The following is a 230686-nucleotide window of genomic DNA, read 5'->3' on the forward strand; positions in this document are numbered from 1 at the left end:
AAGTTTAATCTAGCCGAAACGAGACGGCTATTTTAATCATAAAGAGCTGGCAGTATCGACTGATTTTGTCTGGCATTGTTGTTAAAACAATATGACAGCCCTTAATTTTTCTGCGTATTAAAACATATTTTGATACAATTGATAAGAGATATTCATAAAATAAATTATGGTATTTCTATATTTTATAATTAAATAGGGGATTGGTAGGTCATACATTTAACCAATAAATTGTAAGAAAATTTAAAAACTTGGCTTGTTTCCAACCAACATATGACAAAGCCTAAATTTCGTTAATTTAGGCTTGCTAGAGTCATTCGCTTGGATAAGGGCGCAGCTTGTCAGTATTTACCCAAGACTGCACCCATTTGTCAGGCGGCATGTTAATGTCGGATAGATTTAATGCGCTTAATACGGTTTTGGTGTCTATGGTCTTGCCCGTTTTAATGTTGGTGACAGCGGTGCGAAGCAGGGCATGACAAGTACACTTTCCCTTAACCCACATGGTCTGCTCCACATAAAACCAGCGTTCATCAATGGCACAAATGCGAGTTTTCATCGTAACCTTATCAAAAGCACGAATTCGCTTGCGGTACTGAATGGTGCTGCCTGCCACCACCAAACCCCAGCGATTTTTGATGAGCTTAACCCCAAGACCTGAACGAATGGCAAAATCTGTTCGACCTAAATCAAATAGGGTAAATATTCGCCCGTTATTCATCTCAAGAAAGTTATCGATGTCGTTCAGGCGTGCCTTGAAGTGATATTCACTGGTGTCGGTCAGATTCAGTGTGCCGCCTTGTTTGAAGTCGATTGAGCTTTTGACGATGGTTTTGGCAAGACGTAAAAAAGGATACATAAACAATTCCAAGTTCAAAAAGACAAACTAAAAGGCGATGATCTCGACTTTTTTGGATTATGCTTTATAAAAAGTTGCGTTTTTTAAATTTGGGGTGCGCTGACGGCTGTCGCTGCTTGGGCGTTTTTTGTTGCCGGTGCGCTGTCTGCGCTCTTCTTTGCGCTCATGGCGTTCGTGTTTTTGGCGACGAATTTCGCGAGATTTTAGTGGTTTTTTGTGAATGCGTGCTTGTTTTTCTTTGGCGGCGGTATTTAGACCTGTACCTATGCGTGGGCGCAATCCGACTGTCTCGATTAGTTTGCCGATCTCTTTGGCATCAAGTTCAATGAATCGTCCTGTGCGCAGCTCTTTTGGTAAAATTACCGTGCCGTAACGAGTACGAATTAGGCGCGATACTTTAAGTTCTTGAGACTCAAACATACGGCGAACTTCACGCTTACGACCTTCTTTGATCTTAACGTGATACCATTTATTAACGCCTGTGCCGCCACCTTCTTTGATGTCATCGAACTTTGCCATACCGTCTTCTAGCTCGACGCCACGGGTCAAATTCTGAGCAATCTCGGGGGTAACTTCACCAAGCACACGCACGGCATACTCACGAGTTACTTCACTTGATGGGTGCATGAGGCGGTGCGCCAGCTCACCATCGTTGGTGAATAGTAATAGGCCTGATGAGTTGATGTCTAGACGTCCTACCATTACCCATCTGTCACCGGTTAGCTTAGGCAGACGGTCAAAAACAGTAGGGCGACCCTCTGGATCTGAAGCTGATGAAATCTCGCCTTCAGGCTTGTAATAAGCGATGACGCGGCGGCGTTTTTCGCGTTCTGCCTTGATGTGTACTAGGCGACCATCGACACGGATCTCATCCATCGCACTAGCACGATCGCCAAGCGTGGCTATGCTACCGTTGATAGAAACACGTCCTGATTTGATGATCTCTTCGAGTCCGCGGCGAGAGCCTAGACCCATGCGGGCGAGTAGTTTTTGAAGTTTTTCGCCTTCTGGGCGTGCGTTATCGGTGGGGGTTTCGATGATGTCTGGCGTGTCGGTCATGATGGTGTCCTGTGGTTGGAAAATAACATTTCACAATGTTAAAAGATCAATGATAAGACTTTTGGGTTAAATTAGCAAGTAAAATCTGTATTGATGTGTAAGTACATCAATTAACAGGTGATTTAGCCATTTACTTTTAGACTCTGTAAGTCAGGCAATGGCGGCAATTCATCTAGGCTTGCCAATCCAAATGCATCCAAGAATGCTGGTGTGGTATGTAGCAGTGCTGGGCGACCGAGTGTGTCTTTATATCCTTTCTCCATGATCCAGCCCTTATCGAACAGCTGTCTTAGGATGTTACTTGATATGGTAACGCCACGCACCTGCTCGATGTCAGAGCGTGTGACGGGCTGCTTGTAGGCGATGACGCTCAAGGTCTCAAGTAAGGCTTGGCTTAGGCTTTCAAGACGCTCTGGAAAGATCTGCTGAATGAGCCGAGAATAACTGTCCTTGATCTGCAGGCGGTATCCGCTCGCGGTCTTGCCTAGGGTGAGTACGCTACCTGACAGTCGCTCTTTTAGAATGATTAGCGCCATTTGGAGCTCATCACTACTCATAGATAGGTGTTTTTTTAGATCTTGATCGGTTAGGGGTGTTTCGCTTGCGTGTAGTAGCACCTCGATATAGCGACTTAGTGCTTCGGCGGTGGCGTGCGACTCGAGCAGCTCTTTATGGCTGTCTTGATTTGTTGATTCGACATCTAAAGTAAGTGGTGTTAGGGTGTTTTGCATGGGTTAATGTAGCCAGTATAGGGTTTGTTCGCCGATGGCATGACCGGTGTTGTCGATGCTTGGCAGGGTGTTTTTGGCGCGTTTTTCGGTGGTTTGAAGTGCGTAGTTGTCCACACCTTCGTCATCGAAGTCATCGCTGTACTCACTAAGACCGACTAAGCCGCGCTTAATCAGTTCAAGCACCGCCACGAAGCTTACCACCACGCCAAGCTTGCCTTGGGTGGGTTCTAGTAGCTCTTTGAAAGTGGATGAGCCTTTTTCGCTGAGCATTCGGGTGATGTTGGCGATGCGCTCGGGCAGTGGCACGGGATCCACATTGACTGTGTGCATCTGATAATCAGGCTTAATCTGCATGGTGATGAGGCTGTTAACGAGAATCTGCGGAGAGTATTTTGGCAGTTCGGCGCGCATCGCCTCAATGCTGGGCAAGCTGGTAAATGCCAAAAATACATCTCTTTCTAGTCGTATCAACTTATCAAGCCTTTGAGCAGCTTCTTTGATCTGAGCGTATTCTTCAAGTTTTCTGATGAGTCTTGCTTTGGGGTTCATGCCTTCATCATCAATCTCTGGCTGTGGTAATAACAGCTCACTCTTGATGGCGATGAGCGTGCCGGCCATCAACAGATAATCGCCCGCCAATTCAAAATATTCTTCATCCAAGTCTTTGATGTAGCTTAAGTATTGTTCCGTAATGGGTAAAATGGCGGTCTCAGTCAGATCGAAGTTGTTTTTCTTGACCAAATACAACAAAAAATCAAGCGGGCCGGCAAATTGCTCAAGCCAAATCGCAAAAGCCTGCGGGGGAATGTATAAGTCATCGGGCAGGCTCTCAACAGGCGTATCAAAGATGCGAATGGTCTCAACATCTTGTACTTGGGCGGTATCCATCATGTTATTTAAGCTTGGCAAGGGGCTTGATGCCGATGGCGCGGCGTGTCTTATCCAGTTGCTTTTGGGCGACTCGACGAGCTTTGATGGCGCCCATTTGTAGGATTTCTTCAAGCTCTTTTGGGTTATTCATGAGTTCAAAATAACGCTGGCGCATTGGCGCGATTTCGTCATTAATTTTATTGAACAAGATTTCTTTAGCTTCACCCCAGCCGATGCCACGACGGTAGTGGGCGGCCAACTCTTCGATTTCTTCTTTGGTGGCGAAGGCGCGATAAATCTCAAAGATGGTACATTCGTCAGAATTCTTAGGTTCTTCGGGTGCTTGTGAATTGGTGACGATTTGAGAGATCGCTTTTTTTAGGGCTTTTTGTGGATCAACTTGCGGATTGCCATCGCCGAATAATGGAATGGTATTGCCATAAGATTTGCTCATTTTGCGCCCGTCTAGGCCGGTCAGTAGTGGTGTGTCTTCATCGATAACAGCATTGGGCTGGGTAAATAGCGGCTTGTATTTAAAATTAAAAGTGCCTGCGATGTCGCGCGCCATCTCGATGTGCTGAACTTGGTCTTTGCCAACAGGCACGTGGGTGGCATTGAACATCAAGATGTCAGCCGCCATCAGCACAGGGTAACTAAATAGCCCCATCGTGATGCCAAAATCAGGATCGGTGTCTTCCTTGGTGGTGTTAATATCGACAGCCGCCTTATAAGCGTGCGCACGATTCATCAGACCCTTGGCGCATGAGCAATTTAAAATCCAGGCAAGTTCTGGAATCTCGCTAATGTCCGATTGACGGTAAAATGTAACCGCCTGTGGATCAAGACCACAAGCTAACCATGTCGCCGCAATGGCACGTGTGGAGCGATGAATCTCATCAGGGTCGAAGCATTTGATCAAGGCATGAAAATCGGCTAAGAAAAAGAACGCATCACCATCGCCACGTGCGATTGCCTCGTTGGCAGCGATAATCGCAGGGCGAATTGAGCCGACATAGTTGCCCAGATGTGGAATGCCTGTGGTGGTAATGCCTGTTAATACGCGCTTTGGGGTGGTTGGCTGAGTGCTGTCAGTCATGAGATTCCTTGTTATTTCTAATGAATAAAGCGGATAATTATAACAAAATTATGATTTATTTTGTCATCTTAAATGCGTCATCTTGTGCCATTAACTTTGGGTTTTTAGGACGTCTAGGTCATCTTTACAGATTAGTTCGATGGCTTGACTGCAAAACTCAGGGTCTAGCTTGCAGACGGCGTTTTGTAGTTCATCGATGCGTTTGTCTTGATTCTGAATGTGCGCTAGGAGTGCCGCGATGCTTGTGGCCACGGGGTCTTGGGTGTCGGGCTTAAGCCCATAGGCGTTGAACAGTTCATCCGCTGCTTGTGTCTGTTCTTGGCTGACCTTTGGTGCGTCTTTTTTGCTGTTCTTGTCGATCATGCGAGCAGCGGAGCCGACCATGGTGGCATTTTCTGGTACGGGCTTTACGACGACGGCGTTTGAGCCGATTTTGGCGTGATTACCCACGGTGAAGCCGCCTAGGATTTTGGCACCTGCGCCCACGACCACATGGTCGCCAAGCGTGGGGTGGCGTTTGGCGCCTTTTTCCCATGAGACACCGCCCAAGGTGACGCCATGATAGAGCGTCACATTATCGCCAATTTCGGCAGTCTCGCCGATGACCACGCCCATGCCGTGATCGATGAATAGGCGTTTGCCGATTTTGGCGGCAGGGTGGATCTCGATGCCTGTCGTGACGCGGCTGATGTGCGACAAGCTTCGTGCTAGGAATTTGTGGTCGTTCTCCCACAAGGCATGAGCGGCGCGGTGTAGGGTGCGTGCGTGTATGCCGGGGTACGTGATAAATACTTCTGCCTTGGTGCGAGCGGCAGGGTCGCGATCTAATACGGCCTCTAAGTCATCATTGATGGCGTTTTTGAGATTTTTGATTTTTTGAATGAATGACACGAATAATCCTTAAAATAGTTCTAAAGCAATCAAGCTATTATCAAGACAACTTGGCTAATCTGGCTAGTTTTGGCTAATTTTAACATGAATTTTGGCAATTAATGCGCGCAGTAGGGCAAATTCTTTTTGGTCAAGCTGCACCCGACTTGTGAGCCGTGATAGGCGCGTGGGCAGGTGTTTTAAGTCCTGATCGTCTGCCAAGTCAAGCTTAATAAGCAAATCGATGAGACTGCTGTTAAGGTTTTGCTGCTGAGCGTATGTGATGGCAGGCTCATCCCAGTCTTGTCGGATATTTAGGTAGATTTGATGAGTTTGGGAGATGTTGTCTTCTGATTTTGATGTATGACCTGACAGTACATCATAGATGAACGCGCCTATCACCTGTATGGCGGCGGCGACATTAAGAACGGGATATTCAGGATTGGCGGGGATCTGGATGTGATAATCCGCCAGCGAAAGTTCATCGTTCGTTAGACCGCGATCTTCACGCCCGAATAAGATGGCGATCTTTGGGATGGTTTGTTCATCAAGGCTGCTATGCGCCTGATGAATATTCATCATTAGCTCTGCTGCCATCTTTGGGGTGATGACAGGGCGTGGCATGTGGCGAACGCGCGCGGATGCTGCAAATACCAGATGGCAGTCTGACAAGGCTTCATTTAGATCATCGACAATGCGCGCAGAATCAAGCACAGAGGTCGCACCTGCAGCATTGGCAACACTGGTGTCATCAATGGGTAGACGTGGATTCACGACAACCAGATCGGACAGTCCCATCGTGTGCATGGCACGAGCAGCCGAGCCGATGTTGGCGGGTAGGGTGGTGCCAATCATGATGATGCGAATGCTCGCCAGTTGATAGATTAAATTCATAACTTATCTTAATAATACATTCTGTGATGGCAGTATCGCTCTTAGCTCATCAAGCACGTCATCACTGGGATATAGGCGGAATCGATCATTCACCGAGACGCGTGAGATGCTGCATTCATCATACAAAAACAGCGATACCGGCAGACAGCCATCTCTTAATACTGTAGGTGCTGTGGTCGTAAGGATATTACCTTCTTCGTCATAAGCCACTGCATCTTCGATCTCCTCATCGTCATCAGCAGGCGGTGGGATGAGATTGGCAGCAGGCGGGGTGTTTTCTTTTAGAAGCGGTATTAGTCTGCTTAGTGCTTCCATGTCGTGAGCGTATAGTTTGATGTTTACCGCCGATAGGTGCTTTAATCGCGCTTGGGTTAGCGTCATGGCGTTCTGCATTCTGGCAAAAATACGACCATCATTCTCACGCACGCTTAGCGTGGCGATGATGATTGCGCCATTTAGGTTGGAGATGTATTCCCAGTCGGTTTTATCTTCAATTTTGCGCAGGGTTTGGGCGTTGAGATCTTTTGGTTTAAAGTTCTTATCGCTACTAAGATGAGCATATTTATCCAGCAGTCGATCGCTAAGTGCGATGTTGGTCTCTAGGATGGGTTGTAGACGTGAGAATTTGTCGGTAAAGCAGCTAACTTCCACGCGTGCACTGCCATCATCAAGCGTGATGGCGACACGGTTGCCGAAGTTGGCGACATCGATAACCAGACCTGCCACACGGGCAAATTTATTATAACCAGTGTCCGACAGCTCGCTTAGGTGGCTAACATTGGTGTATTTTTTTAGTTCATCACGGTATTTATCCAGCGGATGACCTGTTAGGTATAAGCCTAGCGTGTCTTTTTCGCCCTTTAAGCGGGTCTGATCACCCCAGACGATGTCGGGCAGTTCGGGCGCGACAGACAGACCATCGTCCACTTCGCCAAATAAATCGAAAGTGCCAGCCAGCGCGTTTTGGCGGTTTTGCTCAGCGACTTGCATGGCGGCGGGCAGCTGTGCCCACAGTCCACCGCGGATATGATGACGCAGTTCTTGTTCGGCAAATTCTGGCTTAATCTGTATAGCCAAATCATCAAAACAGCCCGCGCAAATCAGCGCTTCTAGGGCGCGTTTGCCGACTTTTTTGATGTCAACACGATTACAAAAATCATAAAGGTCTTTGAATTTACTTTCTTTTCGCGCTTTGACGATGCTTGCCACCGCGTCCTCACCTACGCCTTTGATGGCGCCAAGTCCATAGATGATGGTTTTTTCGTCTTGTACGATAAAGTGCCAATCACTGTGATTCACGCTCGGTGGGATGACAGACAGATCAAAGTTCTCTTTGCAATCAGAAATCAAGAACACGATGGTGTCAGTGTCATCCATCTCTGATGACAGTACCGCCGCCATGAATTCGGCAGGGTAGTAGTACTTAAGATATGCGGTCTGATAAGCCAGCACGCCATAGGCAGCAGAGTGTGATTTGTTAAAACCATAACCTGCAAATTTCTCTACCAGATCAAAAATCTGACCTGCCAAGTCGCCGGATATGCCTTGTCCGATCGCACCTTCTACGAAGATGCTACGCTGCTTTGCCATCTCTTCGGGTTTCTTTTTACCCATGGCACGTCGTAGCATGTCAGCACCACCTAAGGTGTAGCCTGAGAGTACCTGAGCGATCTGCATGACTTGTTCTTGATAGACGATGACGCCATAGGTTGCTTTTAAGGGTGGCTCTAGCCATTCATGCTGAAAATCAGGATGGGGATAGGCGGGTTCTTGTATGCCGTGTTTACGGTCGATAAAGTCTGTCACCATGCCTGATTCTAGCGGGCCTGGGCGATACAGGGCGCACATCGCGATGACGTCTTCGATGTTGGTGGGCTTGAGCTGCTTTAGGTATTTTTTCATGCCTGAGCTTTCAAGCTGGAACACGGCGGTGGTATTACCTGATTGTAGCACAGACTGATAGACGTCGCTGTCATCCAAGGGGAGCTTTTCAAGGTCAATGGGTTCTTGACCGAGCTTGGCGCGAGTGATGTTGATGTTATCAACCGCGGCTTGGATGACGGTGAGGTTTCGAAGTCCTAGAAAGTCAAATTTCACCAAGCCTACCGCCTCGACGTCGTCCTTATCGAACTGGCTGACAGGGTGTCCTTTGTCATCGCAGTACACCGCGCTAAAATCGCTGATTCGATTGGGTGCGATGAGTACGCCACCTGCGTGTTTACCGACGTTGCGCGTGATACCTTCTAGTTTTTTTGCCATTTCCCAGATTTCTGTGGCGGCTTGATGGTCGGAGTGTGTTGAACCTTCTTTTAGGAGTTCTTCGAGTAGCGGCTCTTCTGAACGTGCCTCATCAAGTGAGATGCCAGGTGTCTTTGGGATGAGTTTTGAGATTTTATCGGCAAGACCATATGATTTGCCCTGAACTCGTGCCACATCTCGCACCACCGCACGCGCCGCCATGGTACCAAAGGTAATGATCTGTGAGACGGCCTGTCGCCCGTAGGTTCGTGCCACATAGTCGATCACACGGTCGCGCCCTTCGATACAAAAGTCGATATCAAAGTCAGGCATCGACACACGCTCAGGATTCAAGAAACGTTCAAATAGTAAATCGTATTTGAGTGGATCAAGGTCGGTAATGTTTAGGCTATAAGCTACCAAAGAGCCAGCGCCCGAGCCACGTCCCGGACCGACAGGCACGCCATTGGCTTTTGCCCAGCGGATAAAGTCCATCACGATCAAGAAATACCCTGGAAAACCCATCTTAAGGATGATGCCAAGCTCATAATCCAATCGGTCTTTATATGATTGATAAATCGTATCCCAGTCGTCTCCGCGCTTATCTTCAGGATACAGCTTGGCAAGTCGTTGGTGCAGACCATCTAGGCTGACCTTTTTAAAGAAGCTCTCAATGGTGTCGCCTTCTGGAATGGGAAAGTCAGGCAGGACGTTAATACCTAGGGTAAGCGTGACGTTACAGCGACTGGCAAGTAGGTTGGTGTTTTCGATGACTTGCGAGATGTCTGAGAATAACTCTTCCATCTCTGCTTGGCTGCGAAAATACTGCGCTTCGGTGTAATTTCTAGGTCGGTTTGTATCTTCTAGAGTGTAGCCTGTTGCGATACACACGCGAGCTTCGTGCGCATCAAAGTCACTACTGGCGTTGTTTTCTTTGGCTTGTCCGACATCTTGTGGTACTGGATTGATAAATCGCACGTCATTATGAGCGATGATTGGAATGCCTGCCTTTGAGCCTTGAATGATCGCTTCGCGGTTATAGGCGTTGTCCGATTCGTGTGTGCGCTTAATGCTAAGGTATAGGCGATCACCAAAAGCATCTTGCCAAGGCTTAACAGGCGTAGCGAACATCTCAGGGTGGTTGCCTTTTAATATGGCGGCAGTCTCTGAGCGATCGGTCAAAATGGCGATGATACCGTCGTTATTGGCAAATAAAGCTTCCTTGGTGATGATGGGCGTGTGCACCGTCACTGAGCCGTCCTGCATGGGTCGGTTGGTATAGGCATCGGACAATAGGCGCAGTAGGTTTTTGTAGCCGTCATTATTCATGGCGTACAGTATCACCGAATGATTATTCTCTTCGGCGAGGCGATCAATGTCTTCACCAATCGTGGCTTCTACGCCGATGATAGGCTTAATGCCAGCTGCCGTGCAAGCCTTATAGAACTTAACCGCAGCGAACATGTTGTTCACATCTGCCAGACCCAGTGCGGTCTGACCATCTTGGCTGGCTTTTTTGACCAGTTCTTTGATGCGTACAATGGAATCAACGATGGCGAACTCACTGTGCACGCCCAAATGTACAAATGCCATTAATGTCTCTTTTTATTGGATGTCTTTATGAATAACTTGCTTAAAATGCTGTAAAAATGAGAGGGAATTATGGGGTGAATTATAGCATTGATTGGGTGGATTTTTAAGTGTTAATTTTAGATTAGGATGAGTGGATGGGCGGCGGATTTTTATTAAAAATAACCAGGTGGATAATTAAAGCGATTCAAGGTACAATTTAATTTTTAGCTCAGCTTGGATTTGCCATGTTTCAGATTATCCAATCTAATGACACTGATGTCTTGGTTGATGAATTGATTGATTTTTACAAGAATCCGCATCAAAATCAGGCGGATTTTAGTGCGATGATCTTTACGCCGTTTGTGGTGATTGTGCCATCGATGGTGCTTGGGCATTGGCTTGAAAAACAAGTCGCTCTAAAGGCGGGTATCAGCACCATGATGACAGCTCAATTTTGGGGTCAGTATCAATGGCAGATGATTAAGCAGACGCTAGAGCTTGATGGTGCGATGCATCCTAATGATGCCTTGGCGGTGCCTGAGGTGGCGATGCTGTCTGCCTCGGTCATGCGCTGGCGACTGTTTGGGTTTTTAAGTGCTAAAGCAAAACCTCAAGAATTATTAGAAATTCTAAATAATGATCAGCATGAATTGCATTTTCTTTTTAGGCCATTGGCGGAGCAGAGCCAAGACCAATATGAGATACCAGACCATCGCCTGTGGCAGGCGTGTGATGAGTTATCTCGGCTGTATGTGCGTTATCTGACACATCGCCCAGAGTGGCTGGATGCATGGGGGGATAATGAAAGCCTTGAGAATGTGGTCGAAGAAATGATCGCCAGCAAAGATCGATTTGGCGATGAATATGGTCAAAAAGAAGCCACACCTGATTGGCTGGTGGCGCATTATAAAAATCTAGAAAAGCTACTGCGCCATCTATGGTATGGGTTATTTAGACATGTCTATCAGATGCGCCAAAAGCTTGAGCATAGATTCTGGGATGTATTAGAAGGCAGGCGCAGCGGCGAATTGCGCCAAGCGGTGCTAAATAAGTTACCTAAAGATTTGTATTTATTTACCGTGCAGCAGCTGCCACAGGTGGAGCTGTTATTCCTAAAAAGACTGTCGCTGGCAATGAACATTCGCCTGCTGCATTTTAACCCATCCAAGATGTTCTGGGCGGACATTGTTGATAAAAATTGGCTATTAACTCAGAACATCATCAATCCAAATGCCGTGTATAAAAAAGACTACGGGCATGGGTTATTATCTCGACTTGGTAAGGAATCGCGTGAGACTTTTGCCATGCTTGCTGATATGTCTGGCGGTGAATTTTATTATGAAGACAATGGCAATCAGCAGTTAAATCATGTAGATCATCTAAATAATCAAAGTGTACTACATCAGATTTATTGGCAGGATAAGTTTCAATCAAAAACCAGTCGCGAGAATGACAGTATCCTAAATCAATTAAAGCAAGACATCCTCATGCTTGGGGAGGATGAAGATGTCAAAGGCATGGCGATGGGGGAGGTGCTACAGATACTAAGCGACAAAAAACGCCCAAAATCAGTAGCGACTTTATCAGAGCTTAGCAAGACTGACAAAGAACTACTGCCAAGCTTAAGCGTTCATGCTTGCCATGGACTAAAAAGACAGCTTGAGATTGCTCGTACGATGATCGCCAAATATCTAAACGATCACCAAAAAAAACCATCTGATGTGGTGATATTACTGCCTGATGTAGAAGAAGCCCAGAACACCATTCGGGCGGTGTTCCCTGATGGTGTGGGTGTTGATGGGCTGTATTTGCCCATCAAAATCACAGGCACGACCGCGCGTGAGATCGATGAGCTGCTGCAGGCTATGCTTGGTTTTTATCGCTTGTGCGGTGTAAAACATGCGCGGTTTTATGCCGATGAATTTTATGAATGGCTCATGAATCCTGCAGTGTATGAGAACTTTGGGTTAAGCTTTGATGAAGCGTATCGTGCAAGGTCGCTGCTTGAGGAAGCTGGCTTTCGCCGTGGTTTTGATGCATCTCACATCGGTCAGACATTGCATGACAGTGACACTGATTATCGATACACGTTTAGCTATGCCTTGGATCGCATTGTCATGGGATTTGTTGCACCAAATGAGCAGTTGCCAAGTGAGCTACTATATCCATTTGACTGGACGGATGGCGCGAGTGAAGCGACGTTGGCTCTGGGCGGGATTGTGCTTAATGATAAAAACATCGTCCAAGCGCTGTGCCGAATGCATGAGGCTTTGGCGTATTTTGGCGGGCAATATCAGCAGCGTGACAAAGTGCAGCATTGGCTAAATAGGATTGAGCATGAGCTGATTGATGATTATTTTTATGCCATTAAGCAAACCATGAAGATGCGTGCGATCTTTGAGGCGAAGAATGCCATGCTGGCAAGCCTAAGAGCGAACGCTCAGCACGGCAGTGATGATGATATTCATCTGACCTTAGAATTTGTATTAGAGAGTCTGTCAGAGGCAGTGGGGCTACAAGCTGTCGCTGCTGAGCCTGCAGATGTAATCACAGTGGCACGTTTTGGTTCGCTAAGAAGTGTACCGTTTGGGCTGACTGTCATGCTGGGCATGAATCTATCAGCATTCCCACGTCAAGACAGAAGCATGAGGCTGGATCTGATGCGCGCAGGGCTAAAGCGGCGCGGCGATCGCTCGAACGAAGACGATGATAATGGCGCGTTCTTGGATGCACTGCTATGTACCAAAGACACGTGTTTGATTTTTTACGATGGTATGAGTGCTGATGGTAGCACGGCACTGCTGCCGGCATCGCCTGTGACAGAGTTGCTTGAATTTTTAAAGTCGGGCATGGATTGGCAGCTGCCTGATTCAGCTGATGATTTGACCAGACGAGTTGGTGAGAGACTACCTGGCTTAATTGAGCATTATCTGCTGACTGGGCATGAGGCGATGAGCTTTGAGCGGTCGTTGTTTTATTGTGATGATGGCGTGATTAACGATGATGATCCTGTGTCTGCCTTAACGAGGGTCATTGATGACAAAAAGCGTGAACTGCAGTCATTCCTGCCGCCTGCACCACTTTGGCAAAATGTGCGTCAGGTGCTTGACGATAGATTACGCGATACAGAAGATAAGTCGTTTGTAACACTGCCGACTGATGATGAGCTGGCAAGGATTCAAGCGGTGTTTACCAAGGTGATGACTGGGTCGTCAGATGCTGATCAGTTGGTGGATGATCTGCTGTCAGCTTACCACATTGAGCTACCAAGCTACCTTACTGTACAGACGATCAACAGCGCCATCAAATCACCTGCCAAATCTTATCTGCAAGGTAGACTTATGGTATTAACTGCCTTGGAGGAGATGGATCGAGATGAGCCATTATCGATGGGTGGTCTGGAGGGTTGGCGACTGAGTGATGCCATCGTTCAGACCTTGGCGACAGGGGTGTTCGATGGCAAGAACATCAATGAGATGGATGTAAAAGCGCTGTTTGATGTGGCGATGCCATCTGACTTGACACTTCAAAGACAGCAAAAGCTTACCCAGTTCAAGGCGCTTCGTCACGAGCCGCTACTGCCTGCAGGCGCAACCAAATACGCACGCCTAAAACAAGACATTGAGCTGGTAAGTGGTGTGGTTGATGAATTTTGGACTCAGCTGAATAATGCGAATGGTAGTCTAGTGGGGCAGTTGGAGGTGGATGGCGGTAGTAGTCTGAACTTTTCGGCGCTCATCACATCCACCCAAGAGCAGGCGATCCCGCTACATATCGGCACGAAGCCGCTGAAGATCTTGGCTCAATTACCAGATTTTTCAAGCGATCATTGGCTTAATGTCTTGGTAAGTAGTACTTCATCAGATAAGCTGCTTGGGTTCTGGGTGCAGCATTTGTTATGGCAGATTCATCGCCAAACAACCGCTCAAGACGAACGTACCGATCGCGGTATGAGTATTTGGCATTATAAAAAAGGACGAAAGCTGATTAAGCCATTTTCTGAGGTTGCTACCATCGTGATGCGCCCGATTTGTGCCGATAAGGCGATGCGGTATTTAAAAAATCTGATACTATTCGCCGTATTGACTCGCGTGACGCCATTGGTGCTAACGGCAGATAACGCCTTAAAGATTCTATCTTTGGATGATACGCCGGTGGAGGATTTAAGTCTTGATGATTGCATTGGCAAGGATACAGATTATTCTAGTAAAGATCTGCATTGGGAGGCGCTGCTTCAAGGGCAGAACGTAGATCAAGCAATGAGACAGGCAGCGATATTGGCTAAGCCTTTATATGGTGATGTTTTGGCATACATGACAACTTTAGAGAATCTAAATCGCCCACCAGTACAAGGAGATGCTCATGAGTGATATTCGTAGCACGCCTGCCACGGCCTGCACGCTATCAGGCGCTTATCTGATTGAGGCATCTGCAGGTACGGGCAAGACTTGGACGCTTTCGGGCATTATTTTACGCTTACTGGTTGAGAAAAAGTATGCACCAGAGCGGATCATTGCCACCACATTTACCCGCGCTGCTGCCGCTGAGATGCAGGAGCGAATTCAGGCGCGCTTGACGACTTTTTATCGCTATTTGACTTGGATGAAGTCCAGGCAGGCTACTCATGAGTCATGGTTTGACCGTAAGATACCCACTTCAGATCGTCTTAATGAGATCGTCACAACTGCCAAGCAGGCAGGCATTGATGAGGCGGATGATATTGTCAATCAGCATTTGATTGAGTTTTTGATTAACCATGAGGATGATTTTGCTTTTGATGAGGCGTTTCGTCGGGTGGGGCTATTGTTATCAATGCTCGATAAGCTCTTTGTGGGTACGCTTGATAGTCTGGCACAAAAATGGCTCAAAGAGTTCGCCGCTGAAATTGGTCATCAGACAAAAGCAGAAATCCAATACGACAGCGATGGCATCACGACCGCCATCATTCATGACAGCCTGCGTAAGAAGCACGCACAAATCATCACTCAAAACCCCAAGCTATACGCATTCATTGCGCCCAGTAATGTATTTAGTGACATTCATGGCGCCAAAGCCACCATCAATCTTGCCACACAGTTTTTTGATGCGCCGATTGACTCGATGCCCGATATTGATGATGCTTATGTGGAGAGTCTTGAGGCTGAACTGGATGAAATTTTAAGTTATGATTTGGACGAGATTCATCAATTCTTGAATGATGACTATCGAAAAAAAGTAGGGATTAATGGTCGTGCCAACCTGCCCAAATCTTTGGATAAGTTGACCGAAATCCAAGTACTGATTCGTGAGCATGGCATTGGATTTGTCAATCATTTGGAACCATTGAAAAATTGGATTAAAAATATCGAGAAAATCAAAGACATAACAAATCTGACGAACAAAAATTACGATCACGATGCGGTGATGATGCTGTATGATTTTATCCAGCAAAAACTGATCAACATTCCGACAATCATTGAGAAAATTCGTGATATTACTGTTCAATATCGAGCTTATCTATATCGTCAAATCGCTGAGGATGTCCGACGGCTGAGCCCGTCATGGCTTGAGGGCATGGGTAAGACGACATTCACCTTGCAGATGAAGCGTTTGAATGATGCGCTGGCAAGCAGTAAGGACTTGGTGCGTCGCATTCGTCATCACTATCCTGTGGCACTCATCGACGAGTCACAGGACGTGAATGGCGCTCAGGTAGCCCTGATTAAGCGGGTATATATCGACCCCTTGCAAGACGAATTACAAAATAACAAAACACCCAAGGGATTTTTGTTACTGGTGGGCGACCCTAAGCAGGCGATTTACCGTTTCCGTGGCGGTGATGTGAGTAACTATAACTACATAAAATACTTGGGAAATGCTCAACATCAACAAGAGAAGCAGCGCCAGATTATTAATAAAGACTTAACACTCACCGTAAATAGGCGCTCTAACAAAGCCCTGATTGATGCGTTAAATCAATGGTTCGTGAATGAGTCGTTTGATGGCTTGAACCCTGCCGAACTTGGTGAAGGCATCTATTATCAGCACATCGAAGCGCACAATCAAACCCAAAGACTGTCTTGGCAAAATAAATCAATGCAGGCAAGCTACCTAGATGAACAGCCATTAACAGTATTGCACACGTCTTATTTAAATGTCGATGATGCTTGGCAAAAACATCAGGCGATTGCCCATCATATTAACAGCCTTCTACAAAATCCGCATTGCACGATGGATGATAATGGCAGGTCAAGACCCATCGTCCCCAGTGATATTGCTGTCTTGACTAAGACCAAGGCTGAATTCTCAGCGGTTAAAGGATATTTAGATAAACTAAACATTCCTGCCATTGCTATCAAAGATGAGAATGTCTTTGCCATGCCTGCCGCTAATGATTTATATGCCTTGTTGGCTGTGTGTCTGGATGCGGGTAATCTTGAGAAAGTAGGTCGGCTGCTAAGCGGGTATTTGTTTGGATTGTCTCTTGATGACATTACGACTTTATTTGCTGATGAGTCGGATCAAATGAGCCAAGATGGTGCAGAGCAGAAGATTCGATTGTTCGGTTATCTTGCCAAAATGCACGAACAATGGCAAAAGTACGGCATCGCCAGCGCGATTTGGTATGCACTATCGATGAACCCGCTAAATGACAAACGCAATCTATCCGATGGCTTATGGCTAAATGCTGCCAAAGCCGGTGAGCGATATTTGGCAGACTTGTGGCAAGTGGTTGAATTGGTAGGTGAGCAGTCGCATCTGCACGAGACCGCGCTGTTAGAATGGTTCGAGATTCAAATGCAAGAGGGTGCAAGCGAGTACAACAAAAGAAGGGTGCTGCCCAGCGAAGCAGGCGTGAATCTGATGACCATCCATGCATCAAAAGGGCTTGAATTTCCCATCGTATATGTGCTCGGACTTGAAAAGTCGGTGAAGGGCAATAATGCGTTATTTTACCCTTATAGCGATGATAAATATCAAAGACGCATCTCGCCCGTTCGGAATAGAGGTTATGTGGATTATGGGGTGCTTGATCTTACGGAGGGTGTCGATGAGGCTAAGCGCCTAGGCTATGTCGCCCTAACACGTGCATCTGAGCAGGTGTATGTGGTGGCTTCGGACAGCTACTATGCAGATAATAGCACATCCCCCATGTTCATATGGTGTCAAGTCAGTGAGCAAAAAGCGCTGACGTTACCGGAGCGAATGCAAGGCAAGATGGGCTGGATTGAGCTTTTGGATTGCGAAGACTTAATAAAATCGCGCTATGATATCAATGATAAACCTCAATCTCGCATCAATTACGTGGATTGGCACGTCGCCATTCCCAAGCAGTCTTTTCAAGGCATACATCAGGCGAGCTTTACCAGGCTGATTAATCAGCTGGAATCATCGCAGGAGATGATGGATGATGATAAGCAAGATGTTCATGACGAAATGATGATTGATGGCTCATCTGATGAGGTGGTTGAGCGTATTCAAAACACCTTTGTCCGCGGTGCAACAGCGGGTGAATTCTTGCATTTGGTATTACAAGAAGTGGATACATCCATGCCCATCACTGACAGGTCAGGTCAGCTACTCGCCATCAGTCAGGAGATTGATCGTCAGGCGCGCAAGTTGGGCTTAACTGAATATCTAAGCCATAAGCACCAATCTATGCCTTTAGAATCGGATAAAAACACGCCACATAGTCAGCTGGTGCTTTGGCTGTATGAGGTGATTCATGCCAAATTTGGCGCATCGGGCACCAATCTAAAATCACTGCATGATGGCAATAGTGTGCGCGAGATGAAGTTTGTGCTTGGGTTAAAGCATGGCTTTGGCGTGGCTGACATCAATGCAGTCTTTGAAGAATACAGCGACCACGCATTGGAATTAACCCCTGACCATAACGATCGCGTGTATCATTATCTTAAGGGTGAGATTGATTTATTGTATGAGCATGAGGGCAGGTTCTTTGTGCTGGATTATAAGTCGAATTTTTTGGGTGATGATTGGTGTGATTATGATAGACAGTCGCTCATATCAGCGATGGATAAGGCGGGTTATTGGCTGCAAGCAGCGTTCTATCAGGTGGCACTTCATCGCCTATTAAAGATGAGAATTGCTGACTATGTGGGCAATGAATCGAGCTATCTAGGAGCGACAGAATATCTGTTTTTACGCGGTATCTCATCTGACGATGAGCGCGGGGAGTGCGGGCGCATGATATGGCAGATACCGCTAAATCTAGTCTTGGCATTAGATGAATTATTTGAATAGGATACACCATGAACGATACCGCGATCAGTCATTATATCACCAGTCGTATCAGAGCGAATGCTGATTGGTATGAAGGCAAAGGAATGGTTTTGCCATATCAGTACGATTCATTGGCATCTGATGTATTCCTTGTGATGAATTTTAGCAGCATGCTTGCCTTGGATGAGGGGCATACTGTAATGATGGTTGCAAATGATGGTACGCCATCAGACATCAAAGGGCTGCCTCATTGGCAGGCGACACTGTTGTCTCCTGCGATGATGTTCTTGGCAGGGCAATTTAAAGATGGGCAAAGCCCACTTGAGTTTGAGCGTTATTTTGATGAGATGGGTGAACTGCGCAGACAGTCACCTCATGAACTGCCTAATTATCTTAATCGACAATATCACGAGTTCAAGCAGGCACTGCTAAAGTCGCCACGCCTTAGTGCTTCACCAGCTGAGCTAAGCTTATTATTCATGGCGGTTCTTAGGGTATTTGATGGTGTGCGTCATGAGCTGGATGATGATTTTGAGCGGTTTGTGACGTTATTGGCTGATAGTATATATTTTGCTGATTTTGAACATAAGGCGACCATTGGCACGCCATTGATGATAAAATGTGGTAATTCTGGCGAGTTATATATCTGGTCAAATAGAGCATGGCGAGCTGAGCGCATGACGATGCATCACATTGAGCGTATCTTGGGGGCGAAAGTCGAGCTATTCGATGTGAGTGATTTGCCAAAAGGTATGAAAGCTGCACAAGAGCAGGCCGTTAAGCTGGTGAGTTGCTCGCCATTTGCCATCATCACAGGCGGACCAGGCACGGGTAAGACATATACGGTGGCTCAGATTGTACTGGCACTGCTTCGCCAAAACCCACAAATTAACCTAGCGTTGGCAGCCCCTACAGGTAAGGCAGCTCAGCGTATGGGCGAGTCTTTACAAAAATCACTAGATGGCGCTCAAATCGATCTGCCAGAGCCAAAAACCATCCATCGACTGCTTGGTATCGGTCGTCATGGCAGTCCGCGCTACCATGAATATAATCCACTGTCCCAAGACATCATTATTATTGATGAGGCATCCATGTTGGGTGCGGAGCTGTCCTGTTCGCTGCTGGCAGCAGTCAAGACGGGCGCTAGATTGATACTGCTTGGGGATGCGCATCAGTTGTCAGCGGTGGAAGCAGGGGCGGTGCTTGCTGATCTTTGCCGTGTGGATAAGCTACAACAATGTCGTGTGCATTTATCGGAGTCAACTCGCTTTACGTCCACATCGAGTGTGGGTAAATTGGCTACGTTCATCAATGACTATAATGCAGAGGGCAGCGCCTTGCCACAGATTGAGGCGTTAATAGATAGCGAGGCGAATTTATCATGGGTGAATTTACAGCATAATAAGGACTTTCTAGAAAAGTTAATCGAACCTTATTCCGCATATTTTGAGCAAAGTAAAAATCTACTAAGACAAATCAATCAATACAGCGATGACCAAAAAAACAATCAAATCAAAGCGCTAATCGATGAGCTGAATCGCTATCGCATTCTCACGGCATCGCATGTCGGGGTGGCGGGCGATGTGATGATTAATGAATATATCGCCAAGAAACATCGTGATGAACTGCGCGCCTCCACATGGACGCTGCCATGGTATCATGGGCGAGTGGTGATGGTGCAGACCAACCGATATGATTTGGGGTTGTTCAATGGCGACATTGGTGTATGCATCCAAGAAGGTGGCGAGTTGTTCGTGTATTTTGATGGTGCGACACTCAAAAAAGTCTCCGTAAGTGTTCTAGGTGGCGAGACGGTGACAACAGCCTACGCCATGACTGTGCATAAATCGCAAGGTTCGGAGTTTAATACAGTGGCGGTGGTTTTTGATGATTCTAACAGCCGACCGTTGTCAAAAGAGCTGATCTATACTGCTGTCACGCGAGCCAAAGACAGTGTGCAGATTTATGCCACACCTACTGCGCTAGACATCGCCATCAAAACGCCAACCGTCCGTACTACAGGACTTGGGTTGTTGCATGAATTGTGATTGGCGCTAACCGCACTATAATTTTGATGGTGTAATTGTTTTATCTGATTTCAAACGAATGTCTGGTTTAAATTTGCATTGATCTGATTAGGATGCATTCAATTTACTAAGCCATGTCGTGATTGCGCAAAAATTCATCCACAACAGCAAACTGCCCAGCAATGGTGTCTTTGCTGTACATCGCTTCACGAAAGGCGTTGGAGTTGGGCAAACCACCTGTGTACCAAGCGATGTGCTTACGAGCAATGCGGCAGCCTGAATATTCACCATAGAATTGATATAGCTCTTCTAAGTGAGTAAGTACAATCTCGCGAAGCTCTGATATGCTAGGCGACGCAAGAAGTTCACCTGTTTGTAGGTAATGATGAATGTCACGAAAAATCCACGGCTTGCCTTGAGCGGCACGTCCGATCATGATGGCATCCGCGCCTGTTAGTTCATAGACGGCTTTGGCTTTTTGTGGGCTGTCGATGTCGCCATTAACGATGACAGGGATTTTGACTTGTTGTTTGACTTGCTTGATAAGGTCATAGCGTGCCTCGCCCGTATAAAAATCCTCTCTGGTGCGTCCATGGATGGCAATGGCAGCAATGCCTGCTTTCTCGGCGATGTCGGCGATTTTTAGGATATTTTCTTGACCGTTGGCGAAGCCCAGCCGAGTTTTTAGGGTGACAGGCACATCCACAGCATCTACGGCGGTCTCTAATAGCTGTCTTACCAGGATTTCATCTTGTAGTAATGCCGAACCTGCCAGTTTTTTGCAGACTTTTTTGGCAGGGCACCCCATGTTAATATCAACAATCTGCGCACCATTAGCCACCTGAAAACGAGTCGCTTCGGCAAGCTTGTCAGGTTCTGCGCCTGCGATTTGAGCAGAGATGGGTGCGATTTCACCATCAAAATTAGCACGATAAAGTGATTTTTTGCGTGCGTATAGAGCGGTATCAGCGATGATCATTTCACTGACTGCGTGACCTGCGCCAAATGACTTGGATAGTCTTCGAAACGGATTATCAGTAACGCCTGCCATTGGGGCAACGATCAGCCGATTGGTGATGGTTTGATTGCCGATATTAAGCGGCGTTAGTAAAGGGTGTGTTGTCATTGCCAAACCTAAAGATCTAAGAAAAAGACCACCAAAATGGCGGTCTTTTTATCATTAAAGCAAAATTACTTGATTTTTGCTTCTTTGAATAGAACGTGTTGGCGAATTTTTGGATCAAATTTTTTGATTTCCATTTTGCCAGGCATGGTACGCTTGTTCTTAGTAGTGGTGTAGAAATAACCAGTACCAGCGGTAGAAACTAGTTTAATTTTATCTCTCATGATCGTGTCCTTAAAACTTAATCTAAATGGAAAAATCTAAAATTAGATTTTTTGACCTTGTGCGCGTAGGTCAGCAAGCACTTTTTCGATGCCGTGCTTGTCAATGATGCGCATACCTTTAGATGATACACGAAGACGTACGAAGCGGTTTTCAGACTCTACCCAAAAACGATGGTTGTGTAGGTTTGGTAGGAAGCGACGACGGGTTTTGTTGTTCGCGTGTGATACGTTGTTACCCACTAGCGGGCGCTTTCCAGTCACTTGACATACTCGAGACATGGTGAACTCCTAATAATACATGGCGCGGATATTGAGCGGTATCGGGTGCGCCGTTTGGACAAGGTGCCTTATAAATGGTATGGACATAGCACAAATTTGACCAAACTATAAAGTTACACCATTCTTTTTTGTTGTTAAAGGCGACAACAATCAAGAAATGGCAGAAAAATTAAAGCCCAAATTATATAGTAAATTTACCCGAATTTCAAGTAAATTCTATCTAATTTGGGATTTTTAGCATTTGTTTAATAGTTAAAATCAAATGTTAAGCATTAACGAGCGGTTAGGGCGTTCTTTTGAAGTCCGATGCCTTGCCAGCCATAATGCATAAAATTACGAATATTGGTATGATCAGTGCCGTCAGGGTTGTCCAATACAGATTGATAATGCTCAGTGAACAGTTTTAGCGTGTCCACTTGATTCAATCCGTGTAGCTTGGCTAGGCTAAATACTTTAGCAGAACCTTCATTGGTGCCAGCTGCATTCACAACTTCGCCATTGCTAAATTCAACAGGCGTGTAGTCATAATTGCCATCGATGAATGCAATCACGTCAGCGAATTTTAGTGCGCCTGTTTCGATGCCATTTAGTATAGCAGAGATACTCATGGTCATGATGTCATCCTGTAATTATCGGTTGAAGTAATCATCATCATCGAATGATGGCGGTGCGAAGTTGCCTTGTTCTAGGTGGCTCATGTGTGCCTGCATAGAACGCTCATGTTGAATGCGCTGATAGATCTCTTCGCGGTGAACAGCGATGTCTTTTGGGGCCTTTACACCTAGGCGAACTTGGTTGCCTTTGACACCAAGAACGGTTACGCTGACTTCATCACCAATCATTAAAGTTTCGCCAACACGGCGAGTTAGGATTAACATAAATAGCTCCTTGCACTATAAAAATAAAGTAAACTCGATTACGATATACGTTGAAATTCACTCACACAAAAACAAAAAATACCAAATACCCAAGTTGCTATTATAAGGCGCATTGGGTGTTTTGTCAGCAGTTTTTAGAATGAGTTATGTAAATTTTTCTTATTAATAATTTACAACCATGCTAAAATCGTTACTATTGTTGATGGAATTTTAAGCAATTATTTGATTAAAATTCCATCAGTTGTCAGGCAATTATAGGCCAGCAACTTTACTTTCACCATCTTCGCGATCTAGACCAAAAGCGGTGTGTAGTGATTTCACAGCTTTTTCTAGGTGCTGTTCTTGGATAAGTACAGAAACTTTAATCTCAGAAGTTGAGATCATTTGTAGGTTGATGTTCTCAGATGCCAGTGTGTCGAACATCTTGCTGGCAACGCCTGCGTGAGAGCGCATGCCCACACCAACTATCGATACTTTGACAACTTTATCATCGCCAACAATCTTGGTTGCGCCGATGTCGTCTTTTACTTTCTCGTTTAGGATTTTTAGGGCTTTATCATAGTCGCCACGAGGTACAGTAAAGCTAAAATCAGTCACACCGTTCTCAGAGATGTTTTGGATAATCATGTCCACTTCGATGTTAGCGGCACTGATTGGGCTTAGGATGGCAGATGCAATGCCTGGGCGGTCTGGCACGCCAAGCAATACAATTTTGGCTTCATCGCGGTTAAAGGCAATGCCTGAGATCACGGCACGTTCCATATCATCTCCTTCGTCAACGGTAATCAAAGTACCGACATTTTGTTTAAATTCATCATCAAATGCACCATCTGTACCTTCATCAAAGCTAGAAAGGACGCGCAGTGGAACATGGTATTTACCGGCAAATTCTACCGAGCGGATTTGTAGTACTTTTGAGCCAAGTGATGCCATTTCTAACATTTCTTCAAAAGTGATTTTTGAGAGCTTCTTGGCTTTCGAGGTGACACGTGGGTCGGTGGTATATACACCATCCACGTCGGTATAGATTTGGCATTCATCAGCACCGATGGCAGCGGCAATCGCAACGCCTGTCGTGTCTGAGCCGCCTCGACCCAGTGTCGTTAAGTCGTTATACTCGTTCACACCTTGGAAACCTGCCACGATCAGAACTTTACCATCGGCAAGTTCGCGTTTTATATTGTCAGCGTCAATGTGCTCAATGCGCGCCTTGGTATGTGTGGTGTCGGTCTTAATGGCAACTTGGCGACCTGTCATGGATTTGGCATCTACGCCTAGGTCTTTTAGTGCCATCGCAAGTAGGGCGATAGAGACTTGTTCGCCGGTAGCAACCATCTGATCGTATTCGCGTGGATCTGGGTCGTTGCTGATTTCTCTGGCAAGACCGATCAGTCGGTTTGTTTCACCGCTCATCGCCGATACCACAACCACAACTTGATGTCCGTGGTCATGCCAGCGCTTAACTCGGGCTGCGACATTTTTGATGCGGCTGGTGTTACCCATTGAGGTGCCGCCGTATTTTTGTACGATTAACGCCATTGTGTTTGCCTTTTAATTGCTAATAGAAAACCCAAAGGTTCTCGATAAATTGTAAAAATTATAACCCAAATCATTCTTAAAATAAACTGATAAATTCATCAAAAAAATTAATGAATCACTGTCTATTTAGTATGGTTTAATCATTCGGATGACTTTAATGTTAATGTTCTGACAATTTCAAATGATTAAAATATCGCTACAAGCTTCTGCTAGATCTGTCAGATTTTATCCAGTTCTGTCAAAATCTCAACCGCTGCACGATAAGCTTCTTGGGTGGCTGGTGCGCCACAATAAGGCAAGCTGTGCAGTAGTACTTCTTGGATTTCTTCAACACTGGCGCCATTATTGATCGCGCCGTGAATATGACCCTTGAGCTCGGTTGGTGACTTCTGAGCGATCAAAAAAGCCATCGTAACCAAGGAGCGTGTCTTTTTGTCAAGTACACCGCGCTGCCAAGTAGAACCCCAAGCGTGCTCATTGATCCAGTCTTGCAGGGGTGCGGTAAAGGGCGTAACATTGCTCATCGAACGCTCGACATGAGCGTCGCCCATCACAGCCTTACGCATGGCAATGCCATCATTGTAGGCGTTGTTACCGTTTGACATAGAACACTCCATTGATATATCAATTTAACTTAAATTTGCAATCAGTATTGATATGCCGACATCAATACTGATTAAGCTTTTGCCATTGCTCTCATCAACCAATCCAGAATGGATTATGCTAATGTATCGCTCAAATTGGCTTTCAATGCACTTAGTACAGCACCTAGCTTATCCGACTTCTCAGCACCGCCCTGAGCATAGTCTGGCTTGCCGCCGCCTTTGCCGCTGAGCTCTGCAGCCAGATGACGAATGATATCACCTGCTTTAACTTTATCTGTCAGACCCTTGGCGACACTTGCCGCTAGTGCTAGGTCGTTCGTCTCCCCCACTAGAACGATGACGGCATTATCAAGGCGTGATTTGGCAGTGTCCATCAGACCGCGAATGGCTTTACCGTCGATGCCATCAGCTTTCGTTACTAGTAGATTTACACCATTATCAAGCTTGATTGCGCTGCTAAGTAGACTGGCGGCTTGATAGCTGGCAAGTTTTTGCTCGGATTTCTCTAGCTGTTTCTCGAGTTCGCGACTGCGCTCACTTAGGCTGGTCACACGCGTTTCGATCTCGCCACGTTTTGCTTTGAAATTGGTGGCAAGATTGCCCAAAATAGATTCGCCTTGTTGAACGTAGCGAATCGCTCCCATGCCAGTTAGGGCTTCAATGCGGCGCACACCCGCAGCGATACCGCTTTCAGCAACGATCTTAAACAGACCGATATCACCAGTATGAACCACGTGCAAACCACCGCATAGCTCGATAGAAAACGGCATCTTATCAGCATTCTCGCCCATGGTGAGCACGCGCACAGTCTCGCCATATTTCTCGCCGAATAGTGCCATCGCGCCTTTTTTCATGGCTTCATCGATTGGTAGATGTTCGATTTGCACAGGACTGTTTTTTTGGATTTGTTCATTAACCATGCGCTCGATGGTCAGTAGATCTTCTTGGCTGATCGGCTTATCATGCGAGAAGTCAAAGCGCAATACCTCTGATGATACCAATGAACCTTTTTGGGCAACACCTGTGCCTAGTACAGAGCGTAATGCCGCGTGTAGTAGGTGGGTTGCTGAGTGGTTCTTGGCAGATGCACAGCGGATGTCTTCGATCACTTGAGCGTGCGCGCTTTGGTTTGGTTTGATGCTGCCCATCTTTACGGTGCCGTAGTGGATGATGGCAGTGCCTGATTTTTTGGTGTTTTGCACTTCGAACACGCCTGATTCGGTGCTGATCTCGCCAAGCTCACCCACTTGACCACCGCCTTCAGCATAAAATGGCGTGGCTGACAATACGATAACGCCTTCATCACCTTCGCCAAGTTCGCTAGCTTCTTTACCATCTTGATATAAACCGATGATTTGGCTGTCGTGCTGAGCTAGTCCATAGCCGACGAACTCGGTCCGGCTATCCACCTTGATGGCGGCGGTATAATCCACGTCGAATTTGCCTGCGTCACGCGCGCGTTCACGCTGCTCTTGCATCAATGCTTCAAAGCCGTCTTCATCAATTTTCATGTCACGCTCACGAGCAATGTCGGCGGTTAGGTCGGTTGGGAAGCCATAAGTATCGTATAATTTAAATACGGTTTCACCTGGTAATGTATCACCTGAATTAAGCTTATCAAGCTCGCCTGATAGCAGACGTAGACCTTGTGCCAGAGTTTTGGCGAATTGCTCTTCTTCTTTTAGGATGATGGCTTGAATGTGTTCTTGCTTTTCAGCCAGTTCTGGATAAGCGTCGCCCATCTCCTTGACCAGTGCAGGCACGAGCTGATAGAAGAAGTTGTCTTCTGCGCCAAGCTTATTGCCATAACGTACGGCGCGGCGAATGATGCGGCGCAGCACATAGCCACGACCTTCATTACTTGGGCGAACGCCATCAGCGATTAAGAACGACACAGCACGGATGTGATCGGCAACAACCTTAAATGACGGCTCGTAAGTATTGGGTACGCCAATCACTTTGGCAGCAGAATCCATCAGATTAACAAAAAGATCAACTTCATAGTTGCCTTGTTTGCCTTGCATGACTGAGCTGATGCGCTCAAGACCCATGCCTGTATCGACTGAAGGCTTTGGTAGTGGCTCTAGCGTACCATCTTTTTGGCGGTTGAACTGCATGAATACGCAGTTCCATACTTCGACATAGCGGTCGCCATCTTCTTCGGGCGTGCCAGGTAGTCCGCCTTCAATGTGCTCGCCATAGTCATAAAAGATTTCACTGCAAGGGCCGCAAGGGCCGGTATCGCCCATTGTCCAGAAGTTATCAGACTCGTACTGTTTGCCTTTGTCACCGATGCGAATGATGTGCGATGGATTAAGACCGATTTCTTTATGCCAGATGTCATAAGCTTCGTCATCGGTATGATAAACGGTGGCGTAAAGTCGGTCTTTTGGTAGGGCAAGCCAATCTTCGCTGGTCAAAAATTCCCACGCGAATTTTAGGGCGTCTTGCTTGAAATAATCACCAAAAGAAAAGTTGCCGAGCATCTCAAAAAATGTATGATGGCGAGCGGTGTAGCCAACGTTGTCAAGGTCGTTATGTTTACCACCTGCGCGAACGCATTTTTGGGAAGTGACGGCGCGGCTGTAGTCACGTTTTTCAAGACCTAAGAAAGTATCTTTGAATTGGTTCATGCCTGCGTTAGTGAACAGCAGGGTGGGATCGTTATGAGGGATGAGTGATGAGGAGTCAACGTGCGTGTGATTTTTGGTCTTAAAAAAATCAACAAAAGCTTGGCGTACTTCGTTGAGTTGTAGGGTTTTTTTGAGGTGAGTCATAACAAATCCTTGGCAAAAACTGGCAAATAAATCGTGTTTTTTAAAAGTTTTCGGCTCTTTTGATTAATAAATCTGTAATTAGATTGTTACTAAGCTTAAAATCACTAAGCGTCATAACAAACGTCTAATTTTAGCATAAACCACGCCAAATTAAAGCGAATTTTCTCCAAAATCACGCACCATTTAACGAAAATTTATGAATTTTTTAAATTAACAAAAATTTTAGGGATTTTTTGTGAAAAACACTTAACATTTGTGCAAAAAAGGTGTATAAATAACATATCAATTTTATTCCGTAACTTTTTTGGGGAATTGCCATGAATATTCCATTATTCACAGCCATGTTATCGATTGCATCTACCGTTGCGATTGGTGTATTGATGATTGTTGCTTTCGTGACAGGCTATGACAGCAGTAAGTTTATCATTGGTTCGGTGATTGTGGGTATATTGATTAGCTTGCCGATCGCCTTGGCTGTCACCAAAAAAATCAGTGCGCTAACAGGTGCGCCAGATAGAGCACCAAAAGCGTAATTTAGTTAAGATTTTAATCCAAGAATAAAAACACGGTTCTGTATGACCGTGTTTTTTGTTGCCAAAAATAGGTGAAAAGTAAGCAAAAAAAATGACGATCATGTGACCGTCATTTTTATGGGATTATTTCAAATAATCCTTCAATGCCTTCGCCTGCTCATCAGCGTTGCCGATATAGGTTGCTGGGGTAAGTTCAGCCAAGCGCGCACGCTCATCAGCAGGAACGGCTACCAGCTCATCACCATTGACGAAACCGACCATCATCTCACGAGTCATTGCTTGTCCGCGAGTCAGTGCTTTTAGTTTCTCGTATGGCTTTTCAACGTTGTAGCGTCTCATTACGGTTTGGATAGGTTCGGCCAGCACTTCTTGGGCTTGGTTCAGATCTTCGGCCAGTCGGGCTTCGTTGATTTCAAGTTTGCCGATGCCTTTTAAGCATGCTTCAAAAGCAATCAGACTCTGAGCAAAACCCACACCCATGTTACGAAGGACAGTCGAGTCAGTCAAGTCACGCTGCCAACGTGAGATAGGCAGCTTCTCGCCTAGATGGGACAGCACTGCGTTGGCGATGCCAAGGTTGCCTTCTGAGTTTTCAAAATCAATCGGGTTTACTTTGTGTGGCATGGTAGATGAACCAACTTCACCGTCTTTTAGCTTTTGTTTGAAATAGCCCAGCGAGATATAGCCCCACACGTCACGGTTAAAGTCGATCAAAATCGTGTTAAAACGACGCAGTGCATCAAATAGCTCCGCCATGTAGTCGTGCGGCTCAATCTGTGTGGTATAAGGGTTAAAGGTCAAATCTAGGCTCTCAACAAAACCTTGAGAGTGCTTCGCCCAGTTGATGCTTGGATAGGCGGACAGGTGAGCGTTATAGTTACCAACGGCGCCGTTGATTTTGCCAAGCAGTTCTACATTCTTGAACTGCTTTAATTGACGGTGCAGGCGATATGCCACGTTTGCCATTTCTTTACCTAGCGTGGTAGGACTTGCTGTCTGACCATGTGTGCGTGAAAGCATCGGCGTGGCAGCGTAGGTGTCTGCCAGCTTGGCGATTTCATCGATGATGGTTTGCATGGATTCAGCTAAGACATCACGACCTGATTTTAGCATAAGGGCGTGCGATAGGTTATTGATGTCTTCAGACGTACAAGCGAAATGGATAAATTCGCCAGCATCTTTAAGTTCATCAATGTCAGCAATCTGCTCTTTTAGGAAATATTCCACCGCCTTAACGTCATGGTTGGTGGTGCGCTCGATTTCCTTGATGCGCAGGGCGTTATCTTCGTTAAAATTCGCCACAATCGCATCTAGCTTGTCATTGGTAGCCTTACTAAATGGTGCGATCTCGCTGATCTCTGGGTGATTGGCAAGGGCTTGTAGCCAGCGGATCTCAACAGTAACACGAGCGTGAATCAGTCCAAATTCAGACAAAAAAGGGCGAAGAGCATCGCATTTAGATGCATAACGACCATCAAGGGGGGATAGGGCGGTTAGGGCGGATAACGACATGGAATTTCCTTAATGTTGGGTAAGGGTAAGAGTTGGGTGATTATATCAAATTGTCAGATTTATTTAAACCATCAAAGCGCACGATTATAACGGGTTAATAAAAAAGAGCCATCAAGGCTCTTTGTAATGTTTAATTGATTTGGGCGTTGGTTGTTTGTATCACGCCCCCACCAAGACACACATCATCAACATAGAACACGACAGACTGCCCTGCGGTAACGGCTCGCTGTGGCTCATCAAAGACCACACGCACGCCTGTATCGGTGGCAAAAACGGTGCAAGTTTGGTCGGGTTGGCGATAGCGGGTCTTGGCGGTGCATTTTAGTCCGTTGTCATGGATTTGGGGTGGTTCGCCTGTTACCCAGTCCAATTTATAAGCGGTCAATTCGGTGGATTGTAGCCAAGGGTGGTCATGCCCTTGTCCGACGGTTAAGCGGTTATTTGCCAAATCTTTGTGCAAGACAAACCACGGCTCTTCGGGGCGGTTTGCCACGCCACCAATGCCAATGCCCCCGCGTTGCCCAAGCGTGTAGTACATGAGTCCGTCATGCATGCCAATTTTTACGCCGTCATCGGTGTAGATGTCGCCTTGTTTGGCGGGTAGGTAGGTTTGTAAGAAGTGTTTGAATTTACGCTCACCAATAAAGCAAATGCCTGTTGAGTCCTTTTTCTTGGCGGTGGCAAGCTCGTATTTTTCAGCGATTGCCCTAACTTCACTTTTTTCAAGCTCACCCACGGGGAATAGGGTTTTGACGATTTTGTTGCCGCCCACCGCGTGCAAAAAATAACTTTGGTCTTTGTTGGTGTCTAGTCCACGCAGTAAGCACGCCTTGCCGTCCACTTCAAAACTTCGGCGAGTATAATGCCCTGTGGCGATGTAGTCCGCCCCAAGCGTCAAGGCATAATCCAAAAAGGCTTTGAATTTGACTTCTTTGTTGCACAAAATATCAGGATTGGGCGTGCGACCTGCTTTGTATTCTTCCAAAAAATGCTCAAAGACATTGTCCCAATACTCCGCCGAAAAGTTGGCGGTGTGGAGCGGTATGCCCACTTTGTCGGCAACGGCTTGGGCGTCCGCTAGGTCAGTCATGGCGGTGCAGTATTCGGTGCCGTCATCTTCTTCCCAGTTTTTCATGAACAAGCCTTCAACGTCAAAGCCTGCTTCTTTTAGCAGGACTGCCGACACCGAGCTGTCCACACCGCCAGACATACCAACGATGACTTTGATTTGATTGGGGTTTTTGTCGTGAAAAGGAGCGACATCGGATAGGCGGTAGGGGGTGGTATTCATGTTGTTATCTTACTAAATTAAATTTGTCATTATATGGGGTTTTGGGGTGGATTTTCAAGGTGTTGAGCGTGTTGATGAAGGCATTTTTTGGTGATATACTATAAAGTAAATATGCAAGGAGCTAAGCATGTGTATTGCCCATATTCGTAACTCCGACAAAGCCATTCAATCGCTTCAAACGCATTTAATTGAAACTTCCCAAATCGCTTGTGTGTTATCAGGTAAATTGAATTTATCGCAAGCGGGTGAATTATTGGGTCTTATGCATGATTTTGGTAAATATTCACAAGATTTTCAAGAATATATTCGGGCAATGACAGGAATAGATGCTGATATAGATAATGATTATGTTCTGCCCAATGGCAAAAAGATTGACCATTCCACCGCAGGGGCACAATGGGTTTATCAAAATTTACGTCAATTTGATACCAAAAATGGCATTGGTGAATTAATTGGGCAAATACTTGGCTTGTGCATTGCATCTCATCATGGATTGGGTCTGATAGATTGTTTAACACCTGATGGTGAATTAAATTGGAAACGCCGTTTTGATAAATCAGATGAATTAACTCATTTATCCGAATGCCAGTCAAAAGCTGATACAGAAATTTTGCAAAAATCCCATGCTTTGGCTAATGGCGATCTCATCAAAGAATGCCTAAAATTTATTTTACCAATTTTTAAAAATTGTGATATTAAAAATAACCCAAAAATCCAAGAATTTTATTTGGGCTGTTTTGCTCGGTTTTTATTTAGTTGCTTGATCGATGCTGACCGTATCAATAGTGCAGATTTTGAGCGTGAATACCAAAAACCTTTACGCCGTTTTGAACAAAAACCCAATTGGCAACAAGCCATTGAGTTATTAGAAACGCATTTGGCAAATTTTACCGTTCAATATCCCATTGATAAAATTCGCCAAGACATCTCGGAGACTTGCCTATCCCGCGCCAATGACTCACAAGGCATTTACACCCTAACCGTACCCACAGGCGGAGGCAAGACCTTAGCCAGTCTGCGTTATGCACTTCATCACGCCAAAAAACACAATCTTGACCGCATTATCTATATCATTCCTTATACCTCTATCATCGACCAAAACGCCAAAACTGTGCGTGATATTTTGGGGGAGGATTGGGTATTAGAACACCACTGCAACATCGAACCTGACAAACAAAACTGGCAAGACAAACTACTATCCGAAAATTGGGATAAGCCTATTGTTTTTACCACCATGGTGCAATTTTTGGATGCATGGTTTGGTGCTGGTACTCGGGGCGTGCGCCATGTTCATGCCATGACAAATAGCGTGTTGATTTTTGATGAAATCCAAACTTTGCCGATTAAATGTGTGCATTTATTTTGCAATGTATTAAATTGGCTCAATCAATTTGGCAAAAGCAGTGCCATTTTATGCACGGCAACCCAGCCTTTATTACATCAATTAAAAAATCCACAGTTAGGGCAAATCAAATTATCAGACAATCATGAACTTATGGGCTTGGATAATTTAAATCAGTTATTTGATGATTTATCACGAGTACAGATAACTTGTCATCCAAAAGTTGGCGGTTATGACATAGATGATGCAGGTAATTTTTTATTAAAGCAATTTAATCTAACTCCAAGCTGTCTATTTATTGTCAATACCAAGCAATGGGCAAAAGACTTATATCAATATTGTCAAAAAAATAATGTCCCAAAAGAAGCCCTATTTCATCTAAGCACCAATCAATGCTCGGCTCATCGCAGGGCTATTTTTGATAATATCAAACACCGCCTAAAAAATAACGAACCTGTTATTTGTATCAGTACTCAGCTTATTGAAGCGGGTGTGGATATTTCTTTTGCGTGTGTCATTCGGGCATTAGGCGGATTAGATAGCATTGCCCAAGCTGGCGGTCGCTGTAATCGTCATGGCGAAAAACAAAATAAAGGGCAAGTTTTTGTTTTAAATTTAAAAGAGCCGAATTTTGAAAAAGTATTGCCCGATATTTATGAAGGTCAATTATCTGGCGAAAGGGTATTGCGTGAATTTGACGATCAAGATATTTTACAACCCAATGCTATGAATCAATATTTTAATTATTATTTTTATAATCGAAGTGATGAGATGCGTTATGACATCAAAGATAAAAATCAAACATTGGGCAATTTATTAGATTGGTTGTCAGACAATAGCCAAAATATTTATACACCAAAAAATAACAAACGCACCAAACCATTTCCGCTACTCATGCAATCTTTTAAAAGTGCAGGACAGTTTTTTAATGTCATTGATGCACCCACTCGTGCCGTGATTGTGCCTTATGATAAAGGAAAAGATATTATAGCTCAATTATGCGGTGCGTGGGATTCCAAACAAATGTATCAGGCATTGTCAGATGCTCAGCAATATAGCGTGAATGTGTTTCCCAATGTATTTAAAAAACTTATGGATAATCACGCCATTTATGAAGTTCAAGCAGGTTTGGGTATTTATTATTTGGACGATAAATATCATGATGACAATTATGGGTTGTCGCTTGATGAAACAGGCGAGATGACTTTTTACAATCTTTAAAACGCAATAAAAAAGGTATGATATGACTAATGTCAATACATTTAAAAGTGAGCTGTTTAGCTTACGAGTATGGGGTAGGCAAGCGTTATTCACCGACCCCATTACCAAGATTGGCGGTGAGAAATTTACCTATCAAGTACCCACTTATGAAGCCATAAAAGGCATTTTAAAAAGCGTGTACTGGAAGCCCACAATCATTTGGCATATAGATAAAATTCGTGTCATCAAGCCCATTCGCACCCAAAGCAAATCCACCAAACCCCAAGACTGGAATGGCGGTAATACGCTTGCCATTTATACATTTTTGCAAGATGTGGAATATCAGGTGCAGGCGTATTTTACTTGGAATGAGAATTGGGACGAGTTAAAAGATGACCGCAATGCAGGCAAACACACTGCCATTACCAAACGAATGCTAGAACGTGGCGGACGACAAGACATCTTTTTGGGAACTCGAGACTGTCAAGGATATGTTGAGCCGTGTGAATTTGGGGTGGGGCAAGGGTTTTATGATGAGATTGATAATTTGGACTTTGGGCTGATGTTTCATAGCTTTGGCTATCCTGAGGAGACAGGCAAGCATGAGCTTGTCAGCCGTTTTTGGCAAGCGAATATGGCGTATGGCGTGATTGATTTCCCAAGTGTTAATGACGATGTGCTAAAAACTCGCTTTATCCGTGAGATGAAACCTGAAAAGCCCTTTAAGCGTGGCGAGAATGTCAAGCCTGTGGAGAGTGAGGCTGGGGAGCTTGATGTATGAGCTGGATGCAAAAACTTTATCGGACGTATGAGGCGGTCTCATCAAAATCATCTGATGATACGCCCTTGACACCCATTGGGCATACTCAGCAAACCGCCCATATTGTCATTACCATCAATGGCAATGGTGATTTTTTGACAGCAAGTGTCATGCCTGCCAAAACCGCCATTATGCTACCTGCTACCGAATCATCAGAGAACCGCACCAGTGGCGAAGCCCCACACCCCTTGGCGGATAAATTGCAATACGTCGCCCAAGATTATCCAGCGTTTGGCGGTAACAAAAAAGCCTATTTTGGCGGCTATGTGGCACAGCTAAAAGCGTGGTGCGACAGTCCTTTTGCTCACCCAAAAGTCCAAGCGGTACTAAATTATGTCAAAAAAGGCAAGGTTGTTTCTGATTTGGTGCAAGCAGGCGTGTTGCCTGTGGATGTACAAGGCAAAGTCCTTAGCAAATGGGACGAACCAAGCGAAGCCCCCGCCATTTTTTCGGTATTGACAAAAACCAAAGGTGAGATTGAATTTGGGTCGGCTTTGGTGTGTTGGCGTGTTGAAGTGGCAGGCGATGCCCAAGCGGATACTTGGACGGACAGCGATATTTGGCAATCTTGGTCAGAGTATTTATCGTCTGCAGACAGTGAGCAGGGTTTTTGTTTGGTAAAAGGCGAGATGCTTACCATTGCGACCATGCACCCTGCCAAGTTGCGACATACAGGCGACAAAGCCAAACTCATCTCGTCCAACGACACGGCAGGTTATACCTATCGTGGGCGGTTTGTCTTAGCAGAAGAATCGGCAAGTATCTCGGCTGATGTGTCGGCGAAGGTACACAGTGCGTTACGTTGGCTTATCGCCAGACAAGGCATTCGTAACGGTGAACAGGTAACGATTGCTTGGGCGGTTGGCGGACAAGAAGTGCCGTCGCCTTTGTTGGATTATTTTAGCCAGATTGATGTTGATGATATTGACGCTCTTGACATTACTGCCGATGAGACACCACAAGATACTCAGCAAGATGTTCAGCAAGATTTATTAGGCAATAAAGACTGGTCGGCAGACTTTGGGCGTAAAGCGTCTTATTTTATCAAGAAAAAATTGCACGGCTATCAAGCTAAATTGGACGAACATGAACAAATTTCTCTACTCATGCTTGATTCTGCGACCCCTGGTCGTATGGCATTGACTTATTACCAAGAATTTTTGCCCAGTGATTATTTTGCCAACTTGGACGCTTGGATAGATGATTTTTGTTGGTATCAACGCCACAGTATCGAAAACCCCAATGCCAAAAAATCTGATAAAAAACAAACGCTTTGGGCGGTCGTTCCGCCTTCGCCTTTTGTGATTGGGCAGGCGGTCTATGGCGTGTCGTTAAGCGACAATCTAAAAAAACAGCTCTATGCTCGCCTGTTGCCCGTGATTGCAAGCGGTCAAAACGTGCCAATCCCTTATGACTTGGTACAAAAAAGTTTTCAAGTTGCCTGCAATCCCAATGGCTGTGAAAATTGGGAATGGCAACGCAATATCGGAGTTGCTTGTGCTTTATATAAAGGCTGGCGAGCCCGTCATCATGATTTATCACAACGGAGAATTTATGATATGAATTTAGACAAAGGAAATCGTTCACGAGATTATTTATTCGGTCGGCTGTTGGCAGTGGCAGAAGCCCTAGAAAGTAAAGCCTTGCAAATTGCTGATGAGAACCGCTCAACCAATGCCGAACGCTATATGCAACGCTTTGCCACAAGACCGCTTAGTACATGGCTTCAAATTGAGCTGGGGCTTGACTCCTACAAAAATCGCTTGCGTAATAATCGCTACATGGGCTTTTTGAAAAATCGTGAAAAAGAGATTGACGAAATCGTCTTTGCTCTAAACAACCTAGACGGCGACAAAACATGGCTAGATAAGCCATTGGACGGCGAATTTTTGCTTGGTTATCACAGCCAAAAAATGGCATATCGTACCAAATCTGACCAAACTGACCAAACCAATCAAGACAACGAAACCGAACAATCCCAATAGGAGTATCTTATGAGCTTAACCAAAAAAATTGATTTTGCCCTTATCATTCAAGTACAAAATGCCAACCCCAATGGCGACCCACTAAACGGCAACCGTCCGCGTACGGATTTTCAAGGTTTTGGCGAAATCACCGATGTGTGTTTAAAACGCAAAATCCGCGACCGCTTGCAAGATGCAGGCGAAAGCATTTTCGTGCAATCCGATGAGAAAAAGACAGACGGCATGACAAGCCTTGCCAATCGTGCCAAAGACAAAGAAGTTGGCTTGGGGGCGGACGCATTTAACGCCAAAAAATCAAGCCGTGATGAGACTGCCAAAAAAGCCTGTGAAAAATGGCTTGACGTGAGAAGTTTTGGGCAAGTGTTTGCCTTTGGCAAAAGCGATGAAGGTTCGGGCGTATCCATTGCTGTGCGTGGACCTGTGAGCATCAAGTCGGCATTTAGCGTTGAGCCTGTTAGCGTAACCAGCACCCAAATCACCAAAAGTGTGAGTGGTGAGGGCGACGGCACCAAAAAAGCGTCCGACACCATGGGCATGAAACACCGTGTGGATAAGGGCGTGTATGTGGCGTTTGGGGCGATGTCGACACAGCTTGCCGAGCGGACGGGATTTAGTGATGACGATGCCCAAAAAATCAAAGACGTGCTTGTCAAGCTCTTTGAAGGCGATGCGTCATCGGCTCGCCCTGAGGGGTCTATGCAAGTTATCAAACTCATCTGGTGGGAGCATAACTGCAAATCAGGACAATACTCATCGGCAAAAGTACACGCCAGCCTAAGCGTAAAAGCGGACGGCAGTTATGAGCTAAACAACCTAGCAGGGCTAACGCCAGAAGAAATTGATGGATTCTGATAAACGCCTTATCTTGCTCTCCGCCCTGCAACATTACGCCTTTTGCCCGCGTCAATGTGCCTTGATTCACAATGAACAAGCATGGGCGGAGAATTATCTGACCGCACAAGGCAAACTGCTCCATGAGCGGGTAGATGGCGGTGAGCCTGAAACTCGTCAAGGTACTCGTTTTGAGCGAAGTGTACACGTCTTATCGGATACGCTTGGGCTGTCGGGCGTGCTTGACATGGTGGAAGTATCCAAAAATGGCGACATGCACCCTGTGGAATATAAGCACGGCAAGCCTAAGCCTACCGACATTGATAAGATTCAGCTTTGCTCGCAAGCGATGTGTCTAGAAGAGATGACGGGGCGGACAGTGGCAAGTGGCTCGCTGTGGTATGGCAAAACCCGTCATCGCTTGGCGGTGGTCTTTGATGAGGAACTGCGCGCCAAAACGCTGGCAACCATTGACAGTGTTCGCACCATGCTACAAAGCGGACAAACGCCATTGCCGATTTATGACAAACGCTGTAAGGCGTGTTCACTTGTGGATATTTGTGAACCTAAGTTATTGCAAAAAGACAAATCCATTCAATATGCCAAGCAACTTTTTGAGTGATATGACATGAAAAAACTCAAAAACACACTCTATATCACAACCCAAGGCACTTATTTACATAAGGAGCGAGAAACGCTCGTGGTGGAGCAAAACCGCCAAAAGGTCGCTCAATTGCCCATTCATGCCATAGAGCATATTTTTTGTTTTGGTAATGTGTTGGTGTCGCCATTTTTATTGGAATTTTGTGGGGAATATGGCGTGAATTTGGCGTTTTTTACCGAACATGGGCGGTTTTTGGGTCGTTTTGTTGGTCGCCAAAGTGGTAATGTGTTACTAAGGCGTACCCAATATCGGGTGTCGGATTCAAACCCTGTGCCGATTGCCAAAAACATCATCGCCGTCAAAATTGGTGCCAGCAAGCGTGTTTTGCAACGCCATATCCGCAATCATGGCGACAATGACGAGATTCAAAATGCCATTATCGCCCTAAATCAAGGACTTCACGCCCTAAAACAGGCACAGAGTTTGGAGGTGATTCGTGGGATTGAGGGCAATTGTGCGTCTTGTTATTTTGCCGTTTTTGGGCAGATGATTGGGCATGCGACTGGGTTTAGCTTTGAGGGCAGAAACCGTCGTCCGCCCCGTGATGGTGTGAATGCCTTGATGTCGCTCCTTTATAGCGTGCTTGGCAAGGAGATAAGTGGAGCGTTGCAGGGCGTGGGGCTTGACCCGCAAGTGGGATTTTTTCATGCCGATAGGTCGGGGCGAAACAGTTTGTCGCAGGATATGCTCGAAGAGTTTCGGGCGTGGTGGGTGGATAGAATGGTGCTGTCGCTCATCAATCGTGGGCAGATTAAGCCTGATGATTTTCGCCAAGAGATAAGCGGTGCGGTGATTCTAAAAGATGATGCAAGACGGGCGGTGTTTCAAGCCTTGCAAGCCAAAAAGCAAGAGAAAATCACGCACCCATTTTTGGGCGAGGAGATTGCAATCGGGCTACTTCCCCATGTGCAAGCCATGCTACTGGCTCGGCATTTGCGTGGGGATTTGGCAGAATATCCACCGTTTTTGATGAGATGATGAGATATGTTAATGTTAATCAGTTATGATGTGGCGATGGATGACGGCGGGCAAAAGCGCCTAAGGCACATCGCCAAACATTGCCAAGATTATGGCGTGCGAGTGCAGTATTCGGTGTTTGAGTGCGACATCATGCCCGACCAATGGGTGGTATTAAAAGACAAGCTATTAAAGGCGTACGACCCTGACAAGGACAGTTTGCGGTTTTATCATTTGGGCAGTAAATGGCGTGGCAAAGTGGAACATCATGGGGCAAAAAAGAGTGTGGATTTGTTTCAAGATACGCTGATATTGTGATAAAAAAGAGGTAAATCGTGGCTCGCTAACGGGCAGTTCTCATCAAAATACAGGCAGGTTAGCGATGAGCTAAGTTTTTGAATTATTTAACAATTGAAAATAAAAACAAGTTCATTTATAATCAATGGCCTTTTTAAGGCTTAGGTTAGCGATTTTACCCATTCTAAGCCTTAAAGATATAGCCTTTAAACAAAGGCTATCGCACCCCATACGGGTGCGTGTGTTGAAACGTATTTTTCTCTTAACTTCTGTTCTGCGTTGCGGATCGCACCCCATACGGGTGCGTGTGTTGAAACATAATATCCCTAATGGTTATCCAGTTTGTAAAAATCGCACCCCATACGGGTGCGTGTGTTGAAACATCTTCGTCAAAACCATCTAAATAATCACGCAAAATCGCACCCCATACGGGTGCGTGTGTTGAAACGCGTCATGTAATATTTATTTATATTATATATATAATCGCACCCCATACGGGTGCGTGTGTTGAAACTATCGCTTTGCTAAATTATTTTAAGCCGCTTAGATCGCACCCCATACGGGTGCGTGTGTTGAAACGCGTCATGTAATATTTATTTTTATTTATATTATAATCGCACCCCATACGGGTGCGTGTGTTGAAACGTCTATTTGCGCTTATTATAACGCTCGTCTTACATCGCACCCCATACGGGTGCGTGTGTTGAAACTTACCGTCCTGTCAATGACCGCCGATGCCAGTTAATCGCACCCCATACGGGTGCGTGTGTTGAAACAACAGCCTACAGACTATTTTATAATTTTTTGGCATCGCACCCCATACGGGTGCGTGTGTTGAAACAAGCCTGCTTATTTTATCCCCCCCATCGCACCCCATACGGGTGCGTGTGTTGAAACGTGTCCAGTCATTATAGCCTCCTTATGGCTTGAATCGCACCCCATACGGGTGCGTGTGTTGAAACTATTATTTTTTTATTTATTTTTTTATTTATTTTATCGCACCCCATACGGGTGCGTGTGTTGAAACCTTGTAAAAACCCCTGTCAATCTCTCTCAATAGCATCGCACCCCATACGGGTGCGTGTGTTGAAACAGCGGCGGCGATGAGCTGGGCTTTGGGGATTTTGATCGCACCCCATACGGGTGCGTGTGTTGAAACGCCGACAATGACCCAAGTTGCCTGTCTGCGAACTATCGCACCCCATACGGGTGCGTGTGTTGAAACATAATATCCCTAATGGTTATCCAGTTTGTAAAAATCGCACCCCATACGGGTGCGTGTGTTGAAACATCTTCGTCAAAACCATCTAAATAATCACGCAAAATCGCACCCCATACGGGTGCGTGTGTTGAAACGCGTCATGTAATATTTATTTATATTATATATATAATCGCACCCCATACGGGTGCGTGTGTTGAAACTATCGCTTTGCTAAATTATTTTAAGCCGCTTAGATCGCACCCCATACGGGTGCGTGTGTTGAAACGCGTCATGTAATATTTATTTTTATTTATATTATAATCGCACCCCATACGGGTGCGTGTGTTGAAACGTCTATTTGCGCTTATTATAACGCTCGTCTTACATCGCACCCCATACGGGTGCGTGTGTTGAAACTTACCGTCCTGTCAATGACCGCCGATGCCAGTTAATCGCACCCCATACGGGTGCGTGTGTTGAAACAACAGCCTACAGACTATTTTATAATTTTTTGGCATCGCACCCCATACGGGTGCGTGTGTTGAAACAAGCCTGCTTATTTTATCCCCCCCCCATCGCACCCCATACGGGTGCGTGTGTTGAAACGTGTCCAGTCATTATAGCCTCCTTATGGCTTGAATCGCACCCCATACGGGTGCGTGTGTTGAAACTATTATTTTTTTATTTATTTTTTTATTTATTTTATCGCACCCCATACGGGTGCGTGTGTTGAAACAAAAACCAACGCATCGCATACCGCGATGTAAAAAATCGCACCCCATACGGGTGCGTGTGTTGAAACTATATAGTAGGCGCGTCGTGTCGTGTCGTGTCGTATCGCACCCCATACGGGTGCGTGTGTTGAAACCAGTGACTGGATAGCCGTAGGGGTACATGGGATAATCGCACCCCATACGGGTGCGTGTGTTGAAACGACAATCAAAGCTTGATGGGAGTGAGTGATATTATCGCACCCCATACGGGTGCGTGTATTGAAACTCAATATCTTAATTTGATTCAAAAGTCCTATCGGGATTGGAATAGGCAAGGCAATAATTCACTTGATTTTTCTTCATCTTTTGTTTGATTTATTTTTCTATTTTACTGGATTATTTTCTAAGTTAATGCCTGTGCAATAAGAGGGGTTAAATCGTTGTATCTAAGTTTTTAATAATCACCATTATAAGAGCGGCAAACAAGTGATTTTATTTAGCTTAATTTAAGAAATGCTTTGTTGTTTTTTAAGTGTTTGCTTTAAGTTGATGGTCATATTGAAGTCGTATGCAAGGCATACTATAATGTGACCTCTTAAAACATATATTGATTGCAAGGTTAGATCATGATAAAAATCGGTCAAGGCATAGATGTTCACGCTTTTACGACAGGCGATTTTGTAACGCTTGGCGGTGTGCGTATTCCTCACACGCACGGCATTAAGGCTCACTCAGATGGCGATGTGTTGTTGCACGCTTTGGCGGATGCACTGCTCGGAGCGTTGGCACTTGGCGACATTGGACGGCATTTTCCCGATACCGACCCTGCGTTCAAGGGGGTGGATAGCAAGATTTTGTTAAAGCACGTCTATGAACTTGTCAAATCACATGGCTATACGCTTGGCAATGCCGACATGACGGTTATTTGCGAGAGCCCAAAAATCGCCCCGCACAACACCGCCATGCGTGAGACCATCGCAGGTGTGCTTGGCACAGGTGTGGACTGCGTGAGTATCAAGGCGACCACCAATGAAAAAATGGGCTGGATAGGGCGTGGCGAGGGCATTTGGGCGAGTGCGGTGGTGTTATTGGTTAAAAAATCTTAGCTTGACATAATTGTAAATTTAGTTGCCAATAAATACAGGAAAATCAAATGATTACCAAAAATACCGCCTTATTACTCATTGACTTACAACAAGGCTTTTATGATGAAGCCTATTGGGGTGGCAATCGCAATAACCCAAACTGTGAGCAGGTTTGTTTTAAGTTATTGAGCCATTGGCGAGAGCGGGACTTGCCGATTTTTCACATTCGCCATTTATCAACCACACCCCAATCACGCCTACACCCGACACACCAAGGCTTTGAATGGATTGAGCTGACCAAACCCCAAGCCCATGAAACTGCCATTACAAAGCATGTCAATAGCAGTTTTATTGGCACGGATTTACATGAGCAATTGACCAAAGCGGACATCACCACCCTTGTCCTTGCAGGGCTTACGACCAATCACTGTGTATCCACGACCGCACGCATGGCAAGCAATCTAGGCTTTACCACTTTTGTGGTATCGGACGGCACGGCGACTTTTGATAGAATGGGAGCGACAGGCGAGCGGTTTGATAGCCAACTTGTGCATGAAATCAGCCTTGCCAATTTGCATGGCGAATTTGCGACCGTGCTGACAAGCGATGAGCTTTTAGGGCGTGCTGAACTTTTGTGTTTGCAATGAAAAACAAGAGTTAGCCATTTTTCATGAAAAAACAGTATTTTATCTCTAAAATATTTCTATATTACAAATAGTATTATAAAGGTTCAGCACGCCCTATACAAAAAATCCTTGTAAAAATCCCCAGCTGCCCCCATAATAACCCAAATTTCCCAAATCGGAGTAAACCATGACCGACATCAATCCCCAAATCAAAACCTTGATTGAAAACCAAATCAAAGACCACGCCGTACTGCTTTATATGAAAGGCACACCACAATTTCCCCAATGCGGATTTTCAGCCCGTGCCGTGGAAGTCTTGACTCAAATCGGCAGACCATTTGCCTTTGTTAATATCCTAGAAAACCCTGAAATTCGTAGCACCTTGCCACTGATTGCCAACTGGCCAACCTTCCCACAGTTATGGGTAAATGGCGAGCTGATTGGTGGTAGCGACATCATTCTACAAATGTACCAATCGGGTGAATTAAAGCCACTGATTGAAGAGCATAGCCCAGAAGTATAAGGCTAGCCAAAAAAAGGGGGCGTGATAACTATTACGCCTTTTTCTTTTTGTTTTTAAGGAGTCATCATGCCAAGCATTTCTGAGCAAGTCATCAGTCTGTGCCAAAAGCCAAATACCGCCCTAGGGGCTATTCATCTTTTGATTGCCAATAATGGGGCGAGCGAATCGGCTTTTCGTGCCGTTTATGATAGGGTTATGGCGGATAATGACGTGGACGGAGCGTATTATTTGGCAAATTTTGCCCAAAAGGTAGATGATTTACCGTTTGACGGCACACCGCTTATTGATATGGTAATGAATGGCGATGATAAAAACATGAAATTGGCATTGATTGAAAAACTGCCAAAAGAAATTCAGTCGGAGTATTTGGATAACATTTAAGGGCGTTGATACGCTCTTTTTTAATGCCCAATGATTAAAATTATGCTAAAATAATCGGTTTCTTTTTAAGAATATATAATCTTATGAGCTTTTTAACCAAGACATTTGATGTCATCGTCATCGGTGGCGGACACGCAGGCACAGAGGCCGCTCTTGCGTCCGCTCGCATGGGGGCAGATACCCTACTTATCACGCACAACATTGAGACGCTAGGGCAGATGAGCTGTAACCCTGCCATTGGTGGTATCGGTAAGTCGCATCTGGTGCGTGAAGTGGATGCACTGGGCGGGGCAATGGCACTCGCAACTGATAAGGCAGGCATTCAGTTTCGGGTGCTAAACAGCCGAAAGGGGGCGGCCGTGCGAGCGACCCGAGCCCAAGCCGACCGTATTTTATACAAGGCAAGTATCCGTCATACGCTTGAAAATCAGCCAAATTTGACGATTTTTCAGCAACCTGTGGACGATATTATCGTGGAGAACGGGCGTGCGGTGGCGGTGGTTACAGCCACGGGCATTCGTCTAAATACCCGTGCAGTGGTGCTGACATCGGGGACGTTTTTGGGTGGGGTGATTCATGTCGGGCTAGACCACCAAAGCGGTGGACGGGCAGGCGATATGCCGTCTATTCGTCTTGCCGACCGTTTGCGTGAGCTTAAACTGCCAGTCGGACGACTAAAAACAGGTACGCCTGCTCGTATTGACGCTCGTACGGTGGATTTTAGTGTGATGACCCCACAACCAGGGGATACGCCCTTGCCTGTGATGAGTTATATGGGCGATGTTGCCATGCACCCAAGCCAAATCATGTGTTATATTACGCACACCAACGAACGCACGCATGACATTATCCGTGCCAACCTTGACCGCTCGCCCATGTTTAGCGGTAAGATTGAAGGGGTGGGACCCCGTTATTGCCCAAGCATTGAGGATAAGATTCATCGCTTTGCCGACAAAGACAGTCATCAGATTTTTATTGAGCCTGAGGGCCTCTCCACGCATGAGCTATACCCCAATGGCATTTCAACGAGCCTGCCCTTTGATGTGCAAATTGAGTTTATTCATTCTATGCGTGGGCTTGAAAATGCTCATATCACACGCCCTGGCTACGCCATTGAATACGATTATTTTGACCCGCAAAATCTCAAACCCACGCTAGAAACCAAATCCATTGACGGTTTGTATTTTGCAGGGCAAATCAACGGCACGACAGGCTATGAAGAGGCGGCGGCACAGGGGCTACTGGCAGGGCTAAATGCAGGACGCATGGCACTTGGCAAGGCATCGTGGACACCACAACGGCACGAGGCGTATCTTGGCGTGTTGGTGGACGACTTGATAACTCACGGCACCAAAGAGCCGTACCGTATGTTTACAAGTCGTGCCGAACATCGCCTGCTACTGCGTGAAGACAATGCGGACGAACGCTTGACCGCCATTGGGCGAGAGCTTGGGCTGGTAGACGATGAACGCTGGGCGAAATTTAATCAAAAAATGGAGTCCATCGCCAGCGAAACCGCCCGCCTAAAAGACATCTGGGCAACGCCAAATAACGCCATTGGTAAAGCCTTTATGGAAAATACAGGCGAGATTTTGACCAAAGAAAACAGCCTGCTTGACCTTTTAAAACGCCCAAATATCAGCTTTGCCGACATTGCCAAAGTGTCAGACAGTACGGTGGGCGATGACGTGGGCGAGCAGATTGAGATTAGTGTTAAATATCAAGGCTATATTGACCGCCAAAATGATGAGATTGAGCAGATGAAACGCCTTGAAAACACGGCTCTACCGCTTGATTTTGATTATGCAAGCGTGTCAGGCTTATCCAACGAAATCGTGCAAAAACTCACTCAAGTCCGCCCTGCAACATTGGGGCAAGCAAGCCGTATCAGCGGTGTTACCCCTGCGGCGGTGAGTTTACTTGCGATGACGGTTAAGAAGATGGTAAAAGCCAAAAAAGAATTGAGTGATTGAGTGTGATATGAAACAAATATCTTTTGAGTTTGGAGAATGTAATTCCCAAACCAAATTAAAAGCCATTGATTTATTTGCAGGAATTGGCGGTATTCGTTTAGGCTTTGAACAAGCCTTTGGCGATGACATTGAATTTGTTTTTTCATCAGAATTGGATAAGTTCGCCAAGCAAACTTATCACGCCAATTTTAATGAAATGCCCTATGGCGATATTACACAAATTGAAGCCAAAGACATTCCGCCTCACGATATTATTTTGGCAGGATTTCCTTGTCAGGCATTTAGCATTGCTGGGTTAAGAAAAGGTTTTGATGATACTCGTGGTACTTTATTTTTTGATGTGGCTCGCATTGCTAAATACCACAAGCCCAAACTGTTATTTTTAGAAAATGTCAAAGGCTTTAAAAATCACGATAAGGGTAATACTTTTTTGGTGGTAAAACAAACTTTGGAAGAATTGGGCTATCGTGTTTATGCTGATATTTTAAATGCCAAAAACTTTGGTGTTCCCCAAAATCGTGAACGCATTTATATTATTGCTATTTTGAATGATTTTAATCAAACAGCCAATATTGATTTTAATTATTTAAAAAATATCGTTAAGCCGTCCAAAGTTGGTAGTATTTTACAAGAAAGCGTTGATGACAAATATACCATTTCCGATAAATTATGGGCAGGTCATCAACGCAGAAAATTGGAACATAAACAAAAAGGCAATGGTTTTGGGTATTGCCTGTTTAATAAAAATTCGGATTATACCAGCACTATTAGTGCCAGATATTATAAAGATGGCTCTGAGATTTTGATTGAGCAACAAGGTAAAAATCCACGCAAATTAACCCCAAGAGAAGCGGGTAGATTGCAAGGATTTCCTGATGATTATGTGATACCTGTTAGTGATAATCAAGCCTATAAGCAATTTGGTAATAGTGTGGCTGTACCTGTAATTTATGCCTTAGCAGAGCATATTCGCAAAGTGCTATTTGATGGAGAAAAATTAAATGAAGTTGCCTAAAATTGAAATTAAACAAGAAAAATCAGACATTAATTTAAAATTTTATCTGTTTTTAAAATATATCATCAAAGCAAAGTTAAGAGATTTGCAAGTGAACGCTATTTTGCAAGAATACCAATTGTTTTTGACTGCTAAGGATTTGGAGTTATTTAAGAAATCCGTATTGGATAATTTTAATCAACCAACAAAAACTGCCAAAAATCAATTTAATAATTTATCAGAAATTTTCACCCAAACCAATACTTCTACTGATGCAGAAGTATTGGTATTTTCTTTAAAATTATATTTGATTAAAGATTTGTTATTGCAAGAAGCCAAACTAAAATCTATTTATGATTTGGATAAATTAAAAGAACTTAATCCCTTATCTTTGGAATATGATAAAATCACAGTTTTTAACCCTTATACCACTCGGGTAAATGGGGCTTTATTGTGATTGGCTTTCTTTGAAAGTTTGGACAATGGATTTATTTCAAAAACAACCGATGAATTTATTTTAAGCTTATCCAAGCAAAGTCAAGAATTGCAAAAGTTTGGTTTAGAACCCAATCAAATTTTTATGATTGTTTTTGCTGAAAGCATCAACCAATCCATTACCAGCCATAGTGGCACGGATTATGAAAATCGTATTTTGTCGGTTTTGATTGGATTGGGAGTTGATAAGAACGCAATCAAAAAAGTTCACGATAATGCCGATAAATCCACAGAATTTGATTTGTTTTTTGAATTAAATGGCAAAAGTTATGGCATTGGTGCAAAACGTACTTTGCGAGAACGCTATAAGCAATTTATTAAAACTGCTCAAATGACCCCAATTGATGTGATGATTGAGATTACTTTGGGAACGGATTTGACACAAGAAAAAGCAAAATCCATTACCAATCACGATGTTTATTTGTTTGTGGCTGATGAAGTTTATCAAGCCAATGTTTACTTGCAAGAAATGGATATGGTATATTCTTGTCAAGAATTAAGTTTGGATTTGTTGAGAAAGTTACCATGAATCCCCAAGAAATCCTCCAAGCCATTAATTTCGCCTTCATGATTGTCTTTCCAAACCTAGCCTTGATGGGGCTAGGTTTTTATATGAAAAGGGCGGGCAAGATTGATGAGGATTTTATTGATACCGCATCCAAAATCGTCTTTAATTTTGGTTTGCCGTGCCTGCTGTTTTTTAGTGTGATAAAAAGCGAAGTGAACTATGCCGAGCAGTTCCCGCTCATCATGGCAGGGTTTTTGACGACTTTTGTACTATTTTTTGGGGCGGAACTGTACGCCAAAATGCTCATCAAGGACGTGCGTGATAAGGGCGTATTCGTACAAGGGGTATTCCGCTCGAACATGGCGATTATCTCACTGTCGGTGGCAACCAACGCTTATGGCGCGGTGGGGACGAGCGTGGGGGCGGTGTATATGGGGATTTTGACGATTTTGTATAACATTTTGTCGGTCATTACCTTATCACGCACGAGCCAGAGTAAGGGGTTATTGGCTCAAAGTCGGGACATTGTGATTAAGATTTTTCAAAATCCGCTCATCATCGCCTTGGTGTCTGCCTTTATTTATAAGGGGGTAGGCTTACCTTTACCGCCCACACCGATTGCCAAAACAGGTCAGCTACTGTCAAACATTGCCTTGCCACTTGCCTTGATATGTGCAGGCGCGACGCTGGACATTAAGTCTATGTTAGGGCTGTCGGGCGTCTCCATGCAGGCAAGCATTGGGCGGATTATTGTCGCTCCACTGCTTGCGGTGCTGATTGGTGTGGCGTTTGCCCTACCGCCTGTACAGTTTGGCGTGCTGTTTGTCATGGTGGCAAGCCCTGCCGCCGCTGCAAGCTATGTCATGGCAAAGGCAATGGGCGGTAATGACGTGTTGGCGGCGAACATTTTGGCATTTACCACGGTGGTGAGCATGATAGGCATGGCGGTGGGCATGGCGTGGCTTAGGGTGCTTGGCTGGGTATAAAATACACAATAAAAATGAGCCTGATTTAGGCTCATTTTTATTGGAGGGGATTAATCGCGTGTTTCAAGCAGCGCGCGGTAAATTACACCACCTAGCACACCACCGATGATTGGTGCTACCTAGAACAACCAAAGCTGTTCAATCGCCCAGCCACCTTGGAATATTGCCACTGCCGTACTACGTGTAGGGTTTACCGAGGTGTTCATACTGGAATGCTGATTAAGTGGATTAGCGTTAGAGTCAGACCGATCGCGATAGGCGCAAAGCCTGCTGGTGCGCGCTTGTCAGTTGCGCCATGGATGATGATTAGGAAGAACGCGGTTAATACAACTTCTGCCACCAATATCGCCATCATTGAATAGCCATTTGATGAATGTTCGCCAAAACCATTCGAAGCAAAGCCGCTTGCCACAGCGTCAAAACCTGTCGCTCCTGAAGCGATACATACAGCACAGCCGCCGCTGCGATACCGCCGATTACTTGCGCTCCGATACAGCCAAATGCGTCTTTTGCGCCGAAACGACCGCCTGCAACCAAGCCTAGCGTTACTGCAGGGTTAAAGTGACCGCCTGAAATATGACTCACAGCATAAGCCATGGTCAAAACTGTCAGACCGAATGCCAAAGAAACACCAGCAAAACCAATACCTAGCTCTGGAATATCAGCTGCCAAAACAGCACTACCACAACCACCAAAAACCAACCAAGACGTGCCGAAAAATTCTGCATCTGGCTTCTTAGGCAATGAAACATGACTCATTGCATGCCTCAATATTAGGATAAAAAGAAAATAGAACGTTTGCAAAATAAATCTATCATTCTAATGTTGCCATAAAAAGACAAGGCGGAATTTAGGACTTAGCTTGCAAAAGAACTGAACAAAAATTAATCAATTTAAAAACATTCATTAATGCTAATCAATAAACACGCGTATTCTAAAGTTATTTATCTAGTAACAGTAGGGGGTTTGTGTACAGTTGTGTGTTTTTAGTGATAATTTTTATAACGATATGAGGGTTTTTTGTGAAGTTTTGTATTTATAATTAGTTTATTGGCTAAATAAAAGCCCAATGCAAGATTGGGTTTAATTAATGATAGACGATATCAGAGCAAAATCAGCCAATTATCATTGAGCCAATTTGTACTACTTGTCAATAACTCATTGTCTAAGTCGTTAAACGTAATCACGTCATGATTGGTAAAGCGGTCAATGAGTGCCAGCTCTTTGTCATTAAAACACACGCATTCGCCATTGATGTACCACTCATCGTTTTGTCGGACAAATCGGCAGGCGGGATTTATCATCAAGCATTCGCCATTTTGCAAGCGTTCGGCAAGCTTATCGGGGGCAAGTTCGTCATCAAAGGCGACTAGGTCATACTGGCGTTTGCTGACCAGTTCGCTCAATGCTTGGGTTAAAATGGCGTTACCTTTGTCAGAATTTAGCAGATTGATAAGCTCGCTTTTTATGGCGGTAATGCTCTCGTCTGTTAGCTCATAAGCGTTGTTTTGTAAGGCTTGGGGCAGGATAAGCGGAGAGAATAGGGTGTGTTCGCCTGTAGCAACGTCCGCTATTTCGTCTAGGATTTGCACCATGTTGGGACGGCGAAACCCAAAGCTAAACGTCAAGCAGTCGTCTTGGGCGACCCCATAATGGCTAAGGCGTGGCGGTACATACAGCACATCCCCTGCTTCTAGGATTTCATCAAAAATAATCTGCCCCATGTCGTCAAGCAGGCGAATGGGCTGACCTTCGATAAATGGCGTGTCGCTATCGCACATTTTGCCAAGCGTCCAACGGCGAGAGCCATAGCCTTGTGCTAAAAACACGTCATATTCGTCATAATGCTCGCCTACCGAACCGCCCGCCCCAGCGACCGATACCATGATGTCGTCTTGTTGCCATTTTGGAATAAAATCAAAGGCTTGCCACAGCTCGCCAAGCTCGGGCGACCACTGTTCTAGGTTTTGTACCAGCACTGTCCACAGGCGTGGGGTGTTTTGCAGGTCTTGCTCAGTCAAAGGCGAATTTTTAAGCGTCCACTCCTTTGAGTTGTCTTCTTTTTGGGTAATAAGCCGTGCTGATACGCCGTCTTCTATCGCCAAATCAAGCACGTCTGTCGGCTCAAACATACCCACAAGGGCAGGCAAGCCGTTTTTGATAAGTAGGGGCTTTTTTTGCCAGTATTCTGCCAAAAAAACCTCGGGCGTGATGTCAGTAGGCAAACAAAAGGACAATTTGTCAGTCATGGGTGTCTCTTATGGATGTTGAATATGGTTAATTTGATTATTTTAACAACTTTTAGTCAAAAAAACTATTTTTATGCATTAAACCTTCCTAAAATCGGTTTTAAAATCAGCCATTTTTCTTTATAATGATGATTTTATTTATCAAGAGAATACCATGTCAGGCACACACCAATTTAGCGATGAATTTGCGGGCGATTTTGACCAAGACTTTGATCAAAGCCTTGAACACGAGTTTCAAGACGATAACTTGACCGAAGGTAAAATGAGTCAGGCTCAACTTGATGAGCTGTATGCTGAGCTGGACGAGGCGGGTAGAAATCTGCGGACGATTCGTGATTTTATCCGTTTTTGCGTGAGCAAGCTGCGTGAATATGACGTGGTGGTGGCACAGGGGACGACCGATGAATTTGCTGAAGCAGCGGCGATAGTCTTGCACACATTATCACTAGATTGGTCTGCGGACCCTGAGATTCTTGATTGTCGATTGACAGACAGCGAAAAACAAGCGGTACTTGAGCTGCTATCTGCTCGTATCACGCAGCGTAAGCCGTTATCATATTTGATTAATTTGGCGTATTTTTGTAATTTGCCGTTCTATGTTGATGAGCGTGTCCTTATCCCGCGCTCGCCAATTGCTGAGCTAATCAATCAAAGATTCTATCCGTATTTTGATGTGGATGATGCCAATAAAGCTGATTACTATAATCATGGTTTGCAGGAATTACAGCTGACACCACCTGAGCGTATTTTAGACCTTTGCACAGGATCAGGTTGTATCGCCATTGCTTTGGCGACAGCTTTCCCCGATGCCAACGTCGACGGGGCGGACATTGATAAAGATGCCCTAGAAGTGGCATGGACGAACGTCGAGCATCATGAATTATCTCATCAGGTCAATCTCATTGAGAGTGATCTATTTGCCAAAATCCCTGCCGAGAATCAGTACGAACTGATTGTAACCAATCCGCCTTATGTGGATGCGGCGGTCATGGCGGAGCTACCGCCGGAGTTCTTGCATGAGCCAGAACATGCCTTAGCGGCAGGGCAGGATGGGTTGGATTTGGTACATCAAATCTTGTACCACGCCCCTGACTATCTGACAAAAGACGGGCTGTTGGTGTGCGAAGTGGGCGACAGCGAATGGGCGTTACGCCAATCTTATCCTGAGATTCAGTTTGACTGGCTCACTTTCCAAAAAGGCGGAAGTGGGATTTTTGCCATTACCTGCGAGGAGCTTTTGGAATATCGTGATGAGTTCAAAAGACAGGTTGAGCGAGTAAAGGGGGTGTAACATGTCAGGCAACACAATAGGGCAACTTTTTACCGTAACCACCTGTGGCGAGTCGCATGGCGTGGGGCTTATGGCGATTGTGGACGGTGTACCGCCCAATTTGGAGCTGTGCGAGGCGGATTTGCAAGCCGAGCTTGACCGCCGTAAACCCGGCACGTCCAAATTCGCCACTCAGCGTAAAGAAGATGACGTGGTGGAGATTATCTCTGGGGTGTTTGAGGGGCGTACCACAGGCACACCGATTGGGCTACTCATTCGCAACACCGACCAAAAATCAAAGGACTATGGCAACATCGCCACGACCTTTCGCCCCAATCATGCCGATTATACCTACACGATGAAATACGGCTTTCGGGACTATCGTGGCGGTGGACGTTCGTCTGCTCGTGAAACTGCCATGCGTGTGGCGGCAGGGGCGATTGCCAAAAAATATCTCAAAGAACGCTTGGGCGTGGTCATTCGTGGTCATGTTACCCAAATCGGCACCGAAAAGACAGACAAACTAGATTGGGATATTGTGAACCAAAACCCGTTTTTTTGTGGGGATATTGATGCTATACCACGCTTTGAAAAATTGGTTACGTCCTTGCGTGAACAAGGCACAAGCTGTGGGGCGAAGTTGGAGATTTTTGCCGAAAATGTCCCTGTGGGTTTGGGTGAACCGATTTTTGACCGACTGGATGCCGATATTGCCCATGCGATGATGTCTATCAATGCCGTTAAGGGCGTGGAGATTGGCGATGGCTTTGCGGTTACCGAGCAGTTTGGGCATGAAAGCCGAGACGAGCTGACCCCTGACGGCTTTTGTGCCAATCACGCAGGCGGGATTTTGGGTGGGATTAGTAGCGGGCAGACCATTCGTGTCGCCATTGCCCTAAAACCGACCGCCAGTATCACCACTGCAGGCAAGTCGATTAACCTAGACGGTGAAGCCACAGACGTGATTACCAAAGGTCGCCATGACCCTTGTGTGGGCGTGCGAGCCACACCGATTGCCGAGGCGATGCTTGCCATTGTCCTACTTGACCATTATTTGCGTCATCGTGGGCAAAATGCCGATGTGGTACAACCTTTAAAGCCGATTGAGTAATGTCATGACCCCTGCCATTCGTCTATTAAAAAACCAAAAAATCGCCCACAGTATTCATGAATACGACCATGATCCAAATAACACCAATTTTGGGTTGGAAGCGTCCGAAAAGTTAGGTTTATCGCCTGACACGGTGTTTAAAACCTTGCTCGTTACGGATGGCAAGGCGTATTTTGTGGCGATACTGCCCGTGTGTCATTTGCTGAATTTAAAGAAAATGGCAACGGCTGTCGGCGTAAAAAAGCTTGTTATGGCAAACCCTGCCGATGCCGAACGCTTAACGGGCTATATCGTGGGTGGGATTAGTCCCATTGGGCAGAAAAAACGCCTAACAACCGTGATACATTCGTCCGCCCAAGCCCTTGATAACATATATGTGAGCGGTGGCAAGCGTGGGCTAGATATAGGTGCTGCCCCTGATGATTTGGCGAATCTTTTGACAGCTAAATTTTTTGACATTATTGATGATTAATCTTGTATTTTAAGGATATGTTATGAAAAAATTAGCTGTATTTGGCGTGGTTACATTGTTATTATCTGGCTGTGCAACTGGCGGCAATGGCGGCATGCTGGGTGATATTGGCAACAGTCTATTCAAGGAGGCTGTCGATTATCAATGCCGAAATGAATTAAATGCCAACCGAGTTTACAAAACCGCCAGCATTCTCATGAGCGACGCACAAAAGACCAAAATTGAAAATCGAGTGTGTGGCTGTGTGAGTGAAAAAGCACCTCAAAGTGTAACCTTGAACGAGGTCGGTCGAGCGGTAATCGATCCGACCGCTCGCACCCAGATTGCCACCAAAGCAGTAACTAAGACGTTAAACGCTTGTGTGAATGAATTTTTGTCAGGTTAATAAAGATTTGTTCAGCGGCTTATTTGTTTTAGTTTTGTAAATTTTATGTTATAATTTGTATTCTTTAGATTTATTTGTACTCTTAAATTTGTACTCTTAACAACCAAAAGTATGCATGGCTGATAAATGATTGCTTTTCACCCAAAAGACAAATCTATGGCTGATCTCTCAAAAGGGCGATGGGCTTTGGGATTTTTTTTGCTGCTTACTGGCTGTGGTAGTGAGAGCGCAGAGGTGGTTAAGGCAGAGCAATCGGCTGTCATCTCAGAGGATTATACGCCCGCCAGAAACGATAAGTTGCAGCAGAGACGGGCAAATGTGGGCGATGAATGCCCTAAATTGGTGCAAAAACGTGTTGATCACACTGCCATCTCTCGTCAAGATAGTATTATGGGTAATACTTGTGATTATTTTATTTATCCAGCTGTGGGTGATACGCTGACAGTCTATGTATCCGATGGGCGCATGAAGCCTTTTTTGAATACGCCATACTATCACGATTTTGCCAACGGCAGTTATAAAGTAATCGCGAACGGTAGGCATGTCATTCGCTTGGAATACAATGCGTTGGAACATAAGCCTGCCGTGATGGATTATGTGCTTGTGGTGAATATTACACCGCCAAAGTAAGTCGTTAAAGTATTGTCAAATATATCAAAAAACCTAGGTATTCCCTAGGTTTTTTAATTTGTTGGCTTTAATGGCGGTAAATCCACTAATCTTATTTAAAAAATCTCGTATTTGGGGTGAAGGAGTGGAGCGGCTAGGGTGATTGTTGTATGGTTGTATGATTATTATTCTGCAAAATAGCCAGTTGTATTAATATATATTTGAATAAGCAATAAAAAACCCTTGAATATTCAAGGGTTTGTGTTGGTACCAGTGGTCGGACTCGAACCGACACGCTTTTAAGGGCAACGGATTTTGAATCCGTCGTGTCTACCAATTTCACCACACTGGCATAAGTGGTTGTCGTTAAACATGCAGCATATTATATAGGATTTTTTAAAAAGGTCAAGTGTTTTTAATGATATTTTAAAAAATCCGACTTCTATTTAACCACCACTAATGACACCGGCGCCACTCAATCGACTTGTGCCATTAGCGCCTTTATGAACGAGAATCTGAGTGCTGATGCGCTCCTTTAGTGTGGCGACATGTGAGATGATACCAATCATTTTCCCTTCTTCTTGAAGTGCGGACAAGGTGGATAGGGCGATATCCAGTATCTCTTCATCGAGCGTGCCAAAGCCTTCATCTAGGAATAATGAGTCAATCGTAACCTTGTCACTGCTCATCATGGAGAGACCCAAGGCGAGCGCAAGACTGATGATGAAACTTTCACCACCTGATAGGTTCTTTGTGCTGCGCTCTTCATTACCTTGATGGGTGTCGATGATGCTGATTTCTAGTGAGTTTCTGTCATCGGCATTGCCATGTTTTAAAATATAGCGTTCGTTCATTCGGCTAAGTACTTGATTGGCGTGATATAGCATCAGATCCAGTGTTAGCCCTTGGGCGAAGTTGCGGTATTTTTTGCCATCTGCTGAGCCGATCAGCTCGTTTAACTTTGTCCAGATTTGAATGTCCTGCTTCTTGCGCTTGATGTTATTGGTTAGTGTGTTTTGTTTTTCGCGGGCAATAGCAGCACTTTGTAGGATTTGTTGGTTTTTACCCAGGCTTTGTAGGGACTCGCGTTCTTGTTGTTGCAGCTCATCTCGCCTGTGATAGAGCTCATCAAGTGTTTCTTTGTTGGTGATGGATTGGGCGAGCGTGTTTAAATTGTCATGCTCTTCTTCTAGGCTTTCTTTGCTGCGCTTAATAGCGTATAAGATGGCATCCGCTTCTTGGCTTAACTTTGCTCTGTCGTTGTGATTTAAGCAAGCCTGTAAGAACGCTGCCTCATCATCAAATCCCTTTTTGTGTAAGGTGGACGTGAATTCATCGGTCGCTTGTTTAGCTTCTTGAGATAGATTGTTTAGTTTGCTATTAAGTGATTGTAGCTGCTCGGTCAATAATAACGCATTGTTTTGATGATGGTTGTGCGCATTGACAGCTTTATTTAGCATCTCATTGCCGCGCTGAAGTTTTTGCCTTAGTAGTAGGGCTTCATCATCAATAATTTTATCGCCAAATATCGCCTGCCTTTGTGCTTGCAGGCTGCTGATGTTATCTTGGATATTGGTGTACTTTTCTTGATATGAATGGCTATCTAAGCTTAATTTATCAAGTTGCTGCTGCTGATTATCAAGGCTGATTTTAATGCCATCAAGCATGCGAGTAGATTCTTGATATTTGATTTTAGCGTCTTGATGGGTTTGATATTTTTGATTGAGTTTATTAATTTTATCTAAAATATCATCTGATATGCTTGATAAGATTTCAATAGTGAATTCTGTATTGAAGTCACCTTTGCGTATTGTTAAGTCATACTTATCTAAAGTATGCGCGATGTTGAAATGGCTTTGCTTAAAGTTATTCAAGGCGTGATTAAGATGTTTGGTCTGTTGATTGATGATGTCTTGGGTGTTGGCAATGTTGCCCTTTAAAGTCTCGCCTTCGACTTTGATCTTGCTAAAGTACTGTGTGTATTTATCTACATTATTAATCGCTTGGGTCAATTCGGGTTCTTGTGCTTGGTACTTGGCATGCGTGCTATTTAGCTGTGCTAGTGTTTGCTGATTCTGTAGGATTAGGTTGTTTAATAGATTGTCATCCAATTGATTAATATCAAAACTAAAATCATTCTTAATGCTTGACAGCTCATCAAGCGCTTCTCGCATCTTTTGTCTTAAAGTGGGTTGCTGCTTGATGATGTCGTCAAGGTTTTTATTTAGATTATCTAAATTATTATTACTGACGGCAAGTTGTTGGTTGTTACTTTGCATTGAGCTATTTAGGGTGCTGATTTTGTCCTTGGTGTGTTTAATCGTCTCTGCATCCGAGCTCTCTTCTTCGTGCAGGTGCGGGTGCTTATCAGCATAAGGGTGATCAATGGCGCCGCACAGTGGACAGGGTTTGCCATCTTGTAGATTGCTAAGGTGCTTTTTGAGAATGCTGACTTGTAGGCGTAGGGCGTGCGCATTCTCAAGTGTGATAAGGGTTTTGTTTTCTTTATCCAGTTCATCGCCAAGCTGCTGGGCTGTGTTTTGTATTTCGCCAATCTGCTTGGTGAGGTTGCCGATTTGAGTTTGTAGCTTAGCGACCTGCTCTTGGTTGAGCTGATATTGATCATAAGGGTCTTTTAGGGTGGTTAGTGTGGATTTGATCTGTGATTGCTGCTGAATTTTCTGGTTGATGGACATACCGTACCGCATGATGGCTTCAGCAGTGATGGGGCTTTGTATTCCCGTCAAGGTGATAAAATCAGCCTGTATTAGCTCAAAGTTTTTCTGACTGTTGGTTAATCGAGTCTTGGCATCTTGATAATCAATACGCTTTTGGGCGATGGTGTTTTGTAAGCCATCAAGGGCAGCTTGATGATGGTTAAGGTCTTGATTAAGTATTTGAATTTCTTGGATTTGACTATTAAGCTGTGTGTGTTCTGCGTTCAGACGACCCAGATCCTGCCCAAGATCGGCGACATCATAACGAAGCGTATCTTGTAGCTCTTTTAAGATTTCGTTCGTTTTGGTTTGATCATTGAGTAATGATTGGATGTTGTTGTTTAATGCTTGAATGTTTTGATTGTTTTGGCTGATAGTTTGATTAAGCCGATCCTTTTGTTCATTTAGATGCGATAATTGACCATCAAGCTCGCGAACTTGCTTAAAAATAGGCTGTGCGGCAGCCTCTTCGCTCTCGACGTCTTTTAAATTTTTGGCTGCATTGTCTTGTTCTATCGAGCTTTCGGTGATGCTTTGCTGAGCGTGATTAAGATCACTTTCAAGCTTTAGAATATCATCTCTGACTTGGTTTTCTTGCTCACGCAGATGGGAGAGTTTGGCATATTCGTCGTGGATGGCAAAGGCGTTATTGGCAAGCTCCAATGCTGCAAATTTTGGCTTAAAATGTTCTCGAGCCTGTTCGTGTTCGGCAAGCGATTGGGTGAGTTTTTGAATTTTTTGTTCGATTGTTTGTTTTTGTTCTAGTTTTTTTATGTGAGTTTCGGTGTCTTTTAGGGTGTCTTGCTTTTTTTGAAGTGCAGCTTTATCCGCCTCAATGCTTGCTTTTAAGGTGTTAAACTCATCGTCAGCCATGATCTCACTGTCGTCAAGCTTGTCTTGTAGTGCGGTGAGTTCTTGGCGTTTTTGTTTTTGAATTTCAAAGGCTTTAGTACCGATTCTGCCGTAGATTTGGGTACCTGTGATTTGTTCTAGAATTTCGCCTTTTTCACCAGCATCCGCCTTCAAAAATGCTGCAAAATTCCCCTGAGCAAGCATGACAGAGCGGGTAAATTGCTCAAAGTTCATGTGCATGATTTCGATGGCTTTTTTTTCGCATAGTTTGATTTTACTCTCTAAGATCTTGCCATCATCACCTACGTGATTAATTTGACTGATTTCTCGTTTGATGGCTTGTAATTTGCCATCCGCCTTACCGCCAGCGCGGCGTTGCTGCCACGTGAATCGATACATCTTACCGCTGATTAGTAGTTCAACTTGTGCGCCACATTCACCTGCGCCTAGGCTCATGAGTTCGTTTTGAGTGGTACTAATTTGATTGATGCGTGGCGTCTCGCCGTAGATGGCAAGGCAGATGGCATCCAAAATCGTTGTCTTGCCCGCACCCGTCTGACCGATGATGGCAAAAATACCATCGCGTACGAACGCATCATCGGTAAAATCAATGTGCCAATTGTCTTTAAGGGAGTTAAGGTTGTTAAATTTTAGGCTTAAAATTTTCATGTCATTCGGCGCGGTGATCGGTATCGTGTAGGTCGGTGAGTAGAGTTTGGTAGGCTTGTTTTAAGGACTGCTGTTCAGCATCCTCCATGTCGTTTTGATTGAGCAAGGTTTCAAAAACTTGCATCTCGGTCAGCTGTTTTAGATCGATTGTTTGATGATGTAAGCTAAGGCTTTGCTGATACAGAGTTTTGTTTTGGATGTTTAATGCGATGACGAGGCTGTATTCAAGCAGACTACGAATGTCCTGTACGAGTGTCGGACGAATCTCGTTGCCTGTATAAATAATCTCAACCCAGATGCTCTGACCATATTCGATAAGTTTGCTCAATTCTTTGGTGATTTGATCCCAGTCGCCATTGATGCGTGCAAGCTTTTGAAACACTGGAACGGGTAATGCCGTGATACTAGGCTTAGTATTGGCATCATCAAAATCAACCAACAGCACTTGCTTGGCTTTACCTGCCTCGCCAAAACCCATCGCAATCGGCGAGCCACAGTAGCGTATGTGATCGTAGCCGGCAACTTTTTGTGGCGCGTGAATGTGCCCCAGTGCCACATAGTCGATACACTTATCAAAGGTGTTGGCGGATATTTGACCCAATGTACCAACATACAGATCGCGCATCCCGTCGTCCTTGGATGAGACGCTGGCGCCTGCGGCGAAGAGATGCCCTGTGGCGATGATGGGGATTTTTTTGTTGAATTTATTGAGAATGTCGGCTTGCGTTTGTTCGGCTTGTTCGCTTAGTGTCTGATAATGATTAGTGATGCCTTGGATGGTGTCATGCTCTTTGGTAGTGATGTCATCAAAGCTTTTGCTAGCGCGAACGTCTTTGTCGCGCAAATAAGGCACAGCAAGGATAATGGCTTCAGGGGTGTCGCCTTTGTGCAATATCAGAAGCTCATCGCTAATATCATCGCTTGCGATGCCGATGACTTGAACATTCAGCGCGCGCAAGATTGTCTTGGGTGCATCTAAGAAAGTTGGGCTGTCGTGATTACCAGCAGTGATGATCACATGACGGCAAGCGCTTTTGGCAGTGCTGCCTAGGAATTTATAATAAAGCTCTTGGGCTTTATTACTTGGTGTCATCGTGTCAAAAATGTCACCCGCCACAATCAAAACATCCACCTCGTGCTCATTAAGTACATCAATGAGCCAATCCAAAAATTGCGCAAATTCGTCATAGCGCTGCTCTTGGTAAAGTCGTTTGCCAAGATGCCAATCAGAGGTGTGCAGAATGCGCAGGGTGGATTTTTTTGGGATGGTGTTTGATGTCGTCATGTAAAAAAGCATTAAATACGGTAAGCTATAAAAAAGACCGCCTAATTGCGGTCTTGGCTTGATTTATTATAACATCAATCAAGGAGATTTATACCACTGTTTTGACCGTTTTGGCCTTGTCTAATGCGGTATATAGGCGATTCACTTCATCCGCAGAAGTGAGATAGAGTCTCGCGCGCAGGGCGTGGAATTTACCTGTTTTGGATGGCTTGACCATGATGCTTGCGGCATCAAAATCAGGGAAAATCTCTGCTAGAATCAGCGTCACTTCGTTGCGCAATGTGTCATGCTCGCCTTCATGTCCGATGATACTGATAGGGTAATCCATTGGGAAGTTCCACAGTTCTGGATTTTGGATCTCGGTGCGCTTAGCATTAGGTGCGGTGGGTACACGATTTAGATTGGTAAATTTGGTCATGATGACTGCCTTTTAGATAATGATTGAAGATAAAATGGGGCAAGCTGCCCAAATTTCAAGGTGTGCCGATGCTTGGCTGATATCAATAAAAATAACCACACGAAGGTGGTTATTTTTGTGATGAAATGAAATCAATCATCCTCAAGGAATGAGCGTAGGTGTTCAGAGCGTGAAGGGTGGCGCAGTTTACGCAGTGCCTTAGCCTCGATCTGACGGATACGCTCACGGGTGACATCGAACTGCTTGCCGACTTCTTCTAGGGTGTGATCAGACGCCATGTCAATGCCGAAACGCATTTTTAATACTTTGGCTTCACGTTCGGTTAGGTTGTCCAGCACTTCTCGGGTGGCTTCACGCAAACCTTCGGCAGTGGCGCTATCCACAGGGCTTGAGATGGTGCTGTCTTCGATGAAATCGCCCAAGTGGCTATCTTCATCATCGCCGATTGGCGTCTCCATGGAGATGGGCTCTTTGGCGATTTTTAGGACTTTGCGCACTTTGGCTTCGTCCATGTCTAGACGTTCGCCAAGCTCTTCAGGGGTGGGCTCACGCCCCATCTCTTGGAGCAGCTGACGGCTGACACGGTTGATTTTATTAATCGTCTCGATCATGTGCACAGGAATACGAATGGTGCGTGCTTGGTCGGCGATAGAGCGTGTTATCGCCTGACGAATCCACCAAGTGGCATAGGTTGAGAACTTATAACCACGACGATATTCAAACTTATCAACCGCTTTCATCAGGCCGATGTTGCCCTCTTGGATAAGGTCAAGGAATTGTAGGCCACGGTTGGTGTATTTTTTGGCGATGGAGATAACCAGACGTAAGTTGGCTTCAACCATGTCTTTTTTGGCGCGACGAGCTTTGGCCTCCCCGATTGCCATTTGGCGCGCCACAGCTTTCATGTTTTTTACGTCCATTTGCAGGTCGTTCTCATGAGCTAAGATTCTCTCTTGGAGGGCGACGACCTCGGGTAGGACTTTTTTTAGCGTCTCAGCAAAAGCGGGCTTACCGCTGATGCGTAATGGTAGCCACTCTAGGTTGGTTTCGTTACTTGGGAAGGTTTTTTTGAATTCCCCAAGAGGCATCTTACCGCGGCGCACGACCAATCGCATAATCTTGCGTTCGCTGTTGCGCACGTCTTCATAAACCTCGCGCATGAGTGCGATGACTTGCTCAGATAGGCGGTTATTTAGCTTAATAAGCATAAAGCGAGACGCCAATTCATCGTAGGCGGCTTTTGCTTCTGGGCTGCCGCGTCCGTATTTTTCTAGAGCTTTTTGGGATTGGTTGAATAGCTGTTCAATCTCTTCAAAACGTGCGCGTACTTCTTCTGGATCTAGATGGCTGTCATCATCACCGCTACTTGCACCATCTAGATCTTCTTCGTCTTCTTCCAAATCATCAATGTCGTCGTCCTCCTTAATGTCTTCTGGCTCGATGTCGTTGTCTTCTTTGAGTTCAAACTCATCATCTTCTAGATTTAAGAAGCCTGAGACGATGTCGGAGATTTTTTTCTCGCCGGTTTCGATTTGTGCGTATTCATCCAGCACGAACTTTACGGTGCCAGGCCAGTAGGCCATGATGTACTGAACTTCGCGCGTGCCTTCCTCGATGCGCTTAGCGATGCTGATTTCACCTTCGCGAGTTAATAGATCAACGGTGCCCATCTCGCGCATGTACATACGCACAGGGTCGGTGGTGCGACCAGGTTCGGTTTCTACGCTGGCGAGAACCGCTGCCGCTTCATCAGCTGCCATCTCATCGTCGCTACTGGTATCGGTAAGTAAGATGTCATCATCATCAGGAGCAACTTCATAGATGGGAATGCCGACGTCGGTCAGCATCTGTACGATGTCCTCAATTTGATCGCTTTCGGTGACCGATTCTGGAAGTTGGTCGTTGACCTCGGCATACGTCAGATAGCCTTGTTCCTTGCCTAACTGAATCAACGTTGCTAATTGAGAATTTGAGTGTTGTTCGCTCATGAGTGCTCGCTTTTTTATGCTGTAAACTGATGAATCTAATGAAAATGGCGCTTATTATAACATAGTTGAATGTTATGTGGGGATGCTTGCGGTATTTTAAAAGGTGACTTCATACAATTTTGTTTTTTAATAAGTTTTATTAAAAAACTTGTGTCAATATCTATGAATAAAAACATCGCATGATCTATTTATTACTGGCAAAATCACATAAACATAAGGTAAAATAACCATTTTAAATTTAGAACCCAATTCATCGGTTTGTGGTGTTGATGATTAGCATGAAAGCTTCTTTTTTGTCGTTAAAATATTCTTGTGCTGCGGGGCTGCTTATTGCCTTGACGGCATGCGAGCCTAAAGTTAATCATGATGCCTCATCAGATGCCGAACCTGTCGCCACATCATCAGGCGATCTTATCGGCTGCTATACGGTAAGCCACGAAGAGCCTGCGCAGATTAAGATTAATCAGGTCGAAGGCGGCTTTAACATGCAAATGAGAGAGCTTGAAGGCTTGCCTAACGTTTGGGATAAGCCTGCACCTTTGGCAGTTATTGACGTGGATAAGGGCTGGGATTATTTTAAAGTAAATGCACTGGATCTGAATAAGAATGATGTGGATGCGATGATTGGTAGGTCGGACGGTATGATGGTTCTTGCCAAAGTCAAAGACACCGCCATAAACATCAATCCGCGACTTGACAGTAGCTATGTCATGTATATCGTACAGGGCTCTAACACTGTCTATAAAGTGGCGTGCGACTAAGGGGCTGTTATGGGATTATTTGGTTATTTGATATTGGGTGCGATCATGTATCTGGTTGGCTTTATGATGAACCAAAAGCTACTAAAAAAACATCGCACCAATGAAGCGCAGCCGCCCATCAAGCACCCAATGATCATAAAATGTGTTACGGCCTGCTTTGTGATTATGCTGGCAGTGAGTGCGCTGATTGGTCGATATGTGCTGCATCATGATGGATTTGACTGGGCGTTTATTATTGTGAATAGCCTAGTGGCGACGGTGGTATTTTATTTTGGATTGAACCCTGATACTACGAAGATGAACATGCCTAATTAGTGCGTTTGACCGATTTATTAATACAAGTTATTAATAAATCGGTTTTTTTGATAAGTTTTTATAAAATCCGTCATATTGTCGAAAGTGATTGACAGATGACAAGAAGGGTTTTAATATCGTAATGTTTGGTTTGGCTTATATTTTTGATTTTTGGAGTGAGTTATGTCTAATAAGCTATTTGATTTGATTGAATCATCAGGCGCAAAATGGGTGGATTTCCGTTATACCGACACACACGGCAAGGGGATGCACCTAACTTTTCCTGCGCACAGCGTTGATGAAGACACGCTAGAAGATGGTAAAATGTTCGACGCGTCGAGCGTGGCAGGCTGGAAGGGCGTGGAAGCATCCGACATGATCTTGCTGCCAGACCCTGATACTGCGTATGTTGATCCATTCTTTGAGGCACCGACCGTGGTGGTGACGTGTGATGTCATCGAGCCAGACACACTACAAGGCTACGCCAAGGACCCTCGTTCTATCGCTCGCCGCGCTGAGACTTATCTAAAATCAACAGGTATTGGTGATACTGCCCTGATCGGTCCTGAGCCTGAGTTTTTCGTATTTGACGAGGTCAAGTGGGACATCGACATGTCTGGCGCGCGCAATACCGTGATTTCAGAGGCGGCGGCATGGAGCACCAACAAGGACTATGCGTGGGGTAATAATGGTCAGCGCCCTGCCGTGAAGGGTGCTTATGCGGCGCTTGCGCCCGTGGATCATTATCATGACATGCGTTCTGTCATGTGTGATCGCATCGAAGAGGTAATGGGTACAGGTCGTATCGAAGTGCATCACCATGAAGTGGCGAGCAGTCAGCTTGAAATTGGTATCTCCTTCAATACGTTGGTAAAAAAAGCAGACGAAGTTCAGCAATTTAAATACATCGTTCAAAACGTAGCTAACCAGTTTGGCAAAACTGCCACCTTTATGCCAAAGCCGCTCGTTGGTGATAATGGTTCAGGCATGCACGTAAACATGTCTATCTCTAAGGATGGCGTGAATACATTCTCAGGTGATGAGTATGCTGGTCTATCAAAGACGGCACTGTATTTCATTGGTGGCATCATCAAGCACGCACGAGCGCTAAACGCCATCACCAATCCAAGCACCAACAGCTACAAGCGTCTAGTGCCGCACTTCGAAGCGCCAATTAAGCTGGCTTATTCTGCATCTAACCGCTCGGCATCGATTCGTATTCCGCACGTGACCAGTCCTAAGGCAGTTCGTATTGAAGCGCGATTCCCTGATCCATCAGCAAACCCTTATTTGTGCTTTGCGGCGCTACTAATGGCAGGTCTTGATGGTATTGAGAATAAGATCGATCCAGGCGAGGCAGCGGATAAGAACTTATACGATCTACCGCCAGAAGAAGAGGCTCTAATCCCTACAGTGGCTGAGAACCTTGAAGTGGCGCTTAATGCTCTGCGTGATGATCATGACTTCCTACTAAAAGGCGATGTATTTAGCAAAGATATGATCGAAAGCTATATCGCGCTTAAGATGAAAGAAGTTCAAAAAATTAACGAAGCAGTACACCCACTTGAGTTTGACATGTACTATCGTGTGTAATGACTTAATCATCCAAAAAGCACAAAGTTGTCTTTGTGCTTTTTTGTTATCCATGAATGGATAATTGATTTATTGTCAAATAAGGGTAATTTTGGGTACAATGATAGATATTTTTTATAAGCGAGCACACGCATGAGCGCATTAAATCCATCTAAGCAAATAGATACCGATGTTTTGATTGTCGGTGGTGGTGCCGTGGGCATGTGTCTTGCTATTGGCCTTGCCAAGCTTCATCAACAGGTGGTATTGATTGACATTAAGCCTAAGCTTAGTGCTGTAGATAGACAGTCGATGCTCGCCAAAAGAGATGCTCGTGTGTATGCGCTAAATTTATTAAGTCTTGAGCTATTTAAGGATATTGGCGCAGATGATTTTGTGCGGCGTGCCGACTATATACAGATGCACGTGTGGCAAGGTGACGGGCGTGGCGAGCTTAATTTTGCCAAATCATCACTAACGCCAAGCTTAATGGGTAGCATGGTCGAGCCTAATGTGATCGATGATGCGTTAGACAGACGTGCCTCTCATGCAGATGTTGCGCCATTTTTAACGATATTAAATGCAACTCATATCGATGAGCGGCTCGGTATCGATGCGCGCCATGATGGCGTCAGCGTCCGAGTGTGTGATGCAGATGGCGCTAGCAGCATAATCAGCGCACGCCTGATGGTCGGTGCGGATGGTAGGGGTTCTACAGTACGTAGGCTGGCTGGGATTGAGGTGGATCGCTTGGATTACCGTCAGACAGCGATTTGCTGCGCCATCAAGACTGCTCATCCGCATGATAATACCGCGCGTCAAGCCATGCTGCCAACAGGAACATTGGCATTATTGCCATTGGCAGATCTTGAAGAGGGGGATAATGGTCATTGGCAATCGGTGGTATGGACGCTTGCGACCCAAACAGCTGAAGAATATCTGATGTTATCACCCAGTCAGCTTGCAGATAAACTGAGCATAGCGAGCGGATTTGAGCTTGGGGAGATTCTTGATATTGAGTCGATTGCAAGTTTTCCGCTGTCCGCGCAAGTTGCTAAGACATACACGGCGCTCCACACCTTACTCATCGGTGATGCGGCGCATGGCGTGCACCCACTGGCGGGCCAAGGGCTTAATCTTGGCTTAGCCGATGTCAAAGCGTTGCTTGACTTAATTGAGCAAGCTGGCGCAAAAAACCAAAACCCATTTTCCGCGCAAGTATTAAGACGATATGAGCGTATACGACGTGCTCAGAATGCACTAATGATGCATAGTTTTTCGATGATTAATTATGCGTTTGCGGGCAAGGCATTCCATAAAGAACCGATGCGGTTTTTGCGTGCTGAGGTGGTGAATTTTACTGGTAAAATCCGCCCGTTGATGGATTTTTTTAATCATAAAGCAAGCGGATTGTGATGCTACAAACTATCTAAATGCGCTAAAGAATACCATCAAAATCGGCGAGATGACATTGGTAATAAAGCCAAAGCTAATCACGATGGGCACGATCTTAGTGCCGCCTGCTTGGGTGAGTGTTGGCAGGGTAAAATCAAGACTGGTCACGCCACCAAGCCCAATCGCGGCTGACTGTGAGTAGCGCATGATCCACGGAATAAAGATCAGCGCGATGATCTCTCTTGATAAGTCATTCAGCAAGGCGACGCTGCCCCATACCGCACCATAGGCGTCTGTCATCACGGTACCTGATAGAGAATACCAACCAAACCCTGAAGCTAAGGCCAGACCCTTAGGGATGGACACTTCCTCAAAGAGCAGTGCAAATACCACGCCCGAAAGCAGGGTAATCACCGTAAATACAGCACTAATCTGAAGTCCGCGCTTGTTTAGCATGGCTTCTTTTAATGTCACGCCAGACCCCTTTAGGCTAACTCCCACCAAAAACAATAGCGCCATCAATAACACAGTAGTCGTGTTATGAGGCGGCAGTAGGCTATCCGGTAGAACCTTCGCGATGATAAAACCAATTACCAGACAGCCAATCTGTACAAGGCTACCACGCAAGCTGATTTTAGGTTTGGTGTTATTATGATGATGGGTATGTGTAGAGGGTGGTATAAACTTATCAAAGGCAATCAGAGCGGCTGTCCCTATACCAATGGTCAGAGCGATCAGCGTGCTTAGATATAACGTAATGGCGTCTACTTTTTGGCTTAGATTCTCAACAAGACCAAGCTCGATACCAATCACAATCAAAATCAAAAACACCAGGTAATTCAAGGCGCGCTCGGCAACACTCGCCCAATTTGTGTGGCTAGGTAGTGCAAAGCCGATGAACATGGGTGTTAATATGAGTAATAAGGTGATCAGTCCATTCATCTGAATAACTTATGCCGTGTCGTATCGAAAGTTGTTTTTTGGTTTTGTTATTTTAAATAGCCAAAAAAATAAAAATCCGCCAAAAACATGATTCACTGACGAAAAAGTTCAAATAAAGAAATTATTTGGCGGTAAATTTTGTTAAAATAAGCAAACTTAACGGATGTCTTGCGACAGGCCATTAAGCCATGCGTATTATGCTATTTTAACATCAACCTGCTCTTAACGCCACCATTAGATTATGAACACCCAGAATATCACTCGGTTTTTTGAAAATATCATGCGCGACTTATATCAAAGCGTGTATTTATTTTTGGGTGGTTCGCTTGATGATCAGACCTTAAACTGGGCGGATCGCGGTCTTGCGTTTGCAGCGACCGTGATTAAGATTGTCATTCTGCTTGCGATTATCGGATTTATCTATTGGTTTTTGGTGTATTGCGTTAAGCATGCGCGTGCTTTTTTACACTTATCTCAGCGTCAGGTGCGCGTGATGCGTGCCGTGCTGCGTTATACGTGGTTTGTTGCCAGTCTTATTGCGATCATGATGCAGATTGGCTTTCATACAGATACAGTGAAGGCGACAGCGAAGGCGGCAGGCTGGGCGGGCTTCTATTATGTGCTGTGGACGATGTCGGGCAAGATGCTCAGCGGCGTTCTAAAGCATTATGAGTTAAACGCATCCATCGAGCAGCTACTAAAGAACATGATTCTTGTCATCATCCTAGTGCTGACGACAGCGAGCGTACTTGCTCAGTTTGGCTTTGACATCGTGTCGTTGGTGGCGGGTCTTGGTATTGTGGGTTTGGCTGTGGGTTTTGCCGCCCAAAGTACGCTTGCCAACTTCATTGCGGGCATTACCATCTTGATTGAGCAGTCATTTCAGGTGGGTGATTGGATTCGCCTGGGTGACAAAGAAGGACGCGTGGTGAAGATTTCGCTACGAGCGACGCAGATTCTTGATCGTGATAATATCATTATTATCATTCCAAATGCTACCGTGGCATCGTCTGAGGTGGTTAATCTTACCTCTAAGAAGATGATTCGTTTTGATGTCAAAGCGCGTATTGCCTTGGAGGCGGATATAAGTCAAGCTCGAAGCATCATCGTTAAGACGCTTGCCAAAGACGAAGTGGTGTTAAAGCATCCTGCACCAATGGCAACCGTGGCGGAAGTCGGCGAATCTGGCGTGTATTTCATCGTGCGATTCTGGGTGGCACCATTATCCGTGGCACGCATCCCGATCATCAAAGAAAACATCAACGAGAAAATCAAACGCGCCCTAGATGAAGCAGGGATTAAAGCGCCTTATCCGCACATGCGCCTGATCGTCGATGATCATAATATCCTACACATCCCCGCCAGTCAGGTGGAGGTAGCAGAGCACATCGAAGAAGATCTAGAATCTGCTGCTCGCAAAAACTAACTGCTGTCCAATAATCAAGCAAAAATACATTCAAAATATGCTATAATAGGCGGTTTATTTGCCTTGCGTATTTTTGAGAAAATTATGAGTAGTCACCCCCCTGTTCTGATTAATCCTTTTGAGAGGTTCGATGTTAATGATTTTGAGCTGATCATCACTTGTGCTGACGGGCTTGAAAATGCGCTATTAATCGAGCTTGATAGCTTTGGCTTGGCGGGTGAGATTCTGCGCGCAGGGCGTATTCGTGTGCAAGTGAGCCTTGCCAAATTCTACCGCATCTGTCTGTACAGCCGTGTGGCGAGCCGTGTGCTACTGCCTATCGGCGAATATCATTTCAAACAAAAGCAAGCAACTACTAACCAAATCTCAAAAGACGCCAAAGGGCGCACCGTTACCCGCACACTAGACACTCAGATCATCGATGAAGATGTGCCTGAGGCGCTTTATAAGTTCGCTGCGCGATACGACTGGGCGAAGGTTTTTGGTCTGAATGATACGTTCGCCATTCGCCTATCTACAGATAAGCGCCTAACCGTAAATCAGCAGTTCGCCACGCTACGCATTAAGGATGCCATTGCGGATAATTTTAATAAGCAATTTGGTGAGCGTCCTGACGTCTCTAAGACGCCAGATTTTCATATCTTTGCGGCGGCGAATAATAAGTTTGCTGAGCTCTTTTTGGATTTATCAGGCACCAGCCTGCATCGCCGCGGCTACCGCGTGGTTAATACCGCTGCACCCTTAAAAGAGAACTTGGCTGCAGCGTTATTATATGAATCGAATTGGCATACTTGCAAGCATGACGCGCTGATCGATCCGATGTGTGGGTCGGGTACTTTCATCACAGAAGCATTGCTCATGCGTGCCGACTATCCTGTGGGGCTTGATAAGACAACAGCGGAGTTTGGTTTTTATCATTGGGCGTATCATGATGATGTGCTTTGGCAGGAGGCTGTGAGCCGTGCTAGTGAGAGATTCCATGCCAATCTAGATAAGCTTGCCCAAAACCCACCCACCGTCATCGCATTGGATGCAGATGCCAATGCGGTTCATGCCTGTCATCAGAATCTATTGGCATCGGGTCTAGCGCCCATCATCAGCCATATCACTCTGCAACAAAAGACGGTATCAGGGCTAAAAGACTCATTGTCAAAAATCCGTGCTGACCATCCGCTAATCATCACAAACCCGCCTTATGGTGAGCGTCTGGGCGAGAGTGATTTTATTAAGCCGCTGTATCACGGGCTTGGCTTGTCGGTGGTGGATGGGCTGATGCAGACAGGCGTGACCCGTGCTGACATGGCAGTGCTGGGCAGTCATGTAGAGCATGTCGATACGCTACCGATTATCGATCCCAAGACACTGCGCTGTCATAATGGCGCGCTGACGGTGTATTTCCGTCATGGGGCGCTTGATTTGTCCAAAAAAGACAGCTTAATTGAGAGTTTCGTTAAGCGCGAAATCACCAATGAAGAATCGCAAGAATTCATCAACCGCTTCCAAAAGAACTTGGCGCATCTAAAGAAGCTTGCTAAGACTGATGACGTCACCAATCTGCGTGTTTATGATGCTGATCTGCCGAATTATAATGTCGCGATTGACCTGTATGATGACAAGGTGCATGTGCAAGAATACGCACCACCCAAGCAAATTCCTGCCGATGTCGCGAAGGCTCGATTCAATCTGGTGTTAAATGGGGTGCGCGAAGTGCTGGGCGTATTCCGTGAAGATGTGTTTATCAAGACGCGCGCCAGACAATCGGGCAATGAGCAATACACCAAGAATCCCAATGCGGACACCAAGCGCAAAAAAATGTACGTCGCGCGTGAGCATGGGGCGTACCTGTATGTGAATTTCACCGATTATCTAGATACAGGGCTGTTCATTGACCATCGCAACATGCGTCAGATCGTCGCTAACGCCAGCCGTGCCAAGCGTGTGTTAAACCTATTCGCCTATACATGTACAGCAAGTGTACACGCTGCAATGGCGGGCGCACGATCGGTCACGAGCGTGGATTTGTCCGCCAACTATCTAGATTGGGGTAAGCAGAATTTCGCCCTAAATGGCCTAGTGCTGGATGCTGAATATGAAGGCGGGCCAAAGTATCAGTTCATCGCATCTGATGTCTTTGAATGGATCAAAGAGCACACCGAGCAGTACGACGTGATATTCATTGATCCACCGACTTTCTCAAACTCCAAGAAATTCAAAGGCACCTTCGATGTTCAAAGGGATCATGTTGCCCTGATTAATCGTGCGATGAACCGCCTGTCTGCTGATGGCGTGCTGTATTTTAGTAATAACTACACGCGTTTTGAATTGGATGAGAGCCTAAACGCTCGCTATGACGTGGCGTGTATCACGGATAAGACCATCGGGTTTGACTTCAATCCGAAAAAACCCATCCATCAAAGCTATCAAATCCGCCACAAAAATGGCAAAAAAACCATCAGTCAGCCATCTGATCAATTCGATGCTAAAGCTCAGATCGCAGATGATGAAGCTTATCATGCAAGACGCCACACACAAAAAGACGAGTTCAAAAAGAATCGATTCAAAGATGATTCTAAAGACTTCAAAAAATCTGGCGCCAAACGCGATGACTTTAAAAGACGTGATAAAAAATCAGATGATTTTAAAGGTGGTTTTAGAACGAATGCTAAAGAAAGTTTTGGTAGCACAAAAGACTTTAAACGAGATCATCGCGACAGAGATTTTAATGGCCAAACTGATACGCCAAAATCAGACAAGCCAAAAGTTCGCTATGAAAAGATTGACGGTAAATTGGTTGCCGTGCCAATCGAAACCACGCAGACTGACAAACCTAAAAAATATACGGTAAAACCGAAATCTTGATGTTTATTTTAAAATCAATGATGTTTAAAGAAATTTGAGAAATAGCCATGACCGATAGCCAAAATTTAACCGATGAAATCCTAAACGATGCAGAAAGCCATTCTGAAATTATTCACGCCTTATCTGCCGACAGCGAGCGAGAGACGGGCACGGACGGCGATGATGAGCATGACTTTGATGATGGCATTAAATCCGCCCGCTTCAAAAAACTACAAAAGAAACTGCGTAAAGAAGTGTCGTGGGCGATTCGTGATTTTAACATGATTGAAGACGGCGATGTCGTCATGGTATGTATCTCAGGCGGTAAGGACAGCTTTACGTTGCTTGATATATTGCTGTTTTTAAAACGCATTGCTCCGATTAACTTTGATGTCGTGGCAGTCAATCTTGACCAAAAACAGCCCAATTTTCCCGAACACGTCCTGCCCGAATACCTATCCAAACAAGGCATTCCGCATTATATCCTAGAAAAGGACACTTATAGCATTGTAAAATCGGTCGTGCCAGAGGGCAAAACTTACTGCTCGGCTTGCTCACGCCTAAGACGTGGCTCGCTGTACGGCTTTGCCAAGCAGATTGGGGCGACTAAGATTGCTCTGGGTCATCATCGTGATGACATTTTGGCGACTTTCTTTTTGAATTTGTTTCATGGCGGAAGTCTAAAAGCCATGCCTCCTAAGCTATTATCTGATGATAAGCAAAATGTGCTAATTCGTCCGCTTGCCTATGTTGCTGAAAAGGACATTATTAAATACGCCAATTATAAGCAGTTTCCCATTATCCCTTGTGGGCTGTGTGGCTCACAAGACAACCTGCAACGGGCGATGATCAATGATATGCTTCGTGAGTGGGACAACGCCCACCCAAAACGCCTAGCCAGTATGTTTAAAGCCTTGCAAAATGTCGCCCCAAGCCAGCTTGCCGACCGTGAACTGTTTGATTTTGAAAGTCTAAAAACCGAACGAACAGACGATGAGCGGCTGTTTGAGGGGGACAATATCCGAGTGGGCGTAAGCGAAAAACTTGCCGATATTGGCTTGCCGACCGCCCCGCAAGTGCAGACCTTTAACCCAAAATTTAGCAACAAAATCCCAACGATCAATCCTGTGCTGGATTAATGAAAAAGCCCTAAATTTAGGGCTTTTTCATCGGGTATAAGTACTCAATGTGAAAGGTTGATTTTGTAGAGATTTTTTAAAAACCACATAAGCGCCATGTCATAACCCATGTCACCAAGTCCGCAGATGACGCCTACCGCCTTATCCGAAAAATACGAATGCGAGCGAAACGGCTCACGAGCGTGCACGTTGGACAGATGTACTTCAATAAAAGGCTTATTGATGGCTGATAGCGCATCTCGAATGGCGACTGAGGTATGAGTGAACGCTGCAGGATTGACGATAACAGCATCAATGGGTGATTCACAAAGCAGACCCAGATTACCAACAGCATCAACGATGTCGCCCTCGTGATTTGATTGTAGGCTGATGAGTTCAATGCCGTGCGATTTGGCTGTCTTGGTGAGTCGCTCTATGATGTCATTTAAAGTGGTCGTGCCGTAGATCTCAGGTTCGCGTTTGCCCAATAGGTGCAAGTTGGGACCGTTGATGAGAAGAATCTTCTTGGATGGGGTGATTTGTTCCATATTGATTGCTTGATTTGATGAATTTGCTTTATTTTATCAGATTTGTGAGGATTTTGGGTGTATTGACGATATTGATAGAAAATTTCAGTCATTATTCCACAAAAACACTTGTATTCTTGGTTTATCATTGATATGATAATTTACAGCAGTTATTCGCAGATGTGGTTTTTTGTAATTGTCTAGCAAAGCGTGTGATTGTATTAGCCATGACAGTGAATGGGTGTTTTTAAGGTGTGGGTGTTTGCCCGACTTGCTCAACTTGCTTGCTTAGGCTTTGGCGTAACAAGCGTTATCGATAGGAATGAAATATGTCAGTTCGTGAACAAGGTACTGTAAAGTGGTTTAATGATTCCAAAGGCTTTGGTTTCATTCAACGTGCTACAGGTGAGGATGTTTTTGTGCATTTCCGCGCGATTCTTGGCGAGGGCTATCGCTCTTTAAAAGAAGGTCAGGCTGTGGAATTTGTCGTGACTGAGGGTGATAAAGGATTGCAAGCTGAAGAAGTAAGCAAGCTGTAACGCTTTTTTGACCCATAAAAGTCCGCTATTTTGGCGGGCTTTTTGTTGCTGTGAGCACTCTGAATTGCTTAGATAATTTTGCAAATCATTTGCATAAATTGATATAATACGCTATTGTAGTGGCATTTTTATGTGACAATTTAGGAGTAATCAGATGAAGTTTGTACAAAAATTAGCAATCGGCGCATTGGCAGTGACAATGGGTGCATCAGCCATGGCTGCTGATAACAAAGGCGCAGATGCACTAACCAACGCAGAAAAAGGTGCGCTAAACATCTGTGATGTCGTGTCTGAGGGTGTATTCAACATCTCTGCCATGCATCAATCAAACATCTCAGAAGCCGAAGCCAAAAAAACCATGGACGAAGTCGCTGCTGATTTGATTAAGCAGCATGGCGATGATGAAGTAACCGCATTCGTCAAAGAATTCTGGCAAGACAGCCTATCAACCATCATCTATAAGCAGCCAATCCAAACCGCTGATGACAAAAAACGCGAAATCGTTCAAGCCAATGCCGTAGAATCAGGCCTTGCTTGTCTAGGTATTTTGCTTGGCGAGAAAGAAGGTGAGCAAGCACTCAAGAAAATGCAGGCCTCCCAAAAATAACTAAGGATATCAATTTGAGTCATCAAGCCAATAAAGATACAACTACTTCATCAGGTTTTGTAAAATTTCATGATTTGCCATTATCTGAGACGACATTAAAGGCGATTCGTGCGCTGAATTTTGAGAATCTGACACCCATTCAGTCTCAGATTCTACCGCATACGCTTGCCAATCAAGATGCCATTGGTCAGGCTCAGACTGGTACTGGCAAGACAGGGGCGTTCTTGATTACTATTATTGAGTCGTTGTTAAAGCGTCCTTTTGGCGAGGATGAGCGAAGATTCTTAGGTGAGCCGCGTGCGCTTATTCTGGCGCCAACGCGTGAATTGGCGCAGCAAATCTATGCTGACTGCCGAGAGCTGACCAGATTTAGCGATCTTTATAATCTGTGTATCACAGGTGGTGCTGATTTTGACAAACAAGCCAAGCAGCTTGAGTGTCGCCCGCTTGATATTCTGATTGGTACACCGGGTCGTATTATTGATTGGGTGCAAAAAGGCGTTCTATTCTTAGATCGGGTTGAGTTATTTGTGCTTGATGAGGCTGATCGCATGCTTGATATGGGATTCATCCCTGATATTAACCGCATTGTGCGGCACATGCCTGCCAATACTCATCGCCAAAGCCTGCTATTCTCAGCGACATTCAATACTGATGTGATGAATTTGGCGTATCGCTGGCTTAATAATCCTGCTTTTGTGGAGATTGCACCTGAGAGTAAAACCAATAAAGCCATTGATCAGCAGTTTTATCTGCTGACCGAACGTGAAAAGATGTCGGCACTGAGAGAGATTCTCTCAGGTAGTGATGTCAAAAAAACCATCGTCTTCGCCAATCGTAAAGATCAGGTAAAGCGTCTATATGACAATCTGCGCCGTCAATTTGAAGTTACCATGCTCTCAGGCGATGTCGCCCAGCAAAAACGAGAAAGATATCTACAGCGCTTTAAAGAAGGCGAAGTAAATATTCTGGTCGCGACAGACGTGGCAGGGCGTGGCATTCATGTTGATGATGTGACCCACGTGGTTAATTATACCTTGCCTGATATGCCTGACGACTATGTACATCGTATCGGTCGTACAGGGCGCGCAGGGCACACTGGCGTGTCTATCAGCTTTGTTAGCGAGAATGATGCTTTTAACCTGCCTGCGCTCGAAGATCATATTGGGATTAAATTTAAACTAAATCAGTTTGATTTTAAGCCTGCCGATGTTGTTGACAATCCTAAGAGTGATGATTGATGAGCCCACTTTTGGAGCTGCTGCCTGAACGTATTCCTTTGTCGTTATACATTCACATCCCGTGGTGTGTGAAGAAATGCCCTTATTGTGATTTTAATTCACATGCGCTACCCGATTCATCTGATGATGCTGTGCTGACTGCGCCATTCTCTGACTATGTGGATGCGATGATTTTGGATGCGAGTTCTCAGCTGTCTTTTGTGCAGGGGCGTCAGATTCATTCGGTGTTCATCGGTGGCGGTACGCCGTCACTATTGCCTGTTCATGAATTTGCAAGATTATTCGATGCGCTGCGTGCGATGTATGACTTTGCAGATGATTGTGAGATTACCCTTGAGGTTAATCCAGGTACGGTAGAGCATGCGCCTTTTGAGGAGTATCTGGCGCTTGGGATTAATCGACTGTCCATTGGTGTGCAGACCTTTAATGAAGAGGCGCTGGGAGTACTTGTGCGCATTCATAGTCCCAACCAAGCCATCAATGCCATTTGCAATGCCAAGCAAGCAGGATTTCGCCGTATTAATGTAGATCTGATGCATGGGCTGCCGAATCAGACGGCAGACTTTGCGGTTCATGACCTACAGACAGCCATAGACGCTGGCGCAACACACATTTCATGGTATCAGCTGACCATTGAACCTAATACAGCCTTTTATCGTGCACCTCCTGATCTACCCGAAGAGGATGTGTTGGAGTCAATCGAAGAATCAGGGCGTGCGTTACTGACTGAGCATGGCTTTGATAATTATGAAGTGTCAGCATGGACAGGCAAGGATGATACACCATGCAAGCACAATATTAATTATTGGCAGTTTGGGGATTATCTAGCCATCGGTGCAGGCGCGCACGGCAAAGTTACATTGCATGGACATCCTGAGCATGATGATGGCATTTATCGCTTTCATAAATCGCGCCTACCTAAGGACTATATGCATGCCGAATCATCAGCGCCCAAGATGGTAAATTTTGAAAAAATCAACGAAGAAAATCTGCCATTTGAATTTATGATGAATGCATTAAGATTGCGCCATGGTGCTAGCACTCAGATGTTTGAGGAGCGTACGGGGCTGTTTGTCAGTACGATTGACAATGAGCTTTTGCCATTACAGCACGAAGGCTTTATGGTGCATGACGCTAACCTACTAAGCCCGACTGCGATGGGCTTTAGATATGTGAATCATTTGGTGCGTTCATTTTTATGATTATTTGGTGATTAGTTAAGCTAATTGCTAATTTTCGATTGATTTACACCAAAAATAAAATGCCGAAACTTGATTAATTTCAGCATTTTATTGATAATTTCAAAAGAAATTAGATTTTGTTTTGAACTTTTTGTGCGCCGTCAGTTACTGCGTCGCCAGCTTTTGATACGTCTTTGCCAAGACCTTTAACGGTGTTGCAACCAGTTAGAACAAAAGCAGCAGCAACAGCAGCGATGATTAGTTTTTTCGTGGGAATTTCCTTAAAAAATTAGGGTTGGAATAAGTTCTTTTTTAATGAACTTAAACTTATATTAGCCAAATTTTGAACAACTTTTTGTAATTGTATGTAACTTTAAGTTATTAAATGTAAACTTAAAAATTTATTAATCGAAGACCATGACCACTATCCATATTGTATTATTTTCACCCAAGATTCCAAATAACACCGGCAACATCATCCGTCTGTGTGCAAATACAGGTGCAAAGCTGCATCTGGTACGACCTTTGGCGTTTGAGCTTGATGATACCAAGCTAAAACGAGCTGGGCTGGATTATCATGAATACGCCCAAATGCGGGTGTACGAGAACTGGAGAGAATGCCGAGATGCGCTGAGGGCTCAGGGTATTCATAAGATGGTTGCGATGACGACGAAGTTTAGCCATTCTTTTTATGAGTATGATTTTAACCATGTTGATGGCGGTGATGTTGCGCTTGTATTTGGTTCTGAGACGGACGGTCTGCCTCAGGATGTGCGTGATGACATCGGTTCGGATAATTGGCTAAGGCTGCCGATGTTGCCAGAGTCTCGCAGCCTTAACCTTGCCAATTCGGTGTCTATCTGCCTGTATGAGATATGGCGACAGCTTGGCTTTACGGGAGATGTTGGCGAGAGTGTGGGTTATCATCGACTATCGTCTCGTCCTGAGGATTGATCGGTTCCTAATATTAAAGGCAATGTTTTGCGCATCGCTTTTTTGTTTAGGGTTATTTAGCTTTAGGTTTTATAGGCAATTCGGTGGCTTTGGCAGTCCCGCGATGCGATTCACGTGACGTGCCACTAGACCTGTGTTAAATAATGCTTGTAATTTGGCATTATTAATCTTATCATCGGGTAGGGTAGATGATAAATGCTTGATAAGCGGGCGTGTGGCAGGACTGTGATGGTATTTGTCAAAAAAAGCCCGCACTTGCATCAAGATTCGATAGTGAACATCGGTAAGCTCGACATCAAGCGTATCCGCCAAAGTCTGTGCGACACTTACCGTCCATTGTGTGTGGTCTTGGAGGTGTCCATCAGTATCTAATTCTAGGTCTGTCATTAAAACTCCAATATGCTGTCAAATAAAGAAAAATCAACTTGCGCACTTTCTGCCTGTGTAAGCATGTCTTTGATGGCATCATCGAATTGATTAACATCAAACGTCGTCCAAGCCTTGGATAGGTCGTACAGTTCAAGCGATTGAACCATGCCATAGAGGCGCGATTCCTCATCTGCTAAGATAACATTAGACTTGTCCGCAAAATAAAACTGCACCTCATGATCGAAGCTTGCTAGGGTAAAACCTAACGCGATCGCTTCATAAGTGATTAGCTCACTGTCTGATTTTATATTGATTAAGAATCTCATGCCAATCTCTCACTAAAACTGAATCACGGTGGCGCCGTCATCAATCCGCAATGCCAACTCTGATAGCCCAACCAGGCGAAAGGGCGCGCGTAGATTATCGCCATTAAGACTGTGCCGATTGGCGTTATCGACATCAGTAATACCGCGCGCCAATGCCGTGCTGACACAGACGGGTAGGTCTAGATTGTGCTGCTTTGAAAGTTTCACCCATTCATCGCTAATGCTGGGCACATCGGCGGTTTGCCAAAGTAGGCGGCTGGCTGTATATGCGCCATCACCATAAAAAAATACGCTGAGTATCTCGCCAGCTGTTAAGCGTTCTTTGGCGGCGTGTAGTGCCTGTTTGCCCTGGTTGCTGTGAGGGCTTGAAGTGATGAGTAATAAAGTTGCCATAAATTAAAAAATCACCAAATTTATGCTTATTATAGCCTAATTTTTGGTGTAAAATGGCAAAATTGAGCGGCTTTTTAAAATTTATCCATCATGATGACACCTGTATTCACACCTAATCAAACCGAGCTTGAGATTCTAAGTCTTGCCAGTCCTTTTGCTTACTCAGTGTACGATAAAAAAATTGATGAGGCACAAGCATTCTTGGGGGAGTTTGGCTTTGAGCGTGCGTTGACCCGAGGTGATTTTGATGTGCTGATTGGGCGGTTTGCAGCGCATTCCGATGAAAACGCTGTCATGACAGGACTTAGACAGCTTCGTAATCTACTCATGCTAAAATGGGTCTGGCAGGATGCGCTGGGTGTGATCGAGCTTGAAAAGCTGATGGAGGAGCTGTCAGAATTTACCAACGCCTGCATCTGCCATGCCAAAAACCACGTCTATGATAGGTTGGTTGAGAGATATGGCGTGCCGATGACGGTGATCGAGGGGCGAAAACAGGTAGATGAATTCGCCGTAATCGCCATGGGTAAGCTGGGTGCGATGGAGCTAAACTTATCCAGTGACATTGATTTGATTTTTATTCATAGGGGTGTGGGCGAGACTGACACGAGCGAACACGGCAGAAAAAGCATCGACAATCAAAAATTCATGACTAATCTAGGTCGTGGCATCATCCGTCTGCTCGATGAGGTGACGGCAGATGGCTTTGTATTTCGAGTGGACATGCGACTGCGCCCGTGGGGTGATGGCTCGCCGCTTGTGATGACGACGGCCGCGCTTGAGAAGTATTTTGGTCAGCATGGACGTACTTGGGAGAGATTTGCTTGGCTAAAAGCACGAGTGGTGAATGAGGTTTCTGAGCTATTCTTGACCCAAATACTCAATCTGCGCAAGAACTTCGTCTATCGTTATTATATTGACTACAGTGCGTTCGGTGCGCTGCGTGAGATGAAGTCGATGATCGTCAGCCAGCAGACGCAGCGTCAGGATCTGGATAATGTCAAGCTTGGTGTTGGTGGTATTCGTGACATTGAATTTATCGTGCAGGCATTTGCACTGATATATGGTGGTCATCAGGCGGCGCTCGGAGAGAATTTATCCTGTCTTGCTGCCATCGGTGTACTTGATGAGTTTGACTATCTCTCCCGCGCTGAGGCGGATGAGTTGGCGTCAGCTTATCGATTCTTGAGACGGCTAGAGCATGCCATCCAAGCACGCCATGACAAACAAACTCAAAAACTTCCTAACGACCTTGATGAATTAACTGCCATCGCTCAGATTATGGGGTTTGATGGTGTTGATGATTTTCGGCAGGTGCTTGACACGCATCGGCAAAAGGTGTCTGTGCCTTTTGAGCGCATGGTGACGGATCGTCAAAGTCCTATCCAGGAGCTCAGTGACACTAAGGATGCTTGGCAGGAAATCAAAGACGTGCTAAGTGATGAAAGCGTACAGGCGCTTGATGAATTCATGTCATCAAAGTTGGTGCAGGGCTTGGATGATGAACCAAAATCTCGCCTAGAATCTGCCTATCCCATCATATTACACGCGCTATTAGAGCACGCCAAAAAAGATGGTGTAGAGCGTGCAGACATGGCAGTATCAAGATTGGTGAGCTTGCTTGAGGCGATATGTCGTCGTTCGATCTATCTTGTGATGATCGCTGAGAACCCAAATGCCACCATTGCGCTTATCCCGATGTTATCAGCAAGTCCATGGATCGCCAAAGAGCTGGCTTTATACCCCATGCTGCTGGATAACTTTTTACAAAAGCGCTATTTGCATTTGCCAGATAAAGCAGAACTTGCCGACATTCTGCGTCAAAGCTTGCTTCGGGTGGAGCGTTTTGATGATGAAAGTTATTTGGCAAATATTCGATTATTTAAAAAGACCCAAGTGCTGGCTGTGGCGACTGCCGATGTGTTGGGGCTGCGTCACATCATGAAGGTGTCTGACAGCTTAACGTTCATCGCTGAGGTGGTGGTGGAGTCAGCGCTGTATCGCGCCTTTGATGAATTGGTGTGTAAGCATGGATATCCAATGTTGCAAAATGGCGAGAGAGCAAGTCATGCACACATTGGCTTTGCGATCATTGGCTATGGCAAGCTTGGCGGCATTGAGATGTCTTACGCGTCCGATTTGGACGTGGTGTTCTTACATGAGATCGATGAAAAGGCAGACACAGATGGTGAGCGTGCGGTAAGCGGTATGAAATTCGCTTCTCGCCTGATTCAAAAAATTCTTACCTATCTGACCACGCAGACCCGTGATGGTCGCGCTTATGAGATTGACATGAGGCTTCGACCTTCGGGTAACGCAGGCGTGATGGTGGTCTCTTCATATGCGTTCGAGGTGTATCAGCATGACAAGGCGTGGGCGTGGGAGCATCAAGCGCTGGTGCGGGCGCGTGCCATCGCCGGGGATGTGCGCGTGATGGCAAGCTTTGATAAGATTCGCACCGATATCCTAACCAAGCCTTATGATAAGGCGAAAGTACGTACAGATGTCATCGAGATGCGCCAAAAGATGCAAACCCATCTGGGTACTAAAGAGGGTGGTATGGCAGAGCATCAATTCCATCTAAAGCAGGACTTTGGCGGTCTGGTGGATATTGAGTTCTTGGCGCAGTATGTGGTGCTTGCCTTTGCTCATGACTACCCGAACCTAGCCATATGGTCGGACAATGTTCGTATCTTCGAGGAAGTGGCCAAAACAGGGCTGTGGAGCGTGGAGCGCTGTGAGAAATTAACCCAAAGCTACCTTAACCTACGCAAAAAAACCCATGAACTCGCACTAATGGAGCAAAAAACCATCGTCCAAGACGATACTTGGCAGGAAACGCGAGAGTTCGTGCGTGGGGTTTGGGATGGGGTTTTGGGTTAGTTTACAAGCTCATTAGCAAATATTTGCTTGGCAAAATTTTGCCATGAAACAGGCTTGTAATGTTGTTTTATATGTTGTTCTTTTTGGGCGATGTAATCAGGATTGTTGATTAAAAATAAGAACTTATCACACCAAGCATCAATATCATGCGGGCTGACATAGTCAATAAAATCACCACCTGCTTCTGGCAGGGCTGCTGCATTTGATGCCAAACAGTATTTATCCATAGAGAGGGATTCTGCCACAGGTAAGCCATAACCTTCGATAAATGAAGGATGTATCGTAAACCAACAATGTTTAAATAAAGCGATGAGCTGGCGGTCGGTAATGTTATTTAGCATGACAATCTTGTCTTTAATGCGTTCATCGGTGGTTAATTTATGTAATAGTTCATCAACTTTCCAGCCTTGCCTGCCAACAAAATAAACTTTTGGCAAATTGCCAATACCTTTTTCTAATAATTTAAGATACATCTCATAAATCAAGGCATGATTTTTACGAATTTCAATGGTGGAAACAAACAGCAAGTAAGGTTCATGGATTAAAGATTGTATAAAAGCATCATCATTACCATTATCTGCTTTGGTGCGCAAATCACAACCCAAGGTTAAAACCTGCATGGGGGCGAGTGGTAGATTATTTTTTTGATAATAATCGGTAAGTTCATTTTTGGTAAAGTTAGAATTACAATAAAAAACATCCACCACTTTGATGGCTTCTTTTATGTATTCAAAAAACAATTGAGTATTGGCATTAAAAAAATATTGGGGATAATTAATGGGTATTAAATCATGGCATAAAACTTTTAAAGTAATGTCCGTTCTTTTTTTGATAAATGCAAAAGAACGCATTTCAAGATTACCAAGTTTTTGCCCAACACCGATAATCGTGTCATTATCATTAAAGCAATGATTAACAATACCAAATAAAAATTTGATTTTGTTAATTCTTTTTAAAACACTTCTTTTAAATTTCTCGGGAAATTTGGGTTTGGTTTTCTTTGGATAATTGCCATGTTTTAAGTTTTCTAATGTTTGGCGTAATTTTTCATTTTCAATAATCACAAAACCCATGCGGTCATCAAATGTACAAAAGCCAATGGTTTTTCCTTGTTGTTGTAATTGATAGGCATACAGGCATAACTCGTATTCGGTACGAGCAATGCCAGAGAATTTGGTTTCAAATAAAATATTTGAGATGTTAATCCAAATCATAATAACTCTCTTGGGTGGAGAAAATTATTCTTTAAATTTACCCATGGATTTTAAGGTGTTCTTAAAGAGTCTGGTGAAAACGATGTATGTGCTGGATAAAAAATTAAGCCAAGTGCCTTGATTTACCACATAGCCTTTATGACTTGCATAATGCCCTTTTAGGACTTTTGTGTGAGCGGTATTAGACTCTAAGGCGCTATAAACAAAGCCGATGTCTTTATCAAATCTTTCAAAACGGATAGGGTGTAAATGTTGTATCTCATGAATGGCTTTGGTGTAGGCGATAGGGCCTGTAACGAATAATACGCCACGCTTGCCATAACTATGCACACCATAGTGCCATGCTCGGTAGTTTAGAATGTTATCCACGACCGAATCTAATATGTGCTTCATAACAGGTGAGTGTTTTTCACAGATGATAAACCATTGTTGGTATTCTCCGTCTTTGATGCCAAGCTCTTCGGTGAGATATAAGAATTTACCCGTGCTTTCATCTTTTTGCCCTGCTTCATTTTGCCATTGGGTAACAATAAAGGTATCATCAGACTTGATGATTTCACTTAATGGATAAATGCAAGTGCTTTTGATGTCAAGATATACACCGCCTTCATGGTATAGTACCAAATAGCGGAATAAATCAGCTTTGGCTGCCCCATAGACAGGATTGATGCGATGATAAGCATCCAAAATCCGACCGTCATCATGTGCCTTGATGTATGCCAATACAGCATCATCATCATAAAAACGGTATTCCCAATCAGGATTTTTATCCTTAAGTTCGGCAACAATCGGAGCAATGGGTGCTGGTAGTGTTTGGGATTTATAGGTTTGATGAATGATTTTATGAATTGCCATTGTCAGTCCTACCATAAATGTCATCAAAACGAACGATGTCATCTTCACCCAAATAGTCGCCAGATTGCACTTCGATAATCTCCAGTGGAATCTTACCAGGGTTCTCCAAAGAATGGGTTTCGCCAAGAGGGATATATACCGACTCGTTTTTGGCCAATAAAAAACTCTCATCTGCTTTATGGATTTTTGCGGTGCCATTTACCACAATCCAATGTTCAGAGCGGTGATGGTGCATTTGCAAAGACAGCTTTTGGTTGGGATTGACAACGATATGCTTGACTTGATAACCTGCATCCTTGGCAAGACTGTCATAATGACCCCAAGGGCGATACACTTCTCGATGAATGTCATGTTCGTATCGGTCGTTGTTCTTGATGTTTTGAACAATGTGCTTGATGTCTTGGGCGTAGTCTTTATTTGCAACCAAAATGGCATCTTTGGTTTCAACCACGACCAAATTCTCTACCCCCACCAAAGTGATTAGGCGATTTTCACTGTGAGCATAGTTATTATGACTGTTGTGGGTGATGACATCGCCAATTAGGACATTGTTTTCTTGGTCTTTGGTTTGGATGTCCCATAATGCCGACCAAGAACCAACATCGCTCCAGCCTGCATTTAAAGCAACAACCACTGCATTGTTGGTGTTCTCCATGACGGCATAATCAATAGAGTCAGAGCGACAGCTTTCAAAAATGGCATTATCAATGCGAATAAAATCCAAGTCTTTCCGGGTGTTTAGCATGACTTTTTGGCAAACGTCTGCAATATCAGGTGCATGAGTGGCTAGCTCCTTTAGATACTGATTTGCCTTAAACATGAACATCCCACTGTTCCACAAAAAATCCCCGCTTTGCAGGTAGTTTTGGGCGGTAGCGTAATCGGGCTTTTCTACAAAGGTGTCAATATGATGCCCGTGTAATACGGCTTTGCCTTGTTTGATGTAGCCATAACCTGTCTCGGGATGTGTGGGCGTGATGCCAAAAGTGACCATGTTGTCTTGCAGGGCAAGCTCATGGGCGTTGATAATACTGTCGGTAAATGCTTTTTCATCATTGATGACGTGGTCGGCAGGCAATACAAGCATGACGGCATCGTCATTTTGCTTTAGGTGATATGCCACCAAAGCAGTTGCAGGGGCAGTATTTTTGCCAACAGGTTCAAGAATAATGGTTGGATGAACACCAATCTTACGCATTTGTTCTGCCACTAAAAAACGATGTTCTTCATTGCAGATCAATATGGGTTCGGCACAATTTAATTCTTTTAAACGCAGAACGGTTTTTTGCAGTAGAGTGTGTTCATCCAGCCCTAAAGTAAGAAATTGTTTTGGGTATTTGGTTCTTGACAAGGGCCATAGTCGAGTACCGCTACCGCCTGCCATGATGACAGGAATGATGTTGGTGGAATGCATAATGAAGTTCCTATTTTATTTATTCTTGTTAGACCGATTCATCTGCCACAGCATGATGTATTTATCCAAGGTATAGCCCAAAGACGCTACCGCCAAGATATAGCCATACACTCCGCCCATAAAGTCGGCCCGGATAACATACTCACGCACAAACGAAAACCACGAGCGAATAAGCAGTCCTGCCATGCTCACTGTTTTGCCTTTGGCGTGCTTTTCTTTTGCCCAGTCGTGGCTATATCGGATATTTTTTACCAAAAAATGGTGTAAATTGTCGTTGGTGATGTGGGGCAAGTAGCCTTTTAACACCACGCTTGGCATATCTTGTTGGTCAAGAGATTCATGAACTTCTAAATCCGAGTAGTTAAAATGCGTGCGAGCATAAAGCCGAGCGAGCTTGTCGGTGTACCATGAGCGTGGCTGAACTTCCACACCGCAAAAGGTATTGACCCGAGCAATGGCAAAGACCTTATCTGTCTGCACAGGCTGCCTTAGCACATCGGCGATGGATTGTCGTAACGCTTGGTCAAGGCGTTCATCAGCGTCCAGTACCAACACATAATCGCCTGTGGCATAAGACTGAGCAAGCTTACGTTGTTTGCCGAAGCCTTGCCAGTCGGTATTGACGTGCCATTTTGCTCCATATTGTTCGGCAATCTTGCGAGTATCATCGGTGCTACCGCTATCTAGGACAATAATTTCATCTGCCAAATCATGCACCGTATCAAGGCACGCGTTTAGGTGCTTGGATTCGTTTTTGCAAATCATGACAAGCGACAACGTGCTTTTTTTGTCGGTCAAATCAATAGGCGTGAGATTTTTGGTAAATTCTACCGATTTTAAAAATGCTTGCTCAGCTTGGTTGTGGGTTAAATCGTATAAAATGGCGTATTTATTAAAGGTGTATTGGGTAAACATCAGTGAATAAATCAATCCATACCTACCCTGCAAAAATCGCCCGTCCACAAAATACTGCTTAAAAAACGCCCAAAATGGGTTTAAAATCACCTTGCTAAATTTGCCTTTTTTGCCCTGTCTGTGCCTATCGTCTGCCCATGCTTTGGCATATTCTAGGCGTTTGGTAAGCCAAAATAGGGGTGTGTCTGCCGTATGATGTCGCATAAAGCCATCAAGTGTGGCAGTAGTCGCTCCATTTAGCACGACCGATTCATGCACTAAGTTATTGTCATAGTTATATTTTTTAGGATACAGTCGCCAATGAGCCTTGACCGCCCATAGCCTGTTGTCAATCTCATATCCAAAAATACAGTCTATGCGTTTGATACCATACACCGTATCAGCAGGGGGGTTTTTGATGACCGCCGAAATACTCTGTTTTAGCTCGTCGGTAATCTCTTCGTCAGCGTCTAGTGCCAGTATCCACTTGCCCGTGGCATAAGACTGGGCGAGCTGGCGTTGTTTACCAAAGCCTTGCCATTCGGTATTAACGTGCCATTTTACCCCATATTGTTCGGCAATTTCACGGCTGTTGTCAGTGCTACCGCTATCTAAAATGATAATCTCGTCCGCCAAGCCGTCTAAAGCAGGCAAGCTGATCGCCAAATTTTTGGCTTCATTTTTGACAATCATGACGACCGATAGGGGGTATTGATTTTGCATGGATGATTGCTGTGGATAAATTCTGGATATTATACTCATTAATTTGCATAATTTTAAGTGGTTAATGATATATTTTTTCATTAACATTTTAGATGGCAACCCGAGTAAAAACCTCTCTTAACTCAAAACTGGTATGAAGCTGACTGACCCCATCAATTTTGCTCAGCCTATGGAGTAAAAACTCTTCATAATGGCTCATATCACGCACCACCACCTTTAACAGATAATCTTCCGACCGCCCTGTAACAAGACTACACGACACCACTTCATCAAAGGTTTTGATGTGATTTTCAAATTCGCTAAAGCGTTCAGCGGTGTGTTTATCCATACTGACCGCCACAAAGACGGACAATGTGTTGCCAAGCGAGCGTGCGGACGTGTGGGCGTGATAACCTGTGATAACGCCCATGTCTTCAAGTCGTTTGATCCTGCGAATGACAGGCGTGGCGGACAGATTGACCTGCTCACAGATGTCGGCAACAGCAAGGCGGGCGTTGTCCGTGAGTAGTTTTAGGATTTTATGGTCAATGGGATCTAGATTAATGGCGTTCATGTTGAGAAATTATCAAAATTTGGCGGATTTTACCATAAATTCATTATTTTTTGGTAAATATGGCTAAAATCTGCCAAAAATTTTTGTAAAATTGGTAAAAATTAGTGCAAAATTTTGGTATGATAATACAATGATTTATTAAGGTTTCCCGTTTGTCCTGAGTTTATCGAAGGGCAGGAAAACCCTTGTGGTCCGACAAGCTCACCACGAACGGTTTTAATTTAAAAAATATAGCGAGCCTAGCCATGCCAACACCTAAAATCACCCCAAAAAATCCTGCGTTTGATTTTACCAAATATCGCCCTTTTGAATTTGCCCCAAACCTGCCCGACCGCACATGGTGCGACAAACGCATAGAAAAAGCCCCAATCTGGGCGAGCGTGGATTTGCGAGACGGCAACCAAGCCTTGATTGACCCCATGACCATTGAGCAAAAATTACGCTTTTTTAAGTTGCTGGTGGCGGTTGGTTTTAAAGAGATTGAGATTGGTTTTCCGTCTGCCGCCCAAGTGGAATTTGACTTTACACGCTTACTTATTGAAGGAAACCATGTGCCTGATGATGTTACTTTGCAGGTGCTTGTACAGGCTCGTGAGCATTTGATTGAGCGTACCTTTGAGAGCCTAAAAGGGGCAAAACGTGCCATTGTTCACGTTTATAACAGTACGTCAAGGGTACAACGTGATAAGGTGTATCAGCTTGACAAGGACGGCATTAAGGCGATTGCGGTGGGTGGGGCGACTTTGCTAAGAGACATTGCCAAACGTTATCCTGAGACCGAGTGGATTTTTCAGTACAGCCCTGAGAGTTTTAGCCAGACCGAGACCGATTTTGCCGTAGAAGTGTGCCAAGCGGTGTGCGATGTGTGGCGACCCCAAGACGGTCAAAAAGTGATTTTGAACCTACCTGCAACGGTAGAAGCGTCCACGCCCAATCTATATGCCGACCAGATTGAGTATTTTTGTCGTCATTTGCCAAGCCGTAAAGACGTGATTGTGAGCCTACATACGCACAACGACCGTGGCTGTGGCGTGGCGGCAAGTGAGCTTGGCGTGATGGCAGGGGCTGACCGTGTGGAAGGCACATTGTTGGGTAATGGCGAGCGTACGGGCAACATGGATATTTTGACCATGGCGATGAATTTGTATACACAAGGGGTAGACCCTGAGCTTGATTTGTCGCAGGTAAGCGAGATTGTACAAGTGGCGACTGACTGCACCAATCTGCCCGTACACCCACGCCATGCCTATGTCGGTGAACTTGTGTTTACAGCTTTCTCAGGTTCGCACCAAGATGCCATTAAAAAGTCGCTGGATTATAATGAAAAGCACCCTGAAACCGAACAGCATTGGGACGTGGCATACTTACCGATTGACCCTGTGCATATCGGACGCAGTTATCAAGACGTGGTGCGTATCAATAGCCAGTCGGGTAAGGGCGGGGCGGCGTACATCTTACAGCGTCATTATGGCTTTGATTTGCCACGTTGGACACAGATTGATTTTGCCAAAGTGGTGCAGAACCAAGCCGAGAGTTTGGCTCGTGAGCTAAAAACAGATGAGCTCCTTGACATCTTTACCAAGACTTATTTGACCCAAGAGATCTTTAAATTAAGCGATTATCAGATTAACAACAAGGGCGGAGACGTATCCTTTAACGGACAAATCGCCACGCCCATGGACGTGCTAGAAATCATCGGGCAGGGCAATGGGGCATTGTCGGCATTTATTGACGGACTGGTCAAGGCGACAGGTAAGGACATTCACGTGACCAATTACTCCGAACACGCCATTAACATCAAGGCGACCGAGAGCCTGCTTGATGATGAGCTAGGCGACAACCAAACCAACTCAGCGGCGGCATCATACGTTCAGTTAAATATTGACGGCAAAGTGTATTCGGGCATTGGCGTGTGCAGCAGCACCGTATCGTCGATGTTAAAAGGCGTACTATCGGCCTTAGCCCAAACTTGGTAAGATAAGCAAATAAAAAATAGCGCAATCTGTGATTGGATTGCGCTATTTTTGTGATGAAATTTAACAATTTGATAATTTTGACACTGGTGAATTGCGATTCACACCAAAGGATAAACAATGATTCATTTTAATCTAGCAAAGCCAATCGATAACGCCACCGACCTATCTCTGATGGGGAAGATGGCGAACCGCCACGGACTTATCACAGGTGCGACTGGTACGGGTAAGACCATCTCGCTTCGTAAGATGACAGAGGAATTTAGCCGAGCGGGAGTGCCTGTGTTCTTGGCGGACGTGAAGGGTGATTTATCAGGCATTGTCAAGGCAGGCGAGTCAATTGGTAAGGTTGGTGAGCGCATGGCGCAGTTTGGTTTGGATGAGAATTATCTGTCTGGCTTTCCTGTGTGATTTTGGGATGTATTTGGTCAGACAGGCATTCCTGTGCGTGTGACGGTTAGCCAAATGGGTGCGATGCTACTAGCAAGATTGATGAATTTGAATGACACTCAAGAAGAGCTTTTGAATGTTGTATTTAAAGTCGCTGATGATAATGGCTGGCACATCCTAGACCTAAAAGACCTACGTGCGATGCTGACTCACATCTCGGATAATGCCAAAGAATACCGCACCAAATATGGTAACATCTCACCTGCCAGCGTAGGGGCAATTCAGCGTCAGCTACTACAGCTTGAAAGTGAAGGTGCGGATACTTTCTTTGGCGAGCCCGCCCTGAACCTTGAGGATTGGGTGCAAACCGATGACGGCAAAGGCATCATTAACATCCTAAATTCCGAGAAGCTCATGCGTGCGCCACGCTTGTATAGTGCGTTTTTGCTTTGGTTCTTGGCGGAGATTTTTGCGACTTTCCCTGAGGTGGGCGACCTTGATAAGCCAAAATTTGTATTATTCTTTGATGAGGCGCATTTGTTGTTTGATAATTCACCAAAAGCACTGGTAGAGCAGATTGAGCAAGTGGTGCGACTCATTCGTTCAAAAGGTGTGGGTGTGTACTTCGTCACCCAAAATCCCTTGGATTTACCTGAGAGCATCTTGGGTCAATTGGGCAATCGCATCCAGCATGCCTTACGCGCATTCACACCACGCGATCAAAAAGCCGTCAAGGCGGCGGCCGGCATCTTTAGAACCAACCCAAGCATTAACGTCGCAGCTGCCATCAGTGAGCTTGGTGTGGGTGAGGCACTTGTGTCATTCCTAGACGAAAAAGGCATGCCAAACGTTGTCGAGCGCGCTTATGTCCTACCGCCCAGCTCTCAGCTTACGCCGCTAAGCGAGGTGGGAGCGTACCGCCAGCTACCTAAACGATCCGCTGTATGCGCACTATAGAGACATGGTTGAGAATTACTCTGCTTTTGAGGCGTTAGAAGCTAAGGCTGCTCAAGAACAAGCCCAAACTCTAGAGCAATCAAAGGCTGCCCAAGCCCCACAAAAGCAAGAGCTAACCGCCTTGGATGGCTTCATCGGTGGGCTGACAGGTGCCCGCAAAAAAGCGGTCAAGGTGTTGCATACAATGTGGCGGACACGCTTGGCAATCAGCTTAATAAGCAAGTATCCAAAGCCATCAGTCGTGGGCTGATGGGTGTGATTAAGAATTTGTTTAAATAATCAAAACCAAAAACAGCATTCACGACGACTGCTGTTTTTGATTTGACTGCCTAGCAGGGCTATCTCGTTCGCTTTAGTGATAGCATCAAGCCAGTCAAGATGAGCATCGCGCCAAGATAGCCGTATGGTCCTAAGTTATACCAAAAATCATCAGTGCAAAACACTGGCAAATAAAGGGTCGCTTGTCTCGATGATCTGAACTTTGCTGGCATCTCCGTGCGTGATGGCCTTAGTGGCTAAGAAAAACCCGCGATGGCTGGTAGTAACACCAGCGCCATGATGGCACCCATCGCAGTCAAGCTTGGCATCATAAATCCATCTAACAAAAATGACACCAGCAAGTACAAGCTGCCAAACCCAAATAACCAGCACAGCACCGCCAGACCATTGCCAACGTTTAATAATTTACCCAAAAATATAAACAGCGCATACCCAAATCCGCCCAGAAGCGCAAGAATGATACCAAGCATGCTGCCTAAGATACCATGTTCAAATAAAAAGATGAGATAGACACCCATCATGATGGTAATAAATGCTGCTACTTTAAATTTGGTTGGTCTTTCGCCTAGAAAGAGCGCTGCCATCAAGATGGTCGCAGCACCTGCCGCATAAGTTAAAAATACCACTAAGGGAATCGATGCTTCGCTGAACGCCCAAGTCTCAAAGAAATATAAACAAAATATCCCAAAAAAGGATAACAGGGCATAATGATGCCAGTATCGTGAGAGTGTGCGGCATTCGATACGCAACTTGGGCTTTGATAGGCAATAGATAGCAATGATGATAAAGGCGATGAAGCATTTATAAAAGGCGAGAACGCTGGGCGCCAGTCCTGCCTGAAGTCCAAAACGCGTAAATACCCCAATCGTACCATTTAGCATCGCTGCTATGAGTGACAGATATTCAGCGCGCATAGGCGTGATTTTGAGGTTCATCGATCAATCATATCGATTACCAACGCGTGCTATCAGCACTCATCAACTCCGCAGCACTGTCCAGTAATTTTGGCATCTCGTTATGCTTGATGGGGTGTAGTGGTACGTGTACAATCCAATCGTTGTCGTCTTTTTTTAGGTGCCATGCGATGACGGCATGGGTATTTTTGTCAAGTGATGCCAATTCAAACTCATGTGCCAATACGCCATCATTATCTCTTAAGATGCCCAGTCCTTTAGTAGCACGTGTCAGACAGTGACGATGATGGCTGGCGATGACGATGAGAATGTGGTGGGCTTTCTTGTCCAGTTTATCTAGATGTAGGTCGATTTGTTCTTGATTGATGAATTTATCTTCGAAGCTGGTTGTGCCCGTGAGTGCATCGCCGCCATGACGCACACTGTTATCGTCTGTGCGAATGTTACCGTAATAAACGCGTTCTAATTCACTGCCGCTTTGATCCAGCAGTACGCACGCCATGTCAATATCCATGGGTGTTGGCTTCTTATTCATCTTGGGTAGGCGAGACAGAATTGCCTGAATGCCTTCTTTGGCGATGTCTGTCGCTTCGTAGCGCACAGCAGGCGTAATGATTTGCCCACTAAGTCCTAATTCGCTTAGTGTCTTGGGTTCAAAAAAAGCTCTTAATGGTTTATCAATAGGTAATTGCGACATGGTTTTCCCCGTTAATTTTTTGCTATTGTAGCAAATTTTCTATAAAAAACCTAATGTATCAACATAAGGATTTTGATATCATCTAACGAAAATTTGCCAAAATAGATGGCTTGGCACTAAAGTCAATTACCGACCAATAACAAAAACTAACGCACTTGTTTATTCAATTATGCTATCATTGTAGAAAATCAGAACTTATTTTTAATTATTGTTAAATAAATTTAGATCAATCTACCAGTTTTGGATAAAGTTTTTAAAGTTGAATATCATGACAAAAACAATCATTCAAGCCTTAATGCTATGTACGCCATTGGCGTTATTGGGCTGTCAGCACAATAATGATGTGGCGACACCCAATCGCGAGCCGACCACCATCACCAAGTCTTTGGCGGATGAGCTGTACGATTATGATTGGCGGCTTGTTGCGTCTGATGATGCTCGATTTAATCAGTTCATTGAGGCACGCTCGGTGTATTTGACGGCAGCTGAGGATCGATTAAGCTTTGGCGTGGGGTGTAATGTGCATTCGGCTGGCTTTACGCTTGCCAAGGATGTCTTGACCATCAGTGACGGTGTTGCTGCAACTCGCAAAGCGTGCGATCCCAGTGCTCATGAGGCTGAACGAGCGTTGGTAGCGTCATTTAACAATGCCAAATTAACGCTAAAAGTTCAAAACGATCGTCAGGCTGTCCTGACGCACACGCATCAAGGTAAAAGCTGGACATGGCAAGGAATTAAAAAACCTGACGTGCTGTACGGTGAGCCGGTGGTGTTATATTGGGAGATTGAGCCTGAGCCGATATTGTGCGCCAATAACGCCCCAAACTGCCTAAAGGTGCGCAATGTACGCTATGATGAGCAAGGCATTAAGATGGGTGCGGGTGCTTGGCGTGATTTTGATGATGTGATTGAAGGCTATCATCATGAGGCTGGTGTGAGTAAAATCATCCGTCTAAAAGCCTATACGGACAAATCCACAGGCGAAACCGTCCACGTCTATGAAGGCACGGTAGAATATGGATTGGCTGATCGTTGATTGATAGCATACATATAAATAAAGCACCGTGATATGGGTGCTTTATTTATATCTGATGAGAATTTAACACAGTCGAATCAAATCATCAGCGTAAGTTCAAGAAATCTTCTTCGGACAGTCGCCAGCGGCCTTTCTTCTTTGAGCTACTGCGACCTGCCAATGCCGCATTGCCCAGAAGCTTATGCATGGAATGGCTTGAATGCGCATGGCAAATGGCGCACGCCAAACCATCGGCGGCATCCGCTTGCGGCATGACCTTTAATGACAAAATGCGGCACACCATGGCAGAGACTTGTTCCTTGTCGGCGGCGCCATAGCCGCAGACGGCTTGTTTGATTTGGCGGGCGGTGTATTCTGACACCGTCAGATCAAGCGCGGTTAAGGCAGCGATGGCAGCGCCGCGAGCTTGCCCCAGTTTTAGCGCAGAATCAGGGTTGCTTGCCATGAATACCTGCTCAATGGCGGCGTGCATGGGCTGATCGCTGTATTTTTGGTAGTGCTTGACGATACGCGATACCCCGGAGAATATCTGCCCTATGCGTGTCGGCATGTCGCTGCCATCGGTGCGAATCGTCCCTGCATCTAAGAAGGTAAGCTTGTCCGCTTGGGTGCCGATGATGCCATAGCCTGTCATGCGTGAACCAGGATCGATGCCGATGATAAGTGTCATAAAGTTGCCAAAAGTGTCAAAACTGAATAATTGTGCTAAAATCTGAAATGCTGGGCTTGAATTTTTTATATTTGCCCAAATTTTTGAATTTACCAAAAGATTGCCATAGTATAGCGCATTTTTGGTTGTTTTTGAATTTATTCACTGTTTAGGTTTTTTAAGGAAAATATATGGGTGCTGTTGTTGGCATTGCGTTGGTTTGGTTTGTCATTGAGATGCTGCTTTGGTATCTTGTTGCGCAGTTTGTGAGTGGTTGGTGGGTGTTCTTCTGGTTCATCATCGCTGCTGTCATCGGTCTGATGCTGATTAAAAATGCCGCCGCCACGCTTAACCCAATGGCGCAGCAGCTAAAACAAATGCAAAGCGGCGTTATTCCCAATCCTGCCAACCAGCCCGCTGAATCTACCGTTGCCAAGTCAGTTGCAACAGGGATTGCAGGCTTGCTGTTGCTATTGCCAGGCTTATTGAGCGATGCGGGTGCGGTATTGTTGCTATTGCCATTTGTGCAGCGCAAACTTACCACCGCCGCCAAGAATTACGCCCTAAAAAACCAAGACAAGATGATGCAGATGATGTCTCGTCAGATGGGTGGTCAAAGCCCGTTTGGCATGGGCGGCACTGTTAATCTGAATAACCCATTCGGACAAGGCAATCCGTTTGGTCAAGGTGGCGGCTTTAGAGGCTTTGGTAAAGGTGGCTTTAATCAAGGCACGACCGTGGATGGAGAGGCTAAGCCTGTCCAAAAAGACATTAAGCGACTGCCATCTGCCAATGATGAATGATTAAAATCTACCTAACCCGTCCAGTGTGGCGGGTTTTTTATTGCGTACCGTGATTGTTTTGGTTAATATAAAGACTTTATGAAGTGGATAAATGATGATGAGAAAGGCTATTTTTCTTGGTGGAATGTTGATGCTGGTTGGGGCTGTTCACGCCAAAGAGCTGCCCGAAGGGTTTAATGAGCTTATACGCGCCAATGAAGGCTGTCATCTTAACAATCCATTCCCAAAGCCCAAAGAAACTGTCTCATGGACAGGCGGCTGTGTTGATGGTTGGGCTGAAGGATTCGGGGTGATGCGCTGGTATAGTGATGGCGTGCTAACTGATACCTATGTTGGTGAATACAAGAAAGGCAGGATCAATGGCGTGGGGCAGTACACATGGCGAGATGGTGGCGTTCAAACAGGTGTCTGGGTGGATGATGTCATGCAAGGATTTGGCGAGACTATCTCGGGCAAGGGGCTGCATCGTGGCGATGTCTATGTTGGTAATATCAAAGATGGCATGATGCATGGACGAGGTAAGTATCATTTTCACATGCATAATAAAGATTCTCAAAAACTATCGGGTGGCAAAGCGATTGATTTGAGTGACATTGCGGTTCGCAGCGGGAAATATTGGATCCTTGATGTTATTCATGACTATAATGAAGTGGTGGCGGTGTGCGGCATCCATGAGCATGAAGACTGCGAGTAACCAATCCGCGACGTGACACGGATTTGGTGTAAGGTGCTGATTTATCCTGCAAATTGCGATTGGCACAGTTTGATGAATTCGTGCCCAAATTTACGAATCTCGCTGTCGTCACGCACCGCAATCCAACTCGTGAATCGCCCAAAATGCGTGATGGGGATTGCCACAAGGTCTGGATAATGCTTGGGCTCGTAAGCCATCTCAGCGATGATGCCAATGCCAAGACCTGATGATACATAGGTGCTAATCACATCGGAGTCAAGCGCCGCTAGGACGATGTCTGGGGTCAGTCCTTCTTTGGCGAATGCCTTGTCAATCGCACCGCGACCAGTAAAACCGCCATGATATGTCACAATCGGATAGCTCGCCAAAGTAGGCAGATCCACACCATCAATCACGCCTGCCAGCTCCGCCAGTTCGTGATCCTTAGGCACGATGACCACATGCGACCAATCATAATAGCGATGACAGCGCAGAATGTCATTATTGAGCAGGCTCTCGGTAGCGATGCCAATATCGACCTGTCCGCGAATCACCATCTGCGCGATGGTTTCTGGGTCGGCTTGTTGAAGTACCAGATTGACTTTGGAGAATTTCTCGCGGAACGCCTTGATGATGCTAGGCAGAACGTAGCGCGCCTGAGTGTGCGTGGTGGCGACCGTCAATGTACCTGCCGCGGCATTATTAAAATCAAGACTTAGATTCTCAATCGTACGAATCTCAGCAAATATCGCTTCAATGTGCGGCAATAATGCCTTACCAATGGGTGTCAGCCCTGTCAGTCGTTTACCTTGACGTGTGAAGACGTCTGATTTTAGCTGGTTCTCTAGAGCGGCGATTTGTTTGGATAGGCTCGATTGGCTGGTGTGTAGCAGTTCGGCAGCTTGGCTAAGGTTATAGCCATTGACCACGGTGTGCCAGACGGTTTCGAGTTGTTTTAGCTGGATTTGTAGGTGACGCTGATTGATGACGATGTCAATTGCCATGAGAATGCCCGATTGTAAACCAAAAGACCAAAAATGTTCGTAAAAAATAAAGCTGCCGATGAGTGGCTTTAACTCTGCCATTATAAAAATATTGACATAAAAACAAACCGCTAAGACAGTAAAAGTATATTCCAAAATTGAATATACTGCAAAAGTTTATTCTAAATAATGACTTAATTAACAATAAACTTTGCAAAAAAAGCATTTTTATCTTAATATTGCACCATTCATCTTAATTTTAAAGATTTGTATTATTATCAAAAGAGATGGTTCATGACTGACTTAGTTCGCTCGACTTCGTCGTTCGCTGCCTTTAAAGAAGCGTATTTTAACCCGCAGGCGTTTGCCATGCTGTTCTTGGGCTTCGCCGCTGGTGTGCCGATTCTACTGATTTTTAGTAGCTTGGGGCTTTGGCTGCGTGAGGCGGGCATTGATCGCAGTACGGTGACGATGTTTAGCTGGGCGGCTTTGGGTTATTCGTTCAAATTCATCTGGTCGCCTTTGGTGGATGTGTTGCCCGTACCTGTGCTTAATAAATGGCTTGGTCAGCGTCGCGCTTGGCTATTATTGACACAGATAGGCATCATCGGTGCGATCGTGCTCATGGCGAGCGTTGATCCAGCACAGTCTAGGCTATCTATCATGGCGCTGGGTGCGGTGCTGCTTGGCTTCTCGGCGGCGACGCAGGATATTGTGATTGATGCGTATCGTATCGAATCAGCACCCAGTCAGATGCAGACCGCGCTGTCAGCGACTTATGTCGGTGGCTATCGTATCGGTATGATTGTCTCTGGTGCAGGCGCGCTTTATTTGGCGGATTTTTTTGGTTCGAGCGAGGCGGCTTATAGCTACACAGCATGGCAAAAAACCTATCTCATCATGGCAGCGGTTATGCTCATCGCCGTGGCAACGACCTTATTCATTCGTGAGCCAAAATACGCCGCCAAAAAAGAACACATGAATTCAACTCCGGATAATCTGCGCTTGCTTGTTGTCTTTGCGCTGTCAGTGATTGGATTTATCTTCACCTATGTACAGGTGGGCAGTGTGCTACCTGAGACGGATAGCGTGGGTTTAGGTTTCTTGTATGGTGTGGTGCGATTCATATCAAGTGGCATCGTGATGGGTTTGATTGGCTATACGCTGGTACAGGTTGGCTTGGTGGCTAAGACTGTCGCGGCGCGTGCATGGGTGATGCCGATCAGAGATTTCTTTGAGCGTTATGGCAAAAAGTCGCTGTTGGTGCTTGCGCTCATCGGGCTATATCGTATCTCGGACATCGTCGCTGGTAACATCTCTAATATCTTCTATCAAGACATCGGGTTTACAAAGACGCAAATCGCCAATGCGGTGAAAGTCGTTGGTGTGATTGCGTCCATCGGTGGGGGCTTTGTGGGCGGCTGGATCGCCCAAAAAACTGGCGTCATGCGTGCGATGATGATCGGCGCACTGCTTGCCTGTGTGACGAATTTGCTATTTATCTTGTTATTGTATACGCCGACATCGTTCATGATGTATCTGGCGGTCATCACGGATAACTTGGCAGCAGGACTGGCAAGTGCGGTATTTATTGCGTTCTTATCAGCATTAACTTCTATTCGCTTCACGGCGGTTCAGTACGCACTGTTCTCATCACTGATGACGCTGTCGCCAAAGATTCTAGGCGGCTATTCAGGGGCGATCGTGGATGCGACGAACTATTCAGTATTCTTTGCCATTACCTTTGTGATTGGTATTCCGATTCTGTTATTGGTGTATTTGGTGAATAAGTACATCGCCATCGAAGAGCCTGTTATCAAGAAATAGATTCATACTAAAAATCATATGTCAAATCAATCCATCAAAACCATCAAGCAACAATGTCGCACCATGAGCAGTGAGGCATTGCCTTATCATTGGCTTGACGGATGGCTCATGTCTGTGCTAGATAAAGACAAGCTGTTTTTAATGATGCATGATGATTATATGCTGACCGCGGATGAATATGACAGATTCATGCAAGGCGTGGCGCGAATGAGATCAGGCGAGCCGTTGGCATATCTGGTGGGTGAGCAGGATTTTTTTGGGCGTACGTTTAAGGTGAATCCCAGTACGCTGATTCCTAGACCTGACACTGAAAGGCTCATTGAAGCTGTACTTGATTGGCTAAGCGCCCAAACCATAGATTCGCCCAGTATCTTGGATCTGGGTGCTGGTTCAGGGTGTATCGCGATCACGCTCGCTAAAGAATTACCAACCTCGGACGTGCTGGCAGTGGATATGTCGGTAGATGCGCTCACGGTAGCGACACAGAATGGGCTGAGATTGGCTGCGGATAATTGTCGTTTTGTGCAGTCGAATTGGTTCGATGCGGTGCAGGGTGAATTTGATATAATTGTATCTAATCCGCCATATATTGATAAAGCTGATAAGCATCTAAACGCGCTTCATCATGAGCCAATGACGGCGCTCGTGGCGGATGATCTGGGGTTGTCTGACATTATGATGATCATTAGTGGTTCGGTAGAGTATCTAAAATTAGGTGGTCTTCTTGCCATTGAGCATGGTTATGATCAGGGGCAAAGTGTGCGTGAATTATTCATACGCCAAGGCTTTGATGATGTGCAGACCATCAAAGATTATGGTGGTAACGATCGGCTAACGATGGGGGTATGGCATGGCTGACCAAAATACACAAGCAAACACTGAGCTGACAGACAGCGAACTCATGCGCTACTCTCGGCAAATTCTACTAAATGGCTGGGACATGGATGCGCAAATCCGCCTAAAAAATAGCACCGTTCTGATCGTGGGTGCGGGTGGTCTTGGCTGTCCTGTATCTCAAATATTGGCGCGTGCTGGGGTGGGCAGGCTGCACCTGATCGACCATGATGTGGTGGATGATAGCAATCTACAGCGCCAAACATTATTCACCAAAGAAGACATTGGGCAATCCAAAGCCGAAACCGCCTGCCATAAGCTACGTGAACAAAACGAGCTCATCAGCATTGATTATACGGATGTCAAGCTGAACGATGAAAATATCAGTGGCCATCTCGAGCAGGTATCGCCTGATTTGGTGATTGATTGCACGGATAATTTTGCCATCAGGGATCTATTAAATCACGCCTGCCGTCAGCGTGAACTGCCCTTATTGTCCAATTCAGCGATCGCAGAGACGGGGCAGATTGCGCTATTTACCAAGGAAACCGGCTGCTATCAATGCCTGTTCGGTGCCGAGAGGGGTGATGAACTCAACTGCGCGACATCTGGTGTCCTGGGGAGTACGGTATCCATCATCGGCTCGATGAGTGCTCAGGTGGTACTGGATTTTTTGGGGTGTGGAAATAATCCGATCGCTCATGAACTGGTGCTGTGGCAGGGGCGCAGCATGAGCCTGCGCAAGATGAGATTTGCCAAAGATGAGACTTGTGTCATCTGCTCTGCTACCAATGTTATCTGAACTAAAATTATCAATAAAAAGCATGCTAAAAAAATCACCACTATCCTTAGTCAAATCCTCTGTCAGTACATCGCTCAATGTCCTTGGGCGCATCCAAAAAACCGCAAGCGTGGCAGGGTTGTCAGTGCTTAGGGTGGCTCAAGGCGAAAAGATGGATGCACAGCTACTCAAAGAATCATTTGAGCAGATGGGCGTGACTTACATCAAGCTTGGGCAATTCATCGCAAGTACACCGTCTATTTTTCCCAGAGAGTATGTACTTGCATTTCAAGACTGTCTAGATCAGACCACGCCTGTGCCGTTCGATGAGATTTTGACGGTGCTACGCGAAGAACTTGCGACTGATGAGTGTGGTCTGGGTGATATTTTTAATTATATTGACCCAAAGCCCATCGCATCGGCAAGCATTGCACAGGTGCATAAGGCGGTACTGAGTGACGGCAGGCAGGTCGCCCTAAAGGTGCAAAAACCTAAAGTCGCTGCAATCATTCATGCGGACCTGACTGTATTGCACAGCAGTTTTTGGGTGGTGGAGAAGATCATACCGTCGATGCGTGCGGCGAATCTTGCACCCATCTTGGATGAGGTGCGTGCGCGCATGCTGATGGAGACGGATTTTTTGGCGGAGAGTCGCCATATTGAACGCTTCAGAGATTATCTAAAGAAAATTGGCAATACTAAAGTTACCGCACCTACCGTGCACAAAGAGTTAACTACCAAGCGTGTATTAACGATGGATCTGTTGGTGGGCAAATCCTTGGTGGATGAGAGCTTAGGACTTACCAATAATACCGAATACGCCAAGCAGGTGATGAGTGATGTGCTAGACACCTGGTTCTTGTCATTGATGATGACGAGCGAATTCCATGCCGACCTGCACGCGGGCAATCTGATGATGCTTGAGGACGGTCGGATTGCGTTTTTGGATTTTGGTTTGGTGGGACAGATTGAGCCTAAGAGTCTGCAGGCGTGCTTTATGTTGGTGCAGAGCCTTCAGGTGAGCGACTATCTGGGCATGGCTCAGGCGATGGTAGATATCGGCATGACAGATACCAAAGTGGATGTGAATCGACTCGGTGAGGATCTGCATCGGATGCTGGGTAAGGTCGGTAAAGACAATCAGCCAGAGAGTCTAAATGTAATGATGCTAGAACTGGCCGAGATTGGCAAACGTCACGGCATTCACTTCCCTAGAGATTTTGCGCTACTGCTTAAGCAGCTGTTGTATTTTGATCGCTTTATGGTGACACTTGCGCCTGATATGGAGTTGTTTGAGGGTGAGCGTCTAAAGATTGTTGGTGATGGTTAAGTGAGCTTCATTAAGGTGCTTACCATCGAGAATTTAACCAATAATAAAGCGTTTAATTTTCACACAACACAACAGAGACTGGCGATATCTTTCGCAGTTTCTGTTGTGTTTTAATTTATCAGCCTAATTTTTCTAGGTGCCCAAGTAGTATTGTGCTGAGCTTATCACTTAAATCTTGGCGCAGTCCCATGTTGTCCTCATAGCGACCATCTAGGCTGGAATAGTGCGGATTGGCGCGCGCTTTTTTTAGGGGGCTTGGCAGTTTATCGGTTTGCCATGGTAGGGCGTTGTCAGGGTTATCCGTTGCGATGGCATTTAGACTGGCATGCCCTCGGTGTCGTAGCGCATGATGTAAATTCTGCGCGCGTATGGCAAGTAGCGTGAGCGTGGCAGCATCGATGGTCAGTGTCTGAATGCCCATTGCTTTATCCTTGATGGCGCCCGTATTCGGCAGAAGTCCGCCAATCACGCCGCCCAGCGCTGTACCCAGCCCCAGACTCGCTCCTAATGTGGCCACGTCAATACCCGCGCCTACGATCATGCCCGTCACGCTGCCGCCAGCTGTGCGAATCCCGTAACGCGTCAATAGATCGGTGTCAAATACGTCCTGTTCTCGACCTTTAATCTCAATATCCGCCTCGTCAATGGCGGCGTTATAGAATTGATATAGGTGTAATAATTTGCCCTGCATGATGTCCTCAGACTGGCGCACCGCTGTCTGCATGGCGCTTAAGGTTGGCGCAGAATCTTCATCTTCATCGATTTTTTTGCTAAAACTTGCAACATTCACTAGGAAGTCAGCGATGATGGTAGAGCCTGACTCAGCCATGTCCTGCCAACTGTCTCGTCTGTTGTTTTGTAGGCTAGTGAATGCGTCATCGTGCGTGCTTAGAGTGGCAAGGTTCTGCCAAAGATACATCTCGCCATCAAAGTCAAACGCCACAGTGTCAAAGGCATTCACCACGTGAAGTGCGCGCCGAGACAGCATGTCGCGCCAAGTTGCCATGTTTTCTTCATTGCCTTTAATGAAGTTGAACACAGGCAGGACAGGCGTGCCACTGCTGGCGAGAATGGCAAGTTCGTCTTTATATTTTGATAGTACAGGTTCTCGAGCATCGATGACATAGATGGCGATATCAGCATCGATGAGGCTGCGGATGACCTTGGTTTCTTGGCTAAAATCATCGCCAAGTCTAGGGTCGTCATTGTCCACCGCTGCCAAGAATCCTTGAAGTCTCTCAACGCCATCGGTGCGCCCATCGGTATGTTCTTGGATGAAATCCATCACACCTGTCGCATCCTCCAAGCCTGGGGTATCATGCAGCGTGATCAGTGGCTGACCATGAGCGTCCATGATCTGCACTGCAGCGACATGACGTGTGGTGGCAGATTCGTTCTTAACCTCGCCAAATTGTGCATCGCGAAGTAGGGTGCGCATGAGAGAAGTTTTGCCGACATTGGTATGTCCGATGACGGTGATGCTGGCTGTGTTCTTAGTGGTAGTCATGATGTGATGATTCTTAGGGTTTTGATTATTATAAGTGCATCAACAGCGAAATAAAAGCTAAAAATACGACGAGCTCATTCAGGCTGATTAAAATTAAGTCTAAACATGTGTTTGGGATGAGCTGTGCGGTCGATTTGGTAGTCAATGTATTGGTTTTTGTAAAATTTATGTTACAATGACGGCACTTTATTTTAAGCCTAAGATTATCTCATGAACGATACGAAACTTAATATAAATCCACCACAGAGATCCGCTCAGCAGGCTTTGCTGTTGCAAGGTCTAACCACGCCTTATTATCTCTTAGATGAACAAAAAATCACCCAGAACCTTGCCATCATAGACCGCCTGTGCCAACTGTCGGGCGCTAAGGCTTTGCTTGCACTTAAGTGCTTTGCGACTTGGGGTGTGTTCGAGGCGATGCGTCCTTATCTGCATGGCACGACATCTTCATCGCTCTTTGAGGTGAGATTGGGTGCTGAGAAGTTTGGTGGTGAGACGCACGCTTATAGCGTTGCGTACAGTCGTGGCGAGATTGATGAAGTGCTCGACCATGCTGATAAGATTATCTTTAATTCTATTAGCCAGCTTCACGCCTTTAAAGACAAAGCTATTGCCAAAGGAGTGCCTGTCGGACTAAGACTTAATCCCAATACGAGTAATTCTGCGTTTATTTTGGCGGATCCAGCGCGTCCTTTTAGTCGCCTTGGTGAGCACGATGCCACAAAGGCGATGGCTGTGGCTGATGACATCACAGGCGTGATGCTGCATTATAATTGTGAGAATGAGAGCTTTGAGGCGTTTAGCGCGAGCTTAGATGACATCGAACACAAATTCGGTGAGCTGTTTTATCATCTTGATTGGGTGAGCTTGGGCGGCGGTATTCATTTTATCGCAGAAGATTATCCGCTTGAGAAATTGGCGCAGCGATTAAAGGATTTCGCCCAAAAATACAATGTCCAAATCTATCTAGAGCCAGGCGAGGCATGCGTGCATGATGGTGCGGTGCTTGTATCTAGCGTGCTCGATGTCATGGAAAATGGCAAATCGCTCGCCGTCGTAGATGTTGCCACAGAAAGCCACATGCTAGATTTGCTCATCTATGGGCAGTCAGCCAATCTTCAATCCATCAATGGCAAGGATATTAACCTAGCGCCACACACAAGTGATGACAGCACCATCATCTATGGTAAGACCTGTCTGGCAGGCGATATTTTTGGTGAATATCGCTTGGCTGAGCCACTAAAAGTGGGCGATCAGGTGGCATTTGGTAACGCGGCTGCCTACACGATGGTAAAAAAGAACTGGTTCAATGGCGTGGACATGCCATCCATCATCATTAAGAAACTAGATGGTACGATTGCGATTCAGCGCTGTTTTGATTATGAAGATTACAAAAACAGCTTGTCTTAATACGTGTGATTTAAATAGCCAATCTGATTAAGCAACATAAGAGCTGTGTGATGGCTCATAAAAGGAGAGGAAATGTCTAAACCCAACATTTTGATTCTAGGTGCAGGCGGTGTGGCGCAGGTGGTCGCGCACAAGGTGGCAGAGTATCATGAGTATTTTGGCGATATTCACCTTGCCAGTCGCAGCATTCATAAATGCACCGCCATCACTGATGATGTGGCGACTAAGCGGGGCGTATCCATACACACTCATGCGATAGATGCATTGGATACGGAGGTATTGATAGAATTCATGCGCTCGATAGATGCTAATATCGTGATTAATGTTGGTTCGACATTCATTAATCAAAGTGTGCTAAAGGCCTGTATCGCGGTGGGTGCAGACTACCTAGATACCGCGATTCACGAAGATCCTGCCAAAATCTGTGAGACGCCGCCGTGGTACGAGAATTATGAATGGAAGCATAAAGACGCCTGTGAGCAAGCGGGCATCACCGCCATCTTGGGCGTTGGATTCGACCCTGGTGTGGTGAATAGCTACGCGCGCCTTGGGGTTGATTATTTTGATAAAGGAACAACGACCGATATTGACATCATCGACATCAATGCTGGCAACCACGGCAGATATTTTGCGACGAATTTTGACCCTGAGATTAACTTTAGAGAATTTACAGGCAGGGTTTATACTTGGCAGAATAATGCTTGGCAGACCAATCAGATGTTTGAGGTCAAGCGCACCGATGATCTGCCTGTGGTCGGCATCCAGAACAGTTATCTAACAGGGCATGATGAGATTCACTCATTGCATAAGAACCTAGACGTGCCGAACATTCGTTTTTGGATGGGATTTAGCGATCATTATATCAATGTCTTTACCGTGTTAAAGAATCTAGGCTTGCTGTCAGAGCAGCCTGTGACGACAGCAGAGGGCTTAGAAGTTGTCCCGCTAAAAGTCGTCAAGGCAGTACTGCCAGACCCAAGCTTACTTGCGCCAAATTACACCGGCAAAACCTGCATCGGCAATAAGATACGTGGCAAAAAAGACGGCGTGGAAAGTGAGATTTTTATTTATAACGTTGTCGATCATCAAGAGGCCTATGCGGAGGTTGGTAGTCAGGGCATCTCGTACACCGCAGGTGTGCCGCCAGTTGCAGCTGCCATTTTGATTGCCAAAGGCGTATGGTGCACACGCAAAATGGTCAATGTCGAAGAGCTTGATCCACGTCCATTTATTAATCTTTTGAACACCATGGGGCTGGTGACGCGCATTGTCGATGATGGCGGTGATCGCTTACTTGAATTTGATGGGGTGTGATGGGCGCAGGAAAATCGTTTTATAAATAGGTGCTTTATGTTAGAATAAAAAGTTATCCTAATAAATAAGACATTATCATGCGTATCCGTAAACTCTTTAAATTTGAAAATGCCCACATCGTCCGCAACTGTACGTCCGACCGTTGTAGCCGTTCCATTCATGGGCATAGCTATCAGGTGGAACTTATCCTAGAAGCCCACGCCCTTGACAATGGGCAAATGGTCTATGATTTTGGGCTATTAAAGTCGCACATTAAGGACTTGATTGACAGCTTTGACCACGCCATTACTTTTTGGGATAAGGACGACCCCGATTATATCCGTGCGTGCAAGGACTTTTCGGCTCGTTGGATAAGCCTGCCTGTGTCGCCGTCTGCCGAGCAGTTTAGCCGTGTGATTTTTTATTGGGCGGATAAAGTCATGCAAAACACCACCACCCAAAATGGCGAAACAGACGTATCAGTCTATTCGGTCATCGTCCACGAGACCGCCACAGGGTACGCCCAGTGCTTTCGTGAAGATGTTGAAAGCGAACGCATGGGCAAATTGTCGCTGGATATGTTTGAATTTAGCGAGCAAGTCAAAGCTGAGTGGGGCGATAGCGAGCTGTTTGATAAGCTAAAACGTGGCGAGAAATTTGTCAATCCAAGGCTGTTAAGACAGGTTGAAGTATGACAATCATTCTAAAAGACGAAACCGACACCCAGCGTCTTGCCAACGCCCTTGCCAAAACCAATCCCACAGGCAGTCTTTGGCTATCGGGCGATTTGGGGGCGGGCAAGACGACCTTTACCCGTTATCTTTTGCGTGCATTGGGGCATACAGGGGCGGTAAAAAGCCCAACTTATACCTTAGTTGAGCCGTATAACATCAACGGCAAGCCTGTGTACCATGCCGACCTATATCGGCTAAATGACCCAGAGGAGTTAGATTTTATTGGGTTTTTTGAATATTTTGATGAATTAAATTCACTGGTCATCATCGAATGGGCAAGCCGTGCCGAGACTGTCTTGCTAAAGCCTGATATAACGATAAACATCACAAGACAAGCCGATGAGAGTCGGGTGGTAGAGATTGTTGGGGTGGATTTGGATTTGTCATGAATTTACACTATAAATCCCTGCCCGATAACACCGTTCTATCGCTTATCGCCCCAACGGCAAGCGGTAAGACTGATTTGGCGTGCCGTCTGTATGAGACAGGGCGGTTTGAGCTGATTTCAGTGGACAGTGCCCTGATTTATCAGGAGATGAACATTGGCACGGCAAAACCGACCGATGATGAGCTTGTCCGTTTTCCACATCATCTCGTTAATATCATCAAGCCCATCGAAAATTATAATGTGGCGACTTTTGTGGCGGACGTGGAGCGACTCATTGGCGACATTCACGCACGGGGCAAGATTCCGCTACTTGTGGGCGGCACGATGATGTATTATATGGCACTTTTGGACGGTTTGTCCGCCGTCCCTGATACCGACCCTGCCATTCGTGGGCAGATCATGGCGTGGCTGTCTGACAAAGGCATTGGCGAGCTGTACGCCTATCTGCAAACACACGACCCCAAGATTTGTGAGCGTCTAAAAATCTCTGACACCCAGCGTATCACAAGGGCGGTGGAAGTTCATGTGCAGACAGGCACACCCATGAGCGCATGGCAAGATACGCCCAAAGTCGCCCCTTGCCATAATCCACGCCAGCATTGGCTGACCCTATCGGTTGAGCCTGAGCGTGCGTGGCTACATGAGCGTATCGCCAAACGCCTTGATATCATGTGGGAGCAGGGACTGGTTGATGAAGTGATTCATCTTTTGCAAAAATACCTCGATTTAACGCCTGATATGCCGTCCATGCGGTGCGTGGGCTATCGGCAGGTGTTGGAGTTTTTGGCGAAAATCAATCACAAAGCCATGCAATTGAACCCTGCAATGGCAGGGTTTAGCGACAAAGTGCGTTCCGAGATGCCTGATGAAGATAGGTTGTTTTTTGATCAAGGGGTGAATTTAGATGAGTGCTCACCTTTTTTGGTTAATAAATCGACAGATTTGACAGGAAATTTACAAAAACAACAGCCAAATCTCTTACAAATGGCTTGTCAAGATATGAAAAATAAGGCATTATATGCAACAAGACAGTTAGCAAAACGCCAATCAACTTGGCAGCGTAGCCTTGCTCGTCTGAATGGTTCATCGCATGATGCGGTGATTGTACCATTTTCTAGCATACAACAAGTAGAAAAGCAGTTATTATAAAATCCAATCCTGCTTATGCATTGCATATTTGCATTATTTACTTTCGTTCGGAGAATTTTTATGTCAAAAGGGCAAAGTTTACAAGATCCATTTTTGAATGCGCTGCGCAAAGATCGCATTCCTGTGTCGATTTTTTTGGTTAATGGCATAAAGCTACAAGGACAAATTGAGTCTTTTGACCAATATGTAGTACTTCTAAAAAACACCGTCAGTCAAATGGTTTATAAGCATGCCATCTCGACGGTGGTGCCAACGCGTAACCCGCGTACAGACGGCTCACCTGCTTCTGGCTCACCGACAGGATACCCAAATGCCCCAATCGGTGTGATGTCATCGAGCAGCTATCAATCGGGCTCTATGTCTGGTGGCATGAATCCAGGTTTTGACCGTGGTATGAATCAGGGCTTTGAGCGTCAAGGTGGCTTTAACAATCGTCCTGCTGGTGGTTTTACACGCACGCCGCCCGCTGATGGTTTTGGCTCTCGCGGCGGCTATCCACAAGGCGGCGGCATGAATCCAGGCTTTGACCGCGGTATGAATAATACAGGTGGTTTTGATCGTAGCTTCGATAGAGCGGCATTTGATGAGCGCGGCTTTGATGGTAAAAACTTTGAAAAGAAAGAAAACCGCAACCTAGATCGCGGTGGATTCAATGATAAAGGATTTGATGCCAAATTTGGCAACGAAGGTGATGACGAATTTAATAGCTAAATGATAATTCACAAAAACCGCATGGGAAATCATGCGGTTTTTTTGTTTTTTCCATACTGGTCTTTGTGATAAAATAGCTGATTTTTTATTGTTGGTTGGTTATGAATTTTGAAAATATCAAGCAAGCATGGTTTTCGAATGTGCGAGGCGATGTGTTATCTGGCTTGGTGGTGGCGCTTGCACTCATTCCAGAGGCGATCGCCTTTTCGATTATTGCAGGCGCTGATCCTAAAGTTGGGCTTTATGCGTCGTTTTGTATTGCGGTGGTGATTAGTTTTGTCGGTGGTCGTCCTGCCATGATATCGGCAGCGACGGGCGCGATGGCACTTGTCATGGCAAGTCTCGTGCGATATCATGGTTTGCAATATTTATTGGCAGCGACATTACTAACCGGTGTGATTCAGCTTGTTGCGGGATTTTTTAAGGTGGGATATTTGATGAAGTTCGTCGCCCGAGCTGTGGTGGTGGGCTTTGTGAATGCTTTGGCGATTTTGATTTTTATGGCGCAGTTGCCTGAGTTTGTGAATGTCACTTGGCATACTTATGCGCTTGTCGCAGCAGGCCTTGGTATTATTTATCTGTTCCCATACCTACCTAAGATTGGCAAGATTATCCCATCACCTCTGGTAACGATCGTGACTTTGACGGCTGTTACGGCAATATTGGGTATTGATGTGCGAACAGTTGGTGACATGGGCGCACTGCCTGATACATTGCCTGTGTTTTTGCTGCCTGACATTCCATTGAATCTTGAGACGCTTTTGATTATCTTACCTTATTCTGTGAGTCTGGCGGCGGTGGGCTTGCTTGAGTCTTTGATGACAGCGACCATCGTTGATGAGATGACTGAGATGGACAGTGATAAGAATCGCGAAAGCAAAGGTCAGGGCATCGCGAATATTGTCAGTGGTCTGTTTGGTGGTATGGCGGGCTGTGCGATGATTGGGCAGTCGGTGATTAATGTTAAATCAGGCGGTCGCACGCGCCTATCGACATTCTTGGCGGGTATGATTCTACTGATTATGGTGGTGTTTTTGAGTGATTTGATTTCAATCATCCCCATGCCTGCGCTTGTCGCTGTGATGATTATGGTGTCGATCGGTACGTTTAACTGGCAATCCATCAAGGAGCTAAAGACGCATCCGCTTGGATTTAATGTGGTGATGCTGGCAACAGTTGCGATCGTTGTATATACGCATAATTTGGCGCTGGGTGTGGGCGCTGGTGTGCTGCTGTCTGCATTGTTTTTTGCCAATAAGATTGGCAGATTCATGACGGTGCAAAGCCTGCCGACAGGTCGTGATGACAGTCTGGCTTATGGCGTCCTTGGACAAGTGTTTTTTGCGTCTGCGGATCGCTTTATGGATCAATTTGAATTCCGCCCGCAAGTTAGGTCAGTCAGCATTGATGTCAGTCATGCGCACTTTTGGGACGTGACGGCGATATCAGCACTTGATAAAGTGGTGTTAAAATATCGTAAAATGGGTGCAGATGTGGAAGTATTCGGGCTAAATGAAGCCAGTCAGACGCTGGTTGATAAATTTGGTCAGCATGATAAGACCGAAGATGTGGATGTGATCTTTAAGCACTAAGCATCTAATTATTTAAAACCATCCAGTCGGATGGTTTTTTATTTAGAGTAGCCATTCGATGGGCAGCCACTTTAACAGCCAGACGTCAACGCGTTTGTGCCAAGATGCGGCGGGGTCTTTATGGTATGTCGTATTCTCTTGATGCACGTCAGGGTTATCATGATCTGTGATGCTGTGCTATTGCAGGCGATGATCGGACAGTTCTAGATGATATGTGGTATGGTGTAGGTTGTTTAAGATGTGTTCATCAGCAGCCTGCGCCATCTCTGGACTGTCGATGATGATATTCATCTCGGTATTATGGATGGCGGAACGTGGGTCTAGATCGTACGAACCCACGAACATATATCGACCATCAACGGTAAAGTCTTGGCATGAAGGCTTGAGCCACTACCGCCACGATAGACACTTGCCAGATCTTGTTTTTTCTTTTGGGTGATGGGTGCGGCATCGGGCTTTAATTCAAATAACTTGATACCTGCCTTTAGTAGTGGTTTTCGGTATTTGGCATAGCAACTATGCACAGAGGCGACATCATTCGCCGCCAGTGAATTGGTGAGAATATGAATGGATGTGCCTGATTTTGCGATATCGACAAGCAGCTTTTGACCGTATTTGGTCGGGACGAAATATGGCGAGACGATGTTTAAGCCATGCTTGGCTTTTTCAAAGTAATCGACGATCTTGACGGTGACGGTGTCATCTCGGCATTCTTGGCTTCGGATGGGGTTGTCACTAATTAGGGTGACTTTCACCCATTGAAACTTCACTTCACTTAATGACAGCTTATGTACATAGTCTGACTGCTGGACTTGCTTGATGTAGATCTGCGTGGCGTCATTTTCTGAGGGTGAGACCTGAATGGCAGTAGGCTTAGTTGATGATGGAATGATGGTGCTGGCAGGATAAACGATATCGCTTGTCCAATACTGATCAAAATCATCATTAAGCGCATTCATCACATCGCCAATCACCGCCACATCCATATCAGCGAACATAATGCCATCACCTGCGCCAAAATATTCATCGCCGATATTACGACCTCCGATGATGCTCACAACGCTGTCTGCAGTGAATGATTTATTATGCATGCGGTAATTGAGCCGCTTAAAGTCGCTTAGAAATCCAAGCAATCGAAACTGTCGCTGCATGAAGGGATTGAATAATCGAACCTCGATGTTAGGATGTCTATCAAGCGTTAATAGGATCTCATCCATGCCCGCCATCATATTATCATCTAATAGAATGCGCACCCTCACACCGCGTTCGGCCGCTGCATAGAGGCGATGAATCATGAGCCTGCCGGATATGTCATTTTTCCAGATATAATAACGAATATCCAGCGAATATTCGGCAGCTTCCACCAATGAGATGCGGGCGGCAAAGGCATCCTGACCACTGCCAAATCCATAGATGCCCGTCAGATTGGGATTTTGAGCGTTGGCTTTTAGAATATGGCTGCTAAGCACGCCATCTGGATTCGGCGGTAGGGTGTGTGTCTGTGTACGGGCTTGCAATGGGCTTGGCAATCTCCGATAACTAAAAGCAGCAAGCAATAATAAGCAGAATGCAATAAACAGCACGCCGCATAATAGATAGGTAATGATCATGATGGTCCACCGAAAGGTTACCAGGATTATAAAATAATCGCAAATTTTTTAAAAGTGAATTTAAGATGCATACACCAAAATACGCCAAATAAATCCTTGGTATGTGCTCTATGTAACGCTTATGTTGATTTTAAGCAACTTTTGGTTTTTTACTTGATTTTGTCATACCAAACCCTTATATTACAATGAACAGTTAAATGCTGTTGTAACATCATTCATCATTAATTTATAAGGAATACCGTTATGGCATTTGTATTACCAGAATTAGGCTATGCATACGACGCACTAGAGCCACATTTCGATAAAGAAACCATGGAAATCCACCACAGCAAACACCATCAAGCTTATGTAAATAACACCAATGCTGTGCTAGAAGGCACTGAGTGGGCGGATAAATCTGCTGAAGAAGTAATCGCAAATCTTAACAGGATTCCTGCTGATAAGCAAACCGCAGTTCGCAACAACGCAGGTGGTCATGCGAACCACAGCCTATTTTGGACCATCCTAAAAACTGGCACAGAGCTTGGCGGTTCACTAAAAGAAGCCATCGAGCGTGATTTTGGTTCTGTGGATGCGTTCAAAGAAGAATTCGAAAAAGCAGCGCAAACTCGCTTCGGTTCAGGTTGGGCATGGTTGGTTAAGCGGGGTGATAAGCTGGCTGTTGTCTCTACTGCTAACCAAGATAGTCCATTGATGGGCAAATCAGTAGCAGGCTGCGAAGGTCAACCGATCATCGTTCTTGACGTTTGGGAGCATGCTTACTACCTAAAATACCAAAACAAACGCCCAGACTACATTAAGGCATTCTGGAACGTGGTAAACTGGGATGAAGCACAAAAACGCTTTGACGCGCTATAATCATTAAGTTGATTCCAAATAAAAAACGGCTAGTAAATCTGGCCGTTTTTTTTTGTATTTGACGAATTATTCATTGTCCGATAAAGGGGTTTGAAGTCGTGGACGATTTGGGCTGATTTTATTCAGCAGGATTTCACTGATGGGCAGAACTTCATCACAGATCATGCCTGCGATCATCTCGCCGCATAGTGGCGCAAAGGTAAAACCCTTTGATCCCATGCCATACATCGCATAGATGTTACCTTCAACCTGTCCGATGATGGGGTGGTAGTCAGGTGTTTGCGCGCGAATACTGGCACGCCCAGATAGGCGATCAGGTGATAGATTTAGATGCTTAGAAATCGTTGGCAGTCCTTGGGAGAATTTATCAATATTAAATTGGTGTTCTTCATTATTAACGTCCGTGTCTGTACAATTACGCACAAAGCTGGCGCCCATCAAGAAATAATTCTCATCATCATTGAATTTGGCACAGTAGCCATCGTATTTGATCGGCTGATTTGGCAGCTTGGAGTTAGTATCATCATCAATGGCTAGCCATGAGACTTGACCGCGAATTTTACGTGGGTTAAACAGCTTATCGTGCAGTAGATGGCTCTCATAACCTGATGCGATGATGACGCCATCGGCAGAATGAGTATTGTCGCCTGCGTTCAATATCACACCACTATCGGCATCAGCTATCTTTGTGATTATTTCTTGTTTAAATGAGATGAGCGGATGGGATAGGATGGCTGTAGCAAGGTTCTTGGGGTGGATGAGACCTGCCTTTGGCACGAGGGTGTGGATGTTCTGATTTGGATAGACTGATGTGATCTCATGGATGAGTTCATCAGGATAAGGGCTGATCAGCGCTTGTAGTTTGTCCGTGCTTTTTTGGGTGGGTAATAAAAAATCCATCACGCCCGACTGCACGAAGACATCGCCATGTTTATTTAATGCTTGATAAAACCGCTCGGCATATAAGAATGAAACGGTGGATAGATGATCCTTTGCGTGTTCGATGAGTGACAGCTTGGGGGCGAACAGCGCTCTGGGATTTGCCGATGCACCTGTTGGTGGTGTGTTCTTATCAAAAATAGTCACCTGAATACCGCGTCTGGCAAGTGCCAAAGCAGCACACAGCCCTGATACACCTGCGCCAATGATGGCGATGTGATTGGGAATTTGCTTAGGTTTATCGTCTTGACAGGATAATCTGCCTGTCAGCATTTCGCGCTTACGACCAAATCCTTGGCGCTTAGTCATCTCAAAGCCGGCAGCTTGCAGCCCACGTCTGACAAAGCCTGCCGCGGTGAATGTCGCGAGCGTCGCACCTGAATTAGACAGCTGACTGATGGCGCTAAACAGCTCATCTGACCATAGGTCACTATTCTTGCTGGGAGCAAAGCCATCTAAGAACCACGCATCAACCATCAAGGTAGGCTTATTCTGTACACATCGAGATTGAATTAAGTGATCAAAGCTCTCTTGGGCATCACCTAGCCACAGATCAAGAGTAATGTCATCTTGAATGTGAATGCGATGACAGCCTGGCAGGAGTAGCGGGTATTGATGGATGAACCGATCAATGAAGTGTTGAATTTGTTTATCATCTTGCCATGCTGAAAGAGCGGTGCGTAGATCATCTTGGCTTAGGGGGAACTTTTCGGTACTAATGAAATGCAGTCTGGCACTGGCATTTAGTTGTTGATTTTGTTTTAAGGTTGTCCAGAATTTGCACAATGCCAAGAAGTTTAGCCCTGTGCCAAATCCGGTCTCGGCGACGACAAAGGTCTGTCTGTCGCCAAGGTTGGCCAGTCTATCGGTAAGGTCATTGCCTTCGATGAATACATAATGACTTTCGTGTATTCCACCTGCATGCGAAAAATACACGTCATCAAATGCGTGCGAGACTGGCACGGTGTTGCCCAGATGGTCGGTTTGCCATGTGATGTCGGCAACACTCAGCGTGTTAGTCATTGCTGTCTTTGGGTAGTGCTTGGATGAAAGGCTTAACATCGACGTGGCTGTAAACGCCACTGTGTAGGTATGGTTCATCGCCCGCCCATGTGCGCGCTTGTTCGATGTCGTCAAAATGCGCGATGATCAGGCTGCCACTCATGGCGGGTTCGCCGTGATTGATGGGTGTAGGACCTGCGATAACGAGGCGGTTCTGAGCGTGCAGGGCGGTCAGTCGCTCTAAGTGAGCAGGGCGAATCTCGGCACGCTTGGCGGTGCTGTCGGCGACGTCATGACCGATGATGGCGAATAATGGCATGGTGTATTCCTTGTGTGATGGATATTGTGATAAAAGTTATTATTTAGTAGGTGTTTCTTCAAGTTTAAAATGCTTACGCAGCACGACAAACATGCCCACCATAAAGCTCATCATGACAATAATATCACCAAAAGCGGTAAATTCACCCCAGTATTCGCCGTTCATGAATACAAAGGCAAAAAAGGCGTGTAGGCTTGCCATAAGCGTGAATAGCCCAACCCATGCCCAGTTCAATTTCATCCAGCCCTGAACGGTTAAATTTAATACAGGGTCTAGCAGCTTACGAATGATTGGCTGGCGTGCTTTATTAAATAATGGCGAGATGGCAAGACCTAGAGCGAAGGCAAGATTAATCAATATCGCCTTTAAGCGGATGTAATAATCATCACTGAGCGCAAGGGTTAGTCCGCCAAAGACAACAGTCATCAGCAGAACGAACCATTGTTGTTTTTCTAGGCGGAATTTTTGACTAAAAAACAAATAACCATAAATGATAGTCGTCCCAAGTATGAGCCCAAGTGTACCTACCAAGATGTGATTATTATCCACACCGCCAGACAGCCCAAAGATTGACAACAGGGGGTGGTTGGCGTCTGTCTTATCCGTGTTCTTATAAAGAATATAAAAGATGATGAGCGGTAGGAAGTCGAGTAGGGATTTCATGAGTTTGGCTGTTTTATTTAAACGTCATATTTTACATGGTTTTGGCCGAAAAATCAGCCTTTAGTTGCTGGTTTCGCCGTAATTAAACCATCGAATCTAAAATAACAAATAAGCCCAAATCAATTAGGCTTATTTATCGTTCATTAGCTTCTTAGTGTCTTATCGTTCGCATCAACGACCACACTCGGCTTTAAAGGCATGAGCGGGGCGACTAGGGCTGCTTTTAGGACTTCGTCAATGGTCTCAACCGCTTGAATGGTCAAGCCTTCTTTGACGTTGTCAGGAATGTCAGCAAGGTCAGGTTCGTTGGACTTGGGGATAAGCACGTGATTGATACCGCCACGATGTGCGGCAAGCAGTTTTTCTTTTAGACCGCCAATTTTAAGCACCTTACCACGCAAGGTAACCTCGCCCGTCATGGCGATGTCGGCACGAATGGCAATGCCTGTAAAGGCGGACACCAAAGCGGTGGTCAGAGCAATACCTGCGGACGGACCGTCTTTGGGTGTGGCACCTTCGGGCATATGCACATGAATGTCGGTGTCTTTGAATTTGTCATAGCTGATGCCAAAGCGTTCGCCCCCAGCTCGCACCACGCTCATGGCGGCACGGATAGACTCTTTCATGACATCACCAAGCGACCCTGTAAAGACAAGCTCGCCCTTGCCTTGCATGGTGGCGGTCTCAATGGTCAGTAGCTCACCACCCACCGAAGTCCACGCAAGTCCTGTAATCCGCCCGATTTCAGGTTCTTTTTCGGCAAGTCCAAAGTCAAAGGGTTTAACGCCTAGGTAGTCAGCGATGTTATCGTCCGTTACCGATAACGGCTCAATTTTCGTGCCCTTTTTGGGTTTAATGCCATAAGTCTCAACTTGTGAACGCACCGCTTTACGGCTGATTTTGTTAATCTCACGCTCCAAGTTTCGCACGCCTGCTTCACGAGTGTAATGGCGGATAATGCTAAGAATGGCATCATCGGTAATGTCTAGCTCATCTTTGCCAAGTCCGTTTTGTTCTAGGGCTTTGGGAGTGAGATAGTTGTGAGCGATGTTCATTTTTTCGTCTTCGGTGTACCCAGGCAGACGAATGACTTCCATGCGGTCAAGCAAGGCTGGCGGTATGTTCATGCTGTTGGCAGTACAGATAAACATGACCTCGGACAAATCCAAATCTAAGTCAAGATAATGGTCATTAAAGCTGTTGTTTTGCGATGGGTCAAGCACTTCTAGTAAGGCAGACGCAGGGTCGCCACGATAATCCTGTGCCATTTTGTCGATTTCATCGAGCAAAAACAGCGGATTTTTGACTTCTACTTTTGCCAAAGACTGCACGATTTTGCCGGGCATGGCTCCGATATAGGTGCGTCTATGCCCACGAATCTCAGCTTCATCACGCACACCGCCCAACGCCATACGCACAAACTTACGCCCTGTGGCACGAGCGATACTCTCGCCTAAGGACGTTTTACCAACCCCTGGGGGACCTACTAGGCACAGGATAGGGCCTCGCAGTTTTTTGACACGAGATTGCACCGCTAGGTACTCAACAATGCGGTCTTTGACATCGTCTAGCCCATAGTGGTCTTTGTCAAGGGTTTCTTTGGCTTTATTTAGGTCAATTGATACCTTGCTTGCTTTTTTCCATGGGGTGTCAAGTATCCACTCCACATAGCCACGCACCACAGACGCCTCCGATGAGCTTGGGGGCATTTGCTTTAACTTTTTAAATTCGGTTTCTGCTTTTTTACGGACATCATCAGGTAGGTCGGCTTCTTTTAGGCGTTTTTCAAGTTCGCCGTCTTCTTCGTCGGCGCCATCATTTAGGTCAGAAAGCTCATTTTTGATGGCTTTCATTTTTTCGTTCAAGAAGTACTCGCGCTGATTATTTTCCATCTGTTTGCGTACAGTGTCTTGAAGCTCGTGCTCTAAGGTGCGCTCTGCTTTATTACTGGTGAAATATTCAGTCAGCGCGGTGTAGTACGCCATCATATCATCGCGCTCTAGGATATTTTGTTTGTCTTCGAGCTTCATGGAGATACGTGTGGCGATAAAATAAATCAGCTCAAGCAAATCATCAATGCGACTGGCAACACGAATAATCTCACGCGCATTAAGCAATGAGGTCTCAGCATAATCGGCAAAGAAATCAAGCAATACAGCACGATGCGCATCGCTCTCGTCATCACTCATCGGGCTCTTAACAGGCGCTTCATGGAAGCGAGCGATGAGTGTATCGGCATCAATGTCGTCGATTTTGGCGCGGTATAGACCTTCAATGAGAACTTTTAGGCAGCCATCATCATTGTCGTGTGGCATGGTGCTAATCACACGGCAAACTGTGCCGTACTCGTACAAGTTATCAATGTCGATCTCTTCGCTCAGAGAGTCTTTTTGAGAGACGACAAAAATCTTCTCGCCGTATTCATCTTGGGCGGTCTTAATGGCGGCCAGTGACTGCTCACGACCGACGAACAGGGCGATCTGCATGTGCGGATAGACCACGACATCGCGCACCGCCAATAATGGCAAAGTATTTTCGTTTTCGTTGTCAAAAGTTAGGACTTCATCAGTCATGAAGTTCTCCTTAATATCGTTAGTTATCGTGCTTTGGTTTATGGTGGCAATATTTTAAAAATGCAAGTAAGTTGGTTAATTTTTACTAAAATGAAATCAAAAACTTCTCAGATTTATTGAGTCATCATGAGTGATATTTTTGCTATTTTGTTAGTTTTTGTAATTTGTCTAGACCAATATAATTGATAATTTATTGATTTTTATTATTTTTTAATTAATTTAAAAAATCAAAAATCCGCTATAATTAATGACTTTTTTATTAGGAGTTAATCATGAATGCAGTATTGATTGCTGTTATTGTCATGGTCGGTCTGTCATTGGCACGCGTGCATGTCGTGCTAAGCTTAATCATCGGCGCGCTCGTTGGTGGTTTGATGGCAGGGCTTGGCGTGGCAGACAGCTTAAACGCCTTCCAAGAAGGTATCAAAAATGGCGCGCAAATCGCGCTTTCCTATGCGATCTTAGGTGCGTTTGCGATGGCAATCGCTCATTCAGGCGCGCCAAAGTTGCTTGCGGACAGTCTGACCGCACGCCTAAATGGTGCTGGCGCAACTGGTGCGGTGAAATGGGCGTTATTTGGGATTATCTTTGTGATGGCGGTGTTTAGTCAGAACTTGATTCCTATTCACATTGCTTTTATTCCGCTGATTGTGCCGCCGCTGCTGTTACTATTTAATCGCTTGCAGGTGGACAGGCGATTGGTGGCGTGTATTATCACCTTTGGTCTGGTGAACACTTATATGTTCATCCCTTATGGTTTTGGTGATATCTTCTTGAACCAAATTATCCTAAAAAATGTCGGCGATGCAGGCATGGATACCACAGGCGTATCGATCATGCAGATCATGATGATTCCTGCTTTAGGTATGCTACTGGGTCTGCTGACGGCCATCTTTATTAGCTATCGTAAGCCAAGAGTTTATAAAAACATCCAAGTTCAAACCAGTCAAGAGCCTGATAACACAGCATCTGATAAGCCAAGCACCTACCGTGCGGTGGTGGCGCTGATTGCCATTGTGATCGCGTTCGTGGCGCATCTATATACAGACTCGCTGTTGATTGGTTCGATGGCAGGCTTTGCGGTGTTCATGGCATCTGGTGTGGTCAAATGGCGTGAAGCGGATGGCGTGTTTAATGACGGCATCAAGATGATGGCGATGATTGGCTTTATCATGATTAGCGCGCAAGGCTTCGCCGAAGTGATGAAGGCGACAGGGCAGATCGATGCATTGGTGGCAGGTGCGATGGACATCTTTGGCGGTAATAAAGGTGTGGCAGCGCTGGTGATGCTGATCATTGGTCTTGTTGTGACTTTGGGGATTGGCTCGTCATTCTCTACTGTGCCGATTCTGGCGGCAATTTATGTGCCATTATGTATGGCGATGGGATTTAGCATGCCTGCGACTGTGGCGCTGATTACGACAGCTGGCGTGCTTGGCGATGCTGGTTCTCCTGCTTCGGATTCAACACTTGGTCCGACCATGGGTCTTAACATCGATGGGCAGCACGACCACATCAAAGACACGGTTATCCCGACTTTCGTGCATTATAATATTCCGCTGATCATTTTTGGCTGGATTGCGGCGATGGTATTGTGATACCTTATATTTATAATAAAAAGCGGATGTCATCATCCGCTTTTTTGTTTTTATTCTTTGAATAAATGAGATAAATCAGGCTTATCTTGACCCACTGTTACGATGATAAAATCATCGGGCTTGATGGTGCTTTTAAGCGCTTGATTGGCGTCGTCTAATTCTGTGCTTTGGATGTGTTTGATTTCATCGGTTGCATAGCTGTCAGGGAGATTATGCAAGTTTAGCGTCGTTGCCATGCTATGAATGGCGGCATTACTGGCAAAGCTCATTGGATAGCGATGGGTTTGTTGGTTTTTTATCAGATTTAGCTCATCTTCGCGGATGCCTTGGCTGATCGTGTCATTAACTACTTGTAGGGTGTCATTGATGGCATTGATAGCTTGATTGCTGGCGGTTGAGAAGCTGATTTGATAACTGCCGGCATTCTTAAGCGATGTGCTTCGACCGTAGATGCCGTAGGTGTAGCCGCGTTTTTCACGAATCTCATCCATCAGACGCGCATTGAAGCTACCGCCTGCTAGGGCATTATTTGCCAGATCAAACTGCGTTTTTTGGATGAATTCTTGCTCATTGGTGGCGAATTTTGGGGCGAGATGTCCGATGATGATGCTCGTCTGGGTGCTGTCATGCGGCACGTGTATGTGAGCTTTGGTCGGATTAGTCGGTGTGGCTATCGCGCTAGATGCTGTGCCATTTGGTAGGCTGCTTGCGATGTCGTTGGCGATCTGGCGTGCACGTTCCTGGCTAAGATTGCCAGTGATGGTGATGGTGGCATTTTGACGTACCAAGAACTTATCCATGTAGGTGTTTAGGTCATTACGAGTCAGCTGGTCCACGGATTCGATGTCGCCTGTGGTAAGCGTGCCATAGGGATGGTCTTTGAATAGCGCTTGGGTATAAGTACGGTTCGCGATGTAGTTTGGGTTTTGTTCATTTTGTCTAAGGGTGTTTTTTAGGGTTTCTTTATTGCGAGCCAATACCGATTCATCAAAGGCAGGCTCTGTCAGCATCTGCTTCATCAGATCAAGGGCGCCATTGAGTGTCTCTTCGTCGGACAGGCTGCGCAGCGATACGCCAAAGCTGTCCTTACCAGCCCCTGCATCTAGCTGTATGCCTAGACTGTCTCTTTTTAATAAGAAGGCTTCTTCATCGAGAGTTTTTGTACCTTTGGTTAGGAGTGTGGCGGTCATGTTGGCGATGCCTTGTGCGTCTGGGCGAATCTTGCCATCATGAGCTGACCCTGCACGAAATTCGACGCTGATATCCACCATCGGTAAGCCGTCTAATTTTGTAAAAATAACAGGTACATTCCCAGCAGCCTGGAATCGCTCAAAGTTCGGTAGATGAAATTCTGCCTGCTTGATATTTTCTAAGCTATCAAGTTTGGGCAAAGGCTGACTAAAATCAATGGGTGTCGTAGCTGCATGATCGCTTGCGTGGGCAAGACTAGTCATGCTAAGTAATATACCAAGAGTCAAGTATTTGATTTTCATTGTTTTTATCCTTTTTTATTGAGTGGATTGATCGTCCGAATCGTTGTCTTTAGGCAGTATGTATAATGTCGTTAGGTTGTCTTTGGTGAGATAATGCTTGGCGACTTCTTGCACCTTTGCGGGGTGAATTTGCTTTAGGTCTTCGGGTAGTCTGTCATAACTGTCCACAGGCAGACCCATGTTGGCAAGCCCCCCGATGATCTGCGCCTGAGCGGTAATGCTGTCTTGGGCGAAAGTCAGCTCAGACAGTAACGATGTGGTGATGCGCGTCATCTGCTGGTCGGTAATCGGTGTGTTCTTGGCGGCATCAATCACATCTAAGATCGCTTGTTCTGCTGTCTGTAGATCGACACCTTGTCTAGGTACAGCCTGAATAAAAAACAGACCATCGCCACGATCAAAGGCATCATAAGAAGCATAAATCTGGCTAAATAGCTGCTTTTCGCGCACCAACACACGCTCAAAATAACTCGACATGTCGCCATCTAGCGCATACTGGAATAAAGACAGGGCGTGTGCTGTTTGTTTATCGCTGGTGGTGATGGATGGCACATTATACGCCATCATGAGTGAGGGTAATTTTACTGCTTGCTCAGTGGTTGCATGGCGATAACCTTGATGGGTGGGCTGCGTGGGCATGACGCGCTCTGGGATGTTGATGGCTTTTTTGTCACCAAAATATTTTTTGGCGGTGTTGATGACTTCATCATAATCGACATCGCCGACGACCACGAGCGTGGCATTATTCGGTGCATAATAGGTGTCGTACCACGCCTGTAGATCTGCCGTGCTAAGATTCTCGATGTCTGCCATGCTACCGATGACGGGGCGGAATTTTGGGCTGTCTGGCTGACTTAGCGCGATAAATTCTTCATAAGCCTTAGATAGAGGGTTATCCTCAGTGCGTTGGCGACGTTCTTCTTTGATGACCTCTTTTTCGGTGGCGACTTCGCTGTCTTTTAGGTGTAGATCCTGCATACGAAATGATTCTATCTGCATGGCGAGCGGATAATAGCTGGCAGGAAATAATTCGTAATAAGCCGTGTGCGTATCTGAGGTGAAGGCGTTATTTTGACCGCCAAACTCTGAGATGAGGCGGTTAAATTCCGTGCGTTTAAGGTGTGCATTATCTTTGAACATCATGTGTTCTAAGAAATGCGACATACCGCCTTTGCCGATGGGCTCATCATTTGAGCCGACTTTATACCACAGCTGTGTCATGGCGATTGGTGCGCGAGTGTCTTTTTTGATGACAATGTGCAGTCCGTTATCTAGGGTGGCTTCGTAATAGTTGGTTTGTTTGACTGGGGTAGTTTGTGAGGCTAATGCGGTGTCGCTTGGTAAGCTTTGGCAGGCGGTGAGCGATAATGCACCCACAATCATCGCCATGCTAAGTTTGGTTCTTAAAAACATGATACAACCTTATTGTGTTAAATAAAAATGGAAGAGTTAAATTCCTGCGCCAGCACCGACACTGACCGTGGGTTTGATGCCGCTATCTTGAAGGGTCTGGCAGGCGCTAAGCTGAGTTAAGCCAATTGCGATAAGAGCGATGGCGATGATTTTGTATAATGATGTCATGGGATGTCCTTGCTAAGTTGGTTGAAATTGCTAAATTTGACCTTATTAAGGATTAAGGTGCAAAAATAGCATTAAAAGCCATCATAAGTCAAATAAATGAGAATAGTTAGCAGAAATATTCCTTGTGTGGCGTGATTTGATTGGTGTGATGCTCGGCGTGTGATGCATTTAATTGTGTGATAGACTGATCGTCAAAATACCGACAAGACTATGATATAATACAAAAAGAGGTGGTCATCATGAATGACATAACAAAAAATATACCCAAGAATCAAACAGTAATGCCAAGCGATGATGAACAGATGCTTGATGAGATTAAGTATGAGGATGATAATTTTGTTCCATTATCAAGCCCGCCAGATTTGACGGATGATGATGAAGATTCTCGTCTTAAGGTTATCAATGAGAGCAATACCAAAAAAGAAATCGTCGTGCCTGTGATGCCATTGGTTTGATGTTGTTTGAGGTTAAGAAAATAGAAAATTTAGTTTGTTGAATGTGAGTGAATAATGAGCGAAAATCAAGGCTGGTTTAGCCGAATGAAACAAGGACTGTCTAAGTCTAGCAAAAACCTAACCGAAGGGCTGATGAATGTTCTGGTTGGGGGCAAGGAGATTGATGACGAGCTGCTGGAGGAAGTCGAGGATCAGCTCTTGGTGGCGGATATTGGTGTTGATGCCACGAATCGCATCATCAAGAGCTTAACCGAGCAGACGGCGCGTGGCGATTTGATCTATTCGCATTCATTATATAAAGCCCTAAAAAAAGAGCTGGTCGAGATTCTAGAGCCTAAAGTTCATCCTCTACAGATCGACACGTCAAAAAAACCATTCGTCATTCTCATGGTAGGCGTTAATGGTGTGGGCAAGACGACCACCATTGGCAAGCTCGCCAAGCGACTACAGGGCGAGGGTAAGTCGGTGATGCTCGCAGCGGGGGACACTTTCCGCGCTGCTGCAACCGAGCAGCTGCAGATCTGGGGCGAGCGTAATGGCATTCCTGTGGTTGCCCAAGGACATGGTGCTGACAGTGCTTCGGTCATCTTTGATGCCATGCAGTCAGCGCGCGCCAAAGGCATTGATGTGCTGATCGCAGATACAGCAGGACGCCTGCAGAATAAGATACATCTGATGAACGAACTAGAGAAAGTCGTACGCGTCATGAAGAAGGCAGATGAGACGGCGCCGCATGAGACGATGATCGTTCTAGATGCTGGCACAGGTCAAAACGCCATCAACCAAGTTCAGATATTTGGTGAGGCGACGCCATTGTCAGGCATTACCATCACTAAGCTAGACGGCACCGCCAAAGGGGGTGTGGTCTTTAACGTTGCTCAGAATACCGATGTGCCGATTCGCTATATTGGCGTGGGCGAGCGCATTGATGATTTGCAGGCATTTGATCCTAATGATTTTGTCGATGCGCTGTTTGATGAAGAGCAATAACAATCTACGAACCGCCCACCATTTAGGGCAGTTTCTTATGGATGGAATTTAGCATGGTTTATCTGACTTATGGACCACCATTTGATTTGCCGATGATGGTATTGTGCGTGCATGAGGGTAGGCTGTGCTCACTGCATTGGCAAAATGAACCTACTCAGGCGCGATTTAACTTGAGTGCTGAGCCAGTTCATCTGACTTTGCAGGACTTGAATTTCGATGGTGCAGATCATGTACTGGCTCATGAGGTGACAAGGCAGCTTGACGAATACTTTGCGGGCAAAAGACGAGCGTTCGATGTGCCGCTTGATTTGTCTTGTGGCACGCCTTTTCAGCAGCAGGTGTGGCAAGCACTTTGCAGCATTCCTTATAACGAGACCATCAGCTACAAAACTTTGGCGACGATGATTGACAAGCCCACTGCCTATCGTGCTTGCGCCAACGCCAATGGTAAAAATCCCATCAGTCTCATCGTTCCGTGTCACCGTGTGATCGCAGCCGATGGCAGTATTGGTGGCTATACCGGCGGCATTGGGATTAAAGAAGTTCTGCTTGGTGTCGAAAAAGGTGAATTAAATTATGATAAATCATCAAGTTGATGCTCATAGCAACGCCAGAGAATTAAAATACGAACTGATGACAAAAATACTGGCAAAAGCTATCTTAGGTCATGTATCTGTGTTATAATTAAACGATTTTTTTCAATTTTTTATCTTCTTAGGCTTTTTGGGGTTATTTTCATGTCATATGCGTTACTTCGTCCGTTCTTGTTTAATATGGATCCAGAGCACGCGCATGAATTCACCTTGAACATGCTTGAAAAAGCCAATAATGCTGGATTGCTGGGCTTTGGCTATGCCAAGCAGGCCTTGCCAACCACTTGCATGGGGGTTAATCTGCTTAATCCTGTGGGCTTGGCGGCCGGCTTAGATAAGAACGGCTCACACATCGATGCGCTCAGCGAGCTAGGATTTGGATTCTTGGAGATTGGCACGGTAACGCCGCGCGCGCAGTCAGGTAACGATAAGCCAAGACTGTTTCGCATTCCGCAGGCGGGCGCGATCATTAACCGCATGGGATTTAATAATGAAGGCGTGGATCAGATGATCCAAAACATCGAACGCGCCAAATACCAAGGCGTGCTTGGCATTAATATCGGTAAGAATGCCGTTACCCCTGTTGAGAAGGCGCTTGATGATTATGTGTACTGCCTAGAGCGTGTCTATCCTTATGCCAGCTACATTACGATCAATATCTCAAGTCCTAACACTAAGAATCTGCGCAGCCTACAAGGCGGAGACGCGCTGTCAGCACTACTAGATGGCATAAAAAACTGCCACAGCAGACTGGCGAATGACTATGGTTTTTATGTGCCGCTTGCCCTAAAGATCGCACCAGATTTGGATGAGTCTCAAGTCGATGAGATTGCACGCACGGTGATTGAGTTTGACATTGATGGTCTGATCGCTACCAATACGACACTATCTCGCGTGGGTGTGGAAGATTATCCACATGCTGATGAGATGGGCGGTCTGTCAGGTCGTCCTGTGAGCCACAGCAGCACGCAGATTTTATCGCAATTCCATGATCGCTTAGCGGGCAGGGTGGATCTGATCGGTGTGGGCGGTATTGATGAAGGTGAGCTTGCGGTCAAGAAACTAAAAGCAGGCGCCAAAGCCGTACAGATATTTTCGGGTATGATTTATAAGGGTCCTGCGCTCGTGACAGATTGCGTTCAGGCTATCGCAGGTTACCAAGACGGCTAATGACAGCACTTACCGAATCTCTAACGCTCATCGATGTTTTTATCGCCTTTATGGTGCTGATGGGTTTGTGGCGTGGCTTTACCGCTGGTTTTGCCAAGACAGCAGCGTCTTTGGTGGCGTGGCTGTCAGCACTTATCATCGCCTCACGCATCGCAAAGGAAGTGTCGCCATTTTTGGCGGGATTTATCGAAAATCCTGTGCTGCAGATCGCGGCTGCTTTTTTGTTGGTTGCGCTTGGTGTGGTTGCTGTGGTGCATCTTTTGACATCCATCATCACAGGCGCATTAAAGACCCTAAAGTTGGGCTTTGTGGATCGTCTGCTTGGTGGTGTATTGGGTGCGGCGACAGGCATTCTAAAAGTGCTCATCATTCTAAGTATCGCATCACCGCTATTGATACATCTGCCCAACTGGCAACAATCAATCTTAGCTCAAAATCTCTTACCACTTGCTCCGATCGCCATGGAGCTATTACAAGAAGCGCTGGGCGGTGCATGGCAACAAATCCAAAATCCCTACCAATCATCTTAATCAATTGGAGTAAATTATGTGTGGCGTAATCGGCGTTGTGGCGCATGAACCAGTAAATCAGATGCTGTATGATGGCTTAACCATGCTGCAGCATCGTGGACAAGATGCGGCAGGGATTGTCACCTTAAAAGACGATCGTCTATACCTACGTAAAGACAATGGCATGGTGCGCGATGTCTTTTTGAATCAGCACATGGTGCGCTTGGTGGGTAATTTTGGTATTGGCCATGTGCGCTACCCAACGGCAGGCACATCAAGTACGGCAGAGGCTCAGCCGTTGTATGTAAACTCGCCTTATGGCATTGCGCTGGCGCATAATGGCAACCTAACCAACGCTGATAAGCTTGCCAAAGAGATCTATGAGGGTGATCATCGTCATCTAAATACCGATTCGGATTCGGAAATTCTTTTGAATGTTTTTGCCAATGAACTCCAAAAATCTACGAAGCCGAACCTTGAGCCTGATGATATTTTCCATGCACTAAAAGCGGTCTATCAGCGCTGTGAAGGTGCGTACGGTGTGGTTGCCATCATCGCAGGTCATGGTCTGCTTGCGTTCCGTGATCCGAATGGCATTCGTCCTCTGGTCTATGGTCGTCGCCTGACAGGTCAGGGGGTGGAGTATGTTGTGGCATCGGAATCGGTCGCGATTCAGGCGCTTGGCTTCGAAGTGGTTCGCGATGTGGCGCCAGGCGAAGCGATCTTTATTGACTTACATCACAACCTACACACCAAGCAATGTACTGAAGACGTTAAACACACACCTTGTATCTTTGAGTATGTTTACTTTGCACGCCCTGATTCGATCATTGATAACATCTCAGTGCACAAGGCGCGCATGCGTATGGGTGAGAAGCTTGCCCAAAAAATCATCCGCGAGTGGGGCGAGGATCACGGCATCGATGTCGTCATCCCTATTCCTGATACGTCTCGTAATTCAGCGCTTGAGCTTGCTATGCATCTGAATGTCAAATATCGTGAGGGCTTTACCAAGAACCGTTATATCGGCCGTACATTCATCATGCCAGGGCAAGGTCAGCGTAAAAAATCTGTCCGTCAGAAGCTAAATGCCGTACCACTTGAATTTAAAAATAAAAACGTTCTACTGGTGGATGATTCTATCGTGCGTGGCACAACTTGTCATGAAATCATTCAAATGGCGCGTGATGCGGGTGCAAAAAATGTATTCTTCGCCTCTGCTGCACCAGAAGTGAAATTCCCGAACGTCTATGGTATTGACATGCCATCTCGTCATGAGTTGATCTCATCAGGCCGCACAGTGGAGGAGGTTTGCGAGATCATCGGTGCGGATCGCCTAATTTTCCAAGATTTGAATGATCTGATCGAAGCGGTAAATAATACCAAGTACAGCCGTGTTGATGAGTTTGACTGTTCTGTTTTTGATGGTAATTATGTTGCAGGTGGTATTGATGAAAAATACCTAAATGACCTGCAAGCCAAGCGTAATGACGCCGCCAAAAAGACCGTAACCGTCGTGGATACGCCTGTGGACATGACCGGCATCACTGGTGTGTAAGATTAGTGCTAAAAATAAGTCGCCGTGTGGCGGCTTATTTTTTTATGGGTTATAAGTACCAAATAACGAAACGTAACTTAAAATTATTCGACTTTTGGGTAATTTTACGTTAAAGTGTTGGCGCATTTATTAATTAGTTGTGAAGATTTTATGAAGCATATCAATGTGAAACCGGCCCTTGCTCTAACTGTGCTGTCTGCAGCAGTATTAACCGCATGTAATAACACAGCGCCAGTTAAGCAGCCACCCATCAAAATCGTACATGGCACCAGCATGCCACAGCCTGCACCGATGCCCAAGCCTGTGGTGATACCACCGCCACAGCCTGCACCGCAAGTTCAAATGCCAACGGCGCGTTATTATGCTAATTTTGATGAATGGAAACGCGATTTTATCAATCGCACCATCGCCCAAGGCTATGAGGCGGGCTCAGTTCATCGCCTGATGAGCGGCGCAAGCTTGAATCAAAGAGTAATTGATCTTGATCGTTCTCAGGCTGAATTTACCAAGATGCCTTGGGAATATGTCAATGGCGCAGCATCGTCGAATCGCGTCAATCAAGGACGCGCTAAAATCAGCCAGTATCCAACCACTTTCAATAACGCCCAAAACAACTACGGTGTTCCAAAAGAGATCGTCGCAGCGATCTGGGGCATGGAGTCTTCATTTGGTGCAGGCATGGGCAGCATGGATCTGGTCAGCGCCTTATCGACCTTGGCTTATGATGGACGTCGCCGCCAGTTTGCAGAAGATCAGTTGATCGCCATGTTAAAAATGATCAACCGCGGTGATGCATCTATTAGTCAGCTAAAAGGTTCGTGGGCAGGCGGTATGGGTCACACACAATTCATCCCAAGCACTTGGATGAATGAAGGTATTGATGGTAATAATGACGGTCAAATCAGCCCGTGGAGTATTGGCGATTCACTAAACTCTACTGCAAGCTACCTAAAAAATGCCGGCTGGATCGTGGGTCTGATGCCGTATTATGAAGTAAGATTGCCTGCTAATTTTGATTATCATTTACTTGAAAACAAACAAAGCCTTGACGCATGGCGACAGCTGGGTCTGACTTCAGCAAGCGGTGAATATTTTGGCGGTCAATATCTGTCAGAGTTGTGGCTGCCCGCAGGTAAAAATGGACCCGCGCTACTACTAACGCCGAACTTCGATGTCATCAAAGTCTATAATAATTCATCAAGCTACGCATTAGGGGTTTCATTACTGGCGAAACGCATTGGCGGTGGCAGTGGGCTGGTGGCATCATGGCCAACTTATGAAGAGCCGCTGTCTCGCACCCAAATCCAAATCCTACAAAGAAACCTAACCGCTCAAGGCTTTGATACTGGCGGTGTTGATGGTGTGGCAGGCTCTAATACGCGCCGAGCTTTTGCCAAATGGCAGTCAGCCAACGGACAAGTTCCTGATGGGTTCATCAGCCAGAACACCGCGCGTAATTTGATCTGGTAAATTAAGCCTATCAATCACTCATAAGAAAAACCATGCTATTTAGCATGGTTTTTCTTTGGTATAAATTAAGCTTGGCTTAGATGATTTGCTAAGGTTTCGCGTGCTTGGATAAATCCGTCAATGCCTTTGATCAATAAGGCATTCAAAGGTTCGTTGTCTTGGATGGTGCGAAATTTTGCTTCGGTCATTGGTGTGGGCTTTGGCAGGATGTCACCTTGATAATCAAGTGCCTTAGGAACAAGAAGGCTGCTATTAGCCAGTTCATCAAGCAGTGCAGGCGAGATGGTGAGTAGGTCGCAGCCTGCCAAGGCGATCAGCTGATGAATGTTCCTAAAGCTTGCACCCATCACCTCGGTACGATAGCCATGTTTCTTGTAGAATTCGTAGATACTTTTGACCGAATTAACACCCATGTCGTCTTCAATGGCGACGTCACTAATACCTTCTTGAGCCTTTTGAAAGTCGGTAATGCGACCCACAAAAGGCGAGATGAGTGTGACATCGGCATCTGCACAAGCGCGTGCCTGAGCTTCAGTGAACAGCAGGGTAAGGTTGCAAGCGATGCCTTGTTTTTCTAGGATTTCGGCGGCTTTGATGCCTTCCCAAGTCGCGGCTATCTTGATTAGGATTTTGGATTTATCAACGCCCAATTCTTCATATAATTTAATAAATTCTAAAGCTTTATCGACAGTGCCTTGGGTGTCAAAGGACAGTCTGGCATCCACTTCGGTGGACACACGGCCTTCAACCAGTTCACTGATTTTTTTGCCGAGGGCGACCGTCAGATGATCGATGGCGACATCGACATCTTGCCCTTTGACTTGGTCGATAAGGTCGTCATGCTCGCCACTTAATAGGGCGGCGGTGATTAGGCTTGGGTTGATCGTGGCGTCCTGTGGTCTTAGTCGAGCGATGGCGGACAGATCCCCAGTATCTGCAACGATGGTGGTGTGTTTGGCAAGCTCGGTTAGGCTATTTTGGGTCATAAGTTTTCCTAAATAATCATCAGATAATAGCGTGAAATTAGCATATTTTTGGTGATTTTACCAGTGATTTACTGAAGTTTCATGACAATATCATAAAATTGACAGCCCAAATAAAAATTTTATAAAAATTATCAAAAAAAGTGCGCACAAGTCGGTAACAATTGTTCAAAATCATGGTATTATTAACGGTATTTTAGTTATTTAAGCATAAAGGGTTAAATGTATGAGCGATAATCAAGCGACGAACCTAGACACCAACCAAATCAGCGATTTGCGTGGTAAGATTGACAGCATTGATGAACAAATTCAACGACTTATCAACGAGCGAGCAGGCATCGCCCAACAGGTCGCCATTGCCAAAAAGAACCATGAAGATCACCCCATTTTTTATCGCCCTGAACGTGAAGCCCAAGTGCTAAAAGCGGTCATGGCTCGCAACACAGGCCCGCTATCGGGCGAGAAAATGGCACGCCTATTTCGTGAGATTATGTCGGTGTGTTTGGAGCTTGAAGCTCCGCAAAAGGTCGCTTTTTTGGGACCTGTTGGTACGTTTACCCACGCCGCTGCCCTAAAACATTTTGGCAAGGCAGCGACAACCGTACCGCTTGCCACGATTACCGATGTGTTTCGTGAAGTGGAGGCAGGCTCTGCCATGTATGGCGTGGTGCCTGTGGAGAACTCGTCCGAGGGCGTGGTCAATCATACGCTCGACGCATTTTTGGGGTCAAGCCTGAAAATTATCGGCGAGGTGGAACTCCCTATTCATCATAATTTTTTGGTGGCAGAACACACCAAAGTGGACAGCCTAAGTCGCATTTATAGCCATCAGCAGTCGCTTGCCCAGTGCCGTCACTGGCTTGATGTCAATTTCCCCAACGTAGAGCGTGTGGCGGTATCAAGCAATGGAGAGGCGGCAAAACGCCTACAAAACGAATGGCATTCGGCAGCCATTGCAGGCGATGTGGCAGTGGCAGAATACGGCTTGCACAAATTATACGAAAATATTGAGGACAACCCCAACAACACCACTCGTTTTCTTATCATCGGGCATGAAGCGGTCGCCCCAAGCGGTCAGGACAAAACGTCTATAGTCGTGTCAAGCCCAGACCGTGCAGGGGCGTTGATTGAGCTACTAGAACCCCTAAAAAAACATGGCGTATCCATGACCAGCATTGAAACCCGTCCCGAGCGTCCGAACAAATGGGCGTATGTGTTCTTTATTGACATGACAGGGCATATCGCTGATGACAACGTTAAAAGCGCCATTGAAGATATTGCCAAAATCGCCAAAGACGTGCGAGTATTGGGGTCATATCCAAAGGCGGTCTTGTAATCGCCGAATCATCAATCAGGCTTGATGGAGATTGAGCCTGATAAATTGTAACTTATGAATGAATAAAAAATGATTATGTTCCAAAAAGTCGCCATCATCGGGCTAGGGCTGATTGGTGCGAGCATCATCAGTGCCATGCGCGATAGAGGGTTGTGCCATCATGTCATCGCTGCCGATCATAATCTTGGTGGGCTGGATTTTGCCAAGCGTATCGGTCTGATTGATGAGATCGGGGCGAGTGTGGCAGATGTGTGCCGTGATGATGTTGATTTGTATATCATTGCAGCACCAACCAAGGCAACCACGCAGATCATCAATGAGCTTGCTCATGCTAAGATGGCTGGGCTGATCGCTGATGATGCCATCATCACGGATGTGGCAAGCACGAAAGGTAGTATCTACAAAGCAGTATTGGAAGCCTGTGAGAATGTGGGTCAGCCAACGGATTTTTTGAGCCTTGTGTTGTCGCATCCCATCGCAGGCGCGGAGAATTCAGGCGTCACTGCGCGTAACGCCAAATTATTCGTTGGACGACAGTTCATTATCTGTGATGATAATCCACCCACCGCCCAGAACTGCTTTATCCAAAAAATCAAAGCTCTGTGGGAAGCGATCGGGGCGAATGTCATCATCATGACCAGCCAAAGACACGATGAGATCTTGGCTTATACGAGCCACCTACCACATTTATTATCCTTTAATCTGACCCATCAGCTTGCCAGCCACGATGATAATTTGGACATCTTTAGGTATGCAGCGGGCGGCTTTAAGGATTTTAGCCGTATTTCGGCAAGTAGTCCTATCATGTGGCATGATATTTTTATGGATAATAAGGATGCCTTGCTAAAGTCACTTGATGATTACGAAAAAAACTTGCAGGATTTTCGCAAACTGATCGAGCAGGGCGATTCTGAAACATTGATAGCATGGTTGACCACTGCTCGCCATGCACGCCGTCACTTTGGTCACATGCTTGCCCAAAGTCAAATCGGCCAAGCAGGTCAAAACAAACATAACGATTCAACCATACAGGAAAATGACATGACAAGCCAGTCTTATCACATTCGCCCAAGTCGCCATATCAACGGAATAATCACGGTTGCCGGCGATAAATCCATCTCTCACCGTTCTATCATGCTGGGTTCATTGGCGGATGGGGTGACTCATGTCAGTGGATTCTTAGAGGGTGAAGATGCTTTGGCGACCTTACAAGCCTTTAAGGATATGGGTGTAAAAATCGAGCGAGATGGTGATAAAGTTACCATCCATGGTGTCGGTGTGGACGGCCTAAGTGCGCCGCAAGATGCCTTATACATGGGGAATTCTGGCACAAGTATGCGCCTGCTTGCAGGGATTCTGTCTGCACAGGCTTTTGATAGTGTGATGACAGGTGATGTCAGCCTATCAAAACGTCCGATGGAGCGTGTGGCGACACCCCTAAGAAGCATGGGTGCAGCGGTTCAGACCACGGGCGAAAAAGGCACTGCACCAATCTCTATTACTGGTGGTCAAAAGCTGTCTGCCATTGATTATACGCTACCTGTGGCATCTGCTCAGATTAAGTCTTGTCTAATCTTGGCCAGCCTATGGGCAAATGGTACGACCACCATTACAGAGCCAGAAGTCAGTCGTGACCATACAGAGCGCATGCTGAAAGCTTTTGGTTATCCAATCAAAAAAGATGGTAATTCAATTTCCATCACAGGCGGTGGCCGTCTGACAGCGACAGATATTGTCGTGCCTGCTGACATCTCTAGCGCTGCATTCTTTATGGTGCTTGGCGCAATTGGCGGTGGCAATGGTTTAACGATTCGCAAGGTAGGCATGAACCCAACGCGTACGGGCGTAATCGATATTCTACGCCTAATGGGTGCTGATATCACCGTGTCTAATGAGACTGTGGTTGGCGGTGAGCCGATCGCTGATATCACGGTTAAACCATCTGAACTAAAAGGCATTGATATCCCTGAATATCTGGTGCCACTTGCGATTGATGAATTTCCTGTGTTGTTCGTCGCTGCCAGCTGCGCGATCGGTACGACTAAGTTAACAGGAGCTAAAGAACTCCGAGTTAAAGAATCTGATCGCATTCAGGTCATGGCTGATGGTCTAAGCGCTCTAGGTATTGACTGCACCGTACTGGATGATGGCATCATCATACAAGGTAAGGGTGAGCCGATGACTGGTGGCGAGCGCAATACAGTCTTTGGCGGTGGCGAGATCCAAAGTCATCACGATCATCGTATCGCCATGAGTTTTGCGGTGGCAAGCGTACGCGCATCGGACGATATTATCATCCAAGGAACAGAAACAGTAGCGACAAGTTTCCCGAATTTTGCTGAACTTGCCAATGAAGTGGGTTTAAACATCGCGGTTAGCTAATGGCAAATACAGGCATTCAAGCCACCCCAAAAGGGCTAATGACGGCTCTTTTGGCGTTTTTGATGTGGGGTAATTTCCCCTTTTATTTTAAGCTGTTAGACGGCTATCATGCCGTTGAAGTCATCGTGCATCGGGTGGTATGGACGTTCGCGGTGCTAAGCCTTGTCATTATCATTGGTAAGCGAACAGCTTGGCTTAGCCAAATCCGCCAAAATCCCAAATGGCTCGGCTTGACCTTTGTGTCGGCTCTCTTGATTGGCACAAACTGGTTGACCTATGTGTGGGCGGTGGCAAATGATAGGGTGCTTGAAGCGAGCCTTGGTTATTTTATCAACCCCCTAATGGGCGTGAGCTTATCGTTGGTTATTTTTAAAGAACGATTAAGACCATTACAAAAAATCGCTGTCGCCCTTGCTGTGCTTGCCGTTGGCATTCAGGTGGTGCTGTTTGGCGGTGTGCCGTGGGTAAGCTTACTGCTTGCGTTGTCCTTTGCCTTTTATGGGGTGTTGCAACGCCAAACGCCTTTTAATGCCATTGACGGCTTATTTATTGAGACGGCTTTATTATTGCCTTTATGTCTGATTTGGCTTGTTAGTGCAAGTGTTGTCAGCTCCAATGTGGCATTTTGGCTATCAAGCAGTGTTTGGCTGCTTGCTTTGGCAGGTCCAATTACGCTAATTCCACTGTTATTGTATAATCAATCAACAAAACTCGTGAGTTTTAACACCTTGTCATTTTTGGGTTATTTAACACCCAGTATTGTCTTTATCATTGCGGTGTTTTATTATCATGAGCCGATTGATGTCAAGCGCTTGGCTATCTTTGGTTTGATCTGGCTTGGGCTGTTGATATTTAGCGTGGACATGGTTAGATATAGAAAATCTTAAATTAATTAAAGGAAATGTGATGAGCGACATTGTCTTTGTGCAGGGATTAAAAATTGATACGGTGGTTGGTGTGTACGATTGGGAGCAGGTCATTAAGCAAAGCCTAATCATCGACGCTAAAATCAGCTGTGACATCAGCCAAGCGGCTGCCACAGATGACGTCGTGTATGCTGTGAATTATAAAACCGTCTGCGAAGACATCGAGCGCATTTGCCATGAGATGAAGGCAAAGCTATTGGAATCATTGGCAGAGAGTATCTGTCGCCATATCCTAGATCATTACCCTTGTCATAGCATTACACTCACCATCCATAAGCCCAATGCCATCAAGCAAGCCAATAGCGTTGGTGTTAGTATTACGCGTAACAAATAATCACCATGGATAATACTATGGGTCACTTAAGTGATGAACTGATGGTGCGAAGTCTAGTGATCGCACTTGGCAGTAATGCTGATAGTGAGCATGCCTTTAGCATCGCCAAAGCTGAGCTTATAAAGCTGGGCAATGTTCGACACTCATCAATGGTCATCGGTCGGGACTTTACAGGCAGAACACAGGCCATCTATCATAACGCTTGCGCGCACCTTAAGCTGGATAAGCCTTGCTTGATGAGTGTTATCTATCATAAATTAAAAACCATTGAAAGGCTGTGCGGGCGTACAGATGATCGAAATGCCGTACCCATGGATTTAGATGTCTTGGCGGTGTCTGATGGTCATGGGTGGCGCATTAGCAAAAAAAGACTGCCGTTTAAGGCGCATGAAAGGGCAGGCTTATCAGAAGTAGCGGTTTTTTTATTGGCGTACTAAAAACTGCACATTCCACCTCAAATGACCACCCATTCCATTCTTCATGTGACCACTTATTCTGGTCTTATTTGATCGCCTGACAAATAACCACCAGCCAAGCCAATGCCCAACTGATGGCTTACGCAGGATTTATCTGTCTGCTGGTTTTAAAAACCGTTTGGTTAAAACCCCACCCCCAAACTCATCCCACCAACCCAATCTTGATCACCAAAGTATTTAGGCTGTCTGATAGGATGTCCTGCAAAGAAGTCGTAGTTTAGGCGTAGTGGCTTAATTTGTCCTTTGATGCCGATTGCACCACCGACCAGAGTATGCCCAAGCAGCAGGTTGTCTTGTTCTTTGTTTTGCATGGCGATACTGCCAGCATCTAGAGCCAGATATAAACTGTGATTTGACTGCTTGATGGGAAAGCTGACATCTTGGCGCAGGATTGCTCCGATGTCACCTGACAGTGTCCGCTCACCATCAAAGCCACGCACGCTATATCGCCCACCAATGCTCATTCGCTCACTGGGGACTAGAGCTTCTTGGGTGTATTGGGCTTTTAGATTTGCCTGATAGCCTGCTTGGTAGTTATCATTAATTTTGATGGGCGTGGCAAAGTTGAGATTAAGTTTATAAATCGGTGTGCGTGCCGTGCCTTCGTTAAACAGACTCTCAGGTGGTGTCAAGGCATTAAATGCCCCTGTACCTCGTTGTATGCTGACATCTGTATTTAGCTGACTTTGCCCCAAGCGTATATCATGACGAATGCCTGCCGTCCAACCTGAGATTTTGCGGCGTTGTACATCGATTTGGGTATCATCAATATGGCTTTTTTGTGATTTGGTAAAGCTGCCCAAATTAAGCCATGTTTTGCTCTTGGCATCTCGATGTACCAAGTGGCTGGCGTTTAGACTGATGTTATCCGAATCACCACTGTAGAGATAATCTTGATTTACCCCTGCCACGGTTTGATGATAGGTGTAATGACTGGCATTGGCATGAAAGACGGTATTTTTAATCGGTAATACATAGCCTAGTCCATAGTTTTTACTGCCGCCTTTGTCGGTCTTATTGGTATATTCGTTTTTATTGATGCGATTGCCCAAATCACGGCTGTAGGTTAAGTAAAGTAAGTCATTATGCCAAGTGGGGTTATCAAAGCTTAGGGTAGCACTGCCTTGGTATTTACCTGTGGTTTTTGAGCCTGAATCATCAAGGCTAAAACTGCCTCGCACTTTTTTGGATGCAGCGTATTTGATGAGTACATCACTTGCTCCCACCTTACCAGTCTCACTTGGCATGATGGCAAAGGTAGCATCAGAGCTTGGCACTCGTTTTAGGTTTTCAAGGGCGGTTTCAAGCTGTCTGATGTTTAGCACATCGTAAGCTTTAAAAGGCAAAGCGGTCTTAAAATTGGCGGGCAGTCCTGTAGGGTCTGTATAAACTGTATAAATAGGTTTGGGGCTACTTAAAGTATCCGCCTTAATCTGTCCGATGATGCCTGGTACGAGGGTTAAGACCAGCTGTCCGCCAGATAAGTTTTGATCACCGATAAAGACTCTGGTGGTGGCAAAGCCACGCTCAATGAGGTGGTTTTGTACATCACGGACAATGCGATGAATGTCATTGATGTTGAGACATTGACCCAATACACTACGCTTGCCATGGGTTAAGGGTGTGAGAGCAAAAGAAAATTGTCTTAGGTCTGTTTTATCTTTGACATCCAGTGGTGCATAAGCAATTTGGTTGATGGTAAAACAAGGCAAATCATCGTGGCTGTCTTGACTGTTAGTATGAATAGAATCCATCTTGGCAACAGGTTCAAAGGCAGCTACATCAACTTGCACGCTAGGGCTTGTCATCAATGATTGATTAAGCACAGCCTGTCTTTGCTCATTAAGCAAGATTTGCTGATGGGTAATCTGTTCAGGGGTATTGGCATAAGCTGAACAGCATAAGGTCAAAGAGACGGCCAATGCCAGTCGTTTTGGTAAGGATAGTGTATGGTAAGATGAGTGGTTGATGTGAGTCATGGGTTTGGGGTTTTTGGGGTTGTGGGTTGTGGGATTTGGGGGTTTAACAAATCAAAATCAAACAAGTTCGATGGGTTGTTTCTAAAAATGTTGGGTTTCACTGTCGTTCAACCCAACCTACCTTGCTCATCTTTTTTGAAGGTGTGGATTGGACTTAAAAGCAGAGATGTCAGATATATATATCATTGCCGCATCAAAAAATTCATCAATTTTATTAATATCATAAATCATCTCCCCGGCTCTTATTTTATGGAAACTAAATTTTGAAAAAGTTCCAACATCATCATCTTGAAAGGAAATAACCGCCAAAAATTCAGAATCTTCTAACAAAGCCCACCTATCAATGAATTTTCTTAAAAAAACTATAGATTGTATCAGTATATTTGAATCCACATAGTCTTCAATGTATATCATATTCAAAGATATTTCCATTCCAGACATATCCGTATATGCTTTCTTTATGTACTCTTGAGAAATTGTCTTTTCTTCATATTGGCTTGTATATGCTCCATGAAAAAATACACCTCCAAGTTTTTTCTCAAATTCTAAACTCAAGAATTCATTTAATTTCTTATCGATATCAAATTTATCGATATCAATAATATGGTCGCCCAACAATTTAGCCATCTTATTATTAATTACCAACATTATTTTTCTCCTAAATATTTTAAACCTTTATCAATACCATCTTTAAATTTTTTGTCCTTTAACAGATCTTGTATTGATTTGGGAGCTAGAACACCATTCTCAACTTTTCCTTTATAAAACTTACCATTATTAGGATTGTAATAATATTTTTTATTATTACTGTCCTGATAGTGAATTTGCCCTGCTCTTACCCCTGGATTTGGATTTTCTACATCAATTCTTGCTTTTGAGCCTTTTTCTTTCCATACGGTAGTACTAAAAGTCTGGGTTCCATTGGCACCCAGCATTTCTGAATTGCCTTTGGATTGTTCACTGTCTTTTTTATTGGATGCAGCAGTATTGTTGGCGACATTAACCCTATACCCACTATTCCCAAAGATAGTGCTACGCCCAACACCATGATCTCTTGCATTGGCTATTTCACCTATTAGAGCTTGGGCTTCGTTACCATTATAACGGTTGACATTAACAATGCCAACATCTCTAACCTGATACCCGTAAAAAGCATTATTTCCTTTAACGGCGTTTATGGTGCTACTGGCATTTACACCTCCAAGCTTTGATATATCAGTATAAAGATCTGGTAGATATTTTAAATTATATGTATCTTGCGTACCATCTTGAAATCGTTTAATAAGATTTCGGCATCTTTGAGCATCAAAATTGATGGTGCAATAATTTTTAAAATTATCAAAGTTTGTTTTATTAGCACGATCATATTCAGCATTGACATTATCAATGCATTGTTGATTACTAGCACACTTGATAAGTCTAGATTTCCATTCAGATAGCTCTGCATGCGTCAAATAATTCCACTGCGCCCGCCCCACATTATTAATGGTGCTTGCTGTACTGTCACTTATGGTTGTTCCTAGTGTTGCCGATAGGGCGAGTAGTGTGGTTTGTCTTGTGGTTTCATCAAAGCCTTGTTCTTTTAGGTATTCATCAATCTTTGGAATGGTGTGGGCAGTTGTGCCTGCTGATGCCGCACCTTCGATGGTGCCTGTGGTAAGGGCTGCGGTCATAGTGGTAACGAAACCTAACAAAATCAATGAGTTACATCATAATGCCTAGGTTATGCTATCGCTAACCAAGCCCACGGGCTCAACCCAATCTACCGAGCTACCGTGCTTGATAGATAAACAGTATTAAATGATTTCCAACTCAATATTCTCACAGATAATTTCAATACTAAAACTGGTAGGGATACCAAAGCTGGTTGCAATCGGGTGTAAACCTCCGCCGTAATCCAATAGGTTGTCTCTATCTGTAATTTCACCAATCTCTATAATATCTTCATAAGATTTTTTACCTATATCATAAGATTTAACAAATCTTAAATAAGTGTAATCCTTAAAACTTATTTTTATATCATCGAAATAATTCGGAACAATAGGATGACAGTCAACACAATTAACTATAATACTAAAATCTTTATTGGTTAAATTGTAATGACGTAATCCGCCTTCAAATATGTATAGGTCATTAAAATTTTCTTTAGGAATTTGATATATGCTCATATTAGTTAACCTTTTTAAAAATAATTGTTTTCATACCATCTTTTTTGAGTAGTTTACCATTACTATCTTTAAACTGCAGATTTTGGTATTCGGATTTTAAAGGCCCATTATATTCCAATTTAAGCCCCATTTTACTAAGTTCACTTTCACTAGGTATTCCTCTCAAATATTTATTTGCTGCACCACCATTTATTACTATAGTTCCACCTTTTTGAGTAATTCGGCTAGCTTCTGGCAGATAGTCCATAATAGTCAAATTTCCCCCAGCACTCTTAGGAATATATGGGTTGTTAGCAATAACTTGTGCCTGACTTCCTGTTGGGATATTTGGCATAGATCTAGCATCACTAGCGATAGCGTTTGGATCTGTTGGCCCAACACCTAATGCACCTTTTATTTTTGGGCCTGAATTATCAGTAAATAATTCAATCTTACCACCCGAAGGCACTCTCCTATAAGGAACTTTAGTTCCAGCAAATACAGTAACTGTCCCAACCACATTTTGAGCAACAGCCCCAACATTAGCCTCCTCTTCATTACTGTAAGGAAAGGTAGGCTTGACTTCTCTATGGAATATATTAGCAACACCATTAGCGGTATCAGATGGTATATTACCAATGCCTTTTGCAGCACCTACGGCACTTGTTTTTGCTGTTTGTGTTAGTACCGTCTGATTGACTTGCTACTGTGTTTGTTTTGGGGTATTGTTTATAACGCTGTTTAGTAGCCCCTTATATTTGGTGGTCTTAGTATTTTGTTGGCTATTTGCCCTCTCTTGTGCTGTTGATTTGATATATAAATCATTTTTTCTTAAAAAATCTTCTGCCGCTTTTGACAAGTTGGATTCTGCACTGCTTTGGTGGATTTTTCTAAAATTATCATCAGTATTTCTATAAGCCTGAGCCAATACAGCTCGCCAAGCTTCTTCATAGGTAATGCCATGCTCTTTGGCAAATTGCTCTAATTGTGTTTTTTTACCAAATATTTTAATAATTTCACTATCATGTAGCCAGCGATTATTCACATCCATATTTACCGCATAAGCAGTACTGCTGGTATCTAGTCCTGTGCTTGTACCTGCTCCCATGATGAGAAGGGTTAGTGCAGAGTTGCTGATGCTTTCGGCTGTTTCTTTTTCAAAGCCTTGCTCGGTGAGTTTTTCTGTCAGTTTGTCTTGTATGTCGTTTAGTTTAGGGGCGATACCTGCTACCGCTCCTGTGCTAAGCGTGCCTTCTATCGTGCCTGTGGCAAGCAGTCCTGCAGCCGTGTGCAACGCCACACGATAAATCCCACCCTCTGCCCACTTTTGTTGCTCCGTTATTTTCTCTTCAGGGGTTAGATTTGGATCGCTTGCAATGCGTTTGATTTGATTTTTACTGAACTCAGCCACTACCTTTGGAGCCTCCCTCCCAAACTCTGTGGTAACGACTGTCTGAGCCCCAAGCTCTTTAAGTGCTTGCTCTTTATTAAACTCATTGGTGATGATTTCATTAAGCTGGTTTTGAACTTCTGCTTGTTTGAAGTTTTCTGTGTTGATGTGGGAGAGGCCTGCTTGGTCGGTGATGGCAGAATGGGTGGTGGAAGTTTTGTGGGTTGGGGTTATTTTACCATAGCCTAAGCCTTGTAGGGTAGGTTTGGCTTTGCCATTTGGATTGCTGGTGTCTGCACCAATACCAATGCCGACACTGATGGCATCGCCTCCATAACTTAGCTGATTTTGTATGCCTTGGGTTTGGATGCCTTGGGCAAATTGGGTTTGGTTTTTACCTGCATCGGTGATGAGATGGCCACCTGTGAAGCTGCCTTGTCCTTGTACGATTAGAGTGGACTCTTTGGCTGTGATGCCTGATTGGTGGGTGACTTGGGCGTAGGTGGCATCTACATCGGTTTTACCGCCATTGATACTAAAGCTTTGGGGTTTGCCATTAAAGCCAACATCGGCACTAAATCCTGCTTGTTTTTGATCATGAGTGTATTGGTAGGTATCTTGACGGCTTTTGACGATCAGATCACCGCCTACTGTGCCTGTTAGATATGTGGTATCAAGATTGGCTCCATCTAGGATAAGACTGCCACCAATGTCATTGACGGTTGTACCGCCAACAGTGACTTGGGTATTGGTGTGGGTTGTGGTTGTTTCACTGCTACTGCCTTTTGCTTTGTTGGCATTGATGGTAAAGCCAGCAGAGTTTGAGGTCAGCCCATCGGTGCTAAGATTGGCAGAGGCATAGACACCTGCACCCCAACCTTTGCTGCTGTTTTGACTGTCTTGGGTGTTGGTCTGGGTTGAGGCTTGATAAGTAACATCGCCTTCGACCAGATTGTATAAATTTTTTCCAACACTGATGTTTGAACCTGTGACGGTGAGTGTGCTGTTTTCACCTTTGCCTTTGACATCAAAGATGAGATTACCCTCAGCATAAACATTGGCAGCGTCATTCATTTCTTGACGGCTGTGGCTATCACTTTTGGTGCTTTGACTGCCGATGGTAGCTTGGGCTCTGATGTTACCGAGCTTACCGTCTTGTAGATTTTGAGTGAGGGTGCGTGCTTTAGACACAGCAGCCAAGCTGCCCATCAGTTTGGCACGGCGAGAGTTGGTGTCATTGATAGATTCTTTTAGAGTTTCTAGGCTTTGAACCTCGCCAACAAGACTGCTTGAAACACTGGCGGTAATGCCTGTGGTTTTTTGTAAGAAGTGTGATTCATTGCTGGATTGGATATTTTGGCTTGTGATGTCTACAGCTTGGGCTTTAAATAAAATATTACCTGTATTGGCATCAATCGCATCTTTTTGAGCGATGATGTCGCTATTGATGATATTGATGTCATCACCAGCTTCAAGGCGGATGTTACCCCCTGTGGTACCCACCAATGAGCCTGTGTAGGTGGTGTGCTCATAGGCATCGTTCTGACGAGTTTGCTGTTTGCCTAGTGTAACAGAAGTTGGCGAAGTGGCAAATAAGCCTTTTTTTGTGACCTCGTGGCTACTATGACCGCTCACATTATCTTTGGCAGAACCAATAAGCAGTTGGTTGTCGGCTTTGATAAGAATGTCCTTATCTGCCAAGACTTCGGTTGAGATTAGACTGGTGTTTACGCCTTGAATGACAACTTGATTGCCACCAACTTGACTTACTAGACTCTTGTCACTGTACTGTCCAAAGCCAGACTGCTCAGTTTTACTGCCTGTTAAGCGGCGGTTAGTGTGTAAACTTGCACTCTCTGCACGCTCGGTTTGTCTACCTTCGCTAATGCTAACATCCCCTGTTGCCACAACAGCAGTTGTACCACCCGACTGCATACTTGAGCCTTGGATGTTAATGTCTGCATACTCACCTGTGGTTCTGATGATGGTGTTGCCATGACTTGTGATGTTTGAACCCACATCAGTTGTTTGGCTGTAGTTAAAGTAATTATTCTCATCTGCCACAGCACTGATGTGATTGCTTACGGTAACAGTGCCAATGTCGATGCCATTTTCGGCGGTCATGTGGGTACTGCCGCCTGTGTTGTCTGATGTGGCACCTTGATAGATGATCTGATTGCCACGCAGACTTAGGGTGATTAATGGATTACCCTGTTCATCTGTTTGGTCTTTTAATCCATCTCCCACACGGATGGTGGCGATGCGTGTGATGGCGGTATTGGATGAAGTGCTTTGCCCTTGTTTGTTGTGATGAGTGGTTGTTTGGCTTTGGTTGATGATTTGATTGCCAGCATCTAGACTCATGGCACTGTTTGCATACATGGTGCCATGATTGGCAATGGTATTATCTGCTGTGACAGCGACAAAGTTACCATAAATACCGCCGTCATTGGTGACATTGTTTGCTTTGATGCTCATGGTGCCTTTGGCAATGACATTACCATTGTTATCCAAATTGCCAGTCAGCTGCATATCAATGCTTCTGGCAGAGACGGTACTGTATCTACCATCAGGACTAAGCGTGCCTGTCGCGATGTTGGCAGATCTTAGATACAGCTTGGGTACTAAGGCGTCTTGGGTTTTGGTGATGCTATTACCATCTTTGTCTTTGGTGACGACCGTAATTGGTTGTTTGACCAGCCAAACGATGTCAGTGGTTAAGTTTGCCATCTGATCAGGCGTGAGTGCGGTGCCAAGCGTGTAGCCGAACTGCTTGGCTGCCGTGATGCCATTATCCATTAAAGCTTTAAAAGCTTCTTCATTACTGTGATAATCGGTGTTGATGTGTCTGCCTGTCAGTAGATAGTACTGATCTTTAATACGCTCTTGTTCACCATAACCATCAGATAGGCGTTTATGGATGTGATTTGGGTCTGATTGTAGTGCTTTTAGCATGTAGTCAGATGACAACCACTGTTTGTAATCGGTGAACACAGGGTCAGTTTGAACCAGTGGCAGATTGGGGTCGTCAGCGTTGATGATGTAAAGGGCTGAACTTGGGATGGTCAGCTGTGAGAAGTCTGCACTTATCACAGAGGCTGGTTTAGTATTGACGCTTTGAGACAATACCTTGGTCAACTCTGGTAAGATTGCTTCATCAACAGCTTGTCCTTGTGCTTTGGCAGCAAGCAGCTTTGATAGCTGTTGCTTAGCATCAAGGGATAAGGCAGATTGATTGGCTTTTAGAGCAGCAAGCACCGTCTCCACATCACCACTGGTCAAGGCTGATTGGTCAAATGTTATGGCCGATGGGGTTTTGTTGATGGCAGCGTTTAAGATGGGGAGCCCATATGTTGCTAGTGGCGCAAAGGATTGCGTAAAGCTACCACCACCATTAGGTACACGTTTATGACGACGACCACCAGCTGATGAGCGTACAGTATATCTTGTAAAGCGACCATTTTCGGTGACTTTGGTTTTTTCACCATACAAGCCATTGTCAGGTGTTTGAATGACAGTATCGCCAATCACTGAAAAGCCTGCGCCTGCATTCATTTGGCTTTTATCATTAATCAGAGTGTCGCCATGTATAACAAGATTTTGTCCTGCCACCATGCGAGCAGGGTCAGAAGATAAGGTTTTATCTTCATAGACGACAAAGTCAGTAGTAATGACATCCACCTCTTCGGTAACAAAGTGGAAATTGCCACTGGCATCTTTGACATACAAAGCGCCATCTGGTGCGCCTTTTTTGCTGGTTGGTCCAAGTTTTGCTTCATCGGTGGTGTAGATGTTTAGGGCTAAATCAACATCGCTTTTATTTGTGGCAAATTGGCGATTATATTCCCTGATAGCCAGTTCTAACGCTTCAATGGAGGCAGCATTATCCTCTTGCCATTTTAATAAAGGACCCATGACCTTGGTATAATTGGCCAATGCTTCATTATACTGTGTGCAAGCTTGGTTGCTTGCTTCTGCCAACGCACAACTTTCAGCGGTTTCATTCTTTGGTAGCTTAGGCTCATCCAATAAATCTTTGGCTTTGATGTCTGGAATGGGCTGTTTGGGTGCATCAATCTTAAAGTATGACCAGATGGGGGAGTTGTGATCATAATTGACAATACACTCACTGCCTTTAGGGCAGTCAAATAAACCTGCCATGGGCTTTTTACCCAAATCAGCAACATCAGTGCTTTTTTGAGCGGTGGGGATGGCGGCAGCTTGTTCGTGAGCGCGGTAAAGCGTTTGTCCATAAACAGATTCTGCGTCTACCTTAACCGTATGCTTTTTAAAATCAGCATTGGTGTTTAGCAGGGTTTTGGTGTCAACCTGCATCTGTCCTGCCGATTCAATCGTCGCACCTTTATTGACAACTGTCTGTGCTTTGCCTGTGGCATGATGGTCGTCATCTAGGCTGCCACCAATGTGTAGTCCGCCTAGGCTTGTGATTAAAGCTTGATTGTCGAAATCTTCGTTGAATTTGCCTACTCTGTCAGGGTTGGGGTTGTTGTTTAAGTGATTAACACCAATGTCCAGACGCTCTCTTGCGGCAATCACAGGGCTTGTATGATGATCATTTTCTTGATTGGTTTGTTGGTTGGTAGCTTTTGCTGGTGTATTATTCAGCGTATCAGCCTGTATCGCAAGCTGTGTGCCATAGATGCGACCAAAAGCTTGGTTGTTGATGGTGTTTGCGGCTTTAACAATGGTCGTATCGCCATTGATTAAGCCTTGGTTTGTGATGTTTGTTTGGCTAGTAATCTGTGTGTGATTGCCGCTATTGATAATACCTGCTTGCGTGTTATCAATGTAATTGGCATTCAGTGTTAATGTTTGATCCGCGGTTAATTGGCTTTGGTTAATCAGCTTGCCACTTGTTGTAAACGCTAAGCGATTGGCAACAAGCTTATCTTGATCGGTATGGGTATAGTCCACTTGTTGCGTAATGGCAATTGCATCAGCCGTGATGGTGCCACCGTTTTGTAACTCTTTGGCAGTGATATCTGCTTGTTTGACTGCGGTAATGGTGCCGTCTTGATTGATAATACTGTCTTTGGCGATGAGTGTCATATCACCGCCACTTGCTAAGCTGCCACTTGTGTTGATGATGACAGAACCACTGTCAATCACCATGCCATCTCTGGCAGTGATGCTGCCTTTGCTGTTGTCAAAGCGAGTTAATTGCCAATTAATATCCTCTAAGGCGATTTTACTGTTGGTGTTGGTAAGAGTCTTGGTGTTTAAGGTTTGTGCGTCAATGGATGCTTGATTGGTGTTGCTGGTCTGATTAGCGGTGATACTAATGTCGCCTGTGGCTGTGATGAGTGCTTGATTGCCGGTGTTGTGAATGCTGGTGGTAGCAGTGATATGACCGCGAGCAGTTGGGACGGGTTTGGTTTGAGTGTTTGCACCAGAGCCACTTAAAGCAGGTGGTTGTGGGTTGGTTCCCAAATTACCTGTACCGCCTGATGTATTTGTATTATCTGCTGGCTCACTGCTGATACTGCCAGCACTTTGATCACTGCTTGGGGTAGAAGGTGTGGGGATACTGGTTTGTCCATACAGGCTTTGACCGATTACAGCTTTATCAGTGTTGATGAGTGTATCGGTGGTGATACCAAGCTTGCCTGTACCAGTTTGGATCAGCTGACCGGTGTTATTAAGCTTATCCGTATGAACTTGCAAAACACCGCCGTAGACACTACCAAGGTTTTTAATGCTATTTTGAGCATCAATCTTGGCAGTCTGTGTGCTGGTGATGGTACCGGCGTTATTAAGACTTGCGGTATTGATGGCGATATCAGCTTGTTCACTTAACAAGGTGCCGTTGTTTTGAGTGGTGCTACCATGTGTGTTGATGGTGACAGCGTCTTTGGCTAGGATTTTACCAGTATTGACAAGATTGCCTTGGCTATCCAAGGTGAGTGTACCTGTGCCAAACTGCCTTCCATTGCCGGTTGCTGTGATAACCCCTTGATTATTAACCCCAAAGCCTTTGTCTGTGCCGACAAGATGAATCTTACCAGCGTACATACCACCAAGCGCTGAAATGTCCAATGCCAAGATTGGCGTAGTGCCTTGTTGCTCCTTATTGGTGGTTTGACTGGCGGATGATGTGCTAGTTTGTTTATTGATGGCAGTTAATTGTGTGAAATCGCCATCTTGAATATTCACACTGTTTTCACCCAAGATAACATCCAGCTGTTTGCCTGCATAAATCTCATCATGGATTTGGGCGGTTTTGGCGATGAGAGTGGCATAATCGGTGCCTTGTAGGTTTAATTTGCCATGGGCGGCAATATGACCTGTGCCAACTTCATAACCTGTCACTTGCCCGTGATTAACTTGGCTGTTTGCTGCTGCCAGATGGACATTACCAGCATTGATAAAGCCAGCACCATTGATGACAAGCCCTGATGGATTGGCAATGATGACATCGGCTTTTTTACCTGCAATTTCAATAAAACCACCTAAGTGACTTGGGTGGTTTGAATTGACTTGGTTTAAGATGGTATTAGCTTCCCCACGAGCCATAAAGGGGTTAGCTTGTACATATCCTGCGATTTGGGTATTGACTGCTTTACGGTTGTTATTTAATACAGCACCTGTGCTACCGACATCAAACTGGCTGTAATGGTTATTGGATAAGCCGTTGGCATTAGGCGTGGCGATATTGACAGAAGTGATGCCACTGGCGGTAGGCAGGATGATGGGCTGCAAGGCTTTATCGGCAGATGGGTCAGCGGTGATGGTGGTGGGTGTGTTGGCGTGCACGGTTAGACCTAAACCAAACAGAAGTGATAGTGCAAGGGTCTTTAAACCAAAGCCAACACCAAAACCAAGCGATGTTGACGAAACTGGCGTACTACCACCCACGCTAGGGTTGTCAGATTTGCCTTCTGATCTTGTCTTTTCAGAAACCACCACAAATCTGCCTAGGCTTTTACTGAAAATGATGCGATAACAAAAGCGGTTCATAACACCCCTAACTTACACTACCAAATTATCATCTTAATTTGCCAAAACACCTGCCAGTTTGCCTATTTTAGTAACAAAGCAGTAATATTGTGTGGATATTAGCACAGGTATTCTTAAAAATAAAGTCTTATCTATTTAAGAATTTAATTTTTGTTTTTCGATATAAAATGACTTTGGCTGAGGCTGAAGAATTAACCAATTTAGTTATTTTAGACCAAGTTGGAAATCAGTTAATAGATAAATACAGAAAAAGTCCATCATCACTCAGCCATAGTGAACTGATGGCACTGGGAAACATACTAAACTACTATTATGCTGGTGGCAGTAGTTTATCACATATTCAGTCCATGCTCACAAATCATACCGGCTCCACCTTAAAGCCAAATGACTATCTGTTTAATAGGGGCACAGGTGGTGAACATGAAAAAATGTTTTGGGATGCTGCAACACAACGCAATATAAACAAGCAGGTTAGTGATGTCGCATCTTTGGGTGGCGATGCTGTATTTGCAGCTCCTGGAAAGGTAATGAATGTTGTTCGCATTGCCACAGGCAGCACTATGATAGCAAGCGGCATTCAGAGTGTTAAACAAGGAAAAACAGGACAAGGCTCTTTTCAGGTTGTGGCTGGAACTTTAATGTTTGTGCCTATTGGTAAAAAAGCAATCCCTACCAATCAACTAAGTTTATCTGGCACTATTAGCCATGTAAATGGGTATGCTACCAGCTCTTATAGTGGCATGAGGCTAAATTTGGATCTTAGAACTACTGAAGCAGCAAACTCTCTTATTGAGAGCTTGCGTTCAAATGGAAGGTTGCCTAGTCATTACATTACAAAAATTGAGGCGGGGAAAAATGGATGGCAAACAGGAAAGGCTTTAAATAGCACAAACCCAGGTAAGCAAATTGGAGGAGATATCTTTTGGAATACTCCCAGTGTTGTACCTAATGCACCTAGGAGAATCTGGTATGAGGCGGATGTTGGTCTTAAAAATACCATATCCAGATCAAAACAACCAGGTACAAGACTCTTGTATTCAAACGATGGTTTGTTATATATTACAACAGACCATTATCAATCTGTAACTTTTATAGGGAGATGGAAATGAATCAAATTATGATTGATGGTAATATTGTTAAAACTGAAAAAGATTTTCATAGAACCTTAGCAATTCAGTGTGATGTAACAGAGTTTTATGGGCATAATCTTAATGCTCTTTGGGATTTGCTTTCCTGGGGGGTGGAAAGACCAGTTTGTATTATTTGGAATAATTCTGAAAATTCAAAAAAATTCATGGGCGCGTCAGTATTCTACCAAATCATTAATGTCTTACAAAGAGTTAAGGAGCAAGATGAGAATTTTGGCTGGGCAGATCGTTTTGATTATATAATAAAATAGACTTCAGGCTAATTATAGCTCATAAGATAACCAGCGATAGTCCTGTAGGGTGGACTTAGTCCACCTATGCTACTTGTCAAAGCTAGATACCACCACAAATGAGCTCATCAACAACCTCTCTCACAAACTTGCCGCAGGTCTGACAGGCTGCCTATCCGCCAAAGACAAATCTTGTGAAGCAGGAGCAGTTGGTGCTATCATAGGTGAGATGGTGGGTGATTGGATGGTGAATGATCATGAAATCATCACACCTGATGGTGACAGAATTCTTGTATTAAGCGATCACGACAAACAACAAATCCTAAACACCGCCAAACTCACCGCAGGCTCTGTAGTGCTATTGTGCGATGCAGGACTAAATTTCAATTACCAACCCTTATAAGTATTAATCGCAATACATAAATCTTTCCATCCCTGCCAATATTCATTATCTTTTTGCTGCAAATACATTTGTTTGTCCCAGATATCATCCGCCCAGTAGCTAACTGGTTCTCTACCAATGACTTTCAGTGGGTGTTCACCTCCTCTGATTAGCTTTTCGTACTTATCAGGGCTGATTAAATAACTGATTGTTTTTAGCTTTTTGTCGCTTTGCTTAATATTTTTGAGAGCTGCAACGAACTCCGGCTGATCTCGAGCACCTGTAACACCTACCACATGACTTAAGTGAATATTGGTATCAAATACTCTTGCTTGCCTAACGCTGTATTGCTTGATAATCAGTACTTCTCCTGCTTCGCTATTATTTCTGATAAAAAGAACTTGCTCAACATCATTAAAGCTCTCCTCTGGTGTAAAACAAAACTCCACAAAACTTTCCGCTGAAAACATTGATGGTGCGCGTAGTGTAGGATAGCACGCTCCCATGTCAAAACTTAGCCATTCAGGGCTGGCGCCTAAAAAATGTGCCAACATATCTAGTTGTGCAAAGGTGGGTTCAAGTCTGCCTTGAAACCACTTTTCTACCATGGATGCTCTATCAAAGCCCAAATCGTGAGCAATGAGTGCTGGAGTCAAGTATGGTGCACTAGGGATATGAGATAATTCACCCAACAGACTATTGAGTTTATCTCCAATATTTTTTGTTCTGTTGGAGGCTTGATGCCTTGTAATTAATTCCTCTAACTTAAATTTATCCAAAGAGGATGCAACTTATGAAAATAGCTAACAAAATCATCCGTGCTGTGCTACGGCAAATCAAGCAAGAACTAAGCAATCGTGAAATTGCACGCAATCAGAAGATTTCACCAACAACAGTGGCTAAAATACGGCAATTATCCAATAACTGTACGGTGGATATTGATGAATTGCTGACTGTTAATGACCTTGAAATGCGTAGACTGCTAGGAATTGAAAAGGTCTACAATCCACACAAGACCAAGCATGTCAAGTCCCATCCTGATTGGGCATATATTGATCAAGAAATGTCACGGCCTAATGTGACTTTAGAGCTACTATGGCAAGAATTTAAAGCCGTTCATCCTGATGGTATCGGCTACTCCCAGTTTTGTGAGGTGTATCGTAAATACAAGAAAACTGTACGCCCAAGCAAACGACAAACTTATAAGGCTGGCGAAATGGCACAGGTAGATTTTTGTGGTCAAACAATGCCAATCTATAATGAACAGACAGGTCAAGTCGCCATCAATGCTCAAATATTTGTCAGTATATTGCCAGCATCAGGCTACATCTTTTGCACCGCTGTCGCCTCACAAAGGGTTGATGACTGGCAGATGTGTCATATTCGCATGTTTGATTATTTTGGTGGAGTGCCTCAAAAGCTTATCGCTGATAATTTAAAATCTGCCGTGATCAGCAATAATAAAACAGGAGTGCATCTAAACGCCTCTTATAGTGAGCTTGCTGATCATTACAATATTATAATTTTTCCCTCGCGTCCAAGAAAACCTCAGGATAAGTCTATGGCGGAATTAGCAGTGCGCATTGTGCAAATGGGTATTTTGGCCAAATTAAGAAATCGTAAATTTTTCCATCTTGATGAATTGAATGATGTGCTTACACAAGAGCTTGTTATTTTAAATACAAAAACAACCAAGCGCTATCCAGAGAGTCGCTACACTTGCTTTAGTAAGACCGATCAGCAATTTCTTAATCCACTACCTAGTAGAGGATACGAAGTATGCCAATGGACCTATCATCTTAAAGTTTCTGAGTTTTATACAGTAACCTTGGAAGGTGTTGGATATTCCGTACCTTATCAGTTTATTGGTCAATATGTCGATGCTAAAATGACAGATCGGACAATTGATCTGTACTTAAATAGAGAATTGATTGCCAGCCATGCACGTATCCCATCAGGCAATAGCATTTTAAATGAACACATGCCAAGAAATCATCAACTACAAGATGAGATGCAACCAGACAGACTGGTTGCTTGGGCGCAAAGCATCGGTGTGCAAACCAGTTTCGTCATTCAAAAGATATTGAGTAACAAATCAGGATATGCCAACAATCTTAAAAAGCTTAATCAATTAAAGCGATATCTGTTTGAAAACAAAGTTCCAGCCTTGCAAATCGAACAGGGATTTGACTATATACAAAAACTTAATATCAATGCGATTGACAGAATTGTTTCGGTATTTAAAAACAAAGTTTATCAAAAGAATAATCATCTGATTGTTCCAACCATGGAAGAGTTAGATGTTGTGTTTTCTAAAAATCAAACACACGAAAATATTCGTGGATCAAGTTACTATGCAAATCAATACAACACGATTTCAATCTAGGAGATAAGTATGTCTAACAACAAAATAATATCTAAACTCAAACAGTTAAAACTTAGCCATGCTGCCAATTACTATGAAGCGCAATATCTAACGCCAAGCAATCCTCAAATTGGTACAGCGCAACTCATTGATGGCATGTTGGAGCATGAGATTAATCAACGACATAATAATTATGTCAATAAATTAATCAAAAATGCCAAATTTCGCTACAGTAAAGCCAGAATTGAAATATGGATTATAGTAGTAAAAGATTAAACCCTGATGCCATTTCGCATTTATTGGAAGATGAATGGATAGATAAACATCGAGGTGTCATTATTGTAGGAGCTACTGGCACGGGTAAAACTTGGCTGGCTTGTGCCTTGGGTAATCATGCTTGCCGCAATTTAAGAAAAGTGATGTTTGTTCAAGCTGCTGATTTGTATGAAGATATCATTTTGTCAATCGCTGATGGTAGTATTGCCACGGTTAAGCAAAAATATTGCAAGGTGGATTTGTTAATCATTGATGACTTTGGCATAGGTGAATTGCTACCACAGATATGCCCTGTGTTACTGGACATTATTGACAAGCAATCTAGTGTTGGAGGTCTGCTGATAACTAGCCAGTATCCTGTTGCAAATTGGCATGATTTATTTTCTGAGGCGACCATTGCTGACGCTATATTAGATCGCATTATTCACCGATCATATCCTATTACATTAACAGGGGAATCCATGCGGAAAAAATTGACTTATATGATCAATTAGATTTATCCAAATAACAATCATATAAAAAATCAAATGACCAGCATTTATCGGAATGACTGGTCATTTTAAATTGGAATCTTTGTCCATTTGGGGTTGGAATAGGTGGTCAAGAAGGTATGGATTTTGCAAAAAACTATGGGTCTGTACTAGAATAACTCTCATGTTATACTAGTTTTATGAAGATAACCCATTGTAAACTAAGTAAGAAAGCACAAAAAGACTGCTTGAATTTTTTGTACTTGAAGTTACTGCTCGTTCGGCAGCTGATTTGCTACAAATACACCCAAATTCATCAGCGTTATTCTATCACAAAATCAGACTTGTGATAGAATGCCATCTTAATCTTAAGGCTAAAGAATTGTTTGATGGCGAAATAGAGCTTGATGAAAGCTATTTTGGCGGCATTCGCAAAGGCAAGCGTGGTCGTGGAGCTGGTGGTAAAACAGCTGTCTTCGGTCTTTTAAAACGCAACGGTAAAGTCTTTGTGATTGTGGTCAAAGACACCAAGACTGGCACACTAATGCCCATTATCGTCGGTAAAATCAAACCTGACAGCATTGTCCATACTGATAGCTATCGTGGTTACAATGCTCTTGATGTAAGTGATTTTAAGCATTTTAGAATTAACCATTCCAAAGAATTTGCCAAAGACCATAATCGCATCAACGGCATTGAGAATTTCTAGTCACGAGCCAAGCGTGTTTTAAGAAAGTACAATGGCATTGACAAAAAACATTTTCACTTGTTTATCAAGGAAGGTGAATTTAGATTTAACTATGGCACACTCTCTAATCAACTTAAAGTGTTGGAAAAATGGTGTGGGGTTTAGGCTAATCCAGTACAGCCCCAAAATTATTTAAGCGCGAAAAAGCGGATAAAAATTTTATCCGCTTTTTGCTTTATTGATAATAATTCGTCCCGTCCGCCTGTGTTTTAAACCGCCGATGAAACCACATCCATTGGGTAATGTCTTTTTTAATGTTATGTTCTATCATATCATTAATACGCTGTGCGTCCGCCACTTCGTCATCGCTTGGATAATTTTCAATGACAGGCGATAGGCTAATATGATAATGCGGACGTTTGCCTTTGGGGATATTGTCAGGCGTTTGGCGAATCATATCAAAAGCGATAAAAACAGGCGGATTTTTTTTATTCATGCCGGCAAATCGCCTTTGGGCGGTAATGGTTGCAGACGGCACACCAAAAAATGTCGCCATAATACCATGCTCTAGCCCAAAATCTTGGTCGGGTGTATACCAAATAATCTTGCCTGCTTTTATTCGGTTTATCAATTTTTTTATATCACGATTGGCAATCTGTTCATCATAAATTTGTCGTCTGTTATTAAAAATAAACCATTCCAAAAGTGCATTATTCTGTTTGCGATATACGCAGTCCACTGCAAAAAACTGTGTGGCAATTCGCCCCATTAAATCAAGTGTGGTATAATGCCCACCCAATAATATCACTGCTTTATTTTCTTTTTGGGCAGTAATTAAATGCTGTAAACCTGAAATGCTAAATGTACGTTTAAAAACATTGGGGCGAAACCATGCGTTTAGCGTCTCAAAAATACCAATGCCTTGATTGACAAAAACTTGTTTGGCGATTAGCACTTTTTCATCATCGCTTTTATTGGGAAATGCCAAAGTTAAATTGGTGAGCGTATCTTTTACCCGTCTTTTTATTAACATATACGCCAATTCGCCAATTTTTCTGCCAAGCCAAAATTGAATACGCAAAGGCAAATAAATGAGCGGTAAAAATATCATCAAGGCAAACCAAATCCCCCAATATTTTGGCAATAAAAATTCCCATTGAAAAGGGGCTTTGTCCGCCATGCTTGTTTGTTTGTGCGTGACGGTCAAATCGGGCATTTTTTTAATGTCAATTTGTGGGTTATTTGATTGTGGGGCTTGGTTATCGGTGTGGCAATTATCCCCACAGCAGTTTTTGTTGCTCATTGTTTTTTGCCTGTGTTTATTTTACCAAGTTTTCCAATTCGTCCCAACGCTCCAACTTCTCCATTAAAAGCTCGTCAATCTCCCCAAGCCTTTCGCTGTATTGGGTCGCCAATGCCAAATCGCTCACAAACAGCGAACCGTCCGCCAGTTTGTCATTTATCTTGCTTTGCTCGTTTTCAAGTTCGGCAATTTCATTGGGCAGGCTTTCCAATTCACGCTGTTCTTTATAGGAGAGTTTGCGTTTTTGTTCAGGTTTGGGCGTGTCGGATTTTGGTTTGTCGGTTTTGACTGTTTCTGATTTTTCCGCTTTTTCAACTTTATCTGTTTTGGGCTTGGTTGGTTCACTCCGTGCTTTTTGGGTCAGATAATCTTGATAACCGCCCACATATTCGTCAATCACGCCATGACCGTCTTTGTCCGTGCCAAATACCCACGTCTGCGTTACCACGTTGTCCATAAAGGTGCGGTCGTGGCTGATGAGTAAAATCGTGCCGTCAAATCCTGCGACAAACTCTTCCAAAAGCTCCAAAGTTGCCATATCAAGGTCGTTGGTCGGCTCATCAAGCACCAAGACGTTGGCAGGTTTTAGTAAGTTTCTGGCAAGCAGTACACGGGCTTTTTCGCCCCCTGATAGAGCCTTGACAGGCGTTCTGGCACGGTTTGGCGTGAACAAAAAGTCCTGCAAATACCCCAAAATGTGCGTGCGTCTTCCGCCCACGTCCACATAGTCCGAGCCTTCGGAGACGTTTTCGGCAACGGATTTATCAAAGTCTAATTGGTCTTTTAATTGGTCAAAAAAGGCGATATTTAGGTTTGTGCCGAGCTTGACTGTACCGCCTACTTTGGCAGAGTTATCAAGCCCAAGCACGGTGCGGATTAGGGTCGTTTTGCCCACGCCATTATTGCCGATGATGCCAACTTTATCGCCACGCATGAGCAGGGTTGAGAAGTTTTTGACCAGTATTTTGCCGTCATATTGCAGGCTTAAGTCCTTGACTTCACAGACGATTTTTCCTGATTTTTCGGATACGTTTTGGGTAAGTGAGACGCTCCCCACCACATCACGACGCTGCTTTCGCTCTTCACGAAGTGCCTTTAGTGCACGCACACGCCCTTCGTTGCGAGTACGCCTTGCCTTAATGCCTTGGCGAATCCAGACTTCTTCTTGGGCAAGTTTTTTGTCAAATTCTTCAAAGGATTTGGCTTCGCTGGCAAGCTCCAACTCCTTTAATTCTTGATAACGAGCATAGCCCTTAACCCCTTGCGTTACGTCATAAGTGGAGAGTTTACCCCTATCCAATTCCACAATGCGAGTGGCAAGATTATCCACAAATTTGCGGTCGTGCGTGATAAACAGCACGGTCAAATTTTGCCCGAGCAGGTAATTTTCTAGCCAATCAATGCTCTCCACGTCCAAATGGTTGGTCGGCTCATCAAGTAGCAACACATCAGGCTTAACCACCAACGCCCGAGCGAGCAACACCCGTCTTTTTCGTCCGCCTGATAAGTCGGCAAGGCGGTCTGTGGGATTTAGCCCCATGTTGTCAAGCAAGGTGCGGGCGTTTCGCTCCAACTCCCAGCCGTGCAGGGCGTCAATCTCATGTTGTACGTCTGTCATACGCTCGCAAGCGGTCATGTCGCCCATCCCACATTTGTCCGATAGGTCGTGGTATTGGCGAAGCAGGGTCGCCACTTTTTCATCGCCATTCATGACAATGTCAAGCAAGGTACCGTCATCGCTTGGCACGTCTTGGGCAAGCATGGCAACACGCAAGCCGTCTGCGATGATGATCTCTCCGTCATCAGGGGTTTGCGTGCCGTCAATGAGCTTAAAGAGCGTGGATTTGCCTTCGCCATTTCGTCCAATGAGACACACTCGCTCGCCTGCATCAAGGCTAAAATTAACATGGTCTAAAATGGGGGCGACGCCAAAGGCAAGGGAGATATTTTTTAGATGAATGAGTGCCATAATTTATTTTCAATACGGATTTTCAATGATAAAATGGGGTAATTATAGCAAATTTTACACCTTAAAGGGGAAAATAAAATGACCGCCACCCACGCTGATATTACCGATTTGCAAATCAAAATCGCCTATCTTGAAAATACGGTAGATGCCCTAAATGATGTCATCGCCCAGCAAGATAAGACCTTAAAGGACTTGCAAGACCAATTAAAACTTTTGTATAAATTCTTAGAAAGTCGTGATGATGACGGCATTGCTCCGTTTGATTTACTCGCAGACAGACCACCGCATTATTAACAAAAATTCCCGATAAATAAAATACAAATTGCAATGAAATTACTTAAGTTTATCTCTTGTGTTGCAGTAAAATTTGTTTTAATATGTACAAACGCAAGTTGTTACACTTTATGTCTAGGATGATGTCTTGCGTATCAACGGGTTGGTGAATAAAACCCAAAACAAGGACAAACTTGGAGAATGACGATGTCTAAATTTAATTATACAACGCTTGCCGTTGCAGTCGCTTCTATTGGGGCGATTGGCTCAGCGCATGCGGCAGGTCTTGATCGCTCGGGTCAGGATGTATCAGCGTTTTTGCAGGATGGTACATATGCTGAGGCGGTCTATACTTATATCGATGCGGATATATCCGGCAAGGATAACAGTGGACGCTCAACGGGGGATGTTGCAGAAGCTTATGATTTCTTCCGTTATGGGGTAAAAACGGACATTAATGACACATTTAGCGTGGGTATTCTCTATGATGAGCCTTTTGGGGCGGCAGTTGATCATTTTGGCAGCAGTAATTTTATTACTGAAGGTGGCGATGCAACTGTAAATGCTTTAACAGGTGGAAGGGCGCCAACTTTGGCGGCCGCTCAAGCAGGCCTTGCTCAAGCACAAGCTGGTATTGATCAATTGCAAGCCGCCATCGCGCAAACAGAAGCAGCAGGTGGTGATACTACTGCGTTGCAAGGACAGCGTGCATCTGCTGCAGCGACTGCACGTCAGCTGGGCGGGGCAATTAATGCGGCAACCACAGCTGAAGCGCAGAGTGGACAAGGAACCAATGTAGAAATTCGCACGAATAATATTACCGGTCTTTTGGGTGCAAAATTTGGCACTAATAAAAATTTCCAAATCTATGGCGGTCCTGTTGCACAGCGTTTAAAGGGTGAGGTTCACTTGCGCGGTGTGGCATACCAAGCTGCAACAGGCTATGATGCAAAAATCTCAACTGATACTGCATACGGTTGGGCGGCGGGTATTGCTTATAGTAAGCCAGAAATTGCCTTAAAAGCGGCGCTTACCTATCGTTCTGAGATTGAGCATGAAAGTAGCATCTCTGAAGTAATGCCCGCACTAGGCGCTGCTGGTGTAGCTACACGTGATTTTAGTGTAACCCTGCCAGAGTCTTGGAACTTAGACTTCCAAACTGGCATTAATCCAACTACATTATTAACTGCTAAAGTTCGCTATGTACCTTGGTCTGATTTTGATATTCGTCCACCAACATATGGTGATGCGACCCGTGTCAGCACCGGTAATTCACTACCTATCATTGATTATAGCAAAGATCAATGGTCGGGTGAATTGGGTCTTGCTAAGAAGCTCTCTGATAAAGTGGCGGTATCTGGTAGTGTTGGTTACGACAGTGGCGCGGGCAATCCTGCCAGCAGTTTAGGGCCAATTAAAGGCTATTACAGTGTCGGCTTGGGTGGTCGCTATAACTTTACGCCAGAATGGTCATTCTCTTTGGGCGCTAAATACTTGAAATTTGGCGATGCTACAGCGCAGTTGCCAACTCGTACTACCGTCGGCGAATTTGACGATAATGATGGGTTTATCGCAGGTGTGAAGCTAGCCTATCAGCAAAAATAATCATGGCAAAATGTTTAAGACAAGTCAAAGCAGATGTTTTGGCTTGTTTTTTATTTTTAAAATAAGTAAAAATCTGCTATCATAAGCCAAATTTTAACTTTATTATCTAATATGAAAATTCTACCCCAAAAACCATTTCTCATCGCTCCGTCCATTTTATCAGCCGATTTTGCCCGTTTGGGTGATGACGCAAAAGCCGTACTAGACGCAGGGGCGGATGTGGTGCATTTTGATGTCATGGACAACCACTATGTGCCAAATTTGACTTTTGGGGCGATGGTCTGCCGTGCCTTAAAAGACTACGGCATCACCGCGCCGATTGATGTGCATCTTATGGTGAAGCCTGTGGATAGAATGATCGAAGAATTTATCAAGGCGGGGGCAGACATCATCACGTTCCACCCAGAAGCAAGCGAGCACATTGATCGCAGTCTACAACTCATCAAAGATGCAGGTGTTAAATGCGGACTTGTTTTCAACCCTGCCACGCCACTGCATTACTTGGATTATACCATCGATAAACTTGATCAGATTCTTATCATGAGTGTCAATCCTGGTTTTGGCGGCCAGAAGTTCATTGATGGCACGCTTGATAAAGTGCGCGCAGTTCGCAAGATGATCGACGAGCGTGGACTTGACATTCGCCTAGAGATTGATGGTGGTGTCAATCCTGATAATATCCGTGCGATTGCGGATGCAGGCGTGGATATGTTTGTGGCGGGTTCGGCGATTTTTAATAAGCCTGATTATAAAGCTGTCATCGATCAGATGCGTGCAGAACTTGCCTTAGTGCAGACGAAGGAATCTAATGATTGAAAAACACAATTCAAGCGATGCCAACATTGCGCCAAAAAGCGTCATCCCTTTGGGTGTGAGCATCTCTTTATTTGTTGCATCGCTTGTACTAAGCTTGGCAGGGTATGGCTTTCGTCTGATGGCGGGTGATGATGTGAATGACGTGCTGAGTCATGCGATTAAGGTCGTGCCTTTTTTCTTATTTGTCATGCCAGCTTTGATTTGGCTTGGTAGCGTAGTACTGAACAAAATAGGTAAAGCTGCCATTCATCCGCGTAATGCGTGGACGTTAGGCTGGCTGTTATCCACGGTCTCCTTGCTGTCCATCATGGGAGTGTATAGCTAATGTTAGGTCGTCTCATTCCTGATGGAATCGTACCCAAAGACATCCCAAAAGGCTTAATCGCAACCTTGTTCATCTTGGTGATGCTGATTGGACTGTCAGGTTTTCGCCTAGGTCAAGGTAATCGCCTACAAGGTTGGCTGCATGTGCTTGAAAATTGGGTCATCTGTCTGATTCTTATTCCTGCCTTTACTGCCTTGGCCGCAGCACCCATCAAATACCGCGATCGCAGTTTTGACCTTAAGATGGCGTACTATCTTGGCATGTTTGTCTCATTTTTATTCATGATGGCAAAGCTTCGCTATTGGCGTTAAGACTTGAAAATTTTGCCATTGTCTCTATTATAGCTATAACTGCAAAATTTTGGAGTGGTCGATGTTTGATAAAGCTGATGATGAATTGATTAAGCGTCTGATAGAAGAGGCTGAGGCCATCATTGAAGAAGAACTTCAAAAAAAATTACATCAAGAAAATAACGCCGTTAGCACAAAAAATCAGGAAGAAGTTACCCATACAGATAATTCTGATGATGTTCGAGAGTCTGTACCAAAAAAATCACGAAAAAGAATCAAGAAATCTAACGATGCCTCAAGTGAGTCTGTAGATGGTTTGGCTGCCGAATCAAGTGACCAAGACCTGCCTAAGCGTCGTCGCGGTCGCCCAAGAAAGGTAGTTAAACCAAAAGTCGCCGATGATGAGGCCGATAGCGCAGATGCTAACTTGTCATCATCTACCGCCAACAAAAAACCCATTGCAAAAAGCCTTATCAAAGAGCGAGTTGATAGTGAGATGATGATAAAAGAGGCGATATTAGAATTTGTTGAGCGTGAAGATGGCGTGCTGACTTTGCAGGAAGTGGGCAATGAAGATGAGCCGATGGTAACCATTCATTTCTCAGAGCAAGTGAAGGCAATGATTGGTAAAGATGAGATCCAGAATGTCGGTCAGAACATGATTCATGCCGCCATCGCTACTGTCATGCAGCGCCAAATGAATTCATGGCACGCTCACATCTATGACGAACAGCCGACTCATTATAGTTAATATAAATAAAAAAGCCACGGATTGTGGCTTTTTGTTTGAGCGATTCGGTTGGTCAATTGGCCTCAATGAGTCCGTGTCTGATAGCAAGATGTGTGAGCTTAACGTCGCTATTAACACCCAATTTCTCAAAAATACGATAACGATAGGTGTTCACAGTCTTAACGCTAACGAACAGCTGATCGGCAATCTCTTGGGCGCTTTGGCAATTCACAACCATCATCGCAACTTGTTTTTCGCGTTCAGACAGCGCATCAAAAGGTGATTCCGCCTGTTCGCCAAGTACGGTATCGGCCAGTTGTTCGGCGACATCGTGGCTAAAGTACTTACCGCCGCCATGCACCTTTTTGATGGCGCGAATCATCTCGTCGAGTGGTGTGCCTTTGGTGATGTAGCCATTGACACCTGCCTTTAGTAGCATTGAAGGGTAAGGCTGTGCTGATAAGCTGGACACGGCGAGTACTTTGATGTTCTGATCGATCTGCTTGATGCGGCGAGTTGCCTCAACACCGCCCACATTTGGCATGTTGACATCCAACAGCACGACATCAGGACGATGCTGGCGCGCAAGTCGAACCGCGGCATCACCATTGTCAGCTTCAGCGATCACTTCGATCTGAGCATCATCATCAAGCATTCGCGCAATACCCATGCGCACTAAATCATGATCATCGACTACCAGCACTTTAATCGACATGTGTGTTCCTTGGATGTTATTTCATTTTTTGAAAGTTTAGCATAATTTGTAATGATTACAACTAAATATTACAGATTTTAAGATTCATCAATTTTATTGAAAAATAACCAAATTATTACCAGAAAATTACCTGTTATAATTACTTACAATATTACTAATCTTTTGGGGTATTTTTGGAGATTTTTGGGAAAAATATACGGTTTTTTCACACATCAGACAATTTGATGTGTTAGAATAAAGATATCAAAAACTGTCTTTATTTTGGGTGGATTGCATAGACAATCTAATAAATACCCAAGGGTGTCGCTTGTGCTTTTCTAAGATGTTTCATCACAAAAGTGCGGCGAATCAATAGGCGAGTGGTCGCCCATAGTTAAGGATTTATCATGAAAAATGCTAAATTAATGAAACGTGCCAGTACTCAGATTGCTGTTTTGACTTTAATGACTTCAGGTGCTTCAGCAGGTGCGTTCACTGTAGATAGCAGCAACCAACGCACCGTGACTGTTACTCGTGCCACACCAGTGGTAACCACCACAGTCACTCGTGCTGTACCTACACCACCGCCTAGCAATACAGTAAAAACCACCAAAACCATCACGCCAGCAACAGTTCCTGCCGTTAGCTATCGTTCACAGCCTACTCAGACAACGTATAATACGCCAACCTACACCGCGCCTGCCGCTCCTGTGACACCAGTCACCACCATGAATACGGTCAATGCTAGTCATTACAATGCACCTGTATTTGATCAGCTTGCTATTAGCACCAATTCATCAGCGGTGGCGGTGCTAGATCTTCAGTCAGGTGATCTGATTTATTCTAAGAACATCGATGCAACCCGATCTATCGCTTCTGTGACCAAAGTAATGACTGCAATGGTTGTCTTGGATGCTGGGCTTGACATGCGTGAAGACATCACCATTATTCCATCTGACCTTGTGGGCGCCAAAAAAGCAAGTACGAACCTGCGCGCAGGTGACCGCCTAAGCCGCTCAGAGTTCACCTTAATGATGCTGATGAAATCAGAAAATCCGGCTGCTAAAGCTCTTGCTCGTACTTACCCAGGTGGCTATGATGCATTCATCCATGCAATGAATGACAAGGCTACCAGCCTAGGCATGTATCAGACTAGCTTCTCTGATTCATCAGGTTTAGATCCTCGCAATATCTCTTCTGCCAATGACCTCGTGAAGATGATGAAAGCAGTTAGTGAAGAGGGTCGCTATCAGCTGATTCGCAACTTCTCAACTGCGCCTAGTTATGATTTTTACATCACCAACTTTAACAGCGGTAACAGAACATACAAAGCCAACAATACCAGCCGTCTGGTACGCTCAGGTGGTCATCCTATTGGTGTGTCTAAGACTGGCTTCATCCGTGAGGCGGGTTACTGCGTGGTGATGGAGACGCATGTGAACAACAAGCCGGCGGTTATTGTTCTACTTGGTGCTAACGCCTCTCAGTCTCGCTGGAATGACGCAGAGAACATCTTGACTGAGCTTGCTTATCGTCGTTAATAGCTGATGATTTGAGCATGAATATTAAGCCTAGATTTATGGATCTGGGCTTTTTTGTGTTGGTAATTTACGTTATAATGATGTGATTTTTTATGATTAAAATGCCTTATGTCAAGCCCAAAACTCTACCTACTCACCAATGATGATGAGATTACAACACTCATAGATAAATTAGAACGCGCATTAGACACAGGCGTGGTATCGCTACTGCAGATCCGCCGAAAGGCAACGCTTAAACAATATGACTTGGCGACAGTTTACCAAGAAGCTGAGCTTTTGGTCAGCCTTGCGGATAAATATGATGTCGATGTGGTGATGAATGATGATTTGGAGCTGGCATCGCATTTTTGTACGGGACTGCATCTGGGGCAGCGAGACGGCAGTGTGGCGGTGGCACGAGAGATTTTAGGCGATGATGTGGTGATTGGTCGCACTTGCCATTCGGACATCGCATTATTCAAGCAGGCCAAAAAAGAAGGTGCGACCTATGGGGCGATGGGCACCGTGTTTGCCTCTTTGACCAAGCCAAAAGCAGGGCTGGTATCCATTCCGACACTTCAAAAAACCGCCAATCTAGGCTTGCCATTATGCGTAATAGGTGGCATCGCACTTGATAACGCCTATCAGCTTAGAGATGGGTTGGCAGGCACGCCACTAGAATACATCGCAGTGACGGCAGACATCATGTCACACAGTAGTGATACCATCGCCGCCAAATGCCGAGCATGGCAACTAAAATTGCAAAATTGGTAACCTATATTATCATGACAGACATTCAGATTCACACGCCTGGTTTTACACCCAACCTCCACACCCACTTTACCACCCAAGCGGACACAAGTTTTGCCCTGTGGCTTGCTGCCCTTGCCAAAGACAGCACGGATTTGACCTTGGTCATTTGCCAATCCCAAAGCGAGTTGCAACGCCTTGCCGATGAACTGCATTTTTTTGGCATATCCGCCCATGTGTTTGCTGATTATGAGACGCTTGTTTATGACAATCTGTCGGTACACCAAGACATTATTTCCGAGCGGATTGACCTTTTGACGCATATGCCGACAAGTGGCGTGCTACTGGTGAGCGTGCAGACACTCATGCAAAAAATTACACCGCCAAGCTATCTTTTGGGGCGGTTTTTTGATTTGAATGTGGGCGACACCTTTGACATAGAGCATGAGCGTGAACGCCTTGCCAAGGCGGGCTACAAGGCGGTGGATAACGTCTATATGGCGGGCGAATTTGCCGTGCGTGGGAGCATTGTGGATATTTTTGCGGTGGGGCAAGCCTTGCCGTTTCGTTTAGAATTATTTGACAATGAAATAGAAACGATTAAATTTTTTAATCCTGATACTCAGCGAACCGTAACCGATGAAGAGCTTGATAAGCTCAAAAAAGACGGCGTATTTGACGACAAAACCGCCCCAAAATCGCCCAAAGTGGCAAGTTTTCGCCTACTGCCTGCCCGTGAATTTGACTTAGACGACAAAGAGACGTTCCGCCAGAATTTTGCCAGCCTATTCCCCAATGCGTCCGCTCGCAAGGTGGAATTTTATAACGACGTTATGAATGGCATACAGCCGTCTGGGGTGGAGTATTACGCACCGCTATTTTTTGACTTGCACGAATGGCAGACGACAGGTACGCTGTTTCATTATTTGCCCAAAAATACGCTGGTTGTCTGTGATGACAATTTGTCCGCTCATCATCACGACTTTTGGGAGCAGGTAAACGCACGCTATCATTCTCGGGCGTTTGATAAGGACGTGCCAATCTTGCCCCCCGATTATTTGTATTTGCCAAGCAATGAATTTTTTCAAGCCTTAAAAACTTACCCAAGGGCAGTATTTGGTAATGAAGAAAATTCACTGACCTTATTTTGTCAATTTACCGCCCACACCGTCCCCAATTTACCAATCAATCATCAAAAAGACGAACCGTTGGGCGAGTTTTTGGACTTTGTGGGGGCGTGTGATGAGCCGATTTTATTGGTGTGTGAAAGTGCAGGTCGCCGTGAGATTATTTTAGAATTATTAAAAGGCAAACTTGACAGCGATACGGTGGCGGATTTTGGTGGGTTTTTGGCGGATTTGGATAAATTTACCCAAAAAATTGCCTTAACTGTTGCCCCGATAGAGCGTGGATTATGGCTAAAAAATAAGCAAAATCAAGGCTTTTGTGTCATTAGCGAAACCCAAATTTTTGGGCGAGTGGTCGCCACTACCAAACGCAAACGTCAAAATGCCTTATCCCAAGCCTTTTTGATAAAGTCGGTAAGCGAGATGACCGAGGGGTCGCTTGTCGTGCATTTGTCCTATGGCATTGGGCGGTATCAGGGGCTTGTCGTGCTTGACGTGGGTGAGGGTGAGCAGGAATTTATCCATATCAAATATGCCGATGATGCCAACGTCTATGTGCCGATTACCAATCTTGCTTTAATTGGGCGGTATAGCGGTACCGATAGCGAGGCGGTGCAATTGTCAAAACTTGGCTCAGGCAAGTGGGACAAGGCACGTCAAAAGACCTTGACTGACATTTATGACGTGGCGGCGGAGCTGTTAAATGTGCAAGCTCGCCGTAACGCCAAACAGGGCATTAGCTTTGACATTGACATGGCAAGCTATGAGCTGTTTGCCAGTGGCTTTGCCTATGACGAAACGCCTGACCAGCAAAGTGCCATTGAAGCGGTGATGTTTGACATGAAACAGACTAAGCCCATGGATAGGCTTATCTGTGGCGATGTGGGTTTTGGCAAGACAGAGGTCGCCATGCGGTCGGCATTCATTGCGGTGCAGGCAGGCTATCAGGTGGCGGTGCTTGTGCCAACCACGCTACTGGCGGGGCAACACGAGGACAGTTTTAAGGACAGATTTGCTGATTGGGCGATTAAGGTGGAAAGCCTGTCTCGTTTTGTTGGCAAAAAAGCCCAAGACAAGGTACTGGCTGACCTAGCAGATGGTAAGTTGGATATTGTCATCGGTACGCACAGGCTTTTGCAAGATGATGTCAAATTTAAAAATCTGGGCTTGATGATAATTGATGAAGAACATCGTTTTGGCGTACGCCACAAAGAAAAAATCAAAGCCATGCAAGCGGACGTGGATACGCTCACGATGACCGCCACGCCCATTCCACGCACGCTGAACATGGCATTATCGGGTATGCAGGACATTTCTATCATTGCCACACCGCCTGCCAGACGGCTTGCCATTAAAACTTTTGTCGCTGAAAAGAGTGAGCAGACGACCAAAGATGCGATTTTGCGTGAGATTTTGCGTGGGGGGCAGGTGTATTATTTGCACAATGACGTGGCGAGCATTGACACGGCGGCGGAGAACTTGTCCGAGCTTATCCCTGAGGTGCGTGTGGGCGTGGCTCATGGGCAAATGGCGGAAAAAGAACTCCACGATGTCATGAGTGATTTTTATCACAGAAAAACCAACGTGCTTGTTGCCAGTACCATTATTGAGACAGGCATTGACGTGCCAAATGCCAATACGATTATCATCAACCGAGCCGATAAGTTTGGACTTGCCCAGTTGCACCAACTGCGTGGGCGAGTGGGGCGGTCTCATCATCAGGCGTATTGTTATTTGTTTGTGCCGTCCATTAAGGGGCTGACGGCTGATGCCAAAAAACGCCTTGATGCCATTAGCCGAGCCAATACGCTTGGGGCAGGGTTTATGCTGGCGAGCGAAGATTTGGAGATTCGTGGGGCGGGCGAGATTTTGGGCAAGGAGCAGTCGGGCAATATGCAGACCATTGGTTTTGGGCTGTATATGGATATGCTAGAACGTGCCACAAAGGCGATAAAATCGGGCAACACGCCAAGTCTAGCGACCCCGCTTGACTTGGTGAGTGATATTAACATTCATGCGTCTGCCTTGATACCGAGCGATTATTTGGCGGACGTGCATGAGAGGCTTTTGTGCTATAAGCGTATCGCCAATGCCGAGACGGTGGACGAGCTAAATGAGATGCGTGCCGAGATGATAGACCGTTTTGGGGCGATGCCGACCGCCCTTGCCAATTTGTTTTTGGTGCACAAAATGCGAGTGCAAAGCATACCGCTTGGCATTAGCAAAATTGACGTAACTGCTCATGGGCTTAGTATGGAATTTAAAGCGGACACGCCTGTGGACGGTTTGGCGATTATCAAGCTCATTCAGTCTAATGACGGCTATCGCATGAACGGGGCGACAGGGCTAAAATACACCTTTAAAGACGAAAAAGACGTGGTGGGGCGGACGAATGCGGTGTTTGAGCTATTAAGTTATCTGAGTGGTAATTCATCAAAAGATAAAAGCTAGCTTGCTATAAATACTCAACACACCCCAAATTTTATGTTACAATAGCACAATTTATAAGATTTGATTAATTAAAAGAGAAAAGTAATGTTTCAACTACATCCAACATTAGCCAAAGATACGTTTTTGGTGGGGGATTTTCCATTATCTACCGTTCGTTTGATGAACGATTGCCAATTTCCTTGGCTGATTCTTGTGCCACGTGTGTCGGGCGTTAAAGAAATCTACGAGCTATCACCTGCTGATCAAGTGCAGTTTTTGCGTGAGTCAAGCTGGGTATCTAGCCAAATGGCTAAAATCTTTGGCGCGGATAAAATGAACGTAGCAGCATTGGGCAACCAAGTACCACAGCTGCATTTTCATCACATCGTCCGCTACCAAAATGACAGTCGCTGGCCGGACCCTGTATGGGGCGTGCCTGCAATTCCTTATACCAAAGAAGTCTTACAGCACATGCAGCAGACCTTGATGATGGCGCTGCGCGGACATCATGAAATGCCTTTTGACTGGAAGATGAGTGTTTAAGGTTTAAGCTGTTGATTGGTCTTAAATTATTTTAAGAGTATGTCATACATACTACTAAATATATTGCCATTAAAGCTCCGTTACCTAAACGGGGCTTTTTGCCATTCCAATCTTAACTACTTAGTACTCACGTGATTTATAAAACAATACTTTCTCATAGGTAATAAAAATCCCCAATCATTCGGTTGGGGATTTTTTATGTGGGTGATTATTCGTTGTAGGCTAAGCTAATTTGTTCTTCTTGCTTAGGCTGGCTCTTTTGAACAGGTTTTACAGTAACTTTAACCAGACCTTGAGACAGTGGCGCAAGCTGGGAGAAGCCATTTTTGGTAAGGTCGATGCGACCTGCTTTGCCGATGCGGTCATTAACCTTGCAGATGATGGATTTGCCATTTTTTTGGTTGGTTACTTCCACATAGGCGCCAAGTTTGTATTGGTTCGATGCGCAGGTCATGCCTTGGTTGCTGAACGTTTCACCGTTGGCGGTTTTGCGACCGTTGAACTTGTCTGCATAATAAGATGCAGTCGTTGATTGAGCATGAGCGGCTTGTGTGGCAAGCATGATTGCCAAAAAAGCACCAAAATAATTTCGCATAAATACCTTGTTGGTTAAAATGGACGCTCATTATACTGTATTTGCAAGCGATATGCCACAGCTTTACTTTGTCTTTACAAAATGATAACTTTTAGATGGATTGGGCTAAAATACTCACGATTTTGTGAAAGCTAAATCTGCGCCTAGCAAATTATTGGTGTATTTGTTGCAGGGTGGTAGTGAATTGTTTATAATAATTCGCGCAAAAATATGGTAATTTTAGGTGAAAATCCTAAGTCAATATAACTTAACAAGGTGGATAGACATGACAGTTTTATCAATGAAGGATGTGGATTTATCGGGTAAGCGTGTACTGATTCGTGAGGATTTGAACGTGCCAATTAAAGATGGTATGATTACCAGTGATGTACGCTTGCAGGCGGCATTGCCCACCCTAAAAGACGCACTCAACCAAGGTGCGGCGGTCATTGTCTGTTCACATCTAGGTCGTCCTACTGAGGGTGAACCTGAAGAGAAATATTCGCTAGCACCCGTGGCGGACTACCTTGCCAAGGCGTTGGGTTGTCCTGTGAACTTCTCAAAAGATTATCTAAGCTCAGGCGTCGATGCTAAGGTGGGTGAGATTACTTTGCTTGAGAATGTTCGTTTTAACGCAGGCGAAAAAAAGAACAGCGAGTCGCTATCACAGCAGTACGCTGATCTGTGTGATGTGTTCGTGATGGATGCATTTGGCACCGCGCACCGTGCCCAAGCCTCAACCGAGGGCGTGATTCGCGCAGCGGCAGCGGCAGGTAAGCCTGTGTGCGCAGGTAATCTACTATCAGAAGAGTTGTCGGCATTATCTCGTGCACTGGATAAGCCTGACGCGCCTGTGCTTGCCATTGTTGGTGGCTCAAAAGTCTCAACCAAGCTGGATGTTCTATTAAGTCTGGCTGACATCTGTGACAGCATCGTGGTGGGCGGTGGTATTGCCAATACCTTCTTGGCAGCGACAGGCGTGAACGTGGGTGCGTCTTTATATGAGGCGGATCTGATTGATACTGCCAAGACCATCATGACGAAGACGAACATTCTATTGCCGACCGACGTCGTGGTTGCTAAGAAGTCTCAGATTGATTTTGAAGATTTCTTAGGTTCTTTAGAAAAGGCGGATGCAATCACCAAGTCTGTCAATGACATCGCTGATGATGAGATGATCTTAGATGTAGCAGAAAATAGTGCCAACGTCATCGCAGATGCCATCAAGGGCGCTAAGACTATTTTATGGAATGGACCAGTGGGTGTCTTTGAGGTTGATAAATTCGGTAAAGGCACGCAAATTCTGTCATTAGCAGTAAAAGACAGTGCAGGCTTTAGTATTGCAGGCGGTGGTGACACATTGGCCGCGATTGATAAATATGGCGTGGCAGATGATCTCAGCTATCTATCAACAGGTGGCGGCGCGTTCCTAGAATTCGTCGAAGGTAAGGCATTGCCTGCCATTAAGGCTCTAGATGAGGCGAATGCTTAATCATCTAAGCGAACCTTTGTTGTTTACCAACGAATTGTTATTTTTTGTTGCGTTTGTCAGATTTGGCCTTGTAAATTTTATTTGACAAGGCTAAACTAAAGGCATTATTTTTTAGTAATGTGCTCATTAGAAGCTTAAAAGCAAGTCATGATTAAATTGACTGTTCATTTTTGAATGATGCTATAAACTATCTAAATAACCATGCACAAAAACCAATAACTAACTAAAGAGAATTCTTATGAAAAAATTACTTGTCGTTACTGCTGTTATCGGTGCATTTGCTTTGGCAGCTTGCAGTCAAAACACTCAAGACAAAGCTGCAGAGACAGCCGATGCTGCCAAAACTGATATCGCAGCGAACACCGCTGCAGTAGCTAAAGAAGCAGAAGCCGCCGCACAGAATGTAGCAGAAGCAGCTAAGTCTGGCTTACAAACTGCTGCTGATAAGACTTCTGAAGCAGCCAAAGAAGTTGGTGCTATAGCGGATGCCGTGACCAACGCTGATAGTGCAGAAGCAAAAGTTCCAGAAGATCAAAAGTACTGATCTGATGAATAAAAAAGCTCAACTTGATTGGGCTTTTTTATTGCAAGTTATAAAATTTCCAAAAATCAACTAGGCGATAATATGATAATTTGTTATAATGCATCCTGTTGAAATTTTGGTATTTTTAGTTAGATTTTAGAAGATTTATCGCATTAGGAGATAATAATGGCACTAGTATCATTGCGCCAACTACTTGATCATGCAGGCGAGCACGCTTATGGATTGCCTGCCTTTAACGTGAATAACTTAGAGCAAATGCGTGCCATCATGATGGCAGCAGACAAGACCGATTCACCAGTTATCGTACAAGCATCAGCAGGTGCTCGTAAATATGCGGGTGCGCCATTCTTGCGCCACCTTATCCTATCTGCGGTTGAAGAATGGCCACACATCCCTGTAGTAATGCACCAAGACCACGGTACCAGCCCAGCCGTTTGCCAACGTTCTATCCAGCTTGGCTTTAGCTCGGTGATGATGGATGGCTCACTGCGTGAAGATGGCAAGACGCCTGCTGACTATGACTATAACGTGAGCGTGACTCGTGAAGTGGTTAAAATGGCGCACGCGTGCGGCGTATCGGTAGAGGGTGAGATCGGCTGCCTAGGCAGTCTTGAGACTGGCATGGCTGGCGAAGAAGATGGTGTGGGCGCAGAAGGTGTTCTTGATCACAGCCAGCTATTGACTTCTGTTGAAGAAGCACGTCAGTTCGTTGCTGATACGAATGTCGATGCGTTGGCGATCGCGGTAGGTACTTCACACGGTGCTTATAAATTTACTCGTCCGCCGACAGGCGATATCCTAGCGATCGACCGTATCAAAGAGATTCATGAGGCACTGCCAAATACACACCTTGTAATGCACGGCTCAAGCTCAGTACCACAAGAGTGGCTACAGATCATCAATGAGAACGGTGGTAACATCGGTGAGACTTATGGTGTGCCAGTTGAGCAGTTGGTAGATGCCATTAAGCACGGTGTTCGTAAGATTAATATCGATACCGACCTACGTCTAGCCAGCACGGGTGCAATTCGTAAATTCCTAAACGACCATCCTGCTGAATTCGATCCTCGTAAATACCTAGCAGCATCAATGAAGGCGATGGAGGAGATTTGTGTGGCACGCTATGAAGCATTCGGTGCAGCGGGTAATGCCAGCAAGATTCGCCCAATTTCTCTTGAAAAAATGGTTGAATATTATCAATAATTTCAACTCATCAAATAAGGGCGTAATGATTTGCGCCCTTATTTTATTGATATTAGGACTATAATATGATTGGATTAATCAAAGGCGAGGTATGCTATCTAAATGCACCCTTAGTGTGTGTGATGACTCAAAGTGGTGTGGGTTATGAGATTGAATTGCCCATCCCTGTATTCTGCCAACTTAGCCTAAATGAGCCGGCCAGCATCTATACGCATCTGCATGTTCGCGAAGACGCGCAGCTACTGTATGGCTTTGGCACAAAAGAAGATCGCGATGTCTTTAGAAAGCTCATCAAGATTAACGGTGTTGGTGCGAAGATGGCACTTGCGATGTTATCGACATTATCAGCAGGTGAATTAAAGCGCGCTGTTGAGCACGAGGACGATTCGGCACTTGTGCGCATTCCAGGCATCGGCAAAAAGACCGCTCAGCGTCTGATCATCGAGCTAAAAGGCAAACTGCTAGAATTCGGCTCAGACATCAGCGAGATTAGTGGACAGGGTGAGTTCTTTGATGTAAGCCTGCAGGCGGATAATCAAATGCAGATCATCGCAGAGGTTGAAAGCGCCTTAATCGGGCTGGGCTATAAAGAAAAAGAAGCTCAAAACGCCATCAAGCAAGCTCAGCTTGGTCTGGATGATGTGAATATCTCAAGTCTGCTAAAAGCATCATTAAAACAGCTATCAGGCTTTTAATCATTGGTGTAATAATTGTTCATTAACAAAAAGACAGAATATCTTATTCTGTCTTTTTGTATTTAGTCGCTGATGGATAGCAGATCTAAGAGTGCCTGTGTGCTGGCGGAGCGCGTAAGATTCGGGTTGGTAACCAGACCTAGATGACGCTGTAGCTCAAAATCTTCAGCCATGTCAATTTTAACTAGTTCGTGATTAATCAAGGTTTCTGGCAGTACAGACCAACCAAGCCCGATAGAGACCAACATTCGAATCGATTCGAGTGGGTTTGTGGTCATTGTCGCGTAGGGGCGTAGATTGTGGCGGTTAAATTCTGATAGGGTAATCTGACTGGTAAAGGTATTCGCCGCGGGCAGAATGGCGGGGTGGTGCGCTAATTGTAGTAGCGTGACGTCGCTTTTTTGGGCGAGTGGGCTTAGTGTGCCAGTCACGAAATACAGAGGGTCTGACCATAACGTATGGTAATTCAAACGCAGGTCATAAGTAGGCGGCAGGGTCAAGAATGCCAAGCCGACTTCACCTTCAAGTACCGCTTTATGCGCTTCTTCAGAATCCATGAATTTCACTTCGAGCTGTACCGCAGGATGGGTCTGAATGAATTGCTTCAATACGGGTGCTAGGTGATGCAGCCCGATATGATGGCTGGTGCCGATGACCAGTCTGCCGCTGGCGGTTTCTTTTGAGTGTTGAAGACTGGCACGGCAAGATTCATAATCTTCAAGCCATCTTTTGGCGTAGGGCAATAGATCATGTGCAGCAGGAGTGGCGATGATGCCGCGCCCCACGGTGTCAAACAGCGTTACGCCAAATTCACTCTCAAGGTTCTTGATGCGCTTACTGACGGCAGGCTGGGTGATAAAAAGCTTCTCGGCAGCGCCAGAGATACTGCCGGTCTGCATGACGGTGACGAAGGTGGTTAGGTTTATGGTGTTCATAATAATAAGTATCAAATAAATTTGGTTTATTTTAATAAAAAAAAGTTTGGAAATAAATAAAAAAATTGATTTTTTATTAAATTTACGTAAATTTTTATCAAAGAATGCGCGATGTTGTATAAAAATTCATCGACTGTCACCAAAACCACCAAAAGCTGCCTGAATAATGATATGATGATGACATCTTACGCAATTGGATAGTGCGATGAAAAGACACCCGTATTTACAGCCATTATCTCGCGAGCATCATCTTGGACTGGTGATTAGTAATAAGGCGATGCAGGCGAACGAAGCAGATTATATGATGCATTGGCAGGCGTTGATAGATTATCTGACCATACGGATTCCAATCCACTTTGAAGTTGAGAAGACGTATATTGCTGATGTCATACTCGCCAAGCTCAATGAAGACGAAGCGAAGATGCTCGCTACAGAGATGCTAAAGCAGCACGATGAGATTGAAGCCTTGATGGGCATAAAGCAGCCCGACGTGTCTGATGTGCAGGCGCTGGCTTGGGCATTGTATGATCATATCCGCTTTGAGGAGCGTGAAGTGTTTGCGAAGGCGCAGACGGTATTAAGCGAAGCTGAATTAAAGGTGATCTATGATGCGTCTGATGATCGCGTCAAAAGATATGCCAAGAATCGTTAATTTATTGAAATTAAGCTAATAGAATGGCTCTTATATATTCTAATAAATTAATTAAAATATAAAAATTATAAATTATTTTTATAAAAAAGATGTGATATAATCACATAAAACCAAATAAATACCCAGACCATAGGAGTATGATATGGCAGGCAAAACCCTTTACGATAAACTTTGGGACGACCATTTGGTCAAACAACGTGATGACGGTTCATCACTTATTTATATTGACCGCCAACTGTTACATGAAGTAACGTCTCCCCAAGCCTTTGAAGGCTTGGAGCTTAATAACCGTAAGCCGTGGCGACTGTCGGCAAATATCGCAACGCCCGACCACAACGTTCCTACATCTAGCAAAGAGCGTGAACAAGGCATTGCAGGGATTGCTGATGACACCTCTCGCATTCAGGTTAAGACCCTTGATGACAACTGCAAATCGTTTAATGTCGTACAATTTGGCATCAATGACGTACGCCAAGGCATTGTTCATGTAGTTGGGCCTGAGCAGGGTTTGACCCTACCAGGGATGACGGTGGTGTGTGGGGATAGCCATACCGCCACGCATGGGGCGTTGGGCTGTTTGGCTCACGGTATCGGCACAAGTGAAGTGGAGCACGTCCTTGCCACGCAGTGCCTTGTGCAAAAGAAAATGAAAAATATGCTGGTGAGAGTGGACGGTAAATTAGGCAAAGGCGTAACCCCAAAAGACGTTGTGCTTGCTATCATCGGTAAAATCGGCACGGCAGGTGGAACAGGACACGCCATTGAATTTGGTGGACAGGTGTTCCGTGATATGTCCATTGAAGGGCGTATGACCGTGTGTAATATGGCGATTGAAGGCGGTGCTAGAGTCGGTCTTGTGGCGGTGGATGATAAGACGATTGACTATGTCAAAGGTCGCCCCTATGCCCCAACAGGCGATGATTGGGAGCGTGCGGTCACTTATTGGAACACTTTGCATTCTGATGATGACGCTCATTTTGATACGGTGATTGTACTAAATGGCGATGAGATTGAGCCACAGGTATCGTGGGGTACATCGCCTGAAATGGTCATTCCCATTACCCAAAACGTGCCAACCCTAGCGGACGCGAAAGATGACGTTCAGCGTAACGACTGGACTCGTGCCTATCAGTATATGGGGCTAACAGCAGGGCAACCCTTGTCAAAGATTCAGCTTGACCGTGTGTTTATCGGCTCGTGTACCAACTCACGCATTGAAGATATTCGTGCGGCGGCAGAAGTCGTTAAGGGTCGCAAGGTCGCCCCAAGTATCAAGCAAGCGATGATTGTGGCAGGTTCGGGTTTGGTTAAAGAGCAAGCCGAGCAAGAAGGACTTGATAAAATCTTTACCGAAGCAGGCTTTGAATGGCGTGAACCGGGTTGTTCTATGTGCCTTGCGATGAATGCTGATAAATTGCAATCAGGCGAGCATTGTGCCAGTACAAGTAACCGTAACTTTGAAGGTCGTCAAGGCAATGGCGGTCGCACGCACCTTGTCAGTCCTGCTATGGCAGCAGCGGCGGCAATTGCAGGGCATTTTGTGGACGTGCGGACGTTTTGAGATAAGGAATAAAAGATGAAAAAATACACCACTGAAATCGGCATTGTTGCTCCGTTAGACCGTGCCAATGTGGACACCGATTTGATTATCCCCAAGCAGTTTTTAAAATCCATTAAACGCACAGGCTTTGGCGATAATTTATTTGACGAGTTGCGTTATTTGGACGAAGGGTATTTGGGGCAGGACATTGCCAAACGCCCAAAAAACCCTGATTTTGTGCTAAACCAAGAGCGTTATCAAGGTGCGACCATTTTGCTTGTCCGTGCTAATTTTGGTTGTGGGTCTAGCCGTGAACACGCTCCTTGGGCATTGAACGAATACGGTTTTCGTACTGTGATTGCTCCAAGTTTTGCCGATATTTTTTATAATAACTGCTTTAAAAATGGTATGCTCCCTGTGATTTTATCAGAGAGCGAGATTGATGAATTATTTAAAGAATGTTTTGATAATGTCGGCTATCAATTAACGGTAGATTTGGAAAATCAAAAAGTGATTATCCCAAGTGGCAAAGAATATGCGTTTGAAGTGGACGCATTTCGTAAGCATTGTTTATTAAATGGCTTGGACGATATTGGTTTGACCTTGCAAAATGCGGACGATATTAAAGCCTTTGAAGAAAAAGCCAAACAAGAACGTCCTTGGGTATTTAAAGAATTGACGGCTTGATTTTTTAAAATTTGATAGTTAGTGATAAATGTAGGGGCGAATTGCAATTCACCCAAAATGATAATGTTATATAGGACAAATATAATTTGCCCCTACCAATATTTTTAGTCTTGAATAAGTACAAAAAGGAAATCCCATGACAAAACACATTGCCATTTTAGAAGGCGACGGTATCGGTCCTGAAATCATCGCCCAAGCCGTGAAGGTACTCGACAAACTCATCGCTGATGGTTTGGACGTAAGCTATGAATACGCCTATTTGGGCGGTTCGGCATATGACAAATACGGCTCGCCATATCCTAGCCAGACCCAAGCCGTTTGCCAAAAAGCCGATGCGGTATTATTGGGGGCGGTTGGCTCGCCCCAGTATGACAACCTTGACCGTCCACTGCGTCCTGAGCGTGGACTTTTGGCAATTCGTAAAGATTTAAATTTGTTTGCCAATTTACGCCCTGCGATTTTGTACAAAGAGCTTGCAAATGCGTCCACGTTAAAGCCCGAAGTCGTATCGGGATTGGATATTTTGATTGTGCGTGAGCTGACGGGCGACATTTATTTTGGCGAGCCACGGGGCATTCACACCAACGATAAAGGCGAGCGTGAAGGCTTTAATACAATGCGATATAGCGAGAGCGAGATTCGCCTTATTGCCAAAGTGTCCTTTGAATCCGCCCAAAAGCGAAATAAAAAATTGTGTAGTGTGGACAAAGCCAATGTATTAGAAACGACCGAACTTTGGAGACAGATTTTTAATGAAGTTGCCAAAGAATATCCAGAAGTTGAATTATCGCATATGTATGTGGATAATTGTGCAATGCAGCTTATCAAAAACCCCAAGCAGTTTGATGTGATTGCCACAGGCAACATTTTTGGTGACATTTTATCCGACCAAGCGTCCATGCTCACAGGCTCTATCGGAATGCTACCGTCAGCGAGTCTAAACGAGACAGGCAAAGGGCTGTACGAGCCGTCTCATGGCTCTGCACCTGACATCGCAGGTCAAGACAAGGCGAATCCTTTGGCGACCATTTTGTCGTTGGCGATGCTCATCAGACACAGTTTGGGTGATGAGGCTTGTGCCAAACAGATAGAGCAAGCAGTACAAGCGGTGCTGGCGGACGGACTGCGTACCGCCGACATTCACGAAACTGGCATGACGAGCGTGAGTTGCACACAGATGGGCGAGGCGGTGTTGGCGAAACTTTAAGCTGGACGCTCAAGGGTCTGGCAGCACAACAATGACAGGATTTGTGAAAACAAGTCCTGTTTTTATGTTAATTTTTTATTTGCAAATTATTATCATTATGTTATAATAAGTTTCAATTTTTGGTAGTTAAGAACCATTTGCATTTAGAAAATTATCATCATTGGCTGGGTGACCGATGGTCATGTGTGAATCATAGGCGATAAAATCATGAGTGATGTGAAATCGAATTCCAATCAGACAAAGGCATTGGCACTGGGTGTGACAGCAGTCTTGCATGGCTTGGTGGGGTACGGCTTGGCGAATATGCAGATGCCAGAGTTAACACCCATCAAGGTAACGCCACCCATTCAAGTTCAGCTGATTAAGCCGGTTGAGGAGGTGGTTGTCAATAATTTGGAATCGCCAGAACCCCCTAAGCCAGTCGCCGCCCCCAAAGTTGAAAAAAATCCTGACCCGCGTCCAGCACCTGCAGAACCAAAGCCAGTAGAACCTGAACCCCAAAAGGTCGAGCCTAAGCCCGAACCCAAACCTGAGCCTAAGCCTGAACCTGAAATCGAACCACCACCTGTAGAGCCAGAGATTGAACCGGTGGAGATTTTGGCCGCTCAAATGGCAGAAGCTCAGGCCAAATGGGAGGCTGAGCAGCGAGCAGAAGCCGAGAGGCGAGAGCGTGAAGCAGCAGAGGCACAGGCAAGGCTGGCAGAAGAAAAAGCCAGACAGCTGGCAGAGGCAGAGGCTGAACGAGCCAGGCAAGCGGCGGCAGACAGGGCAAGGGCAGAAGCAGAGGCAGCTGCCAAAGCAAAAAGCGAGCAGGGTCGAGGCACGGGCAATGTCTTGGGCGAGATGACCATCAGTGCCAGCAAAGCGGCTGCCAGTTGGAGAAGAAAGCCCAACTTTTCTAATGTTGATGCAGGCGATCGCAGGGTCAGTGCGGTCAAGTTTACCGTGAACTTAGTGATTGACGAAAAAGGGCGTATCGTTAGTGCCACAGGTGTATCCACAGGCTTGGGTAAACAAGTGGACAGACAGATTGAAAGAGCGATTAAGGCAGCATCTTTTCACCCATTCAAAGATGAAAATGGCAATCCTGTGCGTGGCAGAGCCACTTTGCCAATGAGTTTTTCGGTGAATTGATTGTTTTTAACACTTGGTGGTCATTGATTAAAGATCATATTTTGTGAGGAAATTCCTATGGATTTTGCATTTTATTGGGGTCATACCGACGCTGTCAGTAAAACCCTGTTCTTTATTCTATTTGCTTTATCTATCATCTCATGGGTAGTTGGCATCATTCGTGTAATACAGTCCCACAAGTTGGCAAATAGCATTGGCGATGGGCTGAAAAAATCAGTCTTGGGGCTGACAGATGAATTGAGTGGTTTGGGTTTTGACCAAAGAAAGATGGTGGTTGAACAAAAACTGCTACAAAACATCGCCAGCTACCGCTATGAGATGGAAAAAGGCTTGCCTATTTTGGGTACGACGGCATCGATTGCACCTTTCATCGGTCTTTTTGGTACGGTTTGGGGGATTTTTCATGCCCTACACAGCGTGGCGAAAAGCGGACAAGCAGGTCTTGCGCAGGTGGCAGGTCCTGTCGGTGAAGCACTCATCATGACAGGTCTAGGCTTGGCGGTGGCAATCCCTGCGGTGGTTTTTTATAACATCGCCACTCGAATGAATAAGCGTGCCAATCATGTGGCTAATGACGCTGCACACCAAATTCTTGCTCAAACCGCACGCTAAGGAGCTCAGCGATGGCTTTTGAATTGGGTAACAATGAAGACAACGGTATGAATGAGATGAATCTCATTCCGCTCATTGACATCATGCTCGTTCTTATGATTATCTTTTTGGTAACAGCAACAGTACTCAATCCGACCGTACCGCTTGATTTGCCAAAAACCACGGCCAGCGTCAATGAGCAGCCGCCAGAGGTTCTACAAGTCAGCATCGACAGTCAAGGGGACATTTTTTGGGACAGCGAGAAAATCGACCTTGACGAGTTGAAGACTCGCTTTGCCAACCAAGTGGCAGAAGGCAAGGACCCACAAGTTCAGTTGCGTGCTGACCGTGAGGGTAAGTACGACATGGTCGCACAAGTGTTGGCGACAGCGAGCACGACAGGATTGTCTAAGATTGCTTTTGTAAATGAGTGATTCATGAGTAATCGATGATGAATGTATAATAAAAAAGCCTTGTATCACACAAGGCTTTTTTATTATAGATGGTTTATTCATCGATGATGGTAATGCCCATCTCGCCAAGCTTTTGATGCCATGCTTGGGCGTGGTTATTCTGAGCATTATCAGCATTGATGATGTGTGCTACCAACCCAGCCGTCGCCAAGCCAGATACCTTACGCATGACGCCACGATCAGGCAGGATGTGTGCATCAATGAGAAGGCAAATGAGCGCGTCAGATGCTTTGGCGGTGCTGATGGCTTTATCAATGCTACTCTTATCATCAACTACACCGAATTCATGGCAGATATTGATCGATGGGGAGGTGATGGGTGTGTCAGTCGGGCGCTCTAGGATGACGCTAATGAATGATTTGTCACTGATGTCCATCGCAGGGGGTGTGATGATGGCACTGCTTGGCGTATAGTCATCATGGTCGATGACGCGCTGGCTAAATGCATTTAATAAAGTAGCGTAGTAAGGCTTTTTTTGATCGATTTGAAAATCGTGGCGTGACTTGATAAGGCAGGTCACGTACGCGATGAATCTTGGTAGAATGCCATATAATGCGATGCTTAGCATGACCAGCCAGGCAAATTTGGCATTCTGTTCGCTTGATGATGCGCTCATGTTTGGCAAGTCAAAGCCAAGCAAATTCGGCAGTACCCCAAAGATCTGCATCATCTGTATAAAATGAGCATCGGTAAGCAGTGTTGACTCCCAAGTAAAATCGTAACGACGAAATAAGAATAAGCACAACAATGCCACACTGGTGCCAATCAGTGATGACAGCCAAGCACCATGCATCAGTGCACCAAGATACCAGCGGCGCACAGGGCGATGGATGTCAATCTGTAACTCTAAGGCGTGCTGCATGGGTGGATTATCACCTGCGTCGATGATCTTATACAGTAGCGGCTTTTCGATGGTAAGCCGTGACAAAACCCCACCCAAAAATGACAAGTCATCACGACGAATCAGCCCGATAACCCACCATAGCAGCGATAGACTGTGCCAACCCAGTAGCGCGAGCAGCACATAGAAGAAGTTGATGATCTGAGTGCCAAGTAAGCCCATCACACCAACAAAACCCATCAAAAAATAAATGATATAAACCAACCGACCAGAGCCTTTGATGTAGAATTTGGCTTGGTCTAGGACGGACTCTATCTTGCCATTACTGTCAATCTTATGCGCGCGGATGAATAGCTTATCCAGCGGCGAGGCAGATTCGGACCTGACAGCTTCGGTGATGGTCTTTGGGTGCTGTGCGAAGATATAGTGGCTTTCTTCTAATCTTCGTACAAGATCGGTATGTTCGTGGGTGTGTCTGATGGTCATGATCAGCTCGACTCTAAGGATTGTAGTTCTTGATGAAGTTGTGCTAACTTTGTACGTATTGTATCATCATCTCGCACGGACAGCTGCTTGGTGAGTTTTTTTATTTGGGTGCGAAGCTTCGCTGCGGCGATGGTGTTTTTGGCGGTTCTGGCATCGATGGACTGTGTGGTCTGGGTAGATTCGCTGATGACATTTGTCATCGCTGATTCTACGGTACTAACCACAGGCTTGGTGCCTTGCTTGATGCTGTTTTCGACGCGGTTTAAATGATGGTGATAGCGGCGGCGCAGATGTGCCTGTTCATCGGTGCGCTGCTCATCGCTCAGTATTCGGGGGTATTCCACCAGTTCGATGCAGTCCACAGGGCAGGGGGCTAGACACAGCTCGCAGCCTGTGCATAGATCGGTGATGATGCTGTGCATGTGTTTGGCGGTGCCGATGATGGCATCGACAGGGCAGGCGGGTATGCATTTGGTGCAGCCGATACAGTCAGATTCATTGATGATGGCGCGCACTTCGATGGGGCGCCGAGTTTGTTCGTCGGTGCGCCATTTGCTGGGCGTGGCTGTGCTGCTAGGAATCCCTAGAATGTCTGCGATGCGATCGGTGACATCTTGCCCACCTGGTACGCACAGATTTGGTGCTTCGCCATTCATCACGATGCCATGAGCATAAGGCAGGCAGCCATCATGATGACCGCACAGACCGCACTGAGTCTGTGGCAATACAGCATCGATCTGCGCGATGGCGATGCTTTTGTCATCTGGTATGTCATCTAGCCTAAGCGGGCTAAACAGGACGGGCAAATCTTCTAATCGGGTGAATGTGATGGTCATGGCTGGCAAGCGCTGGCTGTTCGTTAATCTAATTGGTGGTTAAGTGGGTAGATGAATGACGCTTTGGATAAGCGTGTGTGCGATCGTGCCTACTTTTGGCGTTAGAGGTAGATTATCTATATCAAAAAATCTAGCCTCTTTAATCTCATCTGCCTGAGGGCAAATCTCACCACCGGCATAATCAGCGATAAACCCAAGCATTAGGTTCGTCGGATATGGCCATGGCTGACTGCTGTGGTAGCGTAGGTTGGAGACTGACAGACCGACCTCCTCCATGACCTCGCGATGAATGGCACCCTCTATCGACTCGCCTGCCTCTACGAATCCTGCGATGAGTCCATACATGCCAGTATCACTATGTCTGTGATGCAGTGCAAGCAGGATCTGGCGCTTAGCGGTTGTTGGGTGAATGCGTGTGATGGCGGTGATGATGCACGGCTGTACACGTGGATAGACGCGGTGACGGCATCTTTGGCACATCATGGCGTGTTCGCTCTGATGACGATGTGTGCGACCACCACAGCGCGAACAGAATTGATGATCTTGCTGCCATAATATCAGTTGAATGGCTCGGCTAATGGTGTGTGCTAAGGCATCATCTAGCGTGTTCACGGCATTTCTATAACTTAAGAATGCCAAAGATTTGTGCGTGCTGGTGTCGTATTTATCACCATAGGCGTGAATAAGCTTTGTCTTGATGGCAGCGTCTTTTGAGATGGCGAAGGTGTTAGATGGCGTAACTTGAGAAGCGTGTCCGTTATGCACTTCACCAAAGCCAAGCGAGACCGCTTCATCTAGCATCACCCCTTGAATCATGATGGGTAAGCCATCTTTATCGCACAGGACGCTGTCCTTATCTATGATCAGATATTCTACATGATTCATCATGACAGCACCGTCGCACGCCAAGTGCTGTCTGCATCCATGTCACCGGCAGAAGTGCATATCAAACCCGCCAAATCAGATAAATCCTGAAAGCCCGTCGCGCTTGACTTGGCATCTGCATGATCGTCGCCGTATTCCATCTTTATCGCCATCTGCCCGCCTGTCATCGCAAGATAGACTTCAGCCAGAATCTCGGAGTCAAGTAAAGCTCCGTGGAATGTACGATCTTGATTGCCAACATCTAAGCGACGAACCAGAGCGTCAAGTGAGTTTTTTTGACCAGGATAGAGTTCCTTGGCGATGGCAAGTGAGTCGGTGGTTTGAATGCGATCTAGAAAGTCGGTCAGACCAACTTTATCAAATTCCATCTTCAAGAATCGCATATCGAACGCGGCATTATGTGCGATGACCTCGCTACCTATCATAAAATCATAAATCTGCTGCGCAACATCGGCAAACTTTGGCTTATCTAGTAAGAATTCATTTGAGATGCCATGAACGCGGATAACTTCATCATCCATCTCTCTTTCGGGATTGATGTAGACGTGTAGCTTGTTACCGGTGAATTTACGATCGACTATCTCAACAATACCCACCTCTACGATGCGGTCGCCACCTTGATCCTCAAAACCAGTGGTCTCCGTATCCATGATGAGCTGGCGAGCGCGTGAACCATAATTATTCGGCGATGGTAGAATCGCCCAAAAGTCGCCATTAGCGCGCTGAGTATTACCATCGTAATCGGGATTTTGGTTGTTGTCAGGGCTTATCTTAAAAGCGTGGTCATTCATGACTGTGGTTTGTTTTGGATTATTGGTGTTATTTGGTTCGCTTTGGTTGAATGTATCAGCATCAGTTGGGTGGTCGGAATTGTCAGAACTGATGTATTTTTCACCTGCACCGATGACGCCTTGATTGGCCAGTTGGTCTGCCATCTCATTGCCTTCGTGTCCTGCGTGCCCCTTGATCCATTGCCAATTGATCATGCGACCTTGGGTCAGTGCATCGAGCTCTTGCCACAGTTCAACGTTTAGAACGGATTTTTTGTCGGCTTTGCGCCAGCCGTTCTTTTTCCAGTGGTGTATCCATTGGGTGATGCCGTCTTTGACGTAGCCTGAATCTGTCCATATCTTTATGGGCGTGTCGTTAGGGGTGTGCTTTAGAGCGGTGATTGCACCTAGCAATTCCATGCGGTTGTTGGTGGTGTCAGCTTCCCCGCCCCAGATGTTATGGATGTCGCCATTAGGATGGATGATGTGCGCGCCAAATCCGCCCGCCGATGCGCCTTGTTTGCCATTGCCTTTACAGGCACCGTCAGTGTAGGCGATGATATAGTTATTCATGATAAAACCGTGATTTAAATAATATGGATAAATCGAACATTATAAATCATCGCTTGGCTTTTGTCATTTTAGATCATTAATTTAAGCATTGTTTATACAAGTGGCATATTTTAAGGAAGTTCATCAAATCAGGCGGTGCATTCGTGTTGGCGGGTGGGTGCTTTGGGATTAATTTAGCAGTGGGTAATTCATGAATTTATCGGATAGATTTGGTATAATAATTGAATATTTTTTGTTAAAAGCGATGACCATGAGCGATTTATCCCACCGTTTTAACCGCCTGTTTCGCACAGATGCGATCAGCCCACCTAAGAATGTCGAGCCGTTAGATGTGTCGAATGCGCCATTATATTTGGAAATTGGTGCTGGCAAGGGCAAGCACGCCTTATTATTCGCCAAGCAGAATCCTGATAGGCATTTGATCGCGATTGAGCGCACCAGCGAGAAATTCGAAGCATTCGATAAGCTTGTCAAGGCCGAGAACCTGCCTAATCTAAGCGCCGTCCATGCTGACGCCATTGCTTACACCGCGCATCACATCGCCCCAAACTCGCTTGATGGCGCATTCATTCTATACCCCAATCCTGAGCCAGCCAACAAGAATCAGCGTTGGCTGAATATGCCGTTTTTTGAATTTTTGGTGTCGCGACTAAAGCCAGGTGCGACCATCACCCTTGCCAGCAATATCGGCGAGTACATTGATGAGGCGCAGCAGCTGCTTGATGAGGTATGGTTATTGCCTTATGAGCGATTCGAGATTGATGCAGAATCGGCGCGTACGCATTTTGAGATTAAATATCTGGCGCGCGGAGAGAAGTGCCAAGAGCTCATCATTCTAAAGCCGAACTATTACCAAACTCGATTCGATCAGATTGATGACCCAAAAGAATAATTCTACCCCAGCCGTCGCCATCATAGGCGCAGGCGCATCGGGTCTAATGGCGGCGGAAGTGCTGTCAGCGCGCGGTATTGAGGTTCATGTATTTGAGCAGATGCCCACTGCAGGACGTAAAATTTTGATGGCGGGTAAGACAGGGCTGAACATTTCGCATAGTGAGCCTTTGGATGACTTTGTGATACGTTACACACCAAGCGATGTGATGGTGAAGTTTGTCCGAGATTTTCATGCTGAGGACATACGCACGTGGATGAATGGACTTGGTATCGACAGCTATGTCGGCTCTAGCGGGCGCATATTTCCTGTGCAGATGAAGGCGTCTGACCTGCTGCGTGCGTGGCTATCTAGGCTGAGCGAGCAAGGCGTGCAATTTCATTATCGTCATGTCTGTATAGGTGTGCAGGATAATTTAGTAACTTTTATAAAAAAAGATAAGCGTGGAGATGAGCTTGATCGCTTTGAGCGTCGGTTTGATGCGATTGTCTTGGCGTGTGGTGGTGGATCTTATGCGCGCCTTGGTAGTGATGGTGCTTGGCAAGCTTGGTTCGGTGATGATGAATTAACACCGCTGTATGCCAGTAATGTTGGTGTGGTGCGTTCGTGGTCGCCATTCATGAATGATGTCTTTGGACAGGCATTAAAGCGCATCACCATCGCAGCAGGCGACGAATCTGCACATGGTGATGTGGTGATTAGTCATTATGGCATGGAGAGTGGGCTGATTTATAAGTTAAATCGTGCCATGCGTGCGATGCTTAACGAGGCGGGGCGTATTCGATTGCAGATAGACCTGATGCCAGACAAGTCCATTGACGACATCGCAAAAGCACTTAACAAATCAAAAAAACAATCACTGAATAACAGCCTACGCAAAGCAGGGCTGGATGCCACAAAAATAGCCTTATTAAGAGAATGCACACATAAGACCGACTGGTCGGATTTATTAAAAATGGCAGCATTTGTTAAGAATTTGCCTGTTGATTTTGATGGGTTTCGACCGATGGATGAGGCGATCAGCACGGGCGGTGGCGTAAGACTGTCCGCGGTAAATGATCAATTGCAATCACGTCGTAACCCTCATCTATTTATCGCAGGCGAGATGCTGGACTGGGATGCGCCAACTGGCGGCTATCTGCTGACCGCTTGCCTTGCAATGGGACGTATGGTGGGGCAGAGCGTTGCTGATTTTATCCAAAATTGACAACCGTTGGGCTTGAGCGGCCAAGATGGCTGATGTTGGTATGTGTATCGGTTAAGTTTATCATCAAAACCACCCATTAAGGCCTTAAAATCTGCTACAATAGCAATCAATTTTTATCATATTTATTTACTAACTTTGGGGATTGTTATGACTCGTTTTGCTAATTTTTGTGCTGGTCCTGCATCAATGCCGACCGCTGTCTTAGAAAAGGCCCAAAATGAGATTCTTGATTGGCGTGGCACAGGCGCGTCTGTTATGGAGATCAGCCATCGCAGCGCTGACTACATTGAGATCGCCAGTAAGGCAGAGGCTGATCTGCGTAAGCTGATGAACATCAGTGATGATTATGCGGTACTGTTTTTGCAAGGTGGTGCAGCATTGCAGTTCTCGGCGATTCCTTTGAATCTACTCAATGGCGGAACAGCCGATTACCTAAATACAGGCGCATGGTCAGAAAAGGCTTATAAAGAAGCCAAGCGTTATGAAAACCTAGGTCTGGGCAAGGTTAACCTAGTCGCTACCGGTAATGGCGCTGATGTACCAAGTCAAGACTCTTGGCAGCTGACGGATGGTGCGGCATATTTTCATTATTGCCCAAATGAGACCATCCACGGCGTACAGATCTTTGAGACGCCAAAAGTCAATGCGCCAATCGTGGCTGACATGTCATCTTGCATCCTGTCCGATCCGATTAATGTGAATGATTTTGGTATGATCTATGCAGGTGCACAAAAGAACATCGGACCTGCCGGATTGACTTTGGTGATTATCCGCAAGGATCTGCTAGAGCAAGCGTCGTCTTGGTGTCCGAACATCATGAATTATAAAAATCAATTCGACAATGACAGCATGCTAAACACACCATCGACCTATGCATGGTATCTGTCAGGATTGGTGTTTGAGTGGCTATTGGATAATGGTGGTGTTGAGGCGATTGCTAAGATTAACCGAGCCAAAGCACAGACGCTATACCGCGCCATCGATGAGAGTGATTTTTATCGCAATACGGTCAACCCAAAACACCGCTCCATCATGAATGTGCCATTCCAGTTGGCGGACACCGAGTTGGATAAGCTGTTCTTAGAAGAAAGTAAAAAAGCAGGTCTATTAAACTTAAAAGGTCACCGTGTCGTCGGTGGTATGCGAGCGAGTATCTATAACGCCATCACGCTTGAGCAAGTAGAATCCTTGGTTGATTTTATGAAAGCCTTCGAGCAAAAACACGGCTAATGTGGCGGTCACATGGAGAAACCACGGCAGGACGCAGGCTCTTGTGCGTGGTTTTTTATCTCAGCGGCGTATCAATATAAAACAACAAGGATAAGATCATGCTAAACATTCATGCGATAAAAGCATTTAATGATAATTATATCTGGGTGCTGGTCAAGGGCGATCAAGCCATCATCATCGATGCAGGCGATGCACAGCCGGTCTTGGATTATCTAGCAGATAATGCGCTTAAACCCATTGCTATGATCATCACACACCATCACGATGATCACACAGGCGGCGTGGCGAAAATTAAAAATACCTATCCTGGCATGCAGATCATCGCCCACAGCACCCATGGGGTTAATGCCACCCAATGTGTGGATGAGGGCGATGAGTTTGAATTGCTGGGCGTTGTATTTAAGGTATGGCGAACAGCAGGGCATACAGATACCCATTTATCCTATCTGTGCGACATGGGCGATAGGAAGCATGTATTCTGTGGTGATACGCTGTTTAGCGGTGGCTGCGGGCGCGTGTTCACAGGAACGATGGGCGAGCTTTTTGATAGCATGATGCGATTTAATGGTTTGGTGGATGACACGCTATTTTATCCTGCACATGAATACACATTGTCCAACCTTAAATTTGGCCATACAGTTTGTGCTGACGATTATAAAATGGCAATTGAAAATGCCATCGCTGAGACTAAAGTCAAGCTCACTCGTGGCGAAATTTCATTGCCTACTACGCTGGGTAATGAAAGACAAATCAATGTGTTCTTGCAAGTGCATCATGAGCAGATGATAGATACTATCAAGGGTAAATACCCACTTGCTGATGAATTGCCACTGAGTGTATTCACCGCGCTACGCGAACTAAAGAATAACTTCTAAGATTTTTGCACTCATGAGTATTATTTCTTTGGTGGCGTTGGCATTTGGCATGTCGATGGATGCCTTTGCCACCGCCATCGCCAAAGGGGCGACCTACCAGAACCCTAGCCTTACCAGAGCATTGAAGGCGGGTGTGTTGTTTGGGGTGATCGAAGGGGTTGCACCCATCATTGGCTGACTGCTTGGAGAGGCGGCACAAGGCTGGCTGTCTCATGTGGATCATTGGGTGGCTTTTGCACTGCTTGGCTGTTTGGCGTTTAAATTCATGCGCGATGCACTCAAAGGCGATGTACAGATCAAAGATGATCAGCAAAACATGGCAAAAAGTGGCTTTGAACTCATGTTAATCACCGCAGTGGCAACGAGCATTGATTCGCTGGTCGTGGGTGTGTCACTTGCCTTTTTGGAGGTGAATATCTGGCTGGCTGCCGCCCTAATTGGCTCGGCGACGATGATTATGGTCACGCTTGGGCTGTATCTGGGTAACCGACTGGGGCGTCGTTTTGGTAGGGTTGCCATGTTCGTTGGTGGGGTGGTGTTACTCATGATCGGCACTACGATTCTAGTCAGTCATCTGATGAGCGCGAGCTGATGTGATTTGTCTAGACGAGTGGCATAGAAAAAAACATCAAAAATATGCTATCATTAACTGTTATAATCATTCAAAGAACAACATGCGACACATCCCAAAAACCCCACAAGAAGCCCGCCACGCCCCAAGAAAACGCTTTGGGCAGAACTTTCTTCATGACACCAGCGTGATTCGTCAGATCGTTGATAGCATTCGCTTATCACGTGGCGATAACTTGCTTGAGATTGGGCCTGGACTTGGCGCATTGACTGAGCCGCTCTTGGCTGAGGTTGATGGCATGACTGTGGTGGAACTTGACCGCGATTTGGCAAGTGCATTAAAAATCAACATCGGCGCGAACAGTCATGAAGATTTTACCATCATTAATGATAATGCCATGCACGTAGATTATCGCGAACTTGCGCACAAAGTGGGTAAGGGTGCATTCAGAGTGGTGGGCAATCTGCCTTATAACATCTCAACACCCATTCTGTTTCGCTTGTTGGAATTTAGCGATGTCATCACCGACATGCACTTTATGCTACAAAAAGAAGTCGTTGATCGGATCACCGCTGAGCCGAACACCAAGGCATACGGGCGACTATCGGTGATCATGCAGTACTATTGCATGGCAGATTATCTCTTGACGGTGCCAAAAGGCGCATTCAACCCACCACCAAAAGTCACCTCTGCGGTGTTTCGTCTAACCCCATTTAAACAAAAACCCATCACCGCCCAAGACGAAGTGTTATTTGCGACCATCGTTCGTGAGACGTTCAACCATCGCCGCAAGACCTTGCGCGCGATATTCAAGACCGTGGGCCTATTACCAAAACTAGAAGAACAAGACTTTGAGTCTGTCGGCATCAATCATCAGGCACGTCCAGAGTCGCTATCAGTGGTAGATTTTGTTCGCCTGTCTGACCTGGCGGCTCAAAAGCAAGTCAATTAATAAAAACCTATGAAAGACCAACAACTTATCAACAGAGCCTATCGCCATGAATACGTGATTGGCGATTTGCAAGGGTGTTTTTTTGCATTTAATCGTCTGCTTGAGATCTTAGATTTTGATGAGACACAAGACAAAATCTGGCTAGCAGGTGACATTGTGGCGCGCGGTGAGAATTCTTTGGCAACCTTACGAGAGGTTAAGAGGCTATCGGACATCGGCGCGCTGACCACAGTATTAGGCAATCATGACATCACGCTCGTCGCGGTATGGCGTGGTATCATGCCGCCTAAGCCAAAGGATAAAACCTTGCCCATCTTTGCTGCGCCAGATTGTGACGAGCTGTTAAATTGGTTGCGCAAGCAGCCGCTGTTAGTGTTCCCTGATGACAAGACAGTGCTGGCTCATGCAGGCATCCCGCCCAATTGGTCAATCGATGATGCTGATCGCTATGCCAGAGAATTGCAAAAGGCATTAAGCGGTGATCTTGATGATCTGGACGAGCTGCTGCCAAAGCTATACAGTAAGAAATCTGAAGGCTGGTCGGATGAGCTGCGTGGCGCCAAGCGGATGCGTGCGATAGCCAACTATCTCACCAGAATGCGACTGTGCAATGAGAATGGCGTCTTGGAATTTAGCTTTAAAGAAGGGCTGTTAGATGAGATGCCCAAAGGATTTCGCCCTTGGTTCATGTGGGATGTGGCGCGGGAAAGACGCATTCTGTTTGGTCATTGGGCAGCATTAAAGGCGCAGATCGCCAGCGCAAACGTTCGTGCGCTAGATGGCGGCTGTGTGTGGGGTGGTGAGCTGGTGGCTTACCGCCTAAGCGATGGTGCAGTGATTCGATTTGGCGATGATGATTGAGACAGTCTCACCAAAACATAAAAGCCCTAACTTCTGTTAGGGCTTTTATTATTCACTAGCAATTAAGCGTCTTTAAGTGCTTTGATTGCTTTGTTTAGGCGACTCTTATGACGAGCAGCTTTATTCTTGTGGATGATGCCTTTGTCAGCCATACGGTCTATTACTGGAACAGCTTTCTTGTAAGCTTCAGTAGCCAATTCGTATGATTTTGCTTCGATGGCTGCATTTACGCGCTTGATGAAAGTACGTACCATAGAGCGTTGAGACGCTAGGTGTTGGCGACGTTTAGTGTTTTGACGAGCGCGTTTGCGAGCTTGTGCTGAGTTTGCCATGGTTTATCCTTGGATAAAAAATTGTTAATGTTAAATTCAAAAATGCTAAGCGAGATAATTCTGGCAGCCACCGAATTATCAATTTTGGTATTCATGACCAAAAATAGACACGTTGCCTAACATATAAAGCACCATTTTATCAAAATATCTAAAAATACTCAATAAAAATCGACACTTATCTGAGGATTGGCGTATTTTACGGTATTTTTGGGGTATTTGGCAAGCCCTTGACGTAACACGGTGAGAAATTTGAAGCAAAATTATGGTAAAATAGCCTGATTTTAGAATGTTTTTTGATTTATGAAAAGAAAAGCAATTATCATCGGTGGTTCGGGGCGTGTAGGGCAGGCGTTGGTGCGCGAGCTTTCCGCATTATATGACACACTCATCATCATCACACGCACACAGCCAAGAAGCATCAGTGAGAACATGCACGTGTATCATGTGAATAACTTTGATGCGTTGGCAGATACCATTGCTTCGATGCCCATTGGCGCTGATACGGATGCTTTTAGTTGTTTAGGCGCTGCCAAAAAAGACACCGCCAGCCAAGATGAATTTTATCAGGTTAATGTGCTGTTTAATATCGCCTTTGCCAAAGCTTGCCGTGATAAGGGCGTATCTCGATTCTTTTATTTATCAAAAGCAGGTGTGGAGAGTGCGGGCAAAGACGCTGAGCTCATCGCCAAGGCGGATGTTGAGTATTATCTAAAAACCCTAAAATTCGATGATGTGACGGTGTTTAGATTGCATAAATTAAGTCCCGCCAAAGAGAAGCTTTCTCTAAAAACAGCCGGTAAGCTAGGCCTTAATCTTGCCAAAAATACCATCGGTGCCATCATGCCTTTTGATAAAACAGAAATGCTTATGCCAAAACGTGTGGCGGCTGCCATGTCGCTGGCTGCTTATCAGCTGAATCTACGGAGTAAATACCGCACGAATGAAGAGAATTTTCATGTGATTTCTCATGATAAGATGTGCGCCATGACCGAAAAACAAACACATCATTAAGTGTGGTTGGTATTGCTCCCAATTTTCCATCTTAATGCCCAAAAAAGCCCTGCTAATGAGGGATTTTTATGTTATTTTTTATGGTTTTATGGTAAAATAGACGTTTGATTTTAAAGAGAAAAAAGGGTTCTTTATGACCGATAGCGTAACCCCCGTTGGGATTGTTGATGAATTAAAGCAGTCCTACCTTGACTATGCGATGAGCGTCATCGTCTCTCGTGCCTTGCCTGATGTGCGAGACGGCTTAAAGCCTGTTCACCGCCGTGTGATGTACGCCATGCACGAGCTGTCCAACGATTATAACAAACCCTACAAAAAATCTGCCCGTGTCGTGGGCGATGTTATCGGTAAATATCACCCCCACGGCGACACTGCCGTCTATGATGCCATTGTGCGTCTTGCCCAGCCGTTTTCTATGCGGTATATGATGGTGGACGGACAGGGTAACTTCGGTTCGGTGGACGGCGACCCACCTGCCGCCATGCGTTATACCGAAGTGCGTATGCAAAAACTCACGCACCAAATGCTTGCCGACCTTGACAAAGACACGGTGGACTGGGAGGACAACTATGACGGCTCCGAGAAAATGCCGTCTGTGCTACCTGCCCGTGTGCCAAACCTGCTTGTCAATGGAGCAACGGGTATTGCAGTCGGCATGGCGACCAACATGGCACCGCACAACCTAACTGAAGTTGTGAACGCTTGTCTTGCCTATGCTGATAACCCACAGATTGATGGCGATGAGCTGGCAAGCCACATCAGCGGACCTGATTTTCCCACAGGTGGTATCATCTATGGGCGAAGTGGCATTTTTGACGCTTATCGCACAGGTAAGGGGCGACTGCACATTCGTGGGCGTTATGTCATTGAAAATATGGAAGGGGCAAGCAAAGACCGTGAACGCATTGTCTTTACTGAGATTCCTTATCAAGTCAATAAAGCCAAACTCATTGAGCAAATCGCCCAACTTGTCAATGACAAAAAATTAGACGGTATCACAGGCGTGCGTGATGAGTCTGACAAAGAGGGTATGCGGATTGCCATTGACCTAAGACGTGGCGAAAATGCCGAAGTTGTGGTAAACAATCTATTTTTGCAAACACCCTTAGAGTCCAGTTTTAGCATTAACATGGTTGCTCTTGACAACGGACAGCCACGCCTTATGACCTTGCATGACTTGATTGCCAGCTTTATCCGTCATCGCCAAGAAGTCGTTACACGCCGTACCATCTTTGAGCTGAATAAAGCCAAAGCTCGTGGACATTTGTTAGAGGGCTTGACCATTGCTCTTGCCAACATTGATGACATCATTGAGACCATTAAAAAGTCCGCCAACCGTGCCGAGGCTCGTGAGAATCTGCTTGGGCGTATCTGGCAGGCGGGCAATGTGGTTGCCATGCTAAAAAATGCAGGGGCAACGTCTATCCGCCCCGACATCATCGAGGGCGAGGACTTAAACGCACCGTTTGGGCTTATCAATGACGACAAAGAATACCGCCTATCACCCGACCAAGTAAACGCCATTTTGGATATGCAACTCCACCGCTTGACAGGTTTGGAGCAGGACAAATTGTCCAAAGAATACCAAGAGATTTTGGGCGAGATTGCACGCTTACAGATGATTTTGGCGGATTTTGACAAGCTCATGGGCGTGATTAAGGCGGAGCTTATCCAAATCCGTGATGATTTTGGCGATGAGCGTAAGACCGATATTGTGGACGCACGAGCCGATTTTAGCCGCGAAGACTTAATCCCAGAGCAGACGGTGGTCATGACCGTGTCGCATACAGGCTATGCCAAAACCCAAGCCGTAAGCGACTACCAAGCCCAAAAACGTGGCGGAAAAGGCAAATCAGCAACCGCCATGAAAGAAGATGACGTGATTGAGCATTTATTAGTTACCAGTACGCACGCTCATATTTTGTGCTTTACCAATACAGGGCGAGTGTTTGGCTTGCGTGGCTTTGAAGTGCCGATTGCCTCTCGTGGCTCAAAGGGTAGACCGCTTGTCAATCTTATCAACATTGACCCCAGCGAGAGCGTAACCGCCATTTTGCCTGTGGAGAGCCTAGCCGATGACGGTAAATTTGTGTTTTTTGCCACGGCAAGCGGTACGGTCAAGCGTGTGGCGTTGTCGCAATTTACCAATTTGCGTGCCAACGGACTAAGAGCCATTGACCTTGTGGATGGCGATACCTTGATTGGCGTGGCGATTACTGACGGTGAGCAACAGATTATGCTGTTCTCCAACGAAGGCAAAGCCATTCGCTTTAAAGAATCCGCCATTCGTGCCATGGGACGTACTGCCAAGGGTGTGCGTGGTATCCGTGTCAATCTCTTAGCCAGTCTCGGCGTGGACGATGATGAGCCGATCGATGACGATACCGATGATAGTGATAATGACAGCGTGGTGTCGGTCAGTCGCGTGGTGTCGCTCGTGGTTGCCCCACAGGCAGGCGAGATTTTGACAGCGTGCGAAAACGGCTACGGCAAACGCACTCCGATTGACGACTATCCGACCAAAGGGCGTGGCGGTCAAGGCGTGATTGCCATTAAGACATCAGAGCGTAACGGCCAGCTTGTCAAAGCGGTGGCGGTAACAGGCGACGAGGATGTGATTTTAATCTCCGATAAAGGCACGCTTGTCCGCACACCTGTCGCCCAAATCGCAACCGCAGGACGTAACGCCCAAGGGGTCAAGCTCATTCGCATTGGCGAGAGCGAAACGCTGGTGGGGCTTGCCTGTGTGGAGCATGAAGAGCCAAGCGATGATGATAGCGACAGCGAACATGGCGAGATGATAGAAACGAGCCAAGACAGTGAATGATAAAAAAGGCGGATTGATGTCCGCCTTTTTTGTTAGTTCAACTTATGGATTGAGGTTGATTGTTCTCATCTTAAATATTAAAAGGGATAAACCTGAATTTAGATAAGATTTGTCTTATAATCCCAATTTTTATCAGTATTATTGTATCCATAGAACGAGACAAAAAAATATTATTTTGATTTTTATGAATTCTTTTTATTCTTGTTTATCTCTTTGATGGTTTTTATTGATATTTGGAATTATATTCGGGGTAAGGATTTTTGGTCTTTTGGTAATAAATTAAAATCTGATGATAGCAAGTTGGAGTGGTTTTATTGGTTTGCCTTGAAGGTTGTTGTGTATTTGGCGGGTATTTATCACTTTTTATTTAAAGTTTAGATTTTGAAATTAGCGATGATAAAACTTCAATCCATCATTTAAATAAAATTATTGGGTTTTTTGATCTGAGTTTGAATATAATTACAACCTGAATTTTTTTCAACTTTTTTTAAAAATATATCATTTTTCTTTATCACAAAAATGTGGTTTAATATACACATTCCAAAAACAACCCCGCAAGGTGAAAAAATGACCGCACAATTTCAATGCCGAGTGCATACCCAGCGTTTTGATGAAAACTATGAGCCTGCCAGTAGCACTCGTTTGACCACCAACTTTGCTAACCTAGCTCGTGGCGAAAACCGCAAACAAAACCTACAAAACGCCATTAGAATGATTAACAACCGTTTTAATGATTTGGCGACTTGGGACAACCCAACCAACGACCGCTATTCGGTGCTGATTGACATTGTGTCTATTGACATTGACGTGGCAGGCAAGGGCGAATTTTTCTCAGGATTAGAATGGTTAAAAACGTCCGTCGTTGACCACAAAACAGGCAAAACCATTGACGGCATCATCGGCAACAGCTTTTCATCGTTTGTCCGTGATTATGATTTTAGCGTGCTACTTCGTGAGTACAACAAGGACAAGCCTGAATTTAGTGTGCCAGAAGGCTATGGCGATTTGCATGGCAAATTGTTCAAATTCATGGTTGCGTCCGAAGAGTACAAAGCCCAATCCAAAAAACCGCCCGTACTGTGCCTAAGCGTTGCAACCACTCGCACCTACCACAGAACGACCAATACGCACCCGATTTTGGGCGTGGAATATGTGCAAAACGACTATTCATTAACCGATGAATATTTTGCCAAAATGGGCTTAAAAGTGCGTTACTTTATGCCACCAAAATCGGTTGCTCCGTATGCGTTTTATTTTGATGAAAATGCTGATTTGTTGAACGATTACACCAACTTAGAGCTCATCAGCACCATTGCGACCATGGAAGCGTTCCAGCGTATCTATCGCCCAGAGATTTATAGTGCCAACTCGGTTGCAGGACAGGTGTACAAGGGTAGTCTAACTTATGAAGACTATGCCGTGCCGAAAGTGGATTATGACCGTGTGGAGCGTAACGATTTGGCGGTAAAACAAGGCAAACTTGCCGAAGAGCAATTTATCAAGCCGTATAAAGAGATTTTGGATGCTTGGCTTGCCGAAAAATAAAAGATGAATTTCAATCAACCGATTTAATTGTCGGTTGATTTGAATTTTTTGGTATAATGTGAATTTTAATTTAGGAAAACACAATGAGCAAAATTTTACTTCCCACTTCCACCGCAGGCAGTTTGCCAAAACCATCTTGGCTTGCCGAACCCGAAAAACTGTGGTCAGAATGGAAATTTGAAGGCGATGAGCTACGCCAAGCCAAGCAAGACGCACTACTTGTATCGCTTGCCGAGCAGACCCGTGCAGGCATTGATATCGTTAGCGATGGTGAGCAGACTCGTCAGCACTTTGTAACCACGTTTATTGAGCATTTGGACGGCGTAGATTTTAACAAGCGTGAAACCGTCCGCATTCGTAACCGCTACGATGCTAGTGTGCCTAGCGTGGTAGGCGATGTGTCTCGCCCAAAATCGGTGTTTGTGGACGATGCCAAATTTTTGCGTCAGCATACCGACAAGCTCATCAAATGGGCTCTGCCTGGCCCGATGACGATGATTGATACCTTGTATGACGGGCATTACAAGAGCCGTGAAAAATTGGCGTGGGAATTTGCCAAAATCCTAAATGAAGAAGCAAAAGAGCTAGAAGCGGCAGGCGTGGATATTATTCAGTTTGATGAGCCTGCGTTTAATGTGTTTTTTGATGAGCTAAACGATTGGGGCGTGGCAACTTTGGAGCGTGCCACCTCTGGGCTAAAATGCCAAACAGCGGTACATATCTGCTACGGCTATGGCATTAAGGCGAATACCGATTGGAAGCAAACGCTTGGCAACGAATGGCGACAATACGAAGAGAGTTTCCCAAAACTGCAACAATCCAAAATTGACATCATCTCACTAGAATGCCAAAATTCTCGTGTGCCAATGGATTTGATTGAGCTGATTCGTGGCAAAACGGTCATGGTTGGGGCGATTGACGTGGCGACCAATGAGGTTGAAACACCTGAGCAAGTGGCGGATACTTTGCGTAAAGCCTTGCAATTTGTGGATGCGGATAAACTCTACCCAAGCACCAACTGCGGTATGGCTCCACTATCTCGTACGGTTGCTCGTGGTAAGTTGCACGCTCTTAGCGAAGGGGCGAAAATTATCCGTAACGAGTTGGCAGGTAAATAATCAGCCAAATCGAATGAATGTTGGGTTTTCTGTATGAAAATCCAACATTTATATTTATAAAATAATTTAAGAAAATAACAATGGTATCAGTAACAGATTTTAAAGACGCAATGGCAAAACTCACCACCGCTGTTCATGTGATAACGACAAACGGTGTGGCAGGGCGACATGGTTTTACGGCATCGGCAGTATGTAGCGTGACCGACACGCCCCCGACTTTGCTTGTGTGTATGAATACAAACATCGGATTTTATGACAATTTTGTCAAAAATGGCGTGCTTATGGTCAATACCTTGACCGCCGAACAGTCGCACTTATCTAATACGTTCGCATCACCGCTAAATTCTGATGAACGTTTTGAACACGGCACTTGGGACGCACTAACCACAGGTTCGCCAATGCTAACTGATGCCTTGATTGGCTTTGATTGCAAGATTACCGAGATTAAAGAAGTTGGCACGCATGGGGTGTTCATTTGTGAGATTATCGCCATTCGTCAAGGCGACAGTGATGGGGCGTTGACTTATTTTAACCGTAATTATCATAAAACCGATGACGGCACGACATTGGCATAAGATGACTGGGCGAAAAGCATAAAGCATGACGTGAGTTGTGCTTTTTTGTTTTGGTGAGCTGATAAATTTATCGCAAAAGCTAACATTTTCTAATAATCGGTATTATAATAATCCAATCCCCGCAACAGGAAATCCCATGCTTGTCCTTCACCATCTCAATCAATCTCGCTCGTTTCGTATTTTGTGGCTATTGTGTGAACTAAACACCTTATACGGCACGCCCTTTAAAGTCATCAAACACAACCGTACCAAAAGCCACCTTGCTCCAAAAGAGCTAACCGACATTCACCCCATGGGCAAAGCTCCGATTTTGGTAGATGAAAATCGTGGGCGGACGCTTGCTGAGTCGGGCTTTATTATTGAATATCTGCTACGATACTATGATACGGACGGCAAATTATCGCCCACCGATGAGACGTGGGAAGATTATGCGTTTTGGTTACATTTTGCTGAAAGCTCCATGATGCCACCGCTTGTTATGCGACTAATTATGTCAAAAGTCGCCACCAAATCGCCCTTATTGGTGCGTCCGATTGCCAAAAAGATTGCCGATAAGGTGGAGAGTTTGGTGATTAATGATAATGTCGCCCAAAGTTTTGGGTTATTAAATGCTCATCTATCGGATAAAGACTGGATAGCAAATGACTTTACAGGAGCGGACGTACAGGCGTATTTTGCGGTCAAGGCATTACAAAGCCGTGGCGAACTTGGCAGTTGGGATAATTTAAAGGCGTGGCTTGTTCGCTGTGAAAATCGCGCTGCTCATAAGCAAGCGGTGGAGCAGGGTGGTAAAGTTTTTGAATAATGGAGTGGTGATGAATCAGCCTAATAAACCAGAAATCATGAATAATATTGGCATTAAGATATTGGTTGCGGCGCTTTGTGCTATTAGCTTTGTGGCAGGCATGTATGCCCATAAGTCACGTCAGATTAACGCTTGTCAAGCGATCGGTGGCGAACTGACAGAGCATGGCAGTGCGGTGTTATGTCATATGAGTGAGCATCAGAAGTGATGCATGATGGCGTGGTAGATTAGCCATCTTTAATAGCCATCTGATTGGGCTACTGTTATGAATTTAGGGATTTGGAGAGCAGGCTTTTTTGGTTGCTGTCCCATTGTCTGAGTGCGTGTAGGCGCCGCTTATGAATCTCTGATAAGATGATGTGCTTGCTTTGTTCTTGTTGTTTTTTGAAATGATCTTGTAGAACTTGGCTTAGTAGTTCATTGAAGAATAATGAAATATTCTGAGGTTCGTGCCCATCAACCTGCAAGAAGAACTCTCGCCAATGACTGACCAAGACGTCTTGTAAGGCATGATTTGGTAGGCTTGCCATGATAAAATGCGCTTGCTCATCGATGGTATGCCGATCGTTGGTCTGAATTAGTGGAGTGATTACGCCATCTTTGCCGAGTTGAATTATGCGAATGATGGTCTGAGTTAGCTCAAATAGCGCAGCATCACCGATCGACTGCCAAGTTGGCAATGCAGGCAGATGCAAATTATGTGCTTCAAGCTTATCTACGAAATCCACATGCACATCCACCACGCCCGAATCGGTCAAAATATCGCCCAATAAATCATGCTCCAATAAATGCGGTGCGTACAGAAGGCATAAGTACAATAAAATATTGCGATTGACACTTGCTTCGTAATTGGCCTTATCGATGATATAACGCTGACCACGCTCATCTTTTGCACCCAGACGGCGATAGATGTCGTTATTTAGCCACCATTTAAAACTAGAGCCTTTGGGGAATTTTGCGGTGAGCTCTTTTAGGTTTGCCATGGCTGCCGCCTTATTCTCAGGCAGGTGAACATCATAGCGTGAGCTTAACACGTCAAACACGTATTCTGATGTACTGAGCGCACCTTCAATTTGCGCTCGCATCGCATCTGCGCCATGCGCTTTGATATAAGTATCAGGGTCATGGTTGTTGGGTAGGGTTAGGAATTTTAGCTGTTTGCCATCGGGCAGTACGGGGGCAGCAACTTCCAGAGTTCGCCAGGCGGCACGCTGTCCTGCGCCATCGCCATCGAAGCACAGTGTGAGCGTGTCATTGTATTTTAGCAGATTGGCGATTTGTCCTTCATTCGCAGCAGTACCCATCGGTGCGACCGCGCCGTAGATGCCTGCTTGATACAGCGCGATGACATCCATGTAGCCTTCTACCATCAGATAGTCATTGGCACGCGCCTGCCGCGATTCATACAGGCCGTACAGGATATGCTGCTTGGCGAATACGGGGGATTCTGACGAATTGATGTATTTTGGCATCTCATCACCAAGTGCGCGACCGGCAAAACCAACCACGCGGCCTTGCTTGTCCTTGATAGGGAAAATTACACGGTCACGCAACAGATCAAAGTCGCGACCCTTCTGAGAAGTGCGCACCAAGCCTAGTAGCTTTAGCCCCTCGATGTCCTGCGGGAAAGCCTCTTCAAGATGTTGCCAACCTGATGGCGCATAACCCAATTCAAAAGTGTCAATCGTCTGCGAACCAAGACCGCGCGAACTAAAATATGCCAGTGCTGACGGGTTATTTTTTAGATGGTATTTATAAAATTCACAAATATGACGCAGCAGTGTATATAGATCGCCTTGCTCATTGGTGACTTCAGGTTGTGGCGATGGGTAATCCTCATAATGATCGCCATACACATCATCATAAAACACATCTTCGCGTACGATTGCAGATTGTTCTGGGTGCTGCTGATTAAAATCAACAGTATTGGTGTTAGACGTGATGTTTTGAGACGGTGCAGACTGTTCTGCTTGCTTTGCCTTTGGGGTTCTTGGTTTTGTGGTGTGGGGTTTTTGAGTGTTGGTTTTTTTGTATTTGATGGATTTTTCAAAGGCGTCGTCTTTGGGCAGCTCAATGCCTGTTTGCTCAGACAGGGCTTTTAACGCCTCGCCAAAACTCATCCGTTCTAATTCTCTTAGAAAGGTAATCGCATTGCCTTTTGCGCCACAGCCAAAACAGTGATAAACATTCTTCTCAGGATCGACATAAAAAGAGGGAGTTTTTTCACCATGAAACGGGCAGCATCCCTTAAATTCGCGACCAGCAGGCTTTAGTATCGTGTGGCGACGAATCATGCTGACCAGATCGGCTTGACTGTTTAGCTGTTCAATAACGGATTCAGGAACGCGAGGCATGATTGGCTACTAATAAAAAGACGATAATCCCATAAATGTTTAATTTATGGGATTTTGGGTTAGATTGCAAGAAGTATTTGTCTATCTGTGACAAATATTAACGTGGCACCTCATTGGTGTGACCCGCTTCAGCTTCTTGAGCTGGTAGGCCCAACCCGATGCGTGGACGACGCGCCTCTTGGGTTGGTGTTACTTCTTCTTGCTGCTGCTGAGTGGTGACAGGCAGTGATAGGTTGCGACTTTGGCGGATGATCTGTTCGCGCGTCTCGCCTGCATAGTTGCTAGAAGCTGGCTCAAACTTATCCTTACTACGACCGAACTTACCAAAGCTTAACATCGATAATGTGCGCTTACCCCAAGATGTCGCGCCTTGGTTTGGTAGGCGAACTTCGCCGTTGTTGGCTAGGTATTGCGGGTAGTTGATTTGTAGTAGGGTTTTGTATTGATTGGCGGTATCGGTCATGCCTAGCTTATCATAGCTATACGCCAACACAGCAACTGCCTCAGGGATAGCAGTTGATTGTGGGTAGTATTGGAATACCCATTTGGCGCGGTTGGCAGCAGCCAGATACGCGTCACGCTTAATGTACCAACGTGCTGCTGTCATCTCATGCTCAGCAAAGTCGTTATAAATCGCCGTCATGCGCTGCGCTGCATCTGGTGCGTATTGGCTGTTAGGGAAGTTATTAACCAATGTCTGGAAATCATTGAATGCCAGACGCAACCAAGAGGTATCACGCTGTGATTGATCTAGGTTGAATAGGCGTGATGCCTTAGGTGAGCCGCCCATGTTGGTAACGCCTTGTACATACAGTACGTAATCAAGGTGGCGACTGGTTGGATACGCGCGGATAAATTCTGCGGTGCTTTGAGTGACCGCTTCAAAATCATTAGCTTGGTACTGAGCATAGATCAGATCAAGCAGGGCGTCTTGAGAATATTGACCGGTTGGGTAGAATGTTCGTACATTTGTTAATGCGGTGATCGCCTCGCGGTAACGCTGTTTGGCAAGTGCATTTTGAGCATCGGTATAGTAGCCGCTTTCTGGTTTTTCGGCGGTGCTAATAACTTCTTCTTTTTTGCCAGTTATGCCTTTTAGGGTATTACAGCCAGTTAGGGCAACACTGCCTGCGATGACAGCCGTGATGACTTTTAGTTGTAATGATGTCTTCATATCGTCCTCGTATGATGCTTAATGCAAATGCAAACTTTTTAATAAAAATAAACGTTCGTTAGTTTACCACAATTTTAAACCAAAAAAAGACTTATTGTATTTTTTGATGATTATGACAAGAAAAAAAAGCGCAAATGTGATAAAGTGATAAGCCATTTTATCTTCTTATTTATAAAGCAGTATCAAAAGTAACAAAATGACAACGCACAGCACCGAACAAGACATAATGCCTGACAGTCACATTGATGGCGAATTTGATGAAGAATTAAACACCTCTGCCAAAAATACCGTAAATCTCACCCATCAGGTCACGGATGATGAAGTGGGCTTTCGCCTTGATAAATTAGCATCGATGGTGTTTGAGGATTTCTCTCGAGTGCAGCTACAGGGATTTATCGAAGATGGTGCGCTTACGGTTAATGGCGCAGCCCAAAAACCAAAATATCGCGTGAAGTTAAACGATGAGATTCGTCTGTGTGCTGTCATCGAGGATCATTCCGAAGATCTGCCGGAGAATATTGACATCAATATCATCTATGAAGATGATGACGTTGTGGTTATTAATAAGCCAGCGGGCATGGTGGTGCATCCAGGGGCAGGCAATCGGACAGGTACCTTGGTGAATGCACTGCTTTATCATTATCCTGATAGCGCACATCTACCACGTGCAGGATTGGTGCATCGCATCGATAAAGAGACAACGGGGCTCTTGGTTGTGGCGCGAACTAAGGCAGCACAGATGAATCTAACCGAGCAACTAAAAGACAAAAGCGTGTATCGCCATTATCGGTGCATCTGTCAAGGCGTGCCTAGCGACATCTTGAGGCATTCGGTGATTGATCTGCCCATCGCACGCCATCCGACTCAGCGCACCAAGATGGCGGTGCGTGATGGTGGTAGAAATGCCGTAACTCATATCATGAAAGCCATGCCTATCCACGAACGTTATAGTCTGCTCGATGTACGCCTTGAGACAGGGCGTACGCATCAGATTCGTGTGCATCTGTCGCATTTGGGATTTGCGCTGGTGGGCGATCCTGTGTACGGTGCGCCCATCAAGTCTGGTCTAGATAAGATCCATCTAGAAGCGTTAAAATCTTTCAACCGTCAGGCTTTGCACGCCTATAAATTAGGCTTCATTCACCCAGTAACAGGCGAGCAGATGGCATTTCATGCGCCGCTACCTGATGACATGCAGGCACTGATTGACCTGCTTAGTGAGGATTAAGATGGATGATAAATTAATGATTCTACATCGCACGCCGCGCGTATTAGTTGCTCAGACGACGACGGGTGATTTTGATAAATTTGGATGTGACCTATATGGGCAATTCAATGTGGGATTGCACGTTGGCGATAGCCCTATCAACGCCCTACAAAACCGCGCAAAATTACTAAAAATGCTAAGCGAGCTTGGTCAGGTGGATGTCATTCATTGGCTTAATCAGGTGCATAGTGACAACGTTGTGGATATTGATCGGTCGTCATCTATGAATGCACATACGGCAGATGCGCTCATAACGAAGTGCAGAGGGCAAGCGCTTGCCATCATGACGGCCGACTGTGTGCCTGTGGCGATCTTTGATGATGCGAATGCTGATGCGAATGCTGATGCGAGTGTTGCATGCATCCATGCAGGTTGGCAGGGACTTACCAATAGCATCATTGCCAAGACCTTATCAAAAATGCGTGCATCGAATACATCTGCCAGCCATCATGCGGTCATCGGTGCGCATATCAGTCAGTCTGCTTATGAGATCACCAGAGAGCTGGCTGATAAGATTGTTAATTTGGTGTGTGCCAGTGATTTGGTGGGTATGGATGGCGATGAGCTGTATCAAGCTATCATTGCAGACAGTCAAGATAATGATAAATGCCTGATAAATCTAGATAAATTAACCAGATTACAACTAGAAAATCTCGGCGTGCAGGTCGTGAATGAATCATCGCTGTGTACTTATACAGACCCAAGGTTTTATTCTTATCGTGCGCAAACACACGCCAAAAAGAGCGCAGCTGGCCGTATGGCGACTATCGTTGTCAAGTTATGATTAGTGTATTGATATTATAACAACAGAGCGATGTCAATTTATACACCGATACTGACAATCCAAACATCGACACCTAAGAGCAATCGTTTGGCTCTAGATGTCTAAAACCAACTTTCTAACAGCCAACTTTCTAACAGATAGAACCCTTGTGAATCCGCGACCTTCTTGGTGGCGGATTTGTTCTTTATGGGGGAGTTGGTTGGGGTGAGTATGATGGGGCTGTCTGTTTTGGTAGGTGTGTTGGCATTAAGTGCAGCCTTTTGGTCAGCGTTCGGTGTCAATGTGATGGGTAGAGGACTTCTGGCCACCTGAATGTGCTGGCAGCCCGATAGTGTCACAATGCCTGTCAATGATAAAGTTAAAATGCGCTTAGACATCATCGTGCTGACCATGTTGGATCTTTGATGATGCCTGTGGTGGGCAAGATGATTTCACGCCCTGTATTTAGCTGCTTGATGATGAGCTTGCTGTCGTTGCCTATATGAGCACTATAGACGATGCTTGTGCCATTAGGTGAGAAGCTTGCCATGCCTTCGGTGCCGATTTTTGCGATGGTTTTTGGGTTGGTGCCGTTAACATTTGCAACGATCAGATTGCTGCCTTGAGTGTAGGCTAGGCGTGTGCCATCATGGCTGATTCTAGGGCTGCTGCCTGCAGTGATGCGAATTGGGGTGTTGTTATTTAGGCGGTAGATGCTTTGGCTGCGAGTGCCATTATCAGCGGTGAAGATGATTTGACCGTTAGGCAGATACGATGGTGAATTCTCGGCACCGTCTAGCTGAGTGATGGTGCTGAGTCGATTGGCAAGCAAGTCAAGTCGATAAATATTCGGGTTGTTGTTATCATGGCTGCCTGAGAATAGCAGAGCGTTGCCATCTGCTGAAAAGGCTGGCGAGAGATTACTGCCCTTAAATGGCGTGACGAGAGTTTTTTGATCGCTGTTTAACTCTTGAATATAGATAAGCGGTAGTTCATCTTGGCGCAGTATGGTGTAGGCAAGCTTAGTGCCATCTGGTGAGAATGCGGGTGTTAATATGGATCCATTGACATTTTGGATGTTCTTAACGTTCTGCGTGGCGACATCCATGACTTTAAGCGTAGAGGTTTTTTGATTGGCCTTGCTGGTCTCTTCGACATAAGCAATCTTACCAACTAAGTCATTCGTCGTACCTGTGATGGCAGCATAGATCTTATTACTGATGGCTACCGCGGCGGCTTGTAGTTCTTGACTGCTGCTACCAGAGATGTGTGTTTGACGCGCGCCGATGAGCTTGGGGGCGCTCAGATCGAGAATCTCAAAATTGGTTGCAGTCTTATCGCCTAGGACGGTATGACTGCTACCGATAACCACATATCGATATCCGGTGTTGCGCCACGCATGAATGTTATTGATGACATCTTCGGCGTTCTGCGGGTGGTTGGGTAGGTTGTTGTCGCTGCTTTTTAATTTGGTGTTATTAAGATGTGTTAATGTCAAGTCGCTTAGGGTTTGATTGCCCAGAAATGGCACGATTGCCACTTGATTTGGGTTTGTGGTGCCTGCCTTTGTGACTTGTAGTACCAGATCTTCAGCATGTGCAGCTGGTGTGACTGACATGGCTAAAGCTACTGATAGGGATATCGAGCTTAGTGATCGTGAGATGAATTTTGTGTGCATATAATATCCTATTATTGAGTGCTGTTGAATTCAATGGTCAGAGAATTTTTAAGTCCTGCCATCTCGCTAATTGGTGAGCTGTCATAGATGGCCGCCGTAGCACTCGAGGCAAGCTCCTGATCGCCATTGCCAACACGAACGCCCGTGACATTACCTGCATTATCAAGCTGTATCGTGACCATGATTTTCTTACCGCCTGTGTCATTATATCTTTCCCATGCCATGATGATGCGCGCTGTGGCAGCACTTGCGGCTTGTTTTAGGTCGGCGCTGGGCGTGGTCTTCTGCGTAGTGCTTTCTTGGACAGTTGGTGTATCGATGGATGCCGATCCTTGTGTATCATAAGTCATTATGGCTTCATCAATGGGCGGATGCTCGATGTGTTCATACTCATATACAGGCGGGTGGCTTGGCTGCTGAATGTCTCGGATGGGTTGCCATGTCGGCTTGATGGGTGTGCTTGATCTGAATATCGGTTGAAATTCTGCTTGGTCGCCTACATTATGATGAATGGTTTTTTGAACGACTGTGCTACTTACCGAACGAATGCGCTTGGTATCTGCTTGGGATAGAATTTGAGCTTCTAGAACATTGACCTTAGGCGGCTGGACAGGCTTTACCGACAGCATCGCCAAGATTGCAAGCAAATGCACCAATATCGTCACTAAGATGACAATTAAAATGGTGGATTTTGTGAGTCTTGCAGGCTGAATATTGACTGACTGTTGATCGGAAGCGGCGCTACTCATGGGGCTCATAGATGGGCTAAAACTTGGATCATTTTATCATAGTTTTGGGTGCTTGCCTATTTGTGGATATTATTGACTGCATTCACTAAGAACAAAATTGCGCCCTTGCCAAAAGTCCATTACAATATTACCAAATCTGATAAAGGTTGCCTGTCAATTGATTTGTATGTTGATATGGGCAGCTTTGAAATATTATAAATCAACATCTCGGTCAATGATAAATGAGTCAAACATCAATATTATATAATCTAAACAGAAGCTAAATTTTTAACTTAAATACATCACCAAACAATATAGAACAACGATGAATAATTTACCCATATTAGCCAAAGATCAATACTATCTAAGCAGACTTGCCAGAGAAATAAAGCACGCCCACGCCGAAGACAAAACAAAAAAACAAGCACGGTTCGATGAGATCACACAGCGCTCACGCGAGATCGTGCAGGCGCGCATCGATAATATTCCTACCAATCTGACTGAGCTTTTGAATCAAGATCTGCCGGTAACCAGAGAGGCGGACACACTCATTCAAGCCATTAAAGATCATCAAGTCATCATCGTCGCAGGCGAGACAGGTTCGGGCAAGACAACTCAGCTGCCCAAACTTGCCATGCTGGCTGGTCGCGGCATCACAGGGCAAATCGGACATACGCAGCCAAGACGTCTGGCGGCGCGCTCGGTGGCAGGGCGTATCAGTGAGGAGCTGGGCGAGAGTCTGGGTAAGACAGTGAGCTTTAAGGTGAGGTTCACCGAAGAGGGCGGTCAGCACAGCATCGTTAAGCTGATGACGGATGGTATTTTGCTCGCTGAGCTTGGCTCGGACAGGTTCTTAACGCGTTATGATACCATCATCATCGATGAGGCGCATGAACGCAGTCTTAACATCGATTTTATTTTGGGTTATCTAAAGAGTCTGCTGCCAAAGCGCCCAGACCTAAAAGTCATCATCACGTCTGCCACGCTAGATACGCAGCGATTTGCTGATTATTTTGCCAAGGATGGCAAACCTGCGCCTGTATTTAGCGTCGAAGGGCGCAGTTACCCTGTGGAGGTGCGTTATCGTCCTTTGACCGATCAGATCATAGCCAGCCATGACGACGATGCCTTTGATGAGGCTGAGGATAATCTGCCCAGAGCTTTGACAGCTGCAGTGGCTGAATGCTTAGATGATGCCGCCAAAAAAGGCCATCCGCATCAGGCGGACATCCTAATTTTTGCCAGTACAGAAGCTGAGATTCGAGAGCTTCAAGACATTTTGACCACGTATGCGCCACTGCACACCGAAGTTTTGCCGCTTTTTGCTCGTCAGAGTTTTGCTGAGCAGCAGAGAATCTTTGCGCCATCTGGTAAGGGTCGGCGCATCATCATTGCCACCAACGTCGCAGAGACCGCCTTGACTGTGCCGAACATTCGCTACGTCATTGATTTGGGTTTTGCGCGTATCAGCCGTTATAACTATCGTTCACGCATCCAAAGACTGCCCATCGAAGCCATTAGTCAGGCAGCGGCTAATCAGCGTAAAGGTCGCTGCGGTCGTATCGGTGATGGTGTGTGTATCCGCTTGTATTCTGAAGAGGATTTTAATGCGCGCCCTGAGTTTACTGAGCCTGAGATTCTGCGCACCAATTTGGCAAGTGTGATTTTGCAGATGGCGCGGTTGAACTTGGGCGATGTGGCTGAATTTGATTTCATTACACCACCGGATTTTCGTTTGGTGAATGATGGCAAGAAGCTACTGCTTGAACTCGGGGCGATCCATGATGAGCCAACCAAAACCGCCATCAAAAAACGCAAAAACACCCCAAGTAGTCTAACCAAAATCGGTCAGCTGATGGCGAAGATGCCGATCGATCCGCGCCTTGCTAGAATGCTGGTCGCAGGTGATCATTTTGACTGCTTGGCGGACATGCTTATCATCGTATCTGCGCTGGCAGTGCAGGACGTGCGTGAGCGCCCGATGAATAGACAAGCCCAAGCCGACCAAAAACATGCCTTATTCCGCCGTGATAATTCTGATTTTTTGTTTTATTTAGAGCTGTATCAGGCGTTGTTTGGATTGCATGAGACTAATGATAACCAGCTGCTTAGCAGCAATGCAAGGCGAAATTTTGCCAAAAAGCATTATCTTAGCTTTACACGCATCCGTGAATGGCAAAAAACCCATGAACAGCTATCTGCGATGATGGAAGAATTGGGCTTTGAAATCAAAAAGCCCGCAGATCAAGATTCTAAAGATACACCAAAAATCGACACAAAAAAAGGTACACGTCTATCATTAAATAAAAAAGGCATCAAAAAGACCAAGGGTGTCAGCCTAAACGCGCTAAAATCTATCAGTGCCAATGGTGTGCCTGATAAAGCCGCGATTCAATACGCCAATATCCACCGCGCATTATTAACCGCGCTTTTGTCCTTTGTGGCGCATAAGACTGACACGCCGGGTGAATATCTCATGGCGCGCAGCCAAAAGGCGCGAATCTTTCCTGCCAGCACCCTGCACAAAAAAGGCATCGATTGGCTCATGGCGTTCGAGGTGGTGGAGACCTCTCAAGTGTACATGCGCTGCAATGCCAAGATTGAGCCTGAGTGGATTGTCTCAACGGCGGCAGATCTTTTAAAATACCATTACTTTGAACCGCATTGGTCAAAAAAGACAGGGCGAGTGCGTGCCTATATGCAGATCAGCTTGTTTGGGCTGATTGTTGTTGCCAAAGAGCTGACCAACTATGAGCCTGTGGACATTGAGCACGCCAGAGAGATCTTTATCCGAGATGCGTTGGTGGGGGACAATTATGGTTTTAATGCCAAATTCCTAACGCATAACACCGCCAAAATCAAAGACGTGGAGCGCATCGAAGACAAGCTTCGTCGCCGAGATCTGTTGGTGGACGAAGAGCGGCTTTATCAATTTTATCATCAACAGATCCCTAACCATATCGCCAGTCGTAAGGCGTTTGAAGAATTTTATCATGAAAAAGCAAGCGACAATCCTAACTTCTTGTTCTTTGAAGATGACGATGTGCTCAATGAAAACATCAACGCCAATCAGGATTTTCCTGAGACATGGCAGCTGGGCGGGGTTAAGTTACCTTTGTCTTATGTCTTTGACCCAAGTTCAGACGATGATGGCGTGACTGTGCGCGTGCCGATCAAGGCGTTATCTCAGATTGACCCGGTGGCGCTCCTGTGGGGGGTTGCAGGTTGGCGCTATGAATTGGTGCTTCAGCTATTAAAAACGTTGCCCAAAGAGCTGCGCCGTCAAATCGTTCCAATCCCAGATACAACGAACAAGATTTTTGATAAATTAAATGCCGATAGCGGCGTAGGGCTACTAAATCAGCTGTCTGATAACCTGCTGCGTCTGGGCGTGCGTGTCAGCCCCAATGATTTTGATCCTACCAAAGTAGATAACTATCTAAGACCGCTCATCTGCGTGGTAGATGATAAGAATCACATCATCGAAAAAAGCCGAGACTTAGAGCGATTAAAAGCGCGCCACACCACAACCATTCGCCAAGAAGTGATGGTCGAAGAAGGCCTGCACCATGCACTCCCTGAGCATTTTAACTTTGTGCGTAATAAACACACTTCTGGTGTGGTCATGCAAGAATTCTCTGCATTAAAGGCGGACAAGGCAGGCACGGCGGTGTCGATTGCCCAATTTACCGAACTAAAATCCGCCCTTAGCATGCATAAGCAGGGCGTGCTGGCGCTCATCAAATCAAAGCTTGGTGCCAAACAAAAGCAGCTCACCAGTCAGGTGGATAAGACATTTAAATTGGCGTTCGCACCACTTGGCGACCTTGAGAAGCTAAAAGCCATCGTCGTTGATGCAACATTGCAGGCGTGTTTTTATGATCATGCGCCAAGATTCATCGACAGCTCCAGCGAGGATGCTCGTCAGCACATTGGTGCGCTTATTGATGATGAGACGTCTTGGTTGGTTGAGCATTTGCCTTTTGATGCTGATGAGTTTAACGTGACCCGAGATAAGATTTTGAGTGAATTTCTCTTAACAGGTCAAGGCGTCCTAAAAATTCTAAAAGACATCTATACCGCTTGGCAGACGGCGCGCGGTAAGCTGCTCATGCTAGATAATGAGATTTTTGGTGAGAGCATTGAGGATGTCGAGGATCAATTGGATGATTTGGCGTTGTCTGACTTTGTATATCGCACGGATGTCATGCGCTGGCGAGAATATCCGCGTTATCTGCAGGCACTAAACACCCGATTGGACCGCTTGACTCATAACTTAGATGCTGATCTTGATGGGGTGTATCTGCTTGATGTACACATGGAGCGACTCGCCAATCGTGTGCATGATCCTAAGATCGCCGAATATCGCTGGCTCATTGAAGAATATCGCATCAACCTATTCGCTCAGCCCATGAAGACAAAATCACCTGTATCCACTAAGCGGCTTGAGAAACTGTGGGCAAACTTAAACACAAAATAAGTCGTTTATAGCTATTTAAAAACCCTTAAATTAGTGAAAAAATGTTCACTAATTTAAGGGAAATTGTGATAAAATTTTACAACTGGTTACATCTTTTGTGATAAACTAAAGACAGTTTATTATATTAATAGTGAATAATACTAAGGATTATTTATGCCAATTTATCTTACTGCAACAGGGCTGCACACCCCAAAAGACAAAATCACCAACGAAGAGCTCGTGGCGAGTTTTAACACCTATGTGGATAATTATAACCGTGATAATGCTGCTGCGATCGAAGCAGGTAAGAAAGTCGCGTTGCAGCATTCTACCGCTGAATTCATCGAAAAAGCATCAGGCATTAAGTCTCGCTATGTCATCGACAAAAAAGGCATTCTAGATCCTAAAATCATGGCGCCAGTTTTCCCTGCGCGCAAGTTGGGCGAAGAGCTGTCTATCATGGCGGAGATGGGTGTTGATGCACTCCAAAAAGCCCTAGATACTGCAGGACTTAAAGGCGAAGACTTAGATGGCATCATCTGCGCCTGTTCTAACTTTCAGCGCGTGTATCCAGCCATCGCCATCGAGATTCAAAACGCCATCGGCATGAAGGGTGGCTTTGCCTTTGACACCAATGTGGCGTGTAGTGCGGCGACTTTTGGTATTGCTCAGGCTGCTGGCATGATTAAGGCGGGTCTTGGTAAGTGTGTGGCGGTGGTGAACGTTGAGATTACCTCAGCTCATCTAAATTGGCGTAATCGTGACAGCCATTTCATCTTTGGTGACATCGCGGCAGCCACCATCATCGAAGAGCTAGACACACCAAAAGGCTATGAAGTACTCGACTGCAAGCTCTACACTCAGTTCTCAGCCAATATCAAAAACGAATACGGATTCATGGACAGAAGTGAATATCTGGCAGCAGGTCAAGACATTCATGCTGACATTAAAGAGCCTGTGACAGATAAGCTATTCTTACAAGAGGGACGTAAAGTATTCCGCGAGGTCTGCCCAAAAGTATCTGAAATCATCAGCACCCATTTGGCAGAAAACAACATTGATAATCAGCAAGTTAAGCGCCTATGGCTGCACCAGGCCAATATCAACATGATCGATCTAATCCTGCGTACTGTGATGGGCAAAGAGGCGGATAAAGCCATTGCGCCGATCGCCATTACCGAATATGGCAATACCAGTTCGGCAAGCCCGATGATCGCTTTCCATGAGCATCAAGATGGCGTTGAAAGTGGCGATCTTGGGGTGATTTGCTCATTTGGTGCAGGTTATTCGATCGGTTCTGTCATCGTGAAGAAAGTTTAATTATTAAAAACACCTCAACTGGCTTGAGGTGTTTTTTTGTTCTTCATAATTTATTTAACATAATACACATGGCAGACACCAAAGACTAAAATAAAATCGTACCTTTAAGTCAGAACTTTACTACGTTTAACCGCAAGCCTTATAGTGAATTTGGATGACAATATTTTGGTGTCTGGCTTAGTATCTGTTATAATGCATGTTTTATTTAGATATTGATATGATGAATCCTCAAGCCTACCAAGCCCAGTTGTCCGCTAAGATCGACCGCATTCAATCGCAGTTTGCGCAGTTTAACCCGCCAACCCTCGAGATCTATGAATCGCTTGTCAGTCATTTTCGTCAGCGTGCTGAATTTAGAATTTGGCACACCGAAGATGATTTGTTCTATGCGATGTTCGAGCGCAATGATTCGGGTAATAAAAGCGTCGCACGTGTGGATGAATTTCCCATAGCGAGCAGGGCGATTAATGAGCTGATGCCGATTTTACTTAATCATCTTAAAGCTGATCCGCTGCTGTCAGAGCGATTATTTGAAGTGCATTTTTTAAATACCTTGCACGAACAAATGCTGGTTACGCTCATCTACCACAAGAAGCTGGGCGAACAATGGCAAGCTTTGGCAAGCGAGTTGGCCGATAAATTAAACATCAAGCTCATCGGGCGTAGCCGCGGACAAAAATTAGTATTGTCCGATGATTTCGTCGTCGAGAAGATGACGGTGAGCATTGAGGGGCAAGACGAGGATTTTTATTATCAGCAGATTGAAGGTGGGTTTAGTCAGCCTAATGCTTATGTGTGCCGCTACATGCTGAATTTTGCTTGCGATGTAGCGGACAAAATCAGCCAAAATGACCAGAGGGATCTGCTGGAGTTGTACTGTGGCAATGGCAATTTTACCCTGCCATTGTCTAAATATTTTAATCGAGTGCTTGCCACTGAGCTGGCAAAATCGTCGGTAAACTCAGCCAAATGGGCGATTGACCATAACGACATCCAGAACATTGCCATCGCGCGTCTGTCTGCTGAAGAGTTCAGTCAGGCGCATAATGGCGAACGTGAATTTAGACGATTGGCCGAGAGCGATATCGATATCAAATCTTACGATTTTAATACTGTATTTGTTGATCCGCCGCGCGCAGGAATTGATGATGAGACGTTAAAGATTTTGGCGAATTTTGAGAATATTATTTATATCTCGTGCAATCCTGATACACTGTTCGATAATTTGCAGATGCTATATCACACGCATGAAATCAAGCGTTTTGCGTTATTTGATCAATTTCCCTACACGCATCACATCGAAAGCGGTGTTTGGCTTGTCAAGAGACAATCAGCATTCTAGCGCCGTCTTTAGCGCAATATCAATGTCTTGTCTGGCAAGCCATTGCTTATAATCAGGCGGTATGTCTTTGAATTCTTTGCCTTTGTGCTTGCCAAATGGCATGGTCTTAGGCAGGCAATTCAAGAACAGCGTCTCAAAGTCATCCGCTTTAATGCGCTCATTCAACGCCATCAGCACCTTATGGGTAAACAGCACATCAAAATATGCCCCATGCGCGTGCATCTCATAAGTCTGCCTATCATCTGGATAAAAGTGCGTCAGTAGCGCGCCAAGGCCAAACTTGGGCAGCTCACCAAAAAATTTCCGCGCCAGTATGCAGGTACAAATCGGCTTGATGTTTGATATAGCAACCCCTGCATTTTTGAGAACACTGAGATCATAACTGATGTGATGACCGATGAGATAGGTGGTCTGTGGCATGACAAAACTGGTGTGGGGCGGGCATTCTGCAACGTCTTCATCATAGATGCCGGTGACTTTGCTGGCGCCATATTCGATGGGTTTTTGAGGGTTGAACCGAGCGTTAAAATGCTGACCTGTCGGCATAAGAAGCGTGTCAATCTCAAGCCATGCGATTTCGGTGGCATGAGGGTCTTTGGTGCCTGTGGTCTCGGTGTCTAAAATCAGCGCATGGGCAGAAGTATTCATCTGGTAGGTTTAAATTTTAAAAAAGATTGGGCGGATTATACCAAAAATTTAATGCAAAAATCGTCAAAATATGGCAAAATAACCCGTTTAAAATTAGCTTATAAATACCATGAAAGAGAGCCTACGCCACCGCCTAGACCAAATGGCGGACAGATTTGAAGAAGTGACTGCCTTATTATCTGACCCTGACACGATCAGCGACAGTAAGAAATTCCGTGCCTTGTCGGTTGAGCATAGCGATTTGTCCGAGCTTGTGGACGCTTGGGGAAAGTTTTGCCAAGCTGAAGAAGACCTAGCAACTGCGAATGAAATGCTGTCCGACCCTGACATGAAAGAGATGGCAGAAGAAGAGATTGATGCTGCCAAAGCTGAGATTGAGCGTCTGGGCGATGTGCTAAATATCCTAATGCTGCCCAAGGATCCCAACGACAAGGCGACCGCCTTTTTGGAAATTCGAGCAGGGACAGGGGGCGATGAAGCGGCGATATTTAGTGGCGATTTGTTCCGTATGTACCAAAAATATGCCCAAAGTCAAGGTTGGCAGGTGGAAGTCTTATCCGCTAACGAAGGCGAGCATGGTGGCTATAAGGAAATCATCACCCGAGTGTCGGGCGTGGGCGTGTATGGACGGCTTAAATTTGAAAGTGGGGCTCATCGGGTTCAGCGTGTGCCAGCCACCGAGTCGCAGGGACGTGTACATACGTCCGCTTGTACGGTTGCGATTATGCCTGAGATTGAGCTTGATGATACGGTTGAGATTAACCCTGCTGACCTACGCATTGACACCTATCGCTCAAGCGGGGCGGGCGGTCAGCACGTTAATACCACCGATTCTGCGGTGCGGATTACCCACATTCCCACAGGCGTGGTGGCCGAGTGCCAACAAGAACGCTCACAGCACGCCAACAAAGACAAGGCGATGAAAATGCTTGTCGCCAAAATCCAACAAGCCAAAGTCCAAGCCCAAATTGACCAAACCAGCGATATGAGACGAAATTTGGTGGGTTCAGGCGACCGCTCCGAACGTATCCGCACCTATAATTTCCCGCAAGGACGCATGACCGACCACCGTATCAATCTGACGCTTTATAAGTTAGATGCCATTATGGAAGGCGATTTGGGGGAATTATTGGATGCACTCTTGCGTGAACACCAAGCTGACCTAATGGCTAGCGTTGGTGGTGAGTAACCATTTACTATTTTAGGGTAATTATTTTTAACTTAATTACACTAGGATTACCCTAAAATGAGTAAAAGAGTCCCTAAGATTGCTAAGGTAGGTAATAGTTATCGTATTCAAACCATGATTAACGGTAAAAGATACTCTGCTACTAAAGCTTCTAAGCAAGAATGTATTCATTGGTTTGAATTGCTTAACCAAGAGCTGTCATTAACTAATATATGCTTATTAGAACTTATAGAGTTATATAGAGTACGGGTATTATCTAAACTTAAAAGTGGTAACAGGGCTAATAGTATCATTAGCATATTAGTAAAAGAGCACACTAATTTAGTTACTAGTACTATTGCAGATATTACACCAAAGCATTTAGCTGAATGGCGTGATTGTAGGTTAATGCAAGTATCAGAGGGCTCTGTCTTACTTGAGATGTCTTTTCTTTCATGTGTTTTTAATTATGCTGTCAATGAGTTATACATCTTAGATAGTAATCCAATGTCTAAAGTGTCTAAACCTAGTAAAGCACCACCAAGGAACAGAAGGATAACACCTAAAGAAGAGCAAGAGATACTTACTTGGTTTAGATATAATTTAGGGGAAGAGCCAGATACGTGCAGAAAGCAGGTAGGATGGTGTTTTCTATTTGCTTTACAAACAGCGATGCGTAGGGGTGAAATTCTTGCAATGACATCACAACATATATACAGTACTCACGTGCATATACCTAACAGTAAAAACGGTACAAGTAGGGATGTTGTGTTAAACAGCACTGCAAGACTTATGTTAAGTAAGATTAACCCCTTAGAAGATAGATTGTTTAATATTAGATTAGATAACTTTAATCTATTATGGAGGCGTATGAGAGAGCAGTCTGGTATTCATGATTTACATTTCCATGATACCAGACATGAAGCTATCTCAAGAATGGTCAGGGATTTAGATATTCCTGTGGAGAAGTTAGCAAAAATAACTGGACATAGAGACATCAAAACACTGGTAAATGTGTATTACAATCCAACAGTTGATGAACTAGCCAGTTACTTCAGGTAATTTAAAGCTCAAATTCATTAAGCTCTAAATCATCTAAATCACTATCCACTTGCCCTACAAGGTATGATGTAATTTCAGTTTCTTGTGGGGCTATTTGAACATTATCAGAAGAAAGCCAAGTATTAATCCAAGGGATAGGATTTACCTTATTATCAAAAACACTAGGTAAACCAATAGCAGATAAGCGAACATTGGCAATATACTCAATGTATTGATATAGGATTTCTTTATTTAAGCCAATCATAGAACCATCCTTGAATAGGTAATCAGCCCATTCTTTCTCTTGCTCTACTGCTTTATAAAAGATACCTATAGCCTGTAGTTTGCATTCTTCTGCTATCTGTACCATCTCTGGGTCATCTTTACCATTACGCATAAGATTAATCATATGCTGTGTACCATTAAGATGTAGTGCTTCATCACGTGCAATCATCTTAATAATTTTAGCATTACCTTCCATAACTTTACGTTCAGCAAAGGCAAAGCTGCAAGCAAATGATACATAGAATCTAATAGCTTCTAGTACATTGACTGCTAATAGACATAGGTAAAGTTTCTTTTTAAGTGAATATAAATCACCTTCTCCTGTGAGCAAATACTTATGAGATGATTCATACAAGTCATCATAGTATTTAGCAATATCACCTGCACGTGCAAGGATGTGCTCATTCTCCATAATATCATCAAAGATAAGTGATGGGTCATTAACAATATTACGAATAATATGTGTATAACTTCTACTATGGATGGTTTCAGAGAATGACCATGTCTCAATCCAAGTCTCAAGCTCAGGGATAGAAACCAAAGGTAAAAGTACTGCATTAGGGCTTCTACCTTGAATACTATCTAAGAGTGTTTGATACTTTAGATTAGAGATAAAGATATGTTTCTCATGTTCAGCTAAGTTCATGTAATCTTGTCTATCTCTAGATACATCAATCTCTTCAGGTCTCCAAAAGAAGGATAATTGTTTTTCAATTAACTGCTCAAAGATTGGGTGCTTCTGTTGGTCATACCGTGATACATTAACTGACTGACCAAAGAACATAGGTTCTTGTAATTGGTCATTCTTGGTTTGATTAAAGATTGAATACTTCATGTAGTTTAACCAAAGATTGAGTAAGAATTATTAGATTCACTAGACTCTTCAGATTGCTCTGTATTAACTTCTACAAGCTCTTCTTCTTGAGTAGTGCCATTGCTTTCAGTAGACTCTTCCTGTACTTCTACAGTGCTTACAGGCTCATCTACAGTCTTTTTCTTCTTGGTTTTCTTATCACCAAATTCTACCTCTACATCACTAATCCCTGTAAAGGTAGCTTGTTTGATGTCAAGCACCAAGCCAAGTGTTTCAATGTGATTAGTGATTGCTGTAGTTACATCATCTTTAGATAGAACGATTTTCATAATATTCCTTAAATTGTTTGGTTTCTAAACCAACATGAATAGCAGTAATAGCATCTGCTATGTGTTCTGCTTTTCCTATTGCTTTAGGTAAGTTTAGTGTTGGATGTTTAGATTGAACCCAGTGAATAACATCTTCTTTAGAGGCTGTACGAGAGCCTACAAGCTTCTTAACATCATATGGGGATACTTGTATCACTTTAGGGTTAAAATGGCTTATAACGCCAATGAGAGCAATACAGACACCATATGAAACCATAGCCCTAGAAGATTGTGAGCCTATAGGTACTTCTACAATAATTACATCTATATCTTTAAGTAATGGATAAAGATGCCTGAATATATGTAGAGCAGCATTAATATCACGGCTATTCTGTTTGGTTTTATCTTTCTTAATTTTATGTTGGATAACGTCAGTATATGTAATGCTAAGGGTATCTGTTAAGATACCCTTAGCTATACCAAAGTTATTTAATGATGGGTCTAAACCAAGTATGTTCATTACTCATCTTCAAATAGACTATACTCAAACTCTTCTTTGATAATTACTAATGTATCAAGAGGTAGCTCGGAGAATATATTTAAACAGTTCTCATACGCTGCAATAGCAGCACCAATCAACGAAGAAACCAAAAGATTAGATGGTTCTTCATTATCTTTGATAACTTTAGATACCATTTCCCATGTACGAGGCGATGCGTAGGGACTTGTTGCATCTGGTTTGAATGAATATAGGTTAGCTTTTCTATAGCTAAGGTATGATGTAATACGATAATCAATACCTGCTTTACTAGCCCATTCAAGCCAGTCATCTACATTTAGATTAATATCAAAGTGAGCAAATCTTGAGATTAGTGCAGATGACATTGGATTAACAATGGCATTATCAGATTCTAAATTACCACAAGCAATCATAACTACTTTATCATGTAGTTTATGTTGTCCTACTTGTCTATCTAGAATAAGCTTGTATGCAGCAGCCATAACCCCTTGGTTAGCTGAGTTGAACTCATCCAACAAAAGTAACCAACCTCCATACCCTTCAGGGATAGGTGTATCCTGCAATGGGAAGGTATTGAATGGCATAAATTCTGCTTTACCATTATTAAAATAAGGTAAACCACTTAAGTCTGTAGGGTCTAGTTCAGTTAATCGTAAATCAATTACTTTTAACTTAAACTGTTCTGCTAGTTGTTTAGCTAAGCTTGACTTACCTTGTGCAGGACTAGAGTGCAGAAAAGGTACAATACCTGCTTTCCACAGCTGGGGGATAAGTGGTGCTACTTGTTTAAGTGTGGTTTGCATATTAAGACTCCAAAATTACTTTACCATCAATATAATCTACGATTTTCTTTCCTGTCTTAGGGTCAAAAGGTTTAGCATCAGCCCAAACAACCTTACCATTTAAGTAGGGAAAGTGCATATCTGGAATGACTTCTTGAATTAGTGTCTGTTGATAGTCAATCTGGCAGTTATCTCTAACATAACATGGTACCGCTTTCCATCCATCATTAAGCATTTTAATAATAAGCTCCCTAGCTGTAGGTTGCTTATGTGGCTCTTCCCAAGTTATATCTGGGAATATTTCACACAGCATTTTATAGTTTTTTTCGGTAGCCAGAACCAATGATGGAATGGATGCTTTAATATTGATTCTACCATCTAAAGTGAATGTATCCCTGTCTCTGATAAGTAGAGGATTCTCAGAAGAGGCATTAAAATCTTCTAAGATATAAATTCTAGGCGAATATGTATATGCTAAACAATATACCCTATCACCTGCTTTAAATTGAGTCATAGTTTACCTGCCAGCTGGGTTAGCTTAGTAATGTTTTTAGATTTAAGGTATTTAAGAATATTGTTTTCTTCTCTGGTTTTATGCCATGAAAGATTAAGTACACCTGCTTCAGCTAGATATCGTTTAATAGTCTTAACAGATTTACCAGTATCAATACTGATTTCATCTATTGTTCTGCCTGCTAGGTATTCATTCTTTACCCATTGGATGTCTTGTACTTTTACTGTCATTTATGCTGCCTCGTTTAGTTGGTTGATGTTTAGTGAGTATGTTAATACCTATTGGTTTAGGGAAGGATTATATCTATAGATTAAATACATATCTCCATCTAGTACCTCACATTCCTTAGTGAAAATCATATTAGAATAATTAAAAATACCTAGTGTGGTAACACCAGAATTAAGGTATTTAAAGAACTCTTGTTGGGTCATAATTACTCCATTAGATGTAAGACTGTATAAAGTCATTTTTGATAAATTTAGTTAGTTAGGTTATAGGTTTAGAAAAAAATAAAGCACCGCTCATAAGAGTGGTGCTTTATCTCAACTTAACTAACAAGGATGTGGTTTTATAAAACAAAACCACAAGAAGGGGCGAATGCCCCAACTAAAGGAAACCAGCACGATAATTAAGTTAAACCATAATTAGCATTCTTAATTAGATGGCTAATAGATTCATCAGTACATTTTTGTACTCTACCTTCTTGTTGATATAACTGTGAGCATATATCATCTAGGATAGTACTATCTGATAAATCAGCTAATACATTGTTGTAGTGCTTACGTAATACATTCATATGGTTAGGATGACAGGCAAATGAATCATGAATAGTAATAACACTAAATGGTTCATGTACTAATACATCGCTCACAATGCTCTGTAATGCTCGTATTAGGCTTTCTGGGTAGTGGTTGATACCATTAGTCCAGATATGCTCTATGAAGCTAATACAGGGCATTCTGGTGGCATTATAGCGTTCTGTTACCCAGTCATTAGCTACCTCTTCCCCTTTGAATGTATATGTAGCTTCTAAGAACCTCTCTAGTAGTTCTTTATTGTAGTTACATCTACGTATTACAGAACGTAGGATATAGGCATCGATAGAGTGTACAACGTTAGCAGCATTAGCTAGTCCTTCCTCCTGTGGTTCTTGTATTTCATAAATCATTGTAGGAGTCCATCTAAAGTCTAGTGATGGTTCTTCTACATTGATACGTTTCTTAGCCTTAGTAAGTACAGGGCAATAGGCATGATGATTATCTGGTAATACCCATGTATGATTATCTAACTCACTATTCCAAGAATTAAGAAGTATTTGTAGCAATTCTACTGCACCTGTAGCTTGTTCAGCCATAGTTGCGTGGAACTCATCAATAAGCTCTTCTCCAAATACTTCTAAAGGTGTAGCTTTAGAGCCATAGAGATAAGTCATAATAGCCTGTTTAACATCTTTACGTTCATAGGTAGCAGTACTACCTAATCTAGCGTTAAGAGCCGTTGTAATGGCTGTATAAGCATCGATACGATTGTCTGGGTTTATTAGTCCAGTCAGTTCACAACCTTTCTTACAACGCATTAAAGCACTCATAATTTGCAAACCAGAACACACAGCATCAAATGCTACTGAATGATTAGTAGGTTTACCAGACTGTACTTCTCTTAGAGCATATACTGCCTTAGCATATAGAAGTGGTTCTTCTGCTGTAGCAGTATAGTCTTCTAGGTTATTCATATTGGTTTTAACCCATTGAACACGTTCCTCATAATTAAGTTTATCAAGTCCATAATGGTTAGCAATATCAATGGCTAAGTACTGCATCGGATTGAATTGTTTCATTGGTTTACTCCTTTTTTAAAGCATTCTTCTGAGCAATATACACCTTCAAATGATGAGTACCATCCTATGGGTATGTTAGCTCTATCAAAGTATGGTCTTGTTGCACCACCGATATCTACTCTCTCTGTTGTTCTTTGACCTTCTTTACCACATGTTGAACATAGTTCAGTATGTTCGTAAATAAATGCTATAATTTTAGAATCAATATTCATTAAAGTTCTCCTTAATAAGATTTAGGTACTCATTCCAGTTAGCTTCACACTGCGGACATGAAGCTATAGGGAAATCATTGTTACCTGATACGTCATCGTAGGTAAGGTGAAAGCTATTACAGTCCATACAGTATGCTTCTACTGGTTCATACGGTTTAAGGTCATAGAAGTGCATCATAATTTACCCACTACATATTCATATTTATTTAGATTAATACAAGCCTTTTCATAGCTTGTACCTTGAGTTGTAAAGTGATAACCACGTACATATACTCTTCCACGCATATCATATTTATGCTCAAAGTAGAATGGGTTATCTTTGAGATGTTTAATAAATACTTCTAACTGTTCTTGATATTGCTCCCAAGTCTTTAGCTGTATTTCGTATTTAGCTTTTTCTACATCTGTAAGTTTAGATACATCTTTCTCATCTTGAAACCAAGGCTTCTTATGATTATCTACAAACCAAGAATCTAGGATATATTCTTGAGAGTTAAGAGTATTGATTACATCTAAGCTAATAGGTTTATCATGCTTATTGAACTTACTACCTAAGATGATTCCTTTGTTAGATTTAACTTTGGTAATACTGTCTTTAGGTGGTACATAACATGATAGAATGATTCTATCCTGTAGTATTTCAGGTAATTCTAAATAAGGATAGATGTAATAGTTAGTCTTGGTTTGTTCAATGACAAATAAGTCAATACTATTGATGATTAAGAGTATCTCAGCTACTGTAGCTGTGTTATTTGGTTTATCTAATTCATCTGATAGATGGAACATAGAAGCCAATGATAGAAAGGGAATATAGCCAGAGACTATAACTTTAGTTAGTAAGTCTAAGACAATATCAAACCAAGGATAATCCTTGATTAGTACCTTTCTAATATTCTTATATTGGCTAGGTGATTTCTCATTTAACCATTCATTAATAAGACTTACTGCCTTATCAATACTGTCTTTATGATGATTAATAAGATATTGTTTAATATCTTGCTCAACACATTTGATGTTAATTAAATCTGTGTTCATGTACATACTGTCTATCCTCGAAAGTTAAATGAACAGTTTATAGACATATTCAGGTCTTTATATTAAGAGATAACAGTGATGATAACTGGATGGATATTTTCATCTACTAGATATTCACGAAGAGATTTAATAGAGAATGAACGAACGTTAAGTACGATACTTTCGGTAGTGATGATTTGATAGAGTTTCATGATATACCCTTTTTGACAAGTTAGTGGAAAATCCCCTACACATTAGATGTAAGGGATTATATTGGATTAAGCGAAGGTTACAGTACGTTTCGCTCTTTCTTGTCTTAGTCCAGCCTCTTGTACAGCTAGTTTTAGCTTACTAGCTAATGACTGAACATCATCCATATCTGCAATTGCTTGAAGAACATCATTGTTCTCGAACAAAGCTAGATAACCTAGATTCACTGTAGTAGGTTCACCATTGCTACCGATGATATCAATACTAACACGTAGCTCTTTATTGAACTTAGCAGTTGATTTAGCAGTGCGTTCTGTGTTGAAGTTAATCATTTGATTTTCCTCGTTAGGTTAAGTTAAGTTAAATAGCTTTAATGGAATTATCAAAGCCAGACAAAGCACGCAGTGCAAATTAGGAAAATCAGATTAGATAAGACTAGGACAGGTGCAATGAGATAAGTATAAGGTAGCAAAACTTATGCGGGAGAATTTCCTAAAAGTTTTAAGCAACTTTAGTGCACCTGTACTGTCTTACTTGTGTATTGTGTATTGTGTATTGTGTATTGTGTAGTAGTTATTTATATAAACAAAATAACCCACAGCAGTTAAGCTATGGGTTACTCTTTTAGAGTTTCTCACCAGTTATCCACTGGTACAGGTATCCACCTACAGTAAGTGTAAATAGCACTACAAAGGTAGAGCATAGAACATATAACATATTTAATTCCTTATTTAATTTAGTTTGATATAAGTAAATAACCCACATCGAAATGTGGGTTATATTGGTTATTCATCTTTGTCGAATGATTCACCTAATCGCTTAGCGTGTTTCTCTGCTGCATTTAAGTACTCAACGAGAACACTATTAAGTTTATTGACTACCTTCTTAAAGAATAGAAAAGAGATTAATAGTACAACTGCAAAACCAAAACCAAATTCCATAATAAACTCCAATAATTTAGTTAAAGTGTTGATGGGATTACCAACACCATTACAAGCACGCAGTGCTACTACTAGTAATTAGAGTATTCCAGTAAGAATCCTTTTTTAGTTCCTAGCTAGGGAGGGGGTATTTCACTTTTTGAAAGGTGAAAGTCAGGACACTACACTAAAACTAATTGATAGTATCTCCAAAAAAGTTTCGTACAATCAAACTAATTTATTATTTTATATAAAAATTTTTTATTAAATATTATGTAATTCATTCTAAAAAGGAAATATTAAATTTCTTGGTTTCAATTATAATAGACTGCCTATTTACACCTATAGGAGTTGGGTATGTCTGATTTATATTCTCCCCCCCCCCAGTTTTGAAGAACGTCAAAAATTACTCCAGATAGTGAAAGATAGACAAATTACACATTTATTCCACTTCACTAGTGTTAGTAACTTAGAAAGTATTTTCCAACATGGGTTAATATCAAAAAAGGATTTAGAATCTAAAGTAGGGCAAGAATATGTAGAGACTTTTGATTCCTTTGATGAACTTAGATTGGATAATCGAACGGATGCTATTAGTATTTCTATATCTCACCCAAATGTTAAAGTATTAAAAAGATACATGAAGAGCTATCCAAAAACAAAGTGGACTGCTTTGGTGCTATCCGTGGATATTATTTTGGATAAATCTTGTCTATTTTACCCAATGAATGCTGCATCTAAATATTGCACCAACAACCCTTATATTTGGTTTGAGGGAGTGCAGGGGTTTGAAAGACTATTTTGTAATTCAATTAAGGAAAACTGGGAAGTATCTAATAGATGTAGTAATCATATTGATAATAATAAATACCATAAAAACCATATAGTGTTTGGCAAAGACCCCACAAGCATACAAGCAGAAATCTTATGTTTTGACTTAATTGAACCTAAATATATTAAGGGTTGTATTACAGATTCAGATTTTTTGTTAAAAACATTATCAGACAGATACCCCTTACTACCAATACAAAAAGTACATTTTAGTTTCTTTGAATCTGATGGTAGAGATACCATGAGAGAAGCTCAGCTATTGTGTGGGGAATTATCTTCAATCAATTCTTTAACTATGGAGCAAATTACTTGGTGGAATGAGCTACCATTATTCTGGAAGAAAGTGTTTTTAGCTCATTTATATGCCCCTGAGTTGGTCGATAGTTACTGGGAAGATAGAGATGTTAATGTATTAAAAGAAGATAGAGATACTTATCAAACAGTAAGAATTGTAGATAAATTCTTAAATAATCTTTCTAATAAATTAGAGCTTAAGTCGTGGACTGACTTAACTAGATTATTTGAACTACATAGTATAAAAGTAGTCATACTTGACAATCTTAAACAAGAGGAAATAAATTTTAGAAAGCATAAACACAGGATGCTTATTGATTTTAAATACTTTAAATTTTTAAGAGAATTTTGTTGGCAAGAGTGCGGAAGATGGGAGCAAGGAATGTTACGCATTCTTCCAACTACCATACCGAATAGTCTTCATCACTTAGAAGTATATGCTGTAGATGGGTTTCGTATAAGTGATGAATTTTTTCATCACCATAAAGATTTGCAAGTCATTTGCTTAGCTGGATGGGAGTCTTTAGAGTTATTACATGAAAGATTGCAAGAACTTTCTGGTATGAAGTACTTGACTGTATTGGAGTTAATTTATTGCTTTTCTGATTGGCAAAGCAGGGATTTTAATGACCGAGCAAAAATTTCCAGATACAAAGGCACTCATCTGCGTGCTACAGATTTTATTCCTATTTTACAAAAATTACCTAAGTTAAGTTATTTTAAATTTATTGAGCCTTCTTTTTTTGGCTTGGGTAGTAGTACTATTAGTTATTTGGGGGATTTTGAAGATATAAAAGATGAAGAAGCACGAGAGATTAATCAATTAATAGGCAGTGTGGATTGTGATATGTGTTTGGGTAAAGGAGCTAATCCTTATATGAATGACCACCCTAATTTTTCATATCCTTTATCTAAAGATAAGAGAATAACCTTATTTACTTATCCAGTAGTAAGCAGAAAGTTACCATTTAGGAGTCGTTTCTAATGGCACAAAGACCTGTATTTATCCCTAATCAAGGGGATTATTTGGTTGAAACTAGTATGGTGGATTTTATTTATCATACTGGTTTTGCAATAAGTCAAAAACAAAAAAGCATACAATCACTGCATCAAAGTATTAAAGATAACTTTGGTTTAAATCGGGTGTTAGAAGTATCTAGTAAATCATTGGATGAATTGGGCGTGCAATTAAGTGCATTTAATTTAATGATTAAAGATAAGTCTGGTCTATCTTATAGTGTAGAGTGTGCATTTCAAAGTAGTAAAGTGTTTGAGTTAGGGCAGTATCAAGACTTATTATATAAAACATCTCGTGAAGCCAAGAAAGATGAACGGTTAAAAACATCAGGTAAATTACTTGGATTTAACTTTTATGGTAATGTATGGGAACTAGAACCTGTTACTGCTTTTTACGACTGGCTTTATATCAATGCTTTAAATCAAAATAAAAAGTATCATGATGAGTTGTTATCTTATCAAGCATTTACAGATATTGAGTTTAACCCAAAAAAATCTATTAACTGTCAAGCATACTCTGTAGCAATGTTTGTATCTTTATATAAAAATAATATGCTTGATGTATTAAAAGATAAACAAGCATTTATTAATTTGTATAAACAATATCAAATAAGTAATACCATCAAAGAACATAAAGAATTAAAAGAATTATCTTTATTTTAAATAACAAAAACACCCACAGTAGTGGGTGTTTTTGTTTATATTAATATTGAAATCATTAACATATAATACAATATAAAAGCACAAAACGGCAGAATGCCATATGTTTATTTGGTTTGTATTATTAATATATTATTTATATTTACTCGTAACGCCATATACCATACGAATACACGAACGCTAGTGAGTGTATGAAGTATGGTATATGGCGTGATGGGAAAAGAGAAAGAAAGATTTAAAAGGGGTTATATTATATTAAATTGATTAATATGATATTTAATATTCATATATACCCTATATCCCATAATCCCATAAGACTATGCGTAGTCTAGTAAAGTAAAAATACCTATGCAATAACAATTTGGTAATTAATTCTTACAGAATTATTACTACAAATGTAAGTAATTGAATTTAAATATAAATAATAATTGTAATAAAATATTTCTAAACAATTAGAGATAAAAATAAACCCCTAGCTTTCAGCTAGGGGTTTATTTAACTTAACTTAACTTGCGCACTAAGGCAAGGTAATTATATAAAATATTTTAAATATTATCAATGTGATATTTATTAAGTTAAGAATAAAGTATCCAAATTAATGTCATAAACATGAAGCCATGCTTCATGTGGATAATCATTTACATCTAATCCATTGATTTCTACTTGGTCAATGTCTAGTGAATTAGCACGGCAATAATCTCTTAGGGGTTTCCAATAAAAGGTTTTACCTGTTGCTTTGTTCACTTCTGTGGTGGTAGCACTTCTGATTCTAATCTTTGGTTTTTGTTTAAACAGTTCGCTTACTTCTTTAACAGCTTCTTGTTTATTATCACTGGTTTCATTAGCCAATAGAAATTCACGCAAAGTATCTAGTGCATTGATGGCTTGGGTAAGTGTGGTCATATCAGTTTCCTTATAAAAATTTAAAAATAAAAAACAACCACAAGGGGGCAGAATGCCCACTACTAAAACAAACACAATAACTAAATTTGGTAATGGTATATGAGCTAATAGATAATACACAGGATTATTTTATATAAGGATTTAACAATGATTACAGAAGAAATGCTTGTTAAAGCTTTACCACCTAAACATAGACATCGTATTAACGATGAACTTATGTTATCTATTAATAATACACTTAATGACCCAGATATGTATGAAACATATCGGGAGAATTTTTTAAGTTATCTGAATGTACTCGGTGATGGTAGATTTAAGATTTATGATTATGTTAATGCTGTTAAATATGTAAGCCAGAAGCTTATGGGTAAAACCAATGAAGCAGCTTATATAAGTACATTTCCTGATAGATATGCTGATATGCACAGTAGAGGGCTAACAGCTAAAGAGATGAGTAGTATCATCTCTGTGTATAATAAATCCAAGTTAGTCAATCTTATCTTTGAACAGACGATGATACCTACTTGGGTATTAAATCAGGACTTATATCAGAAAGCTATTAATGTGCAGGCAGACTTAATGATTTCAGCCATGAGTGAGAAGGTAAGAAGTGATGCTGCTAATAGTTTATTAGTGCACCTTAAACCACCAGAAGTTAAGAAGGTTGAGTTAGATATTGGGTTGAAAGCAGATAAAGGTATTGATGAAATGAGAACCATGCTTGCTACTTTATCAGCTAAACAGAAGGAGCTTATTGATGGTGGTGTAGTTAATACCAAAGAAGTAGCTGAGATGAAGTTAGTAGGTGAAACGTATGAAGAACAAGAATAACTTTAATCCTTTGGTTTACTTTCTTTGTTTCATTGGTTTGTTGTGCTGGGTATTTATATTTATATACCCTTGGTTTAGGGGGTATCAATGACCAAGACAGTACAGGAATATTTAAATGATGTAAATTATAAGCAACTAGAAACCTATAAACCAAGTCAATTCGCTATTGAGTTTGTAAACTTCATTAAGTTAGTGAATGGCAGTCAAGGGGAAGAGAATAAAACACCTTTAATGCATTATAAGATGTTAGATAGCTTAATTGATGGTAATACCCAAGTAGCTACTATGTGTCATAGGGGGTCAGCAAAAACCACTTTGATGGCAGAATATTTGATACTTTATTTAGCAGTGTTTAATGAACTGCCTAACTTTGGGGAAGTTAATCTACTTTTGTATGTAACTGATAGCATTGATAACGGTGTTAAGTCAGCCAGAAAGAACTTAGAGTATCGTTGGGAGAATAGTGAGTTTTTAAAGACATATATCCCTACAATTAAGTTTACTGATATTAGGTGGGAGTTTATCAATAAGGATGGTAAGAAGTTTATTGTTAAAGCTTATGGTGCTAAATCAGGTGTACGTGGTGTTAAAGAACAAGGTAAAAGACCACAGATAGCTATTCTAGATGACTTGGTTTCAGATGATGATGCACGTTCACCTACTGTAATTGAGTCTATTAAAGCTACCGTGCATGAAGCAGTGATTAACGCATTACATCCTACGAGACAAAAGATTGTATGGCTAGGTACACCATTTAATGCTAATGACCCACTGTATGAAGCAGTTGAATCAGGCGCATGGACAGTAAACGTATATCCAGTATGTGAGAAATTTCCATGTACAAGAGAAGAGTTTAAAGGTTCATGGGAAGACCGATTTGACTATGATTACGTTA

203 protein-coding genes, 1 tRNA gene, 4 pseudogenes and 1 CRISPR repeat array (1 of these 209 only partly in view) are annotated in these 230686 nt (G+C 44.6%); of the genes and pseudogenes, 123 read left to right on the forward strand and 85 right to left on the reverse strand.

From position 1 onward, the window contains the following. Positions 1-310: 310 nt before the first annotated feature. The 8 genes from DYD54_RS04320 to dnaE form a co-directional block, all read right to left on the reverse strand. Positions 311-856, reverse strand: a complete 546-nt coding sequence (locus DYD54_RS04320) for an acyl-CoA thioesterase (RefSeq protein WP_063513891.1) — start codon at positions 854-856, stop codon at positions 311-313. A 57-nt stretch (positions 857-913) separates the two neighbouring features. Beyond that, positions 914-1915 carry a 23S rRNA pseudouridine(2605) synthase RluB gene (rluB, locus tag DYD54_RS04325; RefSeq protein WP_063513892.1) on the reverse strand — a complete coding sequence of 334 codons (1002 nt, stop codon included), beginning with the start codon at positions 1913-1915 and terminating at the stop codon, positions 914-916. Positions 1916-2037: 122 nt separating this feature from the next. Beyond that, positions 2038-2646, reverse strand: coding sequence for an SMC-Scp complex subunit ScpB (gene scpB, locus DYD54_RS04330; RefSeq protein WP_046696760.1), 609 nt, complete (start codon positions 2644-2646; stop codon positions 2038-2040). Positions 2647-2649: 3 nt separating this feature from the next. Next, entirely contained in the window at positions 2650-3537 is an 888-nt protein-coding gene (locus tag DYD54_RS04335) for a segregation and condensation protein A (RefSeq protein ID WP_063513893.1), read from the reverse strand. A 1-nt stretch (position 3538) separates the two neighbouring features. Continuing rightward, a complete protein-coding gene (gene trpS, locus DYD54_RS04340; protein WP_063513894.1) occupies positions 3539-4612 on the reverse strand; it encodes a tryptophan--tRNA ligase in 1074 nt (357 codons plus the stop codon). Positions 4613-4702: 90 nt separating this feature from the next. After that, complete coding sequence (cysE, locus tag DYD54_RS04345) at positions 4703-5503, reverse strand: serine O-acetyltransferase (RefSeq protein WP_115265735.1); 801 nt, start codon at positions 5501-5503, stop codon at positions 4703-4705. 63 nt (positions 5504-5566) lie between these two features. Beyond that, positions 5567-6376 carry an RNA methyltransferase gene (locus DYD54_RS04350; protein ID WP_063513895.1) on the reverse strand — a complete coding sequence of 270 codons (810 nt, stop codon included), beginning with the start codon at positions 6374-6376 and terminating at the stop codon, positions 5567-5569. 3 nt (positions 6377-6379) lie between these two features. After that, positions 6380-10207, reverse strand: a complete 3828-nt coding sequence (dnaE, locus tag DYD54_RS04355; RefSeq protein WP_063513896.1) for a DNA polymerase III subunit alpha — start codon at positions 10205-10207, stop codon at positions 6380-6382. A 224-nt stretch (positions 10208-10431) separates the two neighbouring features. Between dnaE and DYD54_RS04360 the strand changes: the two genes are divergently transcribed. Genes DYD54_RS04360 through recD form a run of 3 tightly spaced genes read left to right on the forward strand, consistent with a single transcriptional unit; the run spans position 10432 to position 20457 of the window. Next, positions 10432-14556, forward strand: coding sequence for an exodeoxyribonuclease V subunit gamma (locus tag DYD54_RS04360; protein WP_063513897.1), 4125 nt, complete (start codon positions 10432-10434; stop codon positions 14554-14556). Next, positions 14549-18430, forward strand: a complete 3882-nt coding sequence (locus tag DYD54_RS04365; protein ID WP_063513898.1) for a UvrD-helicase domain-containing protein — start codon at positions 14549-14551, stop codon at positions 18428-18430. Before DYD54_RS04360 ends, DYD54_RS04365 begins: the two co-directional genes overlap by 8 nt. Positions 18431-18438: 8 nt before the next feature. Next, a complete protein-coding gene (recD, locus tag DYD54_RS04370) occupies positions 18439-20457 on the forward strand; it encodes an exodeoxyribonuclease V subunit alpha (RefSeq protein WP_063513899.1) in 2019 nt (672 codons plus the stop codon). 106 nt (positions 20458-20563) lie between these two features. Here the strand turns inward: recD and dusB are convergent, their stop codons facing one another. The 8 genes and pseudogenes from dusB to alaS form a co-directional block, all read right to left on the reverse strand. Further along, positions 20564-21562, reverse strand: a complete 999-nt coding sequence (gene dusB / locus DYD54_RS04375) for a tRNA dihydrouridine synthase DusB (RefSeq protein WP_063513900.1) — start codon at positions 21560-21562, stop codon at positions 20564-20566. A gap of 65 nt (positions 21563-21627) precedes the next feature. Next, on the reverse strand, positions 21628-21783 hold the full coding sequence (gene rpmG, locus DYD54_RS04380; RefSeq protein WP_003659281.1) for a 50S ribosomal protein L33: 156 nt from the start codon (positions 21781-21783) through the stop codon (positions 21628-21630). A gap of 42 nt (positions 21784-21825) precedes the next feature. Continuing rightward, positions 21826-22062 carry a 50S ribosomal protein L28 gene (rpmB, locus tag DYD54_RS04385; protein ID WP_036362158.1) on the reverse strand — a complete coding sequence of 79 codons (237 nt, stop codon included), beginning with the start codon at positions 22060-22062 and terminating at the stop codon, positions 21826-21828. Positions 22063-22334: 272 nt separating this feature from the next. Next, positions 22335-22676, reverse strand: a complete 342-nt coding sequence (locus DYD54_RS04390; RefSeq protein WP_063513901.1) for a HopJ type III effector protein — start codon at positions 22674-22676, stop codon at positions 22335-22337. A 96-nt stretch (positions 22677-22772) separates the two neighbouring features. Continuing rightward, positions 22773-22940 (reverse strand): annotated as a pseudogene (gene csrA, locus DYD54_RS04395) (carbon storage regulator CsrA); the annotation flags it as partial. A 252-nt stretch (positions 22941-23192) separates the two neighbouring features. Further along, a complete protein-coding gene (locus DYD54_RS04400) occupies positions 23193-24479 on the reverse strand; it encodes an aspartate kinase (protein ID WP_063513902.1) in 1287 nt (428 codons plus the stop codon). A 218-nt stretch (positions 24480-24697) separates the two neighbouring features. Continuing rightward, positions 24698-25084, reverse strand: coding sequence for a carboxymuconolactone decarboxylase family protein (locus DYD54_RS04405; protein WP_063513903.1), 387 nt, complete (start codon positions 25082-25084; stop codon positions 24698-24700). A gap of 113 nt (positions 25085-25197) precedes the next feature. After that, positions 25198-27861 carry an alanine--tRNA ligase gene (gene alaS, locus DYD54_RS04410; protein WP_063513904.1) on the reverse strand — a complete coding sequence of 888 codons (2664 nt, stop codon included), beginning with the start codon at positions 27859-27861 and terminating at the stop codon, positions 25198-25200. A gap of 317 nt (positions 27862-28178) precedes the next feature. Between alaS and DYD54_RS04415 the strand changes: the two genes are divergently transcribed. Beyond that, positions 28179-28394: a hypothetical protein gene (locus DYD54_RS04415; RefSeq protein WP_036362172.1), complete on the forward strand. Its 216-nt coding sequence runs from the start codon at positions 28179-28181 to the stop codon at positions 28392-28394. Positions 28395-28517: 123 nt separating this feature from the next. On the opposite strand, the gene purB is transcribed toward DYD54_RS04415, so the two are convergent. Together purB and mnmA are read right to left on the reverse strand one after the other, a co-directional pair. Further along, a complete protein-coding gene (purB, locus tag DYD54_RS04420; protein ID WP_063513905.1) occupies positions 28518-29906 on the reverse strand; it encodes an adenylosuccinate lyase in 1389 nt (462 codons plus the stop codon). Positions 29907-30036: 130 nt separating this feature from the next. Continuing rightward, on the reverse strand, positions 30037-31197 hold the full coding sequence (gene mnmA / locus DYD54_RS04425) for a tRNA 2-thiouridine(34) synthase MnmA (protein WP_063513906.1): 1161 nt from the start codon (positions 31195-31197) through the stop codon (positions 30037-30039). 127 nt (positions 31198-31324) lie between these two features. On the opposite strand from mnmA, the gene DYD54_RS04430 reads away from it, so the two are divergent. The 16 genes from DYD54_RS04430 to DYD54_RS04500 all read left to right on the forward strand — a co-directional run bounded on the left by DYD54_RS04430 (position 31325) and on the right by DYD54_RS04500 (position 48778). Next, positions 31325-33760, forward strand: coding sequence for a CRISPR-associated helicase/endonuclease Cas3 (locus DYD54_RS04430; protein ID WP_063513907.1), 2436 nt, complete (start codon positions 31325-31327; stop codon positions 33758-33760). 22 nt (positions 33761-33782) lie between these two features. Next, a complete protein-coding gene (gene cas5c / locus DYD54_RS04435; protein ID WP_063513908.1) occupies positions 33783-34520 on the forward strand; it encodes a type I-C CRISPR-associated protein Cas5c in 738 nt (245 codons plus the stop codon). Next, the gene (gene cas8c, locus DYD54_RS04440) at positions 34517-36544 is read left to right on the forward strand and encodes a type I-C CRISPR-associated protein Cas8c/Csd1 (protein WP_063513909.1); all 2028 of its coding nucleotides are present in this window, start codon (positions 34517-34519) and stop codon (positions 36542-36544) included. Before cas5c ends, cas8c begins: the two co-directional genes overlap by 4 nt. 9 nt (positions 36545-36553) lie before the next feature. After that, a complete protein-coding gene (gene cas7c / locus DYD54_RS04445; RefSeq protein WP_063513910.1) occupies positions 36554-37396 on the forward strand; it encodes a type I-C CRISPR-associated protein Cas7/Csd2 in 843 nt (280 codons plus the stop codon). Beyond that, positions 37386-37997 (forward strand): CRISPR-associated protein Cas4, encoded by a 612-nt coding sequence (gene cas4, locus DYD54_RS04450; RefSeq protein ID WP_063513911.1) that lies wholly within the window; start codon positions 37386-37388, stop codon positions 37995-37997. The genes cas7c and cas4 overlap by 11 nt, the downstream gene beginning before the upstream one ends. A gap of 6 nt (positions 37998-38003) precedes the next feature. Continuing rightward, positions 38004-39017 carry a type I-C CRISPR-associated endonuclease Cas1c gene (gene cas1c / locus DYD54_RS04455; protein ID WP_063513912.1) on the forward strand — a complete coding sequence of 338 codons (1014 nt, stop codon included), beginning with the start codon at positions 38004-38006 and terminating at the stop codon, positions 39015-39017. A 6-nt stretch (positions 39018-39023) separates the two neighbouring features. Beyond that, positions 39024-39314 carry a CRISPR-associated endonuclease Cas2 gene (cas2, locus tag DYD54_RS04460; protein WP_036362202.1) on the forward strand — a complete coding sequence of 97 codons (291 nt, stop codon included), beginning with the start codon at positions 39024-39026 and terminating at the stop codon, positions 39312-39314. Positions 39315-39512: 198 nt separating this feature from the next. Next, a CRISPR array of direct repeats spans positions 39513-41493; the repeat unit is 32 nt; unit sequence ATCGCACCCCATACGGGTGCGTGTGTTGAAAC. A gap of 340 nt (positions 41494-41833) precedes the next feature. Then, entirely contained in the window at positions 41834-42313 is a 480-nt protein-coding gene (gene ispF / locus DYD54_RS04465) for a 2-C-methyl-D-erythritol 2,4-cyclodiphosphate synthase (RefSeq protein WP_063513913.1), read from the forward strand. 47 nt (positions 42314-42360) lie between these two features. After that, positions 42361-42939, forward strand: coding sequence for a cysteine hydrolase family protein (locus tag DYD54_RS04470; RefSeq protein ID WP_063513914.1), 579 nt, complete (start codon positions 42361-42363; stop codon positions 42937-42939). A gap of 166 nt (positions 42940-43105) precedes the next feature. Beyond that, positions 43106-43441, forward strand: coding sequence for a Grx4 family monothiol glutaredoxin (gene grxD, locus DYD54_RS04475; RefSeq protein WP_036362211.1), 336 nt, complete (start codon positions 43106-43108; stop codon positions 43439-43441). 66 nt (positions 43442-43507) lie between these two features. Continuing rightward, on the forward strand, positions 43508-43822 hold the full coding sequence (locus DYD54_RS04480; RefSeq protein ID WP_063513915.1) for a hypothetical protein: 315 nt from the start codon (positions 43508-43510) through the stop codon (positions 43820-43822). Positions 43823-43905: 83 nt separating this feature from the next. Further along, on the forward strand, positions 43906-45795 hold the full coding sequence (gene mnmG, locus DYD54_RS04485) for a tRNA uridine-5-carboxymethylaminomethyl(34) synthesis enzyme MnmG (protein WP_063513916.1): 1890 nt from the start codon (positions 43906-43908) through the stop codon (positions 45793-45795). Then, on the forward strand, positions 45788-46810 hold the full coding sequence (locus DYD54_RS04490; RefSeq protein WP_228703598.1) for a DNA cytosine methyltransferase: 1023 nt from the start codon (positions 45788-45790) through the stop codon (positions 46808-46810). Before mnmG ends, DYD54_RS04490 begins: the two co-directional genes overlap by 8 nt. After that, the gene (locus DYD54_RS11550) at positions 46797-47246 is read left to right on the forward strand and encodes a hypothetical protein (RefSeq protein ID WP_218563640.1); all 450 of its coding nucleotides are present in this window, start codon (positions 46797-46799) and stop codon (positions 47244-47246) included. Before DYD54_RS04490 ends, DYD54_RS11550 begins: the two co-directional genes overlap by 14 nt. Then, positions 47247-47813 carry a hypothetical protein gene (locus DYD54_RS11555; RefSeq protein WP_218563641.1) on the forward strand — a complete coding sequence of 189 codons (567 nt, stop codon included), beginning with the start codon at positions 47247-47249 and terminating at the stop codon, positions 47811-47813. Between the two features lie 11 nt (positions 47814-47824). Beyond that, on the forward strand, positions 47825-48778 hold the full coding sequence (locus DYD54_RS04500) for an AEC family transporter (RefSeq protein ID WP_063514964.1): 954 nt from the start codon (positions 47825-47827) through the stop codon (positions 48776-48778). A 122-nt stretch (positions 48779-48900) separates the two neighbouring features. Here the strand turns inward: DYD54_RS04500 and aqpZ are convergent. Both aqpZ and DYD54_RS04510 read right to left on the reverse strand, forming a co-directional pair. Further along, positions 48901-49537 (reverse strand): annotated as a pseudogene (gene aqpZ / locus DYD54_RS04505) (aquaporin Z); the annotation flags it as partial. 344 nt (positions 49538-49881) lie between these two features. Further along, positions 49882-51027: a cupin domain-containing protein gene (locus tag DYD54_RS04510; protein WP_063513918.1), complete on the reverse strand. Its 1146-nt coding sequence runs from the start codon at positions 51025-51027 to the stop codon at positions 49882-49884. Positions 51028-51289: 262 nt separating this feature from the next. Between DYD54_RS04510 and prmB the strand changes: the two genes are divergently transcribed. The 5 genes from prmB (at position 51290) to DYD54_RS04535 (ending at position 54895) form a co-directional block, all read left to right on the forward strand. Next, complete coding sequence (gene prmB / locus DYD54_RS04515; RefSeq protein WP_228703615.1) at positions 51290-52318, forward strand: 50S ribosomal protein L3 N(5)-glutamine methyltransferase; 1029 nt, start codon at positions 51290-51292, stop codon at positions 52316-52318. Position 52319: 1 nt separating this feature from the next. Next, positions 52320-53408 carry a chorismate synthase gene (gene aroC / locus DYD54_RS04520; protein WP_063513920.1) on the forward strand — a complete coding sequence of 363 codons (1089 nt, stop codon included), beginning with the start codon at positions 52320-52322 and terminating at the stop codon, positions 53406-53408. 4 nt (positions 53409-53412) lie between these two features. Then, positions 53413-53880 carry a Cys-tRNA(Pro) deacylase gene (gene ybaK / locus DYD54_RS04525; RefSeq protein ID WP_063513921.1) on the forward strand — a complete coding sequence of 156 codons (468 nt, stop codon included), beginning with the start codon at positions 53413-53415 and terminating at the stop codon, positions 53878-53880. Between the two features lie 22 nt (positions 53881-53902). After that, positions 53903-54265: a hypothetical protein gene (locus DYD54_RS04530; protein ID WP_063513922.1), complete on the forward strand. Its 363-nt coding sequence runs from the start codon at positions 53903-53905 to the stop codon at positions 54263-54265. Positions 54266-54421: 156 nt separating this feature from the next. After that, positions 54422-54895: a hypothetical protein gene (locus tag DYD54_RS04535; protein WP_147285067.1), complete on the forward strand. Its 474-nt coding sequence runs from the start codon at positions 54422-54424 to the stop codon at positions 54893-54895. A gap of 244 nt (positions 54896-55139) precedes the next feature. Here the strand turns inward: DYD54_RS04535 and DYD54_RS04540 are convergent. The 5 genes from DYD54_RS04540 to rpoD form a co-directional block, all read right to left on the reverse strand. Then, positions 55140-55226: transfer RNA gene (locus tag DYD54_RS04540), tRNA-Leu, on the reverse strand. A 94-nt stretch (positions 55227-55320) separates the two neighbouring features. Next, entirely contained in the window at positions 55321-59112 is a 3792-nt protein-coding gene (locus tag DYD54_RS04545) for an AAA family ATPase (protein ID WP_063513924.1), read from the reverse strand. Between the two features lies 1 nt (position 59113). Then, entirely contained in the window at positions 59114-60397 is a 1284-nt protein-coding gene (locus DYD54_RS04550; RefSeq protein WP_167541387.1) for an exonuclease SbcCD subunit D C-terminal domain-containing protein, read from the reverse strand. Positions 60398-60485: 88 nt separating this feature from the next. Then, positions 60486-60815, reverse strand: coding sequence for a YbeD family protein (locus DYD54_RS04555; RefSeq protein ID WP_063513925.1), 330 nt, complete (start codon positions 60813-60815; stop codon positions 60486-60488). Between the two features lie 131 nt (positions 60816-60946). After that, positions 60947-62803 carry an RNA polymerase sigma factor RpoD gene (gene rpoD, locus DYD54_RS04560; RefSeq protein WP_063513926.1) on the reverse strand — a complete coding sequence of 619 codons (1857 nt, stop codon included), beginning with the start codon at positions 62801-62803 and terminating at the stop codon, positions 60947-60949. Positions 62804-63081: 278 nt separating this feature from the next. Between rpoD and DYD54_RS04565 the strand changes: the two genes are divergently transcribed. The 4 genes from DYD54_RS04565 to DYD54_RS04580 all read left to right on the forward strand — a co-directional run bounded on the left by DYD54_RS04565 (position 63082) and on the right by DYD54_RS04580 (position 66846). Further along, positions 63082-63564, forward strand: coding sequence for a hypothetical protein (locus DYD54_RS04565; RefSeq protein ID WP_063514966.1), 483 nt, complete (start codon positions 63082-63084; stop codon positions 63562-63564). A 9-nt stretch (positions 63565-63573) separates the two neighbouring features. Continuing rightward, positions 63574-63879, forward strand: a complete 306-nt coding sequence (locus tag DYD54_RS04570) for a hypothetical protein (protein WP_063513927.1) — start codon at positions 63574-63576, stop codon at positions 63877-63879. 162 nt (positions 63880-64041) lie between these two features. Then, on the forward strand, positions 64042-65451 hold the full coding sequence (glnA, locus tag DYD54_RS04575; RefSeq protein ID WP_063513928.1) for a type I glutamate--ammonia ligase: 1410 nt from the start codon (positions 64042-64044) through the stop codon (positions 65449-65451). A 132-nt stretch (positions 65452-65583) separates the two neighbouring features. Then, complete coding sequence (locus tag DYD54_RS04580; protein ID WP_063513929.1) at positions 65584-66846, forward strand: FAD-dependent monooxygenase; 1263 nt, start codon at positions 65584-65586, stop codon at positions 66844-66846. A 9-nt stretch (positions 66847-66855) separates the two neighbouring features. Here the strand turns inward: DYD54_RS04580 and DYD54_RS04585 are convergent, their stop codons facing one another. Further along, complete coding sequence (locus DYD54_RS04585; RefSeq protein WP_063513930.1) at positions 66856-67767, reverse strand: LysO family transporter; 912 nt, start codon at positions 67765-67767, stop codon at positions 66856-66858. 241 nt (positions 67768-68008) lie between these two features. Here DYD54_RS04585 and DYD54_RS04590 point away from each other — a divergent pair, with 241 nt between their 5' ends. The 3 genes from DYD54_RS04590 (at position 68009) to ttcA (ending at position 73170) form a co-directional block, all read left to right on the forward strand. Beyond that, on the forward strand, positions 68009-69193 hold the full coding sequence (locus tag DYD54_RS04590) for a mechanosensitive ion channel family protein (RefSeq protein ID WP_063513931.1): 1185 nt from the start codon (positions 68009-68011) through the stop codon (positions 69191-69193). Between the two features lie 84 nt (positions 69194-69277). After that, the gene (rlmKL, locus tag DYD54_RS04595) at positions 69278-72052 is read left to right on the forward strand and encodes a bifunctional 23S rRNA (guanine(2069)-N(7))-methyltransferase RlmK/23S rRNA (guanine(2445)-N(2))-methyltransferase RlmL (protein ID WP_084260609.1); all 2775 of its coding nucleotides are present in this window, start codon (positions 69278-69280) and stop codon (positions 72050-72052) included. A 47-nt stretch (positions 72053-72099) separates the two neighbouring features. Further along, complete coding sequence (ttcA, locus tag DYD54_RS04600) at positions 72100-73170, forward strand: tRNA 2-thiocytidine(32) synthetase TtcA (RefSeq protein WP_084260610.1); 1071 nt, start codon at positions 72100-72102, stop codon at positions 73168-73170. Positions 73171-73214: 44 nt separating this feature from the next. Here the strand turns inward: ttcA and aroQ are convergent, their stop codons facing one another. Continuing rightward, positions 73215-73697, reverse strand: a complete 483-nt coding sequence (gene aroQ, locus DYD54_RS04605) for a type II 3-dehydroquinate dehydratase (RefSeq protein ID WP_063513932.1) — start codon at positions 73695-73697, stop codon at positions 73215-73217. A 308-nt stretch (positions 73698-74005) separates the two neighbouring features. On the opposite strand from aroQ, the gene DYD54_RS04610 reads away from it, so the two are divergent. From DYD54_RS04610 to hemW, 4 genes are all read left to right on the forward strand, one after another. After that, on the forward strand, positions 74006-74215 hold the full coding sequence (locus tag DYD54_RS04610) for a cold-shock protein (RefSeq protein WP_036362254.1): 210 nt from the start codon (positions 74006-74008) through the stop codon (positions 74213-74215). Between the two features lie 154 nt (positions 74216-74369). Beyond that, entirely contained in the window at positions 74370-74822 is a 453-nt protein-coding gene (locus DYD54_RS04615) for a hypothetical protein (RefSeq protein WP_063513933.1), read from the forward strand. Positions 74823-74836: 14 nt separating this feature from the next. Beyond that, a complete protein-coding gene (locus DYD54_RS04620; protein WP_063513934.1) occupies positions 74837-76063 on the forward strand; it encodes a DEAD/DEAH box helicase in 1227 nt (408 codons plus the stop codon). Then, positions 76063-77265, forward strand: a complete 1203-nt coding sequence (hemW, locus tag DYD54_RS04625; RefSeq protein WP_063513935.1) for a radical SAM family heme chaperone HemW — start codon at positions 76063-76065, stop codon at positions 77263-77265. The genes DYD54_RS04620 and hemW overlap by 1 nt, the downstream gene beginning before the upstream one ends. A 109-nt stretch (positions 77266-77374) precedes the next feature. Here hemW and DYD54_RS04630 read toward each other — a convergent pair whose 3' ends face one another. Next, positions 77375-77521, reverse strand: coding sequence for an entericidin A/B family lipoprotein (locus DYD54_RS04630; RefSeq protein ID WP_084260732.1), 147 nt, complete (start codon positions 77519-77521; stop codon positions 77375-77377). 140 nt (positions 77522-77661) lie between these two features. Here DYD54_RS04630 and DYD54_RS04635 point away from each other — a divergent pair, with 140 nt between their 5' ends. Then, on the forward strand, positions 77662-78198 hold the full coding sequence (locus DYD54_RS04635) for a tRNA (cytidine(34)-2'-O)-methyltransferase (protein WP_063513936.1): 537 nt from the start codon (positions 77662-77664) through the stop codon (positions 78196-78198). 69 nt (positions 78199-78267) lie between these two features. On the opposite strand, the gene DYD54_RS04640 is transcribed toward DYD54_RS04635, so the two are convergent. Genes DYD54_RS04640 through tusD form a run of 3 tightly spaced genes read right to left on the reverse strand, consistent with a single transcriptional unit; the run spans position 78268 to position 79286 of the window. Continuing rightward, positions 78268-78585 carry a TusE/DsrC/DsvC family sulfur relay protein gene (locus tag DYD54_RS04640; protein WP_063513937.1) on the reverse strand — a complete coding sequence of 106 codons (318 nt, stop codon included), beginning with the start codon at positions 78583-78585 and terminating at the stop codon, positions 78268-78270. Further along, the gene (locus DYD54_RS04645) at positions 78585-78893 is read right to left on the reverse strand and encodes a hypothetical protein (protein WP_063513938.1); all 309 of its coding nucleotides are present in this window, start codon (positions 78891-78893) and stop codon (positions 78585-78587) included. Before DYD54_RS04645 ends, DYD54_RS04640 begins: the two co-directional genes overlap by 1 nt. 12 nt (positions 78894-78905) lie before the next feature. Next, positions 78906-79286, reverse strand: a complete 381-nt coding sequence (tusD, locus tag DYD54_RS04650) for a sulfurtransferase complex subunit TusD (RefSeq protein WP_063513939.1) — start codon at positions 79284-79286, stop codon at positions 78906-78908. Between the two features lie 90 nt (positions 79287-79376). On the opposite strand from tusD, the gene glnE reads away from it, so the two are divergent. Next, positions 79377-82169, forward strand: coding sequence for a bifunctional [glutamate--ammonia ligase]-adenylyl-L-tyrosine phosphorylase/[glutamate--ammonia-ligase] adenylyltransferase (gene glnE, locus DYD54_RS04655; protein WP_063513940.1), 2793 nt, complete (start codon positions 79377-79379; stop codon positions 82167-82169). Here the strand turns inward: glnE and DYD54_RS04660 are convergent. The 5 genes from DYD54_RS04660 to DYD54_RS04680 all read right to left on the reverse strand — a co-directional run bounded on the left by DYD54_RS04660 (position 82166) and on the right by DYD54_RS04680 (position 87822). Further along, positions 82166-83383, reverse strand: coding sequence for a glycosyltransferase family 4 protein (locus DYD54_RS04660; RefSeq protein WP_063513941.1), 1218 nt, complete (start codon positions 83381-83383; stop codon positions 82166-82168). The two genes, glnE and DYD54_RS04660, sit on opposite strands and share 4 nt — an antisense overlap. A 24-nt stretch (positions 83384-83407) precedes the next feature. Beyond that, on the reverse strand, positions 83408-84238 hold the full coding sequence (locus DYD54_RS04665) for a glycosyltransferase family 32 protein (RefSeq protein WP_063513942.1): 831 nt from the start codon (positions 84236-84238) through the stop codon (positions 83408-83410). After that, positions 84225-85652 carry a mannose-1-phosphate guanylyltransferase/mannose-6-phosphate isomerase gene (locus tag DYD54_RS04670; RefSeq protein ID WP_063513943.1) on the reverse strand — a complete coding sequence of 476 codons (1428 nt, stop codon included), beginning with the start codon at positions 85650-85652 and terminating at the stop codon, positions 84225-84227. Before DYD54_RS04670 ends, DYD54_RS04665 begins: the two co-directional genes overlap by 14 nt. A 15-nt stretch (positions 85653-85667) precedes the next feature. Further along, positions 85668-87269 carry a glycosyltransferase family 2 protein gene (locus DYD54_RS04675; RefSeq protein WP_228703599.1) on the reverse strand — a complete coding sequence of 534 codons (1602 nt, stop codon included), beginning with the start codon at positions 87267-87269 and terminating at the stop codon, positions 85668-85670. 88 nt (positions 87270-87357) lie between these two features. Next, complete coding sequence (locus DYD54_RS04680; protein WP_063513944.1) at positions 87358-87822, reverse strand: Lrp/AsnC family transcriptional regulator; 465 nt, start codon at positions 87820-87822, stop codon at positions 87358-87360. A gap of 245 nt (positions 87823-88067) precedes the next feature. Here DYD54_RS04680 and leuA point away from each other — a divergent pair, with 245 nt between their 5' ends. The 3 genes and pseudogenes from leuA (at position 88068) to DYD54_RS11900 (ending at position 91392) form a co-directional block, all read left to right on the forward strand. After that, positions 88068-89798 carry a 2-isopropylmalate synthase gene (leuA, locus tag DYD54_RS04685; RefSeq protein WP_063514969.1) on the forward strand — a complete coding sequence of 577 codons (1731 nt, stop codon included), beginning with the start codon at positions 88068-88070 and terminating at the stop codon, positions 89796-89798. 117 nt (positions 89799-89915) lie between these two features. Continuing rightward, a pseudogene (locus DYD54_RS04690) lies at positions 89916-91088 on the forward strand (helicase HerA-like domain-containing protein); the annotation flags it as partial. A 58-nt stretch (positions 91089-91146) separates the two neighbouring features. Continuing rightward, positions 91147-91392 carry a hypothetical protein gene (locus tag DYD54_RS11900; RefSeq protein ID WP_258555986.1) on the forward strand — a complete coding sequence of 82 codons (246 nt, stop codon included), beginning with the start codon at positions 91147-91149 and terminating at the stop codon, positions 91390-91392. Positions 91393-91657: 265 nt separating this feature from the next. Here the strand turns inward: DYD54_RS11900 and DYD54_RS04695 are convergent, their stop codons facing one another. Together DYD54_RS04695 and DYD54_RS04700 are read right to left on the reverse strand one after the other, a co-directional pair. Beyond that, positions 91658-92356, reverse strand: a complete 699-nt coding sequence (locus DYD54_RS04695) for a DMT family transporter (protein ID WP_218563642.1) — start codon at positions 92354-92356, stop codon at positions 91658-91660. Between the two features lie 16 nt (positions 92357-92372). Continuing rightward, positions 92373-93032: a TerD family protein gene (locus DYD54_RS04700; RefSeq protein ID WP_063513945.1), complete on the reverse strand. Its 660-nt coding sequence runs from the start codon at positions 93030-93032 to the stop codon at positions 92373-92375. 268 nt (positions 93033-93300) lie between these two features. On the opposite strand from DYD54_RS04700, the gene DYD54_RS04705 reads away from it, so the two are divergent. Beyond that, positions 93301-94068: an META domain-containing protein gene (locus DYD54_RS04705; RefSeq protein WP_063513946.1), complete on the forward strand. Its 768-nt coding sequence runs from the start codon at positions 93301-93303 to the stop codon at positions 94066-94068. 85 nt (positions 94069-94153) lie between these two features. Here the strand turns inward: DYD54_RS04705 and ruvC are convergent, their stop codons facing one another. After that, entirely contained in the window at positions 94154-94738 is a 585-nt protein-coding gene (gene ruvC, locus DYD54_RS04710) for a crossover junction endodeoxyribonuclease RuvC (protein WP_063514970.1), read from the reverse strand. 170 nt (positions 94739-94908) lie between these two features. Here ruvC and DYD54_RS04715 point away from each other — a divergent pair, with 170 nt between their 5' ends. After that, positions 94909-95520: an FxsA family protein gene (locus tag DYD54_RS04715; protein WP_063513947.1), complete on the forward strand. Its 612-nt coding sequence runs from the start codon at positions 94909-94911 to the stop codon at positions 95518-95520. 130 nt (positions 95521-95650) lie between these two features. Further along, positions 95651-96214: an MORN repeat-containing protein gene (locus tag DYD54_RS04720; protein ID WP_167541388.1), complete on the forward strand. Its 564-nt coding sequence runs from the start codon at positions 95651-95653 to the stop codon at positions 96212-96214. Positions 96215-96255: 41 nt separating this feature from the next. Here the strand turns inward: DYD54_RS04720 and DYD54_RS04725 are convergent, their stop codons facing one another. Next, the gene (locus tag DYD54_RS04725; protein ID WP_063514971.1) at positions 96256-97197 is read right to left on the reverse strand and encodes a LysR substrate-binding domain-containing protein; all 942 of its coding nucleotides are present in this window, start codon (positions 97195-97197) and stop codon (positions 96256-96258) included. Between the two features lie 273 nt (positions 97198-97470). On the opposite strand from DYD54_RS04725, the gene DYD54_RS04730 reads away from it, so the two are divergent. The 4 genes from DYD54_RS04730 to DYD54_RS04745 are packed head-to-tail and all read left to right on the forward strand — an operon-like array spanning position 97471 to position 101948. Next, positions 97471-99003 carry an AmpG family muropeptide MFS transporter gene (locus tag DYD54_RS04730; protein ID WP_063513949.1) on the forward strand — a complete coding sequence of 511 codons (1533 nt, stop codon included), beginning with the start codon at positions 97471-97473 and terminating at the stop codon, positions 99001-99003. Between the two features lie 18 nt (positions 99004-99021). Continuing rightward, complete coding sequence (prmC, locus tag DYD54_RS04735; protein ID WP_063513950.1) at positions 99022-99861, forward strand: peptide chain release factor N(5)-glutamine methyltransferase; 840 nt, start codon at positions 99022-99024, stop codon at positions 99859-99861. Further along, a complete protein-coding gene (locus tag DYD54_RS04740) occupies positions 99854-100639 on the forward strand; it encodes a HesA/MoeB/ThiF family protein (protein WP_063513951.1) in 786 nt (261 codons plus the stop codon). The genes prmC and DYD54_RS04740 overlap by 8 nt, the downstream gene beginning before the upstream one ends. A 22-nt stretch (positions 100640-100661) precedes the next feature. Then, positions 100662-101948 (forward strand): ABC1 kinase family protein, encoded by a 1287-nt coding sequence (locus DYD54_RS04745; RefSeq protein ID WP_228703600.1) that lies wholly within the window; start codon positions 100662-100664, stop codon positions 101946-101948. Between the two features lie 118 nt (positions 101949-102066). Here DYD54_RS04745 and DYD54_RS04750 read toward each other — a convergent pair whose 3' ends face one another. Next, complete coding sequence (locus tag DYD54_RS04750; RefSeq protein ID WP_084260613.1) at positions 102067-103455, reverse strand: GTPase/DUF3482 domain-containing protein; 1389 nt, start codon at positions 103453-103455, stop codon at positions 102067-102069. Positions 103456-103665: 210 nt separating this feature from the next. On the opposite strand from DYD54_RS04750, the gene nspC reads away from it, so the two are divergent. The 7 genes from nspC (at position 103666) to DYD54_RS04785 (ending at position 110732) form a co-directional block, all read left to right on the forward strand. Next, on the forward strand, positions 103666-104865 hold the full coding sequence (nspC, locus tag DYD54_RS04755) for a carboxynorspermidine decarboxylase (protein WP_084260614.1): 1200 nt from the start codon (positions 103666-103668) through the stop codon (positions 104863-104865). Positions 104866-104937: 72 nt separating this feature from the next. Further along, positions 104938-106179, forward strand: a complete 1242-nt coding sequence (locus tag DYD54_RS04760) for a saccharopine dehydrogenase family protein (RefSeq protein WP_063513954.1) — start codon at positions 104938-104940, stop codon at positions 106177-106179. A 77-nt stretch (positions 106180-106256) separates the two neighbouring features. Continuing rightward, positions 106257-106853: a 6-pyruvoyl trahydropterin synthase family protein gene (locus DYD54_RS04765; protein WP_063513955.1), complete on the forward strand. Its 597-nt coding sequence runs from the start codon at positions 106257-106259 to the stop codon at positions 106851-106853. Next, complete coding sequence (gene tsaE / locus DYD54_RS04770; protein WP_063513956.1) at positions 106850-107281, forward strand: tRNA (adenosine(37)-N6)-threonylcarbamoyltransferase complex ATPase subunit type 1 TsaE; 432 nt, start codon at positions 106850-106852, stop codon at positions 107279-107281. The genes DYD54_RS04765 and tsaE overlap by 4 nt, the downstream gene beginning before the upstream one ends. After that, positions 107278-108429 carry a tRNA (adenosine(37)-N6)-dimethylallyltransferase MiaA gene (gene miaA, locus DYD54_RS04775; protein ID WP_063513957.1) on the forward strand — a complete coding sequence of 384 codons (1152 nt, stop codon included), beginning with the start codon at positions 107278-107280 and terminating at the stop codon, positions 108427-108429. The genes tsaE and miaA overlap by 4 nt, the downstream gene beginning before the upstream one ends. 60 nt (positions 108430-108489) lie before the next feature. Next, positions 108490-109140, forward strand: a complete 651-nt coding sequence (gene hfq / locus DYD54_RS04780; protein ID WP_063513958.1) for an RNA chaperone Hfq — start codon at positions 108490-108492, stop codon at positions 109138-109140. A 101-nt stretch (positions 109141-109241) separates the two neighbouring features. Further along, positions 109242-110732, forward strand: a complete 1491-nt coding sequence (locus tag DYD54_RS04785; RefSeq protein WP_063513959.1) for a SulP family inorganic anion transporter — start codon at positions 109242-109244, stop codon at positions 110730-110732. 177 nt (positions 110733-110909) lie between these two features. On the opposite strand, the gene DYD54_RS11290 is transcribed toward DYD54_RS04785, so the two are convergent. Further along, positions 110910-111077: a phospholipase D-like domain-containing protein gene (locus DYD54_RS11290; RefSeq protein WP_115099094.1), complete on the reverse strand. Its 168-nt coding sequence runs from the start codon at positions 111075-111077 to the stop codon at positions 110910-110912. Then, the gene (locus DYD54_RS04790; RefSeq protein ID WP_147285068.1) at positions 111053-112342 is read right to left on the reverse strand and encodes a phospholipase D family protein; all 1290 of its coding nucleotides are present in this window, start codon (positions 112340-112342) and stop codon (positions 111053-111055) included. The genes DYD54_RS11290 and DYD54_RS04790 overlap by 25 nt, the downstream gene beginning before the upstream one ends. Before the next feature lie 243 nt (positions 112343-112585). Here DYD54_RS04790 and sodA point away from each other — a divergent pair, with 243 nt between their 5' ends. Then, complete coding sequence (gene sodA, locus DYD54_RS04795; RefSeq protein ID WP_046696507.1) at positions 112586-113200, forward strand: superoxide dismutase [Mn]; 615 nt, start codon at positions 112586-112588, stop codon at positions 113198-113200. A gap of 66 nt (positions 113201-113266) precedes the next feature. On the opposite strand, the gene mnmC is transcribed toward sodA, so the two are convergent. From mnmC to lon, 4 genes are all read right to left on the reverse strand, one after another. After that, positions 113267-115162: a bifunctional tRNA (5-methylaminomethyl-2-thiouridine)(34)-methyltransferase MnmC2/FAD-dependent 5-carboxymethylaminomethyl-2-thiouridine(34) oxidoreductase MnmC1 gene (gene mnmC / locus DYD54_RS04800; RefSeq protein WP_063513960.1), complete on the reverse strand. Its 1896-nt coding sequence runs from the start codon at positions 115160-115162 to the stop codon at positions 113267-113269. Further along, positions 115155-115460 (reverse strand): YciI family protein, encoded by a 306-nt coding sequence (locus DYD54_RS04805; protein ID WP_036362343.1) that lies wholly within the window; start codon positions 115458-115460, stop codon positions 115155-115157. Before DYD54_RS04805 ends, mnmC begins: the two co-directional genes overlap by 8 nt. Before the next feature lie 39 nt (positions 115461-115499). Further along, positions 115500-116123 (reverse strand): inner membrane-spanning protein YciB, encoded by a 624-nt coding sequence (locus tag DYD54_RS04810; protein ID WP_063513961.1) that lies wholly within the window; start codon positions 116121-116123, stop codon positions 115500-115502. Between the two features lie 143 nt (positions 116124-116266). Further along, complete coding sequence (gene lon / locus DYD54_RS04815; RefSeq protein WP_063513962.1) at positions 116267-118696, reverse strand: endopeptidase La; 2430 nt, start codon at positions 118694-118696, stop codon at positions 116267-116269. 272 nt (positions 118697-118968) lie between these two features. Here lon and DYD54_RS04820 point away from each other — a divergent pair, with 272 nt between their 5' ends. Further along, positions 118969-120294, forward strand: a complete 1326-nt coding sequence (locus DYD54_RS04820) for a Na+/H+ antiporter family protein (RefSeq protein ID WP_063513963.1) — start codon at positions 118969-118971, stop codon at positions 120292-120294. A 50-nt stretch (positions 120295-120344) separates the two neighbouring features. Here the strand turns inward: DYD54_RS04820 and DYD54_RS04825 are convergent, their stop codons facing one another. Genes DYD54_RS04825 through DYD54_RS11755 form a run of 3 tightly spaced genes read right to left on the reverse strand, consistent with a single transcriptional unit; the run spans position 120345 to position 123368 of the window. Further along, complete coding sequence (locus DYD54_RS04825; RefSeq protein ID WP_063513964.1) at positions 120345-121787, reverse strand: M16 family metallopeptidase; 1443 nt, start codon at positions 121785-121787, stop codon at positions 120345-120347. Positions 121788-121802: 15 nt separating this feature from the next. Next, a complete protein-coding gene (locus DYD54_RS04830) occupies positions 121803-123200 on the reverse strand; it encodes a M16 family metallopeptidase (RefSeq protein ID WP_063513965.1) in 1398 nt (465 codons plus the stop codon). Between the two features lie 36 nt (positions 123201-123236). After that, positions 123237-123368 carry a hypothetical protein gene (locus DYD54_RS11755; RefSeq protein ID WP_256594029.1) on the reverse strand — a complete coding sequence of 44 codons (132 nt, stop codon included), beginning with the start codon at positions 123366-123368 and terminating at the stop codon, positions 123237-123239. A 239-nt stretch (positions 123369-123607) separates the two neighbouring features. Here DYD54_RS11755 and DYD54_RS04835 point away from each other — a divergent pair, with 239 nt between their 5' ends. The 7 genes from DYD54_RS04835 to DYD54_RS04865 all read left to right on the forward strand — a co-directional run bounded on the left by DYD54_RS04835 (position 123608) and on the right by DYD54_RS04865 (position 130113). Beyond that, entirely contained in the window at positions 123608-123823 is a 216-nt protein-coding gene (locus DYD54_RS04835; RefSeq protein ID WP_063513966.1) for a hypothetical protein, read from the forward strand. Positions 123824-123877: 54 nt separating this feature from the next. Further along, positions 123878-124813, forward strand: coding sequence for a signal recognition particle-docking protein FtsY (gene ftsY, locus DYD54_RS04840; protein WP_036362363.1), 936 nt, complete (start codon positions 123878-123880; stop codon positions 124811-124813). A gap of 53 nt (positions 124814-124866) precedes the next feature. Next, entirely contained in the window at positions 124867-125409 is a 543-nt protein-coding gene (locus DYD54_RS04845) for a methylated-DNA--[protein]-cysteine S-methyltransferase (protein ID WP_063513967.1), read from the forward strand. 141 nt (positions 125410-125550) lie between these two features. Beyond that, positions 125551-126576, forward strand: coding sequence for a quinone-dependent dihydroorotate dehydrogenase (locus DYD54_RS04850; protein WP_063513968.1), 1026 nt, complete (start codon positions 125551-125553; stop codon positions 126574-126576). Further along, positions 126576-127106 (forward strand): CvpA family protein, encoded by a 531-nt coding sequence (locus tag DYD54_RS04855; protein WP_063513969.1) that lies wholly within the window; start codon positions 126576-126578, stop codon positions 127104-127106. Before DYD54_RS04850 ends, DYD54_RS04855 begins: the two co-directional genes overlap by 1 nt. A gap of 16 nt (positions 127107-127122) precedes the next feature. Further along, positions 127123-128643 (forward strand): amidophosphoribosyltransferase, encoded by a 1521-nt coding sequence (gene purF, locus DYD54_RS04860; RefSeq protein WP_063513970.1) that lies wholly within the window; start codon positions 127123-127125, stop codon positions 128641-128643. A gap of 165 nt (positions 128644-128808) precedes the next feature. Next, entirely contained in the window at positions 128809-130113 is a 1305-nt protein-coding gene (locus tag DYD54_RS04865; protein WP_407662074.1) for a lytic murein transglycosylase, read from the forward strand. Positions 130114-130178: 65 nt separating this feature from the next. Here DYD54_RS04865 and DYD54_RS04870 read toward each other — a convergent pair whose 3' ends face one another. Further along, positions 130179-131099 carry a transaldolase gene (locus tag DYD54_RS04870; protein ID WP_063513972.1) on the reverse strand — a complete coding sequence of 307 codons (921 nt, stop codon included), beginning with the start codon at positions 131097-131099 and terminating at the stop codon, positions 130179-130181. A gap of 223 nt (positions 131100-131322) precedes the next feature. Between DYD54_RS04870 and pheA the strand changes: the two genes are divergently transcribed. The 5 genes from pheA (at position 131323) to DYD54_RS04895 (ending at position 136511) form a co-directional block, all read left to right on the forward strand. Continuing rightward, positions 131323-132432 (forward strand): prephenate dehydratase, encoded by a 1110-nt coding sequence (gene pheA, locus DYD54_RS04875; RefSeq protein WP_063513973.1) that lies wholly within the window; start codon positions 131323-131325, stop codon positions 132430-132432. A 69-nt stretch (positions 132433-132501) separates the two neighbouring features. Then, a complete protein-coding gene (locus tag DYD54_RS04880) occupies positions 132502-134814 on the forward strand; it encodes a bifunctional prephenate dehydrogenase/3-phosphoshikimate 1-carboxyvinyltransferase (protein WP_063513974.1) in 2313 nt (770 codons plus the stop codon). Beyond that, a complete protein-coding gene (gene rarD / locus DYD54_RS04885; RefSeq protein ID WP_063513975.1) occupies positions 134814-135701 on the forward strand; it encodes an EamA family transporter RarD in 888 nt (295 codons plus the stop codon). The genes DYD54_RS04880 and rarD overlap by 1 nt, the downstream gene beginning before the upstream one ends. Positions 135702-135720: 19 nt before the next feature. Then, a complete protein-coding gene (gene folB, locus DYD54_RS04890) occupies positions 135721-136074 on the forward strand; it encodes a dihydroneopterin aldolase (protein ID WP_063513976.1) in 354 nt (117 codons plus the stop codon). 17 nt (positions 136075-136091) lie between these two features. After that, entirely contained in the window at positions 136092-136511 is a 420-nt protein-coding gene (locus tag DYD54_RS04895) for a 2-amino-4-hydroxy-6-hydroxymethyldihydropteridine diphosphokinase (protein ID WP_167541389.1), read from the forward strand. Positions 136512-136672: 161 nt separating this feature from the next. Here the strand turns inward: DYD54_RS04895 and DYD54_RS04900 are convergent, their stop codons facing one another. The 6 genes from DYD54_RS04900 to DYD54_RS04925 all read right to left on the reverse strand — a co-directional run bounded on the left by DYD54_RS04900 (position 136673) and on the right by DYD54_RS04925 (position 149044). Beyond that, positions 136673-138529 carry a ShlB/FhaC/HecB family hemolysin secretion/activation protein gene (locus tag DYD54_RS04900; RefSeq protein WP_063513977.1) on the reverse strand — a complete coding sequence of 619 codons (1857 nt, stop codon included), beginning with the start codon at positions 138527-138529 and terminating at the stop codon, positions 136673-136675. A gap of 126 nt (positions 138530-138655) precedes the next feature. Further along, positions 138656-139177, reverse strand: a complete 522-nt coding sequence (locus tag DYD54_RS04905; protein WP_063513978.1) for a PM0498 family protein — start codon at positions 139175-139177, stop codon at positions 138656-138658. Continuing rightward, positions 139177-140202 (reverse strand): hypothetical protein, encoded by a 1026-nt coding sequence (locus DYD54_RS04910; protein WP_063513979.1) that lies wholly within the window; start codon positions 140200-140202, stop codon positions 139177-139179. The genes DYD54_RS04905 and DYD54_RS04910 overlap by 1 nt, the downstream gene beginning before the upstream one ends. A 123-nt stretch (positions 140203-140325) precedes the next feature. Continuing rightward, entirely contained in the window at positions 140326-140697 is a 372-nt protein-coding gene (locus tag DYD54_RS04915; RefSeq protein ID WP_063513980.1) for a hypothetical protein, read from the reverse strand. A 1-nt stretch (position 140698) separates the two neighbouring features. Continuing rightward, positions 140699-141196 carry a hypothetical protein gene (locus DYD54_RS11565; protein WP_218563643.1) on the reverse strand — a complete coding sequence of 166 codons (498 nt, stop codon included), beginning with the start codon at positions 141194-141196 and terminating at the stop codon, positions 140699-140701. A 183-nt stretch (positions 141197-141379) separates the two neighbouring features. Then, positions 141380-149044: a two-partner secretion domain-containing protein gene (locus DYD54_RS04925; protein ID WP_115265736.1), complete on the reverse strand. Its 7665-nt coding sequence runs from the start codon at positions 149042-149044 to the stop codon at positions 141380-141382. An 89-nt stretch (positions 149045-149133) separates the two neighbouring features. On the opposite strand from DYD54_RS04925, the gene DYD54_RS04930 reads away from it, so the two are divergent. The 3 genes from DYD54_RS04930 to DYD54_RS04940 all read left to right on the forward strand — a co-directional run bounded on the left by DYD54_RS04930 (position 149134) and on the right by DYD54_RS04940 (position 150825). Continuing rightward, entirely contained in the window at positions 149134-150153 is a 1020-nt protein-coding gene (locus tag DYD54_RS04930) for a ribonuclease domain-containing protein (RefSeq protein WP_228703601.1), read from the forward strand. Continuing rightward, positions 150150-150443 (forward strand): barstar family protein, encoded by a 294-nt coding sequence (locus tag DYD54_RS04935; protein WP_063513983.1) that lies wholly within the window; start codon positions 150150-150152, stop codon positions 150441-150443. Before DYD54_RS04930 ends, DYD54_RS04935 begins: the two co-directional genes overlap by 4 nt. Positions 150444-150516: 73 nt before the next feature. Next, positions 150517-150825, forward strand: a complete 309-nt coding sequence (locus tag DYD54_RS04940; RefSeq protein ID WP_063513984.1) for a hypothetical protein — start codon at positions 150517-150519, stop codon at positions 150823-150825. Here DYD54_RS04940 and DYD54_RS04945 read toward each other — a convergent pair. Then, positions 150810-151583, reverse strand: a complete 774-nt coding sequence (locus DYD54_RS04945; protein ID WP_063513985.1) for a helix-turn-helix domain-containing protein — start codon at positions 151581-151583, stop codon at positions 150810-150812. The two genes, DYD54_RS04940 and DYD54_RS04945, sit on opposite strands and share 16 nt — an antisense overlap. Before the next feature lie 14 nt (positions 151584-151597). On the opposite strand from DYD54_RS04945, the gene istA reads away from it, so the two are divergent. The 4 genes and pseudogenes from istA to DYD54_RS04965 all read left to right on the forward strand — a co-directional run bounded on the left by istA (position 151598) and on the right by DYD54_RS04965 (position 154768). Next, a complete protein-coding gene (gene istA, locus DYD54_RS04950; RefSeq protein ID WP_063513986.1) occupies positions 151598-153190 on the forward strand; it encodes an IS21 family transposase in 1593 nt (530 codons plus the stop codon). Positions 153191-153199: 9 nt separating this feature from the next. After that, positions 153200-153445, forward strand: a complete 246-nt coding sequence (locus DYD54_RS04955) for a hypothetical protein (protein WP_063513987.1) — start codon at positions 153200-153202, stop codon at positions 153443-153445. Next, on the forward strand, positions 153421-153939 hold the full coding sequence (locus DYD54_RS04960) for an ATP-binding protein (RefSeq protein ID WP_063513988.1): 519 nt from the start codon (positions 153421-153423) through the stop codon (positions 153937-153939). Before DYD54_RS04955 ends, DYD54_RS04960 begins: the two co-directional genes overlap by 25 nt. A gap of 176 nt (positions 153940-154115) precedes the next feature. Then, positions 154116-154768 (forward strand): annotated as a pseudogene (locus DYD54_RS04965) (IS1595 family transposase). A gap of 70 nt (positions 154769-154838) precedes the next feature. On the opposite strand, the gene DYD54_RS04970 reads toward DYD54_RS04965, so the two are convergent. Next, a complete protein-coding gene (locus DYD54_RS04970; protein WP_063513989.1) occupies positions 154839-155906 on the reverse strand; it encodes an LpxL/LpxP family acyltransferase in 1068 nt (355 codons plus the stop codon). Positions 155907-155922: 16 nt separating this feature from the next. Then, the gene (locus tag DYD54_RS04975; protein ID WP_063513990.1) at positions 155923-157875 is read right to left on the reverse strand and encodes an ATP-binding cassette domain-containing protein; all 1953 of its coding nucleotides are present in this window, start codon (positions 157873-157875) and stop codon (positions 155923-155925) included. A gap of 78 nt (positions 157876-157953) precedes the next feature. Between DYD54_RS04975 and DYD54_RS04980 the strand changes: the two genes are divergently transcribed. The 6 genes from DYD54_RS04980 to DYD54_RS11760 all read left to right on the forward strand — a co-directional run bounded on the left by DYD54_RS04980 (position 157954) and on the right by DYD54_RS11760 (position 161935). Beyond that, a complete protein-coding gene (locus DYD54_RS04980; protein ID WP_063513991.1) occupies positions 157954-158169 on the forward strand; it encodes a SlyX family protein in 216 nt (71 codons plus the stop codon). Positions 158170-158355: 186 nt separating this feature from the next. After that, complete coding sequence (locus tag DYD54_RS04985) at positions 158356-159753, forward strand: outer membrane protein transport protein (RefSeq protein WP_063513992.1); 1398 nt, start codon at positions 158356-158358, stop codon at positions 159751-159753. A gap of 111 nt (positions 159754-159864) precedes the next feature. Further along, the gene (gene rpe / locus DYD54_RS04990; protein ID WP_063513993.1) at positions 159865-160569 is read left to right on the forward strand and encodes a ribulose-phosphate 3-epimerase; all 705 of its coding nucleotides are present in this window, start codon (positions 159865-159867) and stop codon (positions 160567-160569) included. After that, on the forward strand, positions 160562-160894 hold the full coding sequence (locus DYD54_RS04995; protein ID WP_063513994.1) for a hypothetical protein: 333 nt from the start codon (positions 160562-160564) through the stop codon (positions 160892-160894). Before rpe ends, DYD54_RS04995 begins: the two co-directional genes overlap by 8 nt. Beyond that, complete coding sequence (locus DYD54_RS05000; RefSeq protein WP_063513995.1) at positions 160894-161205, forward strand: hypothetical protein; 312 nt, start codon at positions 160894-160896, stop codon at positions 161203-161205. Before DYD54_RS04995 ends, DYD54_RS05000 begins: the two co-directional genes overlap by 1 nt. Before the next feature lie 61 nt (positions 161206-161266). Further along, positions 161267-161935, forward strand: coding sequence for a hypothetical protein (locus DYD54_RS11760; RefSeq protein WP_084260617.1), 669 nt, complete (start codon positions 161267-161269; stop codon positions 161933-161935). A gap of 52 nt (positions 161936-161987) precedes the next feature. On the opposite strand, the gene DYD54_RS05010 is transcribed toward DYD54_RS11760, so the two are convergent. Next, the gene (locus DYD54_RS05010; RefSeq protein ID WP_046696530.1) at positions 161988-162629 is read right to left on the reverse strand and encodes a response regulator; all 642 of its coding nucleotides are present in this window, start codon (positions 162627-162629) and stop codon (positions 161988-161990) included. Positions 162630-163015: 386 nt separating this feature from the next. On the opposite strand from DYD54_RS05010, the gene DYD54_RS05015 reads away from it, so the two are divergent. The 4 genes from DYD54_RS05015 (at position 163016) to DYD54_RS05030 (ending at position 168978) form a co-directional block, all read left to right on the forward strand. Beyond that, on the forward strand, positions 163016-164149 hold the full coding sequence (locus DYD54_RS05015) for a D-alanyl-D-alanine carboxypeptidase family protein (protein WP_063513996.1): 1134 nt from the start codon (positions 163016-163018) through the stop codon (positions 164147-164149). A 108-nt stretch (positions 164150-164257) separates the two neighbouring features. After that, a complete protein-coding gene (locus DYD54_RS05020; protein ID WP_063513997.1) occupies positions 164258-164902 on the forward strand; it encodes a thiamine phosphate synthase in 645 nt (214 codons plus the stop codon). A gap of 11 nt (positions 164903-164913) precedes the next feature. Further along, the gene (gene mfd, locus DYD54_RS05025; RefSeq protein ID WP_084260735.1) at positions 164914-168456 is read left to right on the forward strand and encodes a transcription-repair coupling factor; all 3543 of its coding nucleotides are present in this window, start codon (positions 164914-164916) and stop codon (positions 168454-168456) included. Between the two features lie 84 nt (positions 168457-168540). Continuing rightward, a complete protein-coding gene (locus DYD54_RS05030; protein WP_063513998.1) occupies positions 168541-168978 on the forward strand; it encodes an HIT domain-containing protein in 438 nt (145 codons plus the stop codon). A gap of 208 nt (positions 168979-169186) precedes the next feature. On the opposite strand, the gene DYD54_RS05035 is transcribed toward DYD54_RS05030, so the two are convergent. Further along, positions 169187-169573 carry a septal ring lytic transglycosylase RlpA family protein gene (locus DYD54_RS05035; RefSeq protein ID WP_063513999.1) on the reverse strand — a complete coding sequence of 129 codons (387 nt, stop codon included), beginning with the start codon at positions 169571-169573 and terminating at the stop codon, positions 169187-169189. A gap of 265 nt (positions 169574-169838) precedes the next feature. Here DYD54_RS05035 and DYD54_RS05040 point away from each other — a divergent pair, with 265 nt between their 5' ends. The 4 genes from DYD54_RS05040 (at position 169839) to ruvA (ending at position 173486) form a co-directional block, all read left to right on the forward strand. Beyond that, the gene (locus DYD54_RS05040; RefSeq protein ID WP_063514000.1) at positions 169839-171044 is read left to right on the forward strand and encodes a phosphoglycerate kinase; all 1206 of its coding nucleotides are present in this window, start codon (positions 169839-169841) and stop codon (positions 171042-171044) included. Between the two features lie 238 nt (positions 171045-171282). Beyond that, positions 171283-171588 carry a hypothetical protein gene (locus tag DYD54_RS05045; RefSeq protein WP_063514001.1) on the forward strand — a complete coding sequence of 102 codons (306 nt, stop codon included), beginning with the start codon at positions 171283-171285 and terminating at the stop codon, positions 171586-171588. A gap of 165 nt (positions 171589-171753) precedes the next feature. Beyond that, positions 171754-172791, forward strand: a complete 1038-nt coding sequence (fba, locus tag DYD54_RS05050; RefSeq protein WP_046699943.1) for a class II fructose-bisphosphate aldolase — start codon at positions 171754-171756, stop codon at positions 172789-172791. 65 nt (positions 172792-172856) lie between these two features. Continuing rightward, complete coding sequence (gene ruvA, locus DYD54_RS05055; RefSeq protein ID WP_063514002.1) at positions 172857-173486, forward strand: Holliday junction branch migration protein RuvA; 630 nt, start codon at positions 172857-172859, stop codon at positions 173484-173486. A 62-nt stretch (positions 173487-173548) separates the two neighbouring features. On the opposite strand, the gene DYD54_RS05060 is transcribed toward ruvA, so the two are convergent. Then, on the reverse strand, positions 173549-174421 hold the full coding sequence (locus DYD54_RS05060; protein WP_063514003.1) for a LysR family transcriptional regulator: 873 nt from the start codon (positions 174419-174421) through the stop codon (positions 173549-173551). Between the two features lie 205 nt (positions 174422-174626). Between DYD54_RS05060 and DYD54_RS05065 the strand changes: the two genes are divergently transcribed. The 7 genes from DYD54_RS05065 to DYD54_RS05100 all read left to right on the forward strand — a co-directional run bounded on the left by DYD54_RS05065 (position 174627) and on the right by DYD54_RS05100 (position 180666). After that, positions 174627-175073, forward strand: a complete 447-nt coding sequence (locus DYD54_RS05065; RefSeq protein WP_218563644.1) for a hemerythrin domain-containing protein — start codon at positions 174627-174629, stop codon at positions 175071-175073. Between the two features lie 142 nt (positions 175074-175215). After that, entirely contained in the window at positions 175216-176634 is a 1419-nt protein-coding gene (leuC, locus tag DYD54_RS05070; RefSeq protein ID WP_063514004.1) for a 3-isopropylmalate dehydratase large subunit, read from the forward strand. Positions 176635-176649: 15 nt separating this feature from the next. Then, positions 176650-177300, forward strand: a complete 651-nt coding sequence (gene leuD, locus DYD54_RS05075) for a 3-isopropylmalate dehydratase small subunit (RefSeq protein WP_063514005.1) — start codon at positions 176650-176652, stop codon at positions 177298-177300. 136 nt (positions 177301-177436) lie between these two features. Beyond that, positions 177437-178507, forward strand: coding sequence for a 3-isopropylmalate dehydrogenase (leuB, locus tag DYD54_RS05080; RefSeq protein ID WP_063514006.1), 1071 nt, complete (start codon positions 177437-177439; stop codon positions 178505-178507). A 207-nt stretch (positions 178508-178714) separates the two neighbouring features. After that, positions 178715-179641: a hypothetical protein gene (locus DYD54_RS11400; protein ID WP_063514007.1), complete on the forward strand. Its 927-nt coding sequence runs from the start codon at positions 178715-178717 to the stop codon at positions 179639-179641. A gap of 57 nt (positions 179642-179698) precedes the next feature. Further along, positions 179699-180253, forward strand: a complete 555-nt coding sequence (locus DYD54_RS05095; RefSeq protein ID WP_063514008.1) for a MotA/TolQ/ExbB proton channel family protein — start codon at positions 179699-179701, stop codon at positions 180251-180253. An 11-nt stretch (positions 180254-180264) separates the two neighbouring features. Then, positions 180265-180666: an ExbD/TolR family protein gene (locus DYD54_RS05100; protein ID WP_063514009.1), complete on the forward strand. Its 402-nt coding sequence runs from the start codon at positions 180265-180267 to the stop codon at positions 180664-180666. 73 nt (positions 180667-180739) lie between these two features. Here the strand turns inward: DYD54_RS05100 and DYD54_RS05105 are convergent, their stop codons facing one another. Genes DYD54_RS05105 through dnaQ form a run of 4 tightly spaced genes read right to left on the reverse strand, consistent with a single transcriptional unit; the run spans position 180740 to position 185096 of the window. Continuing rightward, positions 180740-182032: a DUF2868 domain-containing protein gene (locus tag DYD54_RS05105; protein ID WP_063514010.1), complete on the reverse strand. Its 1293-nt coding sequence runs from the start codon at positions 182030-182032 to the stop codon at positions 180740-180742. Between the two features lie 2 nt (positions 182033-182034). Then, complete coding sequence (locus DYD54_RS05110; protein ID WP_063514011.1) at positions 182035-182868, reverse strand: RnfABCDGE type electron transport complex subunit B; 834 nt, start codon at positions 182866-182868, stop codon at positions 182035-182037. A 39-nt stretch (positions 182869-182907) separates the two neighbouring features. Then, positions 182908-183756: an NAD(+) diphosphatase gene (gene nudC, locus DYD54_RS05115; protein ID WP_228703602.1), complete on the reverse strand. Its 849-nt coding sequence runs from the start codon at positions 183754-183756 to the stop codon at positions 182908-182910. Further along, positions 183753-185096 carry a DNA polymerase III subunit epsilon gene (gene dnaQ / locus DYD54_RS05120; protein ID WP_063514012.1) on the reverse strand — a complete coding sequence of 448 codons (1344 nt, stop codon included), beginning with the start codon at positions 185094-185096 and terminating at the stop codon, positions 183753-183755. The genes nudC and dnaQ overlap by 4 nt, the downstream gene beginning before the upstream one ends. 250 nt (positions 185097-185346) lie before the next feature. Between dnaQ and trmB the strand changes: the two genes are divergently transcribed. The 8 genes from trmB (at position 185347) to DYD54_RS05155 (ending at position 191684) form a co-directional block, all read left to right on the forward strand. Next, positions 185347-185988, forward strand: coding sequence for a tRNA (guanine(46)-N(7))-methyltransferase TrmB (trmB, locus tag DYD54_RS05125; RefSeq protein WP_228703603.1), 642 nt, complete (start codon positions 185347-185349; stop codon positions 185986-185988). Further along, positions 185972-187195 carry a TIGR03862 family flavoprotein gene (locus tag DYD54_RS05130; RefSeq protein WP_063514013.1) on the forward strand — a complete coding sequence of 408 codons (1224 nt, stop codon included), beginning with the start codon at positions 185972-185974 and terminating at the stop codon, positions 187193-187195. The genes trmB and DYD54_RS05130 overlap by 17 nt, the downstream gene beginning before the upstream one ends. Before the next feature lie 147 nt (positions 187196-187342). Further along, positions 187343-188425, forward strand: a complete 1083-nt coding sequence (gene serC / locus DYD54_RS05135; RefSeq protein WP_063514014.1) for a 3-phosphoserine/phosphohydroxythreonine transaminase — start codon at positions 187343-187345, stop codon at positions 188423-188425. Between the two features lie 98 nt (positions 188426-188523). Continuing rightward, positions 188524-189300 (forward strand): hydroxyacylglutathione hydrolase, encoded by a 777-nt coding sequence (gene gloB, locus DYD54_RS05140; protein WP_084260620.1) that lies wholly within the window; start codon positions 188524-188526, stop codon positions 189298-189300. 13 nt (positions 189301-189313) lie between these two features. Further along, a complete protein-coding gene (locus DYD54_RS11765) occupies positions 189314-189478 on the forward strand; it encodes an MntP/YtaF family protein (RefSeq protein ID WP_228703604.1) in 165 nt (54 codons plus the stop codon). Next, positions 189479-189892, forward strand: coding sequence for a manganese efflux pump MntP (locus DYD54_RS05145; RefSeq protein ID WP_228703617.1), 414 nt, complete (start codon positions 189479-189481; stop codon positions 189890-189892). 82 nt (positions 189893-189974) lie between these two features. Next, a complete protein-coding gene (rsmA, locus tag DYD54_RS05150) occupies positions 189975-190823 on the forward strand; it encodes a 16S rRNA (adenine(1518)-N(6)/adenine(1519)-N(6))-dimethyltransferase RsmA (protein WP_063514016.1) in 849 nt (282 codons plus the stop codon). Positions 190824-190832: 9 nt separating this feature from the next. Beyond that, positions 190833-191684 (forward strand): symmetrical bis(5'-nucleosyl)-tetraphosphatase, encoded by an 852-nt coding sequence (locus DYD54_RS05155; protein WP_063514017.1) that lies wholly within the window; start codon positions 190833-190835, stop codon positions 191682-191684. 62 nt (positions 191685-191746) lie between these two features. Here the strand turns inward: DYD54_RS05155 and rpsT are convergent, their stop codons facing one another. After that, the gene (rpsT, locus tag DYD54_RS05160; RefSeq protein ID WP_046696554.1) at positions 191747-192016 is read right to left on the reverse strand and encodes a 30S ribosomal protein S20; all 270 of its coding nucleotides are present in this window, start codon (positions 192014-192016) and stop codon (positions 191747-191749) included. 300 nt (positions 192017-192316) lie between these two features. Between rpsT and DYD54_RS05165 the strand changes: the two genes are divergently transcribed. The 7 genes from DYD54_RS05165 to DYD54_RS05195 all read left to right on the forward strand — a co-directional run bounded on the left by DYD54_RS05165 (position 192317) and on the right by DYD54_RS05195 (position 200105). Continuing rightward, entirely contained in the window at positions 192317-193027 is a 711-nt protein-coding gene (locus tag DYD54_RS05165; RefSeq protein ID WP_063514018.1) for an NAD-dependent epimerase/dehydratase family protein, read from the forward strand. 133 nt (positions 193028-193160) lie between these two features. Continuing rightward, complete coding sequence (gene gyrA / locus DYD54_RS05170) at positions 193161-195854, forward strand: DNA gyrase subunit A (RefSeq protein ID WP_063514019.1); 2694 nt, start codon at positions 193161-193163, stop codon at positions 195852-195854. Positions 195855-196421: 567 nt separating this feature from the next. Further along, the gene (locus DYD54_RS05175) at positions 196422-197399 is read left to right on the forward strand and encodes a DUF1852 domain-containing protein (RefSeq protein WP_063514020.1); all 978 of its coding nucleotides are present in this window, start codon (positions 196422-196424) and stop codon (positions 197397-197399) included. A gap of 83 nt (positions 197400-197482) precedes the next feature. Next, a complete protein-coding gene (locus DYD54_RS05180) occupies positions 197483-198517 on the forward strand; it encodes a methionine synthase (RefSeq protein WP_063514021.1) in 1035 nt (344 codons plus the stop codon). Between the two features lie 80 nt (positions 198518-198597). Beyond that, on the forward strand, positions 198598-199092 hold the full coding sequence (locus tag DYD54_RS05185; protein ID WP_063514022.1) for a flavin reductase: 495 nt from the start codon (positions 198598-198600) through the stop codon (positions 199090-199092). A gap of 136 nt (positions 199093-199228) precedes the next feature. Then, positions 199229-199897 carry a glutathione S-transferase gene (locus tag DYD54_RS05190; protein ID WP_063514023.1) on the forward strand — a complete coding sequence of 223 codons (669 nt, stop codon included), beginning with the start codon at positions 199229-199231 and terminating at the stop codon, positions 199895-199897. A gap of 10 nt (positions 199898-199907) precedes the next feature. Then, on the forward strand, positions 199908-200105 hold the full coding sequence (locus DYD54_RS05195; RefSeq protein ID WP_036362522.1) for a hypothetical protein: 198 nt from the start codon (positions 199908-199910) through the stop codon (positions 200103-200105). A 55-nt stretch (positions 200106-200160) separates the two neighbouring features. Here DYD54_RS05195 and DYD54_RS05200 read toward each other — a convergent pair whose 3' ends face one another. Then, positions 200161-202251 carry a DNA primase gene (locus tag DYD54_RS05200; protein ID WP_063514024.1) on the reverse strand — a complete coding sequence of 697 codons (2091 nt, stop codon included), beginning with the start codon at positions 202249-202251 and terminating at the stop codon, positions 200161-200163. A gap of 97 nt (positions 202252-202348) precedes the next feature. Continuing rightward, complete coding sequence (locus DYD54_RS05205; RefSeq protein ID WP_063514025.1) at positions 202349-203425, reverse strand: outer membrane protein assembly factor BamD; 1077 nt, start codon at positions 203423-203425, stop codon at positions 202349-202351. A gap of 196 nt (positions 203426-203621) precedes the next feature. Between DYD54_RS05205 and DYD54_RS05210 the strand changes: the two genes are divergently transcribed. After that, complete coding sequence (locus DYD54_RS05210) at positions 203622-204653, forward strand: RluA family pseudouridine synthase (RefSeq protein ID WP_063514026.1); 1032 nt, start codon at positions 203622-203624, stop codon at positions 204651-204653. Position 204654: 1 nt separating this feature from the next. Continuing rightward, positions 204655-205476 carry a peptidoglycan editing factor PgeF gene (pgeF, locus tag DYD54_RS05215; RefSeq protein ID WP_063514027.1) on the forward strand — a complete coding sequence of 274 codons (822 nt, stop codon included), beginning with the start codon at positions 204655-204657 and terminating at the stop codon, positions 205474-205476. 101 nt (positions 205477-205577) lie between these two features. Here the strand turns inward: pgeF and DYD54_RS05220 are convergent, their stop codons facing one another. From DYD54_RS05220 to DYD54_RS05230, 3 genes are read right to left on the reverse strand one after another with little or no spacing between them, the layout of a single operon-like run. Next, positions 205578-205868 (reverse strand): hypothetical protein, encoded by a 291-nt coding sequence (locus tag DYD54_RS05220; protein WP_063514028.1) that lies wholly within the window; start codon positions 205866-205868, stop codon positions 205578-205580. Then, entirely contained in the window at positions 205853-207133 is a 1281-nt protein-coding gene (locus DYD54_RS05225) for a TolB family protein (RefSeq protein WP_063514029.1), read from the reverse strand. The genes DYD54_RS05220 and DYD54_RS05225 overlap by 16 nt, the downstream gene beginning before the upstream one ends. An 11-nt stretch (positions 207134-207144) precedes the next feature. Beyond that, complete coding sequence (locus DYD54_RS05230) at positions 207145-207882, reverse strand: cell envelope integrity TolA family protein (protein WP_063514030.1); 738 nt, start codon at positions 207880-207882, stop codon at positions 207145-207147. A 304-nt stretch (positions 207883-208186) separates the two neighbouring features. Between DYD54_RS05230 and hrpA the strand changes: the two genes are divergently transcribed. The 3 genes from hrpA (at position 208187) to trmA (ending at position 214982) form a co-directional block, all read left to right on the forward strand. Continuing rightward, entirely contained in the window at positions 208187-212341 is a 4155-nt protein-coding gene (hrpA, locus tag DYD54_RS05235) for an ATP-dependent RNA helicase HrpA (protein WP_063514031.1), read from the forward strand. 153 nt (positions 212342-212494) lie between these two features. Then, positions 212495-213640 carry a beta-ketoacyl-ACP synthase III gene (locus DYD54_RS05240; RefSeq protein WP_063514032.1) on the forward strand — a complete coding sequence of 382 codons (1146 nt, stop codon included), beginning with the start codon at positions 212495-212497 and terminating at the stop codon, positions 213638-213640. 220 nt (positions 213641-213860) lie between these two features. Next, positions 213861-214982, forward strand: a complete 1122-nt coding sequence (trmA, locus tag DYD54_RS05245; RefSeq protein ID WP_063514981.1) for a tRNA (uridine(54)-C5)-methyltransferase TrmA — start codon at positions 213861-213863, stop codon at positions 214980-214982. Here the strand turns inward: trmA and DYD54_RS05250 are convergent. Continuing rightward, positions 214971-215630, reverse strand: a complete 660-nt coding sequence (locus DYD54_RS05250) for a putative quorum-sensing-regulated virulence factor (protein ID WP_063514033.1) — start codon at positions 215628-215630, stop codon at positions 214971-214973. The two genes, trmA and DYD54_RS05250, sit on opposite strands and share 12 nt — an antisense overlap. A 109-nt stretch (positions 215631-215739) precedes the next feature. Between DYD54_RS05250 and prfA the strand changes: the two genes are divergently transcribed. Both prfA and DYD54_RS05260 read left to right on the forward strand, forming a co-directional pair. Further along, on the forward strand, positions 215740-216819 hold the full coding sequence (gene prfA / locus DYD54_RS05255; protein ID WP_063514034.1) for a peptide chain release factor 1: 1080 nt from the start codon (positions 215740-215742) through the stop codon (positions 216817-216819). A gap of 57 nt (positions 216820-216876) precedes the next feature. Continuing rightward, positions 216877-217860: a site-specific integrase gene (locus DYD54_RS05260; RefSeq protein ID WP_063514035.1), complete on the forward strand. Its 984-nt coding sequence runs from the start codon at positions 216877-216879 to the stop codon at positions 217858-217860. A 1-nt stretch (position 217861) separates the two neighbouring features. On the opposite strand, the gene nrdB is transcribed toward DYD54_RS05260, so the two are convergent. The 10 genes from nrdB to DYD54_RS05310 form a co-directional block, all read right to left on the reverse strand. Continuing rightward, positions 217862-218959, reverse strand: coding sequence for a class Ia ribonucleoside-diphosphate reductase subunit beta (gene nrdB / locus DYD54_RS05265; protein WP_063514036.1), 1098 nt, complete (start codon positions 218957-218959; stop codon positions 217862-217864). A gap of 5 nt (positions 218960-218964) precedes the next feature. After that, on the reverse strand, positions 218965-219267 hold the full coding sequence (locus DYD54_RS05270; protein ID WP_063514037.1) for a hypothetical protein: 303 nt from the start codon (positions 219265-219267) through the stop codon (positions 218965-218967). Next, positions 219248-219766, reverse strand: coding sequence for a RuvC family protein (locus tag DYD54_RS05275; RefSeq protein ID WP_063514038.1), 519 nt, complete (start codon positions 219764-219766; stop codon positions 219248-219250). The genes DYD54_RS05270 and DYD54_RS05275 overlap by 20 nt, the downstream gene beginning before the upstream one ends. Beyond that, positions 219766-220569: an AAA family ATPase gene (locus DYD54_RS05280; protein ID WP_063514039.1), complete on the reverse strand. Its 804-nt coding sequence runs from the start codon at positions 220567-220569 to the stop codon at positions 219766-219768. Before DYD54_RS05280 ends, DYD54_RS05275 begins: the two co-directional genes overlap by 1 nt. A gap of 1 nt (position 220570) precedes the next feature. Next, a complete protein-coding gene (locus tag DYD54_RS05285; RefSeq protein ID WP_063514040.1) occupies positions 220571-221062 on the reverse strand; it encodes a hypothetical protein in 492 nt (163 codons plus the stop codon). After that, complete coding sequence (locus DYD54_RS05290; protein WP_063514041.1) at positions 221059-221292, reverse strand: hypothetical protein; 234 nt, start codon at positions 221290-221292, stop codon at positions 221059-221061. Before DYD54_RS05290 ends, DYD54_RS05285 begins: the two co-directional genes overlap by 4 nt. A 398-nt stretch (positions 221293-221690) precedes the next feature. Then, positions 221691-222899, reverse strand: a complete 1209-nt coding sequence (locus DYD54_RS05295; RefSeq protein ID WP_063514042.1) for a DNA-directed RNA polymerase — start codon at positions 222897-222899, stop codon at positions 221691-221693. Continuing rightward, complete coding sequence (locus tag DYD54_RS05300) at positions 222896-223111, reverse strand: hypothetical protein (RefSeq protein WP_063514043.1); 216 nt, start codon at positions 223109-223111, stop codon at positions 222896-222898. Before DYD54_RS05300 ends, DYD54_RS05295 begins: the two co-directional genes overlap by 4 nt. Positions 223112-223285: 174 nt before the next feature. Next, positions 223286-224146, reverse strand: coding sequence for a hypothetical protein (locus DYD54_RS05305; RefSeq protein WP_147285069.1), 861 nt, complete (start codon positions 224144-224146; stop codon positions 223286-223288). A gap of 257 nt (positions 224147-224403) precedes the next feature. Beyond that, a complete protein-coding gene (locus DYD54_RS05310) occupies positions 224404-224667 on the reverse strand; it encodes a hypothetical protein (RefSeq protein WP_063514045.1) in 264 nt (87 codons plus the stop codon). 1006 nt (positions 224668-225673) lie between these two features. Between DYD54_RS05310 and DYD54_RS05315 the strand changes: the two genes are divergently transcribed. Continuing rightward, positions 225674-227365, forward strand: a complete 1692-nt coding sequence (locus DYD54_RS05315) for a DarT ssDNA thymidine ADP-ribosyltransferase family protein (protein ID WP_063514046.1) — start codon at positions 225674-225676, stop codon at positions 227363-227365. Continuing rightward, a complete protein-coding gene (locus DYD54_RS05320; protein ID WP_063514047.1) occupies positions 227365-228060 on the forward strand; it encodes a DarT1-associated NADAR antitoxin family protein in 696 nt (231 codons plus the stop codon). The genes DYD54_RS05315 and DYD54_RS05320 overlap by 1 nt, the downstream gene beginning before the upstream one ends. 567 nt (positions 228061-228627) lie before the next feature. On the opposite strand, the gene DYD54_RS05325 is transcribed toward DYD54_RS05320, so the two are convergent. Continuing rightward, complete coding sequence (locus tag DYD54_RS05325) at positions 228628-228960, reverse strand: hypothetical protein (RefSeq protein ID WP_063514048.1); 333 nt, start codon at positions 228958-228960, stop codon at positions 228628-228630. 147 nt (positions 228961-229107) lie between these two features. Here DYD54_RS05325 and DYD54_RS05330 point away from each other — a divergent pair, with 147 nt between their 5' ends. Together DYD54_RS05330 and DYD54_RS05335 are read left to right on the forward strand one after the other, a co-directional pair. Then, positions 229108-229791 (forward strand): hypothetical protein, encoded by a 684-nt coding sequence (locus DYD54_RS05330; RefSeq protein WP_046702105.1) that lies wholly within the window; start codon positions 229108-229110, stop codon positions 229789-229791. Between the two features lie 87 nt (positions 229792-229878). After that, positions 229879-230686: the 5' portion of a hypothetical protein gene (locus DYD54_RS05335; protein ID WP_063514049.1), read on the forward strand. Its footprint extends 767 nt past the window's final position; the window shows 808 of its 1575 coding nt (coding positions 1-808); it begins with the start codon at positions 229879-229881; its stop codon lies beyond the right edge, outside the window.

This window comes from Moraxella ovis, assembly GCF_900453105.1.
GTDB classification, from domain to species: Bacteria; Pseudomonadota; Gammaproteobacteria; order Pseudomonadales; family Moraxellaceae; genus Moraxella; species Moraxella ovis.

Coding starts and splice junctions, on each gene's coding strand:
- DYD54_RS04320 (WP_063513891.1), bottom strand. CDS start 856: ATGTATCCTTTTTTACGTCTTGCCAAAACCATCGTCAAAAGCTCAATC.
- rluB (WP_063513892.1), bottom strand. CDS start 1,915: ATGACCGACACGCCAGACATCATCGAAACCCCCACCGATAACGCACGC.
- scpB (WP_046696760.1), bottom strand. CDS start 2,646: ATGCAAAACACCCTAACACCACTTACTTTAGATGTCGAATCAACAAAT.
- DYD54_RS04335 (WP_063513893.1), bottom strand. CDS start 3,537: ATGATGGATACCGCCCAAGTACAAGATGTTGAGACCATTCGCATCTTT.
- trpS (WP_063513894.1), bottom strand. CDS start 4,612: ATGACTGACAGCACTCAGCCAACCACCCCAAAGCGCGTATTAACAGGC.
- DYD54_RS04350 (WP_063513895.1), bottom strand. CDS start 6,376: ATGAATTTAATCTATCAACTGGCGAGCATTCGCATCATCATGATTGGC.
- dnaE (WP_063513896.1), bottom strand. CDS start 10,207: ATGGCATTTGTACATTTGGGCGTGCACAGTGAGTTCGCCATCGTTGAT.
- DYD54_RS04360 (WP_063513897.1), top strand. CDS start 10,432: ATGTTTCAGATTATCCAATCTAATGACACTGATGTCTTGGTTGATGAA.
- DYD54_RS04365 (WP_063513898.1), top strand. CDS start 14,549: ATGAGTGATATTCGTAGCACGCCTGCCACGGCCTGCACGCTATCAGGC.
- recD (WP_063513899.1), top strand. CDS start 18,439: ATGAACGATACCGCGATCAGTCATTATATCACCAGTCGTATCAGAGCG.
- dusB (WP_063513900.1), bottom strand. CDS start 21,562: ATGACAACACACCCTTTACTAACGCCGCTTAATATCGGCAATCAAACC.
- rpmG (WP_003659281.1), bottom strand. CDS start 21,783: ATGAGAGATAAAATTAAACTAGTTTCTACCGCTGGTACTGGTTATTTC.
- rpmB (WP_036362158.1), bottom strand. CDS start 22,062: ATGTCTCGAGTATGTCAAGTGACTGGAAAGCGCCCGCTAGTGGGTAAC.
- DYD54_RS04390 (WP_063513901.1), bottom strand. CDS start 22,676: ATGACCATGAGTATCTCTGCTATACTAAATGGCATCGAAACAGGCGCA.
- DYD54_RS04400 (WP_063513902.1), bottom strand. CDS start 24,479: ATGGCGTTAATCGTACAAAAATACGGCGGCACCTCAATGGGTAACACC.
- DYD54_RS04405 (WP_063513903.1), bottom strand. CDS start 25,084: ATGTCAAACGGTAACAACGCCTACAATGATGGCATTGCCATGCGTAAG.
- alaS (WP_063513904.1), bottom strand. CDS start 27,861: ATGACTCACCTCAAAAAAACCCTACAACTCAACGAAGTACGCCAAGCT.
- DYD54_RS04415 (WP_036362172.1), top strand. CDS start 28,179: ATGAATATTCCATTATTCACAGCCATGTTATCGATTGCATCTACCGTT.
- purB (WP_063513905.1), bottom strand. CDS start 29,906: ATGTCGTTATCCGCCCTAACCGCCCTATCCCCCCTTGATGGTCGTTAT.
- mnmA (WP_063513906.1), bottom strand. CDS start 31,197: ATGAATACCACCCCCTACCGCCTATCCGATGTCGCTCCTTTTCACGAC.
- DYD54_RS04430 (WP_063513907.1), top strand. CDS start 31,325: ATGTGTATTGCCCATATTCGTAACTCCGACAAAGCCATTCAATCGCTT.
- cas5c (WP_063513908.1), top strand. CDS start 33,783: ATGACTAATGTCAATACATTTAAAAGTGAGCTGTTTAGCTTACGAGTA.
- cas8c (WP_063513909.1), top strand. CDS start 34,517: ATGAGCTGGATGCAAAAACTTTATCGGACGTATGAGGCGGTCTCATCA.
- cas7c (WP_063513910.1), top strand. CDS start 36,554: ATGAGCTTAACCAAAAAAATTGATTTTGCCCTTATCATTCAAGTACAA.
- cas4 (WP_063513911.1), top strand. CDS start 37,386: ATGGATTCTGATAAACGCCTTATCTTGCTCTCCGCCCTGCAACATTAC.
- cas1c (WP_063513912.1), top strand. CDS start 38,004: ATGAAAAAACTCAAAAACACACTCTATATCACAACCCAAGGCACTTAT.
- cas2 (WP_036362202.1), top strand. CDS start 39,024: ATGTTAATGTTAATCAGTTATGATGTGGCGATGGATGACGGCGGGCAA.
- ispF (WP_063513913.1), top strand. CDS start 41,834: ATGATAAAAATCGGTCAAGGCATAGATGTTCACGCTTTTACGACAGGC.
- DYD54_RS04470 (WP_063513914.1), top strand. CDS start 42,361: ATGATTACCAAAAATACCGCCTTATTACTCATTGACTTACAACAAGGC.
- grxD (WP_036362211.1), top strand. CDS start 43,106: ATGACCGACATCAATCCCCAAATCAAAACCTTGATTGAAAACCAAATC.
- DYD54_RS04480 (WP_063513915.1), top strand. CDS start 43,508: ATGCCAAGCATTTCTGAGCAAGTCATCAGTCTGTGCCAAAAGCCAAAT.
- mnmG (WP_063513916.1), top strand. CDS start 43,906: ATGAGCTTTTTAACCAAGACATTTGATGTCATCGTCATCGGTGGCGGA.
- DYD54_RS11550 (WP_218563640.1), top strand. CDS start 46,797: ATGAAGTTGCCTAAAATTGAAATTAAACAAGAAAAATCAGACATTAAT.
- DYD54_RS04510 (WP_063513918.1), bottom strand. CDS start 51,027: ATGACTGACAAATTGTCCTTTTGTTTGCCTACTGACATCACGCCCGAG.
- prmB (WP_228703615.1), top strand. CDS start 51,290: ATGAGTCAGGCTCAACTTGATGAGCTGTATGCTGAGCTGGACGAGGCG.
- aroC (WP_063513920.1), top strand. CDS start 52,320: ATGTCAGGCAACACAATAGGGCAACTTTTTACCGTAACCACCTGTGGC.
- ybaK (WP_063513921.1), top strand. CDS start 53,413: ATGACCCCTGCCATTCGTCTATTAAAAAACCAAAAAATCGCCCACAGT.
- DYD54_RS04530 (WP_063513922.1), top strand. CDS start 53,903: ATGAAAAAATTAGCTGTATTTGGCGTGGTTACATTGTTATTATCTGGC.
- DYD54_RS04535 (WP_147285067.1), top strand. CDS start 54,422: ATGGCTGATCTCTCAAAAGGGCGATGGGCTTTGGGATTTTTTTTGCTG.
- DYD54_RS04545 (WP_063513924.1), bottom strand. CDS start 59,112: ATGAAAATTTTAAGCCTAAAATTTAACAACCTTAACTCCCTTAAAGAC.
- DYD54_RS04550 (WP_167541387.1), bottom strand. CDS start 60,397: ATGACGACATCAAACACCATCCCAAAAAAATCCACCCTGCGCATTCTG.
- DYD54_RS04555 (WP_063513925.1), bottom strand. CDS start 60,815: ATGACCAAATTTACCAATCTAAATCGTGTACCCACCGCACCTAATGCT.
- rpoD (WP_063513926.1), bottom strand. CDS start 62,803: ATGAGCGAACAACACTCAAATTCTCAATTAGCAACGTTGATTCAGTTA.
- DYD54_RS04565 (WP_063514966.1), top strand. CDS start 63,082: ATGAAAGCTTCTTTTTTGTCGTTAAAATATTCTTGTGCTGCGGGGCTG.
- DYD54_RS04570 (WP_063513927.1), top strand. CDS start 63,574: ATGGGATTATTTGGTTATTTGATATTGGGTGCGATCATGTATCTGGTT.
- glnA (WP_063513928.1), top strand. CDS start 64,042: ATGTCTAATAAGCTATTTGATTTGATTGAATCATCAGGCGCAAAATGG.
- DYD54_RS04580 (WP_063513929.1), top strand. CDS start 65,584: ATGAGCGCATTAAATCCATCTAAGCAAATAGATACCGATGTTTTGATT.
- DYD54_RS04585 (WP_063513930.1), bottom strand. CDS start 67,767: ATGAATGGACTGATCACCTTATTACTCATATTAACACCCATGTTCATC.
- DYD54_RS04590 (WP_063513931.1), top strand. CDS start 68,009: ATGAACACCCAGAATATCACTCGGTTTTTTGAAAATATCATGCGCGAC.
- rlmKL (WP_084260609.1), top strand. CDS start 69,278: ATGAGTAGTCACCCCCCTGTTCTGATTAATCCTTTTGAGAGGTTCGAT.
- ttcA (WP_084260610.1), top strand. CDS start 72,100: ATGACCGATAGCCAAAATTTAACCGATGAAATCCTAAACGATGCAGAA.
- aroQ (WP_063513932.1), bottom strand. CDS start 73,697: ATGGAACAAATCACCCCATCCAAGAAGATTCTTCTCATCAACGGTCCC.
- DYD54_RS04610 (WP_036362254.1), top strand. CDS start 74,006: ATGTCAGTTCGTGAACAAGGTACTGTAAAGTGGTTTAATGATTCCAAA.
- DYD54_RS04615 (WP_063513933.1), top strand. CDS start 74,370: ATGAAGTTTGTACAAAAATTAGCAATCGGCGCATTGGCAGTGACAATG.
- hemW (WP_063513935.1), top strand. CDS start 76,063: ATGAGCCCACTTTTGGAGCTGCTGCCTGAACGTATTCCTTTGTCGTTA.
- DYD54_RS04635 (WP_063513936.1), top strand. CDS start 77,662: ATGACCACTATCCATATTGTATTATTTTCACCCAAGATTCCAAATAAC.
- DYD54_RS04640 (WP_063513937.1), bottom strand. CDS start 78,585: ATGACAGACCTAGAATTAGATACTGATGGACACCTCCAAGACCACACA.
- DYD54_RS04645 (WP_063513938.1), bottom strand. CDS start 78,893: ATGAGATTCTTAATCAATATAAAATCAGACAGTGAGCTAATCACTTAT.
- tusD (WP_063513939.1), bottom strand. CDS start 79,286: ATGGCAACTTTATTACTCATCACTTCAAGCCCTCACAGCAACCAGGGC.
- glnE (WP_063513940.1), top strand. CDS start 79,377: ATGATGACACCTGTATTCACACCTAATCAAACCGAGCTTGAGATTCTA.
- DYD54_RS04660 (WP_063513941.1), bottom strand. CDS start 83,383: ATGATTTGGATTAACATCTCAAATATTTTATTTGAAACCAAATTCTCT.
- DYD54_RS04665 (WP_063513942.1), bottom strand. CDS start 84,238: ATGGCAATTCATAAAATCATTCATCAAACCTATAAATCCCAAACACTA.
- DYD54_RS04670 (WP_063513943.1), bottom strand. CDS start 85,652: ATGCATTCCACCAACATCATTCCTGTCATCATGGCAGGCGGTAGCGGT.
- DYD54_RS04675 (WP_228703599.1), bottom strand. CDS start 87,269: ATGCAAAATCAATACCCCCTATCGGTCGTCATGATTGTCAAAAATGAA.
- DYD54_RS04680 (WP_063513944.1), bottom strand. CDS start 87,822: ATGAACGCCATTAATCTAGATCCCATTGACCATAAAATCCTAAAACTA.
- leuA (WP_063514969.1), top strand. CDS start 88,068: ATGCCAACACCTAAAATCACCCCAAAAAATCCTGCGTTTGATTTTACC.
- DYD54_RS11900 (WP_258555986.1), top strand. CDS start 91,147: ATGGTTGAGAATTACTCTGCTTTTGAGGCGTTAGAAGCTAAGGCTGCT.
- DYD54_RS04695 (WP_218563642.1), bottom strand. CDS start 92,356: ATGAACCTCAAAATCACGCCTATGCGCGCTGAATATCTGTCACTCATA.
- DYD54_RS04700 (WP_063513945.1), bottom strand. CDS start 93,032: ATGTCGCAATTACCTATTGATAAACCATTAAGAGCTTTTTTTGAACCC.
- DYD54_RS04705 (WP_063513946.1), top strand. CDS start 93,301: ATGACAAAAACAATCATTCAAGCCTTAATGCTATGTACGCCATTGGCG.
- ruvC (WP_063514970.1), bottom strand. CDS start 94,738: ATGACACTTATCATCGGCATCGATCCTGGTTCACGCATGACAGGCTAT.
- DYD54_RS04715 (WP_063513947.1), top strand. CDS start 94,909: ATGGGTGCTGTTGTTGGCATTGCGTTGGTTTGGTTTGTCATTGAGATG.
- DYD54_RS04720 (WP_167541388.1), top strand. CDS start 95,651: ATGCTGGTTGGGGCTGTTCACGCCAAAGAGCTGCCCGAAGGGTTTAAT.
- DYD54_RS04725 (WP_063514971.1), bottom strand. CDS start 97,197: ATGGCAATTGACATCGTCATCAATCAGCGTCACCTACAAATCCAGCTA.
- DYD54_RS04730 (WP_063513949.1), top strand. CDS start 97,471: ATGACTGACTTAGTTCGCTCGACTTCGTCGTTCGCTGCCTTTAAAGAA.
- prmC (WP_063513950.1), top strand. CDS start 99,022: ATGTCAAATCAATCCATCAAAACCATCAAGCAACAATGTCGCACCATG.
- DYD54_RS04740 (WP_063513951.1), top strand. CDS start 99,854: ATGGCTGACCAAAATACACAAGCAAACACTGAGCTGACAGACAGCGAA.
- DYD54_RS04745 (WP_228703600.1), top strand. CDS start 100,662: ATGCTAAAAAAATCACCACTATCCTTAGTCAAATCCTCTGTCAGTACA.
- DYD54_RS04750 (WP_084260613.1), bottom strand. CDS start 103,455: ATGACTACCACTAAGAACACAGCCAGCATCACCGTCATCGGACATACC.
- nspC (WP_084260614.1), top strand. CDS start 103,666: ATGAACGATACGAAACTTAATATAAATCCACCACAGAGATCCGCTCAG.
- DYD54_RS04760 (WP_063513954.1), top strand. CDS start 104,938: ATGTCTAAACCCAACATTTTGATTCTAGGTGCAGGCGGTGTGGCGCAG.
- DYD54_RS04765 (WP_063513955.1), top strand. CDS start 106,257: ATGCGTATCCGTAAACTCTTTAAATTTGAAAATGCCCACATCGTCCGC.
- tsaE (WP_063513956.1), top strand. CDS start 106,850: ATGACAATCATTCTAAAAGACGAAACCGACACCCAGCGTCTTGCCAAC.
- miaA (WP_063513957.1), top strand. CDS start 107,278: ATGAATTTACACTATAAATCCCTGCCCGATAACACCGTTCTATCGCTT.
- hfq (WP_063513958.1), top strand. CDS start 108,490: ATGTCAAAAGGGCAAAGTTTACAAGATCCATTTTTGAATGCGCTGCGC.
- DYD54_RS04785 (WP_063513959.1), top strand. CDS start 109,242: ATGAATTTTGAAAATATCAAGCAAGCATGGTTTTCGAATGTGCGAGGC.
- DYD54_RS11290 (WP_115099094.1), bottom strand. CDS start 111,077: ATGTTCGTGGGTTCGTACGATCTAGACCCACGTTCCGCCATCCATAAT.
- DYD54_RS04790 (WP_147285068.1), bottom strand. CDS start 112,342: ATGATCATTACCTATCTATTATGCGGCGTGCTGTTTATTGCATTCTGC.
- sodA (WP_046696507.1), top strand. CDS start 112,586: ATGGCATTTGTATTACCAGAATTAGGCTATGCATACGACGCACTAGAG.
- mnmC (WP_063513960.1), bottom strand. CDS start 115,162: ATGACTAACACGCTGAGTGTTGCCGACATCACATGGCAAACCGACCAT.
- DYD54_RS04805 (WP_036362343.1), bottom strand. CDS start 115,460: ATGCCATTATTCGCCATCATCGGTCATGACGTCGCCGACAGCACCGCC.
- DYD54_RS04810 (WP_063513961.1), bottom strand. CDS start 116,123: ATGAAATCCCTACTCGACTTCCTACCGCTCATCATCTTTTATATTCTT.
- lon (WP_063513962.1), bottom strand. CDS start 118,696: ATGACTGATGAAGTCCTAACTTTTGACAACGAAAACGAAAATACTTTG.
- DYD54_RS04820 (WP_063513963.1), top strand. CDS start 118,969: ATGAATGCAGTATTGATTGCTGTTATTGTCATGGTCGGTCTGTCATTG.
- DYD54_RS04825 (WP_063513964.1), bottom strand. CDS start 121,787: ATGAAAATCAAATACTTGACTCTTGGTATATTACTTAGCATGACTAGT.
- DYD54_RS04830 (WP_063513965.1), bottom strand. CDS start 123,200: ATGTTTTTAAGAACCAAACTTAGCATGGCGATGATTGTGGGTGCATTA.
- DYD54_RS11755 (WP_256594029.1), bottom strand. CDS start 123,368: ATGACATCATTATACAAAATCATCGCCATCGCTCTTATCGCAATTGGC.
- DYD54_RS04835 (WP_063513966.1), top strand. CDS start 123,608: ATGAATGACATAACAAAAAATATACCCAAGAATCAAACAGTAATGCCA.
- ftsY (WP_036362363.1), top strand. CDS start 123,878: ATGAGCGAAAATCAAGGCTGGTTTAGCCGAATGAAACAAGGACTGTCT.
- DYD54_RS04845 (WP_063513967.1), top strand. CDS start 124,867: ATGGTTTATCTGACTTATGGACCACCATTTGATTTGCCGATGATGGTA.
- DYD54_RS04850 (WP_063513968.1), top strand. CDS start 125,551: ATGTCATATGCGTTACTTCGTCCGTTCTTGTTTAATATGGATCCAGAG.
- DYD54_RS04855 (WP_063513969.1), top strand. CDS start 126,576: ATGACAGCACTTACCGAATCTCTAACGCTCATCGATGTTTTTATCGCC.
- purF (WP_063513970.1), top strand. CDS start 127,123: ATGTGTGGCGTAATCGGCGTTGTGGCGCATGAACCAGTAAATCAGATG.
- DYD54_RS04870 (WP_063513972.1), bottom strand. CDS start 131,099: ATGACCCAAAATAGCCTAACCGAGCTTGCCAAACACACCACCATCGTT.
- pheA (WP_063513973.1), top strand. CDS start 131,323: ATGAGCGATAATCAAGCGACGAACCTAGACACCAACCAAATCAGCGAT.
- DYD54_RS04880 (WP_063513974.1), top strand. CDS start 132,502: ATGATTATGTTCCAAAAAGTCGCCATCATCGGGCTAGGGCTGATTGGT.
- rarD (WP_063513975.1), top strand. CDS start 134,814: ATGGCAAATACAGGCATTCAAGCCACCCCAAAAGGGCTAATGACGGCT.
- folB (WP_063513976.1), top strand. CDS start 135,721: ATGAGCGACATTGTCTTTGTGCAGGGATTAAAAATTGATACGGTGGTT.
- DYD54_RS04895 (WP_167541389.1), top strand. CDS start 136,092: ATGGGTCACTTAAGTGATGAACTGATGGTGCGAAGTCTAGTGATCGCA.
- DYD54_RS04900 (WP_063513977.1), bottom strand. CDS start 138,529: ATGACTCACATCAACCACTCATCTTACCATACACTATCCTTACCAAAA.
- DYD54_RS04905 (WP_063513978.1), bottom strand. CDS start 139,177: ATGTTGGTAATTAATAATAAGATGGCTAAATTGTTGGGCGACCATATT.
- DYD54_RS04910 (WP_063513979.1), bottom strand. CDS start 140,202: ATGACCGCAGCCCTTACCACAGGCACCATCGAAGGTGCGGCATCAGCA.
- DYD54_RS04915 (WP_063513980.1), bottom strand. CDS start 140,697: ATGAGCATATATCAAATTCCTAAAGAAAATTTTAATGACCTATACATA.
- DYD54_RS04925 (WP_115265736.1), bottom strand. CDS start 149,044: ATGAACCGCTTTTGTTATCGCATCATTTTCAGTAAAAGCCTAGGCAGA.
- DYD54_RS04935 (WP_063513983.1), top strand. CDS start 150,150: ATGAATCAAATTATGATTGATGGTAATATTGTTAAAACTGAAAAAGAT.
- istA (WP_063513986.1), top strand. CDS start 151,598: ATGAAAATAGCTAACAAAATCATCCGTGCTGTGCTACGGCAAATCAAG.
- DYD54_RS04955 (WP_063513987.1), top strand. CDS start 153,200: ATGTCTAACAACAAAATAATATCTAAACTCAAACAGTTAAAACTTAGC.
- DYD54_RS04960 (WP_063513988.1), top strand. CDS start 153,421: ATGGATTATAGTAGTAAAAGATTAAACCCTGATGCCATTTCGCATTTA.
- DYD54_RS04970 (WP_063513989.1), bottom strand. CDS start 155,906: ATGAGCAACAAAAACTGCTGTGGGGATAATTGCCACACCGATAACCAA.
- DYD54_RS04975 (WP_063513990.1), bottom strand. CDS start 157,875: ATGGCACTCATTCATCTAAAAAATATCTCCCTTGCCTTTGGCGTCGCC.
- DYD54_RS04980 (WP_063513991.1), top strand. CDS start 157,954: ATGACCGCCACCCACGCTGATATTACCGATTTGCAAATCAAAATCGCC.
- DYD54_RS04985 (WP_063513992.1), top strand. CDS start 158,356: ATGTCTAAATTTAATTATACAACGCTTGCCGTTGCAGTCGCTTCTATT.
- rpe (WP_063513993.1), top strand. CDS start 159,865: ATGAAAATTCTACCCCAAAAACCATTTCTCATCGCTCCGTCCATTTTA.
- DYD54_RS04995 (WP_063513994.1), top strand. CDS start 160,562: ATGATTGAAAAACACAATTCAAGCGATGCCAACATTGCGCCAAAAAGC.
- DYD54_RS05000 (WP_063513995.1), top strand. CDS start 160,894: ATGTTAGGTCGTCTCATTCCTGATGGAATCGTACCCAAAGACATCCCA.
- DYD54_RS11760 (WP_084260617.1), top strand. CDS start 161,267: ATGTTTGATAAAGCTGATGATGAATTGATTAAGCGTCTGATAGAAGAG.
- DYD54_RS05010 (WP_046696530.1), bottom strand. CDS start 162,629: ATGTCGATTAAAGTGCTGGTAGTCGATGATCATGATTTAGTGCGCATG.
- DYD54_RS05015 (WP_063513996.1), top strand. CDS start 163,016: ATGAAAAATGCTAAATTAATGAAACGTGCCAGTACTCAGATTGCTGTT.
- DYD54_RS05020 (WP_063513997.1), top strand. CDS start 164,258: ATGTCAAGCCCAAAACTCTACCTACTCACCAATGATGATGAGATTACA.
- mfd (WP_084260735.1), top strand. CDS start 164,914: ATGACAGACATTCAGATTCACACGCCTGGTTTTACACCCAACCTCCAC.
- DYD54_RS05030 (WP_063513998.1), top strand. CDS start 168,541: ATGTTTCAACTACATCCAACATTAGCCAAAGATACGTTTTTGGTGGGG.
- DYD54_RS05035 (WP_063513999.1), bottom strand. CDS start 169,573: ATGCGAAATTATTTTGGTGCTTTTTTGGCAATCATGCTTGCCACACAA.
- DYD54_RS05040 (WP_063514000.1), top strand. CDS start 169,839: ATGACAGTTTTATCAATGAAGGATGTGGATTTATCGGGTAAGCGTGTA.
- DYD54_RS05045 (WP_063514001.1), top strand. CDS start 171,283: ATGAAAAAATTACTTGTCGTTACTGCTGTTATCGGTGCATTTGCTTTG.
- fba (WP_046699943.1), top strand. CDS start 171,754: ATGGCACTAGTATCATTGCGCCAACTACTTGATCATGCAGGCGAGCAC.
- ruvA (WP_063514002.1), top strand. CDS start 172,857: ATGATTGGATTAATCAAAGGCGAGGTATGCTATCTAAATGCACCCTTA.
- DYD54_RS05060 (WP_063514003.1), bottom strand. CDS start 174,421: ATGAACACCATAAACCTAACCACCTTCGTCACCGTCATGCAGACCGGC.
- DYD54_RS05065 (WP_218563644.1), top strand. CDS start 174,627: ATGAAAAGACACCCGTATTTACAGCCATTATCTCGCGAGCATCATCTT.
- leuC (WP_063514004.1), top strand. CDS start 175,216: ATGGCAGGCAAAACCCTTTACGATAAACTTTGGGACGACCATTTGGTC.
- leuD (WP_063514005.1), top strand. CDS start 176,650: ATGAAAAAATACACCACTGAAATCGGCATTGTTGCTCCGTTAGACCGT.
- leuB (WP_063514006.1), top strand. CDS start 177,437: ATGACAAAACACATTGCCATTTTAGAAGGCGACGGTATCGGTCCTGAA.
- DYD54_RS11400 (WP_063514007.1), top strand. CDS start 178,715: ATGAGTGATGTGAAATCGAATTCCAATCAGACAAAGGCATTGGCACTG.
- DYD54_RS05095 (WP_063514008.1), top strand. CDS start 179,699: ATGGATTTTGCATTTTATTGGGGTCATACCGACGCTGTCAGTAAAACC.
- DYD54_RS05100 (WP_063514009.1), top strand. CDS start 180,265: ATGGCTTTTGAATTGGGTAACAATGAAGACAACGGTATGAATGAGATG.
- DYD54_RS05105 (WP_063514010.1), bottom strand. CDS start 182,032: ATGACCATCAGACACACCCACGAACATACCGATCTTGTACGAAGATTA.
- DYD54_RS05110 (WP_063514011.1), bottom strand. CDS start 182,868: ATGACCATCACATTCACCCGATTAGAAGATTTGCCCGTCCTGTTTAGC.
- nudC (WP_228703602.1), bottom strand. CDS start 183,756: ATGATGAATCATGTAGAATATCTGATCATAGATAAGGACAGCGTCCTG.
- dnaQ (WP_063514012.1), bottom strand. CDS start 185,096: ATGAATAACTATATCATCGCCTACACTGACGGTGCCTGTAAAGGCAAT.
- trmB (WP_228703603.1), top strand. CDS start 185,347: ATGAGCGATTTATCCCACCGTTTTAACCGCCTGTTTCGCACAGATGCG.
- DYD54_RS05130 (WP_063514013.1), top strand. CDS start 185,972: ATGACCCAAAAGAATAATTCTACCCCAGCCGTCGCCATCATAGGCGCA.
- serC (WP_063514014.1), top strand. CDS start 187,343: ATGACTCGTTTTGCTAATTTTTGTGCTGGTCCTGCATCAATGCCGACC.
- gloB (WP_084260620.1), top strand. CDS start 188,524: ATGCTAAACATTCATGCGATAAAAGCATTTAATGATAATTATATCTGG.
- DYD54_RS11765 (WP_228703604.1), top strand. CDS start 189,314: ATGAGTATTATTTCTTTGGTGGCGTTGGCATTTGGCATGTCGATGGAT.
- rsmA (WP_063514016.1), top strand. CDS start 189,975: ATGCGACACATCCCAAAAACCCCACAAGAAGCCCGCCACGCCCCAAGA.
- DYD54_RS05155 (WP_063514017.1), top strand. CDS start 190,833: ATGAAAGACCAACAACTTATCAACAGAGCCTATCGCCATGAATACGTG.
- rpsT (WP_046696554.1), bottom strand. CDS start 192,016: ATGGCAAACTCAGCACAAGCTCGCAAACGCGCTCGTCAAAACACTAAA.
- DYD54_RS05165 (WP_063514018.1), top strand. CDS start 192,317: ATGAAAAGAAAAGCAATTATCATCGGTGGTTCGGGGCGTGTAGGGCAG.
- gyrA (WP_063514019.1), top strand. CDS start 193,161: ATGACCGATAGCGTAACCCCCGTTGGGATTGTTGATGAATTAAAGCAG.
- DYD54_RS05175 (WP_063514020.1), top strand. CDS start 196,422: ATGACCGCACAATTTCAATGCCGAGTGCATACCCAGCGTTTTGATGAA.
- DYD54_RS05180 (WP_063514021.1), top strand. CDS start 197,483: ATGAGCAAAATTTTACTTCCCACTTCCACCGCAGGCAGTTTGCCAAAA.
- DYD54_RS05185 (WP_063514022.1), top strand. CDS start 198,598: ATGGTATCAGTAACAGATTTTAAAGACGCAATGGCAAAACTCACCACC.
- DYD54_RS05190 (WP_063514023.1), top strand. CDS start 199,229: ATGCTTGTCCTTCACCATCTCAATCAATCTCGCTCGTTTCGTATTTTG.
- DYD54_RS05195 (WP_036362522.1), top strand. CDS start 199,908: ATGAATCAGCCTAATAAACCAGAAATCATGAATAATATTGGCATTAAG.
- DYD54_RS05200 (WP_063514024.1), bottom strand. CDS start 202,251: ATGCCTCGCGTTCCTGAATCCGTTATTGAACAGCTAAACAGTCAAGCC.
- DYD54_RS05205 (WP_063514025.1), bottom strand. CDS start 203,425: ATGAAGACATCATTACAACTAAAAGTCATCACGGCTGTCATCGCAGGC.
- DYD54_RS05210 (WP_063514026.1), top strand. CDS start 203,622: ATGACAACGCACAGCACCGAACAAGACATAATGCCTGACAGTCACATT.
- pgeF (WP_063514027.1), top strand. CDS start 204,655: ATGGATGATAAATTAATGATTCTACATCGCACGCCGCGCGTATTAGTT.
- DYD54_RS05220 (WP_063514028.1), bottom strand. CDS start 205,868: ATGGTCAGCACGATGATGTCTAAGCGCATTTTAACTTTATCATTGACA.
- DYD54_RS05225 (WP_063514029.1), bottom strand. CDS start 207,133: ATGCACACAAAATTCATCTCACGATCACTAAGCTCGATATCCCTATCA.
- DYD54_RS05230 (WP_063514030.1), bottom strand. CDS start 207,882: ATGAGTAGCGCCGCTTCCGATCAACAGTCAGTCAATATTCAGCCTGCA.
- hrpA (WP_063514031.1), top strand. CDS start 208,187: ATGAATAATTTACCCATATTAGCCAAAGATCAATACTATCTAAGCAGA.
- DYD54_RS05240 (WP_063514032.1), top strand. CDS start 212,495: ATGCCAATTTATCTTACTGCAACAGGGCTGCACACCCCAAAAGACAAA.
- trmA (WP_063514981.1), top strand. CDS start 213,861: ATGAATCCTCAAGCCTACCAAGCCCAGTTGTCCGCTAAGATCGACCGC.
- DYD54_RS05250 (WP_063514033.1), bottom strand. CDS start 215,630: ATGAATACTTCTGCCCATGCGCTGATTTTAGACACCGAGACCACAGGC.
- prfA (WP_063514034.1), top strand. CDS start 215,740: ATGAAAGAGAGCCTACGCCACCGCCTAGACCAAATGGCGGACAGATTT.
- DYD54_RS05260 (WP_063514035.1), top strand. CDS start 216,877: ATGAGTAAAAGAGTCCCTAAGATTGCTAAGGTAGGTAATAGTTATCGT.
- nrdB (WP_063514036.1), bottom strand. CDS start 218,959: ATGAAGTATTCAATCTTTAATCAAACCAAGAATGACCAATTACAAGAA.
- DYD54_RS05270 (WP_063514037.1), bottom strand. CDS start 219,267: ATGAAAATCGTTCTATCTAAAGATGATGTAACTACAGCAATCACTAAT.
- DYD54_RS05275 (WP_063514038.1), bottom strand. CDS start 219,766: ATGAACATACTTGGTTTAGACCCATCATTAAATAACTTTGGTATAGCT.
- DYD54_RS05280 (WP_063514039.1), bottom strand. CDS start 220,569: ATGCAAACCACACTTAAACAAGTAGCACCACTTATCCCCCAGCTGTGG.
- DYD54_RS05285 (WP_063514040.1), bottom strand. CDS start 221,062: ATGACTCAATTTAAAGCAGGTGATAGGGTATATTGTTTAGCATATACA.
- DYD54_RS05290 (WP_063514041.1), bottom strand. CDS start 221,292: ATGACAGTAAAAGTACAAGACATCCAATGGGTAAAGAATGAATACCTA.
- DYD54_RS05295 (WP_063514042.1), bottom strand. CDS start 222,899: ATGAAACAATTCAATCCGATGCAGTACTTAGCCATTGATATTGCTAAC.
- DYD54_RS05300 (WP_063514043.1), bottom strand. CDS start 223,111: ATGAATATTGATTCTAAAATTATAGCATTTATTTACGAACATACTGAA.
- DYD54_RS05305 (WP_147285069.1), bottom strand. CDS start 224,146: ATGAACACAGATTTAATTAACATCAAATGTGTTGAGCAAGATATTAAA.
- DYD54_RS05310 (WP_063514045.1), bottom strand. CDS start 224,667: ATGATTAACTTCAACACAGAACGCACTGCTAAATCAACTGCTAAGTTC.
- DYD54_RS05320 (WP_063514047.1), top strand. CDS start 227,365: ATGGCACAAAGACCTGTATTTATCCCTAATCAAGGGGATTATTTGGTT.
- DYD54_RS05325 (WP_063514048.1), bottom strand. CDS start 228,960: ATGACCACACTTACCCAAGCCATCAATGCACTAGATACTTTGCGTGAA.
- DYD54_RS05330 (WP_046702105.1), top strand. CDS start 229,108: ATGATTACAGAAGAAATGCTTGTTAAAGCTTTACCACCTAAACATAGA.